Origin of the sequence: Sphingomonas sp. OTU376 (assembly GCF_038440415.1) — a bacterium.
Taxonomy (GTDB): domain Bacteria; phylum Pseudomonadota; class Alphaproteobacteria; order Sphingomonadales; family Sphingomonadaceae; genus Sphingomonas; species Sphingomonas kyeonggiensis_A.
In genome coordinates this window covers 1-218,719 of the sequence record NZ_JASATQ010000001.1, presented here as the reverse complement: position 1 = coordinate 218,719, position 218,719 = coordinate 1, and the positions used below count along the sequence as shown (strand labels likewise).

231 protein-coding genes, 2 tRNA genes, 1 pseudogene and 2 riboswitches are annotated in these 218,719 nt (G+C 67.4%); of the genes and pseudogenes, 135 read left to right on the top strand and 99 right to left on the bottom strand.

The genetic code is table 11. The annotated features are described in order from the left end of the window. From AAHM44_RS01165 to AAHM44_RS01155, 3 genes are all read right to left on the bottom strand, one after another. A partial coding sequence (locus AAHM44_RS01165) for a TniB family NTP-binding protein (protein WP_342248726.1) occupies window positions 1-857 on the bottom strand: 857 nt, incomplete at its 3' end. 2 nt (window positions 858-859) lie between these two features. Then, complete coding sequence (locus tag AAHM44_RS01160; protein ID WP_342248725.1) at window positions 860-2,539, bottom strand: Mu transposase C-terminal domain-containing protein; 1,680 nt, start codon at window positions 2,537-2,539, stop codon at window positions 860-862. Window positions 2,540-2,613: 74 nt separating this feature from the next. Continuing rightward, entirely contained in the window at window positions 2,614-2,754 is a 141-nt protein-coding gene (locus AAHM44_RS01155; RefSeq protein ID WP_342248724.1) for a hypothetical protein, read from the bottom strand. Between AAHM44_RS01155 and AAHM44_RS01150 the strand changes: the two genes are divergently transcribed. From AAHM44_RS01150 to thiC, 4 genes are all read left to right on the top strand, one after another. After that, window positions 2,741-3,496, top strand: a complete 756-nt coding sequence (locus AAHM44_RS01150) for a sterol desaturase family protein (RefSeq protein ID WP_342248723.1) — start codon at window positions 2,741-2,743, stop codon at window positions 3,494-3,496. The two genes, AAHM44_RS01155 and AAHM44_RS01150, sit on opposite strands and share 14 nt — an antisense overlap. Next, on the top strand, window positions 3,462-3,869 hold the full coding sequence (locus AAHM44_RS01145; protein WP_184163574.1) for a DUF2141 domain-containing protein: 408 nt from the start codon (window positions 3,462-3,464) through the stop codon (window positions 3,867-3,869). The genes AAHM44_RS01150 and AAHM44_RS01145 overlap by 35 nt, the downstream gene beginning before the upstream one ends. Window positions 3,870-3,925: 56 nt before the next feature. Beyond that, window positions 3,926-4,792, top strand: a complete 867-nt coding sequence (locus AAHM44_RS01140; RefSeq protein WP_269573249.1) for a MipA/OmpV family protein — start codon at window positions 3,926-3,928, stop codon at window positions 4,790-4,792. A gap of 34 nt (window positions 4,793-4,826) precedes the next feature. After that, window positions 4,827-4,936: riboswitch (TPP riboswitch) on the top strand. A 35-nt stretch (window positions 4,937-4,971) separates the two neighbouring features. Further along, on the top strand, window positions 4,972-6,831 hold the full coding sequence (gene thiC, locus AAHM44_RS01135; RefSeq protein WP_269573248.1) for a phosphomethylpyrimidine synthase ThiC: 1,860 nt from the start codon (window positions 4,972-4,974) through the stop codon (window positions 6,829-6,831). Between the two features lie 57 nt (window positions 6,832-6,888). Here thiC and AAHM44_RS01130 read toward each other — a convergent pair whose 3' ends face one another. After that, complete coding sequence (locus tag AAHM44_RS01130; protein ID WP_184163586.1) at window positions 6,889-7,347, bottom strand: VapA/VapB family virulence-associated protein; 459 nt, start codon at window positions 7,345-7,347, stop codon at window positions 6,889-6,891. Window positions 7,348-7,578: 231 nt separating this feature from the next. Further along, on the bottom strand, window positions 7,579-8,022 hold the full coding sequence (locus AAHM44_RS01125) for a VapA/VapB family virulence-associated protein (protein ID WP_342248722.1): 444 nt from the start codon (window positions 8,020-8,022) through the stop codon (window positions 7,579-7,581). A 283-nt stretch (window positions 8,023-8,305) separates the two neighbouring features. On the opposite strand from AAHM44_RS01125, the gene AAHM44_RS01120 reads away from it, so the two are divergent. The 5 genes from AAHM44_RS01120 to AAHM44_RS01100 all read left to right on the top strand — a co-directional run bounded on the left by AAHM44_RS01120 (window position 8,306) and on the right by AAHM44_RS01100 (window position 10,952). After that, window positions 8,306-8,731 carry a hypothetical protein gene (locus AAHM44_RS01120; protein WP_342248721.1) on the top strand — a complete coding sequence of 142 codons (426 nt, stop codon included), beginning with the start codon at window positions 8,306-8,308 and terminating at the stop codon, window positions 8,729-8,731. A gap of 94 nt (window positions 8,732-8,825) precedes the next feature. Continuing rightward, entirely contained in the window at window positions 8,826-9,383 is a 558-nt protein-coding gene (locus AAHM44_RS01115; RefSeq protein ID WP_342248720.1) for a hypothetical protein, read from the top strand. 9 nt (window positions 9,384-9,392) lie between these two features. Next, on the top strand, window positions 9,393-9,800 hold the full coding sequence (locus tag AAHM44_RS01110; RefSeq protein WP_342248719.1) for a VOC family protein: 408 nt from the start codon (window positions 9,393-9,395) through the stop codon (window positions 9,798-9,800). A 26-nt stretch (window positions 9,801-9,826) separates the two neighbouring features. Continuing rightward, entirely contained in the window at window positions 9,827-10,033 is a 207-nt protein-coding gene (locus tag AAHM44_RS01105) for a hypothetical protein (protein ID WP_269573243.1), read from the top strand. Between the two features lie 103 nt (window positions 10,034-10,136). Then, entirely contained in the window at window positions 10,137-10,952 is an 816-nt protein-coding gene (locus tag AAHM44_RS01100; protein WP_342248718.1) for a hypothetical protein, read from the top strand. Between the two features lie 61 nt (window positions 10,953-11,013). Here AAHM44_RS01100 and AAHM44_RS01095 read toward each other — a convergent pair whose 3' ends face one another. From AAHM44_RS01095 to AAHM44_RS01080, 4 genes are all read right to left on the bottom strand, one after another. Then, window positions 11,014-11,655: a DUF6891 domain-containing protein gene (locus AAHM44_RS01095; RefSeq protein ID WP_342248717.1), complete on the bottom strand. Its 642-nt coding sequence runs from the start codon at window positions 11,653-11,655 to the stop codon at window positions 11,014-11,016. 75 nt (window positions 11,656-11,730) lie between these two features. Further along, window positions 11,731-13,191 carry a S41 family peptidase gene (locus tag AAHM44_RS01090; protein WP_342248716.1) on the bottom strand — a complete coding sequence of 487 codons (1,461 nt, stop codon included), beginning with the start codon at window positions 13,189-13,191 and terminating at the stop codon, window positions 11,731-11,733. 90 nt (window positions 13,192-13,281) lie between these two features. Continuing rightward, the gene (ung, locus tag AAHM44_RS01085; RefSeq protein ID WP_342248715.1) at window positions 13,282-13,983 is read right to left on the bottom strand and encodes a uracil-DNA glycosylase; all 702 of its coding nucleotides are present in this window, start codon (window positions 13,981-13,983) and stop codon (window positions 13,282-13,284) included. Between the two features lie 30 nt (window positions 13,984-14,013). Continuing rightward, window positions 14,014-14,700: an endonuclease III domain-containing protein gene (locus AAHM44_RS01080; protein WP_342248714.1), complete on the bottom strand. Its 687-nt coding sequence runs from the start codon at window positions 14,698-14,700 to the stop codon at window positions 14,014-14,016. 94 nt (window positions 14,701-14,794) lie between these two features. Here AAHM44_RS01080 and AAHM44_RS01075 point away from each other — a divergent pair, with 94 nt between their 5' ends. The 3 genes from AAHM44_RS01075 to AAHM44_RS01065 all read left to right on the top strand — a co-directional run bounded on the left by AAHM44_RS01075 (window position 14,795) and on the right by AAHM44_RS01065 (window position 16,209). Next, window positions 14,795-15,142 carry a GFA family protein gene (locus AAHM44_RS01075; RefSeq protein WP_269573237.1) on the top strand — a complete coding sequence of 116 codons (348 nt, stop codon included), beginning with the start codon at window positions 14,795-14,797 and terminating at the stop codon, window positions 15,140-15,142. A 39-nt stretch (window positions 15,143-15,181) separates the two neighbouring features. Beyond that, on the top strand, window positions 15,182-15,553 hold the full coding sequence (locus AAHM44_RS01070) for a tRNA-binding protein (RefSeq protein WP_342248713.1): 372 nt from the start codon (window positions 15,182-15,184) through the stop codon (window positions 15,551-15,553). A gap of 89 nt (window positions 15,554-15,642) precedes the next feature. Then, window positions 15,643-16,209 (top strand): hypothetical protein, encoded by a 567-nt coding sequence (locus tag AAHM44_RS01065; protein ID WP_269573235.1) that lies wholly within the window; start codon window positions 15,643-15,645, stop codon window positions 16,207-16,209. Between the two features lie 50 nt (window positions 16,210-16,259). On the opposite strand, the gene ubiG is transcribed toward AAHM44_RS01065, so the two are convergent. Continuing rightward, on the bottom strand, window positions 16,260-16,991 hold the full coding sequence (gene ubiG / locus AAHM44_RS01060; RefSeq protein ID WP_342248712.1) for a bifunctional 2-polyprenyl-6-hydroxyphenol methylase/3-demethylubiquinol 3-O-methyltransferase UbiG: 732 nt from the start codon (window positions 16,989-16,991) through the stop codon (window positions 16,260-16,262). Window positions 16,992-17,075: 84 nt separating this feature from the next. Between ubiG and AAHM44_RS01055 the strand changes: the two genes are divergently transcribed. The 3 genes from AAHM44_RS01055 (at window position 17,076) to AAHM44_RS01045 (ending at window position 20,312) form a co-directional block, all read left to right on the top strand. Beyond that, complete coding sequence (locus AAHM44_RS01055) at window positions 17,076-18,356, top strand: aspartate kinase (protein ID WP_269573233.1); 1,281 nt, start codon at window positions 17,076-17,078, stop codon at window positions 18,354-18,356. 163 nt (window positions 18,357-18,519) lie between these two features. Further along, window positions 18,520-19,236 (top strand): hypothetical protein, encoded by a 717-nt coding sequence (locus tag AAHM44_RS01050; protein ID WP_342248711.1) that lies wholly within the window; start codon window positions 18,520-18,522, stop codon window positions 19,234-19,236. Window positions 19,237-19,280: 44 nt separating this feature from the next. Then, on the top strand, window positions 19,281-20,312 hold the full coding sequence (locus AAHM44_RS01045) for an NAD(P)H-dependent flavin oxidoreductase (protein ID WP_342248710.1): 1,032 nt from the start codon (window positions 19,281-19,283) through the stop codon (window positions 20,310-20,312). A gap of 19 nt (window positions 20,313-20,331) precedes the next feature. Here AAHM44_RS01045 and AAHM44_RS01040 read toward each other — a convergent pair whose 3' ends face one another. Both AAHM44_RS01040 and AAHM44_RS01035 read right to left on the bottom strand, forming a co-directional pair. Continuing rightward, the gene (locus tag AAHM44_RS01040) at window positions 20,332-21,288 is read right to left on the bottom strand and encodes a hypothetical protein (RefSeq protein WP_342248709.1); all 957 of its coding nucleotides are present in this window, start codon (window positions 21,286-21,288) and stop codon (window positions 20,332-20,334) included. After that, window positions 21,288-21,644 (bottom strand): PadR family transcriptional regulator, encoded by a 357-nt coding sequence (locus AAHM44_RS01035; protein ID WP_342248708.1) that lies wholly within the window; start codon window positions 21,642-21,644, stop codon window positions 21,288-21,290. Before AAHM44_RS01035 ends, AAHM44_RS01040 begins: the two co-directional genes overlap by 1 nt. A gap of 190 nt (window positions 21,645-21,834) precedes the next feature. Here AAHM44_RS01035 and AAHM44_RS01030 point away from each other — a divergent pair, with 190 nt between their 5' ends. The 7 genes from AAHM44_RS01030 to AAHM44_RS01000 all read left to right on the top strand — a co-directional run bounded on the left by AAHM44_RS01030 (window position 21,835) and on the right by AAHM44_RS01000 (window position 30,366). Next, complete coding sequence (locus AAHM44_RS01030) at window positions 21,835-22,449, top strand: hypothetical protein (protein ID WP_342248707.1); 615 nt, start codon at window positions 21,835-21,837, stop codon at window positions 22,447-22,449. Between the two features lie 75 nt (window positions 22,450-22,524). Continuing rightward, entirely contained in the window at window positions 22,525-24,804 is a 2,280-nt protein-coding gene (gene ptsP / locus AAHM44_RS01025) for a phosphoenolpyruvate--protein phosphotransferase (RefSeq protein ID WP_269573228.1), read from the top strand. A gap of 109 nt (window positions 24,805-24,913) precedes the next feature. Continuing rightward, complete coding sequence (locus tag AAHM44_RS01020) at window positions 24,914-25,846, top strand: helix-turn-helix domain-containing protein (protein WP_269573227.1); 933 nt, start codon at window positions 24,914-24,916, stop codon at window positions 25,844-25,846. 91 nt (window positions 25,847-25,937) lie between these two features. Continuing rightward, window positions 25,938-26,912: a tetratricopeptide repeat protein gene (locus AAHM44_RS01015; RefSeq protein ID WP_342248706.1), complete on the top strand. Its 975-nt coding sequence runs from the start codon at window positions 25,938-25,940 to the stop codon at window positions 26,910-26,912. Next, on the top strand, window positions 26,890-27,891 hold the full coding sequence (tilS, locus tag AAHM44_RS01010; protein ID WP_342248705.1) for a tRNA lysidine(34) synthetase TilS: 1,002 nt from the start codon (window positions 26,890-26,892) through the stop codon (window positions 27,889-27,891). The genes AAHM44_RS01015 and tilS overlap by 23 nt, the downstream gene beginning before the upstream one ends. 67 nt (window positions 27,892-27,958) lie before the next feature. Beyond that, window positions 27,959-29,920: an ATP-dependent zinc metalloprotease FtsH gene (ftsH, locus tag AAHM44_RS01005; RefSeq protein ID WP_184163653.1), complete on the top strand. Its 1,962-nt coding sequence runs from the start codon at window positions 27,959-27,961 to the stop codon at window positions 29,918-29,920. Between the two features lie 71 nt (window positions 29,921-29,991). Beyond that, window positions 29,992-30,366: a hypothetical protein gene (locus AAHM44_RS01000; protein WP_342248704.1), complete on the top strand. Its 375-nt coding sequence runs from the start codon at window positions 29,992-29,994 to the stop codon at window positions 30,364-30,366. A 4-nt stretch (window positions 30,367-30,370) separates the two neighbouring features. On the opposite strand, the gene AAHM44_RS00995 is transcribed toward AAHM44_RS01000, so the two are convergent. Continuing rightward, entirely contained in the window at window positions 30,371-31,435 is a 1,065-nt protein-coding gene (locus AAHM44_RS00995) for a DUF3667 domain-containing protein (RefSeq protein WP_342248703.1), read from the bottom strand. Window positions 31,436-31,483: 48 nt separating this feature from the next. On the opposite strand from AAHM44_RS00995, the gene AAHM44_RS00990 reads away from it, so the two are divergent. From AAHM44_RS00990 to AAHM44_RS00950, 9 genes are all read left to right on the top strand, one after another. Beyond that, window positions 31,484-32,737: a glutamate-5-semialdehyde dehydrogenase gene (locus tag AAHM44_RS00990; RefSeq protein WP_342248702.1), complete on the top strand. Its 1,254-nt coding sequence runs from the start codon at window positions 31,484-31,486 to the stop codon at window positions 32,735-32,737. Then, window positions 32,701-33,363 carry a nicotinate-nucleotide adenylyltransferase gene (locus AAHM44_RS00985; RefSeq protein WP_342248701.1) on the top strand — a complete coding sequence of 221 codons (663 nt, stop codon included), beginning with the start codon at window positions 32,701-32,703 and terminating at the stop codon, window positions 33,361-33,363. Before AAHM44_RS00990 ends, AAHM44_RS00985 begins: the two co-directional genes overlap by 37 nt. Before the next feature lie 80 nt (window positions 33,364-33,443). Next, window positions 33,444-33,752 carry a ribosome silencing factor gene (rsfS, locus tag AAHM44_RS00980; RefSeq protein WP_137861951.1) on the top strand — a complete coding sequence of 103 codons (309 nt, stop codon included), beginning with the start codon at window positions 33,444-33,446 and terminating at the stop codon, window positions 33,750-33,752. A 23-nt stretch (window positions 33,753-33,775) separates the two neighbouring features. Then, window positions 33,776-34,198 (top strand): 23S rRNA (pseudouridine(1915)-N(3))-methyltransferase RlmH, encoded by a 423-nt coding sequence (locus AAHM44_RS00975; RefSeq protein WP_342248700.1) that lies wholly within the window; start codon window positions 33,776-33,778, stop codon window positions 34,196-34,198. Between the two features lie 4 nt (window positions 34,199-34,202). Then, window positions 34,203-35,375: a murein hydrolase activator EnvC family protein gene (locus tag AAHM44_RS00970; RefSeq protein ID WP_342248699.1), complete on the top strand. Its 1,173-nt coding sequence runs from the start codon at window positions 34,203-34,205 to the stop codon at window positions 35,373-35,375. Between the two features lie 70 nt (window positions 35,376-35,445). Beyond that, window positions 35,446-36,798, top strand: a complete 1,353-nt coding sequence (locus AAHM44_RS00965; RefSeq protein ID WP_269573218.1) for a S41 family peptidase — start codon at window positions 35,446-35,448, stop codon at window positions 36,796-36,798. Between the two features lie 3 nt (window positions 36,799-36,801). Further along, window positions 36,802-37,284 (top strand): disulfide bond formation protein B, encoded by a 483-nt coding sequence (locus tag AAHM44_RS00960; protein ID WP_269573217.1) that lies wholly within the window; start codon window positions 36,802-36,804, stop codon window positions 37,282-37,284. Then, window positions 37,281-37,814, top strand: a complete 534-nt coding sequence (locus tag AAHM44_RS00955; RefSeq protein ID WP_184163679.1) for a demethoxyubiquinone hydroxylase family protein — start codon at window positions 37,281-37,283, stop codon at window positions 37,812-37,814. The genes AAHM44_RS00960 and AAHM44_RS00955 overlap by 4 nt, the downstream gene beginning before the upstream one ends. A 50-nt stretch (window positions 37,815-37,864) precedes the next feature. Further along, window positions 37,865-38,272: a hypothetical protein gene (locus AAHM44_RS00950; protein WP_184163682.1), complete on the top strand. Its 408-nt coding sequence runs from the start codon at window positions 37,865-37,867 to the stop codon at window positions 38,270-38,272. Between the two features lie 126 nt (window positions 38,273-38,398). Here the strand turns inward: AAHM44_RS00950 and AAHM44_RS00945 are convergent, their stop codons facing one another. Beyond that, entirely contained in the window at window positions 38,399-39,610 is a 1,212-nt protein-coding gene (locus AAHM44_RS00945; RefSeq protein ID WP_342248698.1) for a hypothetical protein, read from the bottom strand. A gap of 73 nt (window positions 39,611-39,683) precedes the next feature. Between AAHM44_RS00945 and AAHM44_RS00940 the strand changes: the two genes are divergently transcribed. Both AAHM44_RS00940 and AAHM44_RS00935 read left to right on the top strand, forming a co-directional pair. Next, complete coding sequence (locus tag AAHM44_RS00940; RefSeq protein ID WP_269573215.1) at window positions 39,684-40,937, top strand: putative DNA modification/repair radical SAM protein; 1,254 nt, start codon at window positions 39,684-39,686, stop codon at window positions 40,935-40,937. Window positions 40,938-40,972: 35 nt separating this feature from the next. Then, the gene (locus tag AAHM44_RS00935; protein WP_342248697.1) at window positions 40,973-41,455 is read left to right on the top strand and encodes a hemerythrin domain-containing protein; all 483 of its coding nucleotides are present in this window, start codon (window positions 40,973-40,975) and stop codon (window positions 41,453-41,455) included. On the opposite strand, the gene AAHM44_RS00930 is transcribed toward AAHM44_RS00935, so the two are convergent. Next, window positions 41,456-41,929, bottom strand: a complete 474-nt coding sequence (locus tag AAHM44_RS00930) for an Lrp/AsnC family transcriptional regulator (protein ID WP_269573213.1) — start codon at window positions 41,927-41,929, stop codon at window positions 41,456-41,458. A 107-nt stretch (window positions 41,930-42,036) separates the two neighbouring features. Here AAHM44_RS00930 and AAHM44_RS00925 point away from each other — a divergent pair, with 107 nt between their 5' ends. The 4 genes from AAHM44_RS00925 (at window position 42,037) to AAHM44_RS00910 (ending at window position 46,130) form a co-directional block, all read left to right on the top strand. Then, window positions 42,037-42,402: a VOC family protein gene (locus tag AAHM44_RS00925; protein ID WP_269573212.1), complete on the top strand. Its 366-nt coding sequence runs from the start codon at window positions 42,037-42,039 to the stop codon at window positions 42,400-42,402. A gap of 62 nt (window positions 42,403-42,464) precedes the next feature. After that, window positions 42,465-43,664 carry a parallel beta-helix domain-containing protein gene (locus tag AAHM44_RS00920; protein WP_342248696.1) on the top strand — a complete coding sequence of 400 codons (1,200 nt, stop codon included), beginning with the start codon at window positions 42,465-42,467 and terminating at the stop codon, window positions 43,662-43,664. Continuing rightward, a complete protein-coding gene (locus tag AAHM44_RS00915) occupies window positions 43,661-44,680 on the top strand; it encodes an SO2930 family diheme c-type cytochrome (protein WP_342248695.1) in 1,020 nt (339 codons plus the stop codon). Before AAHM44_RS00920 ends, AAHM44_RS00915 begins: the two co-directional genes overlap by 4 nt. A gap of 55 nt (window positions 44,681-44,735) precedes the next feature. Further along, the gene (locus AAHM44_RS00910; RefSeq protein ID WP_342248694.1) at window positions 44,736-46,130 is read left to right on the top strand and encodes a UdgX family uracil-DNA binding protein; all 1,395 of its coding nucleotides are present in this window, start codon (window positions 44,736-44,738) and stop codon (window positions 46,128-46,130) included. A 131-nt stretch (window positions 46,131-46,261) separates the two neighbouring features. Here the strand turns inward: AAHM44_RS00910 and AAHM44_RS00905 are convergent, their stop codons facing one another. After that, window positions 46,262-46,951 carry a DJ-1/PfpI family protein gene (locus AAHM44_RS00905; RefSeq protein ID WP_342248693.1) on the bottom strand — a complete coding sequence of 230 codons (690 nt, stop codon included), beginning with the start codon at window positions 46,949-46,951 and terminating at the stop codon, window positions 46,262-46,264. An 18-nt stretch (window positions 46,952-46,969) separates the two neighbouring features. Beyond that, window positions 46,970-47,049: riboswitch (ZMP/ZTP riboswitch) on the bottom strand. Window positions 47,050-47,206: 157 nt separating this feature from the next. On the opposite strand from AAHM44_RS00905, the gene AAHM44_RS00900 reads away from it, so the two are divergent. The 6 genes from AAHM44_RS00900 to AAHM44_RS00875 all read left to right on the top strand — a co-directional run bounded on the left by AAHM44_RS00900 (window position 47,207) and on the right by AAHM44_RS00875 (window position 54,365). Beyond that, a complete protein-coding gene (locus AAHM44_RS00900) occupies window positions 47,207-47,830 on the top strand; it encodes a CerR family C-terminal domain-containing protein (protein ID WP_342248692.1) in 624 nt (207 codons plus the stop codon). Next, on the top strand, window positions 47,827-48,834 hold the full coding sequence (locus AAHM44_RS00895) for an HlyD family efflux transporter periplasmic adaptor subunit (protein ID WP_342248691.1): 1,008 nt from the start codon (window positions 47,827-47,829) through the stop codon (window positions 48,832-48,834). The genes AAHM44_RS00900 and AAHM44_RS00895 overlap by 4 nt, the downstream gene beginning before the upstream one ends. A gap of 138 nt (window positions 48,835-48,972) precedes the next feature. Continuing rightward, window positions 48,973-50,700, top strand: a complete 1,728-nt coding sequence (locus AAHM44_RS00890; protein ID WP_342248690.1) for an ATP-binding cassette domain-containing protein — start codon at window positions 48,973-48,975, stop codon at window positions 50,698-50,700. A gap of 32 nt (window positions 50,701-50,732) precedes the next feature. Then, window positions 50,733-51,827: an ABC transporter permease gene (locus tag AAHM44_RS00885; RefSeq protein WP_446745935.1), complete on the top strand. Its 1,095-nt coding sequence runs from the start codon at window positions 50,733-50,735 to the stop codon at window positions 51,825-51,827. Beyond that, window positions 51,827-52,957 (top strand): ABC transporter permease, encoded by a 1,131-nt coding sequence (locus AAHM44_RS00880; RefSeq protein ID WP_342248689.1) that lies wholly within the window; start codon window positions 51,827-51,829, stop codon window positions 52,955-52,957. The genes AAHM44_RS00885 and AAHM44_RS00880 overlap by 1 nt, the downstream gene beginning before the upstream one ends. Window positions 52,958-52,961: 4 nt before the next feature. Next, window positions 52,962-54,365: an efflux transporter outer membrane subunit gene (locus AAHM44_RS00875; protein WP_342248688.1), complete on the top strand. Its 1,404-nt coding sequence runs from the start codon at window positions 52,962-52,964 to the stop codon at window positions 54,363-54,365. A 122-nt stretch (window positions 54,366-54,487) separates the two neighbouring features. Here the strand turns inward: AAHM44_RS00875 and AAHM44_RS00870 are convergent, their stop codons facing one another. The 3 genes from AAHM44_RS00870 to AAHM44_RS00860 are packed head-to-tail and all read right to left on the bottom strand — an operon-like array spanning window position 54,488 to window position 58,403. Beyond that, on the bottom strand, window positions 54,488-56,080 hold the full coding sequence (locus tag AAHM44_RS00870) for a sensor histidine kinase (protein WP_269573202.1): 1,593 nt from the start codon (window positions 56,078-56,080) through the stop codon (window positions 54,488-54,490). Continuing rightward, window positions 56,065-56,766, bottom strand: a complete 702-nt coding sequence (locus AAHM44_RS00865; RefSeq protein ID WP_342248687.1) for a response regulator transcription factor — start codon at window positions 56,764-56,766, stop codon at window positions 56,065-56,067. Before AAHM44_RS00865 ends, AAHM44_RS00870 begins: the two co-directional genes overlap by 16 nt. Window positions 56,767-56,777: 11 nt before the next feature. Beyond that, window positions 56,778-58,403, bottom strand: a complete 1,626-nt coding sequence (locus tag AAHM44_RS00860) for a DUF4153 domain-containing protein (protein ID WP_342248686.1) — start codon at window positions 58,401-58,403, stop codon at window positions 56,778-56,780. A gap of 111 nt (window positions 58,404-58,514) precedes the next feature. On the opposite strand from AAHM44_RS00860, the gene AAHM44_RS00855 reads away from it, so the two are divergent. Then, window positions 58,515-59,804: an Hsp70 family protein gene (locus tag AAHM44_RS00855; RefSeq protein WP_342248685.1), complete on the top strand. Its 1,290-nt coding sequence runs from the start codon at window positions 58,515-58,517 to the stop codon at window positions 59,802-59,804. 314 nt (window positions 59,805-60,118) lie between these two features. Continuing rightward, entirely contained in the window at window positions 60,119-62,251 is a 2,133-nt protein-coding gene (locus AAHM44_RS00850; RefSeq protein ID WP_342248684.1) for a beta-glucosidase, read from the top strand. Here AAHM44_RS00850 and AAHM44_RS00845 read toward each other — a convergent pair. After that, window positions 62,241-63,263, bottom strand: a complete 1,023-nt coding sequence (locus AAHM44_RS00845) for a Gfo/Idh/MocA family protein (protein WP_342248683.1) — start codon at window positions 63,261-63,263, stop codon at window positions 62,241-62,243. The two genes, AAHM44_RS00850 and AAHM44_RS00845, sit on opposite strands and share 11 nt — an antisense overlap. Further along, the gene (locus AAHM44_RS00840; RefSeq protein WP_342248682.1) at window positions 63,260-63,730 is read right to left on the bottom strand and encodes a heme-degrading domain-containing protein; all 471 of its coding nucleotides are present in this window, start codon (window positions 63,728-63,730) and stop codon (window positions 63,260-63,262) included. Before AAHM44_RS00840 ends, AAHM44_RS00845 begins: the two co-directional genes overlap by 4 nt. An 81-nt stretch (window positions 63,731-63,811) precedes the next feature. Here AAHM44_RS00840 and AAHM44_RS00835 point away from each other — a divergent pair, with 81 nt between their 5' ends. Together AAHM44_RS00835 and AAHM44_RS00830 are read left to right on the top strand one after the other, a co-directional pair. Beyond that, window positions 63,812-64,723, top strand: coding sequence for a TolB family protein (locus tag AAHM44_RS00835; protein ID WP_342248681.1), 912 nt, complete (start codon window positions 63,812-63,814; stop codon window positions 64,721-64,723). 103 nt (window positions 64,724-64,826) lie between these two features. After that, window positions 64,827-65,141: a hypothetical protein gene (locus AAHM44_RS00830; protein WP_342248680.1), complete on the top strand. Its 315-nt coding sequence runs from the start codon at window positions 64,827-64,829 to the stop codon at window positions 65,139-65,141. Between the two features lie 181 nt (window positions 65,142-65,322). On the opposite strand, the gene AAHM44_RS00825 is transcribed toward AAHM44_RS00830, so the two are convergent. From AAHM44_RS00825 to AAHM44_RS00815, 3 genes are read right to left on the bottom strand one after another with little or no spacing between them, the layout of a single operon-like run. Next, window positions 65,323-66,063 (bottom strand): hypothetical protein, encoded by a 741-nt coding sequence (locus tag AAHM44_RS00825; RefSeq protein WP_342248679.1) that lies wholly within the window; start codon window positions 66,061-66,063, stop codon window positions 65,323-65,325. Then, window positions 66,060-67,097, bottom strand: a complete 1,038-nt coding sequence (locus AAHM44_RS00820) for a Gfo/Idh/MocA family protein (RefSeq protein WP_342248678.1) — start codon at window positions 67,095-67,097, stop codon at window positions 66,060-66,062. Before AAHM44_RS00820 ends, AAHM44_RS00825 begins: the two co-directional genes overlap by 4 nt. Beyond that, window positions 67,094-68,212 (bottom strand): Gfo/Idh/MocA family protein, encoded by a 1,119-nt coding sequence (locus AAHM44_RS00815; RefSeq protein WP_342248677.1) that lies wholly within the window; start codon window positions 68,210-68,212, stop codon window positions 67,094-67,096. Before AAHM44_RS00815 ends, AAHM44_RS00820 begins: the two co-directional genes overlap by 4 nt. A 148-nt stretch (window positions 68,213-68,360) precedes the next feature. Here AAHM44_RS00815 and AAHM44_RS00810 point away from each other — a divergent pair, with 148 nt between their 5' ends. The 13 genes from AAHM44_RS00810 to AAHM44_RS00750 all read left to right on the top strand — a co-directional run bounded on the left by AAHM44_RS00810 (window position 68,361) and on the right by AAHM44_RS00750 (window position 85,756). Then, window positions 68,361-69,407, top strand: coding sequence for a LacI family DNA-binding transcriptional regulator (locus tag AAHM44_RS00810; protein WP_269573191.1), 1,047 nt, complete (start codon window positions 68,361-68,363; stop codon window positions 69,405-69,407). Window positions 69,408-69,652: 245 nt separating this feature from the next. Then, window positions 69,653-72,076, top strand: coding sequence for a TonB-dependent receptor (locus AAHM44_RS00805; protein WP_269573190.1), 2,424 nt, complete (start codon window positions 69,653-69,655; stop codon window positions 72,074-72,076). Window positions 72,077-72,156: 80 nt separating this feature from the next. Next, complete coding sequence (locus AAHM44_RS00800) at window positions 72,157-73,530, top strand: DUF1593 domain-containing protein (protein ID WP_342248676.1); 1,374 nt, start codon at window positions 72,157-72,159, stop codon at window positions 73,528-73,530. Next, a complete protein-coding gene (locus tag AAHM44_RS00795; RefSeq protein WP_342248675.1) occupies window positions 73,527-75,239 on the top strand; it encodes an arylsulfatase in 1,713 nt (570 codons plus the stop codon). The genes AAHM44_RS00800 and AAHM44_RS00795 overlap by 4 nt, the downstream gene beginning before the upstream one ends. Window positions 75,240-75,244: 5 nt before the next feature. Further along, window positions 75,245-76,921, top strand: coding sequence for a sulfatase family protein (locus AAHM44_RS00790; RefSeq protein ID WP_342248674.1), 1,677 nt, complete (start codon window positions 75,245-75,247; stop codon window positions 76,919-76,921). A gap of 2 nt (window positions 76,922-76,923) precedes the next feature. After that, the gene (locus AAHM44_RS00785) at window positions 76,924-78,255 is read left to right on the top strand and encodes an MFS transporter (RefSeq protein ID WP_269573186.1); all 1,332 of its coding nucleotides are present in this window, start codon (window positions 76,924-76,926) and stop codon (window positions 78,253-78,255) included. A gap of 19 nt (window positions 78,256-78,274) precedes the next feature. Further along, complete coding sequence (locus tag AAHM44_RS00780; RefSeq protein ID WP_269573185.1) at window positions 78,275-79,315, top strand: LacI family DNA-binding transcriptional regulator; 1,041 nt, start codon at window positions 78,275-78,277, stop codon at window positions 79,313-79,315. Between the two features lie 22 nt (window positions 79,316-79,337). Next, a complete protein-coding gene (locus AAHM44_RS00775) occupies window positions 79,338-80,114 on the top strand; it encodes an IclR family transcriptional regulator (protein WP_342248673.1) in 777 nt (258 codons plus the stop codon). A 90-nt stretch (window positions 80,115-80,204) separates the two neighbouring features. Further along, window positions 80,205-81,251, top strand: a complete 1,047-nt coding sequence (gene gtdA / locus AAHM44_RS00770) for a gentisate 1,2-dioxygenase (RefSeq protein WP_184163774.1) — start codon at window positions 80,205-80,207, stop codon at window positions 81,249-81,251. Next, window positions 81,248-81,946 (top strand): fumarylacetoacetate hydrolase family protein, encoded by a 699-nt coding sequence (locus AAHM44_RS00765; RefSeq protein ID WP_342248672.1) that lies wholly within the window; start codon window positions 81,248-81,250, stop codon window positions 81,944-81,946. The genes gtdA and AAHM44_RS00765 overlap by 4 nt, the downstream gene beginning before the upstream one ends. Next, the gene (gene maiA, locus AAHM44_RS00760; protein WP_342248671.1) at window positions 81,939-82,580 is read left to right on the top strand and encodes a maleylacetoacetate isomerase; all 642 of its coding nucleotides are present in this window, start codon (window positions 81,939-81,941) and stop codon (window positions 82,578-82,580) included. Before AAHM44_RS00765 ends, maiA begins: the two co-directional genes overlap by 8 nt. Window positions 82,581-82,616: 36 nt before the next feature. Continuing rightward, complete coding sequence (locus AAHM44_RS00755; RefSeq protein ID WP_342248670.1) at window positions 82,617-84,194, top strand: sulfatase-like hydrolase/transferase; 1,578 nt, start codon at window positions 82,617-82,619, stop codon at window positions 84,192-84,194. Window positions 84,195-84,202: 8 nt separating this feature from the next. Continuing rightward, window positions 84,203-85,756 (top strand): carboxylesterase/lipase family protein, encoded by a 1,554-nt coding sequence (locus AAHM44_RS00750; protein ID WP_342248669.1) that lies wholly within the window; start codon window positions 84,203-84,205, stop codon window positions 85,754-85,756. Window positions 85,757-85,763: 7 nt separating this feature from the next. Here the strand turns inward: AAHM44_RS00750 and AAHM44_RS00745 are convergent, their stop codons facing one another. The 7 genes from AAHM44_RS00745 to AAHM44_RS00715 all read right to left on the bottom strand — a co-directional run bounded on the left by AAHM44_RS00745 (window position 85,764) and on the right by AAHM44_RS00715 (window position 92,052). Beyond that, on the bottom strand, window positions 85,764-86,720 hold the full coding sequence (locus AAHM44_RS00745) for a hypothetical protein (RefSeq protein WP_342248668.1): 957 nt from the start codon (window positions 86,718-86,720) through the stop codon (window positions 85,764-85,766). A gap of 23 nt (window positions 86,721-86,743) precedes the next feature. Beyond that, the gene (locus AAHM44_RS00740) at window positions 86,744-87,754 is read right to left on the bottom strand and encodes an aldo/keto reductase (protein ID WP_342248667.1); all 1,011 of its coding nucleotides are present in this window, start codon (window positions 87,752-87,754) and stop codon (window positions 86,744-86,746) included. 4 nt (window positions 87,755-87,758) lie between these two features. Beyond that, entirely contained in the window at window positions 87,759-88,535 is a 777-nt protein-coding gene (locus AAHM44_RS00735) for an alpha/beta fold hydrolase (protein WP_269573176.1), read from the bottom strand. A gap of 25 nt (window positions 88,536-88,560) precedes the next feature. Continuing rightward, entirely contained in the window at window positions 88,561-88,971 is a 411-nt protein-coding gene (locus tag AAHM44_RS00730) for a putative quinol monooxygenase (RefSeq protein WP_342248666.1), read from the bottom strand. Window positions 88,972-88,997: 26 nt separating this feature from the next. Continuing rightward, the gene (locus tag AAHM44_RS00725; protein ID WP_342248665.1) at window positions 88,998-90,359 is read right to left on the bottom strand and encodes an 8'-apo-carotenoid 13,14-cleaving dioxygenase; all 1,362 of its coding nucleotides are present in this window, start codon (window positions 90,357-90,359) and stop codon (window positions 88,998-89,000) included. 24 nt (window positions 90,360-90,383) lie between these two features. Beyond that, entirely contained in the window at window positions 90,384-91,208 is an 825-nt protein-coding gene (locus tag AAHM44_RS00720) for a VOC family protein (RefSeq protein ID WP_342248664.1), read from the bottom strand. Between the two features lie 124 nt (window positions 91,209-91,332). Then, on the bottom strand, window positions 91,333-92,052 hold the full coding sequence (locus AAHM44_RS00715; protein ID WP_342248663.1) for an SDR family NAD(P)-dependent oxidoreductase: 720 nt from the start codon (window positions 92,050-92,052) through the stop codon (window positions 91,333-91,335). Between the two features lie 260 nt (window positions 92,053-92,312). Here AAHM44_RS00715 and AAHM44_RS00710 point away from each other — a divergent pair, with 260 nt between their 5' ends. Further along, complete coding sequence (locus AAHM44_RS00710; RefSeq protein WP_342248662.1) at window positions 92,313-95,351, top strand: sensor histidine kinase; 3,039 nt, start codon at window positions 92,313-92,315, stop codon at window positions 95,349-95,351. Beyond that, a complete protein-coding gene (locus tag AAHM44_RS00705; protein WP_184163811.1) occupies window positions 95,348-95,977 on the top strand; it encodes a response regulator in 630 nt (209 codons plus the stop codon). The genes AAHM44_RS00710 and AAHM44_RS00705 overlap by 4 nt, the downstream gene beginning before the upstream one ends. Before the next feature lie 81 nt (window positions 95,978-96,058). On the opposite strand, the gene AAHM44_RS00700 is transcribed toward AAHM44_RS00705, so the two are convergent. Further along, a tRNA-Ser gene (locus AAHM44_RS00700) sits at window positions 96,059-96,149 on the bottom strand. Between the two features lie 65 nt (window positions 96,150-96,214). Between AAHM44_RS00700 and AAHM44_RS00695 the strand changes: the two genes are divergently transcribed. Further along, window positions 96,215-97,087 carry a peptidylprolyl isomerase gene (locus tag AAHM44_RS00695; RefSeq protein ID WP_342248661.1) on the top strand — a complete coding sequence of 291 codons (873 nt, stop codon included), beginning with the start codon at window positions 96,215-96,217 and terminating at the stop codon, window positions 97,085-97,087. 61 nt (window positions 97,088-97,148) lie between these two features. On the opposite strand, the gene AAHM44_RS00690 is transcribed toward AAHM44_RS00695, so the two are convergent. From AAHM44_RS00690 to AAHM44_RS00675, 4 genes are read right to left on the bottom strand one after another with little or no spacing between them, the layout of a single operon-like run. Next, window positions 97,149-97,748 (bottom strand): ABC-type transport auxiliary lipoprotein family protein, encoded by a 600-nt coding sequence (locus AAHM44_RS00690; protein WP_184163816.1) that lies wholly within the window; start codon window positions 97,746-97,748, stop codon window positions 97,149-97,151. Window positions 97,749-97,756: 8 nt separating this feature from the next. Further along, window positions 97,757-98,722, bottom strand: a complete 966-nt coding sequence (locus tag AAHM44_RS00685) for an MlaD family protein (RefSeq protein WP_269573168.1) — start codon at window positions 98,720-98,722, stop codon at window positions 97,757-97,759. Beyond that, window positions 98,722-99,549 carry an ABC transporter ATP-binding protein gene (locus tag AAHM44_RS00680; protein ID WP_269573167.1) on the bottom strand — a complete coding sequence of 276 codons (828 nt, stop codon included), beginning with the start codon at window positions 99,547-99,549 and terminating at the stop codon, window positions 98,722-98,724. The genes AAHM44_RS00685 and AAHM44_RS00680 overlap by 1 nt, the downstream gene beginning before the upstream one ends. Then, window positions 99,546-100,658: an ABC transporter permease gene (locus AAHM44_RS00675; RefSeq protein ID WP_184163824.1), complete on the bottom strand. Its 1,113-nt coding sequence runs from the start codon at window positions 100,656-100,658 to the stop codon at window positions 99,546-99,548. Before AAHM44_RS00675 ends, AAHM44_RS00680 begins: the two co-directional genes overlap by 4 nt. A gap of 61 nt (window positions 100,659-100,719) precedes the next feature. On the opposite strand from AAHM44_RS00675, the gene AAHM44_RS00670 reads away from it, so the two are divergent. Beyond that, complete coding sequence (locus AAHM44_RS00670; RefSeq protein ID WP_342248660.1) at window positions 100,720-101,391, top strand: HAD family hydrolase; 672 nt, start codon at window positions 100,720-100,722, stop codon at window positions 101,389-101,391. A 49-nt stretch (window positions 101,392-101,440) separates the two neighbouring features. Next, window positions 101,441-101,887 carry a pyridoxamine 5'-phosphate oxidase family protein gene (locus AAHM44_RS00665; RefSeq protein WP_342248659.1) on the top strand — a complete coding sequence of 149 codons (447 nt, stop codon included), beginning with the start codon at window positions 101,441-101,443 and terminating at the stop codon, window positions 101,885-101,887. Window positions 101,888-102,002: 115 nt separating this feature from the next. Here AAHM44_RS00665 and AAHM44_RS00660 read toward each other — a convergent pair whose 3' ends face one another. From AAHM44_RS00660 to AAHM44_RS00650, 3 genes are all read right to left on the bottom strand, one after another. Continuing rightward, window positions 102,003-103,208 (bottom strand): DUF445 domain-containing protein, encoded by a 1,206-nt coding sequence (locus AAHM44_RS00660; RefSeq protein WP_269576525.1) that lies wholly within the window; start codon window positions 103,206-103,208, stop codon window positions 102,003-102,005. 91 nt (window positions 103,209-103,299) lie between these two features. Beyond that, window positions 103,300-106,455 (bottom strand): efflux RND transporter permease subunit, encoded by a 3,156-nt coding sequence (locus AAHM44_RS00655; protein WP_269573164.1) that lies wholly within the window; start codon window positions 106,453-106,455, stop codon window positions 103,300-103,302. Window positions 106,456-106,465: 10 nt separating this feature from the next. After that, complete coding sequence (locus AAHM44_RS00650) at window positions 106,466-107,659, bottom strand: efflux RND transporter periplasmic adaptor subunit (RefSeq protein WP_269576524.1); 1,194 nt, start codon at window positions 107,657-107,659, stop codon at window positions 106,466-106,468. Window positions 107,660-107,905: 246 nt separating this feature from the next. Here AAHM44_RS00650 and AAHM44_RS00645 point away from each other — a divergent pair, with 246 nt between their 5' ends. Beyond that, complete coding sequence (locus AAHM44_RS00645; RefSeq protein WP_184163839.1) at window positions 107,906-108,166, top strand: GlsB/YeaQ/YmgE family stress response membrane protein; 261 nt, start codon at window positions 107,906-107,908, stop codon at window positions 108,164-108,166. 105 nt (window positions 108,167-108,271) lie between these two features. Next, window positions 108,272-108,997: an SIMPL domain-containing protein gene (locus AAHM44_RS00640; protein WP_446745934.1), complete on the top strand. Its 726-nt coding sequence runs from the start codon at window positions 108,272-108,274 to the stop codon at window positions 108,995-108,997. A gap of 60 nt (window positions 108,998-109,057) precedes the next feature. On the opposite strand, the gene AAHM44_RS00635 is transcribed toward AAHM44_RS00640, so the two are convergent. The 3 genes from AAHM44_RS00635 to AAHM44_RS00625 form a co-directional block, all read right to left on the bottom strand. Next, the gene (locus tag AAHM44_RS00635; protein WP_116840180.1) at window positions 109,058-109,315 is read right to left on the bottom strand and encodes a GlsB/YeaQ/YmgE family stress response membrane protein; all 258 of its coding nucleotides are present in this window, start codon (window positions 109,313-109,315) and stop codon (window positions 109,058-109,060) included. A gap of 182 nt (window positions 109,316-109,497) precedes the next feature. Continuing rightward, window positions 109,498-109,797, bottom strand: coding sequence for a CtrA inhibitor SciP (sciP, locus tag AAHM44_RS00630; protein WP_184163844.1), 300 nt, complete (start codon window positions 109,795-109,797; stop codon window positions 109,498-109,500). Window positions 109,798-109,903: 106 nt separating this feature from the next. Then, window positions 109,904-110,131 carry a hypothetical protein gene (locus tag AAHM44_RS00625; RefSeq protein WP_269573162.1) on the bottom strand — a complete coding sequence of 76 codons (228 nt, stop codon included), beginning with the start codon at window positions 110,129-110,131 and terminating at the stop codon, window positions 109,904-109,906. A gap of 160 nt (window positions 110,132-110,291) precedes the next feature. On the opposite strand from AAHM44_RS00625, the gene mnmA reads away from it, so the two are divergent. The 3 genes from mnmA (at window position 110,292) to gorA (ending at window position 113,379) form a co-directional block, all read left to right on the top strand. Then, window positions 110,292-111,401: a tRNA 2-thiouridine(34) synthase MnmA gene (gene mnmA, locus AAHM44_RS00620; RefSeq protein WP_342248727.1), complete on the top strand. Its 1,110-nt coding sequence runs from the start codon at window positions 110,292-110,294 to the stop codon at window positions 111,399-111,401. A gap of 61 nt (window positions 111,402-111,462) precedes the next feature. Then, a complete protein-coding gene (locus tag AAHM44_RS00615) occupies window positions 111,463-111,936 on the top strand; it encodes a nuclear transport factor 2 family protein (protein WP_342248657.1) in 474 nt (157 codons plus the stop codon). Between the two features lie 96 nt (window positions 111,937-112,032). After that, the gene (gene gorA / locus AAHM44_RS00610; protein ID WP_269573159.1) at window positions 112,033-113,379 is read left to right on the top strand and encodes a glutathione-disulfide reductase; all 1,347 of its coding nucleotides are present in this window, start codon (window positions 112,033-112,035) and stop codon (window positions 113,377-113,379) included. A gap of 55 nt (window positions 113,380-113,434) precedes the next feature. Here the strand turns inward: gorA and AAHM44_RS00605 are convergent, their stop codons facing one another. Next, window positions 113,435-114,523: an AbrB family transcriptional regulator gene (locus AAHM44_RS00605; RefSeq protein WP_269573158.1), complete on the bottom strand. Its 1,089-nt coding sequence runs from the start codon at window positions 114,521-114,523 to the stop codon at window positions 113,435-113,437. After that, window positions 114,520-115,788, bottom strand: a complete 1,269-nt coding sequence (locus AAHM44_RS00600) for a dicarboxylate/amino acid:cation symporter (RefSeq protein WP_184163853.1) — start codon at window positions 115,786-115,788, stop codon at window positions 114,520-114,522. The genes AAHM44_RS00605 and AAHM44_RS00600 overlap by 4 nt, the downstream gene beginning before the upstream one ends. Before the next feature lie 72 nt (window positions 115,789-115,860). On the opposite strand from AAHM44_RS00600, the gene glmM reads away from it, so the two are divergent. The 7 genes from glmM (at window position 115,861) to AAHM44_RS00565 (ending at window position 122,473) form a co-directional block, all read left to right on the top strand. Continuing rightward, a complete protein-coding gene (glmM, locus tag AAHM44_RS00595) occupies window positions 115,861-117,201 on the top strand; it encodes a phosphoglucosamine mutase (RefSeq protein ID WP_342248656.1) in 1,341 nt (446 codons plus the stop codon). Further along, window positions 117,201-117,425, top strand: coding sequence for a DUF1272 domain-containing protein (locus AAHM44_RS00590; RefSeq protein ID WP_269573156.1), 225 nt, complete (start codon window positions 117,201-117,203; stop codon window positions 117,423-117,425). The genes glmM and AAHM44_RS00590 overlap by 1 nt, the downstream gene beginning before the upstream one ends. A 136-nt stretch (window positions 117,426-117,561) precedes the next feature. Then, window positions 117,562-118,719 (top strand): bifunctional hydroxymethylpyrimidine kinase/phosphomethylpyrimidine kinase, encoded by a 1,158-nt coding sequence (gene thiD, locus AAHM44_RS00585; protein ID WP_342248655.1) that lies wholly within the window; start codon window positions 117,562-117,564, stop codon window positions 118,717-118,719. Beyond that, window positions 118,712-119,338, top strand: a complete 627-nt coding sequence (locus AAHM44_RS00580) for a ribonuclease HII (RefSeq protein WP_342248654.1) — start codon at window positions 118,712-118,714, stop codon at window positions 119,336-119,338. Before thiD ends, AAHM44_RS00580 begins: the two co-directional genes overlap by 8 nt. A gap of 308 nt (window positions 119,339-119,646) precedes the next feature. Then, the gene (locus tag AAHM44_RS00575; protein WP_269573154.1) at window positions 119,647-120,774 is read left to right on the top strand and encodes a site-specific DNA-methyltransferase; all 1,128 of its coding nucleotides are present in this window, start codon (window positions 119,647-119,649) and stop codon (window positions 120,772-120,774) included. A gap of 161 nt (window positions 120,775-120,935) precedes the next feature. Then, entirely contained in the window at window positions 120,936-122,024 is a 1,089-nt protein-coding gene (folP, locus tag AAHM44_RS00570) for a dihydropteroate synthase (protein ID WP_342248653.1), read from the top strand. Window positions 122,025-122,041: 17 nt separating this feature from the next. Then, complete coding sequence (locus AAHM44_RS00565; protein ID WP_342248652.1) at window positions 122,042-122,473, top strand: hypothetical protein; 432 nt, start codon at window positions 122,042-122,044, stop codon at window positions 122,471-122,473. A 220-nt stretch (window positions 122,474-122,693) separates the two neighbouring features. Here AAHM44_RS00565 and AAHM44_RS00560 read toward each other — a convergent pair whose 3' ends face one another. Continuing rightward, window positions 122,694-123,455: a LytTR family DNA-binding domain-containing protein gene (locus AAHM44_RS00560; protein ID WP_342248651.1), complete on the bottom strand. Its 762-nt coding sequence runs from the start codon at window positions 123,453-123,455 to the stop codon at window positions 122,694-122,696. 157 nt (window positions 123,456-123,612) lie between these two features. On the opposite strand from AAHM44_RS00560, the gene AAHM44_RS00555 reads away from it, so the two are divergent. Continuing rightward, window positions 123,613-124,146: a DUF2306 domain-containing protein gene (locus AAHM44_RS00555; RefSeq protein ID WP_342248650.1), complete on the top strand. Its 534-nt coding sequence runs from the start codon at window positions 123,613-123,615 to the stop codon at window positions 124,144-124,146. Here the strand turns inward: AAHM44_RS00555 and AAHM44_RS00550 are convergent. Both AAHM44_RS00550 and AAHM44_RS00545 read right to left on the bottom strand, forming a co-directional pair. Then, a complete protein-coding gene (locus AAHM44_RS00550; RefSeq protein ID WP_342248649.1) occupies window positions 124,143-124,823 on the bottom strand; it encodes a DNA alkylation repair protein in 681 nt (226 codons plus the stop codon). The genes AAHM44_RS00555 and AAHM44_RS00550 overlap by 4 nt on opposite strands. A 15-nt stretch (window positions 124,824-124,838) precedes the next feature. Further along, window positions 124,839-126,266 (bottom strand): sigma-54-dependent transcriptional regulator, encoded by a 1,428-nt coding sequence (locus AAHM44_RS00545; protein ID WP_184163883.1) that lies wholly within the window; start codon window positions 126,264-126,266, stop codon window positions 124,839-124,841. Window positions 126,267-126,417: 151 nt separating this feature from the next. On the opposite strand from AAHM44_RS00545, the gene AAHM44_RS00540 reads away from it, so the two are divergent. The 6 genes from AAHM44_RS00540 to AAHM44_RS00515 all read left to right on the top strand — a co-directional run bounded on the left by AAHM44_RS00540 (window position 126,418) and on the right by AAHM44_RS00515 (window position 131,546). Further along, the gene (locus tag AAHM44_RS00540) at window positions 126,418-126,558 is read left to right on the top strand and encodes an aa3-type cytochrome c oxidase subunit IV (protein WP_184163885.1); all 141 of its coding nucleotides are present in this window, start codon (window positions 126,418-126,420) and stop codon (window positions 126,556-126,558) included. Next, window positions 126,555-127,682, top strand: a complete 1,128-nt coding sequence (locus AAHM44_RS00535) for an NAD(P) transhydrogenase subunit alpha (protein WP_342248648.1) — start codon at window positions 126,555-126,557, stop codon at window positions 127,680-127,682. Before AAHM44_RS00540 ends, AAHM44_RS00535 begins: the two co-directional genes overlap by 4 nt. Window positions 127,683-127,795: 113 nt before the next feature. Next, complete coding sequence (locus AAHM44_RS00530; protein WP_184163892.1) at window positions 127,796-128,074, top strand: NAD(P) transhydrogenase subunit alpha; 279 nt, start codon at window positions 127,796-127,798, stop codon at window positions 128,072-128,074. A 4-nt stretch (window positions 128,075-128,078) separates the two neighbouring features. Further along, on the top strand, window positions 128,079-129,491 hold the full coding sequence (locus AAHM44_RS00525) for an NAD(P)(+) transhydrogenase (Re/Si-specific) subunit beta (RefSeq protein ID WP_342248647.1): 1,413 nt from the start codon (window positions 128,079-128,081) through the stop codon (window positions 129,489-129,491). Between the two features lie 32 nt (window positions 129,492-129,523). Then, a complete protein-coding gene (locus AAHM44_RS00520; RefSeq protein WP_342248646.1) occupies window positions 129,524-130,456 on the top strand; it encodes a hypothetical protein in 933 nt (310 codons plus the stop codon). Between the two features lie 124 nt (window positions 130,457-130,580). Beyond that, window positions 130,581-131,546 (top strand): hypothetical protein, encoded by a 966-nt coding sequence (locus AAHM44_RS00515; protein ID WP_342248645.1) that lies wholly within the window; start codon window positions 130,581-130,583, stop codon window positions 131,544-131,546. 138 nt (window positions 131,547-131,684) lie between these two features. On the opposite strand, the gene AAHM44_RS00510 is transcribed toward AAHM44_RS00515, so the two are convergent. The 8 genes from AAHM44_RS00510 to AAHM44_RS00480 form a co-directional block, all read right to left on the bottom strand. Further along, window positions 131,685-132,779: a tyrosine-type recombinase/integrase gene (locus tag AAHM44_RS00510; protein WP_342248644.1), complete on the bottom strand. Its 1,095-nt coding sequence runs from the start codon at window positions 132,777-132,779 to the stop codon at window positions 131,685-131,687. Beyond that, a complete protein-coding gene (locus AAHM44_RS24810) occupies window positions 132,671-132,958 on the bottom strand; it encodes a helix-turn-helix domain-containing protein (protein ID WP_446745933.1) in 288 nt (95 codons plus the stop codon). Before AAHM44_RS24810 ends, AAHM44_RS00510 begins: the two co-directional genes overlap by 109 nt. Next, window positions 132,955-133,254: a hypothetical protein gene (locus AAHM44_RS00505; protein ID WP_342248643.1), complete on the bottom strand. Its 300-nt coding sequence runs from the start codon at window positions 133,252-133,254 to the stop codon at window positions 132,955-132,957. Before AAHM44_RS00505 ends, AAHM44_RS24810 begins: the two co-directional genes overlap by 4 nt. 101 nt (window positions 133,255-133,355) lie before the next feature. Beyond that, window positions 133,356-133,901 carry a hypothetical protein gene (locus AAHM44_RS00500; RefSeq protein WP_342248642.1) on the bottom strand — a complete coding sequence of 182 codons (546 nt, stop codon included), beginning with the start codon at window positions 133,899-133,901 and terminating at the stop codon, window positions 133,356-133,358. After that, a complete protein-coding gene (locus AAHM44_RS00495) occupies window positions 133,898-136,159 on the bottom strand; it encodes a DNA cytosine methyltransferase (RefSeq protein WP_342248641.1) in 2,262 nt (753 codons plus the stop codon). Before AAHM44_RS00495 ends, AAHM44_RS00500 begins: the two co-directional genes overlap by 4 nt. Before the next feature lie 73 nt (window positions 136,160-136,232). Next, window positions 136,233-136,418 (bottom strand): hypothetical protein, encoded by a 186-nt coding sequence (locus AAHM44_RS00490; protein WP_342248640.1) that lies wholly within the window; start codon window positions 136,416-136,418, stop codon window positions 136,233-136,235. Window positions 136,419-136,548: 130 nt separating this feature from the next. After that, window positions 136,549-137,175 (bottom strand): hypothetical protein, encoded by a 627-nt coding sequence (locus AAHM44_RS00485; RefSeq protein ID WP_342248639.1) that lies wholly within the window; start codon window positions 137,173-137,175, stop codon window positions 136,549-136,551. Window positions 137,176-137,258: 83 nt separating this feature from the next. Further along, window positions 137,259-138,083, bottom strand: a complete 825-nt coding sequence (locus tag AAHM44_RS00480) for a S24 family peptidase (RefSeq protein ID WP_342248638.1) — start codon at window positions 138,081-138,083, stop codon at window positions 137,259-137,261. Here AAHM44_RS00480 and AAHM44_RS00475 point away from each other — a divergent pair. The 39 genes from AAHM44_RS00475 (at window position 138,082) to AAHM44_RS00285 (ending at window position 167,581) form a co-directional block, all read left to right on the top strand. Next, the gene (locus tag AAHM44_RS00475; protein WP_342248637.1) at window positions 138,082-138,378 is read left to right on the top strand and encodes a hypothetical protein; all 297 of its coding nucleotides are present in this window, start codon (window positions 138,082-138,084) and stop codon (window positions 138,376-138,378) included. The genes AAHM44_RS00480 and AAHM44_RS00475 overlap by 2 nt on opposite strands. Next, window positions 138,375-138,842 (top strand): hypothetical protein, encoded by a 468-nt coding sequence (locus AAHM44_RS00470; protein WP_342248636.1) that lies wholly within the window; start codon window positions 138,375-138,377, stop codon window positions 138,840-138,842. Before AAHM44_RS00475 ends, AAHM44_RS00470 begins: the two co-directional genes overlap by 4 nt. Then, entirely contained in the window at window positions 138,842-139,237 is a 396-nt protein-coding gene (locus AAHM44_RS00465; RefSeq protein ID WP_342248635.1) for a hypothetical protein, read from the top strand. Before AAHM44_RS00470 ends, AAHM44_RS00465 begins: the two co-directional genes overlap by 1 nt. Before the next feature lie 240 nt (window positions 139,238-139,477). Beyond that, entirely contained in the window at window positions 139,478-139,999 is a 522-nt protein-coding gene (locus AAHM44_RS00460; protein ID WP_342248634.1) for a hypothetical protein, read from the top strand. Further along, the gene (locus tag AAHM44_RS00455) at window positions 139,999-140,322 is read left to right on the top strand and encodes a hypothetical protein (RefSeq protein ID WP_342248633.1); all 324 of its coding nucleotides are present in this window, start codon (window positions 139,999-140,001) and stop codon (window positions 140,320-140,322) included. The genes AAHM44_RS00460 and AAHM44_RS00455 overlap by 1 nt, the downstream gene beginning before the upstream one ends. Further along, the gene (locus AAHM44_RS00450) at window positions 140,319-140,492 is read left to right on the top strand and encodes a hypothetical protein (protein ID WP_342248632.1); all 174 of its coding nucleotides are present in this window, start codon (window positions 140,319-140,321) and stop codon (window positions 140,490-140,492) included. Before AAHM44_RS00455 ends, AAHM44_RS00450 begins: the two co-directional genes overlap by 4 nt. After that, window positions 140,485-140,679, top strand: a complete 195-nt coding sequence (locus tag AAHM44_RS00445) for a conjugal transfer protein TraR (protein WP_342248631.1) — start codon at window positions 140,485-140,487, stop codon at window positions 140,677-140,679. The genes AAHM44_RS00450 and AAHM44_RS00445 overlap by 8 nt, the downstream gene beginning before the upstream one ends. Window positions 140,680-140,896: 217 nt before the next feature. Next, window positions 140,897-141,358: a hypothetical protein gene (locus AAHM44_RS00440; protein WP_342248630.1), complete on the top strand. Its 462-nt coding sequence runs from the start codon at window positions 140,897-140,899 to the stop codon at window positions 141,356-141,358. Continuing rightward, window positions 141,355-141,738, top strand: coding sequence for a Rieske 2Fe-2S domain-containing protein (locus AAHM44_RS00435; RefSeq protein WP_342248629.1), 384 nt, complete (start codon window positions 141,355-141,357; stop codon window positions 141,736-141,738). Before AAHM44_RS00440 ends, AAHM44_RS00435 begins: the two co-directional genes overlap by 4 nt. Next, a complete protein-coding gene (locus tag AAHM44_RS00430) occupies window positions 141,735-142,007 on the top strand; it encodes a hypothetical protein (protein ID WP_342248628.1) in 273 nt (90 codons plus the stop codon). Before AAHM44_RS00435 ends, AAHM44_RS00430 begins: the two co-directional genes overlap by 4 nt. After that, complete coding sequence (locus tag AAHM44_RS00425; protein ID WP_342248627.1) at window positions 141,988-143,139, top strand: PcfJ domain-containing protein; 1,152 nt, start codon at window positions 141,988-141,990, stop codon at window positions 143,137-143,139. Before AAHM44_RS00430 ends, AAHM44_RS00425 begins: the two co-directional genes overlap by 20 nt. Next, a complete protein-coding gene (locus tag AAHM44_RS00420; protein ID WP_342248626.1) occupies window positions 143,136-143,297 on the top strand; it encodes a hypothetical protein in 162 nt (53 codons plus the stop codon). The genes AAHM44_RS00425 and AAHM44_RS00420 overlap by 4 nt, the downstream gene beginning before the upstream one ends. After that, window positions 143,294-144,025 (top strand): hypothetical protein, encoded by a 732-nt coding sequence (locus tag AAHM44_RS00415; RefSeq protein WP_342248625.1) that lies wholly within the window; start codon window positions 143,294-143,296, stop codon window positions 144,023-144,025. Before AAHM44_RS00420 ends, AAHM44_RS00415 begins: the two co-directional genes overlap by 4 nt. Before the next feature lie 50 nt (window positions 144,026-144,075). After that, on the top strand, window positions 144,076-144,930 hold the full coding sequence (locus AAHM44_RS00410) for a DNA adenine methylase (protein WP_342248624.1): 855 nt from the start codon (window positions 144,076-144,078) through the stop codon (window positions 144,928-144,930). Then, the gene (locus tag AAHM44_RS00405; protein ID WP_342248623.1) at window positions 144,927-145,622 is read left to right on the top strand and encodes a hypothetical protein; all 696 of its coding nucleotides are present in this window, start codon (window positions 144,927-144,929) and stop codon (window positions 145,620-145,622) included. The genes AAHM44_RS00410 and AAHM44_RS00405 overlap by 4 nt, the downstream gene beginning before the upstream one ends. Further along, on the top strand, window positions 145,619-145,873 hold the full coding sequence (locus AAHM44_RS00400) for a hypothetical protein (protein ID WP_342248622.1): 255 nt from the start codon (window positions 145,619-145,621) through the stop codon (window positions 145,871-145,873). The genes AAHM44_RS00405 and AAHM44_RS00400 overlap by 4 nt, the downstream gene beginning before the upstream one ends. 117 nt (window positions 145,874-145,990) lie before the next feature. Further along, a complete protein-coding gene (dnaG, locus tag AAHM44_RS00395; RefSeq protein WP_342248621.1) occupies window positions 145,991-149,209 on the top strand; it encodes a DNA primase in 3,219 nt (1,072 codons plus the stop codon). A 264-nt stretch (window positions 149,210-149,473) separates the two neighbouring features. Then, the gene (locus tag AAHM44_RS00390) at window positions 149,474-150,001 is read left to right on the top strand and encodes a hypothetical protein (RefSeq protein WP_342248620.1); all 528 of its coding nucleotides are present in this window, start codon (window positions 149,474-149,476) and stop codon (window positions 149,999-150,001) included. 155 nt (window positions 150,002-150,156) lie between these two features. Beyond that, window positions 150,157-150,486, top strand: a complete 330-nt coding sequence (locus AAHM44_RS00385) for a hypothetical protein (protein ID WP_342248619.1) — start codon at window positions 150,157-150,159, stop codon at window positions 150,484-150,486. A 74-nt stretch (window positions 150,487-150,560) separates the two neighbouring features. Beyond that, a complete protein-coding gene (locus tag AAHM44_RS00380) occupies window positions 150,561-151,037 on the top strand; it encodes a hypothetical protein (protein ID WP_342248618.1) in 477 nt (158 codons plus the stop codon). 49 nt (window positions 151,038-151,086) lie between these two features. After that, window positions 151,087-152,850 (top strand): terminase large subunit, encoded by a 1,764-nt coding sequence (locus AAHM44_RS00375; RefSeq protein ID WP_342248617.1) that lies wholly within the window; start codon window positions 151,087-151,089, stop codon window positions 152,848-152,850. Further along, on the top strand, window positions 152,850-154,121 hold the full coding sequence (locus tag AAHM44_RS00370; RefSeq protein ID WP_342248616.1) for a phage portal protein: 1,272 nt from the start codon (window positions 152,850-152,852) through the stop codon (window positions 154,119-154,121). Before AAHM44_RS00375 ends, AAHM44_RS00370 begins: the two co-directional genes overlap by 1 nt. A gap of 1 nt (window position 154,122) precedes the next feature. Further along, window positions 154,123-154,995 (top strand): S49 family peptidase, encoded by an 873-nt coding sequence (locus AAHM44_RS00365; RefSeq protein ID WP_342248615.1) that lies wholly within the window; start codon window positions 154,123-154,125, stop codon window positions 154,993-154,995. Between the two features lie 95 nt (window positions 154,996-155,090). Further along, window positions 155,091-156,419, top strand: coding sequence for a phage major capsid protein (locus AAHM44_RS00360; RefSeq protein WP_342248614.1), 1,329 nt, complete (start codon window positions 155,091-155,093; stop codon window positions 156,417-156,419). A 78-nt stretch (window positions 156,420-156,497) separates the two neighbouring features. Further along, on the top strand, window positions 156,498-156,950 hold the full coding sequence (locus tag AAHM44_RS00355) for a hypothetical protein (protein ID WP_342248613.1): 453 nt from the start codon (window positions 156,498-156,500) through the stop codon (window positions 156,948-156,950). Window positions 156,951-157,000: 50 nt separating this feature from the next. After that, window positions 157,001-157,546 (top strand): hypothetical protein, encoded by a 546-nt coding sequence (locus AAHM44_RS00350; RefSeq protein ID WP_342248612.1) that lies wholly within the window; start codon window positions 157,001-157,003, stop codon window positions 157,544-157,546. Between the two features lie 26 nt (window positions 157,547-157,572). Next, window positions 157,573-158,154 carry a head-tail connector protein gene (locus AAHM44_RS00345; RefSeq protein ID WP_342248611.1) on the top strand — a complete coding sequence of 194 codons (582 nt, stop codon included), beginning with the start codon at window positions 157,573-157,575 and terminating at the stop codon, window positions 158,152-158,154. 24 nt (window positions 158,155-158,178) lie between these two features. Then, a complete protein-coding gene (locus AAHM44_RS00340; protein WP_342248610.1) occupies window positions 158,179-158,592 on the top strand; it encodes a hypothetical protein in 414 nt (137 codons plus the stop codon). Further along, the gene (locus AAHM44_RS00335; RefSeq protein WP_342248609.1) at window positions 158,592-158,930 is read left to right on the top strand and encodes a phage head completion protein; all 339 of its coding nucleotides are present in this window, start codon (window positions 158,592-158,594) and stop codon (window positions 158,928-158,930) included. The genes AAHM44_RS00340 and AAHM44_RS00335 overlap by 1 nt, the downstream gene beginning before the upstream one ends. A gap of 3 nt (window positions 158,931-158,933) precedes the next feature. Next, window positions 158,934-159,356, top strand: a complete 423-nt coding sequence (locus AAHM44_RS00330; protein WP_342248608.1) for a hypothetical protein — start codon at window positions 158,934-158,936, stop codon at window positions 159,354-159,356. Between the two features lie 13 nt (window positions 159,357-159,369). Next, on the top strand, window positions 159,370-159,822 hold the full coding sequence (locus AAHM44_RS00325; RefSeq protein ID WP_342248607.1) for a hypothetical protein: 453 nt from the start codon (window positions 159,370-159,372) through the stop codon (window positions 159,820-159,822). A 2-nt stretch (window positions 159,823-159,824) separates the two neighbouring features. Continuing rightward, window positions 159,825-160,235 (top strand): hypothetical protein, encoded by a 411-nt coding sequence (locus tag AAHM44_RS00320; RefSeq protein ID WP_342248606.1) that lies wholly within the window; start codon window positions 159,825-159,827, stop codon window positions 160,233-160,235. Between the two features lie 280 nt (window positions 160,236-160,515). Further along, window positions 160,516-161,025, top strand: a complete 510-nt coding sequence (locus AAHM44_RS00315) for an HK97-gp10 family putative phage morphogenesis protein (protein ID WP_342248605.1) — start codon at window positions 160,516-160,518, stop codon at window positions 161,023-161,025. 1 nt (window position 161,026) lies between these two features. Further along, window positions 161,027-163,291 (top strand): hypothetical protein, encoded by a 2,265-nt coding sequence (locus AAHM44_RS00310; protein WP_342248604.1) that lies wholly within the window; start codon window positions 161,027-161,029, stop codon window positions 163,289-163,291. 3 nt (window positions 163,292-163,294) lie between these two features. Then, window positions 163,295-163,882, top strand: coding sequence for a hypothetical protein (locus tag AAHM44_RS00305; RefSeq protein ID WP_342248603.1), 588 nt, complete (start codon window positions 163,295-163,297; stop codon window positions 163,880-163,882). 3 nt (window positions 163,883-163,885) lie between these two features. Beyond that, complete coding sequence (locus AAHM44_RS00300) at window positions 163,886-164,431, top strand: hypothetical protein (RefSeq protein ID WP_342248602.1); 546 nt, start codon at window positions 163,886-163,888, stop codon at window positions 164,429-164,431. Continuing rightward, window positions 164,398-164,871, top strand: a complete 474-nt coding sequence (locus AAHM44_RS00295; protein ID WP_342248601.1) for a DUF6950 family protein — start codon at window positions 164,398-164,400, stop codon at window positions 164,869-164,871. The genes AAHM44_RS00300 and AAHM44_RS00295 overlap by 34 nt, the downstream gene beginning before the upstream one ends. Beyond that, complete coding sequence (locus AAHM44_RS00290) at window positions 164,871-167,156, top strand: Hint domain-containing protein (RefSeq protein ID WP_342248600.1); 2,286 nt, start codon at window positions 164,871-164,873, stop codon at window positions 167,154-167,156. Before AAHM44_RS00295 ends, AAHM44_RS00290 begins: the two co-directional genes overlap by 1 nt. Window positions 167,157-167,182: 26 nt before the next feature. Next, window positions 167,183-167,581: a hypothetical protein gene (locus AAHM44_RS00285; protein ID WP_342248599.1), complete on the top strand. Its 399-nt coding sequence runs from the start codon at window positions 167,183-167,185 to the stop codon at window positions 167,579-167,581. Window positions 167,582-169,413: 1,832 nt separating this feature from the next. Here the strand turns inward: AAHM44_RS00285 and AAHM44_RS00280 are convergent. Next, a complete protein-coding gene (locus AAHM44_RS00280; RefSeq protein ID WP_342248598.1) occupies window positions 169,414-170,514 on the bottom strand; it encodes an acyltransferase family protein in 1,101 nt (366 codons plus the stop codon). Window positions 170,515-170,608: 94 nt separating this feature from the next. On the opposite strand from AAHM44_RS00280, the gene AAHM44_RS00275 reads away from it, so the two are divergent. From AAHM44_RS00275 to AAHM44_RS00255, 5 genes are all read left to right on the top strand, one after another. Continuing rightward, complete coding sequence (locus AAHM44_RS00275) at window positions 170,609-171,058, top strand: hypothetical protein (RefSeq protein ID WP_342248597.1); 450 nt, start codon at window positions 170,609-170,611, stop codon at window positions 171,056-171,058. Window positions 171,059-171,072: 14 nt separating this feature from the next. Beyond that, window positions 171,073-171,759, top strand: a complete 687-nt coding sequence (locus tag AAHM44_RS00270) for a glycoside hydrolase family 19 protein (protein ID WP_342248596.1) — start codon at window positions 171,073-171,075, stop codon at window positions 171,757-171,759. A 79-nt stretch (window positions 171,760-171,838) separates the two neighbouring features. Further along, entirely contained in the window at window positions 171,839-172,096 is a 258-nt protein-coding gene (locus tag AAHM44_RS00265; protein ID WP_342248595.1) for a hypothetical protein, read from the top strand. Then, on the top strand, window positions 172,093-172,506 hold the full coding sequence (locus AAHM44_RS00260; RefSeq protein ID WP_342248594.1) for a hypothetical protein: 414 nt from the start codon (window positions 172,093-172,095) through the stop codon (window positions 172,504-172,506). Before AAHM44_RS00265 ends, AAHM44_RS00260 begins: the two co-directional genes overlap by 4 nt. Before the next feature lie 176 nt (window positions 172,507-172,682). Next, window positions 172,683-172,850, top strand: coding sequence for a hypothetical protein (locus AAHM44_RS00255; protein WP_342248593.1), 168 nt, complete (start codon window positions 172,683-172,685; stop codon window positions 172,848-172,850). 520 nt (window positions 172,851-173,370) lie between these two features. On the opposite strand, the gene AAHM44_RS00250 is transcribed toward AAHM44_RS00255, so the two are convergent. Genes AAHM44_RS00250 through AAHM44_RS00235 form a run of 4 tightly spaced genes read right to left on the bottom strand, consistent with a single transcriptional unit; the run spans window position 173,371 to window position 174,951 of the window. Beyond that, window positions 173,371-174,033: an SOS response-associated peptidase family protein gene (locus AAHM44_RS00250; RefSeq protein WP_342248592.1), complete on the bottom strand. Its 663-nt coding sequence runs from the start codon at window positions 174,031-174,033 to the stop codon at window positions 173,371-173,373. Window position 174,034: 1 nt separating this feature from the next. Beyond that, window positions 174,035-174,406 (bottom strand): hypothetical protein, encoded by a 372-nt coding sequence (locus AAHM44_RS00245; RefSeq protein ID WP_342248591.1) that lies wholly within the window; start codon window positions 174,404-174,406, stop codon window positions 174,035-174,037. Between the two features lie 59 nt (window positions 174,407-174,465). Further along, window positions 174,466-174,705 carry a hypothetical protein gene (locus AAHM44_RS00240; RefSeq protein WP_342248590.1) on the bottom strand — a complete coding sequence of 80 codons (240 nt, stop codon included), beginning with the start codon at window positions 174,703-174,705 and terminating at the stop codon, window positions 174,466-174,468. A gap of 12 nt (window positions 174,706-174,717) precedes the next feature. Then, complete coding sequence (locus AAHM44_RS00235; RefSeq protein WP_342248589.1) at window positions 174,718-174,951, bottom strand: hypothetical protein; 234 nt, start codon at window positions 174,949-174,951, stop codon at window positions 174,718-174,720. An 82-nt stretch (window positions 174,952-175,033) separates the two neighbouring features. Here AAHM44_RS00235 and AAHM44_RS00230 point away from each other — a divergent pair. Beyond that, window positions 175,034-175,109 (top strand) — tRNA-Val (locus AAHM44_RS00230). Between the two features lie 28 nt (window positions 175,110-175,137). On the opposite strand, the gene AAHM44_RS00225 is transcribed toward AAHM44_RS00230, so the two are convergent. The 15 genes from AAHM44_RS00225 to AAHM44_RS00155 form a co-directional block, all read right to left on the bottom strand. Continuing rightward, window positions 175,138-176,520, bottom strand: coding sequence for a hypothetical protein (locus tag AAHM44_RS00225; RefSeq protein ID WP_342248588.1), 1,383 nt, complete (start codon window positions 176,518-176,520; stop codon window positions 175,138-175,140). A 3-nt stretch (window positions 176,521-176,523) separates the two neighbouring features. Next, a complete protein-coding gene (locus tag AAHM44_RS00220; protein WP_342248587.1) occupies window positions 176,524-177,462 on the bottom strand; it encodes a hypothetical protein in 939 nt (312 codons plus the stop codon). A 3-nt stretch (window positions 177,463-177,465) separates the two neighbouring features. Continuing rightward, window positions 177,466-178,734, bottom strand: a complete 1,269-nt coding sequence (locus AAHM44_RS00215; RefSeq protein ID WP_342248586.1) for a hypothetical protein — start codon at window positions 178,732-178,734, stop codon at window positions 177,466-177,468. 3 nt (window positions 178,735-178,737) lie between these two features. After that, window positions 178,738-180,042 carry a hypothetical protein gene (locus AAHM44_RS00210; RefSeq protein WP_342248585.1) on the bottom strand — a complete coding sequence of 435 codons (1,305 nt, stop codon included), beginning with the start codon at window positions 180,040-180,042 and terminating at the stop codon, window positions 178,738-178,740. Between the two features lie 44 nt (window positions 180,043-180,086). After that, complete coding sequence (locus AAHM44_RS00205) at window positions 180,087-181,139, bottom strand: hypothetical protein (protein ID WP_342248584.1); 1,053 nt, start codon at window positions 181,137-181,139, stop codon at window positions 180,087-180,089. Between the two features lie 24 nt (window positions 181,140-181,163). Then, window positions 181,164-182,915: a hypothetical protein gene (locus AAHM44_RS00200; protein WP_342248583.1), complete on the bottom strand. Its 1,752-nt coding sequence runs from the start codon at window positions 182,913-182,915 to the stop codon at window positions 181,164-181,166. Between the two features lie 72 nt (window positions 182,916-182,987). Beyond that, complete coding sequence (locus tag AAHM44_RS00195; RefSeq protein WP_342248582.1) at window positions 182,988-184,463, bottom strand: S8 family peptidase; 1,476 nt, start codon at window positions 184,461-184,463, stop codon at window positions 182,988-182,990. Further along, the gene (locus tag AAHM44_RS00190; protein WP_342248581.1) at window positions 184,460-185,269 is read right to left on the bottom strand and encodes a hypothetical protein; all 810 of its coding nucleotides are present in this window, start codon (window positions 185,267-185,269) and stop codon (window positions 184,460-184,462) included. The genes AAHM44_RS00195 and AAHM44_RS00190 overlap by 4 nt, the downstream gene beginning before the upstream one ends. After that, the gene (locus AAHM44_RS00185) at window positions 185,266-185,523 is read right to left on the bottom strand and encodes a hypothetical protein (protein WP_184163927.1); all 258 of its coding nucleotides are present in this window, start codon (window positions 185,521-185,523) and stop codon (window positions 185,266-185,268) included. Before AAHM44_RS00185 ends, AAHM44_RS00190 begins: the two co-directional genes overlap by 4 nt. Then, complete coding sequence (locus tag AAHM44_RS00180) at window positions 185,520-186,632, bottom strand: hypothetical protein (protein ID WP_269573137.1); 1,113 nt, start codon at window positions 186,630-186,632, stop codon at window positions 185,520-185,522. The genes AAHM44_RS00185 and AAHM44_RS00180 overlap by 4 nt, the downstream gene beginning before the upstream one ends. Window positions 186,633-186,635: 3 nt before the next feature. Continuing rightward, on the bottom strand, window positions 186,636-190,499 hold the full coding sequence (locus tag AAHM44_RS00175) for a papain-like cysteine protease family protein (RefSeq protein ID WP_342248580.1): 3,864 nt from the start codon (window positions 190,497-190,499) through the stop codon (window positions 186,636-186,638). Between the two features lie 3 nt (window positions 190,500-190,502). Then, a complete protein-coding gene (locus AAHM44_RS00170; RefSeq protein WP_269573135.1) occupies window positions 190,503-190,934 on the bottom strand; it encodes a DUF3467 domain-containing protein in 432 nt (143 codons plus the stop codon). Between the two features lie 141 nt (window positions 190,935-191,075). After that, window positions 191,076-192,095 carry a sigma-54 interaction domain-containing protein gene (locus AAHM44_RS00165; RefSeq protein ID WP_269573134.1) on the bottom strand — a complete coding sequence of 340 codons (1,020 nt, stop codon included), beginning with the start codon at window positions 192,093-192,095 and terminating at the stop codon, window positions 191,076-191,078. A 330-nt stretch (window positions 192,096-192,425) separates the two neighbouring features. Further along, window positions 192,426-192,794, bottom strand: coding sequence for a hypothetical protein (locus tag AAHM44_RS00160; protein WP_269573133.1), 369 nt, complete (start codon window positions 192,792-192,794; stop codon window positions 192,426-192,428). Between the two features lie 61 nt (window positions 192,795-192,855). Next, on the bottom strand, window positions 192,856-193,419 hold the full coding sequence (locus AAHM44_RS00155) for a helix-turn-helix domain-containing protein (RefSeq protein ID WP_342248579.1): 564 nt from the start codon (window positions 193,417-193,419) through the stop codon (window positions 192,856-192,858). A 91-nt stretch (window positions 193,420-193,510) separates the two neighbouring features. Between AAHM44_RS00155 and AAHM44_RS00150 the strand changes: the two genes are divergently transcribed. After that, a complete protein-coding gene (locus AAHM44_RS00150; RefSeq protein WP_269573131.1) occupies window positions 193,511-193,966 on the top strand; it encodes a DUF6456 domain-containing protein in 456 nt (151 codons plus the stop codon). Here AAHM44_RS00150 and AAHM44_RS00145 read toward each other — a convergent pair. Beyond that, window positions 193,959-196,457, bottom strand: coding sequence for a DUF2339 domain-containing protein (locus tag AAHM44_RS00145; protein WP_342248578.1), 2,499 nt, complete (start codon window positions 196,455-196,457; stop codon window positions 193,959-193,961). The genes AAHM44_RS00150 and AAHM44_RS00145 overlap by 8 nt on opposite strands. Before the next feature lie 104 nt (window positions 196,458-196,561). Between AAHM44_RS00145 and AAHM44_RS00140 the strand changes: the two genes are divergently transcribed. Beyond that, entirely contained in the window at window positions 196,562-197,236 is a 675-nt protein-coding gene (locus AAHM44_RS00140) for a glutathione S-transferase family protein (protein ID WP_269573129.1), read from the top strand. Between the two features lie 44 nt (window positions 197,237-197,280). Next, window positions 197,281-198,219, top strand: coding sequence for a diaminopimelate epimerase (dapF, locus tag AAHM44_RS00135; protein WP_269573128.1), 939 nt, complete (start codon window positions 197,281-197,283; stop codon window positions 198,217-198,219). On the opposite strand, the gene AAHM44_RS00130 is transcribed toward dapF, so the two are convergent. Then, complete coding sequence (locus AAHM44_RS00130) at window positions 198,216-198,689, bottom strand: SRPBCC family protein (RefSeq protein WP_269573127.1); 474 nt, start codon at window positions 198,687-198,689, stop codon at window positions 198,216-198,218. The two genes, dapF and AAHM44_RS00130, sit on opposite strands and share 4 nt — an antisense overlap. Continuing rightward, window positions 198,686-200,008, bottom strand: a complete 1,323-nt coding sequence (locus tag AAHM44_RS00125) for a dihydroorotase (protein WP_269573126.1) — start codon at window positions 200,006-200,008, stop codon at window positions 198,686-198,688. The genes AAHM44_RS00130 and AAHM44_RS00125 overlap by 4 nt, the downstream gene beginning before the upstream one ends. A 47-nt stretch (window positions 200,009-200,055) precedes the next feature. Here AAHM44_RS00125 and ygfZ point away from each other — a divergent pair, with 47 nt between their 5' ends. Continuing rightward, complete coding sequence (gene ygfZ, locus AAHM44_RS00120; protein WP_342248577.1) at window positions 200,056-200,787, top strand: CAF17-like 4Fe-4S cluster assembly/insertion protein YgfZ; 732 nt, start codon at window positions 200,056-200,058, stop codon at window positions 200,785-200,787. Here ygfZ and AAHM44_RS00115 read toward each other — a convergent pair. From AAHM44_RS00115 to AAHM44_RS00085, 7 genes are all read right to left on the bottom strand, one after another. Then, entirely contained in the window at window positions 200,784-201,461 is a 678-nt protein-coding gene (locus AAHM44_RS00115) for a phytanoyl-CoA dioxygenase family protein (RefSeq protein WP_342248576.1), read from the bottom strand. The two genes, ygfZ and AAHM44_RS00115, sit on opposite strands and share 4 nt — an antisense overlap. Before the next feature lie 108 nt (window positions 201,462-201,569). After that, on the bottom strand, window positions 201,570-202,703 hold the full coding sequence (locus AAHM44_RS00110; protein WP_269573123.1) for an OmpA family protein: 1,134 nt from the start codon (window positions 202,701-202,703) through the stop codon (window positions 201,570-201,572). Window positions 202,704-202,811: 108 nt separating this feature from the next. Next, the gene (locus AAHM44_RS00105) at window positions 202,812-203,312 is read right to left on the bottom strand and encodes a DUF2793 domain-containing protein (RefSeq protein WP_269573122.1); all 501 of its coding nucleotides are present in this window, start codon (window positions 203,310-203,312) and stop codon (window positions 202,812-202,814) included. Next, window positions 203,309-205,465: a GTA baseplate fiber-binding domain-containing protein gene (locus tag AAHM44_RS00100; RefSeq protein WP_342248575.1), complete on the bottom strand. Its 2,157-nt coding sequence runs from the start codon at window positions 205,463-205,465 to the stop codon at window positions 203,309-203,311. The genes AAHM44_RS00105 and AAHM44_RS00100 overlap by 4 nt, the downstream gene beginning before the upstream one ends. 2 nt (window positions 205,466-205,467) lie before the next feature. Beyond that, window positions 205,468-205,842, bottom strand: a complete 375-nt coding sequence (locus AAHM44_RS00095) for a peptidoglycan endopeptidase (protein WP_269573120.1) — start codon at window positions 205,840-205,842, stop codon at window positions 205,468-205,470. After that, on the bottom strand, window positions 205,839-206,642 hold the full coding sequence (locus AAHM44_RS00090; protein WP_342248574.1) for a DUF2163 domain-containing protein: 804 nt from the start codon (window positions 206,640-206,642) through the stop codon (window positions 205,839-205,841). Before AAHM44_RS00090 ends, AAHM44_RS00095 begins: the two co-directional genes overlap by 4 nt. Then, complete coding sequence (locus AAHM44_RS00085; RefSeq protein WP_342248573.1) at window positions 206,639-208,849, bottom strand: DUF2460 domain-containing protein; 2,211 nt, start codon at window positions 208,847-208,849, stop codon at window positions 206,639-206,641. The genes AAHM44_RS00090 and AAHM44_RS00085 overlap by 4 nt, the downstream gene beginning before the upstream one ends. Before the next feature lie 124 nt (window positions 208,850-208,973). Here AAHM44_RS00085 and AAHM44_RS00080 point away from each other — a divergent pair, with 124 nt between their 5' ends. Together AAHM44_RS00080 and AAHM44_RS00075 are read left to right on the top strand one after the other, a co-directional pair. After that, window positions 208,974-209,459, top strand: coding sequence for a hypothetical protein (locus AAHM44_RS00080; protein WP_342248572.1), 486 nt, complete (start codon window positions 208,974-208,976; stop codon window positions 209,457-209,459). Window positions 209,460-209,644: 185 nt separating this feature from the next. Beyond that, a complete protein-coding gene (locus AAHM44_RS00075) occupies window positions 209,645-210,466 on the top strand; it encodes a hypothetical protein (protein ID WP_342248571.1) in 822 nt (273 codons plus the stop codon). Between the two features lie 97 nt (window positions 210,467-210,563). On the opposite strand, the gene AAHM44_RS00070 is transcribed toward AAHM44_RS00075, so the two are convergent. From AAHM44_RS00070 to AAHM44_RS00005, 14 genes and pseudogenes are all read right to left on the bottom strand, one after another. After that, window positions 210,564-211,145 (bottom strand): tail tape measure protein, encoded by a 582-nt coding sequence (locus tag AAHM44_RS00070; protein ID WP_342248570.1) that lies wholly within the window; start codon window positions 211,143-211,145, stop codon window positions 210,564-210,566. After that, complete coding sequence (locus AAHM44_RS00065; protein ID WP_342248569.1) at window positions 211,138-211,329, bottom strand: phage tail assembly chaperone; 192 nt, start codon at window positions 211,327-211,329, stop codon at window positions 211,138-211,140. Before AAHM44_RS00065 ends, AAHM44_RS00070 begins: the two co-directional genes overlap by 8 nt. Beyond that, entirely contained in the window at window positions 211,329-211,640 is a 312-nt protein-coding gene (locus AAHM44_RS00060; RefSeq protein ID WP_342248568.1) for a GTA-gp10 family protein, read from the bottom strand. Before AAHM44_RS00060 ends, AAHM44_RS00065 begins: the two co-directional genes overlap by 1 nt. Then, on the bottom strand, window positions 211,637-212,044 hold the full coding sequence (locus AAHM44_RS00055; RefSeq protein WP_342248567.1) for a phage major tail protein, TP901-1 family: 408 nt from the start codon (window positions 212,042-212,044) through the stop codon (window positions 211,637-211,639). The genes AAHM44_RS00060 and AAHM44_RS00055 overlap by 4 nt, the downstream gene beginning before the upstream one ends. A 12-nt stretch (window positions 212,045-212,056) precedes the next feature. Beyond that, window positions 212,057-212,446 (bottom strand): DUF3168 domain-containing protein, encoded by a 390-nt coding sequence (locus tag AAHM44_RS00050; protein WP_342248566.1) that lies wholly within the window; start codon window positions 212,444-212,446, stop codon window positions 212,057-212,059. Further along, window positions 212,443-212,598 carry a hypothetical protein gene (locus AAHM44_RS00045; RefSeq protein ID WP_342248565.1) on the bottom strand — a complete coding sequence of 52 codons (156 nt, stop codon included), beginning with the start codon at window positions 212,596-212,598 and terminating at the stop codon, window positions 212,443-212,445. Before AAHM44_RS00045 ends, AAHM44_RS00050 begins: the two co-directional genes overlap by 4 nt. Beyond that, a complete protein-coding gene (locus AAHM44_RS00040) occupies window positions 212,595-213,077 on the bottom strand; it encodes a hypothetical protein (RefSeq protein WP_342248564.1) in 483 nt (160 codons plus the stop codon). The genes AAHM44_RS00045 and AAHM44_RS00040 overlap by 4 nt, the downstream gene beginning before the upstream one ends. A gap of 60 nt (window positions 213,078-213,137) precedes the next feature. Beyond that, window positions 213,138-214,189: pseudogene (locus AAHM44_RS00035) on the bottom strand (phage major capsid protein). A 71-nt stretch (window positions 214,190-214,260) separates the two neighbouring features. Further along, a complete protein-coding gene (locus AAHM44_RS00030) occupies window positions 214,261-214,629 on the bottom strand; it encodes an HK97 family phage prohead protease (RefSeq protein ID WP_342248563.1) in 369 nt (122 codons plus the stop codon). Further along, on the bottom strand, window positions 214,626-214,934 hold the full coding sequence (locus tag AAHM44_RS00025; protein WP_342248562.1) for a DUF6127 family protein: 309 nt from the start codon (window positions 214,932-214,934) through the stop codon (window positions 214,626-214,628). The genes AAHM44_RS00030 and AAHM44_RS00025 overlap by 4 nt, the downstream gene beginning before the upstream one ends. Further along, window positions 214,931-216,040 carry a phage portal protein gene (locus AAHM44_RS00020; RefSeq protein ID WP_342248561.1) on the bottom strand — a complete coding sequence of 370 codons (1,110 nt, stop codon included), beginning with the start codon at window positions 216,038-216,040 and terminating at the stop codon, window positions 214,931-214,933. Before AAHM44_RS00020 ends, AAHM44_RS00025 begins: the two co-directional genes overlap by 4 nt. A gap of 105 nt (window positions 216,041-216,145) precedes the next feature. Next, entirely contained in the window at window positions 216,146-216,457 is a 312-nt protein-coding gene (locus AAHM44_RS00015; RefSeq protein ID WP_342248560.1) for a hypothetical protein, read from the bottom strand. 282 nt (window positions 216,458-216,739) lie between these two features. Continuing rightward, window positions 216,740-218,044: a DNA-packaging protein gene (locus AAHM44_RS00010; protein WP_342248559.1), complete on the bottom strand. Its 1,305-nt coding sequence runs from the start codon at window positions 218,042-218,044 to the stop codon at window positions 216,740-216,742. Continuing rightward, the gene (locus tag AAHM44_RS00005) at window positions 218,034-218,501 is read right to left on the bottom strand and encodes a hypothetical protein (protein ID WP_342248558.1); all 468 of its coding nucleotides are present in this window, start codon (window positions 218,499-218,501) and stop codon (window positions 218,034-218,036) included. The genes AAHM44_RS00010 and AAHM44_RS00005 overlap by 11 nt, the downstream gene beginning before the upstream one ends. Window positions 218,502-218,719 lie beyond the last annotated feature (218 nt).

Below are 218,719 nucleotides of genomic sequence, written 5' to 3'. Positions count from 1 at the left end.
TTCTCCTTTTCTCTGGGGGTCTGTTTCACCCCCCCCCCCCCCCCCCCCCCCCCCCCCCCCCCCCCCCCCGACAATAGCTGCGCCAGCTCGCCGATAGTCCCTTCGCTGCGGGTGAGCAGATAGCGGGCGAAGTCCGGCGTAGCGATCGGCGATGGGCGCCGCAGCGGAAGCGAAGCTGCGAAACTCGCCAGAAGCGAACAGCATTCATCGTTTGCCTCCCACAAAGGCAAAGTCATGGGTTCGAACCGATTTTCCAACTGGTCATCTGAGCGAATGGCGAGATACGCATCTCGTGTGCCGACACCGACCAGCGGTATGCGCAGCTCATTGCCTAGGAATCGCAACAGGTTGAGAAACTCACGTCGGTGAACGCTGTGGCCCGCTAGAACATTGTGAAGTTCGTCGATCACCAGCACGCGAACGCCGACTTTTCGCAACAGTCCCAACGCAAGTTGCTCTATTTCCGGCATTCGCGGTCGCTGGCGCAGCGGCGCGCCCATGGCGGTGACCAGCGCGACATAAAAGCGGATCACCGATGGCTCGGATGGCATCTGTACAACCAATACCGGTATGTGCTCCTGATTGACGTCCGAATTGGCCGGATGCGTTCGCCGAAACTTCTCGATCACCATAGACTTGCCGTTGTTGGTTGGACCGACCAACAACAGGTTAGGCATGCGTTGTTTGCTGGGCCACGTGTACAGCGCCTCTAGCCGGTTCAACGCTTCGACCGCCCGGGGATAGCCTATCCAGCGGTCGGTTCGGATACGCTGCACCCGCTCCTGCGCTGGCAAAAGCGCCAAGCCCTGCGCCGCAGGCAGCAGGTGAGACAGATCGGCGGGTAGATGCTCATCCAAGGCTACCATTCCTCGACTTGGTCGAAGGGCTTGGCCGACGGTCGGTTATCTTGAGATTCGTCGATGGCCGCCGACTTTGGCAGGGTGCGAGTTTCAGGTGGAACATATGCTTGGAGGTGTTGGCGGCGATCTGCGTCGCGTCGCGCCTTGCGCGTGGCCTTTTGCGCAGTGGTGACGATATCGCGCATCTGTCCGACCATGCGGAATAGCGCTGCTTCATCCACTTGTTCGCGCCCTTGCTGCCGCAATTTCGTCAGTGCTTCTCGTTGCTCCCAGAGTGTGATGGCGGGATGCGACAAGGTCCGGTAGGGGACCTCCAAGTAGAGCTGGCCTTCGGGTTCTAACACCCAGATACGGCTGATATCGCGCGGATCACGCCGAATCAGAAAGGGTGGGAAGCGGTTGCGACGTGCGATCCACGGCTTGAGCGCGTCAGTATAGTAAAAGACGTGGTCAATGACGAAACCGGTACGCTGCAGCGTGCGCCGAATGATAGGTAGAAAATCCACCAGAAATGCTTTGGGATTGGTGACGACGGCCGGCGTCTCTTCGCATGCCAGTGCTTCGGCCCAGCGCGCCATCGGCGGCTGCCGCAGGCCGCTATGTACCGAGACATGATAAGTGCCGATCGCCAGTGCGAGCCAACGCTCCAGCTCACGCAAGGTCAAGGACGCCATCTTCTCCGATGCATACTTCCCGCGCTGGCCAGGGTTGGAGAAGGTCGTTCCGGGCAATTCATTGTGGATCATCTGCATTGTGGTGCCGATGATCCGCTCCACGATGCCGCCGTAATGCGGTTGTCCGGGTGGACGATAGCTCAACCTGATCCCGTGCTGCTCGCAACCGCGGCGTAGGGCTTCACTTTTGAATTCGGCTGCGTTGTCCAGGTAGAGCAGCTTGGGCTTGCCGCTCATCGGCCAATCAACCTCCACGTTCAGCGTCTCGAGCCAAGAGCGCTTGTCGCACGCTATGTGCGCCAGGCAGAGGCCAACCGAGACAGCGGATGGAGCTTCAAGCGTGACCACAATCCCGAGCACGCATCGGGTGAACACGTCGATGGCGATGGTAAGATATGGGCGCCCGATCGGCTGGCGATCACGTTCGTCCACGACGACCAGGTCGATGACCGTATGGTCGATCTGCACCTGCTCAAGCGGTGCGGTCAGGACAGGTGGCTTGCCGCCGGCACTTTGCAAGCCACGGGATGCGTCCTTCCCTTTCCGGAGACGAGTCGCTTTGATCGGGTCGAGGCCGTCAATTCTAAGGGCCAAGGTATTTAATGCCGGGACCGGGAGATTTTGCGCGGTGCAAGCACGCGCAACCTCACGATGAAATGCCGTGAGGCTCGGCTTCTGCTTCGTCAGGAAGCGCGTCTGTAGAAGCTCGCGGATGATGTGTTCGACCGACTCCGAGAGGCGGCTCTTGCCTTTGCCACCATCGGATTGGCGGCGAGCGACATCCGTTAGCAGCCCCTCGCCCTCTCGAGCACGGCGGACGAGGATATAAATTTGCCGCCTGGACAGGCCGAGTGCTTGTCCGGCTGTATCGGCCGCTTCACGACTGACCGCTGCTTGAGCCGCCAGCGGGCCTATAATCTCGGCCCGCTGCCGACACCGCGCCCATTCTTCATCAGTAAGGGTCGCCAAGCCGCGTTCGTTTATCGATGATGCTTCCCGCGCCATGCGCAAACCTCATCTGGTGCACACGGCTGTTGAATATAGCCTAGTTTGGTGAAGCCGTCTTCTGATGTCTCGTATCAGAAGACGATTGCACCACCGGCGTCATCCCCTGTGAGTTTGGTGCAGCCGCCTTCTGAAAATGACACTGCACAATTAATTCGCCCTCGCGCGCCTTCGGCCGGAAAATGCGGTAAGCCCTTGCCCATGATGCTTGCCATCGCCCTCTCCGCGCTCGCGATGACGCTGATCGTCGGCGTGCGCTATCTGCTGGCGAGCGGCGGCTTCGCCCTGGCGACGCGGGTGAAGCATCCCGGCCTCTATACCGGGCTCGACCGGCAGATCCGCCGCGAGATCGGCTGGAGCCTTGCCAGCGCCGCCATCTACGGCGTGCCCGCCGGTGTGGTCGCCTGGGGCTGGCAGAATCATGGCTGGACGCGGATCTACACCGATGTCCACGCCTTCCCGCTCTGGTACCTGCCGGTCTCGGTGCTGCTCTATCTGCTGGCGCACGATGCCTGGTTCTACTGGACGCATCGCTGGATGCACCGCCCGGCGCTGTTCCGCCGGATGCATGCGGTCCATCATGCCAGCCGGCCGCCCACCGCCTGGGCCGCGATGAGCTTTCATCCCTGGGAAGCGGTCACCGGTGCGGTGGTGATCCCGGCGCTGGTGTTCCTGATCCCGATCCATGTCGGCGCGCTCGGCCTGGTACTGACGATCATGACTGTGATGGGCGTAACCAATCACATGGGCTGGGAGATCTGGCCCCGCTTCGTCTGGCAGGGGCCGCTCGGAGCCTGGCTGATCACCGCCAGCCATCACCAGCGTCACCACGAACATTATGGGTGCAATTTTGGACTGTATTTCCGCCACTGGGACCGGCTTTGCGGCACCGACAAGGGCCTTGGGGATTTCGATCGCGGCCATGCTGCTGCTCGGCGCCGGATCGCCCGCGGCTGAGACCGGCGGTCCGCTCGAGATCGAGATGACCGGACTGCGCTCGGCCAAGGGCGTCGTGCGGCTCTGCCTCGTCCAGGATCCGGGCGACTTTCCCGATTGCCGCGACGGCAGGGGCGCGCTCAAGCGCACGCTCCCGGCCGCCAATCCGCGCATCCGGCTCGAGGGCCTGCCGGTCGGTGACTATGCGATTGCCGTGATCCATGATGCCAATGGCAATTCGAAGCTCGATACGATGCTCGGCATTCCGCGCGAGGGTTTCGGCTTCTCGCGCAACCCCGCGATCCGTTTCGGCCCGCCCCGCTACAAGGATGCGCGCTTCACCCTGGGCGCTGATGCACAGCGGCAACAGGTTCGAATTCGCTATCTGTTATAGGAACTTGGGCGCTCCGGGCGGCGTTCTCGCGCCTGCAACATGACAGAGGGTGCCCCATGATCCGACTTTGCGGTGCGCTTGCCGCCTCGTTCCTCGCCATTGCCCCGGCCTGCGCGCAGGACCAGGCCGCGCCGCAATCGGCCGAAGTGGCCGAGGCCGCCAGCGAAGGCGCCGCGCGGCTTACCCTGGGCGTCGGCGCGGCCTATTTCCCGGACTATGAAGGCTCCAGCCACAATCGCTGGACGCCGATCCCGGTCGCCAACGGCACGGTGGCGGGGATGAGCTTCACCCTGGTCGGCAACCGCGCCCAGCTCGACGTGATCCCGAACGGCACCGGCCCTGGCTGGGATATCCAGCTCGGGCCCGTCGCGGTCTACAACATGAACCGTTCCAACCGCGATTCCATCCGCGATCCCCGCGTCCGCGCGCTCGGCGAAGTCGATTCCGCGCTCGAGGTCGGCGGCTATTTCGGCATCGGCCGCACCGGGCTGATCACCAGCGATTTCGACAAGCTCTCGGTCACGATCTCCTATCGCCGCGACGTCACCCGGGTGCACAAGGCCGGCATCTGGAACCCGGTGGTCACCTATTCGACGCCGCTCAGCACCAAGGCGATGGTCAGCCTCTCCGCCTCGGCGGAGATCGTCGAGGATCGCTATGCCCGCACCTATTTCGGCGTCACCCCGGCGCAGAGCATCGCCAGCGGGCTCCCCATCTTCCGCCCCGAGGGCGGGCAGAAGGACATCACCTTTGGCGGCTATTTCGCCTATGCGCTCACCGGCAACCTCACCAAGGGCCTGTCGCTGGTCGCCGGCGGTACCTATCGCAAGCTGGTCAATGATTTCGCCGACAGCCCGCTGGTCAGCATCGCCGGCGACCGCAACCAGTGGACCGGCGCGGCGGGGCTGGCGCTCACCTTCTGAGTGCTGGACCTCGCTTCCCCAAGCGCCTAAGACACGGCCATCCCCGGGGGACCGCTTCGTCGCGGTTGAGAGGGAGGCCGCAGCCTCCGACCCGCTGAACCTGATCCGGTTGAGACCGGCGTAGGGAGGGAGCGGCCGCCACCATACGACCGTCCTCTCCCGATTTGGAGAAGTGACGAATGGCCGACATCCCCGCCAAGACCGAACTCGCCGTCACCACCGGCGCGATCCGCGGTTCGAAGAAGATCCATGTCGGCCCGCTGAAGGTCGCGATGCGCGAGATTTATCTCGAGCCGTCGTCGGGCGAACCCCCGGTCCGCGTCTACGACACCTCCGGCCCCTACACCGATCCCGAGGCCCGGATCGACATCATGGCCGGCCTGCCCGAGCTGCGCCGCGACTGGATCCGCGCCCGCGGTGATGTCGAGGAAGTCGCCCAGCGCGAAGTCCGTCCCGAGGATAACGGCCAGCTCGGCCCGGACCGCAGCGGCGGCGTCCAGCCCTTCCCGAACGTCCGCAAGAAGGTGCTGCGCGCCAAGCCTGGCATGAACGTCTCGCAGATGTATTACGCCAAGCGCGGCATCATCACGCCCGAGATGGAATATGTCGCCGAGCGCGAGAATCTCGGCCGCGCCCGCCTCGCCGAATATGTCCGCGACGGCAACAGCTTCGGCGCGTCGATCCCCGACTACGTGACGCCGGAGTTCGTCCGCGAGGAAGTCGCCCGCGGCCGCGCGATCATCCCGAACAACATCAACCACCCGGAATCGGAGCCGATGGCGATCGGCCGCAACTTCCTGGTCAAGATCAACGCCAATATCGGCAACTCCGCCGTCGCCTCGAACGTGGCGCAGGAAGTCGACAAGATGGTCTGGGCGATCCGCTGGGGCGCCGACACGATCATGGACCTGTCGACCGGCCGCAACATCCACGACACCCGCGAATGGATCATGCGCAACGCGCCGGTGCCGGTTGGCACCGTGCCGATCTACCAGGCGCTGGAGAAGGTCGGCGGCATCGCCGAGGACCTGACCTGGGAAATCTTCCGCGACACGCTGATCGAGCAGGCCGAGCAGGGCGTCGACTATTTCACCATCCATGCCGGCGTCCGCCTGCCGTACGTGCCGCTCACCGCCAAGCGCGTCACCGGCATCGTCTCGCGCGGCGGCTCGATCATGGCGAAATGGTGCCTGGCGCACCACAAGGAGAGCTTCCTCTACGAGAAGTTCGACGAGATCACCGAGATCATGAAGGCGTATGACATCGCCTATTCGCTCGGCGACGGCCTGCGCCCCGGCTCGATCGCCGACGCGAATGACGAAGCCCAGTTCGCCGAGCTCTACACGCTGGGCGAGCTCACCAAGCGCGCCTGGGAACAGGACGTCCAGGTGATGATCGAAGGCCCCGGCCATGTGCCGATGCACAAGATCAAGGAGAATATGGACAAGCAGCTCGAAGCGTGCGGCGAGGCGCCCTTCTACACGCTCGGGCCGCTCACCACCGATATCGCGCCCGGTTACGACCATATCACCAGCGGCATCGGCGCCGCGATGATCGGTTGGTACGGCACGGCGATGCTCTGCTACGTCACGCCCAAGGAGCATCTGGGGCTCCCGGACCGTGACGACGTCAAGGTTGGCGTGGTCACCTACAAGCTCGCCGCGCATGCCGCCGATCTCGCCAAGGGCCATCCCGCGGCCAAGGTCCGCGACGATGCGCTGAGCCGCGCCCGTTTCGAGTTCCGCTGGCGCGACCAGTTCAACCTGTCGCTCGATCCCGATACGGCGGAGAAGTATCACGACCAGACGCTGCCGGCCGAAGGCGCCAAGACCGCGCATTTCTGCTCGATGTGCGGCCCGAAGTTCTGCTCGATGAAGATCACCCAGGAAGTGCGCGACTTCGCCGCCAAGCAGAATGCCCCGGTCGAGGGCTTCCTGGCGGCGGAAGATGCCGAGGCCGGCATGGCCGCGATGTCGCAGCTCTACAACGAGACCGGCCGCGAGCTGTACATGGGCCAGGGCGACCGCGAGCACGATTGACGCGAAAAGGGGCGGCCGTGCGCGTCTCGGCCGCCCCGCTTTCGTCTGGCGCCAGGCTCAGTGCCAGTGGCCGCTGCCGCCGCCGATCCCGCCCACGGTCGAGATCGATCCGGCCTGGAAGCTGCCCAGCGTGTTGCCGCTGTCGTCCATGAAGATGAAGCTGGTATAGACCGGCGTCGCCACCAGCGTGAAGCTGGAGGTCTTCGCGTACAGCTTGTTGATGTCGTCGGTATAGACGTCTCCCTTCAGTGCGCCGCCGCCCGGGAAGGTCACGCCCCAGGCCGAGCCGTCAAAGGTCTTGCCGCCGTTCAGGATCGTGCACTGGCACTTGGTGTAGACGATCAGCGACGCGACGCTGCCATTGGCGGGATAGGCCGTCGTCGCCGCCGCCCTGGGTGCGCTCTCCAGATGCGCCACGGCATTGTCGATCGCTTCCTGCGGCAGATGATCCGCAAGCAGTTTCCTGAAGTCGCTCGCGATCTGGTCGCGATCGATTTCGGTAACGGTGTCCGTCATGTGAAGTCCTCCCCACGTGGATCGGTCAAATCGAAGCGAGGATCGCCTCGATGATCCAAGGCTGATCTTGTCCCGGGCCGCACACAACCATGGCTTGGGTCGGATCGGAGCATAACCATTTCGGCTGTTTCATCGCCGACTCGCCGGGATTGCTGGCATTTCGGACCGCTGGTGGCCCGGTGCGCGCCGGAATGACTCCGGAGCGGATCAGCCTTGCACCGCTGCCGGCGATCAGGACCAGCTGCCGGTGCCGCCATAGCTGCCCGAAACCGTCCCGATCGCGCGGCCCTGGAAGCTGCCCAGCGCATTGCCGCTGTCATCGAGGAAGATCAGGCTGACATAGACCGGCGTTGCGACCAGCATGAAACTGGTCGACTGGCTGTAGAGCCGCTCGGGATCGTCGGTGTAGATCGATCCGGGCGACCGGGTGGCGGGCGCGCCGCCCCAGAAATGCCCGAGGAAGGTCGGCCCGTCATCGACCACGCAATGGAGCTGGCCGGTGATCCCGCCGGTGATGATCAGGGTGGCGTCGCCGCTGCTGGCGGCGACCAGCGGGCGGCTTTCGAGATGGGCCCGGGCCGAATCCAGCACCTGCTGCGGCACCTTGCCGTCGAACAGCTGCTGGAGATCGGCGGCCTGCCGGCCGGGCTCGACGGTCTGCGTATCGGTGGTCATGAGGGCTTCCCCTGGAAGTGCGCGCCGCTCGGCGCATCGGGCCGGAGATCGACTCGACCCGCCAAGGCTCCGCCGCGCCGCCCCGATCGGCAATCGCGGCATGGGCCGCTTCGGAGCAGAGCCGTTTCGGGGCCAAATCGCGCCAAGCCACGGAGGTCCAGGCCTTTTCGCCGGGGTTCCGCGACGCCGCGCCGGAGACATGTCCGAAACGGACGCGCCTGCTGCCAAAGCGGATGCGTCCCGCGATAGCCTTGCGCGCATCATCCAGGACGGGGAGGCGGCAATGGCGGGCATATGGCAGGGACTGGCCGGGGCATTGCTGCTGTTCGGCTCGCTGGCACTCGCGCCTGCCGCGACGGCGCAGAAGACGGGGCAGGTGGCCAATGGCCCGGACTTTTCGGACATCACCAGCAAGGCGGCGGCAAACCGGCTGGTCCGCGAAGGCCGGCTGGTGAAGATCCACATCTTCCCGAAGGAACTGGGCGGACCCAGCGACCCGCACAACTTCGTCTACATCCCGCCCGCCGTGGAAGGGGCCCGCCAGCTCCTGATCGGCACCCTGCGCCGCTTCACCGAGGAAGATCTGATCGACAAGCTCGACGTGCAGGCGGAATACAAGGGCACCAGCATCATCCCCAGCCGCATCCACTATACGGCGACGCACAGCCGGGGCGGCCCGCCGTTCGAGGCGGTGGTGGAGGTTTGGTAGCCTCTTCGGGTTCGTTGTAATTCCCCGTGGCAGAGGGTTATGTCAATGGTCGTGGCCGACCGCATGCCCATGAATCTGACATGACGGGGGAAGAATGCAGATAGTATTGGGAACCCTGCTGGGTCTGTTATTGGCGGCTATTTCGGCTCTGATAATCTATGGGTCCGGGTATCGTTTGACGCCAAAAACCCTTCGGCTCGGCTTCATGGATTTCGATGCGAAGAGTTTTGCTGCACTCTCACCAGTGCAGGTGTTTGCAGTCCTCAGCAGGGCGATCATAGCGCCGTCATCGGACGCAAGTGATTGGCTCTCCGCCCAACAGAACCTGCTCAAGCCGGTACTGCTGATTCACCTTGGATGGAGATTGGTTTGCGATACCTTCGTCGAGCGCTACACGCTTTATCCGACTGAGGATAACGTCCGGGCGAAGATTTCCGACCTGGGTGCACAGAACGTCGAATTTATCCTCGTGTTCGAGCGGGTCCACGCGGTTGCCGTCCGAGACAGCGACGCAATCGATGCCGAACTCGCGAAGGAATATTTTCTGCGAGCTCCATCGCTCGCGCAGCGCATCCATCCTAATCGCGATATGGAGCCCTCGAATGATATGTTCGAGCGTGTCTACCAGGCTATCGCGCTCTTGAATCGCTGACGAGGCACCGTGGTTCAATTCCTAGCCCACATCGCCCTGATCGTCCGCGACTATGACGAAGCGCTCGCCTTCTACATCGGCAAGCTCGGCTTCACGCTGGTCGAGGACAGTTACCAGCCCGAGCAGGACAAGCGCTGGGTGATGATCCGCCCGCCCGGCGCGCCGGAGAGTGCCACCACCATTCTGCTCGCCCGCGCCGTCGGGCCGGAGCAGGCGGCGGCGATCGGTAACCAGGCGGCGGGCCGGGTTTTCCTGTTCCTCGCCACCGATGATTTCGAGCGGGACTTCGCGGCCTATAGCGCGGCCGGCGTCCGGTTCGTCCGGCCGCCGGCGAGCCAGCCCTATGGCAAGGTCGCGGTGTTCGAGGATCTCTACGGCAATCGCTGGGACCTGATCGAGTTCGCCGCGCATCGGTGATAGGGTTCCGCGCAAAGGAAGCCCCGATGCCCGACGAACCCCACCCTCTCTTCACCCCGCAAACCGCCCGCGCCACGCTGCGCGCCGGGAAGTTCGTGATGGAGGCGGAGGCGCGGGCGACGCCGATCGGGTTGCTCGCGATTGGCGGGATGGTCGCGGCGATCCTGTTGTCGGTTCCGCCGATCCTCCATGCCGGCCGCGCCCGCAAGGCGCTGCCGCCGCCCCGCGACTGACGCGACGGGGCTCGCGATCCTGATGGATGCCCGCGCGCAACACCCGCCGGGAATCGGTCCTACACCTCTCGCAATGTAGGATTTCGCCTGTTTCCCTCGCGCCATGGAACAGCTGGACCATCGCATCGCTTTCGATCCCGCGCTCTCCGCCGGCATCGATCCCGTCAACCTTCCCGCCATCGCCCAGGGCGGTGCCGTTGCGCCGCCGGATGCGCGGCCGCTGACGCCGCTCGACGAACACGGCCATTACCCGGACGACTATGAATGGGTGCCCGTGCGCCGGAAACATCGGCATGATGGCTGGTCCCCCGAGCGCCAGCGCGACTTCATCGAGGCGCTGGCCGACCGCGGCTCGGTGACCGAGGCGGCGCGGCAGGTCGGCATGTCGGTCGGCAGTGCCTACAAGCTGCGGCGCTCGCCTGGCGGCGAGAATTTCGCCCGCGCCTGGGAAATCGCCATCCACCACGCTGCGAACCATTTGGCAGACCTCGCTTTCGATCGCGCGATCCATGGCAGCGACGAGCCCGTTTTCGACAAGGAAGGCCGCCGCGTCGGCCGTCGCATGCGGGTCAACGACCGGCTGCTGATGTTCCTGCTGCGCGCGCATCTGCCCGAACGCTATGCCCATGCGCACCGTGACACGCTGCCGGCCGGCGCCGTGCCCTATGCGCCGCCGATGCCGCTCGCCGATGCGCTGGCCGCGCTCGCGCCGGTCCAGCCGGCCGATCCTGCCGCCGGGCTTTCGGCGGAGGAGCTGGAGTACAAGCTCGAGATTGCCGACCTTGCCGGCGACAAGCTGCCGCGCTGGCTCTACGAAAAGTCGGAGGAGGAACAGGATACGCCCTCGGCGGCGCAGCTGGCCATCGATGCGCATTTCGATGCGGAGCTGGATCGGATACGCGGCGAGGGGACGATCTGATCCGCCGAAAAACGCGCTCTTGGCGTGTACTTCGTGTACTTTGGACTGGTAACGCCGCCGCTTAGAGCCCGCGGCGGCGCTTCCAGTCGAGCGTCACGCCGATGCGCTTGTCCCAGCTGCCGTCCCAATGGGTGGCCAGGCCATGCGCCTCGAGCTCGGCGACGATGTCGCGGGCGACCGCCAGGGCGGCGTCCTCGCCTTCGGCGCAGGCGCCATAGTTGAGGTAGAGCCCGCCGCCGTCCACCGCACCCTCGGTGTCCTGCATGTGGTAAAAGGCATAGCCGCGGATCTCGGCGCCGGTCTCCTCGACGGCGCGGACCTCGTCCCAGATCTCGGTCGCGCCGCAATTGCCGCAGCAGCTGAAGTTCTGGCGGGCGATCACGCCGCTCTCCTCGAGCGCGGCGAAGGCGGCGTCGAGCCGGTCGCAATCGGTCTCGTCGGGCCAGTGGCGCTCGGCGACGCGCTGCTCGGCCAGCGCCTCGCGCAGCGCCTGCTGGGCCATCGGGCGGAGCTCGTCGGGGGTCAGGTCGTCGGCAAAGGCGTCGGCCGCGTTGGTCAGGATCGCGTCCTCGTCATAGAAGCCGCTCGCCACGTCGCGGCGGATCTGGTCGCGGACCCATTCGGCCTTTTCGTCAGGCGGGGCCGCAGCAGGCGCCAGCTCCGGAGCGCGCTTGCCGAACAGGCGGCCGAACAGCGACTTCATCATTTCCTCCATCGTCCGGAGGGCAAGATAGCAAGCCGCGGCGCCCGCGCCTATGCCGGGCGCCGCAAAATCGGGTCAGAACATGCCGGGCACGTCGCGCTGCGGCACGGTCGGGGCCTGCGGGCTCAGCAGTTCCTGGGCGCTCGGGCTGCCGGTCTCGCCGGTGGTGCGGGCACTGGCGCTGGCGCCGCTGACCGCGCTGATCGCGGTGCAGCTCTTGCCCTGGATGAAGTCGAGCGCGGCGCGGGTGGAGGCCTCGCGCGGGTCGCCCATCGGATAGGCGATGTCGTCCGACGCGCGGCAGCTCGCCTTCACGATGCTGGAGAGGCCGGTGAAATAGGCGCCCTGGTGGTCGCGATTCTCGAGCGCGAAGGCGATGATCCGGAAGCGGTCGTCGCAGGCGCTCTTGTCCACCGCGATCTGGCCGACCGGCTTGCCATAGGTGTTGGTGCCGACCAGCGCCATGTTGGTGCCGAGATAGGGCAGCATGCCCGCGGCGACGAGCTCGCTGGCCGAGGCGGTGCTGGAGGTGCCGATGAATGCGACGCGGGTCGGCGCGATCGACTGGGTCTGCGGCGCGAAGAAGGCGGTGCTGTTCTGCGCCGACTTGCTGGCGCGGAAGGTCATATAGTCGAACACGTCGGAGGTGCTGCGGTTGGCGCCCAGCAGATTGCCCATCAGCTCGGCGATCGAGACCAGGCCGCCGCCATTGTAGCGCACGTCGACGATGACTTCGGTCACCCCCGCCGCCTTGAACTGGGCGAAGGCGGCGCGCAGCGGGGAATCGGCGGTGTTGATGAAGGTGCGCAGATTGACATAGCCGACGCGGTGGCCGCCATCGTCGATGATCTTGGCGCCGTAGCGGCTGGAGACCGGGTCGAGCGTATAGTCGGTCTTGGCGATGGTCACCACGCGGGTGCCCGCCACCGTGTCGGTCACGCGGAAGCTGCGGGTTGTGCCCGCGGTGTTGGGGCCGAGCGCCTCGGTCAGCCCGGCGCTGCCGCTGCTCGCCAGGATGTCGCTGACGGTGCGCAGGTTGGCGGTGGTGGTGCCCACCGCGAGGATCTCGGTGCCGCGGTCGATGCCGGCACCCAGTGCGGTCGTGCCCTCGAAGGTCTCGGCCGAGAACAGCCGGTTGCCGCTCAGGTACAGGCGGAAGCCGAAGCCCGCGGTCGCGCCGGAATTGTAATAGGCATTCTCCTCGGCGATCGAGGTGACATAGGTGAAGTAGCGGTCGCGGCCCTGCGAGCGCGCGGTGGCGGTCAGCGCGTCGACATAGTCGCCGACATTGGAATAGGGCGCCGGGTCGAGGCTGGTCGGCAGCGTCTCGGGGAAGAGATACCATTCGTTGAGCTGCGCCGCGGCCCAGAGCTGGCGCTCGCGCAGCGTGCAGCCCGCCGTGGTCGGGGTCGGCGTGGTGGTCGGCGTCGGCGTGACGCTGCCCGTCGAACCGCCGCCTGCCGATACGGAGCCGCCGCCACCGCCGCTGCAGGCGGAAAGGGAAAGCGCGATCAGGGCAGTAAGGGTACGACGCATGCCAGGTCTCCGAAGAGTTTCTGGAGCCAGCCTAAGTCAAGCCGCGAGACAAGTCATCCTGTTGTATTTGCGCCACTTCGGCGCTGTTGTTCAGCGCTGCAATGGCGGCAGTGCCCAGTCGATCGGCTTCTGGCCGACATGCTCCAGAAACGCGTTGGCCTTGGAGAAATGGCGCGATCCGAAAAAGCCCGAATGGGCGGAAAGCGGCGAGGGGTGGGGGGCCTTGAGCACCAGGTGGCGCCCGCCCTTGTCGATCGAATCGACGAACGCCGCCTTCTTCTGGGCGTGGCTGCCCCAGAGCAGGAACACCACCGGCTCTTCCCGGGCATTGACCAGCCGGATCACCGCGTCGGTGAAGCGCTCCCAGCCGCGACCCTGATGCGATGCGGCCATGCCCATCTGCACGGTCAGCACCGCGTTGAGCAGCAGCACGCCCTGCTCGGCCCAATGCTCGAGGAAGCCGTGCTGGGCGCGCGGGATGCCCAGGTCGGTCTCCATCTCCTTGTAGATGTTGACCAGGCTGGGCGGGGTGCGGACGCCGGGCTTCACCGAGAAGCACAGGCCGTGCGCCTGGCCCTCGCCATGATAGGGGTCCTGGCCCAGGATGACGACGCGCACCTTGTCGAGCGGGGTCAGGTCAAGCGCGCGGAACCATTCGCCGCCCGCCGGGAAGATGCGCTTGCCCGCCGCCTTCTCGCCGACGAGGAACTGGCGCAGCTGCGCCATGTAGGGATCGGCGAACTCGCCCTGCAGCGGTTCAAGCCAGCTCGGATGGAGTTTCACCTCGGCCATGGCTTCCTGTCCGGGAGCATGCGCGTGCTGTCAATCGCTGCGCGCGCGGCAATCGGTCCGAAGCGGGCAGCGGGCGCAGTCGGTGCCGTCGAACCGGCACAGCGTCTGGCCGAGCTTCTTGGTGCCGATATGGAAGTCGAGAAAGTCGTTGCCCCGCCATTCGGGCATCGCCGCGGTCACCGCTTCGCTCGCGTCGCGCCCCTCCGCGCCGCGCCGCACGAAGCCGGTGCGCTGGAGCACGCGCAGCACATGGCCGTCGACGATCAGCACAGGCCGGTCGAGCGTGCTGCCGTTGAGCGTTGCGGCGGCGACCTTGCGGCCGACGCCGGGCAGCCGCTCGAGCCAGGCCAGTGCCTCGCCCAGCGGCAGCGTGCCGAGAAAGCCCAAGTCGAAGCCCTTGCGCTCGGCCGCGATCCGGCCGAGCGCGCCGATCAGGTAGCGCGCCTTGTCCTCGGCATGGGTAACCGCGCCGATGCAGCGAAGCACTTCGGCCGGTCCCGCCGCCAGCACCTGTCCGGGGGTGCCGAAGCGCGCGACCAGCCGGTCATAGGCGGCGAGCGAAACCGGGTCCTTCGTCCGCCCGCTGATCATCGACTTGACCAGCGCCCCGATCGGCGAGCGCCGCGGCAGCGGTTCGGCAAGCGCCCGCATCGGCTCCAGCGCTTGCTGCCAGCGGATTATGTCGTCATGCCCGTAAAAGCCGAAGCCCGATTGCATGGTCCCGGTATAGAACATAATAAGAACACGAACAATGGGGTGGCCCATGCGTTGCCCCGAAAACGATAAAAGAATGCAGGATAGGGAGGAGCCGATGCCGTTTACCGGAAGCTGCCATTGCGGCGCGATCGCCTTTGTCGTGCAGGAGGATCCGCCGACGCGGGCGATGCAGTGCAACTGCTCGATCTGCCGCCGCAAGGCGCCGCTCCACCATTTCACCACGCCCGAGCGCTTCACCCTGCAGACCCCGATCGACGCGGTGGCGACCTATCGCTTCAACCATCACATCATCGCGCATCATTTCTGCCCGGTCTGCGGCGTCGCCCCCTTTGCCGAGGGGCAGGGGCCGGACGGGCCGATGGTCGAGATCAACCTGCGCTGTGCCGACGGGATCGATCTCGATGCGCTGCAGGTGCAGTTCTACGACGGCGCCAGCCGCTGATACTGGCGGGCTCGGCGACGGGATGGCATGGGGTGGCCCATGCACATGAACCACGATCCCGCCGCCGAGCCTGCCGAGACGATCGGCTTCGACCAGTTCCTCGCGGTCGATATCCGGGTCGGCACGATCTTGGAGGCGGAGGCCTTCCCGGAAGCGCGCAAGCCTGCCTACAAGCTGCTGATCGATTTCGGCCCGACGATCGGCCGCAAGCGCTCCTCGGCGCAGATCACCGAGCACTATGCGCTGGAGGATCTGCCAGGCATGCAGGTGGCTGCCGTGGTCAATTTCCCGCCGCGTCAGATCGGCAAGATGATGTCCGAAGTGCTGACGCTCGGCTTTCCCGATAAAGACGGCAAGGTGGTGCTGTTCCACCCTTCGGTGCCGGTGCCGAACGGTGGCCGGCTCTTCTGATTGTCGGCCAGAAGATACCGCTAACATTTTCGTTGAAACAAACCGGACACAGGCATAGCCTCCCCGCAAAATAACGAGGGGAGGAACTGATGACCAAGCGACTGGCGCTCGCCGCCATGGCACTCGCAATCCCGGCGGGGCTCGCATTCGCCCCGCTCGCCGCGCAGACGGCGGCGGCGGAGCCCGAAGTGCTCAACAATGCCAATCCCGACAGTTTCCAGGTCTATGGCCTGCCGGGCGGGGCCAAGCCGACCCCGATCAAGGACGCGAAGGTCCAGTTCGGCAAGGCGATCCGGGTCGATACGCCGGGGGGCGGCAATCCGTGGAGCATCGGCGTCAACTCGCCGCTCCAGCTCGGTGTGAAGAAGGGCGACAAGGTCGTGATCGCCTTCTACGCCCGGGTCGAGAAGCCGGCCGAGGGCGCGACCACCGCAACCATCGCCAACGTCCAGATCCAGCTCGCCTCGGCGCCCTACACCAGGGTGTTCGGCAATCCGGTGACGGTCGGCCCCGAGTGGAAGCTCTACACCGCCGCCGGCCATGCCGATCGCGACTATGCCAAGGGCGAACTCGCCGCCGCGCTCCACATCAACACGGCGAAGCAGACGCTCGATATCGGCGCGCTGGCGGTACTCAACTACGGGCAGAAGCCCTGACGTTTACAGTCTGAATAGCTCCACGGGCTTTCGCCGGGGAGCCGCATTCGTCAGGCCCGTACCACCGTAACCAGATAGTTCAGCGCCTCGCCGGTGCCGGTCACGAAGCCGCGCGCCGGCGAGAAGCCCAGGCCGGTGCGGTCGATCACCTTCAGCCCGGCGGCGACCAGCAGCTCTTCCAGTTCCTCGGGGCGCAGGAACTTGCTCCAGTCGTGCGTGCCCTCGGGGATCGCGCCGGTACCTTCGGCCAGCGTGATCATCGCGATGCGCGAAGCCAGCGTGCGGTTCGGCGTGGAAAGCACCATCAGGCCGCCCTCGGCGAGCGCACCCGCCAGCGCGCCGACAAATGCCGCCGGATCCGTGACGTGCTCGATCACTTCCATCGACGTGACCAGGTCGAAGGTCCGGCCCGGCAGGTTCTCGATCCCGCCGGCGATATATTCGATGTCGAGGCCCGTCGCGGCGGCATGGGCGCGGGCTGCGCCGATATTCTCCGGCGCAGCGTCGATCCCGGTCATCCGGGCGCCCAGCCTTGCAAGCGGCTCGACCAGCAGCCCGGCGCCGCAGCCGACATCGATCGCGGTCTTGCCCGCAAGCGGCGCAAAGCCCGCCGAGTCGCCGCCCCAGTGCAGGTCGATCGCCTGGCGGATATAGCCGAGCCGGGCCGGGTTCAGCCGGTGGAGCATCGCGGAGCTACCCTTCGGATTCCACCAGTCCGCGGCGAGCTTGCCGAAATGCTCAGCTTCACGCGGGTCAATCGTAGCTTTGGTTGCGCTTCCCATGAGCCGCTCCTATCAGGGCGCCCCATTATCGTCATCCCCGTGCAGGCGGGGACCAAAGGCCCGCAAAGCAGACAGGCTCATTCCATGGCGCGTATCGTGATGAAGTTCGGCGGCACCTCGATGGCAGGCATCGAGCGCATCCGGAGCGTCGCGGCGCGAGTCAAACGCGAATGGGAAGCCGGCAACCAGGTCGCGGTCGTCGTCTCGGCGATGGCCGGCGAGACCGACCGGCTGGTCAATTTCTGCCGCGAGGCGAGCTCGCTCTACGATCCGCGCGAATATGACGTGGTGGTGTCGAGCGGCGAGCAGATCACTTCGGGCCTGCTTGCGGTCGCGCTCCAGGCACTTGGCGTGCCGGCGCGTTCCTGGCTGGGTTCGCAGGTCGCGATCCATACCGACGCGGCGCACGCCAAGGCACGTATCCAGTCGATCGATTCGGCCGGGCTGGAAGAAGGCTGGTCGCGCGGCGAAGTCGCGGTGATCCCGGGCTTCCAGGGCGTCACCAATGACGGCAGCAATCGCGTCACCACGCTCGGCCGCGGCGGCTCGGACACCTCGGCGGTGGCGGTGGCGGCGGCGGTCAAGGCCGACCGCTGCGACATTTATACTGACGTGGACGGTGTCTACACCACCGATCCGCGCATCGTCCCCCGGGCCCGCAAGCTCAAGAAGGTGACGTACGAGGAGATGCTGGAGCTCGCCAGCGTCGGGGCCAAGGTGCTCCAGACGCGCTCGGTGGGTCTGGCGATGAAGGAACAGGTCCGCGTTCAGGTGCTGTCGTCGTTCACCGGCGACGATGCCCCGATGGCGGACACGCTGCCCGGTACGATGATCGTGGGCGAAGAGGAGATTCAGGACGTGGAAAGCCAGCTCATCACCGGCATCGCGCACGACAAGAACGAAGCGAAGATCACCCTCACCGCGGTGCCGGACAAGCCCGGCGCGGTGGCGACGATCTTCAACCCGCTGGCCGAGGCCAATATCAACGTCGACATGATCATCCAGAACATCGCGCACCAGAGCGCGGGTTCGGCGAGCGCGACCGACGTGACCTTCACCGTGCCGGCGGCGGACCTTGCCCGCTCGATCGAGACGCTGAACCAGGCCAAGGGCTCGATCGGCTTCGCGGATCTGCTCCAGGATACGCGCGTCGCCAAGATCTCGGTGGTCGGCGTCGGCATGCGCAGCCATGCGGGCGTGGCGGCGACGATGTTCAAGACGCTCGGCGAGCGTGGGATCAACATCCAGGCGATCACCACCTCGGAGATCAAGGTCTCGGTCCTGATCAACGAGGACGAGACCGAACTGGCGGTGCGAATCCTCCACACCGCCTATGGGCTCGACGCGACCGACGAGGCCGCGTGATCGCTTCCTGACCGTCGGCTGCAACGAACCGTAACATGCGGCTGGATGCTGCCATGTTTCGGTCGCGGTGCCGCCGTGCGGGCGTGGTTGGGGGAAGTTCGTGATGCGGTGGCCTTCCCGTCTCTTTGCTGATTCGGGACTGCTCCGCAGGCGCGGCGCTGCCTTGCTCATCGCGCTCGTCATCGAGCTGTTGCTCCTGGCGCTCCTGCTGTTCTTCGTGCCGCCTTTGCCGGGCCGCAAGCAGGGCAACAGCCTCAATACCTTCGGGATCGAGGCGTCGAAGGGCGAGGAGAGCCCCGACAAGAAGCCTGCCGAGAAGCAGCAGAAAAAGGCCGCGCCGAAGCAGCAGGCGCAGTCCCGGACCCAGCCGCCGCCCCCGGTGCCGACTCCGGTCGAGAGCCCTGTCCCCATCGGCCCGCCGACCTTCCTCAAGCTCAGCCGCAACGATTACCAGCAGGGCGACATCGCCAAGGTGCCGTCGCGTGCGCACGCCGACGCCCCGGACGGCGCCACCGCCGATGCGGGCGGCGGCGGCGGTGCCAACGACACGCCGGTGGCGGGCCGCAAGGGCCGGCATGGCGAGACGCTTTATGTCGCCGAATGGGTGCGCGAGCCGCGCGATGCCGAGCTCTCGCCCTATATCAACGAGAACCGCGCCCGCTTCCCCGGCTTCGGCCTCGTCGCCTGCCGCACCGTGGCGCGCAACCGGGTCGAGGATTGCTACGAGCTCGACGAGACGCGCGGCACTGGCTTCGCCGGATCGGTCCGCCAGGCCGCCTTCCAGTTCCTGGTCCGTCCGCCGCGGGTGAACGACAAGCTGATGGTCGGCGAATGGGTGATGATCCGTATCGACTATCGCCGGGTGACGCGCCAACCCTGAGCGATCTCTTGCCGGGAGCCCCCTGCCGAGGCTAGGCGAGGGCGATGACCAATTCATCTTCCGTCGGCGCCGAGCGCCTGGCCCGCCGCATGGCCCGCGGCCGCGAATTCCTGGGCAGCGAAACCGCGATCATCTCTGGCGCCATGTCCTGGGTGTCCGAGCGCAACCTCGTCGCCGCCATCTCCAACGCCGGCGGCTTCGGCGTGATCGCCTGCGGCGCGATGACGCCCGAGCTGCTCGACGCGGAGATCGCCGGCACCAAGGCGCTCACCGATAAGCCCTTCGGCGTCAACCTGATCACCATGCACCCGCAGCTCTTCGATCTGATCGAGGTCTGCAAGAAGCACGATGTCGGCCATGTCGTCCTGGCCGGCGGCCTGCCGCCCGCGGGCTCGCTCGACGCGATCAAGGCGAACGGCGCCAAGCTGATCTGCTTCGCCCCGGCGCTCAGCCTCGCCAAGAAGCTGATCCGGTCGGGCGTCGATGCGCTGGTGGTCGAGGGCATGGAAGCCGGCGGCCATATCGGCCCTGTCTCGACCAGCGTGCTCGCCCAGGAGATCCTGCCCGAAGTCTCCGAGCAGGTGCCTGTCTTCGTCGCCGGCGGCATCGGCCGGGGCGAGGCGATCGCCGGCTATCTCGACATGGGCGCGGCCGGCGTCCAGCTCGGCACCCGCTTCGCCGCGGCGACCGAGAGCATCGCGCATCCGAACTTCAAGAAGGCGTTCATCCGCGCCTCGGCCCGCGATGCCGTCGCCAGCGTCCAGATCGATCCCCGGCTTCCCGTCATTCCGGTTCGCGCGCTCAAGAACGCGGGTGGCGAGCTGTTCACCGCCAAGCAGCGCGAAGTTGCCCAGTCGCTCGACGAGGGCAAGATCGAGATGATGGAAGCCCAGCTTCAGATCGAGCATTACTGGGCCGGCGCGCTCCGCCGCGCAGTGATCGACGGCGATGTCGAACATGGCAGCGTGATGGCGGGCCAGTCGGTCGGCATGGTGACCAGGGAAGAGCCGGTCGCCGAGATCATCGCCACGCTGATGGCAGAGGCGGCGCACGCGCTGGAGAAACGCGCGGCTTGATCCCTGCATAGGGAGCGCCTCAGCGGCGCTCCCGGTACAGCTGGTAGAGTTCCTTCGCGCACTGGAACACCGTCACTGCGGCGATCACGATCACTGCGATCTCCAGGCTCTTGTCAAGGCTCTCCTGGATCCGCGCGGCCTTCACCGTGTCGGTGCTGACGACGGTGACGATCTGCCCGGCTTCGTGCAGGATCTTGGCAATCCACAGCGTGCCCGCGGTGCAGCCGAGGATCAGCGCGGCGCGCATCGGCTTCCAGTGGGGGCGCAGGAAGCCGATCAGGCTCAGCGCGATCCGCGCCCAGACCAGCACCACCACCGGCCAGTAGAGGCCCTGCCACACCGCCGCGCCGGTGATCCGTACATCGGCGTCATGTGGCGCGAGCGGCACGGTGAAGCCACCCGCCCACCACACCAGGAAGGCGATGCCGAAGCCGATCTCGAACAGCGGCTCCCAGCGCTTCTTCGGTGGCAGGTCGAGGCGCAGCTTGCCCAGGTCGGGCAGCTCCTCGGGCTTCCACTTGGCGAGATAGGCATCGAGCCAGCCGAGCCGCTCGATCACCGCGAAGGCAAGCGTCACCAGCGCGGCATTGTAGAGCAGCGCATGGACCAGCGCGCCCGATCCATGCGCCAGGGTGCGGGCGAAATCGCCGGTCACCACCAGCCCGCCTCCGATCTGCACCAGCTCGATCACCGCGACGATCGCCAGCACCACCTTGAGCACGAACCAGTAGAAGGGGAACACTTCCGCCCCGATCAGCGCACGCTGATCGCCATATTGCCCGGCCACCGCCAGCGGATGTCCGAACTCGCGCAGCACCTGGCTCACCTCGCTCTTGTCGAGCGGTCGGCCGAGCATTTCCTCGCGATCCTCGACGCGGGCGGTGATCAGGTCGGCCAGCTCGGCGATGATGTCGTCGGCCTTGGCGGCGGGCAGGTTCCAGCGCACGGCGCCGAGATAGCGTTCGATGAGGTCCATCACTTGTCTCCCTCGGTAAGGCGGAGGATCGATTCCGATATCGCGTTCCATTCGGCGAGCAGCTGGCCAAGCACGTGCAGGCCGTCGGCGTTCAGCCGATAGAAGCGCTTGTTGCGCTTGCCTTCCTCGCGCCATTCGCTGGTCAGCAGCCCCTGGGTCTCCAGCCGGCGGAGCAGCGGATAGAGCGCGCCTTCGTCGATCGGCAGCCCCGCTTCCTCCAGGCTGGTGCGCAGCGTGTAGCCATAGCGTTCCTCGCGCAGCGCCCCGAGTACCGCCAGCACCAGCGATCCGCGCCGCAGCTCGACGCGCAGTTTCTCGAACAGGTCTTCCTCGACCGGCATCGTCCTGTGCCTCATATCGTGTATGACACATACTATGTAGCACACAGTATATATCGCGACAAGGGGTCCGTCCGATCGTTACGCAAGTGATTGGAATATGCGACGAATCGAAGCGGTAACCAGCTGATTCACAAAGATTCTTCAGGACGGATTCAGCGCGTCGCGAGAAGCTGACAGCGGGGATAGAGACCGGGGGGTTTCACACATGAAGAAGGTAATCTGGGGTGCTGCGGCGCTTGTTGGAATCGCGTGCGCAGTTCCGGCGCAGGCGCAATATCGGGGGGATTCGCGGCCGCTGCCGCCGGCTGGGGCGACGTTCAACCAGCTGATCCCGGCCATCGCTGCCGATGGCCGGTACGACACCGTCAATCACCATATCTCGCGCGAGCAGACTGCCTGGCATGTCCGCGCCGCTCTCAATGTGGCGGCGCTCGGCTGTCGGGACGAAGCGGAACGCGAGACGGTCGCGGCCTATAACGCGATGCTCGGCCGCCACCGGGCCTCGCTGGCCGCGGCCGATACGGCGGTGAAGGCGCAATATCGGGCACGCTACGGGGCGGGCTGGGATTCGCGTCATGATCGCGACATGACCCGCGTCTACAATTTCTTCGCCCAGCCGCCCGCCCAGACCGGCTTCTGCCGCGTCGCGCGCGACGTGCTGGCCGAAGTGGGGCAGGTGCGGCCCGAGGCGTTCGCGGCCTTCGCGGCCGAAGCGCTGCCACGGCTCGAGGCGCCGTTCACCGATTTCTACCGCGACTATGACGCCTGGCGGATTGCCGATCGCGCCTGGGGCAGCCGCCTGGCCAGCCTCCAGCGCTAAAAACCTTCGCGGCCGTAACGGTTTGTGTTCGTCGGCGCATGGCGCGGGCGAACACAATCTGTTAGCGCCTTGTTCATGCCCGTTTCCGCCGCCGCCTCGGCCCGCGAAATCCTGACGCGCCTCCACGACGTGATGGCGTCGCGCAACCCGGCGCAATCGAAGCTTAATTCGGTCGTCAACATCATCGGCGAGGCGCTGTCGAGCGAAGTCTGTTCGATCTACCTGCTGCGCGAAGGGTTGCTCGAGCTGTTCGCAACCCGCGGCCTGGCGCAGGAAGCCGTGCACGTCACCAAGCTCGCGCTCGGCGAGGGCCTGGTCGGCACGATCGCCCAGAATGTCGAGACGCTGAACCTTGACGAGGCCGAGATGCATCCGGCCTTCGCCTATCGCCCGGAGACGGGGGAAGAGGCGTTCCACAGCTTCGCCGGCGTGCCGATCATCCGGCGCGAGCGCTCGGTCGGCGTGCTCGCCGTCCAGCATGCCGAATCGCGGCGCTATGCGAGCGAGGAGATCGAGGCGCTGCAGACGGTGGCGATGGTGCTCTCGGAGTTGATCGCCAATGCCGATCTGATCGATCCGGCGAGCGCCGGTGGCTCCACCCGGCTCCAGTCGACCGCGCCCGAGCTCGGCCACGGCTTCAAGCTGGTCGATGGCATGGCCGCCGGTGTCGCGGTCTTCCATCAGCCGCGCATCACCATCGAGCATACCGTCGCCGAGGATACCGAGGCGGAGCGTCACCGCGTCTATGCCGCGTTCGACAAGATGCGCGAGCAGATCGACCGGATGGCCAGCCAGGCCGAGTTCGGCGTCGGCGGCGAGCAGGACGAGATTCTCGCGACCTACAAGATGTTCGCATACGATGAAGGCTGGTCGCGCCGGATCAACGAGGCGATCGATTCCGGCCTGACCGCGGAGGCGGCGATCGAGCGCGTCCAGCAGCGCACCCGCCAGCGCATGCGCGAGATCGACGATCCCCTTCTTCGGGATCGCATGCACGATCTGGAGGACCTGGCGAACCGGCTGCTCCGCATCGTCTCGGGCCAGCTCGGCACTGCCGCGCAGATGGGCCTGCGCCAGGATTCGATCCTGATCGCCAAGAATCTGGGTCCTGCCGAGCTGCTCGAATATGATCGCCGTCGTCTCAAGGGCGTGGTGCTCGAGGAAGGCTCGCTCACCGCGCATGTCACCATCGTCGCCCGCGCCATGGGCGTGCCGGTGCTCGGTCGCGTCCGCAACATCCGCCAGCTGATCGCCGAAGGCGACATGATGCTCCTCGACACCGCCGAGGAGAGCCTGTTCGTCCGCCCGACCCAGGCGATGCTGGAGGCGTTCGAGGCGAAGCTCGAGCTCAGCCAGAAGCGCCGCGCCGCCTTTGCCCAGATGCGGAACGTGGCGCCGGTCACGGCCGATGGCCACCGGGTCGCGGTGATGATCAACGCGGGTCTGCGCGACGACATGGCCGCGCTGGACCTGACCGGTGCCGACGGCATCGGCCTGTTCCGCACCGAATTCCAGTTCCTCGTCTCGGCCACCTTGCCCCAGCGCGAGATGCAGCGCCGGCTCTACAAGGATGTGCTCGACGCGGCGGGCGACCGCCCCGTCACTTTCCGCACCGTCGATATCGGCGGCGACAAGGCGCTGCCCTATCTCAATCACGACGAGGACGGCGAGGAAGAGAACCCCGCGATGGGCTGGCGGGCGCTGCGTCTCGCGCTCGATCGCGATGGCCTGATGAAGGCGCAGGCGCGCGCGCTGATCGAGGCGGGTGCCGGCCGCCCGCTCAACATCATGTTCCCGATGGTCTCCGAACCCTGGGAGTTCGACGAGGCGCGCGAGCTGTTCGAGGCGCAGCGCGCCTGGCTTGCCGCGCGCGGCCGCAAGATGCCGACCGAGATCCGCTACGGCGCGATGCTCGAAGTACCCGCCCTGGCGGAAGTGCTCGACCTGCTGCTGCCCAAGCTCGATTTCCTGTCGATCGGCACCAACGACCTCACCCAGTTCCTGTTCGCCGCCGATCGCGCGCATCCCAAGCTGGCGCTGCGTTATGACTGGCTCAGCCCGTCGATCCTGCGTTTCCTCAAGCGTGTCGCCGATCAGTGCGCGGTGGCGGGAGTGCCGGTGGGCGTGTGCGGCGAGATGGGTGGGCGTCCGCTGGAGGCACTGGCGCTGCTCGGGCTCGGCATCGATCGCCTGTCGATCACCCCGGCGGCGGTCGGGCCGATCAAGGCGATGGTCCGCTCGCTCGATCGCGCCGCGCTGATCGATGCGATGGGCGCGATGCTGGCCGAACCGGGGCGTTCGCTGCGCGATCAGCTCGAAGCCTGGGCAAGCGAACATTCCGTCGAACTGGCTTGATCTGCCGGTAAAATACCCCCTGTCGGCGTTGACAGGGGCGGCTTGGTGAACGACAGCTTCAGCCGTGGCGGGAGCTCCGGGCGCAACCCTTCCGCTACGGAGAGTATGGATGGAAGGCGAAGCCGCCGAAGACCCGACCCTGTTCCCCACCACGGTGGGCGAGAAGCTTCGTGCCGCGCGTGAAGCGCAGGGGCTCGATCTTCCCGAAGTAGCGGCGCGTACCCGAATTCCCCAGCGGCATCTCGAAGCGATCGAGAAGGGCAATTACGCCGGGCTTCCCTCGATCACCTACGCACTGGGTTTCGCCAAGGCCTATGCCCGCGCGGTCGGTGCCGATGAAGTGGTGATCGCTCGCGAGCTGCGCACCGAGCTGCACCGCAATCCCGAGCGCGCCGCGCCAGTGCCCGCCTATGAAACCAGCGATCCCGCGCGCGTCCCGCCGCGCGGCCTGGCGATCTTCGGCGTCATCCTCGCGCTGGTGCTGATCGCCGGCGCCATCGTCTATTACGGCACCGATCTGTTCCGCGGAAGCGCGCCTGCGCCCGAGACGCTGACCACCGAGGAGCCGGTGGCCAACACCGCCGACAATGGCGTGGTGGCCAATGCCGCGACGCCGGTGGTGCCGAATGGCGGCCAGGTCTCGCTGGTCGCGCTCGACACGGTCTGGATCCGTGTCACCGACGCCAAGGGCCAGAAGCTGGTCGAGAAGGAGCTTGCACCGGGCGAGCGCTATGACGTGCCGGCCGATGCCGATCATCCGCGCATCCGCACCGGCGGGCCGGAGAAGATCCAGGTCACGCTCAACGGCTCGAACATCGATCCGCTCGGCCGCGCCGGCACGACGGTGGATGTCGAGGTGAGCGCCGACGCGCTGCGCAACCGCAACCAGCCGGGTGCCGGGCCGATCGCCGGATCGTCGCCCACCGCTGCTGCCCCGGCCGCTGCGCGTCGCGAACGCCCGGCTGCGCGCCTCTCGGTGAGCACGCCGACCCCGGCACCGGTCGAGCCGGCTGCGACGAGCGCTGGCAACAGCACGCCATAAGGATTTCCCCCGGGACTGGCGGGAAGTGCCTTCTGGCGGTTATAGCGAATTTCCGTTCACCTTGTTTGACCTGCACCGGGGGGTGTGATCGATGCGTTTTCTTCTCGCTGCAACGGCAATGGCCGTAGTCTTCGGTGCCGCCGGCACTGCCCAGGCCCAGGATTCCGCCATCTCTGGTCGTGTCGACCGGCTTGAGCGCGAGATGCGCGCCGTGCAGCGCAAGGTCTTCCCGGGCGGCGCCGGCCAGACGGTCGAGCCCCAGATCACCCCCGAGACCAGCACCACCGTGCCGGGCATGCCCTCCAGCTCGCCGCTTAGCGACCTCACCCAGCGCGTGACCGCGCTCGAGGAGCAGCAGCGCACGCTCACCGGCCAGGTCGAGCAGGGCCAGTATCGCCTGCGCCAGCTCGAGGACGCCTTTGCCGCCTATAAGCGGCTCGCCGACAATCGCCTCAAGGCGCTCGAGGATCGCTCGACCGCCACTGCCGCGCTGGGCGGCGAGGACACTACCGTGCCCGCCGACACTGCCGGCGCCGTGATCCGCCCGCCCGCCGCGATCGGCGGCACCCGTCCGACCATCCCGGCACCGGGCGCCAGCACCACGCCCGCCGCGCCCAAGCCCACCGGCACGCGCGCGCAGCAGGTCGCCGCGATCGAGAAGCCCGCCACCGGTGATCCGGCCGAGGACGGCTACACCTATGGCTTCCGCCTGTGGCAGGCCAAGCTCTATCCGGAAGCGCGCCGCGAGCTCGAGACCGTCGCGACCAAATACCCGACGCATCGCCGCGCCAGCTATTCGCAGAACCTGCTTGGCCGCGCCTATCTCGATAGTGGCGCGCCCAGCCTCGCGGCGGTCGCCTTCTACGAGAACTACAAGAAGAACCCCAAGGGCGAGCGGGCGCCCGACAGCCTCTATTATCTCGCCCAAGCGCTCATCAAGCTGAAGAAGCCCGCCAGCGAAGTCTGCAAGGTCTATACCGAGCTCGACCAGCTTTACGGCGACAAGCTGTCGACCGAGATGAAGGCCGGCGTGGCCGAGGGCCGTGCAAGCCAGAAGTGCAAGTGACCGGCTGACGCTCGACCGCGACCAGGTCGAGCGTTTCCGCCGGGACTGTGTGGCGCTCACCGGCGCCGCGCCTTCCCTCGACAATGTCCTGGCGCTCGCCGTCTCGGGCGGGCCGGACAGTCTCGCGCTGCTTCTCCTCGCCCATGCGGCCTTTCCCGGTGCGGTGATCGCCGCCACCGTCGATCACGGCCTGCGTCCCGAGGCGGTGGAGGAGGCGGCGCTGGTCCGCCGCCTGTGCAACCAGCTCGACGTGCCGCACGAGACGCTCGCCGGAACCGTACCCGCCGCGGGCAATCTCCAGCAGGGCGCACGGGCGCTGCGCTACGCGCTGCTCGCCGACTGGGCGATGGGCCGCGCCGCCTGGGTCGCCACTGCGCACCAGCAGGACGATGTCGCCGAGACCTTCCTGATGCGCGCGCGCCGCGGGGCCGGGGCAGGGGGGCTGGCGGCGATGGCGGCCGCACGGCCGCTCGGTCCCATCCAGCTTATCCGCCCGCTGCTCGGATGGACGCGTGCCGAGCTGGAGGCGCTGGTCGAGGGCGCCGGCATCGCTCCGGTCCGCGACCCCTCCAACCAGGATCCCCGTTTCGACCGCGCCCGCATCCGCGCGCTGCTTGCCGAGGCCGGGGACCTGCCCGCCGATCGCCTCGCCGCCGCGGCGCGCAACCTGCGCGACGCCGAGGATGCGCTTGCCTGGATCGCTGATCGCGAATGGCAGGCGCGGGCGGTGGTCGCCGGCGGCAAGGTCGCGCTCGATCCCGCCGGGCTGCCCCGCGAACTTCGCCGCCGCCTCGCCGAACGCGCCGTCGCCACCGTCCGCGAAGCGCATGGCCTCAGTCCCGAATGGCGCGAGACCGGCCTCGAGCCGCTGCTCGCCGCGCTCGATTCGGGGGGCACCGGTACTCTTGCGGAAGTGATCGGGCGAACCAAAGCCGCTATCTGGCGTTTCGAGCTGGCACCACCCCGTCGATCACACTGATCGACGCTGTTCCATTGCCATTAACTTGGCCATGCCTATCTTGGGGCGTGAAAGGTACCGATTCCGCATGAGCGACAACGACAAGCAGCCGCAGGGTCCCGAGAATGGGGGCAACCCCTGGATGAAGAGCCTGTTGATCTGGGTGGGCATCCTGGCGGGTCTCGCCCTGTTCGTGACCTTCTTCGACAATCGCAGCGCGCCGGCCACTGGCGACGCGATCCCCTATTCGCAGTTCATCGCCAAGGTGAACAATGGCGAGGTGAAGTCGGTCAACGTCTCGCGCACCACCGGGCTTGTCAGCGGCGAGCTCACGGGCGGTGGCAAGTTCCGCACCAACGCGCCCGACGATCCCAAGATGATCGAGACGCTGCTCGCCAAGAACGTCCAGGTCTCGGCGCGCCCTGAGGAAGGGCCGAATATCTGGATCTACCTGCTCTACCAGTCGCTGCCGTTCCTGCTCATGCTCGGCATCGCCTTCTTCGTGATCCGCCAGATGCAGAAGGGCTCCGGCTCGGGTGCGATGGGCTTCGGCAAGTCGCGTGCGCGCCTGCTCACCCAGAAGGAAGGCAAGGTCACCTTCGACGACGTGGCGGGCATCGACGAGGCGCGCGAGGAGCTGCAGGAGATCGTCGAGTTCCTCAAGGACCCGACCAAGTTCGCCCGTCTCGGCGGCAAGATCCCCAAGGGCGCGCTGCTGGTCGGCTCGCCGGGTACCGGCAAGACTTTGCTCGCCCGCGCCATCGCGGGTGAGGCGGGCGTGCCCTTCTTCACCATCTCGGGCTCGGACTTCGTCGAGATGTTCGTCGGCGTCGGCGCGAGCCGCGTGCGCGACATGTTCGAGCAGGCCAAGAAGTCTGCGCCCTGCATCGTCTTCATCGACGAGATCGACGCGGTCGGCCGTTCGCGTGGTGCCGGCCTCGGCAACCAGAATGACGAGCGCGAGCAAACGCTCAACCAGCTGCTCGTCGAGATGGATGGCTTCGAGGCGAATGAGGGCATCATCATCGTCGCGGCGACCAACCGCCCCGACGTGCTCGATCCCGCTTTGCTCCGTCCGGGCCGCTTCGACCGCCAGGTCCAGGTGCCCCGTCCGGACATCGAAGGGCGCGTGAAGATCCTCCAGGTCCATATGAAGAAGGTGCCGCTGGCGCCCGACGTGGACCCCCGTGTGATCGCCCGGGGTACCCCCGGCTTCTCGGGTGCCGATCTCGCCAACCTGGTCAACGAAGCGGCCCTGCTCGCGGCGCGTCGCGGCAAGCGGCTGGTCGCGGCGCAGGAGTTCGACGACGCGCGCGACAAGGTGCTGATGGGCGCCGAGCGCCGCTCGATGGTGATGACCGACGACGAGAAGCGGATGACCGCCTATCACGAAGCCGGCCACGCCCTGGTTTTCGCGCACGAGCCGACCGCCGATCCGATCCACAAGGCGACGATCATCCCGCGCGGCTTCGCGCTCGGCATGGTCCAGCCGCTGCCGGAGCGTGACAGCTATTCCTATCACCGCGACAAGATGCATGCCGATATCGCCGTGGCGTTCGGTGGCCGCGTCGCCGAGGAGCTGATCTTCGGCTATGACAAGGTGTCGTCGGGTGCCTCGAACGACATCATGCAGGCGACCCGCCTCGCCCGCGCGATGGTCACCAAATGGGGCCTGTCGGACAATGTCGGCCCGCTCGACTTCTCCGAGAGTGACGAGGCGTACGGCTATTCGATGGCGCGCTCCAAGCCGATGTCGGATGAGACCGCGCGGCTGATCGACAGCGAAGTGAAGGCATTCGTCGAGCGCGGCCTCGGCCGTGCCCGCCAGCTGCTGAGCGACCATATCGACCAGCTCCACACCATCGCCCAGGCGCTGCTCGAATATGAGACGCTGACCGGCGAGGAGATCAAGCGGCTGATCGCCGGCGAGGATCTCGGCCGCGAGGATCCGGGCGCCAGCGCTCGGCCGACCGCGGTCGCAGGCACCTCGATCCCGAAGATCCGCAAGCCCAAGGGTCCGTTCGGCCAGCCGACGCCGCAAGGCGCCTGATCCGGCGGAAACGCCGCCGACACGGATGTGAATTAGCCCTTCCCGGCAACCTTGCTGGGGAGGGCTTTTTCATGCGCTTTCTGATCCCGCTTGCACTGCTGTCGGCCGCCGCTGCGCAGGAGGCGCCGAACCTGACCATCGCCGATTTCCTGAGCGAGTGGCGTGTCGCGCAGGCCGAGACCGATCGCGGGGAGAAAGTCGCCAAGTTCAGCCGGCTTGCCGAGCGCCTCGCGCCGAGCTTCAGTCGCTACAAGGCGCTGCTCGATGCGGACAAGGCCGCCGGACGTCCGCCGCGTGCCTGTCCCGCCAAGGGCAGCAAGGCGACGGTCGATATCAACGCGCTCGTCGCGGATCTGGAAAAACTGTCCGAGGCACAACGCGCCGCCCCGATGGATGCAGCGATCTTCGCTCAGCTCGATCGGCGCTTCCCTTGCCCGACGGCATGAAGCCTCATCCGAACATCCCCAGCGCCACCAGGATCAGCACGAACAACACCAGGATCCAGCTGATGAAGAAGGTCAGCACCCAGGCCCGCATGAACGCGGAGAACCAGCCGATGTCATAGGCCTGCTTCAGTTGCCGGGTGATGTGGATGAAGGGCACCAGTACCGCCACCATCCCCAGCGGCCCGCTGCGCAGGCCGATCGCGGCGGCGATCGCCACCACGATGTAGAAGAGCGACATGAACGAGATCGAGTAGATGATGAAGATCGTGTGGTCGTACAGCTTGTACTGGCGCTTCCAGAAGAACAGCGACCACAGGAAGGGCAGCGACAGCGGGATCAGCAGCCAGGAGAATTTGTAGCTGGCCGACTGGAGCTTGTAGAGCATCAGTGCAGGGTTCTTCTGCCACTTCTCGATGCCGTGATCGAGCGCATGCCAGCCGGTATGTGCCTCCGAAGTGGTCACATCCAGGTTGCCCTCGGCCAGCGACTTGCCGGCCTTGTCGAGCCCGGCAAGGTCGTTCTGCGCATCGGTGATGCGCTCGCGGTATCTTTGCTTGTCGTCCTCGTCCTTCGCGGTGGCCAGCTTCTTCTGTGCCTTCTCCAGCTTCTCGCGCGCGTCCTTCTTGGCATAGTCGATCGCCGCCACCGGCTTCAGATTGCTGCCGTTGAATTCGGTCGGCGCCGAGATGCCGACCCAGGAGAAGACCGCGAACATCGCGAAGACCGAGAACAGGAAGATCGCCATCGGCGAGACGAAGCGCGCGCGCTCGCCGGCGATATAGCGCTTGGTCAGCTCGCCCGGGCGCCAGGCCAGCATCGGCAGGGTGCGCCAGAACTTGCCTTCGAAATGGAAGACGCCGTGGAGGATGTCGTGCCCGATCGCGTGCAGCGAGCGGTGGACATGCCCCGCCTGCCCGCAATTATGGCAATGCGATCCGATCAGCGCGGTCCCGCAATTGAGGCATAGGCCATGGCCCTCGCCATGCCCTTCGCCTGCCCCCGGCTCGACCGCACGGCCAAGCAACGCCCCAGTCGCCAGTTCCCCGGCTGCTTCGATTTCCCCCGACATGCGGCCTTGGCTACCAGCTTCATGCTGCACGTGCTAGCGGGTGGAATCATGACTGACGCAGCAACCCTGATTGCCGAAATGGCCGCCCGTGCCCGCCTCGCCGCCACCAAGCTTGCCGCGATGCCGACCCCGGCCAAGGCGGCTGCGCTGCGCGCCGCCGCCGCCGCGATTCGCGCGGACGCCGCTGCGATCCAGGCCGCCAATGCCGAGGATATGGCCGCCGCCGAGGCGAATGGCCTGTCCGGTGCGCTGCTCGATCGGCTCAAGCTCGACGAGAAGCGAATCGAGAGCATGGCCGCCGGCGTCGAGGCGGTGGCCGGGCTCGCCGATCCGGTCGGCGACGTCTTCGATCGGGTCGAGCGGCCCAATGGCCTGGTCCTCACTCGGGTCAGGGTGCCGATCGGCGTGATCGGCATCATCTATGAGAGCCGGCCCAACGTTACCGCCGATGCCGGAGCGCTTTGCGCGATGGCGGGCAATGCCGCGATCCTGCGCGGCGGCTCCGAAGCGATCCGTTCGAATCGTGCGATCCACGCGGCGCTGGCTCGCGGCCTGGCCGAAGGCGGCATGCCCGAGGATGCGGTGCAGCTCGTGCCCATCACCGATCGCGCCGCGGTCGGCGCGATGCTGACGGCCGAGGGGGCGATCGACATGGTCGTGCCGCGCGGCGGCAAGGGCCTCGTCGCCCGTGTCCAGGCTGAGGCGCGGGTGCCTGTGCTCGCGCATCTCGACGGGCTCAACCACACCTATATCGATGGCGCCGCCGATCCGGCGATGGCGAAGGAACTGGCGCTCAACGCCAAGATGCGCCGCACCGGCATCTGCGGGGCGACCGAGACGCTGCTGATCGATCGCGCCTTTTGCGATCCCGCGCCGATCCTCGCCGCGTTGGCCGATGCCGGCTGCGAGCTGCGCGGCGATAATGATCTCCAGGCGCTCGAGCCCCGCATGGTCGCGGCGAGCGACGAGGACTGGGATACCGAATATCTCGATTCGATCCTGTCGGTGAAGCGGGTCGACGGCGTCGATGATGCGATGGCGCATATCGCCGCGCACGGCTCGCACCATACCGATGCGATCGTTACGGCGGATGAAGCGGTGGCCGAGAAATTCCTCGCCCAGGTCGATAGCGCGATCGTGGTGTGGAACGCCTCGACCCAGTTCGCCGATGGCGGCGAGTTCGGGCTGGGCGCCGAGATCGGCATCTCGACCGGCCGGCTGCATGCGCGCGGCCCGGTCGCGCTCGAAGGGCTGACGACCTATAAATGGGTGGTCCGCGGCACGGGGCAGGCGCGCCCTTGAAGCGCATCGGCCTGCTCGGCGGCTCGTTCAATCCGGCGCATAAGGGGCATCGCAAGCTCTCGATCCACGCGATCCGCGCGCTGGGGCTCGACGAGGTGTGGTGGCTGGTCTCGCCCGGCAATCCGCTCAAGGACAAGGCGGGCATGGCGCCGTTCAAGCTGCGCATGGCCTCGGCCCAGCGCATGGCCCGCCACGCGCCGATCCGGGTGTCGGACATCGAGAAGCGGATCAAGACCCGCTACACCGCTGATACCGTCCGCAAGCTGCCCCGGTTGTTCCCCCAGCACCGCTTCATCTGGCTGATGGGCGCCGACAATCTCGCCCAGTTCCACAAATGGGAACGCTGGCGTGACATTGCCGAGCAGGTTCCGATTGCGGTGATCGCCCGTCCGGGATATGATCGCGACGCCCATGCAAGTCCTGCAATGGGTTGGCTGCGGCGCGCTGTGTGGCCCGCAGGCCAGGCGAAGAACTGGACGCGTTGGAGATTGCCGGCCCTCGTGCTGTTGCGCTTCCGCCCCGATCCTACTTCGGCGACGAGCCTTCGGGCCGCCGATCCCGCCTGGCACCGGCGTTACGTTGCGTCGTCTCCATCCCAACACCACACAGGTTTGTTGCAACCCTAGGAGGCCCCTTGGCCACATCGCCCAATGTTCTGCGTTCCTCCGATGCCAATGGTGGCGTCGAGGCGCTGCACCAGCTCGTGATGGCGTCGCTCGACGACGATCAGGCGGTCGAGACGGTCTCGATCCCGCTCGCCGGCAAGAGCAGCATCGCCGACTATATGGTCGTGGCTTCGGGCCGCTCGACGCGCCAGGTCGCGTCGATGGCGGTGAAGCTCGCCGACAAGATCAAGGCCGAGTTCGGCCGCACCCCGCGCGTGGAGGGCCTGCCCACCGCCGATTGGGTGCTGATCGATGCCGGTGACGTGATCGTCCACCTGTTCCGTCCCGAAGTGCGCAGCTTCTACAATCTTGAGCGCATGTGGTCGTTCGGCGAAGCCGGCCAGGCCTGATTCGGTAAAGGGCCGCGCGGGCGATGCAGCTACACATCGTCGCGCGCGGCAAGATCGGGCGCAGTCCCGAGGCCGAGCTGGTCGATCGCTATCTCAAGCGCATCCAGTGGCCGACGCGGGTTACCGAGCTGCCCGATACCGGCGGCAGGATTCCCGACATTTCCGGCACCACCCGAATCGTCATGCTCGACGAGCTGGGCGAGAACCTGCCGTCCAAGGCGATCGCCGAGCGGCTCGGCAGCTGGCGTGACGACGGGGTGCGCGAGGCGCGATTCCTGATCGGCGCGGCGGACGGCTTTGACGATGCGGCTCGAGCCCAGGCCGACCTGCTGATCAGCTTCGGCCGCGCCACCTGGCCGCACATGATGGCCCGCGCGATGCTCGCCGAGCAGCTGTGGCGCGCCACCTCGATCCTTGCCAACCACCCCTATCATCGCGAAGGCTAGCGGCATGCTTCGCCCGCTCGCCATCCTTGCCGGCACCGTCGCGATCCTCGCCACCGGCGGTTTCGCCGCCGCGCAGGCGCCGGGTCTGGCCGAGCAGCAGGGCAGGTTGCGCGACGCCACTGCCCAGTCCCAGGCCGCCCAGGCGCGTAGCGCCGCGCTCGAGCGCCAGGCCGCCTCGGAGCGCGACCAGGCCCTGCGCGCCCGCGCCCAGGAAGCCGCCGCCGCCGAGCGGATCAAGGCTGCCGAGGCCGATATCGCCGCTGCCCGTGCCCGTATCGGTATCGTCGATCGCCAGCTGGCCGAGCAGCGCACCCGCGTCGCCGAGCGCCAGGGCCCGATCCTCCGCCTGATCGCCGCGCTCCAGTCGATGGCCCGCCGCCCCGCGGTGCTCGGCCTCGTCCAGCCGGGCTCGACCGCCGACATGGTCCATGTCCGCGCCGTGCTCGGCACCGTGATGCCCGTGGTCGAGGCGCGCACCCGCGACGTCCGCGCCGAACTCTCTCGCATCCGCGCACTGCGTGCCGATGCCCTGGCCGCGGTCAACAGCTTCCGCGAGGCCCGCCAGCGCATCGAGAATGAGCGGACCGCGCTGGTCAGGCTCGAGGCCGATCACCGCGCCCGCTCGGCCCAGCTCGCCTCCAGCGCGCTGGTCGAATCGGACCGCGCCATTGCCCTCGGCGAGCGCGCCCGCGAGATCGTCGACCAGATGGAGACGGCGGGCGAAGCGGCGGAGATCCAGTCCGGTCTCGCAGCTCTTCCCGGACCGCTGCCCCGCCCGGGCAGCGCCGCACCGGCACCGGCCCGCAAGCTCGGCGCACCCTATGTGCTGCCCGTCGCCGGAGCCGTCGTCACCGGCATGGGCGAGCTTTCGCCCACCGGCGTGCGCGCCCGCGGCGTGACTCTCGCCTGCGCCGCCAATAGTGATGCCGTCGCGCCCGCCGCCGGCCGTATCCTCTATGCCGGCGCGTTCCGCGACTATGGCGGGGTCGTCATCATCGATCACGGCAATGGCTGGACCAGCTCGGTCACCGGCCTAGGCGGCATCGCGGTGCGCGTCGGCCAGCAGATCAGCCAGGGCACCCGCATCGGCCGCGCCCCGGCAAGCGACGCCCCCCGCGTCACCGTAGAGCTGCGCCGCCGCGGCGAACCCATGGACCTTGCGCGCCTGCTCGGCTGATTGTGCCGTGCAATTGCCGCGATCCCGGCCTAGATTGTCCCTCGAACGCGTTTCCGGAAAGTAGTTGTTGATGCTCCGTTCGTTCCTTCAGGTCACCGCCGCCGTCGGCGCGCTGGCGCTCGTTCCCGTCGCCTCGGGCGCGATGGCCGGCGTCGATACGTCGAGCTTCAAGGAGCTCGACACCTTCATGGAAGTCTACAGCCAGGTGAAGGCGAACTATGTCGACAAGGTCGACGACGCCACGCTGATGAAGGGCGCGATCCAGGGCATGCTCGCCGCATTGGATCCGCACTCCAGCTTCGCCGACGGGCTCGATTTCGACAATCTCAAGATCCAGACCGACGGCAATTATGGCGGTCTCGGCCTCACCGTCACCCAGCAGGACGGCGCGGTTAAGGTCGTCGCCCCGACCGAGGATACGCCGGCCGCCCGCGCGGGCATGAAGTCGGGCGACTTCATCACCCATATCGACGGCAAGTTCATCGTCGGCGGCAGCCTCGACGAAGCGATCGAGCAGATGCGCGGCAAGCCGGGCACCTCGGTCACGCTCACCGTGGTCCGCCCGGGCGCCGACAAGCCGCTCACCTTCACCATGAAGCGCGAGATCATCGTGCAGAAGCCGGTGAAGTGGGAGGTCAAGGACGGCGTCGGCATCATCAACATCAACACCTTCACCGCCCAGACCGGCGCGGACACGGTCAAGGCGATCCAGGAGATCGACAAGAAGCTCGGGCACAAGCCGCTCGGCTATATCGTCGATCTGCGCGAGAATGGCGGCGGCCTGCTCAGCCAGGCGATCGAAGTCTCCGACGTGTTCCTGTCGCACGGCGAGATCGTCTCGCAGCGCGGCCGCGAGAAGAGCGATATCGAGCGCTGGTATGCCGATGTGAACGAGCCCGGCATCACCTCGATCCCGGGTGACCTCGCCAAGGGGCTGCCGGTCGTCGTGCTGATCGACGCGGGTACCGCCTCGGCCTCGGAGATCGTCGCCGGCGCGCTCCAGGATCATCACCGCGCGCTCGTCATGGGCGTGCGCAGCTTCGGCAAGGGCTCGGTCCAGTCGATCCTGCCGATGGGCCCGCGCGCCGCGCTGCGCCTCACCACCGCGCGCTACTACACGCCGTCGGGCCGCTCGGTGCAGGAAGGCGGCATCAAGCCCGATCTGCTCGTGCCGCAGCTCACCGATCCCGACTACAAGAGCCGCCCCTCGATCCGCGAGGCGGACCTGCGCGCGCACCTGATCAACAACGACAAGGTCGATGATTCGGTGCTCGAGGATGATCAGCGCACCGATCCGCGCTTCGCCAAGACGGCGGATCAGCTGAAGAAGGAAGGCGTGGAAGACTTTCAGCTCCACTACGCCCTCCAGACCATCTCCCGCCTTGGTCCCAAGACCCAGGTCGCCGCTGCCAAGAGCAAGTAAGCCATGCGTATCGACACTTTCTGCGCCGCCCGCTGGCTCGCGCTCCTGCTGCCGCTCGCTCTGGTCGGCGGCGCGCACACCACCGAGTATTTCGGGCTGGTTCCGTGCGAGATGTGCTGGTGGCAGCGCTATCCGCATTATGCCGCGATCCTGATCGCGCTCTCGGCCTTCCTGGTGAAGGATCGCCGCGCCCAGCTCGGGCTCGTCCTGCTCGCCGGCCTTGCCGTGGCGATCAGCGGCGGCATCGGCGTGTTCCATGCCGGGGTCGAGTATAAATGGTGGCAGGGCATCACCGCCTGCACCGCCCAGGTGCACGGCGCCAACCCGATGGACATGCTGACCGACGCGCTGCGCCGTCCGCTGATCCGCTGCGACGTGCCGCAATGGACCCTGTTCGGCATCAGCCTGGCCGGGTTCAACGCGATCTTCTCGCTCACCGGCGCCGCCGCGATCTTCGCGCTGGCCCTGCGGAAGGGCCGCGCATGAGCTGGAAGCCCGGCGATCGGCGCGAGGGGACGTCCTCGATGGTCCGCGTCGATCAGGCGGGCGAATATGGCGCGACGCGCATCTATGCCGGCCAGCTGGCGGTGATGGGCGATCGCACCCCGATGGCGCGGATGATCGCCGGCATGGCGATCCAGGAGGAACGCCACCGCGCATTCTTCGATTCGATGATCGCGCGGCGCGGCGTGCGCCCGACGGCGCTCCAGCCCTTCTGGAACGTCGCCGGCTTCGCGCTCGGCGCGGTCACCGCGGCGATGGGTCCCGAGGCGGCGATGGCCTGCACCGCCGCGATCGAGACGGAGATCGATCTTCACTACCAGCAGCAGCTCGAGGAGCTCGGCACGGGCGATCCCGAGCTCAGCGAAGCGGTCGCGAAGTTCCGCGACGAGGAGCTCGAACACCGCGATACGGCATTGGAGCATGGCGCGGAACAGGCCCCGGCCTATCCTTTGCTCTCCACCCTGATCCGCGCCGGTTGCCGGGCTGCCATTGCGGTATCGAAACGGATATAAAGCGTCTGTTCAGCCGTTGTCCCCGATGCACGGCATAGAGGAGTAAGCCGATGTTGAACCGGATCCTGATCGCGGGCGCGCTCGCCGCCGTCCCGATGCTGATGCCCGCCGCTGCCCATGCGCAGAGCTCGGCGCAGAACAGCGTGCTGATCATCTATGGCAACGACAAGTGCCCGACGAACAGCAACGGCGAAGAGATCGTGGTCTGCAAGCGCCTCGACGAGGCCGAGCGCTTCCGCATCCCGTCGAACCTGCGCGACCAGGGTGGGCCGCCGCAGAAGACCGAGAGCTGGGCGGTGCGCTCGCAGGACGCGGTGACCGCGGGCAATTTCGGTACCGGCAGCTGCACCTCGGTGGGTGCCAATGGCAGCACCGGCTGCTTCGTCAAGCGCGCCACCGCCGCCCGCGCCGAAACCCGCGCCCGCCGCAAGGCCGAACAGAACCTGCCGCTGCCTTGAGCTGATCGAATCGTCATCCCCGCGAAGGCGGGGATCCATTCAGGCTGGCCGAAGTGAGTCTCATCAAAGCCGGCGCCAATGGATTCCCGCCTTCGCGGGAAGGACAATGGAGATGGCGGGCCCGCGCTACTCCCGCACCGGCCACCGCCCCACCCATTCCGGCGGCTCCCGGCGCAGGCAATCCACGATGATCCACAGCATCACCGCCCCGCGCGCCGCGGCCGCCCAGGCGATGTCGATCGTGCTGGCCGCCGGCCACACGCCGTCCATCCCGGCGAAATACCAGAATTCGGCGAAATAGGCGGCGATCCCCGCCAGCGCGAACAGCGCCACCGGCAACAGGCGCGGCGCGGTCATCACCAGCAGCGGCCACAGCCACAGGTCGAATTGCGGCGAATAGACCTTGTTGGTCAGCATGAACCAGGCAAGCACGGGCGTCGCCAGCAGCCACAGCCGGTCGCGGTGCCGCTGCCACCCCAGCGCCACGATCGCCACCGCGCCGATGGCGAAGGCCAGGGTCGCGTAGAGGTTCTTGTCCTCGATGCTCAGCGGCAGCCAGCCGAGATTGCCGAGCACGTCCCAGGTCCCCGCCGCAGTGCCGCTGCGCGATTGCGAGAACAGATAGAATTCGCTCCAGTTGCGCGGTGCGAGCAGTGCGATGGGCAGGTTCACCGCTGCCCAGGCAGCGATCGCCGCCAGCGTCACCAGCGCAGCGCGGCGCAGGCGCTGCACCCAGTCCTTGCTGCGCTCGAACAGGGCGGAGAGCCCGATCAGCGGCAGGATCACGATCGGGAACAGCTTGGCCGCCACGCCCAGCCCCGCCGCCGCCGCCGCGCGCACCAGCCGGTTCTCGCGTGCCTGGAGCAGCGCCGCCACCGCCAGCGTCACCGCGATCATGTCCCAGTTGTGCCCGACATAAAGCACCAGCGGCGGTGCTGCCGCCCACCACCAGAGCCGCTTGCGGTCGACCCCCGCGCGCCACAACATCCACAGCACCAGGAAGGCGAGGGCGATGTTCACCGCCGTCACCACGCCCAGGAACTTGGCGTCATTGGCGCGGGCGCCGAAGAACAGGTGCGTCGCTGCGCCTTCGATCCAGATCGCCGCCCCGGTCAGCACCGGATATTCGATCGGGGTCTGCAGGTACGGGATCCTGCCCTTGTCCACTTCGCGCGCGGTCCAGAAGGGCACCGCGTCGCTGTAGCAGCCGGTGATATACTGCTCGGAATCGGTCCAGCCGCCGGGCATGCAATGCTGCTTGAAGCTGAAGCCGAGCAGGCAGGTGACCGCCAGGCCGATCAGCAGGATCCTGAATTGCCGGTCGATCGTCAGCCGCATCCCGCGCTCCCTTCGCCGCGCCTCCTCCCACAACCCACTGGACACTGCAATATCAGGAACATAGAAGGAACAAATGTCGCAGCTCGATCTCCGCGGAAAGCTCGCCATCCTGGCCGATGCCGCCAAATATGATGCGAGCTGCGCGTCCTCCGGCACGACGAAACGCAACGCGGCGAGCGGTCCCAAGGGCGGGATCGGCTCGACCGAGGGGATGGGCATCTGCCACGCCTATGCGCCCGATGGCCGCTGCATCTCGCTCTTGAAGATCCTGCTGACCAACAGCTGCATCTTCGACTGCCATTATTGCATCAACCGCAAGAGCTCGAACGTCCGCCGCGCCCGCTTCACGCCCGAGGAAGTCGTCGACCTCACGCTCAATTTCTACCGGCGCAACTATATCGAGGGGCTGTTCCTCTCCTCGGGCATCATCCGCTCGTCCGACTATACGATGGAGCAGATCGTCCGCGTCGCCCGGCTGCTGCGCGAGGAACATGATTTCCGCGGCTATATCCACTTGAAGACCATCCCCGATGCCGATCCCGAGCTGGTCCGTCAGGCGGGCCTTTATGCCGATCGCGTCTCGATCAATGTCGAGCTGCCGACGGTCGCCGGCCTCACCCGGCTCGCGCCCGAGAAATCGGCGCCGCGCATCGAAGGCGCGATGCGGGATGTCCGCGCCGCGATCGACGACACCACGGACGCCGGCAAGCGCTACAAGTCCGCGCCCAAATTCGCCCCTGCCGGCCAGTCGACCCAGATGATCGTCGGCGCCGATGCCGCTACCGATGGCGACATCATCACCCGCGCCGCCGGGCTCTATGACCGCTTCCAGCTCCGCCGCGTCTATTATTCGGCGTTCAGCCCGATCCCCGATGCCAGCGCGGTCCTCCCGCTCCAACGCCCGCCGCTGATGCGCGAGCACCGGCTCTACCAGTCCGACTGGCTGATGCGCTTCTACGAGTATCAGCCCAGGGAAGTCGCGGCGGCGGCCGACCCCGCCACCGGAATGCTCCCGCTCGATATCGATCCCAAGCTCGCCTGGGCGCTCAAGTTCCGCGAGTCCTTCCCGGTCGACGTCAACCGCGCCCCGCGCGAGCTGCTGCTGCGTGTCCCCGGTCTCGGCGTAAAAGCCGTCGATGCGATTCTCTCCGCTCGCCGCATGCGCCGCCTCCAGCTCGCCGATGTCGCGCGGCTGACGGCCTCGATCGCCAAGGTCCGCCCGTTCCTTGTCGCTGCCGACTGGCGCCCGGTCGCCTTGTCCGATCGCGCCGACCTGCGCAGCCTCGTCGCGCCGAAACGCGAGCAGTTAGAACTATTTGCGGCCTGATCGGTTCTGACTCCCCGACCAAGGGAGAGAGTAGAATGGCCGACGCACGAATCTTCGCCGATCTGATTGCCGACCATGACCGCCAGCGCGACCTGCTCGAGCGGGTGGGGGAGACCTCGGGCGACAGCAAGGACCGCCGCAAGCTGTTCGAGCAGCTTCGCCTCGAGCTGCAGGCCCATGCGGCCGCCGAGGAAGAAGCACTCTACGCGACGATGCTCGCCGATCCCGAGCTGCGCGAGGACGCCCGGCATTCGGTCTCCGAGCACAAGGAAGTCGACGACTATCTTGGCGAACTGATGGACACCGACATGTCCTCGCCCGGCTGGCTGGTGAAGTTCAAGGAGATGCGCCACCGCTATCTCCACCATATCGACGAGGAAGAGGAAGAGATGTTTCCCACTGCGGCGAAGCATCTGAGCGCGGCACAGGAAGAAGCGCTCGGCAAGCTGTTCGAGAAGCGCAAGCCCAGGGAACTGGCGCGCGCCGAGGCCAATCCCCCCGGCGACGCGCGCGAATAGCTAGTCGGGAATCGGCACGACCAGCCCGCGCTTGCCCACCCCCAGCGCGACATTGGTAGTGAAGCGGCGGACATTGGGATTGTCCGCCATCAGCCGGCTCATCAGCGCGTCATAGGCGCCGACATCGGACGCGACGACGACCAGCACGAAATCGGCTGTGCCGGTGACGTAATAGACCTGCTGGATCTGCTCCTCCGCGGCCATCCACTGGCGCAGCCGGGCGATCAGCTCGGGCCGTTCGCGCTCGATCTCGAGCGCCGCCAGGAAGAAATTGGGCTTCCCCACCTTGAGTGGGTCGACCACCGCGACTTCGCTGACGATCACCCCGGTCGCGCGCAGCCGCTTCAGTCGGCGCTGCACCGCCGATGCCGACAGCCCGACCTGCGCGGCCAGCGCCTCGGCGGTCTGGCCGGCGTCGCGCTGGACGAGGACGAGGAGCTTGCGGTCGAAGCGGTCGAGATCGGATCGGGCCATCGCCGGCATCCTAGCGGGCAAATGCGCCGAAATCCGGCGATTTGATCCCCGCCTTCGCGGAAAGGCCGCGCCGCGCGGCCCTATTCCTCAGCACGAAGGAGAGTTTCATGATCGACCATATCGAGATCCGCACCGCCCGCCTCGCCGAGAGCCTGGCCTTCTACGCCGATACCCTCGCCCCGCTCGGCTACAGCCAGAAGGTCGACGGCCCGGCCAAGGGTTTCGGCAACCACGCCGCGCTCGACCTGTTCCTGGTCGAGGGCGAAGTGCCGTCGGACCTTCATTTCGCCTTCGCCGCACCCGATCGCGCCACCGTGGATCGAATCTATGCCGCAGGCCGCGTCGCCGGCCATGTCCTCGATCGCGCGCCCGCGCTCGCGCCTCATATCCACCCCGATTATTATGCCGGCTATCTGCGCGATCCCGACGGGCGGCTGATCGAGTTCGTCTGCCACCACCCCGAGCCGGCCTAACTGACAGGACTGTCAATTCGTCCTGATCGGCGTATCATCCTCCCAAAAATAGGGAGAGAGGGATGCTTCGACTCTGTGCGCCCGCCGCGTTCGCCTGCGCGATGCTTGTCGCGACTCCGGCCCTGGCGAAGGACATCATCGTCGAGGCGGGCCCCAATGCCCAGGAACGCCTCCAGTCCGCCCTGCTCGACGCGAAGCCAGGTGACACCGTCCGCATCGGCGCCGGCCGTTTCGAGCTGACCGACGGCCTCAGCCTCGACGTGGGCGGCGTCACGGTGCGCGGTGCCGGACCGCTCAGGACCGTGCTCAGCTTCAAGGGGCAGCTCGGGGCAGGCGAGGGGCTGCTCGTCACGTCCGACGACGTTGTACTCCGCGATTTCGCGGTCGAGGATTCGAAGGGCGACGGCATCAAGTCCAAGGGTGCTGACCGGATCGTCTACAAGAACATCCGCGTCGAATGGACTGGCGGCCCCAAGGCGACCAACGGCGCCTATGGCGTCTACCCGGTCGAGAGCAGCGACGTGCTGATCGACGGCGTGACGGTCATGGGCGCATCGGATGCCGGCATCTACGTCGGCCAGTCCAACCGCATCATCGTCCGCAACTCGGTGGCGAAATACAATGTCGCCGGCATCGAGATCGAGAATAGCGGCTTCGCAGAGGTCACCAACAACCTCGCCACCCACAATACCGGCGGCATCCTGGTGTTCGACCTGCCCGCCTTGCCGAATCGCGGCGCCGGCTGGGTCAATGTCACCGGCAACAAGGTGGTCGACAACGACACCCCCAATTTCGCCCCGCCCGGCAACATCGTCGCCACCGTGCCCACCGGTACCGGCGTGCTGGTGATGGCCGAGAACGACGTGACCGTGACCGCCAACGACCTCAGCGGCAACGGTACCGCCAACATCATGGTCGTCGCCTATCGCAAGCCGTTCGAGGACAAGGGCTATGATCCCTATCCCCGCAACATCCGCCTTGCCGGCAACAAGCATGGCCGCGCCGGCTTCGCCCCCGCCATGCCCGGCGGCGCGCTGCTTGCCAGGATGCTCGGCGGCACGCTCCCGCCGGTCTTCTGGGACGGCACCGGTGGCGACCAGGTCAAGCTCACCGGCGATGACGGTCCGGTGCTCACCCTTGCGCTCGCCCTCGGTGCCCCGCTCGACACCGCCAAGCCGCAGCTGATCAAGCTCGACAACGAGATCCCGCCGCCCTGGCAGACCTTCAAGCTGCCGGCATCGATGGAGGCCGCCGCCAAATGAAGGCGCTGTTCGGCGCGGCCGCTTTGTTCGCCGCCGCGCTGCTCGGCCGTCCAACGGGCGTGAACGACGCCGCGATCACCGCCGAAGGCTGGCCCGCGCACCTCTCCGACTACGCCTTCTTCACCGATCTCAAGGCCCGCACCCCAGCCCCGCGGCTGATGGCCTATACCCTCGAAACCCCGCTCTTCTCCGACTATGCCGAGAAGGAGCGCTACCTCTATCTGCCCGAGGGCAGCCGGGCGACATACGACCCCGACAGGCCGCTCGACCTCCCCGTCGGCGCCGCGCTGATCAAGACCTTCGGCTACCGGACGAACGGCGTGTTCAAGCCGCTTGAGACCCGCGTCCTGCTCCACCGCGCCAGCGGCTGGACCCCGATCCCCTATGTCTGGAACGCCGAGGGCACCGACGCCGACGTGAAGCGCGCCGGCACGCGCATCCCCGTCACCTTCACCGACCCCTCCGGCGAGCGGCACAGCATCTCCTACGCCGTCCCCAACCAGAACCAGTGCAAGGACTGCCACGGCCTTGCCGGCCAGGTCGTCCCGATCGGGATCAAGGCGCGCTATCTCAACCATGGCGGCCAGCTCGAGCAGTTGCTCGCCGCCGGCATGCTCGACCGGCTCCCCGCCGACGCCCCGAAGGTCGCCCGCTGGGACGACACCGCAGCGCCGCTCGGCCTCAGGGCGCGCGCCTGGCTCGAGATCAACTGCGCGCATTGCCACAACCCGCAGGGTGCGGCGTCCAACTCCGGCCTGTTCCTCGAACTGGCCCGCACCGATCCCGAGCAGACCGGCCTGTTCAAGCGCCCCACCGCCGCCGGCCGCGGCGCCGGTACCCGCGACTTCGACATCGTCCCCGGCGATCCCGACGCGTCGATCCTGCTCTACCGCATGCAATCGACCGACCCCGGCATCGCCATGCCCGAGCTCGGCCGCGCGACGGTCCACAAGGAAGGCGTCGCGCTGGTCCGCGACTGGATCGAATCGATGCCGAAATCCGATTCAGCGCGTTAAACCGCCTTCATCGTCATCCCCGCCTGCGCGGGGATGACGGTTTTGGAGGCAAGCGTTGCGCGTAGTTACTTTGGCAAGCGAGGATGATTTCGAGGGCTGGCGCGACGCCGCGCGCGGCCTCGCCCAGGCCGGCGTCCTCGCATCCGAGATCCTCTGGCAGGTCGGCGACACGCCCGTCGACCTGTTCGCCGATGAAGCGGTGCTGCCCCCCGCCGCCCCGCGCCCGCTCAAGGTTCCCCGCGCGTTCCTCGACCTCGCCCAGTCGGCGATCCTCCATTCGGACCCCGAGCGCTTCGCCCTGCTCTACGCGCTGCTCGCGGGCGATCCCCACCGCGTCGCCGACGCGGCCGATCCGCTGGTCCGCCGGCTCGAGGGCATGGCCCGCGAGGTCCGCCGCGACATCCACAAGATGCGCGCCTTTGTCCGCTTCCGCGAAGTCGAGGACGCGCAACCCTTTCCCGGCACCGGCGAGCCCAACACGCGCTATGTCGCCTGGTTCGAGCCGATCCACCACATCGTCCGCGCCAATGCCCGCTTCTTCGTCGAGCGCTTCACCTCGATGCGCTGGTCGATCCTCACCCCCGAGCTCTCGCTTCACTGGGATACCGAAACGCTCTCCGAAGGTCCCGGCGCAACCGCCGCCGATGCCCCGGGCGAGGACCCGGTCGAGGATATCTGGAAGACCTATTACGCGTCGATCTTCAACCCGGCCCGTCTCAAGACCGGGGCGATGCTCAAGGAGATGCCGCGCAAATATTGGAAAAACATGCCCGAGACCGCGTTGGTCAAGGAGCTGGTCGCCACCGCGCGCCAGCGGGAGACAGCGATGGTTGCGACCCAGCCCAGGCCGGGCGGCAATGTCGAGCATGCCTGGGACGCCCTGCGCGAGGAAGCCGCGCACTGCACCCGCTGCGACCTCTACAGGCACGCCACCCAGACCGTGTTCGGCGAAGGCCCGGCCGATGCCCGGATGATGATCGTCGGCGAGCAGCCCGGCGACCAGGAGGACTTGGCCGGCCACCCGTTCGTCGGCCCCGCCGGCGAAGTCTTCGACCGGGCGATGGCGCAGGCCGGGATCGACCGCGCGAGTGTCTACGTCACCAACGCGGTCAAGCACTTCAAGTTCGAGCCGCGCGGCAAGCGTCGCATCCATTCGAAGCCCGATGCCGGCGAGATCCAGGCATGCCGTTGGTGGTATGAGCAGGAGCGCCTGCTGGTGAGGCCCGAACTCACGATCGCGCTGGGCGCCACCGCCGCCCGCCAGATACTCGGCAAGACGGTGACGATCGGCGCGGTGCGGGGCCGGGCGCTCGACCTGCCCGATGGCGGCCGCGGCTGGGTGACGGTCCACCCGAGCTACCTCCTCCGCCTGCCGGACCGCGCGAAAGCGGAGGACGAGTTCGCCGCGTTCGTCGAGGACCTGAAAGGCGCGGCGAAGGCGCTGGCCTGAATCAATTCCTCCCCGAGCTTGCTCGGGGAGGGGGACCATTCGCGTAGCGAATGGTGGAGGGGCCGCCGTCGCAGACGGCGGTGTACCACCGCCGCCCCTCCCCCCAGACAAGCTGGGGGAGGATTTGCGCGCTAGAACCCCAGCCGCTCCGCAATCCCCTTCACCTTCTCCGCCCGCCCGGGCGCGAACTTCTCCACCATCGCCCGGTAGCGCGCCACCGTCTCCGCCCCGGCCCGCTCCGGCGATCCGGCATCGAACGGCGGCGCCGGATCATATTCCAGGCTCAGCTGCACGAACCGTGCATGCGCCTCGCCCCGGATCGCCGCGGTCAGCGCCAGCGCGAAGTCGATCCCCGCGGTCACCCCGCCGCCGCTCACCCGGTTGCGATCGAACACCACCCGCTCGGCCACCGGCTCGGCGCCGAACCAGGCGAGCTGCTCGCGCGATCCCCAATGGCAGGCCGATCGGTAGCCGCGCAGCAGCCCCGCCGCGCCGAGCAGCAGCGATCCGGTGCACACGCTGGTCACCCAGGTCGCTTCCTCCGCAACCTGCCGCAACCAGCCCAAGGTCTCGGCATCCTCCATCGCCGCCACCGTGCCGAACCCACCCGGCACGCAGAGCAGGTCCGCGCGCGGCACCTCGGCGAAAGTGGCGGTCGGATGCAGGTCGAACAGCGCATCGGTGCGCACCGGATCGCGGGTCTTCGCCACCAGGTCGAGCGTCACATTCCCCATGCGCGACAGCACCTGCGCCGGCCCGGTCAGGTCGAGCTGGGTCACGTCGGGGAACAGCAGGAAAGCGATATGCAGCGGTTCGGGCATCAGGATCCTCCAATCTCGAAGGGGTGCCCAGGCGATGCGGCGTTAGCATTCGCGCTTCCCGATGGTGCTCCATCCAGTCGCCAGTCACGCGAACAGCGGGAACCTACGCCGGTGATGCGCGTCTGTCACGCAGCACTGTCCCCACCTGATCCCCGGCTTCCGCCGGGGAGCAAAACAGGGAACCCGCCAGTAAACCCCTTGCTTCACATCCGTGCATCCAATATTAGTTCGTTCGAACGAACAGGATTCGGTGCGATGACCAGCCAGATCCTGATCGACACGGCAATCGAGCAGTTCGGCCGCCACGGCTATGAAGGGGCGAGCACGCGCGAGATCGCCCGTGCCTCGGGCACGGCGATGTCGTCGATCACCTATCATTTCGGCGGCAAGCAGGGCCTTTATCTCGCCGCCGCCGATCACATCGCCGCCAGCGTCAAGACCATCCAGGGGCCGGCCCTCGAAGCCGCCCGCGCCGTCGCCGAGAAGGGCAGCCGCGAGGAAGCGATCGAGGCGCTGCTTGCCGTGCTCGACGGCTTCGCGCTGATGATGCTCAGCCCACAGACCGAAGCCTGGGCGCTGTTCATCACCCGCGAGCAGCAGAACCCCACCGAAGCGTTCGACCGGCTCTATACCGGGGTGATGCAGGGCGTGGTCGAGACCTTCGTCGCCACGCTCAAGCGCGTCCGCACCGATCTCGGCGAGCGCGAGGTGCTGGCGATGGGGATCCTGCTGTTCGGCCAGTCGCTGGTGCTGCGCGTCGCCCGTGCCGCCGTCACCCGCATCCTTTCGGTCGAGACGATCGACGAGCCCACCCAGAAACTGCTCCGCGCCCGCCTGCGCGCCAACGCCCTCTGCATCCTGTCGGAGAATCCCGCATGAACCGTCGCCGCATCGCGATCCTCGTCGTCATCGTCGTGCTGGTGATCGCCACGATCGCCACCAGCGGCTTCGGCCTGTTCCGCGCGAAGGATGACGGCGCGCTCAAGTTGAACGGCAATGTCGATATCCGCGAAGTCGATCTCGGCTTCCGGGTCAATGGCCGGATCTCGGGCATCACGGTGGAGGAGGGGGCCAAGGTCAGGCAGGGCCAGCTGCTCGCCACGCTCGATGCCGCCACGCTCGACAGCCGCATCGCCCAGGCCGATGCGAAAGTCTCCCAGGCCGAGGCCCAGCTGGCCAAGCTGCGCAACGGCAACCGCGCCCAGGATATCGCCCAGGCCCGTGCCCGGGTCGCCGCCGCCGCCGCGGTCGCCCAGGATGCCGATCGCGATTATGCCCGCCGCCAGCCTCTGGTCGAGCCCGGCGCGATCAGCCGCGACATCTGGGAGCAGACCGTCGCCGCCCGCGACAAGGCGCGCGCCGATCTCGCCCAGGCCCAGCAGGCGCTGTCACTGATGAACGCCGGCAGCCGCAAGGAGGACGTGGCGGCCGCCGCCGCCGATGTCCGCGCGGCGACCGCCGCCCGCCAGAGCGCCGCCACCGATCTCGGCGACGCGCGCCTGCTCGCCTCCACCGACGGCACCGTCGTCACCCGCGCCCGCGAGCCCGGCGCGATCGTCCAGCCCGGCGAGACGGTGCTGACGCTCGCGATCATGCGGCCGCTGCGGGTGCGCGCCTATGTCGCGGAAAGCGATCTCTCGCGGATCGGCCCAGGGATGAAGGTGGTGGTCACCGCCGACGGCAACCCGAAGCGCTACAACGGCACGATCGGCTATATCTCGCCCCGCGCCGAGTTCACGCCCAAGACGGTCGAGACCGAGAACCTCCGCACCGATCTTGTCTACCAGCTCCGCATCATCATCGACGATCCCGACGACGGCCTGCGCCAGGGCCAGCCGGTCAGCGTCTCGGTGCCGGGCGCGCGGCCCAAGCACAAGGATTGAGGAGGTGGCGTCGCTGCCCCCTCTTCTTCGTCATGCTGAACTCGTTTCAGCATCCAACGCTCCCCCGGCGATATCGCTTGAGGCGCGTTGGACCCTGAAACAAGTTCAGGGTGACGCGGGAACTTGGCTGAGGGCGAAATGACCCAACCCCTCGCCAGCACCACCGCCCTCGTAAAAACCTTCGACGCCACCACCGCGCTCGACGGTGTCTCCATGGCGATCGAGCCCGGCCGCATCACCGGCCTGGTCGGGCCGGACGGCGCGGGCAAGACCACGCTCATCCGCATCCTCGCCGGACTGATGGCGCCCACTTCGGGGACTGTTTCGGTCCTGGGGGGTAAGCCGGGGGAAAAGCTCGAAACGCTCGGCTATATGCCCCAGCGTTTCGGGCTCTACGAAGACCTCTCCGTCCTCGAGAACCTCAAACTATACGCCGAAGTGCGCGGGCTGCCCCGAAGCGAGCAGCAGAATAGTTTCGACAGGCTGCTCGCGTTCACCGATCTCGCCCGTTTCCAGGACCGGCTGGCCGGCAAGCTGTCGGGCGGCATGAAGCAGAAACTGGGGCTTGCCTGTGCCTTGGTGAAGACTCCCAAGGTGTTGCTGCTCGACGAGCCCGGGGTCGGCGTCGATCCGATCAGCCGGCGCGAGCTTTGGGCTATGGTGGGGGATCTTACCGAACAGGGCATCGGCGTGCTCTGGTCGACCGCCTATCTCGACGAGGCGGAGAAGTGCGACACCGTCTATTTGCTCAATGAAGGCAAGCTGTTGTTCGACGGTCCTCCCGCCGAGCTCACCGGCCATGTGCGGGACCGGGTGATCCGGGTGAGCGGCTTCGAGGCGCGCCGCCGCCAGTTCCTCACCCGCGCGCTCGACCGCGACGATGTGATCGACGGCACGATCCAGGGTCGTTCGGTCCGCCTGCTGGTCGCCGACGGCAAGCCGGTGCCCGATGCGCAGGCGCTTTCAGCCGGACCAGACACCAAGGTGGACACCGCCGACCCGCGCTTCGAGGACGGCTTCATCGAGCGGCTGGGCGGCGGGCCCAAGGGCACTTCCGCTCTCGCCGAACGCTACCGGACGATCCCCGAGACCACGGACTGCGCGATCGAGGCGAACGGGCTCACCAAGGTCTTCGGCGCGTTCACCGCGGCCAGGGATATGAACTTCCGCATCCCAAGGGGACAGATATTCGGTCTGCTCGGACCCAATGGCGCTGGCAAGTCGACCACCTTCAAGATGCTCTGCGGGCTACTTTCGCCAACTTCGGGGACTGGTGCGGTCGCCGGCAAGTCCCTCCGCAAGTCCGCCGCCGCCGCCCGGGCGTCGCTGGGCTATATGGCCCAGAAATTCTCCCTCTATGGCGACCTCTCGATCCGCCAGAATCTCGATTTCTTTGCAGGGGCTTACGACCTGCCGCGCGACAAGGCGCAGCGTGCGATCGAGGCGATGATCGAGATATTCGAGCTGCACGACAAGCTCGACGTCAACGCCGGCACCTTGCCTCTGGGCTTCAAGCAGCGCCTGGCGCTGGCCTGCGCGGTGATGCACGAGCCCCCGGTGCTCTTCCTCGACGAACCCACCTCGGGCGTCGATCCGGTGACGCGCCGGGAATTCTGGATGCACATCAATGGTTTGGTCGAGAAGGGGGTGACCGTATTGGTCACCACCCACTTCATGGACGAAGCCGAATATTGCGACCGCGCGACCCTGATCTACCGCGCCGAGCAGATCGCCACCGGCACCCCGGACGAGCTCAAGGCCGAAGCCGCCCGCCTCACCGGTGCCCCCGATCCGACGATGGAGGATGCCTTCATCGCCCTGATCGAGGCGTTCGACCGCAAGCGCGAGGCGCGCGAGGCCGCATGAGGTTCCGCTTCGATCTCAGGCGCTTGGCCGCATTGGTCCGCAAGGAGGCCGCGCAGATCCTGCGCGATCCGTCGACCTTCCTGATCGCCTTCGTGCTGCCGATGATCCTGCTCTTCCTGTTCGGCTATGCCGTATCGCTCGACAGCACCCGCACCCGCGTCGGCCTGGTGATCCAGGACAGCAGCGCACCCGCGCTCCGCCTAGCGCAAGCCTATAGGAACTCGCGCTATTTCGAAGTGACCGAGGCCCGCACGGTGGCGCAGGTGCGCGACAAGCTGGTCGATGGCGAGCTTCGCGCGCTGATCGTCATCCCCCAGGATTTCGGCGCCGGGATCAAGCGCGGGCACATGCCGCCGATCCAGATCGTCACCGACGGCTCCCAGCCCAATACCGCCAATTTCGCAGCGGCTTACGGGGAGGGCGTGCGGGCGAGCTGGGCCGCGGCCGAAGGACTGGAGCGCAATCCCGGTGCCCGCGAGGCCCCGGTGATCGTCTCGGCGCGCTACTGGTACAACCCTGAACTCAAGAGCAAATTCTTCCTCGTTCCCGGTTCGATCGCCAATGTCATGACCATGGTCGGCACCTTGCTGACCGCGCTGGTGGTCGCCCGTGAATGGGAGCGGGGCACCATGGAAGCGATGATGGCCACGCCGATCTCCATGGCCGAGTTCATCGCCTCCAAGGTCATCCCCTATTTCTTCCTGGCGCAGGCCTCGATGACGCTCTGCGCGGTGATCGGGGTTTGGGTGTTCGGGGTGCCGTTCCGCGGCTCGATCTTCGCGCTCTACGCCATTTCCTCGGCGTTCCTGATGCCTGCGCTGGGCCTCGGCCTGTTCATCTCGGCGGCGACCAAGAACCAGTTCGTCGCCAGCCAGGTGGCGCTGCTCTCGGCCTTCCTCCCCACCTTCCTGCTCTCGGGCTTCATCTTCGAGATCGGCTCGATGCCCTGGCCGATCCAGGCGCTGACCTATATCGTCCCCGCGCGCTACCTGATCCCCAGCCTCGAGACGGTGTTCCTCGCCGGCGACCAATGGGGGCTGCTGCTGCCCAATATCGGCATCATGCTGTTGTTCGGCATGGTGTTTTTTACGCTCTCCTTCCGCGTCACCCGCCGGAGCCTCGACTGATGCGCCGGCTCCTTGAAGGCGCCGGCTTGCGCCGGTTGGTCGCCATGATCGTCAAGGAGATGTGGGCGGTGCTGCGCGATCCGCAGTCGCGGCTGGTGCTGTTCGTGCCGCCGTTGATGCAGCTGTTCATCTTCACCTATGCGACCACGCTCGACGTCAAGAATGTCGATATCGGCATCCTCGATCGCAGCTCGGGCGCGCATTCGGTCGAACTGGTCCAGCGCATCGCCGGCAGCCCGAACTTCCGCCATATCAGGCGCTTGGCGACCCCCGCCGAGCTCAAATCGGCGATCGACAACCAGAAGGTGATCGCCGCCCTGGTGATCGACGAGGATTTCGACCGGCAGCTCGCCCGCGGCCGGAGCGCGACGATCGGCCTGGTGCTCGACGGCCGCCGCTCCAACGCCGCCCAGATCGTCACCGGCTATATCACCAATATCGCCGGCACCCTGGGCGCCGAGCTCGCTCCGCCCCAGCTGCGCGGGGCAGCGGGCGGCAGCGTGGTGACCAACTGGTACAACCCGGCGCTCGACTATATCTGGTTCACCTTACCCTCGCTGGTCGCGATCATCACCTCGGTGGCGGGGCTTGCCGTCACTTCGCAATCGGTCGCGCGCGAGCGGGAACTGGGCACGTTCGACCAGCTGATGGTCTCGCCGCTGCGCGTCCATGAGATCCTGATCGGCAAGATGGTGCCGCCCTTCATCATCGGCATGATCAACGGCAGCGTCTATCTGGTGGTTGCGCCCCTGGTCTTCGGCGTGCCCTTCACCGGATCGCTGCTGCTCTTCTTCCTGTCGCTCGGCATGTACCTGCTCGCGCTGATCGGGCTGGGCATGCTGATCTCCGCAGCCTCGCAGACCCAGCAACAGGCGTTCCTCGGCGTGTTCCTCGTCACCACGCCGCTGATCCTGCTTTCCGGCTATGCCAGCCCGATCGACAACATGCCGGACTGGCTGCAGACGATCACCTATCTCGATCCCGCCCGCTATTTCCTTACCATCGTCCAGGGGCTGTTCCTCAAGGCGATGCCGGCGGCGGCGGTGTTCCACCAGCTCTGGCCGCTGGCGCTGATCGCCTGCGTGACGCTTTCCGCCTCGGCCTGGCTCTTCCGTGCGCGCATGGAGTAACAAGATGACCCGTTCGCTCCCGCTGTTCCTGCTGCCGATGCTGCTGGCTTCCGCCTGCACGGTCGGCCCGGACTATCATGCGCCCGAGACAAAGGCCGCGCCCGACTGGCTTGAGGCAGGCGCGCCCGGCCAGGTCGATCTGCAATGGTGGGACCGGTTCGGCGATCCCCAACTCTCGGCGCTGGTCCGGCGCGCAGTGACCTCCAGCCCCGACCTCCGGGAAGCCCAGGCCCGGCTGGCCGAGGCCCGCGCCAATCGCGAGGCGATCGCCGGCGGCCGCCTGCCCAGCGTCACTGCCAAGGGCTCGGCGACCGAGAATGTGCTGAGCAACAATGGCCAGCTGCCGATCGGCAACATCCCGTTCCCCGGCTTCTCGCGCGATTTCCCGCTCTACGACCTCGGCTTCGATGCGAGCTGGGAAGTCGATCTCTGGGGCCGCCGCACTCGCCAGATGCAAGGCGCAACCGCGCGCGAGGAAAGCGCCGAATATGCCCGGCGCGATGTGATGCTCACGCTGATCGCCGAAGTCGTCCGCGGTTATATGGACCTGCGCGCCGCCCAGGCCGATGGCGCTACCGCCGAGGCGCAGGCCTCCTCGGATGCCGAGCTCGCGCGTCTCACAAAGCTCCGCTTCGACCATGGCGAAGCCTCGCGGCTCGAGCTCGACCGGGCCGACAGCGCCGCCAGGGCGAGTGCGGCAGCCGTGCCCAACGCCCGCGCCCAGGCCAGCGCCGCCGCCTATCGCATCGCCACTCTGGCCGGCGTGCCGCCCGAGCAGCTGGTGCCGGAATTGCGAATGGCGGGTCCGTTGCCGGCCAGCCCCGACGCGATCCTGATCGGCCTGCGCTCCCAGTTGCTCGAGCGGCGCCCCGATGTCCGCCGCGCCGAACGCGAGCTTGCGGCGGCGACCGCCGATATCGGTGTCGCCACCGCTGATCTCTTCCCGCGCTTCAGCCTGCTCGGCAGCATCGGCCAGCAGGCGCGCAAGCCCGGCGATCTCGTCTCGGGCGATTCCTTCCGGCTCCAGATCGGGCCGAGCTTCTCCTGGCCGATCTTCCAGGGCGGCACGATCCGCGCCCAGATCCGCGCCGCCGATGCCCGCGCGGATGCCGCTGCGGCGCGTTACGAAAAGGCCGTGGTCGGCGCGCTCTCGGACAGCGAGGCGGCGATCAACCGCTTCCTCAACGCCCGCGCCGCCGCGGAGGACGCCGCGGTGTCGCTGGAACGCGAGCAGAGTGCGTTCTCGCTTGCCCAGAAACGCGCGGATCGCGGCGAGGACGATCGGCTGACGCTCGAACGTGCCCGGCAGTCGCTGCTCGCCGCCACCCGCCGCGACCAGCAGGCCCGCGCCGCCAAGGCGCAGGCGGCGACCGCGCTCTACAAGGCGCTCGGCGGCGGCTGGAGCTGAGCGCGCCCGGAAAGCTAGCAATGTAGGATTTCGCCTGCTCCAGCTGGCGGTTGCAGGCCGGCTTCCTTCCCTTCGCAGATCGCGTTTGCCCGGCGCAGCAGCGCAAGATCGGTCGGGCAGATCTAGACGGCCGGCACGCGAATTTCGAAACACGTCCCGGTTTCCGCCGTTCCCAGCGCGATCGTGCCGCCATGCGAGGCGAGCAGCGAGCGCGCGATCGGCAGGCCCAGGCCGGTACCCCCGGCGGCGCGGCGGCTGGTGAAGAAGGGCTCGAAGATGCGCGCGCGATCGGCCTCGGGAATGCCGGGGCCGTCATCGGCGATGGTCAGCAGGATCTCGCCATCCGCCTGCATCGCCGCCATCCGAACCCGAGTTGCGCCGGCCTGGCGGCTGTTCTCGACCAGACTCTCGACGATCGCCTCCAGCATGGTGCTGGGCAGCGCGGCGCGGGGCAGGGCCTCGGGCAGGTCGAGCGTGATCGCCAGTCCGCGATCTGTCCAGGCATCGGCGATCCGGCGCAGCGGCAGGGCGACATCGGTGGCGGCGTCCGCATCGGCCTCGGCCATGTCCGCCCGCGCCAGTTCCAGCAAGCGAGTGACCAGCTGGGCCAGGCGATCCGCATCGGCGCCGGCATTGGCGAGGAAGCGGCGGCGGTCCGCCTCGTCCATGTCGGCATGATGGTCTTCGAGGATCTCGATCGCGCCGCGAATGCCGGCGAGCGGAGTCTTGAACTCGTGGCTCACCGCATGGGCGAAGTCGCGCAGATAGCGCGAACGCCGGTCGATGGCGTCCGCCATCGTCGCGAAATCGCTGTAGAGCGCCTGGATCTCGATCGCGGCGGTACGCGGCGCCTCGGGCACGGTGCCGCCGCCGCGCGCCACGTCGCGGGTCGCCTGGCTCAATATCTCGATCGGCCGCGCGATGCCGCGCGAGAGCAGGCCGCTCAATACCACCAGGGTCGCGAAGATCGCGCCGATGCCGAACAGGATCTTGCCGCGATCCTCGTAAAGGCCGCGGAACAGCGCGCGTGGTGAGCGGGAGAGCAGCAATACCGCGACCATCTTGCCGTTCACCAGCACCGGCCGGGCATGGTGGATGCGCAGGCCCGAGGCGCGGCTCAGCCATTCAAAGGCATATTCGGGACGATAGTCGCCGCGCCGGCGCAGCATCGTTTGGGGGTGGCCGGCACGCGCCGAGGCCAGCTCGGGCAGGCCGGCCAGGCTCTTGCCCGCATCCTTGCCGATCAGGATGCGGCCATCGGGGGCGAGCAGCAGGATCGAGGCGAGCGTGCCGTCCGCCGTCGTCTCTACCAGCGGTGCGAGCCGGGCGGCGGCGGCGAGCGCATCGGGGTTGGCGCTGCCGGGCACGGCCACCGGTTCGGGACGCTCGGGGCCAGGGGCGTTGCCCAGGTCGATGGTCGAGAGCGGCCCGCCCGCCATCCCGCGCGAGGCGCGGGGCGGCTCGCGGATCAGCTCGGGGCCGCTCGATCCCGGCCATTCGGCGCTGGCAACTGCCGCCAGGGCCGTCCCTTGCGCGATCAGCTCCGCCTCGGTCTGGCGGACCAGCGTGTTCTCGTAGACGCGCAGGAACAGCGCGCCGACGCCGGGCAGCGCCGCCACGAACACGAAGGTGACGAGCAGGATCGTCCGCAGCCGCAGCCGCGGCCAGAAGCGCCGGATCGGCGCCTTGATCGCTTCGGTCAGCCTTCCGAACATGCGCCGATGCGATAGCCGATGCCGGGGCGCGTCTCGATCAGGTCCTGCGCGCCCGCCTGGGCGAACTTGGCGCGCATGTTGCGGATATGGCTGTCGATCGTACGGTCGGTCAGCGCGAAGCCGGGGCCGCGCAGCCGGTCGATCAGCGCGTCGCGGCTGAACACCTTGGAGGGCATGCCCGCCAAGGTGCGGAGAATGCCGAACTCGGTGACGGTAAGCGGCACCGGCGCGCCTGCCCAGCGCGCTTCCCAGCTCTCGGTATCGAGGGCCAGCCTGCCATGGCGGATCGGCGGGGCGGCGCGAGCGACATCGGGCGCGTGGGCGGCGGTGCGACGGAGCACCGCCATCACCCGGGCAACCACTTCGCGAGGGGAGAAGGGCTTGGTGACATAATCGTCCGCGCCCAGCTCGATGCCGATGATCCGGTCGATCTCGTCGTCGCGCGAGGAGAGGAACAGGATCGGCAGCCCGCCCTCGGCGCGCAGGCGGCGGCAGACCTCCAGCCCATCCATGCGCGGCATGTTGATGTCGAGCACGATCAGATCGGGCGCCTGGGTCTCGGCGATCTTCAGCGCCTCCTCGCCATCGGCTGCCTCGAGCGTCTCGAGCCCGGCCTTGGCGAGGGCGAAGACGAGCAGCTGGCGGATATGGGGATCGTCATCGGCGACAAGGATGGTGCGGGGCATGGGGCATTGGATCATCGCGACGCTGCTCCGGTCAATGGCGGAGTGGCATTGGCCGTGGCGTTGGCGACCGCGGCCTCGGTGGCCCGGGCTGCGGCTTCGGCTGCGTTGGCGGCGGTTGCCGGGGCTGGTTCGGGGGCGCTCGGCGGGGCGGGCAGCTGGATCGAGCCGTCGCAGTCGCGGAAAGCACCGGGCGGCAGGGCTGCGGGCTTGGGCGGGTTGGCGCCGAGCATGTGGCGGGCAGTGGCCAGCCGCTGGGCACCGCGCCAGGTCCAGCTACGCCAGTCGGCCTGGGCGTCGGCGAGCATCCGGAATTGAAGGTCGCGGACGAAGCGCACCCGGTCGCGGAAGCCGGGCTGGAGCGGGCGGCGCTCGAGCTCGACCAGCGAAACCAGCGACGAGGAACCGCTGCGCGACAGGTAGCAGAGGTCCAGTTCCACCCCGCGTCCGCCGACTTCGCGGGCATGGCGGACATTCCAGGCGGCGGCACTGGCGTCGAGGTCGACCACGCTCGCGGTGCTCAGCACCAGCGCGGCCATCAGCGCATTGGCGTTGATCAGCCAGGCGGCGCTCTTGCCCGCAAGCATCCGCCAGCAGATCAGCGCCAGCCCGATCGCCACCAGCCCCATCCAGGCCAGCGCGGCGATGCGGAAAGCAGTGAGCGAATAGGCCTCGACATAGTCGAGCGTGCGCAGGATCGACGAGGCGACCAGCAACAGGTTCTGCGCCACCCACAGCACTACCAGCCGCCGGATCGCGGGGTTGGCGGCGCTCGCCGAGCCGGGCCGCAGCGCGACCAGCACGAACAATCCGGCGAGCAGCGCCGTGGCGATCAGCGGATAGGCGCCGCGATGGGCATAGTCCGCCAGCGTCATCCCCTTGGGTAGCGCCGCGCCGCTCCATAGAAAGGCAAGGTCGAGCCCGTTCTGGACCGCGAACACCAGGTTGAAGAGCATCAGCGACAGGAGCAGCGACGCGACAGGGAGGCTCGGTAGCGGCATTCCGGTGCGCGGCAGCAATGTGGTGACACGCGTCGCCCAGCGCGACGGGCGCAGGCTCGGCCAGACCACCACCAAGGTCATGCCCCAGAAGACCACTTCGCCGAACCAGGGCAGGCGGACCTGGCCCAGCGTCTCGGCGATGATCGGGTTGGCGCTGGCGAACAAGGCGACGAACAGGCCGGTCATCGCCAGCGGTAGGACGAGCAACGTCAGCAGGTTCGACGGAGTGCGCCCGCCGCGCTGCGGGCGCCGGCGCGAGAGGCGGGCCAGGTCGAGCAACGGGGTAAGCGGGCCGCTCAATCCATGCGCGAGCAGGCGCAGGCCCCAGCGTCCGGCATCGTCGAACCGCCCGATTCGCGGCATCAGCGCGGCGATCGACAGCGCGCTCCAGAACAATGCCCAGCCGAGCGGCCACGGATCATAGGCCAGCACCAGCGCGAAGCCGGCCGCGATTGCCAGGGCGATCAGGCTCGCGGGGCGGCGCAGCGCCGGGCGGACGGCGAGCAGCAGGCCGATCCAGCCGAGCGCCAGCCCGCCGAACCAGGATCCCATCTCGCCGTTCAGCAGCAGCTGGTCGGCGGCGACGATCAGCAGGATCGCGGCGGGGATCTTGAGCAGGAAAAGGTAACGATGCGCCATGCGGGTCTCCCAGGTTCGGGGGTGCTGATCGCGCATCGCCGTCCAGCCCGGATGCCGAAGCCGGTGGAGAGGCTGTGCAGATAGTGTGCAGGGCGATAGAGGCGCCCGACCATGACTCAGCTTCCCGCCCTTGGCTTCGATTTCGGCACCACCAATTCCGTCGCGGCGCTCGCTGTCGATGGCCGCTCCGAGCTGGTCCAGCTTGCCGGACCGGAGCGTGCCGATCCGGTGTTCCGATCGGCCCTGTGCTTCTGGCAGGACGAGGATGTGCGCGGCGGGCTGGCGGTGGCTGCCGGCCCTTGGGCGATCGCCGAATATCTCGAGTTCCCGGAGGGCAGCCGCTTCCTCCAGTCGTTCAAGTCGGTCGCGGCGAGCGCGAGTTTCGAGCATGCGATCGTCTTCGAAAAGCGCCTGCGCTTCGAGGAGCTGGGCCGCACCTTTCTCGGGCTGATGGCGGCACGGGCGGGCGGCGCGCTGGACGGTGGCGCACGCCGCGTCGTGGTCGGCCGGCCGGTCGAATATGCCGGCAGCCGGCCCGACGACGCGCTGGCCCGCCAGCGCTATGACATGATGTTCGCCGGCTTCGGGGCCGAGATCCATTATGTCTATGAGCCGCTGGGCGCCGCGTTCAGCTATGCCTCGCGGATCGAGGAGCCGGCGACGGTGCTGGTCGCCGATTTCGGCGGCGGCACCAGCGATTTCTCGGTGGTGCGGATCGAGGCACCGGGCGCGGCGCGGCGCTGCGTGCCGCTGGCCCATGCCGGCGTCGGCATCGCCGGAGACCGGTTCGACCAGCGAATCGTCGAGCATCTGGTGCTGCCGCTGCTCGGCAAGGGCGGCAGCTATCGCTCGTTCGACAAGGTCCTCGACATCCCCGGCGGCTGGTTCACCGACTTTTCGGACTGGTCGCGCCTCGCGCTGATGCGCAACCGCAAGACGCTGGCCGAGCTCGAGAAGCTCAAGCGCGCCGCGCTCGATCCCGAGGCGATCGGGCGGATGATCGCGGTGATCGAAGGCGAGCTCGGCTATCAGCTCTACCACGCGATCGGCGCGCTCAAGCGGGCGCTCTCCTCGGACGAGGCGGCGCACTTCCATTTCGAGGGCGGTGAGCTGGCGATCGAGGCCGATGTGACCCGCGCCGAGTTCGAGGACTGGATCGCGCCCGATATCGCCCGGATCGAAGCGGCGGTGGACCGCGCGCTGACCATGGCCGGCACCGAGCCCCAGGCGATCGACCGGGTGTTCCTGACCGGCGGCACCTCGCTGACCCCGCGTGTCCGCCGGCTGTTCGCCGAGCGCTTCGGCACCGAGAAGCTGGCGATGGGCGGCGAGCTCACCTCGATCGCGCATGGCCTGGCGCTGATCGGGCAGGAGCCGGACATCGCCGCCTGGACGGCGTGATCCAACATCCCGGGCGACGGCGACTCGCCAAAGTACACGAAGTACAGGCCAGGAGCGGGTTTTCCGGCCCGCAATTTTGACCTTGTCTACGGGAACGCGCCGCATCCCGCACGATCGTTGCGCGCGGCGGATCCTATCTTTCCCGCAGCTCCAAGGAGCGGCTGACCCCGGGTCGGCCGCGCAAGCCGAGCAGGCGAAATCCTACATTGCAAGGCTCGCCCACCCCCGAATCTTCGCTTTCAATCTTTCCAAGCTCTTGCTTGTATGCTTTAGCGCTAATTCTGCTTTGGGAATCCAGGGCGGCGACAAGCAGAATGGAGAGGGCGCGCGTGGTCACGGGATCGATTTCGGAAGAAGCAGGCGCAAAATCGGGCTGGATGCCGGCCAAGGGCGCCAGCGCGCAGGAAATCGATGCACTGGTGACGCGGGTGCTCGCCGAGCTGACCCTCGACGAGAAGGTCACGATGATGTCCGGCAAGGGCTTCTTCGATGCGCTCGCCGAGGACGATCGGATCTGGGGCGCGCGGCCCTATCGCGCCGGCGGCGGCGCCGAGCGGCTGGGCATCCCGCCGCTGATGTTCACCGATGGTCCGCGTGGCGTCACCCGGGTCGGCTCCACCTGCTTCCCCTGCACCATGGCGCGCGGCGCCACCTTCGATGCGGCGCTGGAGCGGCGCGTCGGCGAAGTGATGGGCGTGGAGGCGCGCGCGCAGGATTGCAGCTTCTCGGGCGCGGTCTGCATCAACCTGCTGCGCCACCCCGCCTGGGGCCGCGCGCAGGAGACCTATGGCGAGGATCCCTGGCATCTCGGCGTGATGGGCGCTGCGATGGGCACCGGCATCCAGGCGCATAACGTGATCGCCACGGTGAAGCATTTCGCGCTGAACTCCATGGAAAACGCACGCTTCAAGGTGAACGTGACCGCCGACGAGCGCGCGATGCACGAAGTCTATCTGCCGCACTTCAGGCATTGCCTCGACGCCGGCGTGGCGACGGTGATGACCGCATACAACAAGGTGAATGGCGAGTTCTGCGGCCAGAGCCGCGCGCTGCTGACCGATGTGCTGCGCGGCGAATGGGGCTTTGAAGGGTTCGTCCATTCGGACTGGGTGCGCGGCGTCCACAAGGTGTACGGCGCCGCCGCCGGGCTCGACGTGGAGAATCCCGAGCCGCTTGTGTTCGGCGAGAAGCTGGTCGCCGCGGTCGAGGCCGGGACGATCGAGCCCGAGGTGATCGACCAGGCATGCCGCCGCATCCTCACCACCCAGTTCCGCTTCGCCGCGCAGGAAGACCCGCTGGAGGATTACTCGAAGGACCTGATCGCGCAGGACAGCCATCGTGCGCTGGCCCGCGAAGTGGCCGAGAAATGCGCGGTGCTGCTCGAGAATGACGGGACCCTGCCGCTCGATCGCGCCAAGGTGCGCAAGCTCGCGGTGCTGGGTAGCCTCGCCGATATGGAGAATACCGGCGACAACGGATCGAGCCGGGTGCGCACGCCCTATGTCATCACCCCGCTCCAGGGCCTGCGCGCGCTGCTTGGTGACGATGCCGTGGCCTATGCCAGCGGCGAGGACCTGGGTGCCGCGACGCAGCTGGCGCGCGAGGCCGATGCCGTGGTCGTGGTCGCCGGCTTCACTGCCAAGGAAGAAGGCGAGTACATCATCGGCGACATCGCGCTCGGCGCCGATGGCAAGCCGGGCCGTCCGAGCATCTCGAAGGAGCCGATCGGCGGCGACCGGTTGTCGCTGGGCCTGCCCGAAGCGCAGGTCGCGCTGATCCGCGCGGCGGCGGCGAGCGGCAAGCCGGTGGTCGTCGTGTTGGTCGTCGGCTCGGCCGTACTGGTCGAGGAATGGCGCGAGGATGCCAGCGCGATCCTGATGAGCTTCTATGCCGGCATGGAAGGCGGTCATGCGCTGGCCAGCCTGTTGTTCGGCGAGGTCAGCCCCTCGGGCAAGCTGCCCTTCACCGTGGCGCGCGATGCGGGGGACTATCCGTTCTTCGATCGCGATGCCGATGCGATCGAGTATGATCGCTGGCATGGCTATACCAAGCTCGACCGCGACCAGGTGACGCCGCGCTACGCCTTCGGCCATGGCCTGTCCTATGCGCGCTTCGCCTATCGTGGGCTTACCGCGCGTGCGGTGGATGGTGCGATCGAAGTTTCGGTCGCGGTGCGCAATGACGGCGAGATGGCCGCCGAGGAAGTCGTGCAATGCTATATCGGCGCACCGGGCATCGACGCCGAGCAGCCTCTCAAGCTGCTCCGCGCCTTCGACCGTGTCGCGCTGGCGCCGGGCGAGACCGGGATCGTGCAGCTATTCGTCAGCCTCGAGAGTCTCTGCTGGCGCGATCCGGCGACGCATGGCTGGCGGCTGGAGGCAGGCGACTATCGCGTGCTGGTCGGCGGTGCGTCCGACCAGCTGATCGAGACGCGCGTTACGCTCTGATCTCGGCCAGCCAGCGATCGACGATGCGGGCAGTGGTGATGCTGTCCGCCGCGTCGAGGCCGGGCTGGGCGAACTCGCGGCTGCCCGACCGGATCGCCCGGTTCGCGGCTTCGAACTGGAAGCTGTAGAGGTGGCGCGGTTCCTCGACCGCAAAGTCCTCGCGGCTGCCGTCCGGGCGGATCAGGCGCATGGTGTTCACCCCACCGGTCTTGCCGCCGGCGAACCAGAACTGATCGACCTCGAGCCGGCCGGTGGTACCCATCACATGCAGCACATTCTCCTGGCGCACGCTGATCGAACAGGAGAGATCGGCGGTGATCCCGCCGGGGAAGCGGAGCAGCGCCGAGGTCCATTCATCGACACCGCTCGGGCCGATATGGCCGATTGCCCGGATCATATTGGGCATCGGGATGGCACCGCCGGTCCGGGCACCGGCGATCAGCCCGGCCATCGATACCGGATAGCCGGCCAGGTCGAGGATCGCGCCGCCGCCGAGCTCGGGCTTGAACAGCCGGTGGCCGGCCCGCGCTTCCTCGGGCACCGCGAAGCCGAAGCTCGAGCGGATCATCCGGATCGCGCCGATCGCGTCGGCGCGGATCAGCTCGGCGATGCGGCTGGCGAGCGGGTGGAAGCGGTACATGAAGGCTTCGCCGAGGAAGGTGCCGGCGGTGCGGGCGGCGATGAACATCGCTTCGGTCTCGGCGGCGCAGACGCCCATCGGCTTCTCGCACAGCACATGCTTGCCGGCCTGCGCGGCGGCGATCGCCCAGTGCGCGTGATGGCTGTGCGGGGTGGCGATGTAGATCGCGTCGATCCCGGGATCGGCGATCAGCGCCTCATAGCCGGTGACGACGCGGATGCCGGGGAAATGCGCGGCGAGCTCGGGCCGGTTCGGGTTGCGGGTGCCGAGCGCGGCGATCGTCCCGGTGGTCGAGCCCGCGGCACCTGCCAGGAAGTCGCGGGCGATGTTGCCGGGGCCGAGGATGCCCCAGCGCACGGGTGCGGCGCTCATGCCTGGGCCTCCTGGTGCGCCTTCAATGCGGCGAGCGCGTCGACGGCGTAGCGATGATCCTCCTCCTGGGCGAGGCCGCTGATCGCGACCGCGCCGATCACCCCGGTGCCGGCGATCCGGATCGGCACCGCCCCGCCGGCGGCGACATGGGTGCCAAGGTTCAGGCCGAAGCGATCGAAAGCGCCCGGCGGCGCGGCATCGAACTTCAGGCGCATCGCATAGCTGGAACGCTCGAAGCGCATCACCAGCGCGATCTTGCGGTCGATCCAGCCGAGATTGTCGGCCGTGGCGCCGGGCAGCAGCGCGCTGAACAGCTTTGTGCCGGCGCGGCGGATCTCGATCGCGATCGGGGCACTGGCTGCCGCCCCGCGCTTGCGCAGATGGCAGCCGAGCCACCAGGCGTCGTCGGCGTCGAAGCGCTGCAGCAGGAGTGATTGCTCCTCGCGGTCGATTGCTTCCAGCTCCATTGCCCGCTCTCCGATTATGATTTAATTTAGCGCTAAATCTACCAGGTCCCGATCAATGTCAAATAGCGGAGAGGCACGCACATGACGACGATTTCCAAGGCGCCCCCGGGGGCCAATCCCGCGCACGGACCGTTCCGCCCGCTGCTGCCGGGGCAGGTATCGCAGGTGCGGATCATAAACCGCGACGGCAGCGAGGACCGGCTGGTGCTGGAGGCTGACCGGCTGCTCGAAGCGCCGAACTGGACGCCCGATGGCAGCGCGCTGATCGTCAATGGCGGAGGGCATCTGTTCCGCCTGAAGCTGGCGGGTGCGCCCGAGCTGGAGCCGATCGCGATCCACGGCATCGACGATGCCAACAACGACCATCTGCTCTCGCCCGATGGCCGGACGCTCTACATCACGGCCGCGCGCAAGGTGCATGCGGTGCCGGTGACCGGCGGCACGCCGCGCCAGGTGAGTCCGGAGGATGGTCTCGCCTATTATCTCCACGGCATCGCGCCCGATGGCAGCGAGCTCGCCTGTGCGACGATCCGGCCGGGCGACACGCTGCACTGGGGCATCGCGATCGTGCCCGAAGCCGGCGGCCCGGCGCGGCAATTGCTCGAAGGACCGGCGCCGGTCGACGGGCCCGAATGGTCGCCCGATGGCGCGTGGATCTGGTTCAATGGCGAGCTGGAAGCCAGCGTGCCCGGCGATGCCAGCCTGTTCCGGATGCGGCCCGATGGCAGCGAGATCGAGCGGCGGAGCGAAGGCAATCGGGTCGACTGGTTCCCGCATCCCGATCCCGCCGGCGAGACGATCGCCTATATCAGCTTCCCCGAGGGGACGGAGGGGCATCCGCCCAATTTGCCGGTCGAGCTGCGGACGATGCCGGCCGAGGGCGGCGCGGTGCGGACGATTGCCCGCTTCTTTGGCGGGCAGGGATCGATCAACGTCAACAGCTGGTCGCCGGATGGGGAATGGCTGGCCTATGTGGCGTATCCGGTGGGGTAGGGTGCTTCAGTTGGGTCGAAGTCCGAAACCGGCAGTCTGCTCTCGGCCCAGTTGCGGACGTTCGCCGCTTCGCTACAATCACGGCTGCGTGGGGAGAGTTGCCGTGTTTTGGAGGAAGTCGCAGAAGGAAGCCAACCACGGTCTCGCGGGGCGGTGGGCTGTTGATCCGACCGACGCGACGACGATTGGAGAGCTTGGCGACGCTGTCCTTCAGTTCGATCCCGACGGCAGGCTCACCTACACAATCAGGTTACCGGACAAAGACCAGATTATGCTGCTGACCTACCGGGTTCAGGGCAACATAATCATTACCGATCAGCCATCCCACCCGGACGAGCAGAGGAGCGAGTTCGAGGTCACCGAGGACAAGCTGATGGTTGCGTTCGGCGGGCAGCGATCTCATTTCGTACGGCTCTAACGTCAGCTTCTCACCCAAAGTCGGCCGTTCAGTATCGGGCCTAAAGTAGCCATTGGGGCTTCACCCCCTTGTTCCCCGGCGAAGGCCGGGGCCCAGTCTCGGCGCAGCTGGAGAGGGCAGTCGAACCTCTCGAACGACGTGGCAACTGGGCCCCGGCCTTCGCCGGGGAGCAGGGTTTCCCTTAGACGCCGATGCCATCCAGCAGCCCGAGCAGGCGGATTGCCGTCTCGATCTGCCCACCATCCCCGGTGCCTTCGGTCAGCCGCACGTGCAGCGCTCGCCACGAGGCGCGAAGGCCGCCTTCGTAGCGCGGGAGCGCGGTGCGGGTGCCGGTGGCGTCGAACAGGCGGACTTCGGCCGGGGTGGAGACGGCGATGTCGTTGATGACGATCTCGCGCCGCAGCGTGCGGGAGACGGTTTCCAGCGCATAGCGGGTGCGGAAGCTGCGCCGGGCGCTGACCCGGGTGCCGTTCCAGCTATCGGCGCTGTCGATCACCAGCGCGATCTCGTTCGGGGTGTTCGCGAGCAGGCGCAGGCCCTCGGCGCGGCAGCCGAGCGTGTCGAGCAGCATCAGCAGCTCGAACAGCGCGGCGCGCAGTGGGCCGGTGGTTTCGGCGGCGGCATCGACGATCAGCGGCACGTCGTCCGCCTGGGCGCGAATGCTCTCCAGCGCCGCTTCGGGCAGCGCGGCAGAGGCGGCAAGCGCCAGCCCGATCGGGCGGCTTGTAGCGACGAGGCTGCGCAGCGCTCCCGCCGAGGCGAGGCCGGGCTCGACTATCATCACCGCGCCTGCGCCGGTATCGCCCAGGGCGTCGCCGCGAAGGGTGTGGACGTCCGCGCCCGCCGCATCGATCACGAAGCGATTGGGCAGGGTGGCGAGCACGGCCTGCTGGTCGGCCGGCGTCACATGGAGCTGCTTCACGACACGATCTCCATCACTTCGGCCGCGGCATCGGCAAGGTCGAGCGCGAAGGCGAGATCCTCGACCGCGACATCGAACGGCGTGTCGAGCGGTACGCCGCGCGTCACCACGTCATGCAGGTGGCGCCACTGCGCGGCGTAGCCGTTGTCGGCATGGCTGAACCCATAGCTGCCGCGCGCATCGCTGAGCGTCGCGCGGCCCGAGCCGGCGGAGATGTAGGACGGGCCGAAATCGACATGGAGCCGGCGCTCGGCGTTCGATGCCTCGAAGCTCCAGGAGGGCGGCCATTGGCCGGGCATCACTGCGAGCAGCTCGGCGATCTGGTCGCCATTCCGCATCAGCACCGAATAGCCGAAGGGCGGATGGCGGCGCGCCTCCACCACTTCGCCGAGCTGCGGATAGAGCCGCCGGATCAGCGGGACGTGGTGGATGGCGAGGCCGAGGATGGTCTGGCGCAGGCGCTCGCGCTGGAACTCGGGCGGCTGCTCGGCGGGTGGTGCCGGCGGCGGCGGGGAGGGGAAGGCTTCCTCGGTCGCCGCGCTCACGAACTGGGCGTTGGGCGGCACGAAGATCGCCGAGCGGATACGGGTGGCGCGCTGGCCCTCGGCTTCCCAGGCGGCGAGCCCGGCGCGGAAGCCCGGATCATACCAGTGCATCGTGCCGACCAGCACGGTCATGTCGGTCTCGGCGACGACGCGGCCGACTTCTTCCGCCTGTTCGCGGCTGACCGCGAGCGGCTTCTCGACCAGAGCGGCGCGCTTGCCGGCGCGCGCGGCGGCGACGAGCTGCTCGGCATGGAAGGCATGCGGGCTGCAGATCGCGACCACGTCTATCGCCGGATCCTCGATCACCGATGCGGCATCGGTGACACCGATGGCGTCGCAGCGCGCCGCGACGATGTCTGCCACCTCTGCGTTGACGTCCATCACCTTTCCGACCCGCCACAGCTCGGGCATCCGGGCCAGCGTCGGCAGGTGGATCGCCTGGGTGACGGGGCCGGCGCCGAGGAAGCCGATGGTCAGCGGCGCGCTCATGCGAGCGGGGTCCAGCCGGAGCGCTCGGCGCTGGCCTGCACCGCCGTCTCGACGAAGCGCATCGTGCGCACGCCGTCCTCGATGCCGGGCAGGACGGTGCCGATCAGCGCGGTGTCGCCGTCGATCGCCTTGGCGAAGTCGCGATACTGGACCGCGAAGCCGGCAAGGATCGAGCCGCCGAAGCCGGGCGGCAGCGGCTCGCGGACCAGCAGGCCGGGCGACATCGGGCTGAGCAGCGACACCGCGCCGTCGGCCGCGACGAAGCGCAGCGTCTCGGGCGCCTCGGCATGCCAGTGGAGCGCGCCCTTCTCGCCGAACACCTGCAGCGTGAAGCCGAGGCGCTCGCCGACCGCCACCTGCGACGAAGCCAGCACGCCCGAGGCGCCGCCGGCGAAACGCATCAGGATATTGGCGTCGTCATCGAGCGCGCGGCCGGGGACGTGCGTGCGGACATCGGCGACGATCTCGCTGACCGTGTCGCCGGTGACATATTCGGCAAGGTGGAAGGCATGGGTGCCGATGTCCGAGATGCAGCCGCCCACGCCCGAGCGCGACGGATCCATCCGCCAGGCGGCGCGGGGATTGCCGGCCTGCTCCAGCGCGTTCGCCAGCCAGCCCTGGTTGAAGGTGACGACCACCTTGCGCACCGCGCCGATCATGCCCGCGGCAATGCGGGCGCGGGCCTCGCGGATGATCGGGAAGCCCGAATAGGTGAAGGTGAGCGCGTAGAGGCTGGTGCCGGCGGCGAGCGCGTCGCGCAGCTGTTCGGCTTCGGCGAGCGTCGCGGTGGCGGGCTTGTCCGACATCACATGGAGCCCGGCCTCGATCGCGGCCAGCGCGGCAGGCAGGTGGAGATGGTTGGGGGTGGCGATCGCCAGCACCTGGATGCCGTCGGGGCGGGCAGCTTCCGCGGCGATCATCTCGGCGTGGCCGGCATAGCAGCGATCGGGCGCCACGCCGTAATTCGCTCCTGCTGCGCGCGCGCGCTCGGGGTCGCTGGAAAAGGCGCCGGCGACCAGTTCGAACCGCCCGCTCAGCTGCGCGCCCAGCTGATGCATCGGGCCGATGAAGGAGCCGATGCCGCCGCCCACCATGCCCAGCCTGATCTTCGCCATCACGCGACTCTCCCATCTATGTGTTCTGATTAAGTTTAGCGCTAAACTAGAATGGGAAACTTTGTCAACCGTGGCGGGGCTAGCTTGTTGTGATACAGAGGTCGGAAACAGGGTCGCGATGCCAACCGGGAATCAGGAACGGAGCAGGATGGCGCGGCGACGCGGCAGTACAGGCGTAACAATCCAGGCGGTGGCGGAGCGTGCCGGCACCTCGACGATGACGGTGTCGAATTTCCTCAACGGCACCGGCAAGATGGGCGAGGCGACGCGGGAGCGGGTGCGCGAGGCGGTCGACGCGCTCGGCTACAAGCCCAATGCGGCGGCGCGCGCGCTGGCGAGCTCGGGCGCCGCGCGGATCGGGCTGGTCTATGCCAATCCCCAGAATGCGTTCCTCAGCGCGATGCTTGTCGGTACCCTGCATGCGGCGGCGACGCGCGGAGCGCAGCTGATGGTCCAGCATGGCGGCAACGCCGCCGACTATGAGACGCTGGCCGAATCGCTGCGCGCGCTGGTGCGCAGCGGGGCCAACGCGCTGCTGCTGCCGCCGCCCTATTCGGAAGTCGTCGCCGGGCGGCCGATCCTGGCCGAGCTCGGCGTGCCGGTCGCGGTGGTGGCGGCCGGCCGGCCGATGCCGGGCATGGTCACGGTGCGGGTCGATGATCGCGCGGCGGCGCAGGTGATGACCAATCTGCTGATCGAGCAGGGGCATCGCCGGATCGGCTTTATCGGCGGCCCGGAGAGCCACGGCTCCACGGCGGGCCGGCGCCAGGGCTATCGCGATGCGTTGCGCGCGCACGGGCTGGCCGAAGAGCCCGAGCTGATGGTCGATGGCGACTTCACCTTCGAATCGGCATTGGATGCCGGCGAGCAGCTGCTCGAGCTTCCCAACCCGCCGAGCGCGATCTTCGCGGCGAATGACGACATGGCCGCCGCGGTCATCTCGCTCGCGCACCGGCGTGGCCTGCGCATTCCCGAGAAGCTGGCCATTGCCGGGTTCGACGATACGCCGATCGCGGTGAAGTCCTGGCCGCCGCTGACCACGATCCGCCAGCCGATCGCCGAGATGGCCGAGCGGGCGACGCTGGCGCTGGTCACGCGACTCGCGGGCGGCGACTCGGCCGGGGACGACGATGTGCTGGTCGATTTCACGCTGGTCGAGCGGGGAACTACGGGCTTTCTTCCCGATCGCGAATAGGTCCAGGCTGCCGCGCCCGGAGCCGGGATGCGGCCAAAATGGCACAATCCGGACAGTGAATGCCCAATCCGCATTGGGCAATGCATTCCACCATTGACAATGGCGTTGGAAAGTTTCAGCACAGGCTAGATTTAGCGCTAAGGCAACTTGCCGAAGCGACTGAACGGGAGCTTGGTCGCACGGTCGCGTCGCTCCTTAGGAGAACAAGGCGAGCCGCATAGCGGTCGCTGCTGTGGGAGGAACTGATGAGCGTCTCTAACATGAAGCTTAAGTGCGGCATCAGCGCTACGGCCCTGGTCGCGGCGGCTATGCTGCTGCCGGGCACGGCGTTCGCGCAGGAAGCTGCCGCACCGGCCGAGGCCACGCAGGAAGCGCCCGCCGCCGACATCTCTTCGGAAGGCGAGATCATCGTCACCGCGAACAAGCGCAGCGAGCGCCTGGTCGAAGTGCCGGTCGCCGTCACCGCGGTCAGCGCCGATACGCTGTCGAGCGCGCAGATCAACGACACCGCCAGCCTCACCCGCGCGGTGCCGTCGCTCCAGTTCCAGCAGGGCAACAACCCGGGCAACAGTGGCTTCCGCATCCGCGGCGTCGGCACCCAGCTGTTCAGCCTCGGCGTTGAATCGGCCGTCGCGGTCGTGGTCGACGGCGTGGTCGCGCCGCGCCAGGCCCAGGGCTTCAGCGATCTCGCCGATCTCGAGCGCGTCGAAGTGCTGCGCGGCCCGCAGGGCACGCTGTTCGGCAAGAACGCGACCGCCGGCGTGATCAACATCATCACCGCACGCCCGTCCAAGACCTTTGGCGGCAATGTCGAGGCGACGATCGCCGAGCACAACGAGTATCGCGTGAAGGGGTCGATCAGCGGCCCGATCAGCGACACGCTGCGCGCCCGGGTGAGCGGCTTCTACAACCATATCGGCGGCTACATCTACAACGCCGCCCAGGACAAGATGGTCAACGGCAACGAAAGCTGGGGCGCGCGCGGCAAGCTCGAATGGGATGCCGCTTCGAATCTCACCTTCCTGCTGACCGGCGACTATCGCGAGAACAACGCCGATTGCTGCTCGCGCGTGCCCGTCTCGATCGTAACCCCGGCGATGAAGACGCTGCTCGGCTCCTCGGTGGTCGCTTCCCCCGAGAACCGCACCATCTCGAACGACGATCTGAGCTACTACCACACCAAGTCGTCGGTGGTGTCGCTGCAGGGCGACTGGGACCTCGGCGCGGCGACGCTGACCTCGATCACTGCCTGGCAATATTATCGCCAGAACGACCAGTTCGAGCCCGACCAGATCGCGTCGAACCCGGTGCGCTATGTCGGCGCCTTCCCCTATTCGCAGTGGAACAACAACTCCACGCACCTGGGCTACAACAACTATTCGCAGGAGCTGCGCCTCGGCTCGAACGGCAGCCGCGACTTCACCTATGTCGTCGGCGCCTTCTACAACCATCTCGATCTCGACCGCTCGCTGGCGCGCCGTCGCCTGCGCTGCGCCGCCGGCACGCTGGGCCAGCCCTGCACCCAGACCAGCGCCGACTCCTCGGGCTTCGAGGGCAATTTCAAGAGCGACAACTATGCGCTGTTCGGCCAGGTCGACTGGCGCGTGGCGGGCGGACTGCATGTGATCGCCGGCCTGCGCGGCCAGTATGAGAAGCAGACCGTCACCGGCCGCGTCTTCGGCCCGCTGGTCGCCGGCGACGCGCTGTTCCCCGGCATCACCGTCAACAGCGGCACCCGTTCGCGCGACGACACCGCGCTCACCGGCAAGGCGGGCCTGCGCTACGAGTTCAACCGCAACCTGCAGGTCTATGGCAGCTATACGCGCGGCTATAAGGCCTTCGCGCTCGACATCGACGCGCAGACCCGGTTCGACACGCAGAACGGGATCGCGCCGGAGCATGTCGATGCCTATGAACTCGGCGCCAAGTGGATCGCGCCGGGCGGCAAGTTCGACATCAACGCGGCACTTTTCCGCTCGGACTTCACCAATCTGCAGATCCAGTCGCTGGTGAGCGATCCGGCCGCGGGCACGTTCATCACCGTGCTCGGCAATGCCGGCAAGTCGCGTTCGCAGGGCTTTGAGGTGGAAGCGAACTTCCATCCTTCGAGCGAGCTTTCGATCGCCGCGAACTTCACGCTGGTCGATGCCACGATCGACGTGCCGGGGCAGAGCTGCCCGATCCAGACGGTGTCGACCGGCACCTATGCGTCGAACTTCCCGGTCAACCAATGCTATGTCCGCAGCACCACGGTGAACGGCACGACGACGCTGTCGAGCGCGATCATCGACGTGGTCGGCGGCAACCTGCCCGCCACCCCGCGCTACCGCGTCGGCGTCTCGCCGCGCTACGAGCATGACTTTGGCGGCATCGCCGGCTTCGCCCAGGTCAGCCTGAACTATCAGAGCAAGACCGGGTTCGCGCTCAACCAGGACCCGCTGCTCACCCAGCAAGGCTATGCGATCGTCGACGCGAGCGTGGGCATCCACACCAGCGACAACAAATATGGGCTGACGGTGTTCGTTCGCAACCTGTTCGACCAGACCTATTATACCCAGCTCAACCATGGGACGATCCTGGCGAATGCCGCGAACCCCTATGACCTGTGGGCCAATGTCAGCAAGGACGCCGACCGTTACTTCGGCGCGACCTTCAGCGCCCGCTTCTAAGAGCCCCTCCTATCGGGCGGACCGTCCCCTCCGGTCCGCCCACCCTTTTGTTTCTATCCCGCGTGACTGAGGACTGGCCGATGCTTCCCTTCGCCCTCCTCCTGCTTGCCGCCCAGGCGGCGCCGGCGATCCCCGCCGCGGCTGCCCCCGCCGAGCGCCCGCGCGTGATCGTGCTCAGCGACATCGGCAACGAGCCCGACGATTCGGAATCGCTCGTCCGCTTCCTGCTCTACACCGACAGCTTCGACGTCGAGGGGCTGGTCGCCACCACCTCGGTCTGGCAGCGCGACAAGGTCCAGCCGCAGCTGATGCGCGAACGGATCGATGCGTATGAAACCGTGCGGCCGAACCTGCTGCGCCACTCGCCGACCTACCCCACCGCCGATGCGCTGCGCGCCGTGCTGCGCTCGGGTCAGCCGAGCTATGGCATGGCCGGGGTCGGCAGGGGCAAGGACAGCGCGGCCTCCCAGCTGATCGTCCAGGCCGTGGACCGCGCCGACAAGCGCCCGGTCTGGGTGCTGCTCTGGGGCGGGGCGGTCGATCTGGCGCAGGCGCTCTGGCACGTCCGCGCCACCCGCAGCCCGGCGCAGGTGCAGACGTTCCTCAAGAAGCTGCGCGTCTATTCGATCTCCGACCAGGATGATGCCGGTCCCTGGGCGCGGCGGAATTTCCCGTCGCTGTTCTGGATCGCCAGCATCCATGGCTGGGGCCAGTACAATATGGCGACCTGGGCCGGCATCTCGAGCGACCGGCGCAATGCCGAGCAATGGCCCGATCGCGAGATGGTCACCGATGGCTGGCTGTCGCAGCATATCCGGCGGGGGCCGCTCGGCGCGCGCTACCCGCTGCCCGAATTCATCATGGAAGGCGATACGCCCTCCTTCCTGCACCTGATCCCCAACGGGCTGAACGACCCCGAGCATCCCGAGCAGGGCGGCTGGGGCGGGCGCTACATGCATGCCGCGCCGGATGGCGCCGGGCCGTTCGCCGATGTGAAGGACGTCTTCACCCGCGACGGGCGCACCTGGTCGGGCAACCAGGCGTCGGTCTATCGCTGGCGTGCAGCTTTCCAGAACGACTTCGCCGCGCGGATGGCGTGGAGCGTCGATGCCGGGGCGAACCACGCGCCGGTGGTGGTGGCGCAGGGCGTGGCCGGGCTCGCGCCGGTGCGGATCGGGGCGAAGCCGGGCGAGACGGTGACGCTCGATGCCGCCGGCACAAGCGATCCCGACGGCGATGCGCTCGACTATCGTTGGTGGCAGTACCGCGAAGTGGGCGGCATTCCCGGACAGCCGGCAGTCGAGATCGCCGATGCCGGGACACCCCGTGCGCGCTTCGTCGCGCCGGCGGTCAAGGCGCCGACCGCGCTGCACCTGATCCTCGAAGTGCGCGACCGGGGCACCCCGCCGATCACTCGCTATCGCCGCGTCATCGTGGAGGTATCGCCGCAATGAAATCGTCCCGCCGCCAGCTGATCGGCGCCTTGCTCGCGACCAGCGCGCTCGCCGCCGCCACGCCGGGCCAGGCCAGCAAACGCAAGCCGCCGAACATCGTGCTGATCGTGCTCGACGACACGGGCTATTCGGATTTCGGCTGCTTCGGTTCGGAGATCCGCACGCCGAACATCGATGCGCTCGCCGCCGACGGCCTGCGCTTCAACCATTTCGAGAGCAAGGCGATCTGCACCGCGACGCGCGCGGCGCTGCTCACCGGGCGCAACAACCATAGCCTGGGCCTCGCCGACCTGCCCTCGGGCAAGTTCCAGCCGCCGGGCACCGGCAAGGATGCCGGCGACCTCGCCGCCAATGTCCAGCTGCTGCCCGAGGCGCTGCGCGCGCGCGGCTATGCGACGATGGCGATCGGCAAATGGCATCTCGCCACCGAATTCCAGGATGGCAGCCCGGGCAACAACGCGTCCTGGCCGCGCCAGCGCGGGTTCGACTATTATTACGGCTTCATCAGCGGCTGGGCCGACCAGTATCGCCCCGACCTGGTCGAGAACAACGCCAGGATCGGCAAGCCGTCCGACCCGAACTATCATTTCTCCGCCGACATCACCGATCGCGCGATCGCCAGGCTGGCCGAGAGCAAGGCGGCCTCGCCCGGGAAGCCGCGCTTCCTCTATCTTGCGTTCGGCGCCACCCATGCGCCGATCCAGGTGCCCAGGCGCTATATCGATGCGTATGCCGGTCAATATGACAAGGGCTGGGACGCCATCCGTGCCGCGCGCTTCGCCCGGCAAAAGACGATGGGAATCGTGCCGCCGGGTACGACGCTGCCGCCCGCCAATTCCGGGGACGATGCATGGGAGCCGCTCGATCCGGTAAAGAAGCGGGTCTATGCGCGGTTCATGGAAGCCTATGCCGGCTTCCTGACGCATACCGACGAGCAGATCGGCCGGCTGGTCGCGGCGCTCAAGGCGAGCGGCGACTATGACAACACGGTGTTCGTGCTGCTCTCGGACAATGGCGCCAGCGCCGAGCATGGCCAGACCGGCTCGATCGGCCAGCTCTATCCGCCCGCGCATCTCGATGCCGCCGAGCTGGCGACGCACATGCAGGATATCGGCACCGCGCAGATCGGCATGCAACGTCCCTGGGGCATGGCGAGCAACACGCCGTTCCGCCGCTACAAATCCTGGCCCAATGCCGGCGGGGTGCGCACCCCGCTGATTGTCAGCTGGCCGGGGCATCTGCCGAACAAGGGCGCGATCCGCCGCCAGCGCATCGATGCGGTCGATATCGCACCGACGCTGGTCGAGCTGGCCGGTGCGCGCTTCGATGCGGTGGTGGACGGCAAGCCGATGATCCCGGTCGCCGGCGCCTCGTTCCGCAACGCCCTGTTCTCCGCGAGCGCGCCCGATCCGCGGCCGGTGCAGTTCTTCGAGCTGCGCGGCAACCGCGCGGTGCGCGCGGGCAAGTGGCGCGCGGTGGCGATCCACAAGCTCGGCACCCCGTTCGAGCAGGATCACTGGGCGCTCTACGACACGGAAGCTGATTTCGCCGAAGCAGAAGACCTCTCGGGTCGCAATCCGAACAAGGTCTCGGAGCTCAAGGCGATATGGCAGCGGGAGGCTAGCCGGTACGGCGCCCTCCCGCTGTCCGAGGGGCCGGACTATGTCCGCAAGCTCGACCGCTACCGCGACGCGTTCCTGAAGGAGTGACGACCATGGGCACGCTCCGCCGCATCATCCTGTCCGGCTGCGCCGCCATGGCGAGCGTGGCGCTGGCGGTGCCTGCCGTGTCGGGCCCGACCGGTGTGACGGCCCCGCAGACACAGGAAGCCCAGCAGCCTAACATCATCTTCGTGCTGGTCGACGATCTGCGCTTCGACATGATGGGCTTCCTCAACCCGGGCCTGAAGACGCCGAACATCGATTTCCTGGCGAAGAACGGCACCTATTTCCCCAATGCCGTGGTCACATCCTCGCTGTGCAGCCCGAGCCGCGCGACGATCCTCACCGGCCAGACCGCGCGCAACCACGGCGTGGTCGACAACAACAACAGCTCGGAAGACGGGCTGATCTTCTTCCCTGCCTACCTCCAGAAGGCCGGCTACCAGACCGCCTTTTTCGGCAAATGGCACATGGGCTTCGACACCGATGCCCCGCGGCCCGGTTTTGACAAATGGGTGAGCTTCAAGGGGCAGGGCACCTATTTCCCGACCGAGCGGCTGAGCCCGGCGCAATTGGCTGCCGGAGCGCGCCAGATGCTCAATGTCGATGGCCGCGAAGTGAAGCGCACCGGCTATATCACCGACGAGCTGACCGACTACACGATGGACTGGCTGGAAAAGGGCCGGGACAAGTCGAAGCCCTTCTTCGTCTATCTCAGCCACAAGGCGGTGCATTCGGATGCGCTGCCGCCCGAGCGCTACAAGGACCAGTACAAGGATCTGGAGATCCGGCTGCCCGATACGCTGGCGAACACGCCGGAGAACAATGCGGGCAAGCCGCTCTGGGTGCAGAACCAGCGCAACAGCTGGCACGGCGCCGACAATCCGTACACCGGCAAGCCCGACCTCAAGGAGCGGGTGCGCGACATCTACCGCACGCTCTCGCCGGTGGACGACAGCCTCGGGCGGATCCTCGCCTATCTGAGGAAGAACAGGCTCGAGAAGAACACGATGATCGTGTTCTATTCGGACAATGGCTTCCTGATCGGCGACCATGGCCTGATCGACAAGCGCAACGCCTATGAGCCGTCAGTGCGCGTTCCCATGGTTGTCTATGCGCCGGGGATGGGCGTGGCGAAGGGGGCGATCAACCCTGCGCTGGTCCGCAACCTCGACCTCGCGCCAACCTTTCTCGACGCCGCGCATGTCGCGAAGCCACAGCAGATGGAGGGATCGAGCTTCCTTGGCCTCGCCGAGGGCAAGGTGAAGCTGGCCGGCTGGAAGCCCAGCGACTTCATCTACGAATATTATTGGGAATGGACCTTCCCGCAGACGCCGACGACCTTCGCGATCGAACGCGATCGGGTGAAGTACATCCAGTATCACGGGGTGTGGGATACCGAGGAGCTGTACGACCTCGCAAAGGACCCCGAGGAACGCCGCAACCTGATCGACGACCCGGCCTATTTCGATGCCAAGGTGACGCTGCGCAAGGCGCTGTTCGCCCAGCTGGCGAACAACAAGGGCCAGCATGTCGTGCCCTATACCGAGAAGACCAGCCCCGGCGTGGTCTATAGGGTCGAGGGCGGCACGCACGCCGCGGACTTCCCGGCCGGCTGGTACAAGCCCGCCGATCTGCCGACCAGGATGAACGACATCTTCCCCGACAGCCCCGCCAAGACCAAGGCAGGGCAAGCGGGCAAGCCCTATTTCCCCCAGAAGCCGGAATGACCATGACCGCAGCAACCGCCGCCGCCGACACCACGCCCTGGCCGGCCAGAACCACCGCCTGGTACGTCGCGATCCTGCTGATGCTGGCGAACACGCTGGCGTTCGTCGATCGCCAGGCGATGGCGCTGCTGGTGCAGCCGATCAAGGCCGACCTGCAGATCAACGATACCGCGATCAGCCTGCTCTACGGGCTGAGCTTCACCCTGTTCTACGTCGCGGTGGGCATTCCGATCGCGCGGATCGCCGATCGGTCGAACCGGCGCAACATCATCGCGGGCGCGATCTTCGTGTGGAGCATCGCGACCAGCCTGTGCGGCCTCGCGCGCTCCTTCGCCGGGCTGTTCGCGGCGCGCGTGATGGTCGGCGCGGGCGAGGGCGGGCTGACCCCGGCGGCCTATTCGCTGCTCTCCGACTATTTCCCCAAGGAGAAGCTGCCGGCGGCGATGGGGGTCTATCAGATCGGCCTCTATCTGGGCGGCGCCTCGGCGCTGATCATCGGCGGGCTGATCTCGACTGCGATCCCGCCTTCCTCGACCGTGATCGTGCCGATCTTCGGGGCGATGAAGGGCTGGCAGATCGTCTTCCTGCTGCTCGGCCTGCCCGGCGTGGTGCTTACCGGATTGATGCTGACGGTGCGCGAGCCGCTGCGCCGGGGCGCTGCGGTGGCGCAGGAGAAGGTGCCGCTGTCCGAGCTGTTCGCGCATATCGGCGCGCGCAAGGGCGCCTATATCGGCATCACCCTGGGCTTCGCGCTGATGATCTTCATCGGCAACGGCACTTCGGTGTGGATCCCCGCCTTCCTTCAGCGGACCTTCGGCTGGACCACCGCGCAGGTCGGCAGCCATTACGGGCCGATCGTGTTCCTGTGCGGCACCAGCGGCGCGCTGGTCGGCGGGTTCGTCGCGTCGAAGCTGCGCGCGGCGGGGCGCTCGGGGGCGAGCCTCAAGGCGTCGCTGTTCGGCTTCGTCGCGCTGGTGCCGATCACCATCGCCTTCCCGCTGATGCCGACCGCCACCGGGGCGCTGGCGCTGATCGGGCTCATGAACTTCTTCGCGGGGTTCAACTTCGGCGGGGGGCTCGCGACGCTGCTCGAGATGACGCCCAACCGGATGCGGGCGCTGGTCTCGGCCTTCTACATGCTCACGATCAACCTGATCGGCGCGGCGCTTGGTCCCACGGCGATTGCGCTGTGCACCGATTACTGGTTCGCCGATCCGCAGAAGCTGCCGGAGGCGATCGCATTGGTCGCCGGCGTGGCTTCGCCGCTTTCCGTGCTTGCCCTGTGGCTTGGCATGCGGTGCTATCGCGCGCAGACGGGGCGGGACGCCGGATAAGGGAGCGAGCAGGGGGTAGATGGCACGGGCACGACGCAAGGGGACGGGCGTCACCATCCAGACGGTGGCCGAGCATGCCGGCGTATCGGCGATGACGGTGTCCTATGTCGTCAACGGCACCGGGCGGGTGAGCGCGGCGACGCGCGAGAGCGTGCTCGAATCGGTGCGCGCGCTGGGCTACCAGCCCAATGTCGCGGCGCGCTCGCTGGCCAGCGCCGCCACCTGCCGGATCGGCATCGTCTACCAGAATTCGCAGAACGCCTTCCTCAGCGCGATGCTGGTCGGCGCGCTCAACGCGACCTCGCGGCTGGGCGCGGAGCTGATGATCGGCAAGGTCGAGGCGCCGGTGATGGCCGATACCGAGGCGGCGATGCGGCTGCTGGTGCGCGGCGGGGCGAACGCGATCCTGCTGGCGCCGCCCTATGGCGAGCTGGTCAGCGGCTCCGGGCTGATCGCCGAGCTCGGCGTGCCGGTCGCCGCGGTGGCGCATGGCGGCGAGCTGCCCGACATGGCGACGATCGGGGTCGACGACCGCGCCGCCACCCGCGCGATGGCCGAGCGGCTGATCGCGCGCGGGCATCGCCGGATCGGCTTCGTCACCGGCCCGCCCAGCCATGATTCGAGCCCCTTGCGCCTCGCCGGATTCCGCGATGCGGTGGCCGCGGCGGGGCTTCCCTGGGAAGAGGGCCTGGTCCAGCAGGGGCGCTTCACCTTCGAATCCGGGCTGGAGGCTGGCGAGGCGCTGCTGGCATTGTCCAGGCCGCCGACCGCGATCTTCGCCTCGAACGACGACATGGCCTCGGGCGTCTCCGCCGTGGTCCATCGCCGCGGGCTGCGCATTCCGGAGGATATCGCGGTCGCGGGGTTCGACGACGCGCCGATCGCGGTGAAGATCTGGCCGTCGCTCTCCACCGTCCGCCAGCCTGTCGAGCTGATCGGCGAGCGGGCGACCGAGCTGCTCGTCGCGCGCGTCACCGGGCGCGACGATTTCGGGGATACCCAGTCGATCCGCATGCCCTTCGACGTGATCGAGCGCGAATCGACGGCTTTCGATCGCTGATTGCCGCCCCTAGAGTGCCCCGATGACGGAAAGCACAGAGGGCGAGGCCGACAAGCGTCGGCGGGGGATTCAATCGGTCGAGATCGGGCTGGGGGTGCTCGAGGCGCTCGCCGCGCTGGGCGAGGCGTCGACGCTGGGCGCGATCGCCCAGGCGAGCGGCCTCTCCGGCCCGCAGACGCACCGCTATCTCGCCAGCCTGACCGCGGCGGGGATGACCCAGCAGGACCGCACCACCGGCCGTTATGACCTGGGGCCGGCCGCGCTCAAGCTCGGGCTGAGCGCGCTCGCCCGCACCGATGCCTTCCGCGTCGCCGATACCGCGATCGAGGCGTTCGTCCGCGAGACCGGGCGCACGGTGCAGGTCGCCGCGCTCGGTCCGCAGGGGCCGACGGTGGTGCGCTGGCACATGGGCCGCCCGGCGGTGATGACCTCGTTCGGCGTCGGCGCGGTGCTGCCTTTGCTCTATTCCGCCACCGGCCACATCTTCCTGAGCTTCGTGCCCGAGGTCGAGACCGATCCGCTGCTGGCGCGCGAACTGGCCGACAGCGAGATGACCGCGGCGGATGTCGCGGCGATCCGCAAGCGGGTCCGCGCGGACGGCCGCGCCTATGTCGAGGGTACGGTGATCCCCGGCCTGCGCGCCGCCGCCTTCCCGATCTTCGACATGCAGGGCCGCGCGATTCTCAGCGCCACCGCGCTGGTGCCCGGCGCCTACAAGGCGGACGACAGCGGCACGGTGCTCGACAGGCTTGCCGCCGCCTGCCGCGAGGTCAGCGAAAGGCTCGGCTGGAGCGGATAATTCGTTTGACATAGGACAATGAATTGCCTGATGGATAACGTGTGCGGCGGGTCCCTCCCTGCCGCGCGCCTTCTTTCGTGAGTATCGGGCATGACTCTCGCCAACGACCAGCGGACCCAGCTTGAAGCGCTGTACGAGGAGATGGCGCCCGCGCACCTGACGCCGTTGTGGGAATCGCTCGCCGAGCTGGTCCGCCCGCAGCCCAAATCGCCGGCGCAGGTCCACCGCTGGTCCTATGCCGAAGCGCGCGATTATCTGCTGCGCGCCGGCGACCTGATCTCGGCCGAACAGGCCGAGCGCCGCGTGCTGATCCTCGAGAACCCCGGTCTCGAAGGCCAGTCGGCGATCGTGCCGAGCCTCTATGCCGGGCTCCAGCTGATCCTGCCGGGCGAAGTCGCCCCGGCGCACCGCCACGCCCAGTCGGCGCTGCGCTTCGTGATGGAAGGCGACGGCGCCTTCACCGCGGTCGACGGCGAAAAGGCGATCATGCGCCCGTTCGATCTGGTGCTGACCCCCGGCTGGCAATGGCACGACCATGGCAACCCCACCGACAAGCCGATGATCTGGCTCGACGGGCTCGACATCCCGACCGTCCGCCATTTCGATGCGAGCTTCGCCGAGAAGGGCGAGGAGAAGGTCTATCCCGAGACGGTGAAGCCCGGCGACACGCTGGCGCGCTATGGCCACAACATGCGGCCGCTGCGCGGATCGCTGGCCGATCGCCGCCCGTCGCACCAGCCGCTGTTTCACTATCCCTATGCCGAGTGGCGCCCCGCACTCGATGCGATGGCGGCCTCCGCCGAGATCGATCCACATCTTGGCCATGCACTGGAGTTCCTCAATCCGGCCAATGGCGGCCCGGTGATGTCGACTATCGCCGCGCATGTCCGCCTGCTGCCCGCCGGTTTCGAGACGCGGCCGCGCCGCAGCACCGACGGCACCGTGTTCGTCGTGGTCGAAGGCAGCGGCACCGCGGTGATCGAGGGCAAGGAAATCGCGCTCAATCCGCGTGACATCTTCACCGTGCCGTCGTGGCACGAGCTTCGCCTGCAGGCCGGGAGCACGCTGGTGCTGTTCGGTTATTCGGACAAGGCCGCGCAGGAGAAGCTGAACCTCTACAAGGAGCAGAATTCGTGACGACCCTCTTCGCCCCCCAGGATCCGGTGCTCGCCGCGACCACCGACGGCAACCAGTTTCCGGTCCGCCGCGTCTTCTGCATCGGCCGCAACTATGCCGCCCATGCCCGCGAGATGGGCCGCGATCCGGACCGCGAGCCGCCCTTCTTCTTCACGAAGTGGGCCGAGACCGTGGTGCCGACCGGCACGACCATCGCCTATCCGAGCGAGACCGCGAACTTCCATTACGAAGCCGAGCTGGTGCTGGCGATCGGCAAGGGCGGGCGCAACATCGCCGCCGCCGATGCGCTGGAGCATGTCTATGGCTATGCCACCGGTCTCGACATGACGCGCCGCGACTTGCAGCTCGAAGCGCGCGAAAAGGGCCGTCCGTGGAGCACCGGCAAGAATGTCGAGCAGTCCTCGCCGCTCGGCCTGATCCATCCGGCCAGCGAGACCGGCACGTTCGACAGCGGCAGCATCAAGCTGACGGTGAACGGCGTGGTGAAGCAGGATGCCGATCTCAACGAGTTGATCTGGGACGTGCCCGATGTGATCGCCTATGTCTCGCGCTTCTACCGGCTGGAGCCGGGCGACCTGATCTATACCGGCACCCCGGCGGGCGTCGGCGCGGTGGTAGAGGGCGACGAGGTCGTCGTGTCGATCGCCGGCCTCAGCGATTGCGTGATCAAGGTGGGAGCGCCGGCACGTGACTGATGCGGTGACCCTGCACGGCTATTTCCGCTCGGGCGCATCCTACCGGGTGCGCATCGCGCTCAACCTGAAGGGCATCGGATATGCCGATGCCTTCCACCATCTGCGCAAGGGCGAGCAAAACGCGCCGGAATATCGCGCGATCAATCCGCAAGGACTGCTGCCGGCGCTGGAGATCGACGGGGCGGTGCTCACCCAGAGCCTGGCGATCTGCGAATATCTGGATGAAGTGCGTCCGGAACCGGCGCTGCTGCCTGCCGAGCCGATTGCCCGTGCCAAGGTCCGCGCCTTCGCCCAGGTGATCGCCTGCGACACGCATCCGGTGCAGAACCTCAAGGTGCTCGCCAATCTGCGCGCGCTCGGGCTCGACGAGGCCCAGATCAATGGCTGGGCGGCGAAGGTGATCGAGGACGGCTTCGATGCCTGCAACGCGCTGATCGCCGATACGGCCGGCACCTATTGCTTTGGTGACAGCGTGACCCTGGCGGACCTGTTCCTGGTGCCGCAGCTGGTCAATGCGCGGCGCTTCGGGGTGGATCTGCAGCGCTGGCCCAAGCTGCTCGAGATCGAGCGCGCCTGCCTGGCGCTCGACGCGTTTTCAAAGGCGGCGCCGGAGAACCAGCCCGACGCCGAATGAGCCGACCCGAATACGGGCGGATAGAAGGAGGACAGGATGACCGGATTTCCGATGCATCGCCGCGCCCTGATCGGCGCGGCCGGATCGACCTTTCTGGCGAGCCTCGCCGCCCGCGCGCGGGTGCCGGGTGGGTCGCGGCCCAATCTGATCCTGTTCTTCCCCGACGAGATGCGGGCGGATTCGCTGGCCTGTTACGGCAATCCGGTCACCCGCACCCCGGCGTTCGACCTGCTGGCGAAGCAGGGTACGCGCTTCGCCAATTGTCATGTCCAGACGCCGATATGTGCAGCCTCGCGCTGCTCGATGCTCACCGGGCTGCCGACCAGCGCGACCGGGCATCGCGGCTTCGGCTATCTGCTCCAGCCCGATGAGCCCAACCTGTTCCGCACGCTGCGCGAGGGCGGCTACGACACCTATTTCTTCGGCAAGAACGATGTGCTCGCGCCCGAGACCTTCGCGCGCAGCCTGACCGATTGGGCCGATCCGCCCGCCCCGGGCGCGGCACCGGGCGATCATGCTCCGGGCGCGCGCCGCGGCAAGCTCGACGGGCCGACGACGATGCTGCTGCCCGCCACCGGCGATCGCCGAGCGACCAGCGATTACGGCATCCTCCGCCGCGCGATTCAGGTGATCGAGCGGCGCGAGCAGGACCGGCCCTTCTGCCTGTTCCTCCCCGTCTTCCAGCCGCATCCGCCCTATCATGCGCCCGATGGCTTCCAGGACATGTACAAGCCCGGCGACCTGCCGCCGCTGATCCCGCCGGGGACGAAGGGGCGGCCGGCCTATCATGCTGCGATCCGCGACAAATACCGTCTGAACGAAGTCGATGATGCGGTGCTGCGCCAGGTGCGGGCGACCTATTATGGCCAGGTCTCGTACACCGACTGGCTGCTCGGCGAGCTGATGGAAGCGCTGGAGCGCACCGGCCGCGACAAGGATACCGCGCTGCTCGTCAGCTCGGATCATGGCGATTATGCCGGCGATTACGGGCTGGTCGAGAAATGGCATGGCGGGCTCGAGACCTGCCTCACCCATGTGCCGATGATCGGCCGCATGCCCGGCGGCGTCGCCGGCAACGTCGCGACGGGCATGACCGAGCTGTACGATGTGCTGCCGACCTTCCTCGATCTCGCCGGCCTGTCCTCCACCCACACCAATTTCGCCCGCTCGATGATGCCGCAATTGCGCGGCGGGCAGGGCGATCCGAACCGTGCCGCCTTCACCGAGGCGGGGATGAACATCTACGAGCCCCAGGCCTTCGATTCGCCCTCGGGCGGCCTCTATGCGCGCAAGTCCGAACTGGCGGCGGAGCAGCCGGCCTTGGTCGGCCGCGCGGCATCGGTGCGCACCCAGCGCTACACCTTCGTCCAGCGCCCGCAGGGGCTGAGCGAGCTCTATGATCGCCAGGCCGATCCGCAGGAGCTCAACAACCTGATCGGCCAGCGCAGCCATGCCAGGGTGCAGGACGCGCTCGAGCGCCGCCTGCTCGATTGGTACATCAACACCACCGGCGTTCCCGCCGATCTGCGCAACAGCCGCGACGTGCCCAATTTCACCGCGCCGCTCGCCCCCAAGGCGGACAGCGGCGCCGCGAACGCTATTCTCGACAAGTGAGGCCGAAGATGACCAAGTCCCTGCGCCTTCTCGCGCTCCCGCTCATGGCAGCGTTGTCGGCGGCCGCCGCGCCGAACGATCCGGCGCGCGTCACCATCGCCTCGGGTCCGATCGAGGGCAGTGTGGAGGGCGCGGTGATTGCGTTCCGCGGCATTCCCTATGCGACCGCTCCGGTCGCGGATCTTCGCTGGCGTGCCCCGCAGCCGGTTTCGCCCTGGACCACGGTGAGGGAAACCAAGGATTTCGCGCCCGTCTGCATGCAGCAGATGATCCCGATGGACGAGCCGCAGTCAACTTCCGCGTCCGAAGACTGTCTGTTTTTGAACGTTTGGAAGCCTGTGTCTGTTTCGGCCCGGCTTCGTCCGGTGGTGGTCTGGATCCATGGCGGCGGCCTGATGAACGGCGGCAGCGCTTCGAAGATCTTCGACGGCACAACCTTTGCCAACAACGGCATCGTGACCGTTACGTTGAACTACCGCCTCGGCCGCTTCGGCTTCTTCGCCCACCCGGCCCTGACCCAGGCCAAGGAGGGGCCGACCGGCAATTTCGGCTTCATGGACCAGATCGCCGCGCTCAAATGGGTGCAGGCCAATATCGCCAAATTCGACGGCGATCCCAGGCAGGTAACCGTGGTCGGTGAATCGGCCGGCGGCATCTCGATCCTCACCCTGATGGGCTCGCCCGCGGCCAGGGGGCTGTTCGCCCGCGCGGTGGTGATGTCCGGCGGAGGCCGCAATCTGCTCGCCCCCAAGACGCTGCCCGAGGCCGAGCGCTTCGGCGAGAATTTCGCCCGTAGCGCAGGCATTTCCGCCTCGGGCCCGGCGGCGTTGGCGCAGCTGCGGGCCTTGCCGGCGGCGACGGTGTCGGAGGGCGTGTTCATGGCGATCGGCAAGGTGCCGGGCGGCGACACCTATGTCGGCGGCGGCATGATCGACGGCACGATCATCACCGGCGCCACCGAGGACATCTTCCGCTCCGGCAAGCAGGCGAAAGTGCCGCTGATCGTCGGCGCGACCTCCGACGACGCCCCGATCGGCGCCCGCCCGGGAGACAAGGACGCGCTGTTCGCTGCTTTCGGCGCGGAACAGGCCGCAGCGCGGGCCGCCTATGATCCCGACGGCAGGCTCGATGCCGATGTCGTCCGCCGTGCAATGGCCCGCGACCGCGCCTTCCTCGAGCCGTCGCGCTTCATCGCGACTTCGGTCGCACGGACCGGCCAGCCGGTCTGGTTCTACCGCTTCTCCTATGTCGCCCAGTCGCTGCTGCCCTCGCCGGGCGCACGCCATGCCAGCGACGTGCCCTACATGTTCGGCACGGTGGCGGCGCGTTACGGCGACAAGCTGGCCCCGCGCGACGTGCAGCTTTCGGATGCCTTCCACGCCTATGTCGAGAATTTCGCGCGGACCGGGAATCCCAACGGAGCGGGCCGTTCGGCATGGGCACCGTTCCGGGCGGGGGACAAGGTGCTGATGGACCTGGCGACGGACGGCCAGGCGCGGATGACCCGCGATCCCTTCGCGGCGCGGCTCGACGTTGCCGAGGAGCTGTCCGGCAGTCGCTGAGCCGCTGCTATTGGAGACGGGAGGCGAGGTCCTGCTGGAACGCCAGCCGCCCGGTCTCCAGTATCCGCTTGGGTGCCACCGGTCCCGCCGTCGCCGTGAGGTCGCGCACCCAGGCCCCGACCCGCGACGTGCCATGGGCCGCCTCCAGGCTGGCGAAGACACGCCATGCCGCTTCATAGCGTGCGGCGGTGTTGCTTTCGTCGCTGACCATGTCGTCCGGCTTGAAGTTGAACGGGCCGGCGGGCGCATAATGCGGGTTCGCCTTGATCTTCTCCCGCTCCTCGGCGCTCACCTGGCGCAGGATCGCCTCGGGCTTCACCTGCATGCCGCCCCAGCGGGCAAGCGCTACCGGCTCGGTCGAAACCTGGAGCGCGCGGGCGCCCTCGAGCGCGTCCGCGCGGGCTTCGGCGGGCGCCAGGACCGCGACGACCTTGCGGCTGATCCATACGGCGTGCCCCTCATGGAACCAGCGCGGCGCGTCCGCGCCGGCGCGCTGCTGAAAGGCATGGACCTGCTCATGCGGCATGACCACGACCGCCATCTTCTGCCCGGCGGGGGTAAGCGTGCCGTCCGGCGCGGTGGCGATCGCCCAGCGCTTCTCGGAGGTATCGCGGGGCGGGATATAGTCGGCGCTCGGGGTGAAGACCACGGAGGACCAGTGGGCATTGCGCCAGACCCTGCCGGTCTCGGCATGGAGCAACCGGATCTGCGCGCCCAGGCAAGCCGCCCGCGCCCAGGCAGCCGGTTGCGCGGCGGGATCGTAATAGGCGTTCATGCGGCCGCCGCTCTCGCGATCGGTGATGCGCAGATAGGGGAGGTCGCCGCCGCGCGCGGCGATCCCCTCGACCTCGATCCCCTGCAGCTGCGGGCGGGTGCCGGCGGGGGCCGCGCAGGCGGCGCGCGCCTGGGCATCGAAGCTGGCGGAAGGCGCCGATAGCGCAAGGGCAAGCGTCAGCAAGGGCATCGATCGACTCCGATGGGTGGATTTCAGGCCGGGATAGGCAGCGGTGCAGCGGGATCGACCAGCCCGGCCGCGCGCAGATCGCGCCAGAAATCGGCGGGGATGCTTTCCTCGAGCGCGGCGCGGTCCTCGGCGATCCGGCCGGGGCGACTGGCGCCCGGGATCACCGCGGCGACGGCGGGATTGGCGAGCGCGAACTGCAGCCCGGCCGCCTTCACGCTGATGCCGTACCGGTCGGCGAGCGCCTTGATCCGCGCCACCTTGTCGAGGATGGCGGGCGTGGCCGGGGCATATTCGAAATTCGGGCCGCCGACGAGCGCGCCGGAGCTGTACGGCCCGCCGACAACGATGCCGAGCCCGCGCTCCGCCACCCTGGGCATCAGGCGCTGCAGCGCGCGGCCATGGTCGAGCAACGTGTAGCGGCCGGCGAGCAGCGAGCCGTCGGGGCGGGGGCCGTCGAGATCGAGCAGCAGCTCGATCGGCTCGACGCGATTGACGCCCAGGCCCCAGGCCCTGATCACGCCCTCGTCGCGCAGCCGGTCAAGCACCCTGAACGCACCGGTCCGCGCGGTCTCGAACATCGCCAGCCAATCGTCGCCGTAAAAGTCCTGGGCGATGTCGTGCACCCAGACGATGTCGATGCGGTCGGTCCGCAGGCGCTTCAGGCTGTCCTCGATCGAGCGGAGCGTGGCGTCGGCCGAATAGTCGTTGATCACCTTGTTCGGGCGGCCATGCGCGAAGACGGCGCCTTTCTCGCCATTGTCGCGCGGGCCGTCTTCCAGCGCTTCGAGCACGACGCGCCCGACCTTGGTGCTGATCACATAGCGATCGCGCGGCTTGCCCTGCAGCGCCGCGCCCATGCGGAGCTCGGCCAGGCCGGCGCCGTAGAAGGGGGCGTTGTCGTAATAGCGTATCCCGTCGTTCCACGCCGCCTCGACGGTGGCTAGCGCCTCGTCTTCGGGGATGTCACGGAACATGTTGCCGAGCGGCGCCGCGCCGAAGCCGAGCCTGCTGCCGATGATGTCATGGAGTGCCATGGCTTCATTGCCCTCGCTTGGCCGCGCCGCCCTGCGCCGCTTCCTCGATCACCGCGGCGACTGCCTCGGGCTTCGACACGAAGACCGCATGGCTGCCGGAGACTTCACGGAGCGTCGCCCGGGCGCGCTGCGCCATGCCGCGCTGGCCGGCGGGCGGGATGATGTGATCGTCCTTCGGCACGACGAACCAGCTCGGCCTGCTCTTCCAGGCCGGCACGGTGATCTTGCCCTCCAGCGCCTTCGCACCCCAGGGCTGCTGCGAATCCGCCATGAACCGTGCCGTCTCCGGCGCCACATCGCCGGCGAAGAGCGCGGGGAATTGCGCCTTGTCGAGCGTCAGCGTGCCGTCGGGACTCGGGATGATCGGCAGCGGGGGTGCGCCCGGCGGGGCGCTGGCGACGATCGAGGAAACCGACTCTCCCTGGTCCGGCGCGAAGGCGGCGACATAGACGAGCGCGGTGACCTTGGGATCCGATCCGGCTTCGGTGATGATCACCCCGCCATAGCTATGGCCGACCAGCACCACCTTGCCCTTGATCGTCGCGAGCGCGCGCCGGGTGGCCGCGACATCGTCCTCGAGCGAGGTGGTCGGGTTCTGCAGAACGACCACCTCATAGCCGTCCTTGCGCAGGATATTGTACACGCCCGCCCAGCCCGACCCGTCGACGAAGGCGCCGTGGATGAGGACGATGGTCGGGTGTCCGGCATCATCGCCGGCAAGGGCGGGTGCGGCGCTGGTGGCGAGGCTCGCGGACGCGAGCGCGGCAATGGCCTTGTTCATCTGGGTATCTCCTATTTCGGGGGGGTCAGGGGCGGTTGTTGAGGATCTGCATCCGCATGGCCTTGATCGGGCCGTCGGCGAGCTCGGGCAGGCGCGCGAACCAGGCCTGGACGTGCGGCGTGCGGTTGTGCGCTTCGAAATCCGCCTGCGTGGCGAAGATCTCGTAGAAGATGAAATGGCCGGGCCGCTCGCGATCCTCCTGGAGGAAATAGAGCAGGTTGTTGGGTTCGGCGCGGACCTTGGCGACGAGCGGCAACGTCGCCTGGCGCAGCGCGTCCTCCTTGCCGGGCCTGGCCTGGATCTCGGCGACCACGGCATAGGCGGTGGCGGGGATTTCGGCATAGCGAATGCCGGCGTGATCCTGTGCCAGCGCCGGTGCGGCAGGCGCTGCCGTACTGATCAGCATGGCGAGCACGAAGCGGGTGGAAAGGCGCATCTTGCATCTCCTCTGGAAGAACGGGGTCAGTCGGCGATCCAATTGCCGTGGAAGCCGGGCGGGACGATGTGCGGCACGCGGATGCGGGCGAGGGGCGGTGCCTCGAAATCCCGGGCATCGAGGATCGCCAGGTCGGTGGTCCCGGCGGCCGCGTCGATCACGAAGCCCATCAGCCAGCCTTCATCCTCTCCGGCATCGGCGTGCGCCGGCACGAAGATGAATTCGCAGGGGTGACGGTCCGGACCGAAGTCGTGCGCCTGGCGCGTGCCGGTGGCGAGGTCGTGCTTGAACAGGCCGGTGCCGAGGAACGGATCGACCATCGCCATGGTATAGGCATAGCGATAGGTCTGGCCGAGCCGTCGCTCGTCGCAGCGTGGGAACTCCTGCGGTGCCGGATCGAGCGTGGTGCGCCGGACCGCTCGCGCAACCGGATCGAGCGTCCAGCGCTCCAGGCTGCAATGCTCGGAATCGGGCCCCGAGGTTCGCCGCCAGAACATCCGGTCATGGACGACGAGGTCGAGGACCACGTTGCCGTCGGCCGAGTCATGCGCGTTGACGGCGTGGAAGACGAAGCAGGGATCGACCGGGCACCAGATCACGTCGCCGGCATCGCCGTCGCGCGGCAGCAGACCGATGCGCGGCTTGTGTCCGGCATTCCAGCGATAGGGGAATTGATAACCCGCGATCGCCGCGGTGAGCGAGAAAGTGACGGGCAGGTCGAACAGGATCGCGAACCGGCCGGTAAAGGCGAAGTCGTGGATCATCGGGCCGTGGCGCACGGGCACCTTCACTTCGCGCCGTACCTCGCCCTCGGGGCCGATCGCCAGGTAGCGGATCGCGCTCCATTTCGCCGCGTCGTAGCTGACCGCGAGCATCTCGCCGGTCAGCGGGTCGACATGCGGATGCGCGCTGAGCCCGCCGTGCAGCGTGCCGGCGAAATCGGTGTAGCGCTCGGTCTCCAGCGTCTTTCCGATCACCACCGGCGTGCTGCCCGCCTCGATCAGCCCGAAGGTCTCGCCGCCATAGCCGATCACATTGGTGTTGACCGTGTCGAACAGATGCCGCGGGCCCGGTGTCCGTTCCTCGCCGAGCGCGTCGCTCACCGCGTTAGAGCGGATCCAGCGATTGCGGTACCAGAGCGCCCGTCCATCCTCGATGCGGATGCCATGGATCATGCCGTCGCCGGCGAACCAGTGATGCTTGCCCGGATTGGGGTACATCGGATTGGGGCCCATGCGCAGGTAACGCCCACGGAGAGCCAGCGGAATTGTGCCGAAGACCTGGAGGTCCTCGATCGTCAGCTCCTCGCGCATCGGGGTGTTGACGCCGGTGATGTAGGGCGTGTCCTGCGCGGTGGCGGGGCGGCGCCCGAGTAGCGAACCGAACATGGGCTGATCCTTCGCGATGGAGGATTAGGGGCGCGCCACCAGGCGCTGCCGCGCGGCGCGGGCGTTGTCGAAGACCTGCTTGACCGGGCCGAGCGCCTGGACGAACTCGAGCTGCTCGCCCTCCGGCCCCTTGCAGTAGATCAGCCGCCAGCCGTTCGACTTGCCTTCGGTGATCGGATTGGAATTGGCCTGCAGCGGCGCTGCCTGGCGCTGGGCCTCGGTGGTGACGGTCAGCACGCGATTGGCGCGGACCTGGGCCATGCCGCGTCGGGTCGATTCCGCTTCCAGGTCATGGATGAACTGGTTGAAGTCGACATCGTCGCGGATGTGGAAGCAGATGTGCATCATCCGCGGAAAGGCCGGGCTCATATGGTCGAGCGGCTCGGCAAAGCTGCGCGGTCCGCCCAGCGGCTGGTCGGCGTCGCGATATTGCAGCAGCTCGAGCACGACATTGTCGAACTGGATGAAGCGCACGTCGAGCCGCTGGGAACCGCCTTTGAGATCGGGCACGCCCATCGTCCGCGGATTGACGCCGCGCACCCGGGCCTCGATCTCCTGGTCGGTCAGCAGCGTGTTGTGGATGCGCTCGCCCTGGAAATCGCCGTCGCGCATCACTTCGGTGCCACCGAGAACCTCGGTGTAGAAGGTGAAGGCGCGTTCCATGTTCTGGACCGTCAACCCGAAATGCTGGACGCCCTGCAGCCGCATCCCGAGCGCACTGGCGCCCGCTTCTTCGGCGCTGGCGGGCACGATCCCGCCGGTTGCCAGCAAGCCCGCCATCGCGGCGCCGCCACCCGTCTGCAGCAGCTCGCGCCGATCGATTCCGGAGCGTCCCATCTCGTCGGTCATCGTCTGTCTCCTTCGTTCGATGTCATCGCCGGTCCTGCGCCGGCCGCTTCAGGTGAAATCGCGTGGAACGGCGCTCCGCCATGGGGGAAGGGTTGTCCGGGGGCGCGCCGTTCCTGCCTGGCGTTCATTGCGCCAGATATCCGCCGTCGATCGCGAGCTCGGTGCCGGTGACGTAGCTGGCCTCGTCGCTGGCCAGGTACAGGCAGCCATAGGCGACCTCGCTCGGCTGGCCGCCGCGCCGCATCGGCGTCGCGTCGATCACCGCCTCGTTGAGCGCTGCGTCCTGTGCATCGGTGAGCGGCGTGCGGATGAAGCCCGGCAGCACCGCGTTCACGCGAATGCCGTCGCCGACATAGGTGATCGCTGCGTTCCTGGTCATCTGGAGCACCGTGCCCTTGGCGGCGTGATAGCTGTGTGCGCCGGCAACCGCCGCACTGCCCCAGATCGATGCGACGTTCACGATGGCGCCCGCCTGTTGCAGCCGCATCACCCGCACCGCTTCGCGCATGCCCAGGAACACGCCGGTCTGGTCGACCGCGATCATCCTGAGCCAGGCTTCCAGGCCGAGTGCGTGGAGCGGCTCGTACGCGATGATCCCGGCATTGTTGACCAGTATGTCCAGCCCGCCCGCCTGTTCGACCACCCGGTCCACCGCGCGGGTCCAGTCGGCTTCGCTCGTCACGTCGAGCGTCAATGGCGTGACCCCGTCCAGATAAGGCCGGGCCGGCGGCGCGATATCGGCGGCGAACACCACGGCGCCTTCGCGAACGAACAGGTCGGATATGGCTTGGCCGATGCCGCTGGCGGTGCCGGTGACGAGGGCAACTTTCCCTGTAAGCCGCATGGCGATCGCTCCCGCTCGACGATGTGTTGATCGCTGTCTGGCGGATCCGGCGCCGCGCTTCGATGTCGTACGGGGTAGCCCGCAGCCACACTTTCGAGGGAAGCCGGAACGGGGCGAGGGACCCGGGCACGGCGCGAAATGGCCGCTTCCCGGGGCTGATCCTCAAACGGGGGAAAAGCTGCTACGCCCTTTGGTGCCGACAGGCTCGGCATGCCGCGACAGGCCTGGATGACGAAGGCGAGGGGGGAACGCCGGTGCGCATGCTGATTGCCGCTTGCCGGGGATTGCTCGCCGCGCTTCTCGCGGTTGCGGCCTTCGGTGCCGTCCCTGCCGCCGGACAGGAAATTCCACCCCGTCTCGAGCAATTCCGGCACGATCGCTGGATGACCTATGAAGGCGCGCCTGCCGGCATGGCCCGGATCGCGCAGACGCCGGATGGCTGGATATGGATATCCGCCGCCGAGGGCCTGTTTCGCTTCGACGGACTCACCTTCGAGCGGATCCCGGTGGAGATGGGCTCGCCCCTGGAACGTGCCTCCGCCGGGCCGCTGCTGGTGACTCGCTCGGGGGAACTATGGGTCGGCTATGGCCAGAGTGCCGGCGTTGCGGTCTATCGTGGCGGCAAACTCCGCCATGTGCCGATGCCCAGCCCGCCGGCGACGATCAGCTATCTGGCGCAAACCCCGGACGGAGCGATCTGGGCGGTGGCCGGCTATCGCAACTTCGCCAGTGAGCGGCTGTTCCGGTTCGCCAACGGCCGCTGGGAGAATGCCGAGGCGCGGTACGGGGTAGCGGACGGCTATCTGAGCGAGCCGTGCGTAACGGCGGACGGAACGATGTGGATCACCCGCTCCGATACCCGGAGATCGATCCTCCTGTTTCTCCGCCCCGGCGCGACGCGGTTTCAGGCCAGTGGCTTTCCGCTTACCGGATCCCGCTGCTTTACGGATCGATGGGGCCGGTTATGGGTCCCCGGCAAGCGCCTGGTGATGCTGGCCGGGCGGGACGGCAAACTGCTCGATCACCCGCCCGGCCTGCGGCAAGCCGCGACCGCGCCGCCGATATTGCGGGCCTTCGGCGTCGATGGCGGCCTGTGGGGCCTGGCGCTGCGCAAGGGCGTCTATTATGCGCCCGGCGTGGCGCAAGCCGGGCGCGGTGCCAGCGATCAACCCGGGCTGTTCTCGGTCGCCGACGGGCTGACCTCGGAAAGCATCGCCGATCTCTTCATCGATCGCGACGGCAACATATGGGTTGCCACGCAATTGGGGCTCGACCGGTTTCGGCGCGCCACCGCGGTGCGCGAGCCGTTCGTCACGGGCAATTTTTCCTACGGCCTCGCCATGAGCCAGAGCGGTTCGGAAGTCTATGTCAGCTCCGACCAGGGGGTGTTCCAGCTTTCGACCGGCCAGCCGCGCAAGCTTCTGAACGATTGGCCGGACGGGCAATGCCCGGCGCACGGCAAGGGGCTCTGGCTGATCTACGGGACGCGGATCGTCCGGCTCCAGCAGGGGCGCCAGGTCGCGATCCCCCGGCCCATGGACGAGGGTCTGACTTCCGTCTGTGCCGAGGATCGCTTCGGCCGCCTCTGGGTCGGGACCGTCAGGAATGAACTCAGATGGCATGATGCGCGCGGTTGGCACGTGCCGGGGCGGCAGCTCCCCAAGCCGCAATCCGCGGATCTCGTGATCACCGCGGCCGGGGACCTAGCCTATACGACCGGCAAGGAGCTGGTGCAGGTGATTGGCGAAAAGGTCAGCATCACGCCGCTTGGCAAGCATGACCCCGGGGTGATCACCCATTTGTCGGCTGGCCTTGATGCCCTGTTCCTGAGCGGAAGCAACGGCCTGTTGCGGATACGCGGAAACAGGATCGATCGCCTGGACTGGCGGCGCGTGCCCTGGGCCGCGCAGCTGCGGGATCTGCTGCAGACGCCGGCGGGCGACACATGGCTGATGCGTCGCGACGTCATCTCCAGGGTCTCCACCCGGGATCTCGAGCACGCCTTTGACAATCCGGGCGCAGCGCTGGAGCGTGTTGCGCTCGACCTGCGGGACGGTGTCCGGATTTCCCAGAACCTTGCCTTTGCCGGTCCCCAAATGGCGTTCGGGGCTGACGGCCGGGTGTGGCAGCTCAACAATAATGGCGTCGCGTTCATCGATCCGGCCCAGCTTCTGCGAAGGGCGGTCCGCCCGCCCGTCACGATCCGGGCGCTGACGAGTGCTGGCGCCGTCCATCGCGATCCGGCCGCGCTGGTCCTTTCGCCGGGGACCCATGCCTTCGATATCGACTATACCGCGCTCTCCTACGCCCATCCCGAGCGGCTGCGGTTCCGCTATCGCCTGGAGGGTGTCGATGCCGACTGGGTCGATGCCGGCAGCCGTCGCCTGGCGTCCTACGCCAATCTCGGCCCGGGTTCGTATCGCTTCCGTGTCATCGCCTCGGACAATCGGCAGGACTGGAGCGATCCGGGCGCGACGCTCGACATCGTCATCAAGCCGACCTTCGTGCAGGGCTGGCCGTTCAAGCTGCTCTGCGCGATCCTTCTGCTCGGCCTGCTCTGGCTCGCTTACGCGCTGCGCCTGCGTGCCGTCGCCAACCGCATCCAGCTGCGCATGGCGGACCGGATGGCCGAGCGCGAGCGCATCGCCCGGGAGCTGCACGACACGCTGCTCCAGGGCATCCAGGGGCTGATGATGCGCTTCCAGGTGGTGGCCGACCGGATCACCGATCCCGTCACCCGGCAATCGCTCGACCGCGCGCTGGACAGCGCCGATGCTGTGGTGATCGAGGGGCGCGAGCGGGTGCGTGACTTGCGCTGTGTGCCGGAAGCGGGAGAACTCGGGCACAAGATCGATGCGCTGGTGGAGACGATGGCCGAGGGGGACGGTCCGCGGATCCGCCTGTCGGTCAGTGGTGGGCAGCGTCCGCTGCGTGCGCTGGTGACCACCGAGGCGCTGCGCATCGTCGAGGAGGCGCTCCGCAACGCCCTGCACCATGCGGCGGCGCAATCGATCTCGGTCGGACTGGAATATGGCCACCGGCAGTTCGTCCTGAGTATCCGCGATACGGGTGCCGGCATTCCCGAAGAGATACTCGCCGCGGGCAGCCGTTCGGGGCATTATGGCCTGATCGGCATGCGCGAGCGTGCTAGCCGGATCGGTGGGAGGCTCGATATCGTGGGCAGGAAAGGCGACGGGACGGAGGTCGTGCTGCGCGTGCCCGCGCGCGCCGCTTATGCCGGGCGACGCCGTGTTGCCGGCTGGCTGCAGGCGATCCTCGGAGGAGTGCGGGACGCGTGACCGCGGGCAATCCCATCCGTGTGCTGGCGGTTGACGATCATGCGGTGTTCCGTGACGGCATCGCCGCCATCCTCGCGCCCGAGCCGGACATGGTCCTGGTCGGCGAGGCGACCAATGGCGTCGAGGCTGTCGATGCGTTCCAGAATCTGCGCCCGGACGTCACGCTGATGGACCTCCAGATGCCGGTGCGCAGCGGCATGCAGGCGATCGCCGAGATCCGGGCGCAGGCCCCCGCGGCGCGCATCGTCGTGCTCACCACCTATGACGGCGACGTCCAGGCGGTGCGCGCGCTCAAGGCCGGCGCGTGCGGTTATCTGCTGAAGAGCTCGCTCCGCAAGGAATTGCTCGAGACGATCCGCATCGTCCACGCCGGCGGGCGCTACGTCCCCGCCGCGCTGGCGCAGCAGATCGCCATCCATTCGGCCGAAGAGCCGCTCAGCGTTCGCGAGGTGGCGATCCTCCAGCACGTGGCGGCCGGCAAGCCGAACAAGGTGATCGCCTGGGAACTGTCCCTGTCCGAAGAAACGGTGAAAGCGCATCTGCGCAGCGTTTATTCCAAGCTCGACGTCAACGACCGCACCCAGGCGGTTACCGTCGCCTTGCGGCGCGGCATCATCGCCTTGTGAAATGATAGAGGCCGCGCGCGGCAGGAACCCGGTCCTGGCGGCCCGCGAGTACAATTTAAGTAATTGATATTATTGGAATAATGGCGGAGCGGGAGGGATTCGAACCCTCGATACGGTTTTGCCGTATACTCACTTTCCAGGCGAGCGCCTTCGACCACTCGGCCACCGCTCCGCATGTCCCGGAAGTTGCGTGCCCTAACGATTGACGGGGGCGGAGGCAAGCAGCAGTCTTGCGCCATGCTGAAGCCCTTCCTCGCGCTTGCCGCGCTCGCCGCCATTCCGACCGCAACTGCCCAGACCGCGCCGTCGCCGGCCGATCCGGCGCCCGAGGACTGGAAGGCGATTCCCGACAACGAGATACTGGTGATGACGCTGCAGGGCGGCCACCAGGTCTATATCCGCCTCGCCCCGCGCTACGCCCCCGCGCACGTCGCCAATATCCGCAAGCTCGCCGAGGCGCATTGGTGGGACGCCACCAGCGTCTACCGGGTGCAGGACAATTACGTGACCCAATGGGGTGGCGGCGACGACAAGACGGCGCTCCCGCCCGGCGTGATCGAGAACCCGCCGGCGGAATATGAATGGCCGGGCTTCGACGCGGTGAAGAGCGTCACCTTCGCCAAGCCGGACAGCTATGCGGCCAAGACCGGCCTCAGCGCCGATGGCTGGCCGCTCGCCAATTACGGCGCGGTGAGCTCGCTGACCCATTGCTACTCGATGGTCGGCGTCGCGCGCGACCTGGCGCCGTCGACCGGCAGTGGCGCCGAGCTCTACACCGTGATCGGTCACGCCCCGCGCCCGCTCGACCGCAACATCGCGATCATCGGCCGGGTGATCGAGGGCATGCAATGGCTGTCCAGCCTGCCGCGCGGCACCGCGCAACTGGGTGTCTATGCCAAGGACCAGACGCCCACGCCGATCCTCTCGGTCCGCCTCGCCAGCCAGCTGCCCGAGGACGAGCGCCCGCATTTCCAGTATCGCAGCACTGATAACCCGCGCTTCGCCGCCTGGATCAAGGCACGCGAGAATCGCGACGGCGCGTTCTTCACCGTGCCGATGGGCGGCGTGGACGTGTGCAACGCGCTGCCGGCGGTGCGGCGGGCGCAATAGGATTGAGATACGCTGGCCGTTCCCCGGCTCGCGCCGGGGATCCGTTCAGGGAGTGCGGCTGTTACTTGCCCACCCAGTCCGAAACTTCGACCGCGACCTGGTTCGCGGCCTTGTTGAGCGCCTCGGCGACCAGCTCGGGCTTCACTTCGGCTAGCGGTGCGCGCGCTTCGAAGCGGCGCTTCTGGAACTTGGTGGCATCGTCACCCTGCACCAGCAGCGCGTCATAGATCACCACCGCCTCGTTGGTATCGGCATCGACGCCGAAGCTGCGCAACTCGCCCGACAGGGTAGCCCCCGGATCGACCTGCGACTGGCGATAGCTCAGCACCGGGCGGCCGGTGCGCGCCGAGATGGTGTCGCCGAGCAGCCGGGCAAACAGGCGCGGCGGCGCCTCCACCCACTGCGCATCCTTCACATAGGCGACGGCATTGCCGCCCTGATGGACGGGCACGCGCGTCGTCGCGAGTTCGTGCGGGACCACCGGGAACAGCACGGTGACCGTCGAGCCCGAAGCCGGGGTCTGCACGTCGCCGGGCTTGACCTGCTCGGCGGCGCGGATCGTCATGAACGGCACCTTGGGCGGCTTGCCGCCGAACGAGATGCAGCCGGAGAGCATCGCGGCGAGCGGGGCGGCCAGCAGGAGCGGGGCGAGCTTCTTCATCGCGTCTCTCACTTCTTGGGCTTGTAGTCGGGGAGCTTGGGGCTGCCGACCAGGCTGGACGCGCCGCCCTGGTCGAGCTTCTCGGAGACCGAGGAAAGCGACTGTGCCATGATCCGCAGATCCTGGATCAGCTGGCCGATCTCGGGCACGGTCTTCTTGGAGAAGGCCTGCACGCCCGGCCGAGCGTCGCCGAGCATCGCCTCGAGCGCATCCATGCTCTTCTTGGCCGACGCGATGGTCTTGTTGAGATTGGCGATCGTCGGCTTCACGTCATCGGCGACGACGCCATTGGCGGTCTGCGCCAGCTGGCCGATCTGCTCGGTGGCAACGCCGAACTTCTGGATGGCGACTCGCGTCTCGGCCAGCGTCGCCGCGATCTCCGGTCCGCGATCGGCGAGAGCATCGGTCAGGCGATTGGTGTTCGCCAGGATGCCGGCGATCGAGGCCTGGTTCTTGTCGCTCATCAGCTCGGTCAGCCGCTCGGTGAGCGTGGTCAGCCGCTCGAGCAGCTTCGGCGCCGAGGAGAAGATCGCGCCCAGACCGCCCGGCTTGGTCGGGATCACCGGCACGCCGAGCGGGCAGGCCGCCTTGGGGTTCTCGTGCGGGCACTTGATCTCGGGCGCACCCTTTACCGCGCCTTCGAGCTGGATGGTGCTCGGGCCGGTGAAGCTGCTCTGGATCGTCGCGGTGGTGCCTTCGAGGATCGGCACCTCGTCCTTCACGGTGATGCGCACGCGCACCAGCTGAGGATCGGGCTTCCAGAACTCGATCGCCTTCACCTGGCCCGAGGGCACGCCGGAAAAGGCCACTGCCGAGCCCGGATTGAGCCCATCGACCGCCTGGCGGAAGAAGATGTCATATTCGCGCTCATTGCCGCCGGAGAGGCGGGCGAGCCAGACGATGAACAGGGCCAGCACCGCGAGCAGGATCAGCACGACGGCGCCCACCAGCACGTGATTCGAACGCGTTTCCATCAGCCCCTGTCCTCAGTCGCGTGCCCGGCATTTGCCTTGACGCTGCTGACCGCGGCGCGTCCGCGCGGTCCGTTGAAATATTCCTGGATCCACGGATGGTCCAAGGCGAGCAGCTCGGGAATCGTTCCCACTGCGATGACCTTCCTGTCCGCCAGCACCGCGACGCGATCACAGATCGCATAGAGCGTGTCGAGGTCATGGGTGATCAGGAACACGGTGAGCCCTAGCGTCTTCTGGAGCGAGGCGGTGAGCTCGTCGAAGGCCGCCGCGCCGATCGGGTCGAGCCCGGCGGTCGGCTCGTCGAGGAACAGCAGCTCGGGATCGAGCGCGAGCGCACGGGCCAGGCCGGCGCGCTTCTTCATGCCGCCCGAAAGCTCGGCGGGAAATTTGGGCGCGGCCTCGGGGGGCAGGCCGGTCATCACCACCTTGTAGGCGGCGATTTCCTCGAGCAGCGCCTGGTCGAGCCTGGGGTAATATTCCTTGAGCGGGACCTGGACATTCTCCGACACGGTGAGCGTGGAGAAGAGCGCGCCGCCCTGGAACAATATGCCCCAGCGCTTGCGGATCTCGGTTGCCTCGGTCTCGTCGCGCCCGATCGTGTTCTCGCCGAACACCTGGATCTCGCCTTCGATCGGGGTCTGCAGGCCGATGATCGAGCGCATCAGCACCGACTTGCCGGTGCCCGAGCCGCCGACCACGCCGAGGATCTCGCCGCGGCGCACGTCGAGATCGAGATCCTCGTGCACCACCTGCTCGCCGAAGCAGTTCTTCAGCCCGCGGACGCAGATGACGACATCGTCGTCATGGGGAAGGGTGGGCGCGGTCATATCCAGCCAACCTGGGTGAAGAACACCGCGAAAAAGGCATCGAGCACGATCACCAGGAAGATCGCCTGGACGACGGCGATGGTGGTGCGGCGGCCGACCTGTTCGGCATCCGCCTCCACCTGCATGCCCTGGAAACAACCGGCGATCGCGATGATCGCGCCGAATACCGGCGCCTTGACCAGCCCGACCCAGAGATCGGTGAGGGGCACGACTTCGCGGATACGCTGGACAAAGGTTACCGGCGGGATGTCGAGCTGCACCCAGCAGAGCAGCCCGCCGCCGATGATTCCGATCAGCGCCGAATAGAAGCCGAGCAGCGGCAGCATCATCACCACCGCCAGCACGCGTGGAACGACCAAAGCTTCCATCGGCGAGACGCCGATCGTGCGCATCGCGTCGATCTCCTCGGTCAGCTTCATCGTGCCGATCTGCGCGGCGAAAGCCGAGCCCGAACGCCCGGCGACCATGATCGCCGTCATCAGGATGCCGAGCTCGCGCAGGGTGATGCGGCCGAGCAGGTTGATCGTATAGACTTCCGCGCCGAACTGGCGGAGCTGCACCGCGCCCTGCTGGGCGATGACGATGCCGATCAGGAAGCTCATCAGCCCGATGATGCCGAGCGCCGATACGCCGACCACTTCGAAGCGGTGGACGGTGGCGTTGAAGCGGAAACGGCTGGGATGCCTGGCGACGTTCCAGAAGGCGATCAGCGTCGCGCCGAAGAAGCCGAGCAGGCCGTAGAGCGTGTGGAAGGCGGTGAGCACCGCATCGCCGACTTCGGAGAGCAGGTGGACGAACGGGCTGGCCGGCTTGCGCGGCAGCTCGATCGGATGCTCGGCGGCGACGACCTGGTCGAACAGATGCTGGCTTGCCGGCTGAAGCCCCTCGACCGGCGCTTCCTTGTCGCGTGCGAAGCGGTGGACCACCCAGGCGCCGACCGTGTCGATCCGCTCGACCTGCGACAGGTCGATGCGGCTGACATCGCCTTCGACCGCATCGAGCCGGTCGGGCAGGTCGCCCAGGCTGGCGAGCGACAAATTGCCGGTAAAGCGGAGGACTGCGCCGCCGCTGCCGGAATCAACCCGTTCGAAATCGGCCAAGGCGCTCATCGCGCGCACCTTTCGGCGATTCGGGCTGGATCGGCAAGCGCCTCCGCTCGTAGATGCATCAATGCACTGTCTCGCAATCTACGACATGGACAAGACCATCACCGCCGCGCCGACCTGGACGCGCTTCCTGGTGGCGGCGGCAAAGGCGCGGGCGCCGTGGCGGCTGGCGCTGTTCCCGGCGGTGGCCGTGGCCGGGATCGGCTATCTGCTCAAGCAGGTCGATCGCGCGGGCCTCAAGCAATTCTCGCAGCGGCTGCTGCTCGGCGGCGCGGTCACGCCGGAGGAGATGGCGAAGGTCGCGGAAGCGTTTGCCGAGCATGAAGTGACCCACGGCGTGCTCCACGGCGCGCGCGAACGGATCGCGGCGGACCGGGCCGAGGGCTACCGGATCGTCATGGCGACCGCCTCGCACGGCTATTATGCCGCGGCGATTGCCCGGCGCCTGGGCATCGAGGACGTGATCGCAACCGAGGCTAAGCGCGATGGGCAAGGCCGAATTCTCTCCCTGATTGAAGGCGATAACTGTTACGGGCCCGTAAAGCTCCATAGAATCGAGAGCTGGATGGCGGGGCAGGCGATTCCGCGCGGCAGCGCCCATGTCCGCGCCTATTCGGACCATGTCTCCGACGCGCCGATGCTCGACTGGGCGGACGAGGGCTATGCGGTCAACGCGCATGGCCCGCTGCGCAGGCTCGCCGCGGATAAGGGCTGGCCGATCCTCGACTGGAGATAATAGCCACGGCGTTCGTTCTTCCCTCCGCACACAAGATGCGGAGAGGATCATGGCCAAGACGCTGGAACAACTGGCGGAAATGATGAAGGACGTCGATTTCGCGATGCTCTCGACGCATAGCGAAGGCGGCACCATCGCAGCCCGCCCGATGAGCAACAATCGCGACGTCGACTATGACGGCGACAACTGGTTCTTCGCCTGCGAGGACACGCGGCTGATCGCGGACCTGAGGGCGAATGCGCAGGTGGGCCTCGCCTTTCACGGCAAGGCCGGGCTGCTCGGCATGAAGCCGGTGTTCGTCCATGTCGAGGGCGTCGCAGAGTTGATCCACGACAAGGCGGCGTTCGAGGACCATTGGACCAAGGGGCTTTCGCTCTGGTTCAAGGAAGGTGTCGATACGCCGGGACTGGTGCTGATCAAGGTGCACGGCGTCCGGGCGCATTACTGGGACGGCGAGGACCAGGGCGAGATCGTGCTGGAAGGCGTTGCTGTCTGAGGCAGGATGGCCCCAATGCGTCCGTCATCCCGGCGTTGAGCCGGGATCCCGCTTCTTCTTCTGCGGGGCAAGGCAGCGGGATGACAGCCCAAGGCCGGGGTGACGAAGGGCGCAGCTACAGCAGCGTATCCACCGTGTGGATCAGCACGCCGACCAGGCCGCCGACCAGCGTGCCGTTGATGCGGATATATTGCAGGTCGCGGCCCACGGCATTCTCCAGCCGGCCGGTAATGGTCTGCGCGTCCCAGCCCTTGATCGTGTCCGAGACCAGCCGGACGATGCCATCGCCATAATCGGTCGCGGCCCCCACGGCGCTGCGGCGCGCGAAGCGGTTGATCGTGTCGGCGAGCTTGCGGTCCTCCTGCAGGGTGACGCCGAACTGGCGCAGCGTCTCGCCCATCTTGCCGCCCAGCGCCTTGCCGGGGTCGCGCGCCAGGCGGAGCAGCGCGGTGCGGCTGGTTTCCCATAGCCCGTCGATCCAGCGCTGGAAGGCCTGGTTCTCGAGCATCTCGAGCTTGAAGGCTTCGACGCGCTCGCGCAGTTCGGGCTTGTGCTGGAGGTCGTATGCGAGCCGCTCGAGCCCTTCCTCGGCCTTGAGGCGCAGGGGGTGGCCGGGGTCCTCGTTCATTTCGACGAGCAGCTTCTCCAGCCCCTCGATGATCTTGTTGGCCAGCGTCTCGTCGAGCCCGGTCCAGCGCATGATGCTGCCGGCGCGGCTATGGACCATCTCGCGGATCAGGTGCTCGTTGGCGTCGAGCGCGCGGGCGGCCCAGCGGGTCATGCCGTCGAGCAGGGGCAAGTGGCGGTCCTTGGCGATCGCGGCGCCGAGCGCCTGGCCGAGCAGCGGGGCGATGTCGATCGCGCGCAGCCGCGCGGCGATCGCGCCCTTGGCCATGCCGCCGAGGCGCTCCTGGTCGAGCGATTCGAGGAAGTCGGCGGCGAGCCGGCTGGCGCCGCGGCCGATGCGGCCGTCGCCATGCACCGGATTGGCGAGCCAGCGGCCGGCGGCGGCGGCGATGTCGAGGCGCTGCATGCGCCGGGCGACGACCTTGGGGGTCAGGAAATTGTCGCGCAGGAACTGGGCGAGGGTGGAGGCGATCCGGTCCTTGTTGCGCGGGATGATCGCGGTGTGGGGGATGGGAAGGTGGAGCGGGTGGCGGAACAGTGCCGTCACCGCGAACCAGTCGGCGAGGCCGCCGACCATCGCCGCCTCGGCAAAGGCGCGCACATAGCCCAGTGCCGGGTGCAGATGGTCGAAGGCGCGGGCGAGCAGGAAGATCGCGGCCATCGCCACGAGCAGCCCGGTGGCGACCAGTCGCATCCGGCGCAGCGGCGCCGGCACGGCCTCGGATGAAGAAAGGGGAGCGCGCAACTTCGTCACACGCTCCCCAATACATCAGACGCGATCAAGTTCACTCCGCCGGTTGCGGTGCATCGTCCCCGGGCTTGTGCTCGATCGTGCCGCCGCCATGGCCATGGCCGATCACGCGGCTGCCGTCATCGCCCGGCCGGAAGGTGAGCAGGCGGCGCGACAGCTTCGGTCCGAGCCAGTGCTCGAGGCCGACCGCGAGGCTGAACAATGCGGGGACCATCACCAGGGTGAGCACCGTCGACAGGATCAGGCCGCCGATCACGGTCATGCCCATCGGCGCGCGCCACGATCCGTCGCCGTTGAGCGACAGCGCCGTCGGCACCATGCCGGCGACCATCGCCACCGTGGTCATCACGATCGGCTGGGCGCGCTTGTGCCCGGCATCGACGATCGCGGTGAACTTGTCGACGCCCTTGGCCATCTCCTCCAGCGCGAAGTCGACCAGCAGGATCGAGTTCTTCGCGACGATGCCGAACAGCATCAGCATGCCGATGAACACCGGGAGCGACAGCGGCTGGCCGGCGATCCACAGCGCGATCAGCCCGCCCAGCGGCGCGTTGAGCAGCGAACCCATGTTCACCAGCGGCGACATGAAGCGGCGATACAGCAGCACCAGCACCGCGAAGACGAGGAAGATGCCCGTCGCCAGCGCGATGAAGAAGTTGTTGAGCATCTCCGCCTGCCACTTGGCGTTGCCGACGGTCATTTCCGCCACGCCGATCGGCAGGTTCTTCATGATCGGCAGCTGGTGGATCTTCTGCAGCGCCAGGCCCGAGACGATCGCCTTGCCGGTCTTCGGATCGGTCGCCAGGTCTGCCCCGATGACGACGCGGCGCTGGAGGTTCAGGCGCTCGATCTTGGTCGGGCCCGTGCCGAATCCGATATCGGCGACGACGTCGAGCGGCACCGAGCCGCCGGTCTGGGTCTGCACCGGCAGGTTCTGGATCGTCGACAGCTTGGCGCGCGCATCTTCCTGCAGCGCCACGCGGATCGGGATCTGGCGATCGGACAGCGAGAACTTCGCGCTGTTCTGATCGATGTCGCCCAGCGTCGCGATGCGGATCGCGTTCGACAGCGCGGCCGTGGTCACGCCCAGGTTCGCCGCCAGGTCGAGGCGCGGCTTGATCACGATCTCGGGGCGGTTGAGGTCGCCGGCGATGCGCGGAGCCACCACTTCGGGCATCTTCTGCATCTGGTCGACCAGGGTGAGCGCGGTCTTGGTGAGCAGCTCGGGATCCTCGCCGCCCAGCGTCACGGTCAGCGCGCGGCCGCTCGAGCCCCAGCCGCCCTGTGCGCGGAAGCCGACACGGGCATCGGGGATGGCGAGCAGGTCCGGCGTGATCCGCCGGGTGAACTCGTCGCTGGTCTCCTTGCGATCGTCCTTGAGCATCGCGGTCACGCGGCCGCTGCCGACGAACGCACGCTCATAGACGTTCTGGACGTCGGGCTCCTGGCGCAGGCGCGCCGCCACGCGGCGCACCACGGCGTCGGTCTGTTCGAGCGTGGTGCCCGGCACCATCTCGACATTGGCGGTGACCTGGTCCTCGTCCTGGGTCGGCTGGAAGGTCATCGGCAGCATCGCGAAGAACACCACGGTGAGCGCCAGCGAACCGACAAAGCCGGCGATCGCCGACCAGCGATGGTGCAGCGTCCAGCGCAGCAGCTTCACATAGCCGTCCATGATCCGGCCTTCGCCGTGCGAGGCATGGCCGTGCGCCTTGAGGAAATAGGCCGCGATCATCGGAGTGACGAGACGTGCCACCGCAAGGCTCATCAGCACCGAGGCGACGACGGTGAGGCCGAAGTTCTTGAAGAACTGGCCCGACACGCCCGGCATCAGGCCGACCGGCAGGAACACCGCGACGATCGACATGGTGGTGGCGAGCACCGCGATGCCGATCTCGTCGGCCGCGTCGATCGCCGCCTGATAGGCCGATTTGCCCATGCGCATGTGGCGGACGATGTTCTCGATCTCCACGATCGCGTCATCGACCAGCACGCCGGCGACCAGGCTGAGCGCGAGCAGCGTCATCTGGTTGAGCGTGAAGCCCAGCATGTCCATGAACCAGAAGCTGGGGATCGCCGAGAGCGGGATCGCCAGTGCCGAGATGAACGTCGCGCGCCAGTCGCGCAGGAACAGCAGCACCACGATGACCGCGAGCACGGCGCCCTCGATCATCGCTTCCATTGCCGAGTGATATTGCTGCTCGGCATATTTGGACCAGTTCGACAGCAGCTCGAAATGGACCTTGGCGTTGTTCTTCTCGAGCTGCTGGAGCTTCTTCTCCGCCTCGTGGAAGATCGCGACGTCCGACGCGCCCTTGGCGCGCTGGATGTCGAACGAGATCACCGCATGGCCGTTGAAGCGCGCGGCGCTGCGCAGTTCGGCATAGCTGTCGGTCACCGTCGCGATGTCGGCGAGGCGCACGGTGCGGCCATTGCCGGTCGAGATCTGGGTCTGGCCGAGCGCATAGGCGTTCTTGGCGTTGCCGAGCACGCGGACCGACTGTTCATAGCCCGAGATCTCGGCGCGGCCGCCGGCGGCGTTCATGTTCACCGCGCGCAGCTGCTGGTTCACCTGGCTGGCGGTGAGCCCATAGGACTGAAGCCTGGCCGGATCGATCTGGACGCGAATCTCGCGGTTGACGCCGCCATTGCGGTTCACCGCCGACATGCCGGTGATCGAGAGCAGGCTCTTCGCCACCGTGTTGTCGATATACCAGCTCAGCTGCTCGACGGTCATGTCGGGCGCGATCGCGGTGAAGCTGGCGATGTCGTTGTCGCTCGCCGAATCGACACGGCCGATCTGCGGCTCGAGGATGCCGTCGGGCAGGTTGCCGCGGATCTGCTGGACCGCGCTGCGCACGTCCTCCACCGCGCGATCGATCGGGGTGCCGATCGCGAGCTGGACGACGGTCTGCGACTGGCCCTCGGTCACCGTCGAGTTGATCTCGTCGATGCCCTGCAGGCTGCGAACGGCGCTTTCCACCTGCTGGGTGATCTGCGTCTCGAGTTCGCTGGGCGCGGCGCCCGGCTGGCTGATCGCAATCCAGACGATCGGGAAATCGATGTCCGGATTGTTGTTAACGTCCATCCGGTTGAAGCTCATCAGGCCCGCAACCGTGAGGAACAGGAACAGGACGATCGGCGGAATCGGATTCCGGATCGACCAGGCCGAGATGTTCCGGAAGCTCATCGCTTGGATCTCACTTCTTCAGGAGCTGGGGGATGACCTTCTGGCCCGGGTTCAGGAACGCGCCGGCGGTCATCACCACGCGCTCGTTGCCGGTCAGGCCCTGCGTCACAGAGACGCCCGAATCGGTCACCGCGCCGGTGACGACGGGCGTGCGGACCGCCTTGTTGTCGCGGTCGAGAGTGTAGACATAATTGCCCTGCGCATCGCTCTGGATCGCCGACTGGGGCAGGATCACGGCGTTCTCGGCGCCGGTGATGATCTGCGCGCTGGCGAAGCCGCCCGGGCGGAGCGCCGGGTTATAGGCGAGCTGGATGCGGGCAATGCCCTGGCGGGTGTTCGGATCGATCACCGGCGAGACCTGCCACACCGTGCCGCTGAACACCTGGGTGCTGCCGGTCGGCGTGATCTGCGCGGTCGAGCCGACGCGGGTACGCAGGAGGTCTGCCTCGGCGAGCTGCGCGCGCAGCTCCATCTGGCCGCCCATCGCCATGCGGAACAGCACGCCCGAACCGCCGCTGACGATCTGGCCCGGCTCGACCTGGCGGGTGAGCACCAGGCCGGCTTCCGGCGCGCGGATGTCGAGGCGGTGGTTGCGTGCCTGGGTCTCCGCGAGCTGGGCGCGGGCGACGCGGACGCGGGCCGAGGCCTGGTCGCGCGCGGCAGTCAGCCGGTCGATGTCTGCCTTGGACACGAAGCCGTTCGAGACGAGGCTCTGGGCGCGGTCTAGATTGGCCTGGGCGAGCTTGGCGTCCGCTTCGGCGACGCGCACCGACGCGGCGAGCGAATCGGCGGTCTGGACCTGGACCGAGCGATCGACAGTGGCGAGGACCTGCCCCTTGCCGACCCAGGTGCCCGGCTCGACCAGGACGCGGGTGACCAGGCCACCTTCGCCGACGACGCCAACCGGCATCTCGCGCTTGGCGGCAAGGCTGCCGGTGCCGCTGATCACGGTCTGCACGGCCTGGCGGCCGGGCGTGGTGACCGTGACGGTCGGCATCTGCGACTGGTTGCCGCCGGACTTGCTGGCCGCCTTGGTGGCGCCGGCGTCCTGCGTGCCGCTCATGAACTTGCCCATGGTGAAGAAGCCGGCGACGACGATCGCGAGGACGATCAGCGTAATCCAAAGCCACCGCCGCGACTTCGGCGCATCCCCACTATATTCCAGCCGCTCCTGTCGTCCGAACATCCCTGCCTCGTAATTCATGTGCGACATTCCGATCCGGCCGAAATCGGCCGCTGCCCCCAAGTTGATCGCACTGTATTAGATGAATAAGGCACCGGCTACAAGAGCCGTTTCGCGTGGCCGGGCAAATGCCCGTTCCGGCCATTTTCCGCAAGTATCCGGGATGTTTCCAGAACCGTTTCCGTCAAGAAACAGTTGCAATGAAGTCGCACTAGCGCGACCTTCCGCGCGGCTCGGGGGAGACGGGCCGAATCGAGGAGGGAATTCATGCCGCACGGGATTATTGGGTGGCTGCTCATCGGCCTGGTGGCCGGTGTGCTGGGCAAGCTGATCATGCCGGGCAAGGATCCGGGCGGGGTGATCGTGACGATCCTGCTGGGCATCGCGGGGGCGCTGCTGGCCTTTTACCTGACGCCGATGCTGGGTCTCGAAGTGCGCGACAGCACCTGGCAGGCCTATGCCGCCGCCACCGCCGGTTCGGTGGTGCTGCTGGCGCTCTACCGGCTGATCATGGTGCGCCGGGCGTAATTTCTTCGGGACGCGGGCCTGCGCCGGCCCGTGCCCGATTTCCGTTCAGCTTCCATTTGTCCCGCGCGCGGCATGGCTGTGTGCGGGACAATCATGTTGGAGTGAATGATGATTCGACTGGCTCTTGCCGCTTCTGCTGCCGCGATCACCGTCGCGGCGCTTCCCGCTGCCGCGCAGAGCGACGCGCGCCCGGTGCTGATCGACGGCACCGTGCTCGATGTGAGCGCGACCGGCACCAGCACGCGCGTGCCCGATCTCGCGGTGATCGAGGCGGGCGTGGTCACCCAGGCGAGCACCGCCGCGGTGGCGATGCAGCAGAACAATGCGCAGATGACCAAGGTCCTGGCCGCGCTGCGCAAGTCGGGCGTAGCCGAGCGCGACATCCAGACCGCGACGATCAACCTCAGCCCGCAATATCGCTATGCCCAGAACGAGCCGCCGGTGATCACCGGCTACCAGGCATCGAACCAGGTATCGATTCGCTTCCGCGATATCGCGAAGAGCGGCACGATCCTCGATACGCTGGTGCGCGAGGGTGCCAACAACATCTCGGGCCCAAACCTGACGGTCGACAAGCCCGAGGGCGCGCTCGACGAGGCGCGGACCGATGCGATCAAGAAGGCGCGGGCGCGGGCCGAGCTCTATGCCCAGGCGGCGGGGCTCAAGGTCGATCGCATCCTGGCGATCTCCGAGGGCGGATCGCTGCCGATGCCGCCGGTGCCGATGATGGCGATGCGGGCCAGTGCCGGGATGGTTGCCGACAAGCTCGAGGTCGTGGCGGGCGAGCGCGAGCCGAACGTTACCGTCTCTGTGCGCTTCCTGCTCAAGTAATTCGCGCATGAAAAAGGGGCCGTCCCTCGCGGGGCGGCCCCTTTTGAATCCTGGATCCGGTTAGCGCAGCGAACCGCGACGGACCAGATTGACCAGCGCGAGCAGAACGATCGCGCCTACCAGCGACACCAGGAACGTGGTCGGGTTGATCACGCCGCTGTTGATGTCACCGCTGCCGAACAGCCAGCCGCCGATAAAGGCGCCGACGATGCCGACAATCACGTTCAGGAAAATGCCCTGCTGGGCATCGGTACGCATCACGATGCTGGCGAGCCAGCCGACGACACCGCCGATGACCAGCCAAACGATAAGGCTCACCATAAGTCCCTCCGTTATCTAGGCCCGCGGACCGGGCGACGAAGGAAAAATGAGCGGGCGCTCATGTTGGTTCCGTTCCGATATTTTGCACGGAAACGGGAACTTTTCCCGAGAACCATAAAGAAAAAGGCCCACCCCGGGCGTGCCGGGGCGGGCCGATGCCTGCTCTTCGAGGGAAGAGATCAGTATTTCTGCTGGCGCTCGTAGAGCGAGCGATAATGCTGGATGCGCGTGACACGCAGGCCCGGCATGCCCGAACGGTCGATCGCGCGCTGCCAGCCCGCGAATTCCTCGACGGTGAGGCCATAGCGCTCGCAAACCTCGTCGACACTGAGCAGCCCGCCATTGACGGCGGCGACCACCTCGGCCTTGCGGCGGACCACCCAGCGGGTGGTATCCGCCGGCGGCAGCGTCTCGAGGGTAAGCGGCTCGCCGAGCGGGCCGATCACTTTCGCGGGACGGATCTTCTGGTTCTCAATCATCTACTCGCCTTTCGGGGCGGGGGGCCCCCGCTACGCAAACTGAACACACCCACCGATATTCGTCGCTCTTTGAACATCGGCTAAAACGCCTCGGTAAATTCGCTCTTCATTCTTCCTGACGACGGGTTAGCGCGCGCGCCGCGAGGCGGTGGAATGCCCCGTGCGCAGGTGCGAGAAGCTGCTCGACCGGCGCGATCAGCGCCAACCGGGCCTGCGCGCGTGCCGTGGGACTCGCCGCCTGGCGCGCCGCCACGCCGACCAGCAGTACCGCCAGTTCGGTCGGCATGGCGGTGATCGCCACGTCGCGTTCCAGTCTGGCAAAACTCAGGTCCACGCGCTCTTCTACCCATCCGACAAGTTGAACTCGGATTTGGGCTTTCTACCCAAAAGTCTTGAAGGGTCCGTAAAGCAGGTGAAAACGAGCGCTTAACCAGCGTTACCGGAATCCAACCGGGGTGGCGCGGGGAACTACGAGTGCCTAAATGCGCGCGATCATGATCGCAGGAGACTTCCAGCTCGAGGCGCCATTGAAGGCGCGCCGCATCGTCGTCGCCATGTCGGGCGGGGTCGATTCCTCGGTCGTGGCCGGGCTTGCCGCGGCCACCGGCGCCGAGACGATCGGCGTGACGCTGCAGCTCTATGATCATGGCGAAGCGGTTGGCCGCGCCGGCTCGTGCTGTGCCGGTCGCGACATCCGTGATGCCCGCGCGGTCTGCGACAAGCTCGGCATCGCGCACTATGTCTTCGACCATGCGTCGAGCTTCAAAAGCGAAGTGATCGACGATTTCGCCGACGAATATCTCGCCGGGCGCACGCCGATTCCCTGTGTGAAGTGCAACATGGGGCCGAAATTCACCGATCTGTTCGCACTCGCCCGCGACCTGGGTGCCGATTGCCTGGCGACCGGCCATTATGTCCAGCGGGTGATGGGGGCAGAAGGCGCCGAGTTGCACCGTGCGTACGACCCGGCGCGCGACCAGAGCTATTTCCTGTTCGCGACCACCGCGGCCCAGCTCGATTTCCTGCGCTTTCCGCTGGGCGGCATGCCCAAGCCGCAGGTGCGCGAACTCGCGGCGCAGCTCGGGCTGGCCGTGGCGGGCAAGCCCGACAGCCAGGACATCTGCTTCGTGCCCGACGGCGACTATGCCACGCTGGTCAAGAAGCTGCGGCCCGAGGCGGAGACCCAGGGCGAGATCGTCGACGAATCGGGCAAGCTGCTCGGCCGCCACAAGGGGCTGATCCACTTCACCGTCGGCCAGCGCCGCGGGCTCGAGATCGGCGGCGCGCCCGAGCCCTATTATGTGCTGCGGCTCGATCCGGTCACCAGGCAGGTGATCGTCGGTCCCAAGCGGGCGCTGGCGGTGCGCGCGGCGCGGATCGAGGGGATCAACTGGCTGGGCGGCTCTTATGCGGGCCCGATGACCGCCAAGGTGCGCAGCCTCGCCAAGCCGGTACCCGCACGGCTCGAGGATGGCCGCGTGGTGTTCGAGACGCCGGAATATGGCGTCGCCCCGGGCCAGGCCGCGGTGCTCTATGCCGGCGAGCGCGTGCTCGGTGGCGGCTGGATCGCCGAGACCGAGCGGGCGGAGCTGGTGCCCGCCTGACAGGCGGTTGCCGGACCCGTGCCGATGTGTATTATGCAAATAACACACATCGGAGACCCGCATGTTCCTCGCCGCCGCGCTTTCGCTAACCTTGCTGCAGTCCGCGTCTGATCCGGCGCTCCTCGCCGAAGTGAAGGCGGCGGATGCGGCGCTGTTCGAGACCTTCTTCGAGCGCTGCGATCCGGCGCGGCTTGCCTCGCAGGTCACGCCTGATTTCGAGATGTACCACGACAAGGACGGGGTGGTGGCGACCAGCGGGGACGCTTTCGTCGCGCTCTATGCAAAGGGGTGCGAGGCGAAGAAGGCGACCGATGCCTGGCGCAGTCGCCGCGCGCTGCTGCCCGAGACGCTACGGGTCGATCCGGTGCCCGGCTATGGCGCGATCGAGGAAGGCGACCATGTCTTCTACGAGCGCCAGGGCGACGGGCCGGAGAAGCTGGTCGGCAAGGCGCATTTCGTCCAGCTGTGGAAGAAGGGGCCGGACGGCTGGCGCGTGGCGCGAATCCTCAGCTACGCGCACCAGGCAGTGCGATAGACTGGTTTCAGCTGCTTCGGCGGCCGTGCTCCGCATTGGCATCGGCGCCCCCACGCCCTATCTCCCGGCCTCGAATTGAGCGGGAAGGATTAGCGCGTGGCCGAATACGATTATGATCTCTTCGTGATCGGTGCAGGTTCAGGCGGCGTCCGCGCCTCGCGCGTCTCGGCTGCCTATGGCGCCAGGGTCGCGGTGGCCGAGGAATATCGCATCGGCGGCACCTGCGTGATCCGCGGCTGCGTGCCCAAGAAGCTGCTCGTCTACGGCGCGCATTTCGCCGAGGACCTGAAGGACGCCCGCCGCTTCGGCTGGAACGTGCCCGAATGCGATTTCGACTGGGCGGTGCTGCGCGACAATGTGCTGGCCGATGTCGATCGCCTCAACGGCCTCTACACGCAGACGCTGCACAACAACCAGGTCGAGACCTTTCTCGAGCGCGCCACCGTCACCGGCCCGCACGAAGTGACGCTGGCGAGCGGGCGCAAGGTCACCGCCAAGTACATCCTCGTCGCCACCGGCGCGCATCCGCATGTGCCGGAATTCCCGGGCAGCGATCTCGGCATCACCTCGAACGAGGTCTTCCACCTCGACACGCTGCCCAAGCGCGTGCTGATCGCCGGCGGCGGCTATATCGCCAACGAGTTCGCCGGCATCTTCAACGAGTTCGGCAGCCATGTGACCCTGGTCAACCGCACCGATGTCATCCTGCGCGGCTATGACCATTCGATGCGCGACCGGCTGCTCCAGATCTCGTTGATGAAGGGCATCGATTTCCGCTTCCATTGCGAGTTCAAGTCGATCGAGAAGCTGGAGAGCGGCGCGCTCAAGGTGACACTCAGCAAGCACGAGCCGATCGAAGTCGATTGCGTGATCTTCGCCACCGGCCGGGTGCCCAATACGACGGGGCTTGGTCTTGAGGATGTCGGCGTGCAGCTCGACGCCAAGGGCGCGGTGCAGGTCGATGCCGACAACATGTCGTCGGTCGATTCGATCTATGCGGTGGGCGACGTGACCAACCGGGTGCAGCTCACGCCGATCGCGATCCGCGAGGGGCAGGCCTTCGCCGACACGATCTTCGGCGGCAAGCCGCACCAGGTCGATTATTCCTGCATCCCGAGCGCCGTGTTCAGCCACCCGCCGATGGCCGGCGTCGGCATGACCGAGAGCGAGGCGCGCAACAAGCTCGGCTCGATCGCGGTCTATCAGAGCGATTTCCGCGCGATGAAGAATGTCCTCGCCGATCGCAACGAGCGCTCTCTCTACAAGATGATCTGCGACGGCACGACCGGCCGGGTCGTCGGCCTCCACATGATCGGGCCGGACGCGCCGGAGATTCTCCAGGCGGCGGCGGTGGCGGTGAAGGCGGGCCTGACCAAGGACGCCTTCGACCAGACCGTGGCGCTGCACCCGACCATGTCGGAAGAGCTTGTGCTGATGAAGTGATCGGGAAGTTCATGCCGAAGGCGTGAACCGGAGGCTGCGGGGCAGGCTCCGCCGATCACTTCCCCGGAGGAAGGGGGCGGCCGGGCGATCCCTCGACGGTACTCTTGGCAAACCGCCCGGCCGCCAACCGCGCCAGCGTCGGCCCCAGCGCCAGCACCGCGAGGAACCGCAGCGCCTGCATCGCCATCACGAAGGGCTGGTCCACCGGCACCGAGGTCGCGATGATCGCCACCGAATCGAGCCCGCCCGGGCTCACCGCCAGATAGGCGCTCACCGGGTCGATGCCGGTCAGCCTGGACAGCAGCAGCGAGAGCGCGGCGGAGAAGCCGATCAGCGTGAAAGTGGCGAGCAGCACGCGCGGCAATGCCCGGCCGGCAACCGTGAGCGTCTCGCGGGTAAAGGCCAGGCCGATCCGCCAGCCGACCAGCGCATAGCTTACCGCCAGCACCGGCTCGGGCAGGGTCATCCGCAACATGCCGAGCGCGTGCAGCGTGATCCCCGCCGCCATCGGCACCAGCAGCGCGCCGGCCGGGATGCGCAGCTTCAGGCCGACGAACGCGCCGATCCCTGCAACGGACAAGGTCGCCAGCGAGGGGATCAGCGGTGCGGGGGCCAGCATCGTCACCAGCCAGTCGCCGCCATGATGCGCGCCGAGCGCCGCCGCGAGGATCGAGGCCACCGCCGCGACCGAGACCACACGGGTATAGGTCATGAACGCCACCAGCCGCGCGTCCGCGCCGAAGGCATCGGCCATCACCACCATGGCCGAGGCGGCGCCCGGCATCGATCCCCAGATCGCGGTGCTGCCGGGCAGCACCTGCCAGCGGCTGAGCAGATAGCCGAGCAGGCTGCTCGCGCCGAGCGTAACCGCGGTAACCCCCAGGAACAGTGGCCACTCTGCCATCACCCGCGAAAAGGCGCCGACATCGAGCGTGCCGGCGATCAGGCAGCCGATCACGGCCTGGGCACAGACGAACAGCGGCCTGGGCAGGCTCAGCCGGGCGCCGCGCGCGGAAAAGGCGATCGCCGCCAGCATCGGCCCGAGCAGCAGCCCCGCCGAAAGCCCGATCCATTCCAGGATCGCCGTGCCCACTGCCGAAGCCGCGAGCAGGCCGAGCCATGCCCCCGCCTGGCGCCCGCTCAACTGTCGTGGGCGAGGATCGCGTCAGCCTCGTCCAGCGGCACCTTGCCGGCGCGGCGCGACAGCCAGGTCGTCGCGGCGATGTCCCAGGTGACGTTGCCGACGGTGCGCATGATGTCGGGCAGCGTCTCGACCGCGACGAGCAGGCCGAGCGGGCTCACCGGCGCGCCGATCGTTGCCGCCACTGGCGCGATCGCGCTGACATAGCTGACCGTGCCGGGCAGGCTGACCGAGCCGAGCGAAGTGAGGGTGGCGACGACCACGCCCACCGCCAGCGTGGCGGGGCTGAGCGGCACGCCGAACCATTCGGCGACATAGATGGCCACCGCGAAGTTCATCGCCGGGCCGGTCGCGCGGAAAATCGCCACGGCGAGCGGCAGCGTCACGCCCGATACGGCCACCGGCACGCCGAGCTTGCCCGAGCCCTCGATCATCACCGGCAGGGTCGCCAGCGAGCTCTGGGTGCTCAGCGCCACCGCCTGGCTGGGCAGCGCGGCGCGGGTATAGGCGCCCAGGCGCACCCGTCCGCCGAACACTGCGACCGGATAGGCGAAGATCGTAACCGCCAGGCCGACGCCCGCGACGATCAGGATGTAATGGATCAGCGCGCCGAACGCGCCGGTGCCGGCCTTGGCGCCGACAACCAGCGCCAGCGCGAACACGCCTACGGGTCCGACCCACAGCACCCAGTCGATCACCACCAGCATCACGTCGCGGAGTGCCTTGAAGAAGTCGGTGAGCAGCTTCTGCGCCTCGCCGCCCACCCGGGTCATCGCGAAGGCGAAGATCAGCGAGAAGATGATCAGCGACAGGAACGCGTTCTCGGCCGCGGCCTTGACGATGTTGGCCGGGATGATCGCCGCCAGGAAATCGCCGATCGGCGGCACCGGGCCGATCTTCTCGGCGCCGGCCAGCGCGCCGCGCAACGCGGTGGCGGATTCGTGCGGCAGCGGGGCGAAATGGAGGAACAGCGGGGTCAGGATCGCGGCGGCGGTCGCCGACAGCGCCAGCACGATGACGTATAGCGCGATGGCGCGGGCAGCCAGCCGCCCGGCCTGGGCGGCCTCGGCGGTGGCGGCGACGCCGGTGATCAGCAGCGCCACGACCAGCGGCACGATCGTCATCTGCAGGCCGTTGAGCCAGGCCTGGCCGATCGGCTGGGCCCAGTCGGCCGCGATCGTCGCACCGGACGGCGCGTACGCGGCGAGCAGCGCGCCGACGACCAGTCCGGCAATAAGCGACAATAGAATACGAGTTGGTTGCGACATGCTCGCCCTTTTGGAGTTTCCGCGCTAATCCGGTGGCGGTTGAGGGCCTGCAAGGTCGCGAGAAAACGGCACATGGCAAGAAAATATTTCGGGACGGACGGAATCCGGGGGGCGACGAACCTGTCGCCGATGACCGCGGCGATGGCGATGAAGGTCGGCATGGCGGCAGGCGCGCACTTCCGGCGCGGCGATCACCGCCACCGGGTGGTGATCGGCAAGGACACGCGGCTTTCGGGCTACATGCTCGAGAACGCGCTGGTCGCCGGCTTCACGAGCGTCGGCATGGACGTGGTGCTGCTCGGGCCGATGCCGACTCCGGCGGTGGCGATGCTCACCCATTCGATGCGCGCCGACATGGGCGTGATGATCTCGGCGAGCCACAATCCCTATGCCGATAACGGTATCAAGCTGTTCGGGCCCGACGGCTTCAAGCTTTCGGACGAGGATGAGCTGGCGATCGAGGCGCTGATCGACGGCGAGGTGCCGCTCGCGGCTTCGGCCGATATCGGTCGTGCCCGGCGCGTCGAGGATGCGCGCGGCCGCTACATCCACTTCGCCAAGTCGACTTTCCCCGAGGAGCTGACGCTCGACGGGCTCAAGATCGTCGTCGATTGCGCCAATGGCGCGGCATACCAGGTCGCGCCCTCGGCGCTGTGGGAGCTCGGCGCCGAAGTGATCGCGATCGGCGTCACCCCCAACGGCAAGAACATCAATGACGGCGTCGGCTCGACCGCGCCCGACACGCTGTGCGAGACCGTGGTCGGCTCCGGCGCGCATATCGGCATCGCGCTCGACGGCGATGCGGATCGCCTCATCGTGGTCGACGAGCAGGGCAAGGTGGTCGATGGCGACCAGCTGATGGCGACGATCGCCGGCGGCTGGGCGCGGCAGGGCCGGCTTGCCGGGGGCGGCCTGGTCGCCACCGTCATGTCGAACCTCGGGCTCGAGCGGCACCTCTCGGCGCAGGGCCTCGGTCTGATCCGCACCTCGGTGGGCGATCGCTACGTCCTCGAGAAGATGCGCGCGTCGGGCTATAATGTCGGCGGCGAGCAGTCGGGGCACATCATCCTGTCCGACTATGCCACGACGGGCGATGGTCTGGTCGCAGCGCTCCAGGTGCTGGCCGAGCTGGTTCGCGCCGGCGCGCCGGCCAGCGAAGTGCTCCATCGCTTCGATCCGCTGCCCCAGCTGCTCAAGAATGTCCGCTTCAAGGGCGGCAAGCCGCTGGAGGATTCGCGCGTGAAGGACGTGATCGCCGCGGCCGAAGCGGAGCTGGACGGCAAGGGCCGCCTCGTCATCCGCGCGTCGGGCACCGAGCCGGTGATCCGGGTGATGGCCGAGGGCGACGACAAGGCGCAGGTGGAAGCGGTGGTCGACCGCATCTGCGACGTGGTGCGCGAGGCTGCCGCCTGATGCTCGAGATGCGCCCCGATTGCGAGCGCTGCGGCGCCGATCTGCCGGCGGACGAGGGCGGCGCCTTCATCTGCTCGTTCGAGTGCACCTTCTGCGCCGATTGCGCCGATGCACTCGACGAACGCTGCCCCAATTGCGGCGGCGAACTGTTGGACCGGCCGGCGCGTGTCGGTAAGGCGCTGGCGAACAATCCGGCGAGCACGGAGCGCCGGTACAAGGGTTGAAACCCAGGGGCTGAGGCATGCCGCTATTCTTCTTCCGTCATGCTGAATTTGTTTCAGCATCCAATTATCCACCAGCGGTATCGCTTGAGGCGCGTTGGACCCTGAAACAAGTTCGGGGTGACAAAGGAATAGAGGTATGACTCCCCGGATACTCATCATCGCCGGCTCGGATTCTGGCGGCGGCGCCGGAATCCAGGCGGACATCAAGACCGTCACCATGCTCGGTGGCCATGCGATGACTGCGATCACCGCGATAACCGCGCAGAACACCTTGGGCGTCACCGGCGTGCATCCGGTGCCGACCGAGATGGTGCTGGCGCAGATCGATGCCTGTGTGGCGGACATCGGCGTCGATGCGATCAAGATCGGCATGATCGGCTCGGCCCGCACCGCGCTGGCGGTGGCCGGGAAGCTTGCCGAGCTGCCCGGCATCCCGGTGGTGTTCGATCCGGTGATGATCGCCTCGAGCGGCGCCACCCTGGCGGATGACACGACCATCGCCGCGTTCGAGCGGCTGATGGACCGCGCCACCGTCGTCACCCCCAATATCCCCGAGCTGGCGGCGCTGGGCGGCGATGCCCGCGCGCTGGTCGAGGCGCATCGCTGCGCCGTGCTGGTCAAGGGCGGGCATGTCGAGGGGCCCGTGGTCACCGATCGGCTCTATTCCGCCGATCCCGAGGATCCGCCCGAGATCGAGTGGAGCAATCCGCGCATCGACAGCGACAACACCCATGGCACCGGCTGTACCCTGTCCTCCGCCATCGCCTGCGGGCTCGCGGTCGAATGGGACCTGCCCGAGGCGATCCGCCGCGCCCGCCGCTTCGTCCGCATCGCGATGCGCGAGGCGCCCGGGCTCGGCCGCGGCCATGGCCCGATGGGGCAGCAGGCGGTGCGGCTCGACCTCAACATGAGCTTCTTCGAGCCGATGCTGAACCAGGTGACCGTGCCCGCCGCCGATCTTGCGGCGAGCGAGCGCTTCTACCGGCTGCTCGGCCTGCGCCAGGTCGTCCGCGCGAGCCCGCGCTATGCCCGGTTCGAGACCGAGGGCGGCGCCACCTTCAGCATCGCCACCGATCCCGGCTACACCGCCCCGGTCGTCTATTTCGAATGCGGCGACCTCGACGTCACCGTCGCCTATCTCCAGCAGCAGGGAATCGTCTTCGAGCAGGATCCCAAGGACGAGAATTGGGGCTGGCGCGAAGCCCGGCTGCGCGATCCGGCCGGCAATTCGGTTCGTCTCTACCAGGCTGGCGAGATGCGCCGCTATCCGCCATGGCGGGTGGGCGATGCCTGATCTCAAGTTCGAACGGAAATATGGAAAGCTGCACGGCGGCCCGGTCGCCGGGGTGGACGAGGCCGGCCGCGGCCCGCTCGCCGGCCCGGTGGTCGCCGCCGCGGTCATCCTCGATCCCAAGTGCATTCCCGAGGGCGTCGACGATTCCAAGGCGCTGACCGCGCTCAAGCGCGAGCGGCTCTGCGCCGAGATTCTCGCCTGCGCCCAGGTCGGCCTCGGCATCGCCACGGTCGAGGAGATCGACAGCCTCAACATCTTCTGGGCGACGATGCTGGCGATGACCCGCGCGGTCGAGGCGCTCGGCCCGGCGCCCGCCTTCGTGCTGGTCGACGGCAATCGCTGCCCGGACTGGACGCACCGGAGCCATGCCCTGGTCGGCGGCGACGCGCTCTGCCTGTCGATCGCCGCCGCCTCGATCGTCGCCAAGCATCGCCGCGACACGATGATGATAGAGCTCGACGCGCTCCACCCCGGCTATGGCTGGGCGAGCAACAAGGGCTATGGCGCGAAGGTCCACCAGGAAGCGCTGCGCATCCTCGGCCCGACGCCGCACCACCGCAGGAGCTTCGCGCCGGTCGCCCAGGCGCATTTCGACTTCGGGATCCCGGCCGCCGAATGATTCGGCGATCTCCAGCCCGCTATGCCTTGGGGCGGCGCTGGCCGAATCATTGATTCGGGCGATCCCGGTCCTTCCGCCGCGCCGTCATCCGCTTCCGGTTCCGGCGAGCGCACGACGGGCGAAATGAGTCTTTTTCGCCACACCCCATATCTTGTGCCTGTGGATAACTTTGCGACTCAGCATGTGGATAAGTTCGTGGAGCGTTCTACAAGTTAACGGAATCGCAGGTTTTTTCGTTAACCAATCAGCGCTTGACGCGAGGCCATTCGCCGACAGAAACCGCCTCTCCAACAAGGGGAAAGAGGTTAATGGGGGTTCTCGAAAAGGGCAGACTCAAGCCGGCAACGGTGCGTTCATGGGTCGATGTGTTGCCCTACGATACGATCCTGCAGCAGGACTGCATCGAGGCGATGCGCGCTTTGCCCGCAAAGTCGGTCGACTGCATCTTCGCCGATCCGCCCTATAATCTGCAGCTCGGTGGCGACCTGAACCGTCCGGACGGCAGCGCCGTCGACGCGGTCACCGACGAATGGGACAAGTTCGACAGCCTGGCCGCCTATGACGCGTTCACCCGCGAATGGCTGGCCGAGGCACGCCGCATCCTGAAGGACGACGGCACGATCTGGGTGATCGGCAGCTATCACAACATCTTCAAGGTCGGCTCGGCGATCCAGGACCTCGGCTTCTGGATCCTCAACGACATCATCTGGCGCAAGGCCAACCCGATGCCCAATTTCAAGGGCACCCGGTTCACCAACGCGCATGAGACGCTGATCTGGGCGAGCACCGGCGAGAAGGCGAAATACACCTTCAACTATCGCTCGATGAAGACGCTCAACGACGAGATCCAGATGCGCTCGGATTGGGAATTCCCGATCTGCGGCGGCCAGGAGCGTCTCAAGAAGGGCGGCACCAAGGTCCACCCGACCCAGAAGCCCGAAGCATTGCTCTATCGGATCATGCTCGCCAGCACCAAGCCGGGCGACGTCGTGCTCGATCCCTTCTTCGGCACCGGCACCACCGGCGCGGTCGCCAAGCGGCTTGGCCGCCGCTGGATCGGCATCGAGCGCGAGACCGCCTATGTCGAAGCCGCCAGGGAGCGCATCGAAGCGGCGCTGCCGCTCGACGAATCGGCGCTCAAGACGATGCAGGCGCCCAAGAGCCAGCCGCGCGTCGCCTTCGGCCAGCTGGTCGAGAACGGCTTCCTGAAGCCCGGTACCGTGCTGACCGACGGCAAGCGCCGCTGGAAGGCCGTGGTCGGCGCGGACGGTTCGCTCAGCTGCGACGGCCAGGCCGGCTCGATCCACAAGCTTGGCGCGACGCTGCAGAACGCGCCGTCGTGCAATGGCTGGACCTTCTGGAACTATGAAGCCGCCGACGGCCTCAAGCCGATCGACGCGCTGCGCCAGAACTACCTGCTGGCGACCCAGCCGTAAGCCTCTCTAGCCCCTGCCCTTCAGGGGAGGGGTTGGGGTGGGGCTGTCCGTGGGCTTTGGTCTCGGTGAGACACTGCCCCACCCCCGTCCCCTCCCCTGAAGGGGAGGGGCTCAAGAAGTTTCCCCTTCCCATGCGGGATCACCTCTGGAACGGTCGCCGCATGACCTTCGATCTCCCCGCAACCGCGCGGCTCTATCTCCGCCCCGTCCAGCTCGCCGATTCGCCGGTCAGCCGCGACGGCGAAGTCGTCCGCCTCGCCGGCGGGCTCAGCTGGTGCTCGGCCTTCGAGCTGATCGCGCGGGAAGGCGGCAAGCGCGTGTTCCAGCGTACGATCGCGGTCGCCGATCTGCCGGACGATCCCCGCGTCGCCGCGATCCTCCAGCGCATCACCGCCCCGCGCGCGTCGCTGAAGCTTGGCGAGCGCGTCGTCCGGCTCGACCAGCCCCAGGTGATGGCGATCCTCAACCGCACGCCCGACAGCTTCTCCGATTCGCGCGCGCTCAGCGAGGATGTCGATGCGGCCGCCGGCGTGGGCGTCGACATGGCCGCGGCGGGCGCCGCGATCCTCGACATCGGCGGCGAATCGACCCGGCCCGGCGCCGCCGAGGTGTGGGAGGGCGAGGAGATCGAGCGCGTCGTTCCCGTGATCCGCAAGCTCGCCGCCGGTGGTGCCGCGATCTCCGTCGATACCCGCCGCGCCGCGGTGATGGCGGCGGCGCTTCAGGCCGGGGCGCATATCGTCAACGATGTCGCGGCGCTGCTCTACGATCCCCAGGCGCTGGAAGTGGTCGTGAATGCCGGTTGCCCGGTCGTGCTGATGCATTCGCCCGAGCCGGAAAAGGGCCCGCACGGCGGCGATGGCTATGGGGACGTGCTGCTCGACGTCTATGACTGGCTGGAGAAGCGGGTCGAGGACGTGGCCGCGGCCGGTGTCGATCGGGCGAAGATCCTGGTCGATCCGGGCATCGGCTTCGGCAAGTCGCTGCAGGACAATCTCGTGCTGATGAACGGCCTCGCGCTGTTCCACGGGATCGGCTGCGGGCTGCTGCTCGGCGCCAGCCGCAAGCGGATGATCGGCGCGCTGTCGAACGAAGCGCCGGCGGATCAGCGGCTCGGCGGCAGCCTGGCGCTTGCGCTCAAGGGTGCCGATGCCGGGGCGCAACTCATCCGTGTTCATGATGTATTCGAGACGGTTCAGGCGTTGAGGGTCTGGCGTGGCCTGCGCGATTCGGCGCTGATCGCCCGCTAGAGAAACGGAGAAGAACCATGCGTCTCGCCCTTGCCCTCGCCCTGGTCGCCGCGCCGATGCCGGCACTTGCCCGGGAGCCGGGCCCGCAGGATGCCCGCGATACGGTCCAGGCCTATTACGCTGCGATCGAACGCGGCGATTTCCGCACCGCTTATGGTCTGTGGGATCGCGGCGGCCAGGCCAGCGGCAAGAGCTTCGCCGCGTTCCGCCAGGGCTTCGCCGCGACGGCGCACAGCCGGGTCGAGACGCGCAATCCGATCAACGCCGATGCGGGCATGAGCCAGCGCCGGATCACCGTGCCGGTCGATGTCTATGCCACGCTCAAGAACGGCAAGCGCCAGCATTTCCGCGGCAGCTACACGCTCCACCGCGTCGTTGCCGGGGTGAGCGCCAATCCGGCCGATGTGAACTGGCACCTCTCCAGGGCGAAGCTGGTCGCGGTCCGCTAGGGCGGCTTGCAATGTAGGATTTCGCCTGCTCGTCTCGGGCGGCCGGTCCCTGGCCGGCCGCTCTCTGAGGCTGCAGGAACATAGGATCACGCGCGCGCAACAATATTGCGGGATGCGCGCCTAACCCGGGGAATCAGGGAAGATTGCGGGCCGTAAAACCGGCTCTTGGCCTGTACTTTGTGTACTTTGGCGAGTCGCGACCTCCGCCGTGTTGGAGCGCCTAGAACCAGCCCGCGGCTTCCAGCCCCGGTGCCTGCGCGCGCGCCACCGGCGCCTCGATCCCGCCGGTCAGCAGCAGCCGGACATTGCGTCCGTCGCGCCGGGTGCCGGTCACTGCTTCGCGCGCCACCCACCAGCTGCGATGGACCAGCGCGCCCGGCATGCCGTCCAGCTCGGCCACGGCATCCCGCATCCGCATCAGCAACAGGGTCGAGCCGTGCCGCGTGTGGACGCGGACATAATGGTCCTCCATCTCGAGCGCGATCGGTGCCGCGCGCAGGTGCGGGGGCAGGCGCTCGGCCAGCCGGGGCAGGCCGGGCTCGCTGGTCGGCGCTTCCGGTTCGGGCGCCGGCGCGATCCTGGCAAGGCGCCGCTGGCGGGTGAACCAGAACAGCGTGCAGACCAGCCCGGCCAGCAATGCCACGTTGAAATAATGCGCGATCCATTGCTCGAGGGGCAGCCAACGCCCCGGATGCCAGATCAGATTGGCGGCCCAGACCACCACGCTCATCGGCACGCTCGCAAGTACGCAGGCTGCCGCCCATAGCGACCATTCGGGCAGGTCGAGCCGAGGCGCAAAGATGCTCGCCGCCCGCATCGCCGGGAAATAGAGGAAGTAGCCGGCATAGCTCATCGCCAGCCAGTAGAGCAGCCTGAGGCCGAACGGCGCCGCGAAGCTCCCGAACGGGCCGATCAGCGCCAGCACCACGCCCACGCCCAGGATGATCGTGCAGTCGATCAGGATTCGCCGTGCGCTGCCCAAACCCGTTCGTCCCCCGTCCCGTTCGCGCTTCGCCAAATGGCAGCGCCCAGAGCATCGCTGCCCGCCCACGCAGCAATCGGCCCGGCGGCGCAGACGCGATTGTCCGGCCGTCGCCGCCGGCCATGCTGGTCCCGCCAATAGCGTCGGGAGGCAAGCAATGGCCAGTCATGCAGGAGTTCGGGAAGGTGCGATGGGCGGGACGAAGGATCTGTCGGGTTTCGCCAAGGGGGCGATGCTCGCAGTCGCCACGGTGCTGGCGGGCGCGACGATCGTCGCGGTGGCGCGGGTGCTGATCGGGGTGACGCCGTCGACCTATGAAGCGAAGCAGGTCGCGGTGCTGATCCATCTGTCGAGCGTGCTGCCGGCGATCCCGCTAGGCCTATGGGTGCTGCTGGCGCGCAAGGGCGACGCGACGCACAAGCTGCTCGGGCGGATCTGGGGTGTGCTGATGCTGGTCGCGGCGGGCTCGGCGATCTTCATCCGCAACATGAACCATGGCCAGTTCGGCTGGATCCATCTGTTCGTGCCACTGGTATTCGTCACTCTTTACCGCGCGGTCCGCGCCGCACGGGCCGGCGACATCGCCGCGCACAAGCGGCACATGTGGGGCATGTATGCGGGCGCGCTGCTGCTGCCCGGCCTGTTCGCCTTCCTGCCCGGCCGGCTGCTGTGGAACTGGCTGATGCTCTAGCCGAGCCCGGCCTTCCGCCTGGCTGCCGGCCTCGCCAGGTCGCGTGCCGCGTCCCGCCCGATCCAGCGTGCGGCGGGAAGCGGCGCGGCGGAGAGCCGCTCGGCGAGTTCGCCGGCCGAGCGGTGCAGGGCGGGGTTGCGCATGCCGATCGCCCGCAGCGCCCAGCTCACTCCCTTCTTGACGAAGTTGCGGTCGTCGCCGGCCTGGGCCTCGATCAGGGGCAGCGCCTCGAGGAACGGGGCGTCCGGCAGCTTCTTCGCGTGCAACGCCAGCCCGGCGAGCAGCGCGAAGGCGCCGCGGCGGACGAATTCGCGCTCGTCGCCAGCCCAGCGGTACACGGCGTCCCAGGCCAGCGGGCTGTTGTCGAACAGGTCGAAACAGGCGGTGTCGCAGGTCGCCCAATTGTCGAAACCCGCTGCCCAGCGGTCCATGCCTTCGGCAGTGAGGGTCTTGGGCTCGCCGACGAAGCAGGCGAGCAGCCGCGCTTCGTAAATGCCGGCATCCCAGAGCTGCTCGGCGAGTGCCTGGTTCCGGCCGAGCGTCCTGGCGAGGCCGCGGAGGGTGCCGACCCTGATGCCGATCACGCGGTCCGCCGTGGCGATGCCGAAGCGCGGCATGCCTTCGGCCACCCCCGGTTCGGCGGCCCGTTCGAGCAAGTGGAGCGCCTCGGCCAGCATGGCCGCAGGCTAGGCTCAGGCGGCGCTCTGGTCGATCCCCAGCTCGCCGAGCTTGCGGTAGAGCGTCGAGCGCCCGATCCCGAGCCGGCGGGCCACCTCGGTCATCCGTCCGCGATAATGGCCGATCGCCAGGCGGATCACATCGGCCTCGATCTCGTCCAATGCACGCAGGTTGCCGTCGGGGCGGAACAGGGTGACACCGGCATTGTTCGCGCCGGGCGCCTGATGGCCATTGCCCATGGGGCGGCCGGCGGCGAGCTGGGCGATCTGCGGGAAATCGGCGCGGGTCAGCCCGTCATTGTCGCAAAGCACCGAGGCGCGGAACAGGGCGTTCTGGAGCTGGCGGACATTGCCCGGCCAGTCATAGCTGCCCAGCAGCTGGAGCGCGTCGTCGGTGATGCCGAGCTCGCGCAGGCCCGGCTGGTCGGCGATGCGGGCGAGCAGGTGGCGGGCAAGCGCGGGGATGTCGCCGGTGCGTTCGCGCAGCGGCGGGATCGTCACCTGGACGACATTGAGCCGGTAATACAGGTCCTCGCGGAAGCGTCCGGCCTCGACTTCGGCCTGCAGCGTCTTGTTGGTCGCGGCGATCACCCGGACATCGACTTCGCGGGCATGGCGCGCGCCGATCGGCTGGATCTCGCCCGACTGGAGCACGCGCAGCAGCTTGACCTGCGCGTCGAGCGGCATCTCGCCGATCTCGTCGAGGAAGATGGTGCCGCCATCGGCGTCGGCGAATCGGCCGATCTTGCGCTCGAAGGCGCCGGTAAAGGCGCCCTTCTCGTGCCCGAACAGCTCGCTCTCGACCAGGTTGGCGGGGATCGCCCCGCAGTTGATCGAGATCATTTCCTTCTTGTTGCGCGGCGAGGCGGCGTGGATCGCCTCGGCAACCACTTCCTTGCCGACGCCGCTCTCGCCCTCGATCAGCACGGGCACGCGGGCACGGGCAGCTTTGGCCGCGATGGCCAGGGCCGCGCGGAACTGCGGCGCGCTGCCGACGATCTCGTCGAAGGCGAGCGGGGCGGAGAGCTTTTCGGTGAGCGGGCGCAGTTCGCCCGCGGTCTTGCCGCCGACGGCCGCTTCCAGCGCGGCGAGCAGGCGCTCGGCGGCGAGCGGCTTGACCAGGAAGTCGGTCGCGCCGGCACGCATCGCGTTGACGGCGTTGGCGACCGAACCATTGGCGGTGAGCATCAGGATCGGCAGCTGGGGCCGGCGCTCGCGCAGCTCGGCGATCAGCGCCGCCGCATCGGCGTCGGGCGATGCATGGTCGAGGATGATCGCGTCGAGCGCCATCCCGTCGGGCGTGCCCAGCGTGGCGATGCCGGTCTCGGCCTCGCTCGCGAAGATCGTCTTCCAGCCGCGGCGCGCGGCAATTGCTGCGACGAGGCGGCGCTGGGCCGGCTCATCGTCGATCAGCATCAGGAGGCGCTGGCCGTTGCGCGTCATCGCTCTTCCATGTCCCTACTGTCCCGTTTCAGGCCGACCGTGATAAAGCAGATGGGTAAAGGCGGGCTTAAGCTTGCTGAAGCTGCGGCGGGGTTGAGGGAGGCGGCGCTGGGGGCTACAGTCGCTGCATAAAGTTTCAGGGGAGAGACGAATGGCTGACACCGGTGACAATGCCGCGCAGCTCAAGGCGCACGAGCAGACGTGGAATGGTTTCAAGGCGATGATGACCTGGGGCACCGTCGGTGTTGCCCTGATCGCTGCACTCGTCGTCTTCCTGATCTCCGCCAAGTGAAGATCGCGGTTCTGAAGGAAGCCGCCGCCGGCGAGCGGCGTGTTTCCGCGACTCCGGAAACGGTGAAGAAGTTCGTCGGGCTCGGTGCCGAAGTGTCGGTCGAGGCCGGTGCGGGCGCGGATGCATCGATCGCCGACCAGGCCTATGCCGATGCCGGCGCCACCGTTGGCGCGCGGGCGGCGACGCTCAAGGATGCCGATATCGTGCTCGGCGTGCAGGGGCCGGATCCGGCCGGCCTTGCCGGCGCGAAGCCCGGTGCCTGGATCGTCGCGGGGTTGAACCCGTTCGGCGAACGCGCCCGGGTCGATGCCTATGCCTCGGCCGGGTTCGAGGCGCTGGCGATGGAGTTCATGCCGCGCATCACGCGCGCGCAGTCGATGGACATCCTGTCCTCGCAGTCGAACCTGTCGGGCTACAAGGCAGTGCTCGACGCCGCGGCCGAATATGGCCGCGCCTTCCCGATGATGATGACCGCGGCGGGCACCGTTTCGGCCGCCAAGGTCTTCGTCATGGGCGTGGGCGTCGCCGGCCTGCAGGCGATCGCCACCGCGCGTCGCCTCGGTGCGCAGGTCTCAGCGACCGACGTCCGCGCGGCGACCAAGGAGCAGATCCTGTCGCTCGGCGCCAAGCCGATCTTCGTCGAGGCGGTGAAGGGCATCGAGGGCGAAGGCACCGGCGGCTATGCCACCGAGATGAGCGACGAGTACAAGGCCGCCCAGGCCGAGCTCGTCTCCTCGCATATCGCCAAGCAGGACATCGTCATCACCACCGCGCTGATCCCGGGGCGCCCCGCGCCGCGGCTGATCAGCGATGCCCAGATCGCCACGATGAAGCCGGGCAGCGTGATCGTCGACCTCGCGGTCGAGGCCGGCGGCAATGTCGAAGGCGCGGTCGCCGGCGAGATCGTGACGATCCACGGCGTGAAGATCGTCGGGCACAGGAACGTGCCGTCGCGTCTCGCCGCCGACAGCTCGGCGCTGTTCGCGCGCAACCTGTTCAACTTCCTATCCGCCTTCTGGAACAAGGAGCAGGGCAAGCCGGTCCTCGACGAGGAAATCGGCAACGCCATCCGCCTCACCCAGGGCGGCAAGGTAGTGAACGAACGGCTGCTCGCCGCAGGTTGATAACTCCGTCCCGCATGGCGCCGAAGGTTAGTCTCGGCGTGGGGACGGCGAACAAGGCTTCCGCGATCAGTCGCTGCGCGTGGAAGCTTCGTGAAGTTTGGAAGGCTCAAGACATGGACTTCATCTCGATCCTGTCGATCTTCGTACTGGCCTGCTTCGTCGGCTATTACGTGGTCTGGTCGGTCACGCCGGCACTGCACACGCCGCTGATGGCGGTGACCAACGCGATTTCCTCGGTGATCATCGTCGGCGCGCTGATCGCGTCGGCTGCAACCGGTTCGGAGGTTGCCAAGTGGCTCGGCCTTGTCGCCGTGGCGCTGGCATCCGTGAACATCTTCGGCGGCTTTGCCGTCACCGAGCGCATGCTCGCTATGTACAAGAAGAAGGGCTGAGCCGATGCACGAGGGGGCAGCAATCAATCCCTGGGTCGCCTTTGCCTATCTGGTGGCGGGCATCTGTTTCATCCTCGCGCTGCGCGGGCTCTCCAGCCCGGCGAGCAGCCGGCGGGGCAACCGGCTCGGCATGCTCGGCATGGGCATCGCCGTGATCACCACGCTGATCACGCACGAGATCGCCAGCCCGATCGAACTGGGCGCGGCGATCGCGATCGGCGGCATTATCGGCTTCGTGACGGCACGCCGGATCGCGATGACCGCGATGCCGCAGCTCGTCGCCGCCTTCCACTCGCTGGTCGGCATGGCGGCGGTGCTGGTCGCGGCGGCGGCCTTCCTCAATCCTGCCGCCTTCGGTATCCTGGGGGCGGACGGCGAAATCCTAAGCGTCAGCCGGGTCGAGATGGGCCTGGGCGTGGCGATCGGCGCGATCACCTTCTCGGGTTCGGTGATCGCCTTCCTCAAGCTCAACGGCAACATGTCGGGCAAGCCGATCCTGCTGCCGGGGCGCCATGTCATCAACCTGGCCGTGCTGGCCGGCATTCTCGGTCTGGTCGGCTATTTCGTCACCGACCAGAGCCCCTGGGTCTTCTGGACCGTTACTGCGCTCAGCTTCGTGATCGGCTTCCTGCTGATCGTGCCGATCGGCGGTGCGGACATGCCGGTCGTGGTGTCGATGCTCAACAGCTATTCGGGCTGGGCAGCGGCGGCGATGGGCTTCACCCTGCACAACACGGCGATGATCATCACCGGAGCGCTGGTCGGCTCCTCGGGTGCGATCCTGAGCTACATCATGTGCCGCGCGATGAACCGCAGCTTCATCAGCGTGATCGCCGGCGGCTTCGGCGCGACGGCGGACGCGGGCGGTGGTGCGGCGGCGATCGACCGGCCGTGGAAGCGCGGCTCCGCGGAGGACGCGGCCTTCCTGATGAGCCAGGCCGAGCAGGTCATCATCGTGCCCGGTTACGGCATGGCGGTCGCTCAGGCACAGCATGCGCTGCGTGAGATGGGCGACAAGCTCAAGGAGCACGGTGTCCGCGTGAAATACGCGATCCATCCGGTTGCGGGACGCATGCCGGGCCATATGAACGTGCTGCTCGCCGAAGCGAACGTGCCCTATGACGAAGTGTTCGAGCTGGAGGACATCAACAGCGAGTTCGCTCAGACCGACGTCGCCTTCGTCATCGGCGCCAACGACGTGACCAACCCGGCCGCCAAGACCGACAAGTCGTCGCCAATCTACGGCATGCCGGTGCTCGATGTCGAAAAAGCCAAGACGGTGCTTTTCGTCAAGCGCTCGATGGGCGGCGTCGGCTATGCCGGTGTGGACAACGAGCTGTTCTACCGCGACAACACGATGATGCTGCTGGCCGACGCGAAGAAGATGGTCGAGGAGATCGTTAAGAGCCTCGACTGACGCGGATGCCGGGAACGAATGGGGGACTTGGCATGGCGAGCGTTGGTTCGATTCTGGGTGGGGCGTTCGGGCTGCTGCGCGAACGCCCCGGCTCGGTGGCGATCTGGGCAGTGACTTATTGTGTCGGCGCGCTCGCGATCTCGCTGGTGATGGGCTTCGTGGTTGCCGGCACGGTCATGCCCATATCCGCGGATCCAAGCACGGCGATGTCGGTATGGGCAGGGCCGATGTTCAGCCTCATGCTGCTCATGAACCTGTTGCTGCTATTCCTCGTCGTGGTGCTGATGAACGCGGTGTTCCGCGTGATGCTGCGCCCGCAGGAGGGCGGCTTCGCCTTCATGCGGATCGGGATGGACGAGTTCCGCATGTTTGGGCTGGTCATCATGGTCTGCGTCGCCGCCTTTGCCGCGATCCTGGTGGGTGAGCTGCTGCTGCTGCTGGTCATCACGGTGCTCGGCTTCGCGCTGGGCACGGGCATGATCACGGGGGCGATCTCGTTCCTGCTGTTCCTCGCCTTTGTCTGCGCGGTGGTCTGGGCGGAGGTGCGCATCTCGCTGATCTTCCCGCTTACCTTCCATCGCCGGCGGATCAGCGTCGATGCTGCCTGGGAGCTGACCCGTGGCCGCTTCTGGATGCTGTTCGCCTGTTATTTCCTGATCACGCTGATCTTCGCTGTTGCGATCGGCATCGTGGTGTCCTTCGTGATGGGGGATTATTTCGCCGCGCTGATCGCCGCCAATGGCGATCAGGAGCAGATGCGGGCTGCCGCAGAAGCATTTGCTGCCCGGCAATTCGCCATGCCGCTGGTCACCCAGATCCTGTTCGGCGTGGTGGGCGCGGTGTTCTTCGCCGCGGGGCTGGCGCTGGGCCCGGGGCTGCTTGCCAGCGCGACCCGGGAACTTCTCGGCGATGAGAGCGAAGCGTCGGTATTTGCAGCCGAATCCGACGGATCAGTCGTGGACTGATCCGGAACGGACAGGCAATGATTCGGTCGCCTGTCCGGGTCGCGCCACAAGCTCCGAAACGGAGCGGATAGAGCAATCCGTTTCGGAGGTTGGGCCTCTCCGGGACATTCTACCCGAGCAGGCGATGGCGAACCCCTCCGCGGCCCCTTTCCCGACCCGCGACACGCTGGCGCAGGCGTTCAACGCGCTGCTCGTTACGGGCGCGGGCAGTGCCGAGTTGGTGGAGGCAGCGACCACGGCGGGAATCCGGATCCGCGACATGGTTGATCCAGACGGTGCCCTGCCGCTGCTCGACGCGGCGCGGCTCGACCTTGTCCTGCTCGATGCACGCGCGGTTGCGGAAGCCCCGTTGTTGTCGCTGCTCGATACCCTGGCGGCACGCGATGGCCACGCCGGACCGGCGCTTGTCGCGATCTTCTCGGCGGATCGGATCGACCTCGCCGGCCCCTTGCTCGGTGTCCCGCGCACCCAGCTTCTCTGCGACCCGAGCGCATCCGAACTGCTCGCCGCGCTGGTGCTGGCGCGTGCACGGGGCGAAGCGACGCCGCACGCTTCGTGGACTGATGTCACCCGCGATACGGAGACCGCGCGCCTGCGCCGGCTCAACGAGGAAGTCGCGCGGATCGCCGATGCGCTGGCACGGCTGACGCGAGGCGAACTGGCCGAAGAGGACGAGATCGAACGACGGACGGGCGTCCGTGCGCCTGACCTGGGCTATCGCGGGCCGGACGAGCCGGGCCCCGATATCGCCTCGGCGGAGATTCGGGCCGTGATCCGGTCACGCCGCCTGCGCGGGCAATATTTCGAAGCGGAGCTGTTCGCCGATCCTGCCTGGGACATGCTGCTCGACCTGTTTGCGGCCAGTCTCGAGCGCCGGCGCGTATCCGTTTCCAGCCTGTGCATCGCGGCTGCAGTGCCGCCGACCACGGCGTTGCGCTGGATCGGTACCATGCACGAGGCCGGCTTGTTTGGCCGCGAGGCGGATCCGGGCGATCGCCGCCGTGCCTATATCGTGCTGAGCGAAAAGGCGCTTGCGGGCATGCGCGCCTATGTCGGCGCGGTGCGTCGCGCGGGGCTCGGCCTGGTCTAGCCCGGCACTGGGGGCTTGCCCCGAGGCCCGGGCTTTGGCATCGGGGCGCCACCGGCATCATGCCCGGGCGCTTAGCTCAGTTGGTAGAGCATCTCGTTTACACGACTGCGCTCTACCGGGCTCTCAGCCGCAGAAATCCTAGGCTTTCCGCTTCTTCGCGGCCTTCGCTTCGGGAATAATCCGGGACTCGGATGCATCCAGCGCGTTCCGCACGTCCTCGTCCAGCACGTGCGCGTAGCGGAGCGTCGTCTTGATGTGGCGATGCTTCAGCGCCTCCTTCGCTGCCGCTAGAGATCCGGTGGCACGGACGATGCGCGTCCCGCGCGTGTGGCGGAGATCGTGGAAGCGGAGATCTTCGACCTTGGCCTCTTTCTTCGCATCTGCCCACGCACCGCGAAATGCCGTCTTCGTCATCGGATAGCGCTCGCCCTTGCGGCGGCCAGGCTGCGCGCGGCCGAGCTTGTCCTTGCCCACGGCGGCCTTGTTCTGCTGGCAGACGAAGGTGAAGACGAACGGGCAGACCTTCGGCTGGTTGGCGATGATGGCGATCAGGGTCGGGGTAAGCGGACGGCGGACGATGTCGCCACCTTTGATGCGCGTGACGGCTTGGCGGGCATCGAGATCGAGATCCTTCCAGCGGAGGCCGAAAACCTCGGACTGCCGCCAACCAGATTTAAGCGCGAAGTCGCATACGTCGACCATGTCGGCTCGCAGGTGCTCGAAGAGCTTCGGTTCTTCGGCGATTGTCAGCTCGCGCGGCGGCTTTTCGCCGACCCGCAGCATCAGCTTCGACCAGGCGGGCATGTCGCCAAACTCGTACACCTTCGCGGCTTCGACACGGCGCCACACGGCGCGACAGTTCTCGATTTCCTTGTTCACGCTGCTGTTGGCCCGGCCATTCCGGCGGCCGGCGAAGTAGCGTTGAAGATCGAGCTGGGTGATGTCAGCAAGCAGCTTGCTCGGGCCTAGCCCTTCCACCAAGGCTTCGAGCATGTATCGGATGTTTGGCCAGCTATCGAGCTTCTCGGCGTGATCCTGGTAAAGCCCGCAGGCTTCATCAACGGTGATCGGCTCTTTCTCGCGCGCGCCGAGGATGGCGTCGCTGCGGACGCGAGACTCGTAGGCTAGGGCTTCGCGCTTGCTCTTGAGCCCTGTCGAGCCGTGAAAGCGAGTACCTTTCCAGATGAAGTCGTATTGGAAGTACGGCGAGTTTTTCGGCTTGTAGACTGACATGCTGGCGTGTCCTGGCGCGCGCGGGCGATGAACGACTCAAGATCGTCTAGGGTGTAGCGAACCGCGCGACCGATCAAGATGTAGGGCAGGCGCCCCGCTTTACGCTCTTTTCGGAGCGTTTTGGTGCAGAGGCTGAGGCGCTCAGCTGCCTGTTCTTCGGTGAGTAGGAGCGCGTTCATGCGAGCGGATCGAAGCCAAGCGCCAAGCGGCGGATATGGAATTCGGTCCACTCCATACGGCCGGCAGCACGGTCTTCGTCCCGGTAGCGCTTCACCAGCGCGTTGTGGGCATTGCTCGCCTTGCGGCCGGCTTCCCGCGCCTCCTGGTTGCCCTGGGTTCCATTGCGCGTAACGCGAGCCACGATCGCTAGCGGAGTGAGCACGCGTCCGCGCTTCGTTCCACGATTGGTGAAGTCGTTGTTGTGCTGCGGGCAACAGAAGAGTTGGTTGGCGACCTTCGGCTCAAAGAGCCGCATGCACTCGGGGCACGGGCGCGGCGGCCATCCGCCTATCTGCTGGCCGGGCATGCGGTTGTGCCGCTTCTCCGGGCAGCCTCGTAACGAGGGTGCTCTAGCCATCAGAACAGCGCCTCCTGGCGCAGCTTCGGCGCGGGCGGCATGGCTGGCGCAGGGGCCGGCGTCGGCTTGGCGGGGCGGCTGGCGTGGACCTGGCGCCAGTGTTGATTGACCCGGTGGCACAGCACGATCATCGGCGTGCCGAGGTCGGTGACCGGCTGGTGATACCACGCAAGCGCTTCGACCCGCGTCACCAGGTCGGCGGTTGCCTGATCGCCCGGACGGCCGGCGGCGATCTTCGCCCATGACGCGGCCGCACCCTTGAGGTCTGCCCAAATCGCGGCGTGCCCGACGCTCAGCTCCGGGAAGTCCTGCTTGTCGACGACGGCCTGCCAGATCGCCGCGAGGTCGCGCATGGTCGCTTCGCGGTTCTGCGCCTCGAGCTGGGTCAACCGCTTGGCCTGCACCGCCGCCGGATCGCCCTTCAGGCGCACGGCAAGCAGGTGCTCGGCGGCCGCTGCAAGTCCCGGCCAGTCCCGCCGGATGCAGTCGCGGCGCCATGCTGCCTCGTCGTGCGGCGGGGCGTTCTCGGAGGCACTGACGATCACGCGTTCCACCCCTCGGCGTCCCAATCGCGCGCGACCTGGCGCCCGTCGATCGCCAGCGCCATCTTCACAGGCGATACCCAAATCGCCTTGCTGGAGAGCGTGAACGTCTCGCCGAGGCTGGCGAGCAGCAGGGCCTCGCCGATCTCTTCGGCCATCGCCTTTGCGGCGAGCGCCGGCACGGCGTTGCCGATCCATTCGCGCTTGGTGGCGTCCGAGCCGCCTTCAAGGTCGAAGTCGAACACCTCTTCCGGATCGAAGAGCGATTGGAGCGCGGCCAGCTCGAGCGTGGTGAAGGGACGATGCCAGGTGCCGTCGCGCGCGATGATGCGAGCGACAAGCCGATCCTTGGGCTCGGGCAGTGCGTCGATCGGCTCGGGCTCTGCCTCGCGAGGGTCGGCAACCGACCAGCGGCCGCGATCATATTTGGCGTGACCGGGGACCGTGCCCGTTGCCTCGTCCCACGCGACCACGCCGTAATGCGCCTGCGTAAGGTAGCTGCTGCGCTCCGGATTAGAGAGGCCGATAGGGCGCGGGTCTGCGACCGAGAGCGCGCCCGATCCGACGCGATCCGAACCGGTGACGGTCGGCGCCGGGGCGTCATGGGCAACCACCTTCATCTTGTTGTGGTGCGCGCCCTGGCCATGGGTCGGCCGAGGATCGGCGACCGCGAAGGCGCCCTGCCCCGTGGTGCTGCCGCCGATGACCGTGCCGGCGGGCTCGGCCATGTCGGTCACGCGATACTTGCCGGCGCCCCCGAAGCTGCCCGGCGAACGCGGATCAGCGACGGCAAGGCCGCCCGCTGGGCCGCCGGGGCCGGCCACAGCCGGCGAGGGCTCGCTGAACGGCACGATCCGGAAGACGTTGTTGAAGCGGGGCTTGCCCTCGATCCGGGGATCGCTGACGGCGTAGGGGCCGCCGCCGACCGAAACGTCGCCCTTGATGCAGGGTGCGGGCTGATCCCACGGCCGGACGCCGAGCTGCACGCTCTTGGGGTGTCCGTCGACGCGTGGGTCGGCCACGCTCAGGGCTGAGCCGGCCACATGCGCAGCGCCGGTCACCGTCTTGCTGGGCTCGTCGAACGGGGTGACGGACAGAATGTTGTGGTGCGTGTTGCCGCCATAGCCGGGGCGCGGGTCAGCAACGCTGAATGCGCCATTGTCGGGGCGCGATGCGCCGGCGACCGTGCCTGTGGTCTCGTCCCAAGCCCGGACGCCGAGACGGCCCGATCCTTCGAGCGTCGACTCGATCCGGGGATCGGCCACACTGTGGCGGCCGTGCAGCGGCGAGCGCTGGTTGCCGACGATCGTGCCGGCGGTCTCGTCCCAACCCATCACGCCGAGGACGCCGTTGCGCAGCTCCTGGTCGGGCATGATCCCGAAGTCGCGGAGTCGACCGTCGATCACTGCGAGATCGTTGAGAGCGCGCCAATCCTTGCCCGCCGGCACGAAGGCGAGACGCACCCACGTCTTCCACTGAAGCTCGGGGACGCGGTGCATGATGCCGGCGGCGGGGTCGCCGGGCAGCGGCAGCTTGCCGATGATCTCGCCCACGCCGCGCAGGCGCTTCTTCTCGGGCTGATAGATGAAGTTCGGCACCTTGGCCGGGTGGCGGAACAGGCGCAGAAAGCGCTTGCGGCTCTGGCCGAGGCCGCCGAGCTCGCCGCAATCGTGGATGCAGTCCTCGACGTCGGCGATCACATAGCCATAGGCCGTGTAGATCGCGTCGATCTCGGCGAGGAACTTGGCGCCGCGCTTGCTGGCGATCCGCGGCACATTCTCGAACGCGACGATCGCAACGGGATCGTCCTTATACGCCTCGAGCGTGAGGTGCATCCCGCGCTTGGTGAGGCGGTTGAGCGCCTCGTATTTTACGCTGTCGGCCGCCGCCGCCGACAACAGGCCGGAGAAGCCTTTGCAGGGATAGGTCGCAAACAGCAGGTCGAGCCTGCCGAACACACGCCGAATATCGGCAGGGGTGGCTTCCCTCCATCCCGCCGGCGGCGCCATGCCATGGAACTCGCGATATTGCTGCTCGTCGAACAGGTCCATGACGGTGCCCTTGACGCCTGTCATGCGCTCGAAATTGCGGATGGCACCGGGATCGACGTCGATACCGCCCGCGCATTCGAAGCGGCCGCGCAGCGGCCCGACGCGCGGGTTCGCCTTGTTGACGCCCTTGGCGCAAACACCGATCCCGCAGGCCATATGGCCGTGGCGGAATACGATCTCGTTGGACGTGAAGCCGGCGCGAGCGCTCAAAGCATGCTCTCCGCGATGGCGGCGGCCTGAGAAGCGGCGACCTGACACAGACGCCGAAATTCGCGCGTATCGTTCATTCTGCTGCCTCGATCTCGTCGTGCTCGCCCAGGATCTCGGCGGTGCGCGCGTAGGCGCGCTGGCTGTCCGTGTGGGGAGGGGTTGTTGAATGGGTCGGCATCGCGGACTTCACCGCGTCGCTGGCCTTGATCCAAAGTTCTGTCTGCTTGGCGGTGTCGCGGGCACGGCCGGCGGCGGCCAAGGCCTGCCTGATCCAGCTCGGGACCGCCCCCCAGCACCGGGCGCAGAACGTGTCATCGCGGCGGCGTGGTCGGCTGCAGCCCTTGCGGCGGCAGCACGGGCGCGGCTTGGAGCGGCGGCGCTGCATCGGTCTATGCCGCGATGCGCGGGCGCTGCCAGACGAACCCATCGCCGTCGCGCCGCCGATGGAAGCCGAAGTCGCTGAGCGTGCGGGCGAGGCCGAGACCGGTGCCGCCGTAGTTCAGCACGCGCATCGCATGCTCTATGCGGAAAGTGTCGGGCAACTCGTTGAGCAGGTGCAGGGGGATCACGCCATGCACGCCGAGCCTCGCCGCGCAGGCTGCGCAAGCGGGCTGCGGCTGCTGAAAGATCTGCCGGACCATCGCATCGGCCGGCTTGCCGCATGCGCACTTGCCATAGGGAGAGGCCGGGGATGGCGGCGCACTGGGCAGCGGAATGGAGGCGCCCGGGTTTGGCTGGCCTACATAGGCCTGCCCCTGGTGAAGCCGTCGCCGGGATGCGCCTGCATGCCAACGGTAGACCTTGAAGGGGACGTCGCCGTCATCGAGCAGCGTCGTCTCGCGGCGCTCGAAACCGGCGCGGGCCAACAGGCTTTCGATCTCGCGCTTGAGCTCGGGCGTGGCGAGGAAGCCAAGGCGACCGACGACCTGCGCGGTGCTGAGGGGCTCGCGATCAAGCTCTGCCAACACGTGCGCATTGAGCAGTGCGGTGATGGTGGTTTCCGGATGTGACGACATGCTTGCCTCCGATCAGTTCGGAGGCCTGCATAATGTTAGCATATGCTAACAGTCAATCACATTGTTGGCAAAAGCTGAAAGCCTTAGAAGGCGACCAGTTCCTCCCAGGGGATGATCCGGTGCATGTGAGCTACGTCCTTCCGATCGACCCGGAAAGAGATCGACGGGTTGAACTGTTCAAGTTCGATGTATGAAGACGTGGCCTTGACCAGACGCTTCGCCAGCACCTTGTAAATGCGCTCTCCGTCATCCTCCGGCTTGCGCAGCTGCACAACCACGTATTCCCTCGCCTTAGGTGTTCGCTTTGGGTCGACATACGCCACTTCGCCAGGCTCATAGCGGGGCTCGAGCGACGTGCCAGTGAAGTAGATCGCGTACACGTCACGGCGGTTGTCGAGCGAAGCCGGTCGGCGAACGTGATCGACGACTTCGTTGTCGAGCATCATCGTCTCAACCCACACGCTTGCATCTTCCCCGGTGAACTCCAGGTCGGCGCATTCTGCAGTTCCCATGACTGGCACATCGCGCGGGCGATCATCCCCGCGGAAGGCGAGGCGCGGGGCCTGCACTGAGGCGGGCGAGGGCTCCTTTTCCTCAGCGCGAGAGCCGGCCTCAAACTCGGCGAACGTTACCCCGATCGCGGAGAGGAGCTTCTCGATCGTCTTGTGGTTTGCCGCGCCTCGCGTGCGGATATTGGCAAAGATGCTGCGATTGAGTTGGGCGCGGGTAGCCCACCCGTTCTCTGACAAGCCGACCGGCTTCACCGCCAACAGGCGCTCGTAAAGCGATAGGGGGTCTCTTTCCATGTTGTCGGCAATAGCTGACACATCGGAAAAATTCGCTGTTAGCCTTTGCCAACTCTTTTTGCTTGCATTGTTAGCGTCCGCCAACATATCAACGCCGACCATGGACATCCCCTCGCCCGAAGAGCTGGTCAGCAAGATCGAGACGTTCATCGCGCGCCATGACATGGCCGAGACCCGTTTTGGGCGCGATGCGGTCGGCGATCCCAACGTCCTCTCCGATCTCCGCGCAGGTCAGCGCCTCCCCGGCCTGATCAAGCTTCGCCGCATCGCCAAGTTCATGGCGAGCAAGGATGCGGAGAAGGCCGGCGCCGATCATGTCGACACCGTTACGGCCGACGCGGGCGCCGGGTCATCCGGAAAGATCGCGAAAATTTCCGCCCCGGCAGGCGCCGCATGAAGCCGGAGCGCATCAGCCTCAAGGTCGCTACGGCCGAAATGATCAAGGGCGTCGGCGGGCTCGAGGCAGCTGCCGGCTTCTGCCGCGTCGGCAAGAGCGTGCTGGGCGAGGCGCAGAGCATCAGCTGCCCGGATCGCTATGTCGCAATCGACGTGGTCGCCGACCTGGAGCCTCTCGCACGCGATCGTGAGGGCTGGCCCCACGTCACACGCGCGCTCTGCCTCGCAATGGGCGGCGTGTTCGTGGCGCTTCCGTCTACGCCGCCGGGCCGAGAGGACCTGATCGGCTCGGTCGGTCGCCTTGCCGGTGAAGCGGCCGATGTGACGCAGGCCATCTGCGGGATGGTCGCCGACGAGAAGAATGAACGGCACGAGATCGCCGCGGCGCGCGTGCAGGTGGCCGAGGCAATGGCCGTGCTCGCCGCGCTCGACCGGCAACTTCAAGCAATGGCGGGAGACGCCTGATGGCGCTGATGGACCTTCGCGGTGCCGTGCCGAATTGCGGCGCCCATCGCATCGCATGGGTGATCGGCACCGCGCCCGATCCCCGGATGAAGTATGCCGAGCTGGAAGTGAAGCTCGGCCCGAACTCGGTCGAGCGGCTGCTTGCCGGCGACCTGACGCCCGGCGCTTCCATGGGCTCGAAGATCTTCGTCTGGAGCAATGGCCGCATCACGTATAACCACTTCTATCAGAATACGCCGAAGCGGTGGCGCGACGCGCCCTTCGGCTTCCGCGCGCCCACGCCTAAGGCCCCGGTCATGCTGGCGAGGGATATCGTCCGCGTAGCGGACTCAGCCCGGCGCGTGGAGGCGGTATTCAGCGCGCTCAGCTTCCGCGCGCATCAGGCAGGCGCCTGACCATGCGCGGGGGGACCGTATTCATCGACGATGCGGCGAACGGCGGGAGCCATCCCGGCGCATGGCTGGCCCATATCGAACAGACCCCGGCACTGCGCGCGCAGTGCCGCGAAGAGTTACCCGCGCGCTCCCCCTCGGGTCGCACTGAGAGCGAGCGCGCGTCCGGCGAGGCGCAGCAAGCACCCCCCTCCGCCCACTGTGCCTCGCCGGCACACCAATCCGAACTGCGGAGTGCCTTTCGTGGCTGAGGCTGTTCGCTTCCAGGTGGGGCCGCTGACGATCCCGATCGCGGCGGACGCCTTCGAGGCCTGGGTTGACCAGGCCGGCGAAGGCGATCGACTGCCCTATGCCCGCGGGCCGGAGCCGCTGCGCGCGCATCCGACGTTCCTGCTGGCAGCGCGGCTGGTCGCGCAAAAGCGGATCACCACCTTCCAGCCACGCGTACCGGGCACGAGGCTGTTCGACTTCGTCGCGGAGCGGCTGGCGATCGGATTCGTCCCCGCGCCAGTCGATGTCGAGGTGCTCGATATCCTCGATCGGCGCGTGCTGGGCGAGATCCGCGCCGTGATCGCGGCAGGCAGCGCCTGGCCGGGGGACGCCAGCGCGGCCCGGCGGCTGCAGCTAAAGAACGCCGACGCCGTGCGCTATCGGCGCGAGCGGCTGGCCGGGCTCGGCGTGATCCGCTGGGTCAATCGTGGGCCGTTGCTGCCGCTGGTGATCACCGACCTGGAGACCGGCAAGTGCACGGCGGAGGCGCGGTGATGGCCGCTATCGTCCGCGCCCGCTCGCAGCAGTCCGTTGCCGATCAGCTCGCCGAGATGGTCGCGCTCAACGAACTCTCGGTGCGTCGGCCGCTCACCCATGAGGAAAGCGAGCGGCTGGGCCTGCTGATCTACCGTGAGCAGCAGCGCGCCCGGTATCGCCCGGCGCTGATCGCGAAGCTGCGGGCTGAACTGGCCTTCCTGGAATCGCTCGAGATCGCGGAGCGGGGTGCGGCCGCAGAGGGCTCCGCCAAGGCCGAGCCCGTCGATCTTGAGCCGTCCGACGATGGCATCTGGTCCACTAGCGAAAGGCAGGCAGCATGAGTGCCGATGGGAAGCGTTGCGAATGCGGCGGGCTGGCGATCGCCAGCCTGCGGCGGCGCGACGAAAGGGCGGGCGAGCCGATCTGCGCGACCTGCCTGAAGCAACTCGCGCCGGGCTTCGTCGAGATGAAGCCGCGCGGTGGCAGCGCCCCGGAGACTGCCCGTGGCTGATCAGGTCGATCTCGCGCAGCACTATGAAGCGACCATGCTGGCTGACGCGATCCGCATCGCGCGCAAGCCCGTGCCCGCCGGCGTGGCTGGCGAATGCGAAGAATGCGGCGACGACAGTCCGCGCCTGGTCGGCGGCCGCTGCGCGCCGTGCCGCGAACCGAAACCCCGTATCCCTGGGAGGCGCTGACCATGGCCGTAAGATCGAAGGTGCTCCAGCTGGCGGGGGGGCGTGAACGCCCGCCGCTTCGCGCCCATCGACTGGAAGGCGACGATCGCCTCGCAGGGCTCGGCTATGCTCGCAAGTGGCGAGAACGCCACCGCGCGTATTTCGATGCGCTCTATCCAGACACGGTGGCTTACGGCTGTTGCGGGCAGTGCGGTCAGGATCTCGATCGGGTGCTCCGATGACTGATGCGGCCGAGAACAGCGATGGCCGCCGGTGGAGCTGGTGGGCGGGCGAAATGGAAAAGCTGGTCAGCGGTCCTCGTGCCGGGGACTGGGGGAAGCCGGAAGTCTACACCGTCAATGAGGCCACGCGTGACGCCGTGATCCTTGCTGCGCGGGCCGAGTTCGGATCGGAGGCGACGATTCATATCGTCGAAGCGACGCAGGACGGTGCGTTCATCACCGACCTTTTTGAGCCGGACGATCGCCTGCTTGATGCAGTGTTCGACCGGTTTGCCGAGCAGAACGGCGACCGCTTTGGAGAGGACGGGTTCCAAGGCGATCTGTCGCACGAGGATCTGGCGGCAGCACTGAACGCCGCCCTGGCTTCGTTCATTGGCGAGCGTGAAAGCGATATCGTCACCTGGCGGTTCACCGAGCAGCGCAATGGCGAGGTTATTGCGGCGGAGCCGTCGGAGTGAGCCGTCGCCGCACCCATGATGACGTGCGCAACGAGACGATCGTTGCCGAGCGTTCGGGGATGCTTGCGCATGTCGCGCGGCATCGCGCCGGCGTCTCGATTGCTGTGCAGGCTGGTCGAATGACGACTAGCGATGCGGACCTCGTCAATCGGCAGGTCGCTGCCTTTGCCGAGAGCTGCGCCATTGGCCTGCACATCGATGGCGACACTGACCAGGTCCAGGCGCTCCGCGAGCGCTTCGGCAAGTGCGCACCTATCGCCCGCCCCGATGGCCGCAAGCTTTGCCCGCATCGGCGGGCCGACCTCTCGAACATGGTGGTCGCTGAAGACGGGACGGTCACCTGCCCGCTGCATGGGCTGATCGTGCAGGTCGCGGCGTGACGGATCGTTCGTCTCGGCGCGAAGTGCGCAATCCTATCCTGGGTCTTCCGGCGGCGGTTGAAGCGCTCCGATCGCTCGATCGAGAGCAGCGCGCGGCGCTCCGCATAGTGCTGTTGGCCGTGCGCGAGCAGATGCGGGAAAAGGAAGTGATCAGCTATCGGAAGCGCAAGGGTCCGATGGTCGAATACTATATGTCGGGTGCGACATACGCCAAGCACATCGCGAACGTGCTCGGCATGCTCAATCGCGGTGAACGCCGCGATGGGTGACAAGTACACTGCCCTGTCGTGGATGATGCCGCAGCTGGCGCGCTCGGGCCTCGTGGTCAACGAGGGCTGGGTCGAGCGCCAGGCCACGGCCGCGTGCGACCTCTTTCCCGACAAGACGCTGCACCCGCTCGCGATGCTGCTGGCCGTTATGCACGAGCACGCGCTCTCCTATCTCGAGCAGGCGCCGGTGTTGGTGTTGGGCGTGCGGGGGCGCGCCGATGCCGGCAAGAAGCTTCCTGCGGCGCGCACGCAGATGCTCGCCTATCGGTTCGGCCCGCTGATCCGGAAGGGCACGAAGCTCAAGACGCTGATGCGCGAGTTCGGGCTACCGCTGCCCATGCGGCAACTGCACGCCTGCGAGATCGACAGCCGGCGCGCGAACCTGTTCCTTGACCGGCTGGCGTTGATGCTCAGCCCATCGGAGCTGGCGCAGGCGATCCCCGAAGAGCGCATGGCGCAATCGCATTGGATGGGCGCGATCGAGGCGTTCGACGATCGCGCGCGCAGCCGCGTGCAGATGCGCGCGATGGGCCGCGATGCCTATGTCGAGCGATTCGCATGGGCGGCACCGGCGCTGGCGCGTGCCATCGCAGCCGGCGAGCAGGTCGACGACGCCGGCGACATGGTCGATTTCCTCGTCTCGCCGGGGCGCCCGTTCAATCCGCGGTGGAGCTGGCTCCAGGCACGGGAGCGGTCGACCACCTGGCACCGCGAGCATGCGGCCGAGGCGGCCGAGAACACGCGGCTCGGCTTCTCGCCCGACAAGCTGTTCGACTTCGCGCCCTTCCCCCTTGAGGCGAACGTCGCGGGCCTGGACTTCGTCGCGCTGCGATCCGTGCTCGAGCTGCGCGAGGAAGGGCGCCGCATGCGGCATTGCGTCGGCGGCTATCATGCCGAGCTGTCGGCCGGGCACCGCTTCTATTCGATCCGCCGCGACGGCCAGCGCCTCGCCACCGCGCAGCTCGTCGACTTCACTGCCGTCCAGGTCAAAGGCCCGCAGAACGCCAAGCCCAAGGCCGAGGTAATGCGCGCGCTTGGCAAGTTCCTCGGCGAGGCCGCTGGGCATGAAGTCTCGGTCAACCTGCCCGCCGAGGATGATGCGGCCGACCTTCCGGGGGAGGAAGCTGAATGATCCTCGTACCCGTGCCAACCACGATCCGGGGCCTGAAAAAGCTGGCCAAGCGCATCAAGCGCGAGAACGGCATTCAGCACGCGCGAGCGCTCGACGCGGCCGCCCGAGTTGCCGGCTGCGAAGACTATGCCCATGCGCTTCAGGAGCTTCCGGCATGAACGGCCAGAACCGCTCCCCCGCCGTCATGCAGCAGCGGACCGAGGCGATGGACAGCCTCGACGACTTCCCCACGCCGCCGTGGGCAACGCGGGCGCTGCTCGAGTTCCTCGCCTCGCTCGGTCTGCCCTTGGCCGAGCTGGAAGGCTGGGAGCCGTGCTGCAATCGCGGCTACATGGTCATGCCGCTGCGCGAGCAGCTGGCCAGCGTCCGCGCGAGCGACGTCATGCGCTATCCCGACTGGTCGCTTGCCGACGAACCGGAGCTGATCGACTTCGTTACCACCGGTCATACCGAGCCGATGGTCGACCTCGTCGTCGGCAACCCGCCGTTCAACCTCGGCGACGATTTTATCCTGGTCGCGCTCGGCCGGGCGCGTGTGGCCGTGGCCATGTTCGTCCGCTGCGCCTTCATTGAGGGCGAGAACCGGTATCACAGCCTCTATTCGAAGCGGCCGCCCGATTTCGAGCTGCACTTCGTCGAGCGCGTCGTGATCCTGCGCGGGCGGCTGGTGCAGGCCGGCAAGGTCGATCCGTTCGCCGAGAAGCCCGGCACCAAGGCTTCCACCGCCACCGCCTATACCTGGCTCGTCTGGCTGAAGGATGGCGATGGCGACACCCGCGCGCGCTGGATCGCGCCGTGCCGGCGCCGCCTCGAGCGCGCCGGCGACTATCCCGTCTATCCGACCGCCGTTGCGGCGCCCGGCGGCATGTTCGAGGGGCTGGCATGATGCGGCCGCTCTCGATCGTCGCCAGCGACAACGCTGGGGGGGGGGCAAGCGTGAGCGGTCCTCACCGTCCCCTGCTGCGCTATCTCGGCAGCAAATGGCGCCTTGCCCCTTGGGTGATTGGGCACTTCCCCGCGCACGACATATATGTCGAGCCGTGCGGCGGGGCGGCCGCTGTGCTGCTCCAGAAAGATCGGTGCCGGACCGAAGTCTATAACGATATCGACGGCGAACTCGTGAACCTGTTCGCGGTGCTACGGTCGCCTGCAGGTGCGGAGCTGGTGCGACAGGTCGCGCTGACACCCTACGCGCGCGCCGAATACCTCGCCGCGCATCTGCCGTCCGACGATCCGGTCGAGCGTGCCCGCCGGCTGCTGGTCCGCTCGCACATGGGACATGGCACGCGCGGGACGCGCGTCGACCGCGCGGCCGGCTTCAGGAGCGACGGCAAGACGGGCGGAACGCGTGTCGCCGGCGAGTGGGCGGACTTCCCGATCGCGCTTTCGGCGATCATCGACCGGCTTCGGGGAGTCAGCCTCGACAATCGCCCGGCGCTCGACCTGGTCGCCTATTGGGATGATCCCAAGGTGCTGGTCTATCTCGACCCGCCGTACCTGCCCGAGACGCGCAGCGACAAGGCAAAGCAGGCCGAGGGCTATCACACCTATGCGTGCGAAATGCGCCTCGAGGATCATGTCGAGCTGCTCGACGCTGCACGCGCCTCGCGGAGCATGGTGCTGATCTCCGGCTACGACAGCCCGCTCTATGACGACGCCCTGCGGGGCTGGCGCCGGGTCACCACGCGGGCGCGCGCCCATCGTAACGCCGAGCGCCTCGAGGTGCTCTGGATCAACCCGCTTGCCGTCGACCAGCTCGAGGCAGGCCCTCTTTTCGGAGCCGCTGCATGACCGATATCGATTCGAGAGACATTTCCGTTGAGCTTCGTGAGGCGGCGAACCTGCTTGAAGGCTCCGGCGATCTCGACCTTCGTGACGCCTGCAGGGACGCGGCGTCTCGCTTAGCCACCACGCCGACCCGCTCGCAGAGCGTGCTTCAGCCGTGGGTGGTCGCGCTGCCCTTCATGCAGCAGTCGGTGTTGATCGCGGCCGTTCGCGCGCCGGACGGCCTGCGCAAGGATCATCCGATCAAGGTGATCATGCGCTGGTATCGCCGGTGCGTGCTGTTCGGCGCGTTCGAACGCAATGTGTTCGCGACGCCTTTCTGCCCTGGCGGCGGCAGCTTCACCGGGCCGTTCACTCCGGAACATGCGCAGCAATATTGCGGGTCGGTGGGCAGCGGCTTCTATTGGCGCGGCAACGTGGTGCCCGGCGATCCGCAGGAGCAGTTCGACCACATGCGGGAGGTCTATCTCCGGCACGTCGACGAAATGCCGCACCACTTCCAGCTGCATCTGATGCATGCCGCGCAGATCATCGGCTACAAGCACAACGACCCTGCCGTTCGCGAGTGGTGGGCGACCTTCTACCGCATGATCGTCAACGACGCGCATCTCTTTCCGGAGAGCGAAGAGCTGATGGACATGCGCCTCGGCGACACCGAGGCCGGCTGGCGCGCTCGTGAAGAGGTGACTGCGCCGTGAGCGGCGGCAGTGACCTTTGGGATGCCAATGAAGACGGCTTTTGGTGCGGCTCCTGCGGCTTTCTGGTCGCACGGGCCGACGCCGACCAAGAGTCGCTGCCCGACGAATGCCGCCAGTGCGGCTTTCCCGATGCTGAAAGCGTCGCGGCCTACCACCTCGACGACGACGATGACGCCGCCGAGGATTTCGACCTTCGACGGGCGCTCGTGGCGGTGATGCGCAGATTTAGGGCGGGCGAGCCGCCAAGCTGAGCCGCCAGCTCCCAATGCCGAACTTCTGTTTTAGCCCGTGACTCTCGGGGGGATTACGTGTCGCCAAATACCACCGCACCGCGCCTCGGCGCCCGCCTGAAGCGGGAGCCGTAGGGCGTGGCGCTATCTCAACAGTTCCTCGACGATCTCAAATCGCGCGTCATCCTGTCATCGGTGATCGGCAAGACGCTGAAGCTCGACAAGGCTGGGCGCGAGTTCAAGGCGTGCTGCCCGTTCCACCAGGAGAAGACGCCGAGCTTCACCGTGGTCGACGAAAAGGGCTTCTACCATTGCCACGGCTGCGGGGCGCATGGCGACGCGATCCGCTGGCTTATGGACGGGCGCGGGCTCGGCTTCATAGACGCCGTGCGCGAGCTGGCCGGGTCGGTCGGCATCGAAGTGCCGGCACGATCGCCCGAGGATGCGCGGCGCGAGGACGATCGCGCGCGCGTCGACCAGGTGATTGACGCGGCCGCGAAGTGGTTCGCGGGCCAGCTCGGGCAGGCGCCGAAGATCCTCGAGCAGCTGCACGCGCGCGGAATTACCGACGCGTCGATCGCGAAGTTCGGGCTGGGCTATGCGCCGCCGCGCCTTTCTGTCTCGGGCTGCGGCGTCCCGCCGGCGGAACTCGCCAAGGCCGGGCTGATGCTCGAGGCGCAGGAAGGCCGCGATGCCGGCCTGTGGCGCGATTTCTTCCGCCAGCGGATCATGATCCCGATCCACGATGCCCGCGGCCGCGCGATCGGCTTCGCGGGACGATCGGCGGACGGCAGCGAGCCGAAGTACAAGAACAGCGTCGAGGCCGATCACTTCCACAAGGGCGAGGTGCTGTTCAACCTGCACCGCGCCGCTGCGGCCGCGCGCGCGGCGCGCCGGCTCGTCCTGGTCGAGGGCCAGATCGACACGATCGCAATGGACCAGGTGGGCGTCGCCGAGACGGCGGCGCCGATGGGCACGGCGATCACCGAGCGCCACCTCGAGCGCGCATGGCGCGTGAACGAATGCCCGATCCTGCTGCTCGACGGCGACGCCGCCGGCAAGGCCGCCGCGCTGCGGGCCTGCGAGCGCGCCCTCCCCGCCGTGGGGCCGGGCCGCAGCCTGAAAATCGCGATCCTTCCTTCGGACGAAGACCCGGACAGCCTGATCCGGAAGGCCGACGATGCCGAGAGCGGCCGCGCCGCGATCGAGGCGGTGCTCGCGACCGCGAAGCCGATGTCGGCGTGGCTGTGGGAGACGATGCTCGCCGAGGCGGATCGGGCCAGTCCCGAGGGCCGCGCGGCGCTGTGGGCACGCCTCGCCGAGCAGGCGGCACGGATCGCCGATGCGGAGACGCGGAACCTTTATCTCGCGGATTGGCGAAGCCGCTTCGACGCGCAATTCCCCCCGCCGCCCCTGGGGGTTTCCTTCGCGGAAATGGTTCCAGATGGAAGGGTGCGCGATATCTCCGACCTGCCGGAGGTGGAGCAGGCGCGGCTCAGGAGCGTGAGCGCGGCATGGTTGGCGCGGACCATTGCCCATGCATCGGCCAGCGCGGATGCGGCCGGGAATTGGGCGTGGCAGCTCGGCCGCCGCACCGGCGCCGGCATGATCGCCGAGGATGCGGCCGATCGCGCGATGGGCGAGCTGCGCGACGCGATGGTCGGCGTCGAGCCCGACGAGCTGACCAAGTCGTTCGAGGCCGGCCATGCGCGCGGCTTCGATCCGGAGCTGCTGCTGCTCGACATGCGATGCGCCGGCTTCCCGCGCACCGACATGGGCAATGCCGAGCGCTGGAACGCGCGATTCGGCCGCGACTACCTCTACACTACGGCCAAGGGCTGGTTGGGCTGGGATGGGCGGCGATATCGCGTGCTCAACCAGGAGAAAGACGTGCTGCCCGCCGAGGTGATGGCGAGCGTGTTCCTCACCGTGCGCGCGATCGGTGGCGAGGGGCGCTTCGTCGAGGATACGGGGGCACTGCCCGACGAGGATGCCGATCCGCTCGCGATCGAGACGCCACCGCCGCTCGGCGCGATGGATGCATGGATCAAGACGGGGAAGAAGCCGCAGCGGCTATCGGCCGCGCTGGCGGCGTGGGCGCTGACTTCCGAGGGCGCCGGCAAGCTGATGTGCATCGCCAACCTGGCCAAGCGCTGGGTCACGGTGGAGTTGTCGACCTTCGACACCGATCCGATGGTGCTCAACTGCCTGAACGGCACGCTGCGCTTCCACAAGCGGCAGGGTGACAAGGCGGCATGGGTGGAGCTGCGGCCGCATGATCGCGACGATCGGCTGACCAAGGTGACGGCGTGCGAATATCACGCCGATGCCGAGGCACCGATCTACCTCAAGACGGTGCGTTGGGCGCAGCCGGATACGGCGCGGCGGCGCTATATCCGCCAGTGGCTGGGCTACAACCTGACCGGCGACATGGGCGAGCAGATATTCCATATCTGGTACGGCCCGCTCGCCGCGAACGGCAAGTCGACGGTGGGCAATGCCTGTCGCGATGCTGCGGGCGACTATGGCGACACCACCAATGTGGAGACCTTCCTCGACGAAGGGCCGAAGAAGCGCGGCGACGCGGCGACGCCGGATATCGTGCGCCTGCCCGGCGTGCGCTTCCTCACCGCCGGCGAGCCGCCCAAGGGCGCGAAAATCAACGAGCCGCTGATCAACAGCGTGACGGGCGGTGATCCCATGCTCGCCCGCGACAATTTCCGCAGCTTCTTCCGGTTCGTGCCGAGCTTCAAGTTCACGCTGTGGTGCAACGACCTGCCCGCAATTCCGCAGGGCACGGCGGGCATCTGGCGGCGCGTGAAGGTGGTTCCATGGGAACAACACCTCACCCGCGAAGAGCGCGACCATACGCTGCCAGACAAGCTCAAGGGCGAATATCCGGGCATCCTGGCATGGATGGTCGGCGGCCTGCTCGACTATCTCGATCACGGCTTTGTCGAGCCGGAGAGCGTCCAACTCGCCTCGGCCGACTACAAGCAGGACAGCGACCCGCTGACCAGCTTCCTCAACACCTGCGTCGTCACCGACCCTGACGGCCGCGTGCAATCGTCGGTGCTCTACAACACGTTCTGCGGGTGGGCGAAGGCCGCCGGCGAGCGCGAGTGGACGCAGAAGGGCTTTAGCCAGGCACTCAAGGCCAAGGGCCTCGCGAGCAAGGCGTCGAACGGCATGCACTGGCTCGGGATCAGGATGATCCGGCAGGCGAGCGACTTCGTGACCGAGGACGGCAAGGTGAAGACGCTCGACGCCCTGGCGCCGGGCGAGGGCGATCATGTGCGCCCGCCGCCCGAGGCCGACGACGGCCCGCTGCCGGGCTGGGACGATATCGTACCCTGACGATCCTTCCACATGGAAGGGTGCCGGAAGGGTCAGCGGAAGGGAAAAGGCGCGGATTTCTGCGGCTTTGGAAGGATTGGAAGCTTTGTCGCGAAAGTAGTGCGGGTGCAGGCGTGGGCGCGGGCGTGCGCGCACAATGGCATGAACATCATTCCAATCCTTCCAATGGTTCCATGTGGTAAAGAGAATAGAGGTAGTACAATGAGTTACAGGCAAGCAGGGAGCGGAAGGGTTTGCGAGGACGCTTCCGTTTATGGAAGGGAGGTGGTCGAAGCAGTCGATCCCCGGCTTGAGCGCATCGCGGGCGGCTTCATGTCGTTCGATGATGTGCGGGAGGCATTGGTCGAGGCCGTCGAGCTCTATCGCCGCTATGCCGCGCGTGGGCGCTTCCCTTTTGCGTCGGATGGCCCGTGGCACCTTATCAGCCGGCGCAACCGCGACGCCTATACCGGTGGCGACAAGTCGCCCGCCCGGATGCCGCGCATGCCGCTGAGCAAGGTCGAGGTGGCCCGCATGCGGGAGCGGCTTGAGTGGTTGATGCTGGTGCCGGACGATACCGATAGGCGCATCATAGTGCTGGCGATTGAGGCGCTGGCCGATGGCGAAGGCCGGGTGCCATGGGGTGATCTGGTGCGGCCAATGGGGGCGAGCATCGGCCCGGACGGGCTGCGCATGCGCTATGTCCGGGCGCTTGGGGCGCTGACTCGCAGGGTCAATCTGGAGATGAAGGCGCGAAAAACGGCAGAAATCTCAAATCGGACGTGTCAAGACCCGGAATCATTCCGGACCTAAATATTCTTGTTCGTTTCCGGACCTCTTCGGGCTTATTTCTTTGTACGTTGGGGTGAGCGTTCAACCTTTCCGCTTCCCTCGGCATCCTCTCCTAATCCTTGCGAAGGGCGGCGCGGCTTCGGTCACGCCGCCCTTCGCCGTTGTGGATCATATGCATGGCTCGATTGAAGGCGATGCCGAGCAGGTTGGGCGCGATGCCGGCGAGGCTCAAGGCGCCGCCCAAGCGTGCCGAGGGCTTCTATCAGTCAGCCGAGTGGGCGAACTATCGCAGGCGCCATGCGGCGTGGACGCGTGAGCAGAAGGGTGCGCTCTGGTGCGCGCGCTGCGGTTCGACGCACCGGCTGATCCTCGACCACATCGTCGAGCGCCGCGATGGCGGGCCGGACTTCCCGCCCTTCGAAGGCGCGGAGTGGCTGTGCGCTGCCCACCACAATGCGAAGACGGCGGCGGCGAGGGCGGAGCGGGTCCGGTCAGGCGGAGCCTGACCCCGGGGGGGGTGAAAAGTCCATAGGGCCGCGAGCTACCTGACCGCCGTCCCCCGCACTCAGGGATTTTTTTAATGGCTGATGAGAATTTGGTCACGAACCTGTTCGGCGACCTTGTTCAGCCGCCCCGTGAAGGCCGCGGGAGGCGGCCCCACATCTGGACACGCGAAAACTCAAACCGCGCGCTTCTGGCCTTCGTGCTTGGGCGCAGGGTGCCTGAGGTGGCAAAATTGATCGGGGTGTCCGAGCCTACGTTCCGCAAGGTTTATTTTAAGGAAGTGAAGCTCGCCGGGATCGCCCGCTCAAAGATGGAGCTACGGCAGCTCGAACGGCTGAACGACCAGGCAGAAAAGGGCAACGTCACTGCCGAGAAGGAACTCGCGAAGATGATCGAGAAGATTGTCCGCCGCGATGTTGCAGCGGCCATGTCTGTCCCGGTACCCACGGAGGCGCCGAAGCGCGGGAAGATGGGCAAGAAGGAGCAAGCGCGGGTGACTGCGGCGGCGGTGCAGGGATTGTACGAGCCACAGTCGGGGCCGACGCAGCACTGAGGCGGGCATGGAGTGGTCAACCGCGTGCCCCGATTGGGAAGATAGGATCGTGAACCGGCAGTCGCTGGTGCCCTTTGATCCGCTCTTCCCTGACCAAGCCGCGCATGGACTTGCGGTGTTCAAGTCCCTGCAGATGGTCGGCGTTCCTCGTGCAACGCCGAAGACGAAGGATGACCAGCGCAGCTGGGCGACGTTCGGCGAGGCGTGCGACCAGTTCGTGTTCGACTTCGTCCAGGCCATCTTTGGTGCCTATGACGCCAAATCCGGCAACCGGCTGATCAATGAGTTCCTGCTGCTGATCAGCAAGAAGAACGCCAAGTCTACGATCGCGGCGGGCATTATGGTGACGGCGCTGATCATCAACTGGCGCCACGAGGCCGAGCTGACGATCCTCGCCCCCACCCAGAAGGTGGCGGGCAATAGCTTTCGTCCGGCATCGGCGATGGTCCGAGCTGATCCGAAGCTTGGCGCCTTGCTGCGCGTGATCGATAACGTGCGGACCATTCGCCACCTGGTGACGAATGCCGAGTTGAAGGTGATCGCAGCCGACACGAACACGGCGGGCGGATCGCAGTCAGGTTTTGTCCTGGTCGATGAGCTTTGGTTGTTCGGCAAGCGGGCAAACGCGGCGGACATGCTGGAAGAGGCGACCGGCGGGCTGGCCTCGCGACCCGAAGGCTTCGTGGTTTACCTGACGACGCACAGCAATGAGCCCCCGGCAGGAGTGTTCAAGGAAAAGCTGGAATACTTTCGGGACGTTCGCGACGGGCGGATAGCTGACCCGCAGAGTTTTGGCATGCTCTATGAGTGGCCAGAGGCGATGATCGAGGCCGGCGCCTATCTGAAGCCGGAGAATTTCTACGTCACAAACCCTCATCTGGGCAGGTCTGTTTCGCAGCAGTTTATCGAGCGAAAGCTCCGCCGCGCGGCGAATGGCGAAGAGGAGGTCGACGAGGAAAGTGGCGAGGCCGAAACTTTCCAAGTGGTGTTGGCGAAGTATCTCAATGTGGAGATCGGTCTTCGACTTCGACGGGATCGCTGGCGTGGGGCAGACTATTGGGAAGCCGCGGGCGATCCGACGCTCACGTTGGAGGCCCTGCTTGATCGCTGTGAAGTCGCCGTTGTCGGTGCTGATGGTGGGGGCCTCGACGATCTCTATGGCCTTTGCGTCGCTGGTCGCGAGAAAGCTACGAGCCGCTGGCTGTACTGGTGCAAGGCGTGGGCGTGGCCCGACGTGCTCAAGCGGCGCAAGCAGATCGTGGCGCTGCTACGAGATTTCGAAGCTCAGGGCGACTTGGTCTTGTGCCAGGACCTGCCGCTAGCTGAAACTGAAGATAGTGAGGGGAACGACTTCGCGGTGCCTCAGGACATCCGCGATATCGTGGACATTATCGAACAGGTTCGGGCGAGCGGAAAGATGCCCGATAGCCGGTGCATCGGCCTGGATGCGTGTGGCGTGTCCTTCCTGGTCGATGAACTGGCCAAAGTGGATTTCGTCGCCAACGAAGCCCCTTGGCACGTCATTCCGGTGGGGCAGGGATTTCGTCTGCAGCCGGCGATCGTCGGCCTTGCACGGAAGCTGAAACATGGCGGCGTGGTGCACAGCGCGTCGCCGATGATGGCGTGGTGCGTGAGCAACGCGAAGGAAGAACAGGGCAGGCAATCGGTGATGATCGTGAAGAGCAGCGCCGGTTCGGCGAAAATCGATCCGTTCATGGCGATGCTGAATGCGACCATGCTGCTGATCGAAAACCCGGTGGCCGGACAAGCGGAAGGTTCCGTCTACTCCGAACGTGAGATGTTGGTGATCTGATGGCAGGTGCCCTGATGTCCGGCGATGCATATCGCACGGGCAACATCCATGCGGTGGATGCGATGCCCGGGAGGCTCGCTCCCATGGCGGCCCGCCCGGAACCCACCAATATCACCGATGGCCGTTTCTGGGGCGATGATGTCTGGGACATTATTGCTGCCCTGCCGGCTGAGGCTAACAGCGCCGAGACGGCAGCGCGCGTGTCGGCGCTGTTCTATTGCTGCTCTGTCATCGCGGAGGGCGTCGGCAATCTGCCGATCGACTTCCTCGATCGTGATCACAATCCGGTGCACTTTCCGCTCGAGGATGTGCTGACGCTAGAGCCGAACCACCTGCAGACGGCAGCAGAATTCTGGCCAGCTATGGTTTTCGCGGGTTGCCTGCGCGGTGCCGCCTTCGCCGAGCCGGTTGCCACGTTCGATGGCGTCGAAATCTGGCCGCTCGATCCGCGGAGAACAGCCGAGGAGTGGAAGGACCGGTCGCTCACCGTTCGCTACACCGGGGATGACAATCGCACCCGTACGCTGGGCCCGGCCGACCTCTTCTGGTTCGCCGGATTGGCTGACAGCTGCGCCAAGCCGCTCGTCCCGTGGAAGATGGCAAAAGGCTCGATCGATTTCCAGCTTGCGCTGGAAGTTGGTGCCCGCACCTATTTTCGGAATAGCCGCCGGCCTGGCGGTTTTCTGAGCACCGAACAGAAGCTGGACGAGCCTGCGTTGTCTCGGGTGCGCGACGGGATCCTTCAGTGGAAGGGCGGAAAGATCGCGGTTCTTGAGCAGGGGCTGACGTTCAAAGACGTCGGATCGTCCAACGTCGATGCTCAATTGGCAGAGCTGATCAAGCAGCGGACGCTCGAATTGGCGCGCTATTGGCGCATCCCGAAGTTCATGATCGGCGAGGATGATGCCGGCAAGACGAGCAGTGAGCAGGGCGCGATCGACTTCGTGAAGTACTGCGCCCGTCCGTATGGTCGACGGATCGAACAGGCGATCACAGTAAGACTTCTGCCGCCGGACATTCGCGCACAGGGCGTGAGGGCGGGGCTGAATTTTGACGCGCTGCTACGTGGCGACAGCTCAACGCAGTGGAAGAACGCCGTGCTGGCGCGCACCGGATCGATCCTGTCCGTCAACACGATCCGCACCAAGTGGTTCAACGAGCCGCGTATCGAGGAAGAGTGGGCAGACGATCCCCGAACCCCGCTCGGAAGCAACCGCGCGGCCGACACGGCGATGGGCGGAGAGACCGCCCCGCAAGACAAGGTGAATTGAGATGGACGTGATGGCTTCGACCGCGCTGTGGGCGATGCACCCGGCGTTCCTTGACGCCTTGTTGAAGAAGGGCGCGCTGGAATCGTTCCTGCCCGATGTGATCAAGAACTTCGCCGGCATTTCCGCCCCAGCGGCGGCAAAGGCGGCGGATCCGATCCGCGAGGGGGCGAGCATTATCGTCCCGATGCATGGAGTTATGGCGCCCTCCGGAGTTTACTCGGGCGCCAGCGTGATGACTGATGTGCTCGCGAATCGCATTCGCGAGTTCGGCGCCGACAGCAAGATCGGCACCGTCATCCTTGACGTGCGCAGCCCGGGCGGCTTGGTGTGGGGAACGCAGGAGCTGGCCGACGCGGTCTACGAGGTTCGTCAGCTGAAGCCTGTGGTGGCGGTGGCCAACCCCTATTGCTTCTCGGCCGCCTACCATGTCGCGACCCAAGCGTCGGCGTTCTTCGTGACCACCAGCGGCGAGGTTGCGAATGTCGGGGTTCGGTCCGGCCACACCGACATGTCGGGCTTCGAAGAGAAGATCGGCATGAAGACCACGCCGATTGCGTCACACCCGGACAAGATCGCGGCGCACCCGCACGCGCCGCTGACCGACGAGGATCGCGCCGACATTCAGGCGAGCGTGGAAGCCGCCAATCAGGCCTTTGTGGCGGCGATCGCGCGGGGGCGGGGCATGAAAGTAGCCGATGTGCCGGCGGTGCACGGCACCGGCAAGACTTTCCGCGCCGAAGAGGCGTTCTCGCGCGGCGCCACGGATGGGGTAATGACGCTGCGCGATGTGATCGCGAAATACTCCTCGAGCCGTTCGCGGCTCGATCTGATGCGTCGCCGTGCCGAGATGCAGGGGCAGGCGGCGACCATCTGAACGGACTTCCATGGGGAAGATGATGGGCGGCTTTCGGGCCGCTTTTTTCATGGGCGCACGCGCCCGGATCAACGGCCATTTGAAAGGAGTTCATCATGAACCTGGCCATCTTGAAGAACCAGGCGCGTGAGGTTGCGAAGCGCCGCGAGGATCGCATCACCGCGGCCATCGGCGAGAATCGCGACCTGACCGCAGAGGAAGAGGCGGCCGAGACTGCGGATGCGGCCGAGTTCGATCGCCTCAGCGCCCAGATCAAGCGGCTCGAAACGATCAACACCGGCGTATCTGCACTTGGCCTTGCCGGAGCACTCGCCGCCGCTCAGCCGGTGGCCGCCCAGTCTGCGCCGCTGGTGCAGCCGGGCGCGACGTTGATCGTTCCGGCGCAGCCGCGTGCGCAGCTCGACACCGCCGGCTTCAACAACATCGCCGAGTTCGCCCAGGCGGTCCGCTTTGCGAACCCCGCCGCAGGCGGCGCATTCCGTATCGACGAGCGTCTCGCTGCACCGTCCAACGTGCATACCGAGCAGGGTGACACCGCCGGCAGCTACCTGGTGCCGGCTGAATTCCGGCAGCAGATCGTCGATCTTGTCTATGCCGGTGATGACCCGGTCATCAACCTGATCGACCCGAGCCCCACTTCGAGCAATCGCGTCATCGGACTCGGCGACGAGACGACCCCTTGGGGGACCTCGGGCATCCAGGCCTACTGGCGGGTCGAAGCGGAGCAGATGACGGCGAGCAAGCTCTCCCTCACGCCGCGCGAGACGGTGATGAACGAGCTTTATGCGTTCGTTCTCGCGACCGAGGAACTGCTCGAGGATGCTCCGCGGATCGCGGACCTGCTCACCAACAAGGCTGCAGCGGCTATCCGCTGGAAGACGGTCGATGCCTACATCTATGGCGACGGGATCGCCAAGCCGCTGGGCTTCTTCACCTCCAGTGCGTTGATCACCATCGCGAAGGAAAGCGGCCAGGCTGCCGACAGCATCGTAGCCGCGAACATCGCCAAGATGCTCGCGCGCGTCATCAACCCCAGTCAGGCTGTATGGCTGGCAAACAGCGATACGCTGCCGCAGATCATGGCGCTGCAGGCCGGCGCCAGTGGGCCGCTGCTCTGGCAGCCGAACTTCAAGGATGCCCCGGGCGGCACCCTGCTCGGGCGCCCGATCTACTTCACCGAACACTCGAAGACCGTGGGCGACAAGGGCGACCTGATGCTCGTCAATCCGATGGGCTACGAGGCATTCCGCAAGCAGTCGGGCGTCCAGTACGCGGAATCGATCCACCTCTACTTCGACTACAACATCCGGGCGTTCCGCTGGATCTTCCGGGTCGGCGGTCAGCCGGTGCTTTCGGCGCCGGTTTCGCCCGCCAACGGCAGCAACACCAAGAGCCACTTCGTGGCGCTCGCCGACCGCGCCTGATCGCGCGGCCTGAACCGCTCCCCGGCGCTGGCCGGGGAGCCCTGGCCGCCTGAGCGGCAGACAATCGGAGCAAGGCAAATGAACGGCAATCTCAACCCGTCGGCGCGTTTCAGCGTGGCCGGCGTCATCGATCCGGACGCGTATGCGGCGGGCACCTACGCAACGGACTGGATCGACATGCAGAAGTGGTACGCTCTCGAGGGGATCGTGATGGCCGGGGACCTCGGCGCATCGGCCACGCTCGACGCGAAGATCCGGCAGGCGACCGATGGCTCGGGCACCGACGCGAAGGACGTGACCGGCCTGGCGATCACCCAGCTCACTCAGGCCGGCAGCGACAGCAACAAGCAGGCGCTGATCAACGTCGTGCAGGGCGACCTGGACAAGAACAACGGGTTCCGGTTCGTCCAGCTGTCCATGACGATCGCCACCGCGACCTCGGACGCTGGCGCCGTCGTGATCGGCACCGATGCCCGCTACGGCGCGGCATCGGCGAACGATGCCGCCACCGTCGACGAAATCGTCGGCTGACCTGACGCGGGGCGCGCACTCCGCGCCCCGCCAAGCTTTCGGAGCGATCCATGATCATCTTCTTGCGCGACCACAGCGTTGGCGAGGGCAACGACCTCGAGCAGTTCACCAAGGCCCAGAAGGTCGAACGATCGACCCCGGAATCCGAGATGCATTTCGTGCGTCGCGGGCATGCGGCCTTCTTCGATCCGGAGACCGGTGCCCTTACCGACCACGATGGCAACCCGATCGAGATGCCCGAGGACCTTGAGCTGGTGAGCGACGGCCAGGACGCGCGCACTGGCCGCGTGCCGCCGCGGGCGATCACCGGCTCGGGTGTGACGGCCAAGAAGGCTGGCGATCCGGGAAAGCCCGCCAAAGCGACGCCCAATAAGGTCAAGGCGGCCGACAAGGCGCCTAAGCCGCCGAAGTCGGCAAAGGCTGGCGCGAAGCCCGGCAAGCCGGCTGCATCGCAGCAGCTTCAGCTGGACGATGGCTTCGACGCGCTCAGCGATGATGAGTTGCTCGAGAAGGCTGTGGCTCTCGGCGTGGAGGGCGACAATCGCGACGCCCTGCTTGTCGCGATCCGCGCCAAGCTCGCGGCCGACCAGGCATAACCCCTCCCTCGGCGGCGACCCTCGTCATGATCCTGCAGCTCACCCCCCAGGCGATGCCTGCGGGATATGGCGAGGGCTTGCTGCCGCTGGCCGCGTGCAAGGCGCATCTCGGTTTCATTGATGCCGATGTGACCGAGTTCGATGGCCTGATCGCAGCGCTGCGCGATGCCGCGGTCGATGCCGTGGAGCGGTACACCAACCTGTTCCTGGCGCCCCGCGTCGGCGTGGTGGCGAAGTTCAGCTGCTTCGGTGGCACAATGCGCCTCGGGCGTGGACCCGATGCCACCGTGATCGTCACGGCAGTCGCCTATCCGGGTCCGGACGGCGTGCCGATCGAGATGGCGGAGGGCAGCTGGCGCGTGCTCGCTGGCGGCAAGCTTTCGCCTGCGATCGGCGCTGTATGGCCCGTCTCTTATGGCGATGTGACCGTGACGTTCGACGCCGGCTTCGCCGACAGCGCATGCCCGCCCGGCCTGCTGACCGCCGCGAAGATGTTCCTGGCGCACCTGTACGCGAACCGCGAAGCGGTCGTGTCCAGTGGCGTCACTGCCGAGCTTCCCCTCGGCTTCCGCATGCTGTGCGACCAGCACCGCATGCCCGTGCTCTGATCCTTTCTACTCAGGAGGCAATCCATGGCTGATCTTTCGATCACCGCCGCACTCGTGCTGGCGGGTGTTGGCGCCAACCTCGATTTTGGCGGCAAGGCCGGTGCTACCATTACCGCCGGCAAGGTGGTCTATGAGGATGACACCACCAATCGCTATGGCCTGGCCGACAGCAACGGCTCGGCTGCCGCCAAGCAGGCCAAGGGCATCGCGCTGGGCGGCGCTTCCGATGGCCAGTATCTGGCAGTGCTGCGCGCGGGGCCGATCACGATCGGCGCGACGCTGGTGCCCGGTACCGCCTATTACCTGTCCGACACCCCCGGCGGCATCTGCCCGCTGGCCGATGTGGGCAGCGGCGAGAACGTGGTGCAGATCGGCATCGCCGCCTCCACCACGGTTCTGCACGTCGACATTCAGAACCCTGGCGTGACGCTTCCCTGATGACTGCCGCCGGCAAGCGCAACCGGCGTATCCGGTTCGAACGGAAGGTGGACGCGCGAACCGACGAAGGTGTGCACGAAGAGCAGGGCTGGCAGAAGATCGAAAGCGCGTTGGCCCGCGTGTTCTACGGCACCGGCGCCGAGCGGAGAAATGGGGCGGCGGAGGGCGCGACACAGGTCGCGACCTTCAACGTCTATTCCACCACCAAACTGCGCGGTGTGACGGTGGCCGACTGCCGGATCTTCGATATGGATTACAAGCAACCCTGGGACATCACGGCTGTGGCGCCGGGCAAGCCGGGTGAACTCGAATTTACCGCCACCCAGGTGCGTGGCTGAGCCATGCCCCTTCGCGCCGACTTCAAGACCCGGCTCGAGGCGATCGCCAAGGGGATCAATCTGCCCACCGAGGTGAGCTGGTGGGAACTGCCCACCGGCCTCTGGAAGCGCGCCTGCCTGCTGACACCGGCAGGGGCCGGCCAGATCTGGACGCATGAAGGGGTGAACGCGCTGGTCAATCCGCGCGTGCAGATCGACTGGTATGCCGAAAAGCAGTCCGAGGCGTCGGCACTCTATGAGGCATGCCTCCTCCAGTTGCAGGACGTGGCATCGGTGACGGTGGGCGGGACAGAGTTCCTGCCTCCGTTCGAGCTGAACATGCACCTTTTCGACACGGACCAGATTGGCGGGACCGAAAGCTCTCCGGGCCGGAAGGTCTACCGCGCAATGCAGGATTTCTCGTTTTTCGCCCAACCCGCAGCATGAAGGGAATGGATAGATGACCGTTGCCGCAATCCCGAACTTCGGGAAGCAGTTCTGGATGGCGCCGGCAGGGCAGGCGCTCGTCCAGGTGGCCGAGCTGATCTCGCTCAAGAACCCCAATCCGACGCATGGCATCGTCGACGTTACAACGCATGACAGCGCCACCGATCCCGATGGCGGGGTGCCGATGGAGAAGATCAAGGAGCCGGTGTACGATCCCGGCCAGGTCACCGGGTCGCACCACTATATCGCCGGTTCGACGATGGATGAAATGATGATCGCGGCGCGCAACAGCCCCGAGGTCTATGATTTCAAGATCGTCGTGCCGACCACCGACGGCGCCAAGGAAGAGCTGACCTTTTCCGGCTTTGTCACCAGCTACGAACCGCAGGATGCGCCTGTGCGTGGCGTCCAGGTGGCAAACTTCACCGTCGAAGTAACCGGCGTCATCGATCAGCAGGCCGCCTGATCATGGCCAATGCACTGATCGGCGAAGCAGATGCGATCCTGCCGGCGGAAGGGGAAGTTGCAGAGCGGACGCTCCATCTGGTGATGAACAATTCCGCCTGGTTCGCGGTGGAGGACTTGCTGGACAAATCCTATGCGGATGTGTTCGCCGAGGTAGTGCTCGCGGAGGTGCAGCAGCGGTCCGTCAAACTCAAAACGTCCGCCGCTCTGATGTTCGGGGCTACCCGACGCGACCATGACGAGCTCACCCTCGACGATTGCGCCGAGCTGGTGAAGGGGCATGGCAGCATTGTCCTTCCCGCGCTCGGCAAGGCGATGCGCGCTTCGATCAAGCTGAGGGAGCCGGAACCGGGGGAAGCGAAGCCGGCGGGGACGCCGGCGACGAAGAGCGGTGGGACTGGGAGCGCGTCCTAGAACTGTATCTGGAAGCCGGCGGCTCACTCTCCGAATTCCTGACCGTCGAAACGCCCAAGACCACGCACATCCGGATCAAGGCCTATCGCCGGCGCCGAGGCTGGCAAGCCTATTGGACGGGATCGATGGGCAGTGGTTTCGATTGGCAAGGAGAGCGGCCGACTCTGGCGGAGATGATGGATACCGCGCCGCCACAGGCAAAGGTTCAGAGCGACTCGCAGATGCTCCACGCACTGCGATCCATCAAGTTCAGGCTTCGGGGCAAGGTGAAGGGAAGCTGATGCAGATCGGCACGATCGACATCCCCGGCCTGGCTGAGCTGGACGCGATGCTGTCGCAGTTGGGCAATGCGGTGGCTACGGGCATCGTAAGCGATGGGATCGAGGCATCCGCGGTGCTGCTGCGAGATGCATGGACAAAGGGCGCGCCCTTCGATCCGAACTCGCGCGCGAAGACCTGGACGACCAAGGACGGCATGGTCCACCGGCGTGACTATGGCCATTTGAACCAGAATATCCGGGTTGGATCGGTGCGCCCGCGCAAGGAGCATGCGGTCGTTTTCAAGGTCACAACCGGCAATGCATTCTGGGGGTATTTCCGGGAGATCGGCACGGTGAACCAGCGGGCGCGCCCCTGGGCCCGTCCGATCGTGGAGCAGCTCAAGGGCACGTTCGTGACGGTGCAGGTGGATGTGATCCGTGCCGGGATTGAAAGTGTGATCGGGGATGGCGTGGTGGCTGTGAGCCGCCCGCGCTTTGGCGCAACGATGGCAAACGGAAGGAACGGGTGAAGTGACGACGCTTGCCAATCTCACCACCTATTTCGCCGGTGAGAGCGCTTCCCTGTTGAGCGCGATCGAGAGCACCAAGGGCGGATTGCGTTCCCTGGTGAAGGAACTCGATCCAGTCGCGGCTGCTACCGACAAGCTGAATCGACAGACGGCAATGCTCGACAATGCCCTGAAGTCGAACAAGCTCAACCTAGATCAGCATGGTATCCTCGTGGCGCGGCTGCGCCAGCGTTACGATGAATTTGTAGGCGGGCAGGCCCGCTTGCGGGGCGCGAACGGCCAGTTCAACGCCGGCCTTCAGCAGATGTCGTACAATCTGAACGACGTAGCGACCCAGTACGGCTCGAACATCGCTTTGCAGACGATCTTCATCCAGCAGTTTCCTCAAATGATACAAGCGGTTCAGCTTATGACCGCCGAAAGCAAGGGGTTGCTCGGTGTGATGAGCAGCCCTTGGGGGATAGCGTTCGGTACCGCTGCAATACTCGTGGGCACCCTTTCCATGAAGCTGTTCGGGAATGCGGAGGCGGCTAAGGCCGCCGCACTGGGCAACGACGGCCTTTCGGACGCACAGTCGGCGCTCGGCAAGATTTTCGATCTCACCACCGGGAAGATCAAGTCGCAGAACGAAGTGCTGTTGCTGAACGCCCGGCTGACCGCGATCAACATGCGCGCCGAGGCGATGAAGGAGCGGGCCGATGCGGACAAGGCGTTCGGCAACCTTGGCAAGCAGAGCTGGTCGAACTGGTTTACCGGCAAGGTGCCATCCGTCCTTGGGACGGGCGACAGGATGTTCGATAGCGGCAGAATCGGTGCACCGGCGCGATCGCTGATCGCGGGCGTGCGATCTGGCCGCGTCTCGCTGGAAGAAGCGCTACGCCGCACCGAGAACATCGACATGTCGGGATCGATGATCTCCAAGGAGGATCTCCAGCAGGCGATCGTCAACATCGCCTCTTCGGGGACCAAGGTGCAGCTGGCCAACAGGATCGACAAATCGCTCGACACGGGCAAGCTCGATCCCGCTTTCGCCCAGGCCGGGGGTTCCAAAGGGGGGGCGGCCGCTCGCGACCGATCCGCGCAGATGGCCGAGCGTTTCTACGACGATCTCCAGCGCTTGCAGAACGAGCAGCTCCAGCTCACTTCGCAGATCACCACCGACGTGAACGAGCGGGCAAAGATCGAGCATGATCGGCTCGATCAGGAATTGGCCGCCTATCGCCGCGATCTCGATCTTCGCGTGAAGCAGAAGGAAATCACGGGCGACCAGGCCAAGCAGCTGCTTGCGCAAAAGGAAGCGAATGTCGCGCGCCAGCACACGCTGGTGAACTGGAAGCTGGACGAGCAGTTGAGCGACCAGGCCCTCACTTCCTCCAAGGCAGAGATCGACAGCAGGGACGAAATCCTGCGCCTGATGCTGGATGGCGCGCGGACCATGAAGGAGCGCCAGCGCATCCAGCTCCAGCTGCTCGAGGATGATATCGAGCTGAAGCGGCTGAGCCTGGAGCGGATCGTTGCATCGCACGATGCGACGGAGGCCGCGAAGCAGGATGCGCGGAACAAGCTTGCCCAGCTCGATCAGGAGAAGGGTCTTCGTGCCGGCCAGATCCAGCGCAACACCATGGGTCCACTGGCATCCTATCTCGATTCGCTCCCGCAGACGGCCGACGAGATCAACGAGGCATTCGAGCGCGCCGCGGCGGATGGGATCGCGGATGTGAAGAACGGCCTGGCTGAGGCCATCGTGAAGGGCGAGGATCTGGGCGATGTGCTGGTCAATGCGCTGCAGCGCTTCCAGATCAAGGCGCTCGACCTGTTGATGGACAAGGGCATCCAGAAGCTTCTCGGCGACGGTTCCGGCAGCGGCGGCAGCGGAGGCTTTCTCAGCAGCTTGGCAAGCCTCTTCGGCGGCGGCAATGGCGGCAGCTCGAGTGCCGGCCTTTCCAGCCTTGGTTCCAGTCTCGGCAGCGGCCTTCCCGGCTTCGCCAATGGCGGCAGCTTCATGGTGGGAGGAATCCCCGGCATCGACCGCAACCTGCTCTCGATCAACGGCAGGCCCACGGCGATGGTCTCGGCTGATGAAACGATCCATGTGCGCCCTGCGAATGATCGCGGCGGCGGCGGATCCCTGGTGTTCGACATGCGCGGCGCCGTCGTGACGGAAGCGCTGCTGCGCGACATGGAGCGGATCGCAAACGACGCCACCGCCACGGGGATCGGCCGATACCACAAGGCCGTGGTGCAGACCTCGCGGCAGTCGGCCTGACCGATGGCGGCCGTGGACCTGACCGCGCTCTGCTTCGCGGAGGCGGTGCCCTTTGCCGTGACGAACGGGAACAGCCAGAATGCGCCCGGTGGGACGTTCCATGTCGATCGGCCCGGCGATCGCTGGGGATTTCAGTTCGTGTCGCGGCCCTATCGTGTCGAGCCCGAGGGCGCCGAGTTTCAGGCGCTGTTCGACGATGCTGAGAAGCATGGTGGATTGTTCAGAGTGCATCAGCCGGGGTTCGATCCGGGCGCGCCGGGCACACCAGTGGTGGCGAGCACTACCAGCGCCGGCAAGCTGGTGCCGCTCACCGGCCTGAACCCGAACTATCCCATCCGTCGCCGCCAGTTCGTCAGCTTCGTGGTGGGCGGGCAGCGCTTCCTGGACCGGGTGATGGAGGAAGTTGTCGCCGGCGCGGACGGCACCGCGATGCTGCGGCTGAAGAACCTGCTGCGCGTCACCCTGCCCGCCGGCACCCTTGCCGAACTGGCGGATCCGAAGATCGAAGGTTCGGTGACCTTTTCCTCGCCGTCTTCCTGGCAGGTGAATCGACTGACCACCTTTGCCTTCACGGTAACCGAGGATCGTTGAAAGATGCGCAGGATCATGGTGGACGGGCTGCTCAAGATCGAGCTGCCCGGCCACACCGTGCGCCTGTGTGGTGGCGGGCAGGTGGTGTTCGGCGGGGATACGTACACCGCGCGCGACAGCCTGTTCGGCATGCTGCAGGAGGCGGACGAGCTGACGCAGGGCATCGGTTCGATCCTGCCCGGCGCATCGCTCACCTTCGTGCCGCCGCCCGATGTGCCGGCGCTCTCGCTCAACGATCCGGCCTATCAGGGCTGCCGCATTCGCGGGTGGACGGTGGAGATCGATCCCGATCTGGGCACCGTTACCGGTTCGGAAATCGAAATCGACGGGATCATCGACGTGCCGGTGCTGCGCTCGCCCGCGTCGGGCCGATTGCTCGAGGTGAGCTGGGTATCGGCCTGGCAGCGGCTGTTCAGCGTCGACGAGGGCAATTTGCTCAATTCGGTGGCGCACCAGAAGGTGCACCCCGGGGAGCGGGGGCTGGATAACACCACGGGCGTGACGAAGAGCGTGGCGTGGGGAACCAATTCGGTGCGGACGGGGGGCTGATGGCGAAGAAGATCACGCCGCCGCGCAACCTGCACGAGCGGGCGGAGCGCATGCGCAATGCGCTGGCATGGTTCGAGGACAAGCCGTTCTCGTGGCAGACCAGCGCCAACTGCATCCATGCGCTGCGGGCGCTCGCAGTGGCGTTCGGGCGCAAGGCGCCGCCGGTGCCGCGCTTCCGCACGCCGCTGGGCGCACGGCGCGCGATCCGGCGCAGGGGCCATGCCGACCTGCGCAGCCTGATCGGCGCGTATCTGGGCCCGGAGATCGCGCCCGCGATGGCGATCGTGGGGGACGCCGCGCTGCTGCCCGGCGAGGGCTTGGGTGCCGTGGTGTTCTATGCCGGCGGTGGCCAGTGGCTGGGCTGGCATGGTGAGGATCAGTCCCGCATGCAGGCGTTCAGCATGCCCGGTGACGCCTTCCTGGCCGCCTGGAGGATGTGATGGCGGTGGTCGCGCGCACCTTGGGCAAGATATCTGGCATCGCGGCCTCAGTGCTGGCCGTCGTGCCCGGCGGCCAGGTGTTCGCCGCCGCCTTTGCCGCGAACGCGCTGATCATGGGTGCGATCGGCGGCAAGGCGCGCCCGACCGCGCAGGGCGCCGTGACCGATATCCAGATCGGCGCGAACATGCCGAGCATGGAGCTGCTGGGGCAGGCCTATTCGGGCGGCAGCCGGGTGCAGCAGGTAGCCTATGGCACCGAAAACGACGTGCCGAACGCCCATCTGCAGGTGGTCGATATCTATTCGGGTGGCGGCCCGCTGCACGGCCTGGTGAAGATCTTCGGCGATTTCACCGAGATCGCATTCGACGGCGGCGGCGCGGCGATCGGCTATTTCTCGAACGATACGCTCTACCGCGACTATCAGCTGGGCGCGACGAACGAAGCCGATGCGCTGGCGCCGCATTGGAGTGGGGCGCCCGATTGGGGCAGCGCCTACAAGCTGTCCGGCAAGGCGGCGATCTGCTTCAGCGCGCGCTTCCCCAAGGATGGCAAGAGGTTCGGATCGGGCTTCATCCAGACAGGTGCGGAATGGCAGGGCGTGCTCGCCTATGATCCGCGCCTGGACACCACCTATCCCGGCGGCAGCGGCGCTCAGCGCTGGGCGGACCCTGCGGACAAAGCGGCGTTCGCCGCGGCCAAGCCGACATGGGCATGGACGCGCAATCCCGGTCTGCTCGCCCTGCGCTATGCGCTGGGCACTTGGGAGCGGGATGAGAGCAACAGCAGTGCCGAATATCAGAAGGTGTTCGGCATCGGCGGCAAGATCGACCAGATCGTGGCGGAGGACTTTGTCGAGCTGGCGAACGTCTGCGATGCCAATGGCTGGACGGTGAACGGCACGATCTTCGAAGGGCAGGGGATCAGCAAGTGGGACAATCTGCGCCGCATCCTGATCGCGGGCGGGGCGCAGCCCTGTTTCAAGGGCGCCCGACTGGGGCTGAAGATCAATGCGCCGCGCGTGCCGATCGCCACGATCACGCTGGACGACATCGGCGAGGGGGAGCCGGTTTCCCCCGGCACCGTCGCCTATGAGGAGCGCAAGAACACGCTGACGCCCTATTACATCTCGCCCGATCACAAATGGGCATCAGTACCGAGCACGCCGGTGCAGATCACCGATTTCGTGACCGAGGATGGCGAGGTGAAGCCGGAAGACGTGCCGTTCGACCTGGTCACCAATGCGGATCAGGCCGCGCAGCTCACCGGCTATGAGCTGGTCGATCGGCGAGAGCCGGTGTTCTCGCTACCACTGCTGCGGCGCTTCCCCGCCGGCGCCCTGCTGGCGTTCGACGATGCCGTGCGCGAGCGCTTCGGCATCCGGCGCGAGGAAGCGACCATGACCAAGCGCAGCACCGACTGGAATGCTATGCGCTGGAGCGGCGAGTTCATCGGTGAGCGCCCTGGCAAGCATGAATTCGCCCTGGCGCTCACCGGCACTTCGCCGCCGGTGCCTTCCCTGCCGACGCCGGAGGATCGCGACACCACTGCCTCGGCCGATCCGGCGGCGACCAGTGCCACGATCCGTGGCGGATACATACGCGTGGAAGGCGTGCTGCTGACCGCATCGGATGCTGGATCGAGCGCGACGATCACGGTTTCGGCGCACAGCTGGGACTATCCCGGCGAGAATGCCGATGTGGCGCGGGCCGGTGGCGCGATCACCGGGCTGAGCTATTCGACGGCCTACCACGTCTATTTCGACGACAGCACCTTGGCGGCCGCCGCGCCGACCTATCACACCGCCACCAACCAGGCCGACGCGCTGAACAGCACGGCGCATCCCTATCGCCACTACCTCGGCAGCGTGACGACGCCGGCTTCCGGCGGCGGCCCGGTGGATGGCGGTGGCGGTGGCGGCGGCTATTGCGTGGCGCCGGAAACGCCGATCCTGATGGCGGACCAGACCGAGCGGGCCGCGAGCACGCTGATGGTGGGGGAATGGGTGTGGACCCGCCATGCCGAAACGCTCGCCTGGGGCAGCTATCCGATCACCGCGGTGAAGCGCGTGCCCGGAGCACGGCGGTTTTCGGCCGAGATCGGCGGGCGCGTGTTGCGCGGATCGTTCGATCACCCGGTGTGGATCGATGGCGCGTGGGTAACGCTGGAGCAGATCGGCACGCCGATCGATGATGGTGATGTGATCGCCATCACCGTGGCCGACGCGCACAGCTTCATCGCCGCCGGCGTCCTTTCGCATAACAAGCAGGTCGATCCGGAGCTGTAGGCTCCACGACCCTTCTGGAGACCATGATGGAACCTGCAAACGTGCCCCTGGAGGCGCGGGGATCGGCCGCGCTCGCGTTCGAGCTGCCCTTCGAGGTGGCAGGGGAGCCGTTCGACTTCACGAGCTACACCGGCGCCGTGCTCGAGGTGCGCCAGTATGGCGCGGAAGCCGGCGACGCGATCATTCGCCTGAACAAGGTGACCAGCAATGTGGAGGGCATCCGCTTCATCGATCCGGCGGAGGGCATCCTGCGCTTCCAGTTCAACCGGGAAACGCTGCGCGACGCCTACCTCTCGATGATCGGCGCCAACCCCGCCGGCAGCAATCTCGCCTTCGTCTACGACCTGATCCTGACGGGCCCGGACGGGCTGCGGGAGCCGTGGATGGAAGGCACCTTCACCCTGAAGCCCGGAGTTTCGATCTGATGGCCATGCCAGCACGTGTAAAGATGGACCAGCGCGGCGTGCGCGGTATCGGCGCCGGCGACATGGCACGCGCCAAGGGCCATTTCATCGGAGCCCCCGTCACCAAGGACATGAACGACGACCAGGTGCTGGATGCGCCGCTGTCGATCATGAACGAAATGGTCGAGTCCGCAGGGGTTCCCATCCAATATGCGGATGTGGTCGCCGCCTCGAGCGCCGACGATGGCAACATCACCCTGAGCGGCGAACAGCGCATCGGCGAAGTCGATGTTGTCGACGGCAACCGCGTGCTGCTCCCATACCAGACTGCCGGCGCCCAGAACGGACTGTGGATCGTCCATACAGGGGCCTGGACGCGCCCCACCGATTTCGATGGCGCGGGCGAGGCTGTTTCCGGCGCCGTCGTGCAGGTGATCGATGGATCGCAGGCCGGGCTCTGGCGGCTGACGACGCAAGGCACGATCACCATCGGCACCACGGCCCAGACCTGGCGGGCGTTCAGCCTGCGGGCGGCGGTGAAGGTGCCTTACATGCCGGCGGGCGACGGGGCGGTATCCACCGACGTGCAGGCGGCCCTTCGAGGTCTTCCCGTTCCCGTGACGCAATTCGGGGCCGTTGGGGATTACGATCGCGACACCAACACCGGCACCGACAACACACAGGCATTCCGGAAAGCGATCGCCTTTGCGCTGCTCACTGGCGCCCGGCTGACGGTTCCAATGGGCGATTTCAAGGTCACCGACACGCTGGAGATCGAGAACGAGCTGATCCTGTCGGGTGCTGGTGCGGCGCTGAGCCACATTACGATGGTCTCGGGGACGGCCAAACCGGTTATCCGCATTTCGTGCCCGGATAACGAATCGATTATCGGCCTGATCATCGAGGGCATCCGAATTGTCTGCGATGGCGATGGAACCGGGGCCAAGTGCGACGGCATCGTATTGGTCGGGACCGATACGAACAGCGCTTTCCGGATGTGCCGGATAAGTGACAATCAGATCGGAAACCCGCGCCGGGGTATCGTCGTCGATGCGGTGTTCTACCGGAATTTCATCATCGGCAATACGATTTCGGGATACTTTGGGGGCTCCGTCTCGGAGTACGGCATTTACATCAACAGCGCCCGAGATGTTACCTATAACATTATTATGGGGAACGAAGTCACCGCCGTTGGCAACGGCGCCTGGGCGTACTGGATCCATTCGAACTACTCTCAGTTCATCAACAATACCGCCGATGGATATTGCTATTTCTCGTCGCCGGGCGGCGCGATCAACACGCTCTCGGTCGAAACAATCTATGCCGAGTTCCCACCCGTCACGCCCTATGGCGCATGCGTCGTCGTGCTCGATCAGGTGCAGGTCGCTTCGAACATCAATATCATCGGTTGCGTGAACTCGCGCGCCACGACCGGCGTGAAGGTGATTGGCACCAATACGACGATCAACTCCACGCGCTTCACCGCTCCGCAGCCGAACAATTCCTATCTGTTCGACGCGGGTTCCTCCGGCGTCGTCAACGGCACCTTCATGACCGGCGCGGTTTCGAAGCTGGAGGACAGCAACAGTCCTACCGTGCTCAATCGCTGGATATTCAATGCCTGCAGCGACATCACCATTCGCGGTGGGTACGAGGAGGGCACCTGGACGCCCAACTTCTCGGTTTCGGGTGAGGAATGGAGCACCGCGCCGAGCGTGAGTAGCGCGACATATGTGAAGGATGGCCGTGTAGTCACCGTGTTTCTGAACTTCAACGGCGGCGCATGCCCTGACTATGCTTCAATCGGGGGATTGCCTTACACCTCCGGTCAGGTTGGCACCGCGACAATGAGCTCAGGCAACGTCGCGAAGCGGTTCATCGCTTCGATCCCGACCGGGGTCACCAAAATCAACAACATTCCGGCTCAGAGCCTGTCGGGTGTCTTCTGCCAGTTGGTGGCGACCTACCGAGTGTAGGCGTCTGGCTCGTTCCCACTGGCGGGCCCGTAGGCGAAAGGCGTCGAGGCGAGGGGTGGCGAACCAGAAAAACACGATTGCTACAGCAACGGAAGCGACCACGCCGATTGCGGGAGCGTGAGCCTTGGAAGCCAGCATCTCGACCACCGCCAAAGCAGCAATGTGGGTCAGGTAGAGCGGATAGCTAAGATTTCCGAGTGTTCGCGACCATGCCGAGACGGTGTCAAATTTCGCTATCGCGGGCATCGCGAGCGCGAATGACCCAATAATGAGGATCGACCTCACCGGCTCGGGCAGTCGGAACAGGCTGGCTCCCACGAGCAACGCGCAGCATCCGAGAGTTATCGCCAACATGGTTCCCGGGAGCAGGGGAGCGGGAATCGAACGTTGAACGATTGCACCCAGTAGAAAGATGGCAAGCTCAGCAGGGAAGAACCTGTGTGTCCACGGATCTTGAAATCCAATGCCGGCGACAAACAGCGCAACTCGAATGCAGATCGACATGAGGAGTAGTATTGCGATCCTTCGCTTAGACCTGAGCGCGAACGGGGCGAGAACGTAAAATGATGCCTCGATCCCGAGGGCCCATGTCTGTGGCATTAGAAGGCCATGGTGCGCGCCCGGGATGAACATCAACCAGTCCTGGCCGATCACGGTGATGTTCGAGATCGCGACGGCGGGACCGAGCGGGCCAGTGATCACCTCAAGGAGTGGTCGGTGCTCTGGTACCGGAAGGAACGCCACAATCGGCAATGTGATTGCCGCCACCAAAAGATACTCGGGGTAAAGACGGATAGCTCTCGCGAAGTAGAAGCTAATTGCCCCGTCGTACCTATCGCGGTCGGATAGAACCAGGGCGATTACATACCCTGAAAAAAGATAGAACAGTTGCACAACAACCCTGCCGCCAAAGATCGAGCCTGCCCCGGAGTGGATGAGCACGACCTCGAGCGATAGTAAAAGGCGCAGCAGTCCCATGCCCGGAAAATCCTACACCGGGCCCTTCAATACAAACGATTTTTCGCGCGAGGCCTTCTCGTTTCGGCGCTGGATCTACCAAAAGGGGATGTGCATGAGTGACACCGGCGGCGTCAGCGCTGGCGAAGTCGGCGGGATCATCGCCGGCGCCATCGCTCTTCTAGCTGCTCTCGGGAAGGGGGTGGCATGGGCGCTCAACTGGAAGGACGCCCGCGCCAACAGCCGCTCTGCCAAGCTGCAGGCGTGGCATGACGAGCTGACAGCGCGGGAAGCAAAGCTGGACGCCGAAATCGCCTCGCGCCTCAGCAGGATCGAGGAAGCGCACGCCAGCCTTGTTAAGAACCACCTCGACGTGCTGATCCGGTTCGAGCGGCAGCGGAACGCCTATCGCGTGCTCGCCGCCGAGCTGATCCAGGTGGCCCCGCATTCTGCGGCACTGATTCAGGCATCCATGATCCTGGAGGAGCCGTTGCCCGTGCCGTCGATGCCCGGCGTGCCGGAATTACTGAGTGAAATCGACGCTGCGGACGGCGCGGCGGAATAATCAGGAGAAAGACGATGTTCGATGCACGTCCCCTTCAGGGGCGGCTGATCGCGCGCGGCTATTCGCTCGCGGTCGACGGCGAAGCCGGGCCCAAGACCTTTGCCGCCGTGCTGGCGTTCATCGGCCGGCAGCAGCTGACGCCGCTGGTCGCGCAGCTCGGCGCGGCGACCGCGAAGCACCTGCCCTCGGCCGAGATCGTCACGCCGCTGCGCGTGGCGCACGCCCTGGCGCAATGGGCGGTCGAGACGGGCGGGTTCGCCAAGCTCGAGGAAAGCCTGAGTTACTCGGTCCCTCGCCTTCGTGCGGTGTGGCCGAGCCGCTTCCCGACCGACGCGGCCGCCAAGCCTTTCGCGAACAACCCGCAGGCGCTGGCGGAGAAGGTCTACGGCGGGCGGCTGGGCAATACCAAGCCCGGCGACGGATGGCTCTATCGAGGGCGCGGCCCGACGCAGCTGACCGGCCACGACAATTACGCCGGGGCGGCCGAGCTGACCGGCGTCGATGTGCTGGGCAACCCCGACCTGGTCGCAACGCCCGACGTCGGCATGCTGGTCGCCTGCGCCTATTGGCGGCAGCGGAACATCAATGCCGTCGCCGACCACGATGACCTGACCGCTGTTCGCGTGAAGGTGAACGGCGGGAAGATCGGGCTCGAGGAAGCCAAGGCGTTCCTCGCTCGGGCAAAGCAGGTGCTGCTGTGAGGGAGCGCTACGTCTCGCTGGTCGAAGGGCGCAGCGCCAACGAAGCCTTCATGTACGGCTGGCTGGCGAGGATCGTCGCATGAGCATCCGCCCACCCGACGCACGAGGCTGGATCGGAATCGGCGTGTTCTGCCTGACCGTGATGGTGTTCGTCATGACCGCGGCGATCCCGGAACTTCGCAACAACGAGTACTTCAAGACGCTGGGCACCCTCGTCGTTGGAGCCTTCATCAAGGACGTCGTGTCCTGGGCCTACGCAGCGACCAAGGGCGGTGGAGAACTCGCTGACCGCAACGCCGAGATTGTCGCCCAGAAAGCCCAAGGAGACCAGAAGTGATCCCGGTCTACCAAACCCGCACCGTCGCCAACGATGGCGCTGGCAACTGCTTCAACGCCTGCGTGGCGTCGATCCTCGAACTGCCGCTCCGCGACGTGTGCCAGGTTCTGCCTGATTTCGCCGGGGACTATTGGGCTGAATGGAACAAGTGGCTCGCCGAGCGCGGCCTCGAGATCGACTGCGTAATGGCCACCGAAGGTGCGCCGAAAGGGTTCGCCATCGCGACCGGAACCGGCGGCCGCTTCTACCCAGATGGTCATTCGCGCGCGGGTAAGCCGATCATGCACGCCGCCGTCGTCTTCAACGGCGAGCTGATCCACGACCCGTTCCCCGGCGCCAAAGAATTCGGGGGCATCCGCTGGTACTGGACGCTGAATCCGCTCAGCGCCGACGAGCAGGAGGCGGCTTAGATGCCCTACCCAAGCACCACGTGGCATTGCTCAACCTGCCACGCGCCCCATCGCTCAGAAGACGACGCGGTGCGGTGCGAATATGGGCACATCGTCGACCGCGCCGTCGCGGGCTTCCGCGACGACTTGGCGCGCATCTTCTCCTCATCGCCGATTCCGAAGGATGGAGCACCGCAATGAAGCGCATTGCCCTCGCCTGCCTGATCCTCACCCTCCCGGGCTGCACCATCACCCAGATGCGCTCGTCGCTCGACGCGATGGAGGCGAAGTGCAGGACCTATCTGGAAACACATCCGAATTCGAACGATCGTGCGGCGGATGCCTGCCGGAAGCTGCTGGGGTAGTTGCGGTCCGGCGGCGCGACCTAGCGCTTCACACGCCAGGTCAGGTTGACCTTTTCCATCGGTACGCCGCAATGGCGGCACACGCTCTCAATATGATCTCCAGCGTCATGTGCCGCTCCACGGGAGCGTTCATGCTTGCCGAGAAGGCATTTGATGAGACCGATGATGCTCACACCAACAGCGTAACAGCTGCAATCGTTCGCACCTACTGAATTGCGCGTCGCTTTTGGGCATTGCCCCGACTCGAATGTTCCTGCGATGTTCTCGTGAATGCGCGTATTCCCCCTATGGGCCCGAACCCTCGGAGCGATGATCGACGAGGGCTGCAAAGTTCGGGCGATCTGCGATCGGTGCCATGAGTGGAAGGACGTGGATATCACCGCCCTGGCGGCGCGCGTCGGCCCGGAATACTCGCTAATCAACCGCCGTTGCCCCTGCCGGCTGCGCCAGGGCTGCGCGGGCTGGAACCGCTTCTACATCCTGCTTGCGGTCTACCGGCCACTGTGGACCGACGAACGGTCTAAGCAGTGGACGCTTGAGGATCTACGGAGACGCGGCGGGTAGGAAACACCGGGCCTCGTACCGTCATCCGCTCCGCCGGATAAGGCCGTTGCAGCTTGACGATCTCCTCATAGCTGCCGCGCAGCCAGAGGTCCCAATTCGCTTCCTCAAGCACGGTCACCATCGCATTGGGGTGGATCGGCGCCACCAGCTCGTTGGCGTCGCAGGTCACCATGGTGAAGCCATTGCCCAACGCCGTGGGCTGCCAGAAGCCCGCGACCGCGAACATCGGCTGGTCTGTGACGTCGAACCACATCTCACCCTTGAGCGGCTTCTTGCCATCGCCCAGGTCGACCGGCTCAGGCGTCCACTCGCAGAACTCGGTGAGCGGCACGAGGCAGCGGTTCTCGGGTTCTGCCGCGAGCCGCTTCCACTGCGGAAGGCCGAGCTGCCGGACATTCGTCATCGGCCATTTCGCCTGGCCGCCCAGCACGTCCCAGCTCATCACGTCGATGCCGCGACCTCGGTCGTTCTCGCGGACGACATAGGCCCTGCCGGCTGGCCTCAGCTCGGCCGGGTTGAACCGGTTGTCCATCGGCTTGTCGACCAGCCACTTCGAGCCGAAGCGCTCGAACAGCGTCTCAGGCTCGGGGGCATTCTTGTTGCGGGCGCGGTTGCACAAGTCAGCTATCCTCCCAGGCGCGCTTCATTTCCTCCGGGATCTCGAAGTCGTTGAGCATGCGCTGGAAGGCGCTCGTGCCGGTTTCAATCTCCTCTTCGAGATACCGCTTTACGTGGCGCAGGACATGGACGGCCATCGCCTCGGCGGCCATCCGAGATTTCGCCGGGGTATCGAGGTTGGTGTCGGCGGCAATCATCACCGCGCAGGCGCGGGCGAAGGTGTCGAAATAGTCGTCGGCGAGAGGCGCCTTCTCGATCGAGCCGAGCCGTTCGAGCGAATAGATCGTTTGCGGCACCAGCTGCTCGACCATCGCCTCCTTGTCCTCGTCGTTGACGAAGAACTGCGGTTCCGGCGTCTTCCCGAACTTAGCCACCCTGGCCTCCTCGATTCGATACTGAGCATCTATCGGACCGAGCACGGCCGGAAGTCGAGTCACGGGGCGACATAGGGATGTTCCTCGCGTACCAGCTCGACGGCGCGCGCGATCGCGTTCTTCTGCGCCGCGGTGCCCTTCGGGTGAACGGCCCAGTTGCAGGTGATGTTGAGGTGGGTCGGGAGCTTCTCGACCGGACCTATCGCGCGGAGCCAGGCGTCGTGCGTCCCGCCGGCGGCGCCTTCCAGGAGGGTCGCGAGCAGGTCCCGCAGCTGCTCAGGGGTCATGATGATCGCCATGCTTCCCCTGACTCATTGACCGCGAGTCGGGTTCCCTAACTGTAGCTCATGCTGCAGGCGGCGAATTTCCGCGATCAGCCTTGGCACTCCCCAATGCGCAGCGGCCGTGTATTCGGATCGATCATCGTAGCTGCTGTCAGGCCGTCGCGCGGCTTCCCATTTCCGCTCCAAATTGCCGATCAGCAATTCGATCGCTTGGTCGCTGGCGCCTTCGGGAATAGTTCGGGAGCTTTTATGCCGATCCATTCCTTTTGTATCCGCTCCGTTCCGCGAAGCTGTCAATTGACGTGGGCCGAAAATGGCTTAAATCCGCCGTTCTCCTTCGCGGGGGCGCTTAGCTCAGTTGGTAGAGCATCTCGTTTACACCGAGAGGGTCGGCGGTTCGAGCCCGTCAGCGCCCACCATCCCCCGATATCGCAGCCGATGCGCGGTTCAATGTACCGGCGCGGGAGCAGTGCCCGAGCCTGTGGTGACCGGGGGCGTGGCGGTGCCTGTTGCAGTTCCTGAGCCGCTGCCGGTTCCCGATCCGCTCGTCGGCGGCGGTGCGGTGCCGGACGCCGGCGGGGGTGGCGTCGAGGTGCCGCCGCCTGTGGTTCCGGTTCCGCGTGGCGTAATCGGCGCGAGCGCGGGCGGCGTCACTGTCTGGGAGGGGGCGAGGCTCGATGCCCCGCCCGTGGGCGCCGGTGTCGGCGGGTTGGCGGCGCCATTGGCGGTGATGCGGGCGCGATCGGTCTCCGCCGCGATGGCCGCCTCGCGTTCCGGATTGAGCGTGTTGAGCCGCAGCCGCTCCACGGTGTTCTGCGAGGCGATCCGGTCGAGCGGCACCTGATCGGTGCGGAAATGCAGTTCCACCGAACTGTCGAGATCGGCCGAGACATTGGTGCTCTCGTTGGTGGTGACATCGTCGGTGCGGACATAGCCGATCGTCGAATTGACCGATGCCGATGCGCTCCAGAAGCCGAACCCGCCCGAAGCGCTCGCGCCCACCGTGGTGCGCGTGTCGAAGCCGCTGTGCTCCTGCTCGCGCGCGGCGGATTGCGCATCGATGTGGAAGCGCATCGAGGCGGCGATGCGGCCCGAATCGATCACGATCCGCTGCATGCCCATCTGCACCATCGTCGCCAGCATCTGCTGGCGGTTGCGCGCCAGGCTGCTGCGCACGAACGGGATCAGCTGTTGGGCATCGGTGCCGGGGATCGCGGTATCGGGCTCGAGGTTGAGGGCTGCGCGCACCGCATCGACTGTGGGCGGGGCGCCGACCGGGATCAGGCGGACCGGATCGGGGGTGTCCTCGGGATCGGGGATGTCGCGGGGGTCGGGGGCTTCGGGTTCCTCGATGCGAAAACTCTGGGGGAACTGGTCGGCGAGCCAGCGCTTGGCGGGATCGTCGCTTGAGCCGCCGGTGGAGGCGAAGCCGTCCAGGGACTGGGAGACGCCGCGGACCAGCTCGATATATTGCTGGAGCTGCTGCTGGTTGGTGTCGACCATCGCGCGGAAGATTCCGTTCACCAGTTCCGCGACGAATCGCGGGAAGCTGATGGCCCGCAAAACGGCGTGGGTGGTACCCGCCACGCCGGCTACCGCGGTGCCGGAATAATGTTCGCCGGCGCTCATTCCGGCGGCGACTGCCGCCCCCCCTTTTCTCGGCGCCGCCTCGGCTTCGAAGAGCTGGGCGGCATGGGCTATCCGCACCAGCGCGTTCGCGATTTCGCGCTGGTCGGCGGTGGGGAGGGATTCGAAACCCTCGGCGCCGACCAGCGAATCGCGGACCGCGCCGCGGACTTCCGGCGGTGGATCGGCCAGCGCCACCGCCATCGTTCAGCTCCCCAGGTCGCGCCAGCTGGGGCTCGCACCAGCAGCGGGAGGACCGCCATTCTGACCGCGGACGATCGACAGCGTCTCATCGACCCAGTCGACCGCCGAATCGACCACCGGATCATTGGGCTGGACCAGGGCCCCGCCCGCCGTCTCGATCGTATCGACATGCTCGGCCAGCCAGGCGAGCACCGCCATCCCGGCACGGCCCCGCCGGAGCAGGGTAAGCGTCGGCCGCGGCGTGCGGCGGAACTTGCGATCGATCGCCCCCACCGCATCCCAGAGCGTCCGCGCATGCAGCAGCGTGCGCACCTGCCCGTTATTTAGGATCGCGATCGCCTGAGACAATGTGTCGAGGATCTGGCGGGCGAGCATCAGCACCATGCCGCTAGCCGCGCCCGAGACATTCTCGGCGACCTGGATCACCGCCTGGCGCGCGCGCCCCTGGCTGCCGCCGTCCGCCGCCTTCATGATCGAATCGCACAGGTTGAGCAGCAGCTCCTCGAACTCGCCATTGGCCCGCGCACTGGCATCCTCCGGACCCGTCGGCGCCCCGAACAGCCGGCCGAACAGCGACAGCCGCTCGGCCTCGTTCGGCCGCTCGTCGCGGCTCTGCCAGAAGCGCTCGACCGCCGGCGCGGCATCGCCGATCTCGCCGTCGAGCGCGCCGGTGCGCATCAGCCGGGTGAAGTCGTCCGCCGCCTGGATCAGCCCCGCCATCTCCAATGTCGAGGCGAGATAGAGGCTGGCGATCGCGCGGATCTGCGTCGCGTCGGCGCGGGCGGCCGGCGGCAGCTCGATATCGCCGAGCTCGGCGAGCATCGTCGCATGGGCATGGGCCGCGAGCAGCAGCCGCTCGGCATCGTCCACCGCGCGGACCAGGCCGAGCGGCACCGAAGTCTCGGCTTCGAGCGCCAGGGCAAGGGCATTGGTGTGCAGCATCGCTCAGGGTCCTGCCGGGGCGGGGGTGGGCGTGGGCGCCGCGGCGCCGGGCGCGGGCGGGCGTGCGGCACCGCCGCGCGGCGGCGGCGGGATCGAATTGCCCTGGATCGCGCCGATCATCTCGGGCGTCGCCATCTTCTCGAGCGGCAGATAGTCCGACTTGAAGTTGACCCGCACCTCGCCCTGCATCTTGGCGGCAAGCTCGAGCTGCGACTCGCTCGTCTCGTTGACGGCGGTGCTGACGGTGGCGACATGCGACTGCTCGTTGACGTTCACCGAGCCGCCGCCAAAGCCGAGGAAGCTGCCGCCGAACGCGCTGACATTGCGGTTGCGGCTCGACTGGCGGTCATAGGCCGAGGCGCGATAGTCGCGCTTGGCCTGGTCGGTCGCCCGCATGTCGAACTTCACCTTGGCGGTGATCGAGCCGTCGGTCACCACGATCCGGTTGATCCCCAGCATCACCATCGAGGCAAGCAGCTGCTGGCGCGACTTGGCCATGACGATGCGCGCGGCGTTGACGAAGCCGATCTCGGCCTCCTCCTCGCTCAGGTCCGACGGAGCCGGGCCGCTCATGCCGAGCGTCGCGTGGATTTCGCTCAGCGCGGCTTCCTCGTCCTCCCCGGTGACGCGCAGCTTCGACTTGCCGCTGTCCTCGTCGACATCGAGCGCGAGCAGGTCGGGGAAGCGATCGACCATGTAATCGCGGCCCTGACCCATGCCGATATTCTCGGCCATATACTCCTCCGCGGTCTTGGCGACGGCGGAGATCAGCTCGGCATAGGCGCGCATCTGCTCGATCGTGGTCTCGACGATCGACTTGAAGACATTGTTGATGAGCCCGCCAACAAATGCAGGAAAATCAACATTATGGACGAGATTCGTGAACTGTTCCGTCCCCTGCGCGGCGGCACCGGCGACGAAGTCCTTGCCCGCGAAGCCGGGAGACTTGGAGAGGTTCTGGCGGGTCTGCTCATTGGCATCGGCCAGCCCGCGCGCCGGCGCGGCCATCGCACCTGCGGCGGGTGGCGGGCCCCCCAGCGCCGTGTCCTCGACCACTCCGGCGGGATCATCGATATAGGCAAGCACCTTGACCATGTCGTTGGCGAGCTTGGCCTGTTCGAGGCTGCTCAGCATCGCGAAGGCCGGGATGCCGGTGAGCATCGCCTGCACCTTGGGGCGGACCCGGGCGATCGCGGCGGGCGTCATGCCGCCAGGGCCGCCGTACAGCGCCGGTGCCTGCGGATCGGGCTCGGAGGCGAGGGCCTGTGCCATGGCTCAGGCGTGCGCCGGTGCGGGCGCCGGCGTGGCGGCAGGCGCGGGCGCCGCCGGGGCCGGGGCCGGTCCCGGCGTATATTGCGGCTTGTTGTGATCGACCGGCTTGGAGCGCATCTGGATCGCCGCGATCATCTCCGGCGTCGCCATCTTCTCGAGCGGGAGATAGTCCGACTTGAAGTTGACATCGACCAGGCCGGCCAGGCTGGCCTTGGCGCTGATCTGATCGGTGCTCTGGTCGCTTGCCACCGCCTGGGCGGTCATCACCGGCTTCTGCGAATATTTGTATTTGCCCTTGGTGTAGTAATCGGAATCGTAGTTGCCGCTGTAGCTCGACTTCCCGCTCTGATAGCTGCCGCTGTAATCGCCCTTGCTGGTGCCGCCGCGCTCGCTCTCGCCTTCGCCGTCGGTGGTGACGGCGAGGTTGCCCGAGGCGTCGCGGGCATAGTCACGGGCCATGGCGGTGCGCGACAGGGTGCGCTGGCTCGACGCGTTGAAGTCGTAGAGGATCTTCGCCTGGATCTTGCCGTTGGTGACGACGATGCGCGACAGCCCCATCATCACCATGGTGGCGAGCAGCTGCTGGCGCGACGTGGCGATCTGGCCGCGCGCCGCCTTGATCAGCGTTTCCTGCACCTCGGGATCGGTGACGTCGATCGAATCGATTTCCTTGTCGGCATGGCTGCCCAGCGTGTCGCGGACGCGCTGGAGCCCGGCATCGAGATCGGCGCCGTCCTTGACCCGCAGCTGCGCGGCGCCGCCGCCGGAGAAAGCATCGGCGCCGATATCGAACAGATCGGGGAACTGCTCGCAGAGCTGGTCCTTGCCGTCATCCGAGGTGGTGTTGTCGTCGCGGAACTGGTTGAGCGACTTGGACACGTCGGAGACCATCTTCGAATAGGCCTCCATCTGCTGGATATTCGAGGTGATGATGGAGTTGAAGACTCCGTCGATAAGCCCTGAAACAAACTCGACAAAATTCACTTGCCGCATGAATTCGCCGGCGGCCTGGGCGCCCGCCATCAGCGATCCGGCGGAGAATTCCTCCTTGCCGATATCGTCGACCGCCTGCTTGTTCGATTCCCACTGGCTCTTTTCCGCCATCGGCTGCGCGGTGACCGACTGGGTGCCGGCCTCGGCCTGGCCGACCAGCGCATCGGCGATCATCGCGGTGTCGCGCGCCACCTGCATCTGCGTGTCCGGTGGCAGCTGGTGGAAGGACGGGGTGGCGGCGAGCATCTCGCGCACCTTGGCGCGCACCTCGGGCCGGGGCGTCGCCTCCGGGGCGACAATAGCGGGAGCGTTCATCTCTTCGATCCTCGACTGGCCGGCCGGAGCCGGCACATCCTGTCTCAGGCAGCGGCGGGCATCGGCGCGCCGACCAGCGACGCCGCCGGGCTGATCTCGAACTCCACCGGGCGGAGATAGAGCTTCACCTTGGGCGGGCCGCTGGGGCCGATGCGGATGCCCAGGATGGTGAAGCGCCCGGGCCAGACATCGTCGGCCGGGGTGAAGGCTTCGAGGAAGCGCTCGAGCGCCGCCAGCTCGCGCGGCCGCTCGCGCAGGTTCATCGTCAGCAGCTGGAGGAAGTTGGGCGGCACGTCCGGGATCGCATCGAGCATGATCTGGAGATCGAGCTCGACGCCCTGCGGGTTGCGCCCGAACGCCACCAGCGCCGCGCCGTCGGGCACGTCGAAGCGGCCGCCGAGCGCGACGCCGACGATCTGCAGGATGCTGCCCAGCCGCTCGCCCAGGCCAAGCTCGTCGAGCATCGGCCGCATGTCGGTGATGCGGAAGCGGTTGGTGAGCAGGAAGGTCACCCATTGGCTGCCATAGTCGCGCCCCGCCACCAGCGTGGTGAACACCGGGCGCAGGCCGGGCATCGCCGCCATCGCCTGGCCGATCAGCCGGGCGAGCGCAGGATTGACCTCGTTCATCGGATTGCCGTTGCCGCCCTCATAGGTGACGGTGGCGCTTTCCAGCCCGCCCTGATCGAAGCTCGATCCGAAAAAGGCGCCGTAGCGCAGGCCGCCGGCGCGCGTGAGGCCGCGCTGGCTCTCGCTCGCGCCGTCGAACCAGTGCAGCGCCTCGCGGCCGAAATTGTCGCCGACCAGCCGCCGCATCTCGCGGCTGGCCATGTCGCGCCGCTCGCAGCCCGACGCCTCGGGACCGAGCGGCTCCATGTGGAAGGCGAGCGCGCGGCTCTGGTTCGATCCGAACACCGGCTCGATCGGCGCGGAGCCCGGGACCAGCGCATTGGCGGCATAGCGCGGATCGCCCATCGGCAGATCGAAGCTGTCCTCGAGCATGCGCCCGACGAAGCTCAGGGGGTTGGCGGTGCGCAAGGTGCGCGAGGCGCTGAACAGCCGCCCCTTCACCTGCGTGCTCAGTGGCTCATAGCCCATGGCGATGCTCCTTCCGCCCGGGGGTCAATAGCCATAGCCGTTGCGGGCATGGCCGTTGGATTGCGGTGCCTGGGCATAGCCCATGCCCATGCCGAGCCCAGCGCTGTCGAGCAGGTCGCGCGCGATCGACGGGATCTGGATCGGCCGGCTCGTCATGTTCGGGGCTTCGCGCGGCTGCGACATCTGCTCGATGCGGCCTTCGTCCATCGCCGAATCGGCGAGCCACATCTCGCAGGCATTGACCAGGTCATAGTCGTTCGGGTGCGACACCGCCGACTGGCCGCGCGGCCGGGTGGGCGGATTGCTGACCACGCCGAGATCGATCATCGGCGAAGTGGGATCGCGCAGCCGGTCGTTGTTGTTGGCGATCCAGCTGCTGATGATCGCGCCGCTGGTGGCCAGCATCCGGTATTTGGAGCTGTTGCGCGCGCCGCCGAGCTCGGTCTGGGCGACCTGGTCGATCACGCCCCACATGTCCTTCTGCCCGATGGCGAGGAGCAGTTCCTTGTCCTGGAGCAGGCTGATCATGTCGTTGATCTGCTTCTGCAGGTCGGCGGCGGCATAGAAGGCCATGCCATAGCCGTGCAGCGACATGTTGGTGGCGAGGTCGCGCGCGGCCTTCTTCACCTGCTGCTGGTTGACCGCCATCGGCGTCGCGGCGCGGATCAGCGCATCGACCCGGGCCTCGCGCACCAGGGTGGAGACCGAGGAGACGAAGCGCAGCCACAGGTCCTGGAACTCGACATTGACCTTCACGCCGGGCTGGCCGGTCGGCAGGCCGAGCATCATCGCGTAGAAGCCCTGGCGCTCGCTCTCGCTCATCCGGTTCGGCGCCTCGCGCCAATAGTTGTAGAGCTGGGTGCCGGCCGGTCCCTTGATCAGCGCGAGGTCGCCGCGCTGCGACATCTCGACCAGCTTGTCGACCACCTGGAAGGCCTTCAGCTCCTCGAAGGCCGAGGCGAAGATGAACGAGCCCATCAGCTTGCAATGGCTGGCGACGACTTCGAAGGCGGTGGTCGCCTCGAGATCGGGCAGGTCGATCAGCACGTCGTGCATCGCCTGGTCGTCGCCGAGCGCCTGGACCTTGTCGAACTGGTCCTCGACCAGCCGCTTGAGGTTGACGTCATGGGCAGTGACGCCGCGGCCGACCAGCCCCTCGAACACCTTGGCATATTCGGCGCTGGAGACGCCGGGCTCCTTGCGGTCGCCCTGGATGTTCACCGCGGCGCCGACCTGCTTGAGGGTCCGCTCGGCCAGCTCGATGCGGCCGGCGATGCGGCCGACGGCGCGGAACAGGCCCTCGCCGAACTCGGCGGTGTTGGGATCCTCGGGATCGGGCTGCGGGGTCTTGCCCGAGACGACCAGCCGGGGCAGCGCGGTGCCGTTATACTGGAGCAGGCCGAGGATCAGCCCGACCCGGGCGACTTCGGCGTCGCGCTCGGCCTCGGTGGCCTTGTCGCCCGCCATCTCGGGGAATTGCAGCACGCCCTGCTCATGCTCGACGGCGCGCGGGCGCAGGCCGCTCTCGGCGGACTTGAGCGCGGCGCGGGCGGTGGCGAAGAGCGGGTCGAAGTAGAATTTGCCCTTGTCGCTGTCGATCAGCGCCTTGAGCTCGCGGACGCGGGCGAGCTCGGCGGCGTCGGTCTGGCTGAGCTGGCCCAGCTTGGCGAGGCGCGCGGTGAGGTTGTCAAAGCTGCTGGTGATCGCTTCGCGGGCGGCCTTTTCACGGGCGGCGATATCGACGAAGCGGATGGTCGGGATCAGGATGTCGGCCATTTGCAGGGTTCCTTTCGAAAATCTTGGTCCATCTCGGGGAGGGCGCGGGGCGCCTAGGGAGCGGGGCGGGCTCTAGCCGTCATCGGCGCCTCCCAATTCGGTGGTGTCGTCGGCGTCGATCGCGCGATCGAGCAGTTCGAGCGCGCGGGCGGCGTCCAGGATGCCGGCGCCATTGCCGGCGGCGAGATCGGGGCGGTGCGGCTGGGCGCTGGCGACCAGGAGCTTCTTGATCGTCTCGGGGTCGATCGCGGCGGCGCGCTCCTGGGCGCGGGCGACGAGCAAGGCGGCGGCGCCGGCGACGAAGGGCGCGGCGAAGCTGGTGCCGGTGGCGCGCTGATAGCCGTCGAGGTCGGCGGTGCGGATGTTCACACCGGGGGCGCAGAGCGCGACATGGTCGCCGCTGGTCGAGAAGCCGGCCATGCGGCGATCGGCATCGACGGCGCCGACCGCGACGACCTGGGGGAAGGCGGCGGGCCAGTATACGCGCTTGTCGCCGCTGTTGCCCGAGGCGGCGACCAGGGTGCAGCCGCGCTCGGTGGCATAGGCGACGGCTTCGCTGTGCGGCTTGGGCATGCCGGGCTCGATCGCCTCGTCATCGGTGCCGAAGCTGCAGTTGATGACGTGCGCGCCGAGCTGGGCGGCCATGACCAGCCCCATGTCGAGGTCGCTGATCGCGCCGATGCCGACGGGCTTGTGGTCGGGCGGCTGGGCGGCGCCGAGCGAGCGGATCGGCAGCAGGCGGCAGGCGCCGGCGAGGCCGGGGGGGATGCCGGCGCCACTGCCGCCGATGATCGCGGCGCAGGCGGTGCCGTGGCCGACATAGCGGTCGGTCGGGTCGGTATCGGCGCCGCGATTGTCGCCGAGCAGCTTGATGCCGGTGGCGAGCTGGCCCTCGCTGAGCTGGACGGTGTCATAGCCGCGGCGCAGCCGGTCGCCGGTATCGAGCGCCTGGCTGGAGAATTCGGGGTGGCGCAGGTTGATGCCGCTGTCGACCACCGCGACGATCACCCCGCCATCGCCGGCGCAATAGGACAAAGCGCGGCGGGCATTGACCATGTCGCGTGGGTCCCAGCCGGCATTGTCGTCGTCCTCGTCGCGGCGGGGGTGCCGGTCGGGACCGTCGAGGCCGATCGTGCAGAGGTAATTGGGCATGGCGGACTCGACGATGTCGAGCTGCATCAGCGACACCGCGAGCGAGCCGATATGGGTGTCGGGCTCGACGTCGAAGCGGAGCACCCGGGCGATGCCGCTGATCTCCTCGGCCTCGCTATACCCCCGGTTGCGCGCGCCGATCGTGTGGAGCGCCTGGGCGGCGGCGTGGAGGCGCGAGACACGGACCGTGCCGCCGAAGGACTTCACCACCCGGTCGAGGATCTGGTGCTGCGTCGTCTCGGCGGGCGTCGCGGCCTTGCGGCGGATGTCGAGCGCGGCGGGGATGCCGGCGGGCACTTCGCCGAGCTTCAGCCGGACGAGCAGGCTGCCCGGCGCGGCATAGGCGCCGGCGCGGTGCGCCCAGGGCTGGACGAGGCGGCCGAGCCGGGCGGTCATGGCTGGGCTCCGTCGAAGCCGTTGACCGGCGTCGCGGGCAAGGGCCGGCGCGGCTGCTGGTCGAACCACAATTCGGTCGGCGCGCGAGGATCGTGCGTCAGGCTCATCTGCCCGGCGAGCTGGTCGTGATCGGGCGCCAGGACGAGCTCATTGTCATGCGCCTGGACGACATTGACCGGCCGGCCGGCGATCATCACCTGGGGCGGCATCCCGCCGCGCAGCAGGTTGCGGCCCTTGACCCGCAACCGCTGGCGCAGCTCGTCGGTCTGGTCGCCCGCATCGGTGCCGTCGCGGCTGACATCGTCGACCATCGGGCGCGAGGCGCGGGCAAGGACCTGCTCGAGCTTGTCGGGCGCGAGGCGGGTGATCCGGCCGACCGAGCCCGAGATGCCGCGCCGCTCCATCTCGTTGAGCTTCTCGACGGTGCGCACACCAATCCCCTCGAGCCGGCGGCGCTCGGCGGGATCGAACTCGTCGCCCAGCGCCGAAAGCGGCACTTCGTTCTTGTCGTCGATCGACATGGGGACCGCATTCTCCTCGATCATCGGCTTGGTGATCGCGGTGAAGACGAGATGGAGGACGGTCGGGTCCTTGTCGCTCGGTCCGGCCGGACGGATGCGCAGCTCGCCCTGGTTGAGCTCGAGATGCGCCTTCAAATCCATCGAGATGTCGCGGATCGCGAAGGTGAGCGGCAGCCGGTCGTTCTGCGCCTTAAGCGTCATGCGCGCCTGGGCCGTATCGAGCTGCGACTGCACCGCCTGGATGAAGTCCTCGAGCGCCACCGCTTCGCCGGTATCGCCGTTCATTGCACCTCCTCCACCGGCAGCGTGCCGATGTTGAGCGAGAGGCGGCCGACCGGCCGGTCGAACCAGGTGCGGGTGCGCGTGCGCGGGACATCGGCGCGGACCATCGGCCCGGTGGGACCGGCCTCGACCGTCGCCTCGATCGGCAGGTCGAACGCGACGCTGGTCGCGCGCAGCCCCGCCGCCGGCAGCGCGGTGACGCCGTCGAGCAATTCGCCGATCAGGTCCTCGAGCGGGCGGCGGGCGGCGTCGGTCATGCAGCACCTCCGGGCGGAACCGGCAGCGGCGCGGGCGAGGCGGGTGCCGCCGGCGATGCAGGCGCGGCGACGGCGGGGACCGGGGCGGGCAGGGCGGCGGGGGCCGGCGCCCGTGCCGGCATCTGGGCCGGGCGCGCGGCGCGTTCGAGCAACGTGCGCCGGGCATCGTCGACGAACCGGTCGAGCGGCAGCGTCTCGCTGGCGAAGTTGATCTTCACTTCGCCGAACAGCTCGGCATTGAGCTGGCTGTCGGTCTGGGCGTTGACCCCGACGGTCGACACCTTGGTGACCGGCGCCTGATAGGAGGTGCTGCCTCGCGTCGACCAGCTGCCCGACGGCGTGGCGTTGCCGGGATCGTCGCTCACCGCATAATCGACCGCGGTCTTGTCGGACGCCGCGGCGCGGAAGCGCAGCCGGGCGGTGATCGAGCCGTCCTTCACGACGATCCGGTTCATGCCCATCATCACCAGCGTCGCCAGTGTCTGCATCCGGTCTCCGGCGAGCCGGTCGCGCGCGGCGGGGACGAGCTGCTCCTCGATCAGCTCGGAGGTCAGCTCCTGCCCGCCAAGGCCATAGTCGGAGAGCCAGGTCGGCGAGTTGCTCTCCCCGGAATCGCCGCCAGCGCTGCCACTGCCCCCGCGCGGCACCAGCGTGCCTTCGCTCTCGCCGCGCGCCAGCCCGATATCGCCGGGATATTGCGCCATCAGCCAGTCGCGCGCCTGGTTGGCGGTGACATTCTCGTCGCGGAACTGGGAGAGCGGCTTGGAGATCGCGGCGACCAGATCGGCATAGCTGTCCATCTGGCGGATCGATGAATCGACCATCGCATCCCAGGTTCCATGAATCAGCGAAGCCACAAAATCGGGAAAGTTCAGTTCATCCGAAAGTGCGCCGGCACGCCGGCCGATCGTCTCGGTGGCGGGCGGCGCCTTGCCGCCCGACGCACCCGAGCCGGCACCCGGCGCGGTCAGCTCGTCCTGCTGGGCAGGCTGTTGCTGCGCGCCCTCACTGCCCCAGAACGAGCCCGCCATCGCGTGCGAGGGCACGGCATGGCTCGCCTGGCGCGAGGTGGCCGCCGGGGGCGGCGGAAGGTAGCGATCACCCGACATGGATCACGCCAGAGCGAGCGGGCGGGGTGCGTTGGTCGGGTTGCCGCCCCCGGGCCGCGAATGCTGCACCCAGCGGCTCTCGATATCGTGAGTGCCGTCGGCGTAGAGCGTGATGCGGGAGTTGGCGACCTGATCGTCGGCGATCACCTCGTCGAACGTGTAGGTGATGTTGATGTGGAGCGCGGGCACCTGCGCCGCTCCGGGCGCGCTGGCATGCGAGCTGCGCGCATAGAGGCGGGCATCGTCCTCGATCGTCGCATTGACGGTGAGGCCCCAGCCCGCGGCATCGTCATGGCCGATATCGTCGATATAGATATGGCCGAGCGAGGTGCCGTTATACTGCCAGCGGATCCGCAGCCAGCAATAGATGTCGTCCATCCCGAAGGTGCCGCCGACCACCGGCCAGTCGCGCAGCTCGATCGCGCCGTCGAGGAAGGCGGAGGAGCGGGAGGGCGCGCGGTCGTTCGGGTGCTTGATCCCGCCCCAGCTCGCCAGGTTGGTGTGAATGTCGCCGCTGTTCTGGGCGATGATCTGCACCGCGGTGCCGGCGATCGTGGCGGCGGCGCCGAGATCGAGCGCGCGGCTGCGGGCGACCGGGGGCTCGGGCAGGGTGCGCGGCGCGGCCATGGCAAAGCCGGCGGGCGCGGTGGTGCTCCGGTTGATCTGGCGGCCGGCGGGCACGCCGGCGCTGAAGATCTGGACGTTCGCCGGATTGCCCGTCGCGGCCATCTCGTACTCGGTCTGGAAATCCTCGTAGCGCAGGATGTAGCGGCTGCCATGATCGTGCGTCGCGGTGTGGCGGCCGGGATTGCCCGGCGTGCCGACCGGCCGGTCCCAGGGATCGGCGACGCGGACATAATATTGGCCGCCGCTCGAATACATGCCGACGACGAGCACCGCATGGCCCGAGCGATCGGCCGAGCTGGCCATCTTGCCGACATAGAGCGGGCCGTGGTTCTCGATCAGCTGGGCGAAGCCGTCGGTCGAATAGCATTGCGGGGCATGGGCGGTGAGGCCGAGCTGGACCGCGGTGGCGGCGTGATCGACCCAGGGCAGGATATTCTCGATGTTCCTGCCGCAGCGCGCGCCGATCGATTCCGGGGTGATGCTCTGCTGGTTGCGCCAGCCTAGCATCATCGCGATCGTCGTCGCCCAGCAGCCATTGTCGGTGGGCTGCGCGACCAGCTGGACATTGTCCCAGTTGATCGACCAGTCGGGTGCCGACATCGCGCTGCTGGTACGCGGCGCGGCCATCGCATAGCCGGCCGGCGGCGTGGTGCCGCTGTTGATCTGGCGGCCCGCGGGCACGCCGGCGCTCAGGATCTGGACGTTCACCGGATTGCTGCCCGATGCGGCCATCTCATATTCGGCCTGGAACGCTTCGTAGCGCATGATGTAGCGGCTGCCGTGATCGTGGCTGTCCGGATAGGCGCCGGGCTTGCCGGGGGTGCCGACCGGACGATCCCAGGGATCGGCGATGCGGACGAAATACTGGCCGCCGCTCGAATACATGCCGACGACGAGCACGGCATGGCCCGACAGGCCGCTCGAGGTCGCCATCTTGCTCACATAGAGCGGGCCGTTGTTCTGGATCAGCTGAGCGAAGCCGTCGGTCGAATAGCATTGCGGGGCATGCGCGGTGAGGCCCAGGCGGGCCGCGGCGGCGGCATGATCGTCCCAGGGCAGGCCCTGCTCGATATCGTTGCCGGCACGCTGCGCGATCGATTGCGGGGTGATGCTGCGCTCGTCGCGCCAGCCGAGCATCATCGCGATGGTCGTCGCCCAGCAGCCATTGTCGGTGGGCTGGGCGACCAGCTGGACGCCGTCCCAGTTGATCGACCAGTCGGGCGCGGACATCGCGCTGCTGGTGCGCGGCGCGGCCATGGCAAAGCCGGCGGGCGCGGAGGTGCCGGTGTTGGGCTGGCGGCCGGCGGGGATGCCGGCATAGATGATCTGGACATAGGCGGGGGTACCGTCCGCCGCCATTTCATATTCCTGGGCGAAATCCTCGTAGCGCAGGATGTAGCGGCTGCCGCGATCATGGGTGCTGGCATAGGCGCCCGGTGCGCCCGGCGTGCCGACCGAGCGATCCCAGGGATCGACGACGCGGACATAATATTGGCCGCCATCCTCATACATGCCGACGACGAGCACGGCATGGCCCGACAGGTTGGTCGCGCTCGCCATCTTGCCGACATAGAGCGGGCCGTGGCGCTCGATCAGGCTGAAGAAGCCCTCGGGCGTGTAGCATTGCGGCTGGAGCGTCCCCAGGCCGAGCGCGGCGGCGACGGTGGCGCGCTGGTCCCAGGGCAGGCCATGGTTGATGTCGCGGCCGCAGCGCTGGGCGATCGTCGCCGGCTCATAGCTTTGCTGGTCCTTCCAGCCGATCAGCATCGCCAGCGTGGTCGCCCAGCAGCTATCGTCGGTGGGCTGGGCGATCCAGTCGACGCCGTCCCAGTTGATGCTGCGGCTTGCCGCCTGGGCGCGGGCATAGGCGAGCGGCACCGGCCGGGCGCTCCCCTCGAGCTTCTCGAACAGCGGGTTGAGCGCGGTCTCGGCCAGACCGAGGTCGAGCGCTTCGCCGATACGGGTGGCGAACTGCCCGCCGATGCGGGTGGCGCGATCGCGCGCGCCGCTGCCGGGCAGGCTGGGCGGCACATAGGCGGCCGCTTCCTGGCCGAACTGCAGCGCGAAGCCCGCGCCGATCGACACGGCGCCGCCCAGGCCCTGATTGGCGCCGTCGAGCCACAGCTCGGCGCCGACCACCAGCTCCTCGCCGGCATTGATCGCGGCGACCTTGCGCAGGCTGGCGAAGCCGTCGATCCCGCGGGCATTGTAGCCGAGCTTGAACTTCGCCTGGAGCGCGAGCTTGAGATGCTCGATGAAATCGCTGACGCCCTGGGCATCGAAGCTGGAATCGGCGGTGCCGAACAGGGCGGCCTGGCCGTCGGGCGCGAAGACCGCGCCGACACCGGCGCCGAATACCGGCGTATCGAGCGCCGGGCCGACCGAGATGGTCACGCCGCTGCGCGCGGCGAGCTGGGGCAGGGCGGCGAGGAAGGCGTTGAGCGGGTTGATCAGCCCGGTGATCCCGAACCCGGCCTGCCAGGCGGCGACGAAGGTGCTGCTTGCCGTGCCGAAGCGATAGAGGCTGGGCGGGTTGACGTCGCTGCCCGCCGCCGCCGCCGCGCCGCGGACCTTCTCCATCAGCCAGGCGAGTGCGTCGTTCGCGCTCAGGCCCGAGCTCATGTTGAGCGCGACCTGGCCGCGCGATCCGGCCGACATCGGGCCTGAGCGGGCGAGGCCGGCGGCCTTTGCAGGAATGTCGGGCATCGGGCCGAAGCCGTCGTCATAGGTGCCGCCGCCGCCGCCCGGTGCGGGGGCCGTGGTGACCGGGGCGGGGGCGGCGGGGGTCGCCGGCCGGCTGCCGGGAGTCGGCACGTCGCCGGCCCATTCGAGCACCGGCGCGGTGCGCGACGCGGTGTAGCTGCGGCGCAGGCTGCGGCCGGTGAAGCTGTTGAGCGCGACATAGGGGCTGCCCTCGCGCGGCAAGGCATCGACGCTCAGCCCGCCCACGCCGGTCGCCAGCCCGAAATAGAGCTTCTGCGCGCCGATGAAGCGGGCGAGCACTTCGGGCGGCACGACGAACACGCCGTCGCCGCGCGGCACGCTGAGGCGGCCCTGCTCGTCACTGCAGTAGAAATTGGCGGCGGTGCGACGCGGCTTGTTCGCCCCGTCGAACAGGGTGACGTCGGTCGCCAGCACCACCTGTGCCTCGACATTGGGCTGGTCGACGCGGACGGCGAACCCCAGCATCGGGAACCGATCGCTGACCTCCATGCGGTTGGGACGGATCTGAGCAGTCATGGATCACCTGTCGTTGCTGGAAGGGGAGTTGCGGCCGGCATCGTCGCTGCCGGGGGCGGAATCGGGTCGGGTGCGGGCGGCGCGCAGCGCGCGGGCGCGCTCCTCGAAATCGCCGAGCGAGGAGAGGACGATGTCGAAGGGGGAGCTGTCCTGGCCGATCTGCGCGATCGGGCCGTTCTCGCGCTCATGCTCGTGCACCGAGCGGGCGAGCAGCTCGGAGAGCATCTTGGCGTAGGAGGGGGTGAGCACCAGGCGGGTGTGGATGCCGATCGTGCCGACGCCCTCATGGCCGCTGGGATAATATTGGCCGAGGTCGATCAGGAATTCGAAGGGGTTCTGGCCGAGCTCGAAATAGTTGACGTAGCTGGCGGGCGCGCGGCTGGCGTCGCGCATCGCCATGTCGGTCTCCACATCTGCCAAGCCGCCCTGACTCATCCGGCACGCCTCCTGCCGGACAGAGGAGCAAGCGCTGTGCCAGCTTGTGAAAAGCTTGCGAATCAGCGGGTTGGGTGATCGGGCTAGGGGATAGTACGTAACATTGCGGCAGCGCGGGCGTAGCGATGTTACGCGCGGCTGTTACAGGATCGGGCCGTCCTCCGCGCCCTCCGGGCCGCCACGGGTCATCTCGTACTTGGTCATCTTGCGATAGAGCGTCATGCGCGACCAGCTGAGCGAGCGGGCGGCCTCGGCGCGGTTCCAGTCGGTGCGGTCGAGTGCGGCGCGGATGCGGGCGCGCTCGTCCTTGCCCGAGCAGTCGAAGCTGCGCTGCAGCCGCACGAAGGCGTCGGGGATATGGTCGAGCCGGATCGCGCCGCGCGGCGGATCGATGAAGATCGCCTCGACGAAGTTGCGCACCTCGCGGATGTTGCCCGGCCAGTCATAATGGAGCAGCACGTCGAGCAGCTCGTCGTCGGGCGCGGTGACCTGGCAGCCGCAGCGGCGATTGAAGCCCTCGACGAAATGGCGGATGTAGAGGGCGATGTCCTCGGCGCGCTCGGACAGGTCGGGCAGGGTCAGGCGGGCGACGTTGAGGCGGTAGTAGAGATCGGGGCGGAAGCTGCCCTGCTCGACCTGCTGCTCGACGTCGCGATTGGTCGCGGCGATCACGCGCAGGTCGACCTTGACCGGCTTCTCGCGCCCGATCGGCTGGACTTCCTTCTCCTCGAGCAGCCGCAACAGCTTGACCTGGCTGAAGGGGGAGAGCTCGCCGACCTCGTCGAGGAACAGGGTGCCGCCGGCGCCGGCGATCACCGCCTTGCCGGTCTGGCTGCGCACCGCCCCGGTGAAGCTGCCCCGCTCGAAGCCGAACAGCTCCGCTTCGAACAGATTGTCGGGCACCGCGCCGCAATTGATCGCGACGAAGGGACCGTCGTGCCGTTCGCTGAGCGCATGGATGGTGCGGGCGCAATGCTCCTTGCCGGTGCCGGTGGAGCCGGTGATCAGCGTGGGCGCATCACTGCGCGCGATCTTGGGCACGATGCTGCGCAGGCGCACCATCGCGTCACTGTCGCCCAGAAGCCTGGTCTCGAGATCGTCCACCCGCTCACCCGACAGCATCCCGCGCCCGCTCCGGAGGATCCGGAGCAGTTGCGTCACGTGAACACGAAGAAGCGCGCGATGCGCCTCTTTCGGAAATGGTCATGTACTTGTGAGGCGGCCGCGATCGAATGGCGGCCATGATATCTAAGGCGACTCGACGGGCCTGTGGATAACTTTAACAGACCGGACAGTCGACTCCATTTAATGGTGGACGTTTCGTCTACTTTTAGACTGTGCGGGAATTGGCGAGTCGAAACCGCTCGACTCGAATAGACGCCACCGATCCGGACCTGATTTGGATCAATCTCCTTCCGCGCCATGCCGGACAAGCAAATGGCGGAGAGCCGGATGGGCTCCCCGCCATGCGGGTTGCGATGCGGTACGAACTCAGTTCGCGGTGAAGGTCGGTGCGCCGGCCGCGCTGTACTTCACCGTGACATAGCTGTTGTCGCACACGTTGATGGCGGTCCACACGCCGCTGCTGCTGTCGGCGAAGTTGAGCTTCACGTCGTATTTGCAGCCGGCGCCCTTGTCGAAATGCACGGTCATCCGCGCACCCGGCTTCACCGTGGCATCTTCCTTCTTGAAATCGGGATCGACCTTGTTGGGCTGCCAGGTGGTGGTTCCCGTCGGCGCGATCTCGACCGTCTTGATCGCCTTGCCGCTATTGTTGATCAGCACGAAATCCCAATCGTCCGCCATTGCCGGCGCGGCGATCGAGAGCGCGGCGATTGCCGCAAGACTCAGTTTCAGCATGACATGCCCCTCCTGCTTTTCCGGCAAAATGCGCCTGTCCGGAGCGCTCCGCAAGGAGATTTCAGAGAGGGCGGACCAGCCGGATCGCCTCGGCGATCCAGGGCGGATCGGCGACCACCTGCTGGCGTGCACCGGCGCCGAAAGGGAGGAGATGCAGCCGCTCGCCCTCGCGCCCGATCAGCCGGGCGAACAGGAAGCGGCCGGCGGGCCGCGGCACCAGCACATCGCGGTTGAGCGCGCCGCCAAACCCCTCCGGCGCGAGCGTGCGGCACCAGATCTCGTCGCCGGTGCGATAGTCGCCAACCCCGGCGGTCACCACTATTGCGACCATCCCGGGTTCGGCATGCGGAGGCACGATCGTGGCGGTGTTGCGCGGCGCCTGGGCGGCCCCGGCTTCCAGCAGCGCGGCCACGGGGATCTCCGGACGCTCGGGCAGCTTGACCAGATCGGCGGCATCGACGCCCAGCGCGGCGGCAATGCGATTGAGCCAGCCGACCGAGACGGTGCGGGTGCCCATCTCGAGCCGGCCGACGGTCTGCGCCGTGGTCGGCGGCACGCAGCGCGCCGCGACTTCCTCCAGCGTGAGCCCCTTTGCCCGGCGCACTTCGCGGATGGCAGTAATCATCGCAGCCTCCAGATAACCAAATCGGTTTCTCTCTTTCCTACAATCGATCCCACATGGCAAGAGGAGCGAATCGGAACAAAAGGAGATCGTCATGCGGGAACTGGTGGAGCGCGTGGTCGAGGATACTGCGGGGCTGAAGCGTCGTGTCACCGTCAACCTGGCGGAGTCGCCGCTCGCCTGGCTGGCGTCGCGCGGCCATGTCAGCACGAGGCAGCTCGAAGCGGGAGAGCGGCTGCGCAGCGATTATGAGATGGCGGCACTGGGCCCGCGCGTAACGATGCGCTGGGATCCGGCACCGGTGGCCCGTACGCCGGGTGGCGTCGCCGAGCGGCTGGATCCGACGCTGGCGCAGATCTCGGCGCGGCGCCGCTTCGATGGCGCGGTGGAGGCAGCGGGGCCGGGGCTGGCCGACATCCTGTGGCGCGTCGTCTGCGCCGGCGAGGGTATCGGCCCGGCGGAGAAGGCGCTGGGCTGGCCGAGCCGCGCGGGCAAGCTGGTGCTCTGCTTCGCGCTCGACCGCGTCGCCGATTTCTACGGGCTCAAATAGCGGGTTCGGGCTCGACGGCGCCCTTGCCGACGAACCGGCCATAGGCCCAGCCGATCCCGATCAGCGCCAGGCCCAGGCCGAGGAAGGAGAGGATGCGCAGCACCCCGTCGAGCGCGGCGGCATCGACCAGGAAGACCTTGAAGGTGGTGGCGGTGAGCAAGGCGAGGCCGAAGATGCGCAGGTCGCGGTTGCCGCCGGCAATGCCGCGCCACAGCCAGAACAGCGCCAGCGCCAGCATCGCCGCGCTGTAGCCGCCATTCTCGGCCGTGCCGATCGCTCCGGTGAGCAGGTCGCCATGTGCTGCCTGGCGCACGGCGGCGAGCAGGGCGAGGAGCACAAGCAGCGCCGCACCCGGTCGCCAGCGCACCGGCAGGGTCCATAGCCAGAAGCTCGCCAGCCCGAGATGCAGCACGGCGGCATTGAGGAGCGGCAGCGGGCCGACGGATTGCTGCTCGAGCAGGGGGCTCAACAGGAACAGGTCGAACCAGGCGATGCGGAACAGGCCGAGCGCGAGCAGCGCATGGCCGATCGTCGTGGCCTTGCCCTGGCGGAGCAGCCACCAGCCGGCGGCAAGGCTCGCCTGACTCAGCACCGCGCGCTCGATAAAGCCCCAGGCGAGGAAGCGCGGCAGCGTGGCGATGGCGAGAGGCTGCTTGGCGATCGCATAGAGGAGCAGCACGCCCAGCGCGATTGCCGCGATCGACATGGTGCGGCGGAGGCGGCCGAACAGGGCGGGATCGAACAGCAGCGTGATGGCCAGCGCGACGGGCAAGGCGAGTTCGCGCAGAAGCTCGGCCAGCGACGGCAGCAGCGGATAGGTGAGCCGCTCGCCGGAGAGCGAAGCGAGGATCAGCTCGCTGAGCGCACCGAGCGGCAGCGCGGCGGCGACCAGTGCCGCGGCGAGCGGATAGGCGGGCAGCGCGTAGAGGCGCGGGGCACGGAGCCTGCGCGCCCACCAGGCCAGTGCCGCGGCGACCAGGGTGAGCGGCAGCGACAGCCAGTCGCCGGGGACGAACTGGCCCAGCCCCAGCCCGGCGAGGAATGCCGCCAGTGCGGTGGCAGCGACCAGCATGGGATTGCCCGTCTCCGATCGGATCCGCCAGGCGAGGCTGAACGTCGCGATCGCAGCAAGCAGCTCGACAATGCCCCAGGCCTCGGCGGGAAGCAGCGCGGGTGCGCGCAGATGGGCGACGAGGAGCGGTCCGGCAGTGCCGAGCAGCGCGATCGCTACCCAGATCGGTTGGCGGCGCGCGAGGACATGGCCGGGAAGCGCGAAGAGCGCGGTGGCCAGGATTGCCGCGATGGGCGTGAAGCCGCGGTCGGGCAGGCCGATCGCCAGCATCTCCAGAACGAGCAGCAGGGCAAGGGCAGCGAGCGCGCCGGGCAGGTAGACGGCGTCCCGCCAGGCGAGGATCAGCGCCGCGCCGGCCAGGACGAGGTAGAAGCTCCAGGGCAGCCAGCCGAAGTCGAGCGCCGGGGCAAGGATCGCGAGCTGCAGGCAGCCGGCCACGAGCGGCGCGAGGCGGAGCCAGCGATTGCCGGCGCCCGTGGCGGGCAGCGCGGCGCTCGCGCCGATGGCGAGCAGCATGGTGAAGCCGCCGACCGCGGAGAGATCGTCGCTGCGAGCCACCAGCATCGCGATCAGGAAGTTGATCCAGGCAAAGCCCGCAACGCAGGCGGCGAGCGCCAGCCAGGCCCAGCCGCGATGGATGGCGAGGCCGAACAGCGCGGCGGTGAACAGCCCGAGATAGACGAGCAGCGGCCCGATCCCCGCGGCGTCGAAGCCGGCGACCATGGGGGCCGCGAAGCCGCCGACCAGCGCCATCACCGCGGTTGGCGGGCCATGGCGCAAGGCCAGTGCGAGCGCGCCTCCGGTGACCAGCAGGACGAGCAGGAAGGCGGTGAGGGGCGCGATCAGGTGGTAGAGCGCGGCCGCCATGTAGAGCGTGCCGTAGAGGCTGGCGATGCCGGCCCCGGCGAGCGCCTGGGCAACGCGCGGATCGTCCGCAGTGGCGGGCAGCCGCCGGGTCGCTTCGCTGCCCGCGATCAAGGCTAGGCCGAACAGGGCGGCGAGCAACGTCCGTGTCGAGGGGCCGAGCAGGCCGCTCTCGATCGAGTAGCGGACCAGGAAGAAGCCCGCGAGTACCAGTGCCGCGCCGCCGATCCAGATCGGCAGCTTGCCACCGATCAGCGTCTCCAGGCTGAACTGCGGGAGTTGACGGGATTCGGAAATGGGCCGCCGTGGCTCGGGTTCAGTCCTGGCCGCACGCTCCGGGGGCGGCTCGGCGGCCATGACCGACGCTTCGGCCATTTGGTGCTGTGCGGCCGCGGGCGAGGCCGGGCGGGCGGAGGGCTCGCGCCCGTCTTCCTCGAGAGCAACGATCCGCGATTCGACACGGCGCAGTTCTTGTTCCAGAAAGGCCATGCGCCGCAGCACGATATAAAAGGCCGCAGCCGCGCCCAGCGCGAGGAGAAGGGTGAGACCAGTCACTCACCCGATCCTCGCACAGTGGAGCGCACCTGTCGCGCACAACCCGGTTGCCCCGTGCAACCGATCGGATAGGCCTTTTTGCCAAAAGCCTGGGAGAGGTTGGCATGATCGTGTTTGGTTCGACGCTTTCGCCCTATGTGCGCAAGGTCATGGTGTTCGGTGCCGAGAAGGGCCTGGAACTCGAGTTGCAGCCCGCCGGGATGGGGCGGGGGAGCCCGGAATTCATGGCTGCCAGCCCGTTCGGCAAGATGCCGGGCTTCAAGGACGGCGATTTCCTGATCTCGGACAGTTCGGCGATCGTCGCCTATCTCGATGCCAAATATCCCGAGCCCAATCTGATCCCTGCCGAGCCGCAGGCCCGCGCCCGCACGATCTGGTTCGACGAGCTCGCCGACACGATCATGATGGCGGCCGGGAGCGCGATCTTCGGCCAGCGCTTCGTGCGCCCGCGCGTGCTCAAGATGGAATGCGACCATGCGGCGGCCGATGCCGCCGAGCGCGACCTGATGCCGCCGATCCTGGCGTATCTGGAGGGCGCGATCCCCGCGAGCGGGTTCCTGGTCGACGATCGGCTGACGCTGGCGGACATCGCCGTGGCGAGCCCGCTGGCGACGCTGGGCTGCATCGGCGTGACTGTCGATTCGGCACGCTATCCGCGGCTCGCCGCCTGGGTTGCCTCGATGCATGCCCGGCCGAGCTTCGCGGCGATCATCACGCGTGACCGCGCCATGGTCGATGCAATGGGCGGGCCGGTGGCGCGCGAGGCGGTTGCCGGCTAGGGTTGGACCTAGCCAGCACCGCGCGGCGCGCCTATCTGGGCGCCATGCGGTTCGCCTTCATCAAATGCCATGGCTCGGGGAACGACTTTCCCCTGATCGACGCACGCGCGCTCACCCTGTCCGACGCGGACTGGGCGGGCGTGGCGCGGGCGCTGGCCGATCGTGCCGGGCCGGTGGGCGGCGACGGGCTGCTGCTGCTCACCGCGGGCGACGATGCCGGGCATGATTTCGGCATGCGCATGTTCAATTCGGACGGATCGGAGGCGGAGACCTGCCTCAACGGCCTGCGCTGCACCGCGCGGCTGGGCTTCGAGCTGCTCGGGCTCGACCATGCCCGGGTGCGGCTGAAGACCAGCAGCGCGGAGGTCGCGCGCGCCGAGCCGCTGGCGCCCGGCGTGGTGACGATCCGCGAGACGGCCGGGCCGGCTTCGACGCGCACCGCCGATGTCGGGCTGCGCGTAGACGCAGCGGAGATCATCGACGCGCCGATCCCCGGCCTGCCGAGCGCGCGCGCCTTCACCGCGATCGCGATGCCCAACCCGCATCTCGTCACATTTGTTGAATCGGTTGATGAGGCCGAGCTGGTCGCGCTCGGCGACTGGTGCGAGGCAGGCCCCGAACTGATCCCGGCCCGCGCGAATGTCTCCTTCGTCGAAGTGCGCGGGCAGGACCTGTTCGTACGCACCTATGAGCGCGGCGTAGGGCTGACCGACAGCTGCGGCAGCGCCATGGCCTCCTCGGTCTATGCCGCGGGCCGCACCGGACGGGTGCCCTTCGGCACGGTGATGAAGGTGTTCAACAAGGGCGGGCTGGTGATGGGATCGTCCGATGCGGACGGCATGGTCACCATTCGCGGCAACGCGACCTTCCTCTACGACGCGACGATCGCCGTCGATCCGGCGGCGGGCATTGCGGAGACGCCGCTGGTCCATGCCCGGCGCGAGGACGAGGTCGTGGCCTGGGCCGCGGCGATCCCGGCCTAGGCTTCGACGAACCCCGCCAGGTTGGCGAGCGAGGATTTCAGTCCCTGGACATGGTCCTGCTTGCCGATCCCCTGCGGGACGTCCTCGCAGGTGATCGCGACGCGGGTGGCGCCGTCGGCCGGCTCCAGCGTCCAGGTCATGCGCATCGTGCCGGCAAAGGCCGGGTCTTCCGAATCGAACACCGCCGCCTGGACGATGCTCCGGCCCGGGTTCAGCGCGGTGAAGCGCACCTCGACGACATCAGCATGTTCGGAGGTCTTGCCCGGCGCGTCATGCTCGGGATCGTCGTACGACAGCGCCATGCGGTAGCCGCCGCCCGGCCGCGCATCGAATGCCAGCATCTCGCCGGTCATCCCTTCGGGCGGGAGCCAGCGCACCAGCTCCGCGGGATCGATGAAGGCGCGCCAGATCCGGCTGGCCGGCGCCTTGACGAGCCGGGAGGCGCGATCGGTGCGCGAGACCGTCCTCACCCGAACTCCACGGCCTCGAAGCGCACGGGGCGGCCGATCGCCCGGTTGGCGAGCTCGGCTTCCCACATCACCCGGTTGCCGCGCACGATCGTGCCGATCGGTTTGCCGGTCAACTGCTTGCCGGTGAAGGGCGACCAGCCACAACGCGAGGCAAGCCAGCTCTCCTCGATCGTCCAGCGTGCCTTGAGGTCGACCACGGTGAAATCGGCGTCATAGCCGACCGCGATGCGGCCCTTGCCGGCGATGCCGAAGATGCGCTGCGGGCCGGCGCTGGTCAGGTCGATTACCCGCTGCAGCGTGGTGCGGCCCTCGGCGACATGGTTGAGCATCAGCGGCAGCAGCGTCTGCACGCCGGGCATGCCGCTGGGGCTGTCGGGATAGGGCTTCGCCTTTTCCTCGCGGGTGTGCGGCGCGTGATCCGAGCCGAGCACATCGGGCACGCCCTGGTTGAGCCAGTGCCACAGCCCGTCGCGATGCGCCGCCGAGCGGATCGGCGGGTTCATCTGCGCGAAGGTGCCAATCGTGGGATAGGCCTCCTCGCCCGCCAGCGTCAGGTGCTGCGGGGTGACTTCGCAAGTGGCGATGTCCTTGTGCTGGCCCAGCAGCTCCAGCTCGGCGGGGGTGGTGACGTGAAGCACATGGATCCGCCGCCGCGCCGCGCGGGCGAGGCCGAGGATGCGGCGGGTGGCCAGCATCGCGCTCTCGTCGTCGCGCCATACCGGGTGGCTCGAAGGATCGCCGGGGACGCGTTCGCCCAGGCGGTCCTGCATGCGGAACTCGTCTTCGGCATGGATCGCGACGCGGCGATGGCCCGAGGCGAGCACGCGGGCGAGGTTGGCGTCGTCCGACACGAGCAGGTCGCCGGTCGAGGCGCCCATGAAGATCTTCACGCCCGCGGTGCCGGGCAGGCGCTCGAGCTCGGCGAGATGCTCGGCATTGTTGTTGGTCGCGCCGACATAGAAGGCATGGTCGCACCACATGCGATCCTTCGCCCGGGCGAGCTTGTCCTGCACCGCCTCGGCCGAATCGGTGTTGGGCTTGGTGTTCGGCATCTCGAACACCGCGGTCACGCCGCCGAGCACCGCCGCGCGCGCGCCGCTTTCCAGGTCTTCCTTGGCCTCGAGGCCGGGCTCGCGGAAATGGACCTGACTGTCGATCACGCCGGGCAGCACGTCGAGGCCGGTACAGTCGATCGTCTCGCCAGCTTCCAGCACGCCGCCGATCGCGACGATGCGGCCATCCTTCACGCCCACATCGGTTTCGGCAGGGCCACCGGGTAGGTGCACGCGACCGCCCTTGAGCTTCAGATCGACAATCATATTCCGCGCCTCTTCCGTCGCCCCCGGCCACCCCCTACCTGTTCGGCATGACCGATACCAGCACCAGACTAGCCGACCGCGCCCTGATCCGCATTTCGGGCGAGGATGTTCGTGGATTCCTCCAGGGGCTGGTGACGCAGGACATGGCGGGTGTCACGCCGGAGACGCCGCAATGGGCAGCCTTGCTGACGCCGCAGGGCAAGGCGCTGTTCGATTTCATTCTCTGGGCGGACGGTGATTCGATCCTGGTCGATTGCGAAGCGACGCAGCGCGAGGCGCTGGTGCGGCGGTTGAGCATCTACCGGCTGCGCCGCCCGATAACGATCGAGCCGATGGAGGGTGGGGTGCATTGGTCGCCGAATGCGGGGCAGGGCGTCCCCGATCCGCGCCTCGCGGCGCTCGGCCATCGCTGGCTGGGCTCGGCGGAGGGTGATGAAGCGAATGGTTGGCGAGGACATCGCCTGCGCCTCGGTGTCACCGAAGGCGTCGAGGAGCTGGGCCAGGACAAGACGCTCTGGCTCGAATGCAATGCCGGCGAGCTCGGCGGTGTCAGCTTCACCAAGGGCTGCTATGTCGGCCAGGAGAACACCGCGCGCATGCATTATCGCGCCAAGGTCAATCGCCGGCTTGTGGTCGCGCCGCTGGGCGAGCCGGGCGACCGGACGCGTATCGCCTATCCGGATCTTGGCCTGATGGTGGAATTGCGTCGGGTGGAGTCGCTTGGCGATGCACTGATGCCGCAGTGGCTGGCGGCGGCGCTGCAGGCGGAGGCGAGCTAGATTCCCAGCCAGCCCAGCCTGCCGGGCAGCGCGGTTGCGGCGTAGTCGATCTGCAGCACGCGGCGGCGTTTCGGTCGCGTGGCGGCATTCGAGGCATGAAGGATCGGCGTCGCATACGCCCAGACATCGCCGGCCTCGGCCAGGCAGGCATGGATGCCACAGGCTGCCACCGTCCGCTCGATGTCGCTCTCCGCAACCAGGGTTCGATGTGATCCGGGCGCAATCAGCAAGGGGGCGTTGTCGAGCGGTACCGGATCCAGGTGGACGCGCAGCGTCAGCATTCCGGCGAGCAACGCGAATGGTGGCGCGACATGGTGCATGCCGTGCTTGATCGTCCATGGGCCGAAACCGGCCACGTCGCAGCGTGCGGTGACGGCAATGGTGCGATCCTGATGCCAGCCCAGGGCCCAGTTGGTCCGGTCGTTCTTGTCGAACAGGATGGCGCGCACGGGCCGGGCATCCGGACCGAGGCGTCGAGCGGCGATTCGCCCGATCGTGCCTTGCGCTTCGAGCAGGTCCGGCAGGTCCGTTACCTCGCGAAGGCGTAACCCGGGACGATCGGCGGGCAGGCCGGCAAGCGCGGCCTCGATTCCGTTCCGTGCTGCCAGCGCCGCAGCGCGCAAATGCTCGGCGCCATCGCGCTCCAGGGACAGCGGCATCGTCGAATCGATCATCCGGATCGGGCTAGTGCGGCTCATGCCCGGAGCGCAACTGCCCAAAGAAAAAGGGAGGCCGGTTTCCCGACCTCCCCAATTCTGTCAGTCCCTTGGGACCGGTTTGGCTTAGTAGCCCGAACCCGGACCGTAGGTGACTTCCACGCGGCGGTTCTGCAGCTCGCGAACGCCGTCGGCAGTCTCGACGCGCGGCTTGCTCTCACCGAATGCTTCGGTCGAGATCGCACCGGCACCGATGCCACGAGCGGTCAGGTAAGCCTTCACCGAGTCAGCGCGACGCTGCGACAGGCCAACGTTGTAGCTGGCCGAGCCCGAGCGGTCGGCGTGGCCGGCCAGCATCACCTGTGCGTTGCCGCAGTTCTGGTAGTTGCTGATGGCGTTGTCGAGGATGCTCGCGGCTTCCGGCGTGATGTCCGACTTATCCCAGTCGAAGAACACGATGTACGGTCCCGGGGTGCAGACGACGGTCGGCGTCGGGGTCGGTTCCGGAGTCGGGGTCCAGGTCGGCGTCGGAGTGGGCTCCGGCGTCGGCGTCGGGGTCGGCTCGGGGGCCGGCGCACCGAAGTTGAAGGTCAGACCGCCGAGGATCGAGTGCGAACGGAACCGACCGTTGAGGGTGCGGCCCGAAGCATCCACCAGCGCGGTGGTCGAGCTGTTGAAGAAGCGATACTTCAGCGACACGTCGATCGAGTCCGACAGCGGAGCGCGAATGCCGGCAAGAGCCTGCCACGCGAACACGGTGTCCGAATCGTTCAGCGAGTCCTGGTAGCTGTTCAGAGCGAGCTTGCTCTTGACGCGCGCGACACCGACACCGGCGCCGACGAAGCCCTGAAGGCCATCATCGTCACCGAAGTCGAGCAGGCCGTTCACCATGAAGCTCAGGGCCGAAGTGCGGCCACCGGCATAGGCGTAGTTGCCCGGAGCGGCGTTGACGGCAGCGCCGGCAGCGGTGCGAACCGGCATCGTCACGGTGCTGACGATACGATTGACCGAAGCCTCGCGATAGCCAACTTCGGCTTCCGCACGGAACGGACCGAAGTCGTAACCGACGGTTGCGTCAGCGTCCCAGCCAGCCTTGTGGTGCGCAGTTACGACATCCTTGGCAGCGCCGATGTCGAACTTGATGTCTTCGACGAGCATAGCGCCGCCTTCGACACCCACATACCACGCATCGTCGCGGGCGAGGGCGGGCGTGCTCAGCGCGGTGGTCGCAAGTGCCAGAATTACGGCAAGCTTCCGCATCTTAATCCCCTTTCATGATTGTCACTACGGACAGCGAAAAACTCAGTACCGAAACGAAAGTTTCTGCGCAAGCGCACAAATCCGGGGACTGTTGCAGGAACGTCACAGTCAGCCGGAATGGATCAGGCCATGCGCACGCAATGCAACGATCACCGCAGAAATTGCGGCCCGCGCTGGCGCATCAACCACCGTCCCGCCTTCTGGTTCCGCAATTTCCGGCATTTGCGCGCCGACCACCTGTTGCCCTTCGACGACAACCCGACCATGCGCTTCGCCCTGGTGCCATTCGCCGTCGCGGAACAGGGCGTATCCGGCACCGTGGCCAAGCCAGAGGCGCATGCCCTCGCGCGGAGTTGCGAAGCGCCAGCCACCCTCCGTCCAGCCGGCGACGTCACCCCCATGACCTGACCAGGCTCCCACCGGCGCGCCACCCACGATCCAGCACTGGCCGGGAGCGGGGGTTTCCGGTGCGATGTTCAGGTCCGTCCCTTCGGCCGCCGCCTGGACCAGCAGGTCGAGCCGGACAAGCGCTTCATTGTGATGGATTTCCTTCTGCGCCTGCCCGGCGTCGAGCAGCGGCAGGTCGAGTCGGCTGGTCATCTCGGTCATGCGGATTCTCCTTGATCGGGCAGGGTCAGCGTTGCGGGCGGGGAGGTTCCGGTGATGCCGAGCTGACGCACCTCGATTCTCGCCCCTCCTGCGATGGCGGCGGCCCCTAGTGTTATTTCGGGCGCCAGCGTCTCCACGGTCCATCCGATGCCGTTGTTCGGGATCAGGGTTACGCGGTAGCGCTCGCCGCCGGGCTCCGGAGCCAGGTCGCGCCCGTCCTCCCATCGCCAGTCCGACCGGCTGCGGCGCACCCAGGTCAGCCGGACCCCGCCGTTCGATAGCCTGCGGGCGAAGAGCTGAACGGGAGGGAGTGGCAGCAACGAGATGCCATTGATGGCAGCGAACGCCTGTGCGGCTTCGCCTACGTCTCCCGCGCCCTCGGCCAGCAGCCGCACCTCGGTGCCGATTGCGCCTAGCGGTACGTCGGTCATAGTGACTGTCCGGGCGTCGAGCAGCACGAAGCGGTTGCTCTCGACCTGGCTCCCGATCGCATTTTCGGTGCCACGCCGGCCGCGCCACAGGCCGGAAAGGCGCCATTGTCGTGCATCGAGCCGCTCGGCGCGCCTGAACTGGATCAGTTCGTCGCCCAGCATCGCGAGATTCGCTCCTGCGTCGAGCGCGATGTCATCCGCATGGTCGAGCAGCATTGCGGGATTGGCGAGTTCGACGACGACATGGTTTCTCCGGTCCTCGATCTGCGGCGCGGCGCGTCCGGGAGGCGTGCGGATCCGGCCGAGTACGGCGATGCCTTGCGTGCCGCCGATTTCCTGCCATGCCGTGCCGCCGTCGATGCTGAGCAGCAACGCCGCCCGGCGCCATCCCTCGGCTTCGCCGGCCGCGGCAATCGCGATTCTCGGGGTTGTTGCGGGCGCATCTTCGATCGGCGGGAGCTCGAACGCGTGCAGGATCGTACGTCCGATGGCCACGTCCCCGGCGCCGAGGGCGCGGCCTCCGCTGCCCGGCAGGGGGGCGACTTCGGGGGCCAGGGCAACGCAGTCGAGGGACACCGACATGCCCTCGAACTTCCAACCATCGACACGCCAGATGCCCGGCGTGCCCGCGATACGCACCCGGCTGCCGGGCGAGACGGCAAGCGCTTCCCAGCCCAGATGCACCGTCCGGCGGGTGCGTTCTGTGTCCGCGCGGAGCAGCGCGGCCTCGGCCAGCGTCCGCGCGGTCCCGGCGTCTATCGCGGCGGGCAGCTCGATTCGCATGTCCCGGCTGGCTGGACCGGTACCGCCGGCGCGCTGCAGGCCGATCTGCCAGTCGCGGGCTGGGTCGTAATGGCTGAGGCTCAGCGTGCGCGGCACCCGGGTCGCCGAGGCGACGCTGCGGTTCCCGCGCCCGTGCCCGCCGACGCCGCTGTCCTCGATCGTGATCGCCTCGCCGGTGCCGCAGTGCAGCATCGGTCCCTCGCCGAACCAGCCGCCCGCAGCCTGGCCGAGCACTTCGACTATGCTGGCCAGGCTCGCGCCCTGCGCGGCGAAGCCTGCCAGGGCAACGCTCGGATCGGCCTGGTTCAGCGCGCCCAGGGCCACGGCGATGTCGCCGGCCGGCACCGGGGCCGCATCGGCCTCCACTTCGAAGCTGAGCGACGGGATGCGGTTCCCCCAGGGGCCGAGTTCGAGATCCTCGAACACGGCATAGGCGATACCGCGATGCGCCGGTGCCCGTCCGGCACCTTCCGCCGCCACGATCAGCGGATCGGCGGGCTGGTCCTCGCCGCCCAGGTGCAGCCGGAAGCCGGTGCGGGCCTTGAAGTCGCCGGCGGCGCCGCGCAGCAGCTGGCCGTCCGCCCAGATCCGTCCCACGCCCAGGATCGGCCGCGCCGAAAGCGCCACCGCCAGGCTGGCGGTGTAGCTGTAGGTCGTGGTGCTCGGGCGCCCCTTGCCGCCCGATTGCCGGTCGCGATGCTCGACCAGGTCGGTCGCCCAGATCACCGATCCGGCCACGCGCATCGTCCCGAAGAGCTTCGGGACCTGCGTGCCATAGGAGGAGGTCTGCACCTTGAGGTCGCTCAGCCGGGGTCCCTCGCGGCCCTTGGGCTTGAACAGGATCTCATGGTCGATGACGTTGCCGATCATCGATCCGATCGCCGCGCCCGCCGGACCGCCGATCAGTCCGCCGGCGACGGTGAGCACCAGGGTCGCCATTGTCAGTCCTCCGATTTTCGCCAGCGGCCGATCACCGGCCAGGGGAGCGGGTCGGGCCGCTCGACCACCCGGCGCAGCATCGCGTCGGCATGGATCAGCCCGGTCCCGCTATCGATGCCGAGGTGCAGCTGCCCCGGCCCGCTCGCGAGCAGTACCAGGTCGCCGGGTTGCCGCGCTTCGGTCATGACCAGCCCAAGCGACGCCGCCACCCTGGACACCCGTGCCCGGTCGTCGCTCCGCATCGCATAGCCAGCGGGTATCGCGGCGCCATATGCCCAGCCCGCCAGCCCGACACAGTCGAGCCCCTCGCGTGTCCGGCCCCGCGGCCGGAAGCGCACGCCGATCATCGCGCGGGCACGCGCAAGCACCGCGCTCATCCGCCCGGATAGCGGGTCAGCAGGTCGATGCCGGGCAGATAGGGCTCGCCCCGGAAGTTGACCGCATTGCCGAACCGCTCCGCGCAGGTCGCCAGGCGCCGGTCGCACCCCTCGACGAGCAGCACGCGTCCCGGCGCGTCGAAGCGCGGCGGCCGGCGCAGGGTCAGCGTCGTACCGGCTGAGCCGAGGATCGCGTCCTCCAGCCCCGAATTGGCGCCGCTGATCCAGCGCAGCCGGCCCTGGGCATAGCCATTGGCCACCGGCTCCCCGGTATCGAGGGTCACCACATTGTCGACGATCGCCGTCACTCGGGCGAAGCGCCGGCGCCCCGCCATTGCCACCCGGCATCTTTTGTCGCCCAGCTCGGCCCGGCATTCGGGCGAGGTCTCCTCGACCACCGGCCGCTCGAGTGCTGCCATCGCCCCGCGCAGCTCGGCGGTGAGCATGCCGTCGCGCGTCTCGAGCCCGCCGATCGTCCCTTCGCCCAGCGCCACCTGCCGGGCCGGATCGGTCCAGTCACAGGCAAAGATCGCCACCCGCGCGCCGTCCCAGCGCCCGGCGAGCAGGTCCGCCTCGCCGATCGCCTCGCTGGTCAATGCACCGGTCACGTCCATGCTCGCCGGATCGAGCCCGGCCCCCCGCGTGATCGCGCTCGGCACCATGCCGGGTGCCGCCTGGTGGACCAGCCCGTCCCATTCGATGTCCCGGTCATGCGCGGTCAGCCCGATCGTCACCCCGTCGCGCCGTTCGATCCGCCAGCACAGCGCCAGCGTGGTGAGCGCTTGCGCCAGCCAGCTCATTCGCGGATCTCCACCAGCGGCACCGAGGCGAGCGCCCCGGCCTGGAAGGTCGCGCGGCTCACGCGCAGCTGATCCTCGGCGAAGCGCACCGGCACGTCGAAGATAAAGGTCGCGCTCACGGCAACGTCCTCGGCCGGCGCCAGGCCGAGTGTCACCACGCCGCCTTCCCCCAGTACGAAGTCTTCGGTCTCCATGCCGTCGATCATCACCTGCAGCGTCGCCGCCACCGGCCGGGTGATCCGCCGCACCACGCTTCCATAGGTCCGCACCAGCGGGAAGCGCTGGTTGGTGCCGTCCCCAAAGCCGATCAGCTCGTCCACCGCGACGCAGTCGAACGGATCGCGCAGCCGGAAGCCGCGTGCCGGCCCCATCCGCGCCCGGAAAAAGGCGAGCAGTTCCATGATGTCCGTCTCGGAGCGCAGCCCCGGCCCGACATCATAGCGGGTCCGCGCCTCCGCCCATTCGGCATTGCGCCTCTCGCGCCCGCCCGCGCTGGTCACGATCGAAGTCGAGACCTCGGGGGCCACTTCCGCTTCGCGGCCCAGCGCGAGCGGAAACAGCACGTCGTCGAACGCATCCATTGCTTCCTCCGTTTCGAAATGCACGAAGCCGTCGCGCAGCACCTGGGGGAGCGCCCAGACATAGGTCTGGGCCACCCCGCGCCGCCGCGCCCGTCCGGCCGCCGCCGCGACATTGGGCCATTGCCGGCGATCCTCGTGCCGCAGCACGAAGCCTGCCAGATAATGCTGATCCTCCGCCGGATAGCCGAGCCGCGCCTCGATCGCGGCGATTCCGCGCGCGCTCGCCGCCACATTGCCGGCCGCCGCCCAGTCATAATCCTCGAGCTGCAGCACATTGAAGGCAGGCCGGGCCCAGCCGATCGGCACATTGGCCTTGGGCTGAACCAGCGCGGTCGGTGCATAGACCAGCAGCAGCGTCTCCGCGTCCGCCGCCACCTCGCGCACCGCATCGCGCAGCGCCAGCGTCGATGCCGCCAGCAGCGCGCCGGCCGCTTCCTCGATGTCGCTTGCCCCGGCCAGCGCCGCCTGCGTCGCCGCATCATGGATGCACAGGCTCCCATCGGGCAGCGTCCACCACCAGGGCTCGCCGATCTGGAAGCGCACGCGCAGCCCGGCCGCCTGCGCGATCCCGGCAAACTCCCGCGCCACCGCCTGCAGATAGGCCATCGCGCCGCCATGCGCCGGCGAGAGCAGGGTCGAAGGCGGCTCCCATCCGGTCAGCGCCGGCGAACCATCCGCTGCGCGCTGCTTCCAGTCGCCCCAGCAATTCTGGTCGAGCAGTTCATAGGAAAGCGACAGGATTAGTTCGTAGCCCAGCGCCCTGGCCCGCGCCGCAAAATCGGCATGCCAGGCCCGGCAGGCGACATTCAGCGCGGTCGCGCCAAGGCTCGCATAATGGCCGCCCGAACTCGCCTCGAGCCGGAAATAATGGCTCATCCCGACATAGTGCAGGATCGTCCCGCGCCAGCCGAGCTGGACGATGTTGCGCAGCAGCCGCTCGGGCGTCAGGTGGTAATTGTCGTCATAGCCGTTGGCGATGCTGAGACCATGCTCGGGGACGATCACGTCGCCAGCCGCCAGCACCGCGCCCGATCCCTCACAGGCGATGTCGCTCAGCTCAGCCCATCCCTCGGCCGGCACTGCAAGATCGGCGTCCGCGCCGCTATAGCCCGGCGCGACCAGTGATACGAACATCCGGTCGACATCGCCGGCCCAGACCGGATCTGCCTCGTCGGGCAACAGATAGCCGCCCTGCACGCTGGCGAAGTCGATTGAGACCAAGGCGTCTTCGCCCGACCCTTCGGCATAGTTCCACAGCCGAACATACCAGGCGCGCGGCGCGCCCGCGGCATCGCGTCCCTCGATCGTCAGCACCGGTCCGTGCACGCCATCGAGCGGCTTCACGCCCGACGAGCGCCAGCGAAAGCGAAGCCGGCAGGCGCGGAAGTCGCGTGCCGTCTCGTAGCGCAGCAGAGGATGGTCGTGCCGGTCCTCGGCTTCCCAGATCAGCCCGGCCAGGTCGTCCTGGCGGTAGAAGACCGCGTCCACCCGCAGCGCATCGGGTGCGGTGGTGATGACCGATGCCATCATCGGCCGCGGGAAATTGACCGTCCAGTACGCGGGATCGAAGCGCGAGAGCACGCCCTCGGCCTGCCCGCGGCGCGCATCGGCGAGCCACCAGCCCATCTTGTTACTCCCGATCTTGAGTTGTGCCCCTCCACAGAGGTGGCCGGCATTCGCGGGTGCCGGAGCGAAATCGCGGGCTTGCGCCAGCTTGGATTGGCGCTGGCCCGCCGATAGGTTTGCGCCGATGGATTTCCGCACCCTTTTCCGTTCGCCTCAGGTGCGTGCGATCTATTTGTCGTCGTCGCCGCTTCTCGCGTTCGGCGCGGGGCAGCTCCCGTTGATCGGCGGCAGCTATCGGAACGCCATCGGAGACAGCACTTTGGGCTTCCGCATCGAGGGCGATCACTACAAGCTGTCGGGGGGCGCATGGCCCGAGACCGTGGCGCTCATCCCTGTCGCCGGCCGTGCCGATGGCTTTGTCTTCCAGCAATCCGATGGCATGGGAACCGCATTTTATGGTGCCTTGCGGCTTCAGCGGTGGGAGCCCGGTTTCGCCTTGTTCTCGCCCGAGAAACTGCCTCGGGATGCGCTTCGCGCGGCCCGGCGGAACGGGGCAGTGCAGCAAGCCGCGGGCTGTGTTTTCGCGACGCCGGCCGCTTTGCTTTCCGCGCTGGTTCCTCTGGCGTTCGGCGCACCGGAGCGATGCTGGGACGTGTATCACCCGGCCTGAATCTGGAGGCAACCGTCAACGCGGTGGGTGACGCTCGGTTCGATGCCTCCGCTTGCCATCAATAGCCCGCAACTACAGCATAATGGTGCATTTTTCGGAGCGCGTCCGTCTTGCCCGGCGGCCGCTGGCTGCGCCACTGACGATGGCGGGCGCGTAGCTGCCCCCAACAAACCATGAGGTGTCGAATGCTTGCCGAGTTGCTTCTCGCCCTGTCGCAGGTCGTTCCCTCGGAAGACATCGTGGTTTCGGGCCGGTCGTCGGAAGATGCCGCGCGCCGCTATGTCGAGAACGTCGCGCCGGTCGTCCCCTTCGATGCGCCGTTCGCGCGCTTCTACGATCCCGTCTGTGTCGGTGTCGCCGGCCTGCCGACCGAGGCTAACCGGGTTGTCGCCGATCGCGTCGGTGAAATCGCGCGCTCCGTGAAGCTTCGGGTCGGCGATCAGGGATGTACGCCGAATCTGCTCGTGCTTTTCGTGCCCGACGGCAAGGCCGCGGTCGGCAAGCTCAAGCACGCCAATGCCCAGGGCGCCAACAGCCAGACCCTCACCGATCTGCGCCGGATCGCCGCGGAACCGGGGGCCGCCCGCGCCTGGATTGAAGTGGAGACGCGCAGCCGCGACGGAGACCGCCCGCGCTACACGCCGGGCTCCGCGCCGGACCTGCGCCTCTCGACCTCGAGCCGGCTCTCCGCATTGACCCGACGGGACATATTGAGCGCGACCGTGCTGATCGATCGCGACGCGATGGCGGACCGCGATCTTCGTCAAGCCGCCGACTATGCCGCGATGCGCGCGCTGAGCGGCGCCCGCCTGCGCGAGGCGGCTGGCCAGAACTCGATCCTCTCGGCCTTCACGCCCGATGGCGACGATGCCGCACCCACTGCGCTGACCGCCAATGATCGCGGCTTCCTCGACGGCCTCTATTCCGGAAACGGGAACGCCTTCTCGATGATGAAGAAGCAGGCGATCGTCCGGAGCATGGTGCGCGAGAAGGATATCGCGCCTTAGGTCCTATATTCGGTTCCCCGGCGAAGGCCGGGGGCCAGTCTCGGCCCACTGTCGATGGCGCGGGAACCTCTCGAACGGCATCGCTATCGGATACGCCCTAGTCCACTCCCGCCAACGCCGCCCGCACCGCCCGCGCCACCTGGCGGCTCGATTGCGCCAGCGCGCGCGGCGCCACATCCGCAGCCGCATTCACGGTGATCGCCACCCGCACGTCGCGCCCACCGCCGCCCGCCGGCACCGCGACGCTCCCCGCGCTCGCCGGCACGAACAGTTCCGGCCCGCGTTCGCCCACCCAATAGGGCCGGCCGGGGCTCACGGGTCCGCCGGTCGCCCGGCCCGGCGATCCGAACAGCGACATCACCAGGCTGGTCAGCGCGGAAAGCCCGCCATCGCCCGATCCGCCACTGCCGCCGCCGGCGATCGAGGCGATGCCGTCGCGCAGTGCCGCGCGGGCGATCTCGTCCATCACGCTCAGTGCGACGCGCTTCAGATCCTCGAAGCCGAACTTGCCGGTGCGTACGGCGCGCAGCAGGGCGTTTTCGATCGCCCGCCCGGCGCGTTCGGCGCCGGCGCCCATCGGCCCTTCCAGCCCGCTCCGCATTTCCTCGACATCGCGGGCAAAGGCGCGGGTATCCGCACGCACGCTGACGATCAGCCGCTCGATCTCTTCCTCATCCATCGGGAAATTGCTCCTTGAGCCGCGTCATCATGGCGGTGTCGGGTGGCAGCTCGGCCTCGCCGCGGATCGCATCGAGCAGCGCGCCCAGCTCGGCCGGGGTTGCCGCCCAGAAATCATCCGGCTTCCATCCGAACATCGCGCCCGCCGCGCCGGCCAGTCGCCGGGCATTGTCCGCGAACCGCATCAGCGCCCGGCCAGGATCTGCCCGATCAGCATGCGCAGCGCGGGGGTCAGCGCCTTGAGCCCCGCCGCCGCCAGCGCTTCGCCGAACGCCGCCCGGTCGATCGCCGGCGGTTCGCGCAGGCAATGCCAGAACAGCCCGGCAATCTCGGCAATGCCCAGCCGGCCCGAAGCCGCGCGCTCGACCAGTTCGAACAGCGGCCCGATCTCGGCTTCCGCCGCCACCAGCGCCTGGAAGCTCGGCCGCAGAACATGGGTGACGCCGTCCAGCACGAGTGCCGCCTCGCCCCGCTCGGGGTTTGCCGCCGCGCTCATGCCGACACCACCGGCCCGGAGCTTTCCAGGCTAAGCGTGTAGCTGCGCTCGCCGTTGAAATCCCCGGCATAGTCGAGCCGCGTCACCAGGAAGCGCCCGGTCATCGTCTCGCCGCTCTCGAAGCTGAGCCGATAGTCATCGATCGCGCCCGAGAGCGCATTGGCCTTGAGCCGTGCTTCCGCGATCGATCCGGTGAACACCCCGGCGCCCGATACGCTCACCGATCGGACGCCCGCGCCGGACAGCAGCTCGCGCCACCCGCCGCTGTCCTTGCTGGTGATCGCCACCATCTCGCCGTTCACGCTCAGCTGCGTGGTGCGCAGCCCCGCCACGGTGGCGTACACCACCGGCGTCGCGCCGTTCCCCACCTTGAGCAGGAACGCGCTGCCCTTTTCTGCCGCCATGTCTCTCTCCTGTCAGAGTTCGCTGCGGAGCATCCGCACGCGAAATTCGCTCACCGATTGCCAGCGCGAGTCCCCGTCACGGGATATCCGCGAGCGCAGCAGCACCAGGCTGGCGATCGCCCAGCCCTGGCCGATGCCGCGGGGCATCGCCGCGATCCGGTCCTCGACTTCGCCGGCCAGCGCGCGCAACCGGGCAGGGCGCTCGCCCGCGTCGAACAAGGTGATCGCGAACCGCCCCTCGCGCCCGGCCATGTCCTTGGTGCCCCAGTCGGTCAGCCAGGCTTCCTCGACCAGCGCATAGGGCCGCGCGGCGCGCACCGGCGGCGCGTCGAACACTGCCGTCACCTCGAGCCCGGCCAGCGCCTCGACCAGCGCCGCCTGCAGCACTTCCTGCACGCTCATTTGAGCAGCCCTCCGATCCAGCGCAGCCGCGCGCGCAGCCCGCGCCCCTCGATCGCGATGCCGTCGTCGCGCAGCTCGACCCGCGCATCGGGCACCGCGGTGCGCACCGCTTCGGCGACCCGATCGATCGCCCGCCGCACCGCGTTCCTCATGTCGCCAGCCGCACGCGGCGATAGGGCCGCCACAGCGCGCTCACCGCCGCCGGCGGCGCCATGTCGCGCTCGCGATGGTCGAACAGGTGGGCGATCAGCAGCACCACGCCGGTCGCGATGGGCGGCGGCAGGTCGCCCCAACCCGCCGCCGTCCCCGCACGATAGGCGACGCTCTGCCGCCCGCGCGTGCGCACCCAGCCCACGCCCTGGGTGTCGATGTCGATCGCCACGTCGATCCCGGCATCGATCGCGGTCACCGGCAGCGCGGCGAGCGCCTGCCAGCGGTTCCTGGTATCCACGGTCTCGCCGAAGTCGCGCGCGATCAGCGCGGTGCCGGTGAAGCGCTCGGCCAGCGCCAGCGCGGTACCGGCCAGCGCCTCGATCAGCGCGTCCTCGCCGTCGCCCGCGATCCGCAGATGCGCGCGGGCAGCGTCGCGCGCGGCACCGATCACCGCGCCCGGAAAAGGCGGAAACTCCATCTCGCTCTCCGCATGTGAAAGGGGTGGGGCCGCCCTCCCCGGCGCGGCCCCGGGGAAGGATCAGGCCGCGAATTTCAGCAGCTTGATCGCTTCCGAATTGCTCACCATCCCGCCGACGCGCTTGGTCGCGTAGAAATGGACGAACGGCTTGTTCGAATAGGGATCGCGCAGGATCTGCGTCTCGCCGCGCTCGGCGATCAGGTATCCCGCCTGGAAGTTGCCGAAGGCGATCGACAGGCTGTTCGCCGCGATGTCGGGCATGTCCTCGGCCTCGACCACCGGATAGCCGAGCAAGGTCGCCGGCTGCCCCGCCGCCAGCCCCGGCTGCCACAGCAGCGCGCCGTCGCTCGTCCGGAACTTGCGTACCCGGGCGAGCGTCGCCGAATTCATCACCCAGCTCGCCCCCTGGCGGTACGGCGCGCGCAGCGCCTGGACCAGGTCGATCAGCTTCTCCTCGGGATTGGCCGCGAAGCCGCCCGCCGCGCCGCTCACCAGATATTGCAGCGTCCCGAACGCCCGCACGCCGTCGCCGGTTGCCGCATTGGGCGCCGCCAGGAAGCCGCGCGGCTGTTGACGCCATTGCCGCCGACAAACGCCGCACCCTCCGCCGCCGCGAACTCGCGCGCGATCTCGTCGCTGAGCCAGCTCTCGACATCGAACGCCGCGTCGTCGAGCATCGCCTGGCTCGCCGCCGGATTGGCATAGAGGTCGCCCATCGGCGGCGCGACTTCGTTGAACACCGGCGTGTCGGTCTCGTCGCGCGCCGCGGTCTCCGCCGCCCAGCCGCTCTCGAACCCGCCGCTCGCCACCAGCTTGCGGTAGCCGCTTGAGCCCACCCGCACCACGCTGGCGATGCTCCGGATCGGCGACACCGCCTTCAGCGTCGCATCGATCCGCGCATCGAGCTCGTCGGGCACCGCATAGCCGCCCGCGGCATCGCTCGCCCCGCTCATCGCCTTGGCCTCGAGCCCGCCGCCCGAGCGCAGGAAGCTCTCGAACGCGCTCCCGCCGATCGGCCGCGCGCCTTCCAGCATCGGCCGCTCCGGCGGCAGCCCGCTGCGTTCCACTGCCTCGAAGCTCGCCTCGAGCGCATCCGCCTTCACTTCGATCATGCCCGTCTCCCGTCCACGCCAAAAGCCCGGACGGGAGCATCCCGCCGGGTCAGAAATCCCATTTCGAAAGGTCAGTCCAGCGCGTGCACCCGCGCCAGCGGCTGCATCGGGCTTGCCACCAGGCTCACTTCGACCAGGTCGAGCGACGTGATCTCGCGCACGTTGCCGCGCCGCGCTTCCTTCACCCGATATCCGAACGAAAGCCCGGTCACCGCGCCCGCGCGCAGCCGTTCGGCCAGCGCGCCTTCGGCCACTCGCCCGATCACGCGCAGCCCGCGCGCATCCTCGCCGATCGTCTCGATCTCGCCCACCGGCGCCCCGGCATGCTGCCAGAGCAGCGGCACCCGCCGCGCGCCCGCAAAGGCGCCCCTGCGCACGACATCGCCCCCGCGATCCACCGCGTCGAACACCGCGGCGTATCCCGCGAAGCGCACGGTCATTTGAGCCACCCGGGGAAACCGAGCTTCACCGCCAGCCCGACCAGCAGCAACGCCGCCGCCATCCGCCCGGCCCATTGGAACGCCGCCTTCAGTGCCGAGCGCTTGGCGTCGCGCCATGCCCCCAGCAGCTCGCGCAGCTCGCCCATGTCCTTGGCCGCGCCGGCATCGGCCAGCCCCAGCCGGGTCAGCGCCCGCTGCGCCCCCAGCTCGCCCGCTTCCTCGGCGATCGCGCGCAGGGTCACCAGCCCGGCACCCTCCGCTTCGGCCTGCCCGATCAGCTGGGCCAGCATCTCACCGTTACTCATTTCACACCTACCATTTCACGCTTCTCGTCATCGCTGAGGAAGGGCGCGGCGCCGACCTGCGCCCAGAGCCGCTCGCGGTCCTCGGCCAGCGCGGTCAGCGCATCGAGGTCCACCGCCAGGCTCGCCCCCGGGAACCAGCCGACCAGCCCCTCGGCGATCCCGCTCAGTATCTTGTCGGCCAGCGGCAGGATCGCGAGCCGCCACAAGGCACGATTGGCCTCGCGATAATTCGCGTACGCCGCATCCCCCGGCAGCCCGAGCAGCATCGCCGGCACGCCGAACGCCAGCGCGATATCCCGCGCCGCCGCGGCCTTGAGCCCGACGAAATCCATGTCCGCCGGGGTCAGGCTCATCGCCTGCCATTTCAGCCCGCCCTCGAGCAGCATCGGCCGTCCGGCATTGGCGGCGCCGGCGAACCCTTCCTCCATCTCGCGCTTCAGCCGGGTGAACTGGTCGGCCGGCATCGCGCTGCCGTCGCCCGGATCATGGACCAGCGCGCCCGAAGGTCGCGCCGCATTGTCGAGCAGCGCCTTGTTCCAGCGCGCCGCTTCATTGTGGATCGCGACGGCACCTGAAGCCGCGCCCAGGCAGCCCAGGCCATAATGATCGTCGATCGGCGAGAAATTGCGCAGGTGGATCACCGCCGGCCGCCCGCCGCCATCCTCGGCCGCCAGCCGCGCCACCCGCTCGCCCACCTTGTAGCGATAGGCGACCGGCCAGCCCCGCGCGTCGGGCTCCACGCTCACTCGCTCGGGGCGCAGCGCATAGAGCTCGCGCACCGCGCCGCCGTCATCGGCCAGCACCTGGACATAGCCATTGCCGTGCAGCAGCAGCTGCGCCGCCAGCGTCTCGATCAGCGGCTGGCCGCCGCTGCGCGCCGTCACCAGCGCGAGCAGCGCCGGATCGCTGGCCTTCAACGCCGCGCTGCCCGCGCCCTCGGCGACCAGCTTCACCGCCCGCTGCGCCACCGGATTGTGGCAATAGGCGTCGCGCACCTGTGCCTCGTAGCTGCGCGGCCATTCGCCCACGCTGCCGGCGAAGCTGCCCGCGCGCGACAAAGCCGGCCGCGCGCCTTCGCGCACGGACTTTCGCCCGAACCATTTCATGCGTTGCTCCTGAAAATCGAGGGTCTGCTGGTTTGAAACGGAAGCTGCGAAGACGGACCTCTAAAATCCTCCCCCGGAGGGGGAGGAGTGATTAATGGCCAAGCCCTAACCCCCGCACCCACCAACCGCCCCCAACTCGCCGGCGCTCAGCTTCCCGTCGCGGTCGCAATCCCGCGTCCAGTATCCCGCCGCCAGCCCGGCGCGCGCGGCATCGATCGCCGGCCCGCTCCCCGGCACCGCGGCCGAGACCATCGCGCCAACCTCCGCCCGGTCCAGCCCGCCATCGCGGTCCGCATCGAAGCGCGCCACCAGCGCCGCGCTTCCCACATCGAGCGCGGCCCGCCCGATCGCGCACCCGCACAGCATCAGCATCCCGGCAAGCGCAGCCGCCCGCCGGGCCCGGATCGGTCCCGTCATCGCTTTTCTCCTGATTGAAACTCCCCTCCCTGCAAGGGAGGGGCCGGGGGTGGGTAGATGCCTGGCGATACTGCAGCTGGACGCAATGCCTCGCCGTATCGCGGGCAGGGACCCACCCCCATCCCCTCCCTTGCAGGGAGGAGAGATTTCATGACCTCGCTTATTCTTCCGTCATCCCCGCGCAGGCTGGAATCCAGGGCCCAGCAGGACAAACCCTCGATCCCACCCGCACGGGGATGACGCTGGGCGAGCTTGCCCGCCCAACTTCAAAAGCCCCACTCTTCACAAAACCCGGATCGCCGCCTTGCCCCTGCGCCCGAGCATCAGCTCGTGCAGCGCCCAGACCAGAGCGTCCGCGCGGTCCGGCGATCGGCCCGGCCCTTCATAGCCGCCGCCCATCACCAGCCCGCACAATTCGTCCTCCAGCGCCGGGAAGGCGCCGGCGTGCCGCACCTTGCCGCCTTCGTAGAGCAGGCTCACCGGCTCGGCGCGTGCCGCCTTGCCCTGGCTGGCATGCACCAGGGTCACCGGCAAATTGCTGTCGGCGCCGAGCAGCACGGCCTTCACCATCGCGCCGCCCTGGTTCTTCTCCGCCACTATCCGATCGGCATCGTGCCGCGCGGCACAGGCCGCCACCGCATGCGCCCAGCGCTCGGGCGATACCCCGTGCACGCTCGCATCCTCGAGCACATAGGCCTTGCCGTCGCGTCCCAGCGCCGCCGCCACGATCCCGCAGCTGTCGCCGCCGATCCCTGCCGGCGGATCGACGCCGATGATCCGGCGTACCAGCTCGGGCAATGCGTCCGCCCGGCAGGCGTCGAGCAGGTCGCGCGTCCACAGTGCGCCTTCCACCTGGTCGAGCATCTCGCCGTCCAGCTCCTGCCGGCCGAGCCTGCTGCCCGCATATTGCGCGGTCATCGCCTCGACGAAGCTTGCCGGCAGCCACGGATTGTCGCGCGTCTTGCCCAGGGTTTCGTGCACGCCGGGCAGCGCCATCACCATCCGCATCAGCTTGCCCGGGCGCGGAGTGGTGGTCACCACGATCTGCGGCATCTCGCCCACGCGCAGCGTCATCGCCAGATTGTCCCAGGCCGCCTGGCCGCCGCGCCCCCATTTGGCGAGCTCGTCGCACCAGGCGAAATGATGCTCGGGGCCGCGCAGGCTGTCGGGTGCTGCAGCCGAATAGACCTGGGCCTGCGCTCCGTTCGCAAAGCGCAGCGCGCCGGTGGTCCGGTGCCACACCAGTTCCTCATCCTCGCGGGCGCTGGCAAGCAGGCCGCCTTCGCCTTCCACCATCACCCGCTGCACATCGGCTTCATTGGCGCCGACCAGCGCGATCCGCGCACCGGGATGCGCGCGCGCCCGGGCCAGCACCCATTCGGCGCCCGCGCGGGTCTTGCCGAAGCCGCGCCCGGCGCGGATCAGCCAGATCCGCCAGTCGCCCTCCGGCTCGCATTGCCCGCGATGCGCCCATTGCCACCAGCGCTCGACATATTCGCGCTTCTGCGGGGCGCTCAGCGCGCGGATCGCATCGGCCCGCTTGTCGGGCGGATAGGTGAGCAGCCGCTCGAACGCGTCATTGGCCATCCTGCTTCTCCGCGCGCTCCGCGGCTTCGCGGGCCCGGGCGCGATCGATAGCGTCGAGCTTCCGCATGATGGCCGCATCGGTATCCTCGGGCCGCGCCCGCTTGAGCGGCGGGCCGCCCTTCCATTTGCCCTTCAGGCTGTTGCGATGCAGGCCGAGCAGGCGCATCGCCTCCTGCACATCGATCTCGCGCCCGTCGGCGCAAGCGATCGTCCTGCCGCCGCCGGCCAGGATATGGCCGAGCAGCTCGGTCTCCAGCATGTCATAGCCAAGCGCCAGCGCCTTGCGCCATTCCTCGGCGAATTCCTCGTCCTTGCGCCGCAGGTGATAGACGCTCGGCGGCGTCACCCCGGCGACATCGGCCGAGGCGCGGACATTGGCGGTGCCCGCCAGATGATCGAGGAATGCTTCGCGCTTGGTCTTGGACCAGCGCACCCAGTGCCGTCGCTTCTTCTCCACGGCGCCTCTACCGAAAAAGAAAAGGGCCGGATGGCGTTGCCGCCCCGGCCCGACTCGCAATTCTTCAGCGTTCCTGTTTTGTGCCATATCAGCGTGACGATGTCAAGCAAAAAGTGCCTATATGGTTCGTTGAAATGTGCGATTTCCGGTTCGTGGGAGGGGAATCCAAGGGAATGGCGGGTTCAGCGGTTCCCCGGGGGGGGGGGGGGCGGGGGGGG

Excerpts from the sequence above, each read along its gene's own strand:
- AAHM44_RS00780 (WP_269573185.1), top strand. The coding sequence starts at position 78,275 with ATGGCACGGGCACGACGCAAGGGGACGGGCGTCACCATCCAGACGGTG.
- AAHM44_RS01070 (WP_342248713.1), top strand. The coding sequence starts at position 15,182 with ATGCACATGAACCACGATCCCGCCGCCGAGCCTGCCGAGACGATCGGC.
- AAHM44_RS00125 (WP_269573126.1), bottom strand. The coding sequence starts at position 200,008 with ATGATTGTCGATCTGAAGCTCAAGGGCGGTCGCGTGCACCTACCCGGT.
- AAHM44_RS00175 (WP_342248580.1), bottom strand. The coding sequence starts at position 190,499 with ATGACTGCTCAGATCCGTCCCAACCGCATGGAGGTCAGCGATCGGTTC.
- AAHM44_RS01105 (WP_269573243.1), top strand. The coding sequence starts at position 9,827 with ATGCCCGACGAACCCCACCCTCTCTTCACCCCGCAAACCGCCCGCGCC.
- AAHM44_RS00900 (WP_342248692.1), top strand. The coding sequence starts at position 47,207 with ATGACCAGCCAGATCCTGATCGACACGGCAATCGAGCAGTTCGGCCGC.
- AAHM44_RS00940 (WP_269573215.1), top strand. The coding sequence starts at position 39,684 with ATGTCGCAGCTCGATCTCCGCGGAAAGCTCGCCATCCTGGCCGATGCC.
- AAHM44_RS00110 (WP_269573123.1), bottom strand. The coding sequence starts at position 202,703 with ATGCGGAAGCTTGCCGTAATTCTGGCACTTGCGACCACCGCGCTGAGC.
- AAHM44_RS00015 (WP_342248560.1), bottom strand. The coding sequence starts at position 216,457 with ATGACGGGACCGATCCGGGCCCGGCGGGCGGCTGCGCTTGCCGGGATG.
- AAHM44_RS00735 (WP_269573176.1), bottom strand. The coding sequence starts at position 88,535 with ATGAACAAGGCCATTGCCGCGCTCGCGTCCGCGAGCCTCGCCACCAGC.
- AAHM44_RS01065 (WP_269573235.1), top strand. The coding sequence starts at position 15,643 with ATGACCAAGCGACTGGCGCTCGCCGCCATGGCACTCGCAATCCCGGCG.
- dapF (WP_269573128.1), top strand. The coding sequence starts at position 197,281 with ATGCGGTTCGCCTTCATCAAATGCCATGGCTCGGGGAACGACTTTCCC.
- AAHM44_RS00870 (WP_269573202.1), bottom strand. The coding sequence starts at position 56,080 with ATGTTCGGAAGGCTGACCGAAGCGATCAAGGCGCCGATCCGGCGCTTC.
- AAHM44_RS00960 (WP_269573217.1), top strand. The coding sequence starts at position 36,802 with ATGCGTATCGACACTTTCTGCGCCGCCCGCTGGCTCGCGCTCCTGCTG.
- AAHM44_RS00060 (WP_342248568.1), bottom strand. The coding sequence starts at position 211,640 with ATGAGCGCGGCGGCAAACCCCGAGCGGGGCGAGGCGGCACTCGTGCTG.
- AAHM44_RS00895 (WP_342248691.1), top strand. The coding sequence starts at position 47,827 with ATGAACCGTCGCCGCATCGCGATCCTCGTCGTCATCGTCGTGCTGGTG.
- AAHM44_RS01125 (WP_342248722.1), bottom strand. The coding sequence starts at position 8,022 with ATGACCACCGATACGCAGACCGTCGAGCCCGGCCGGCAGGCCGCCGAT.
- AAHM44_RS01100 (WP_342248718.1), top strand. The coding sequence starts at position 10,137 with ATGGAACAGCTGGACCATCGCATCGCTTTCGATCCCGCGCTCTCCGCC.
- AAHM44_RS01000 (WP_342248704.1), top strand. The coding sequence starts at position 29,992 with ATGCGCTTTCTGATCCCGCTTGCACTGCTGTCGGCCGCCGCTGCGCAG.
- AAHM44_RS00100 (WP_342248575.1), bottom strand. The coding sequence starts at position 205,465 with ATGGCGACCCTGGTGCTCACCGTCGCCGGCGGACTGATCGGCGGTCCG.
- AAHM44_RS00510 (WP_342248644.1), bottom strand. The coding sequence starts at position 132,779 with ATGTCAGTCTACAAGCCGAAAAACTCGCCGTACTTCCAATACGACTTC.
- AAHM44_RS00365 (WP_342248615.1), top strand. The coding sequence starts at position 154,123 with ATGGACGTGATGGCTTCGACCGCGCTGTGGGCGATGCACCCGGCGTTC.
- AAHM44_RS00280 (WP_342248598.1), bottom strand. The coding sequence starts at position 170,514 with ATGGGACTGCTGCGCCTTTTACTATCGCTCGAGGTCGTGCTCATCCAC.
- AAHM44_RS00195 (WP_342248582.1), bottom strand. The coding sequence starts at position 184,463 with ATGACCGCCCGGCTCGGCCGCCTCGTCCAGCCCTGGGCGCACCGCGCC.
- ftsH (WP_184163653.1), top strand. The coding sequence starts at position 27,959 with ATGAGCGACAACGACAAGCAGCCGCAGGGTCCCGAGAATGGGGGCAAC.
- sciP (WP_184163844.1), bottom strand. The coding sequence starts at position 109,797 with ATGATTGAGAACCAGAAGATCCGTCCCGCGAAAGTGATCGGCCCGCTC.
- AAHM44_RS00095 (WP_269573120.1), bottom strand. The coding sequence starts at position 205,842 with ATGAGCGCGGTGCTTGCGCGTGCCCGCGCGATGATCGGCGTGCGCTTC.
- AAHM44_RS01090 (WP_342248716.1), bottom strand. The coding sequence starts at position 13,191 with ATGCGTCGTACCCTTACTGCCCTGATCGCGCTTTCCCTTTCCGCCTGC.
- AAHM44_RS00045 (WP_342248565.1), bottom strand. The coding sequence starts at position 212,598 with ATGAGGAACGCGGTGCGGCGGGCGATCGATCGGGTCGCCGAAGCGGTG.
- AAHM44_RS00905 (WP_342248693.1), bottom strand. The coding sequence starts at position 46,951 with ATGCCCGAACCGCTGCATATCGCTTTCCTGCTGTTCCCCGACGTGACC.
- AAHM44_RS00520 (WP_342248646.1), top strand. The coding sequence starts at position 129,524 with ATGGCGAGCGTTGGTTCGATTCTGGGTGGGGCGTTCGGGCTGCTGCGC.
- AAHM44_RS00040 (WP_342248564.1), bottom strand. The coding sequence starts at position 213,077 with ATGGAGTTTCCGCCTTTTCCGGGCGCGGTGATCGGTGCCGCGCGCGAC.
- AAHM44_RS00935 (WP_342248697.1), top strand. The coding sequence starts at position 40,973 with ATGGCCGACGCACGAATCTTCGCCGATCTGATTGCCGACCATGACCGC.
- AAHM44_RS00655 (WP_269573164.1), bottom strand. The coding sequence starts at position 106,455 with ATGAGCTTCCGGAACATCTCGGCCTGGTCGATCCGGAATCCGATTCCG.
- AAHM44_RS00665 (WP_342248659.1), top strand. The coding sequence starts at position 101,441 with ATGGCCAAGACGCTGGAACAACTGGCGGAAATGATGAAGGACGTCGAT.
- AAHM44_RS00680 (WP_269573167.1), bottom strand. The coding sequence starts at position 99,549 with ATGACCGCGCCCACCCTTCCCCATGACGACGATGTCGTCATCTGCGTC.
- AAHM44_RS00020 (WP_342248561.1), bottom strand. The coding sequence starts at position 216,040 with ATGAAATGGTTCGGGCGAAAGTCCGTGCGCGAAGGCGCGCGGCCGGCT.
- AAHM44_RS00190 (WP_342248581.1), bottom strand. The coding sequence starts at position 185,269 with ATGAACGGCGATACCGGCGAAGCGGTGGCGCTCGAGGACTTCATCCAG.
- AAHM44_RS00420 (WP_342248626.1), top strand. The coding sequence starts at position 143,136 with ATGATCCTCGTACCCGTGCCAACCACGATCCGGGGCCTGAAAAAGCTG.
- AAHM44_RS00920 (WP_342248696.1), top strand. The coding sequence starts at position 42,465 with ATGCTTCGACTCTGTGCGCCCGCCGCGTTCGCCTGCGCGATGCTTGTC.
- AAHM44_RS00725 (WP_342248665.1), bottom strand. The coding sequence starts at position 90,359 with ATGTTCGGTTCGCTACTCGGGCGCCGCCCCGCCACCGCGCAGGACACG.
- AAHM44_RS00790 (WP_342248674.1), top strand. The coding sequence starts at position 75,245 with ATGGGCACGCTCCGCCGCATCATCCTGTCCGGCTGCGCCGCCATGGCG.
- AAHM44_RS01055 (WP_269573233.1), top strand. The coding sequence starts at position 17,076 with ATGGCGCGTATCGTGATGAAGTTCGGCGGCACCTCGATGGCAGGCATC.
- AAHM44_RS00775 (WP_342248673.1), top strand. The coding sequence starts at position 79,338 with ATGACGGAAAGCACAGAGGGCGAGGCCGACAAGCGTCGGCGGGGGATT.
- AAHM44_RS00205 (WP_342248584.1), bottom strand. The coding sequence starts at position 181,139 with ATGGGCTATGAGCCACTGAGCACGCAGGTGAAGGGGCGGCTGTTCAGC.
- AAHM44_RS00160 (WP_269573133.1), bottom strand. The coding sequence starts at position 192,794 with ATGCTGAAACTGAGTCTTGCGGCAATCGCCGCGCTCTCGATCGCCGCG.
- ptsP (WP_269573228.1), top strand. The coding sequence starts at position 22,525 with ATGCCCGTTTCCGCCGCCGCCTCGGCCCGCGAAATCCTGACGCGCCTC.
- AAHM44_RS00455 (WP_342248633.1), top strand. The coding sequence starts at position 139,999 with ATGGCCGCTATCGTCCGCGCCCGCTCGCAGCAGTCCGTTGCCGATCAG.
- AAHM44_RS00415 (WP_342248625.1), top strand. The coding sequence starts at position 143,294 with ATGAACGGCCAGAACCGCTCCCCCGCCGTCATGCAGCAGCGGACCGAG.
- AAHM44_RS01080 (WP_342248714.1), bottom strand. The coding sequence starts at position 14,700 with ATGCAATCGGGCTTCGGCTTTTACGGGCATGACGACATAATCCGCTGG.
- AAHM44_RS00745 (WP_342248668.1), bottom strand. The coding sequence starts at position 86,720 with ATGCCCTTGCTGACGCTTGCCCTTGCGCTATCGGCGCCTTCCGCCAGC.
- AAHM44_RS00055 (WP_342248567.1), bottom strand. The coding sequence starts at position 212,044 with ATGGCGGCAGAAAAGGGCAGCGCGTTCCTGCTCAAGGTGGGGAACGGC.
- AAHM44_RS01155 (WP_342248724.1), bottom strand. The coding sequence starts at position 2,754 with ATGGCAAGCATCATGGGCAAGGGCTTACCGCATTTTCCGGCCGAAGGC.
- AAHM44_RS00475 (WP_342248637.1), top strand. The coding sequence starts at position 138,082 with ATGGACATCCCCTCGCCCGAAGAGCTGGTCAGCAAGATCGAGACGTTC.
- AAHM44_RS00690 (WP_184163816.1), bottom strand. The coding sequence starts at position 97,748 with ATGAAGAAGCTCGCCCCGCTCCTGCTGGCCGCCCCGCTCGCCGCGATG.
- AAHM44_RS01145 (WP_184163574.1), top strand. The coding sequence starts at position 3,462 with ATGCTGCTGCTCGGCGCCGGATCGCCCGCGGCTGAGACCGGCGGTCCG.
- AAHM44_RS00440 (WP_342248630.1), top strand. The coding sequence starts at position 140,897 with ATGACTGATGCGGCCGAGAACAGCGATGGCCGCCGGTGGAGCTGGTGG.
- AAHM44_RS01130 (WP_184163586.1), bottom strand. The coding sequence starts at position 7,347 with ATGACGGACACCGTTACCGAAATCGATCGCGACCAGATCGCGAGCGAC.
- AAHM44_RS00210 (WP_342248585.1), bottom strand. The coding sequence starts at position 180,042 with ATGAACGCTCCCGCTATTGTCGCCCCGGAGGCGACGCCCCGGCCCGAG.
- AAHM44_RS00720 (WP_342248664.1), bottom strand. The coding sequence starts at position 91,208 with ATGACCGACGAGATGGGACGCTCCGGAATCGATCGGCGCGAGCTGCTG.
- AAHM44_RS00150 (WP_269573131.1), top strand. The coding sequence starts at position 193,511 with ATGCGGGAACTGGTGGAGCGCGTGGTCGAGGATACTGCGGGGCTGAAG.
- AAHM44_RS00185 (WP_184163927.1), bottom strand. The coding sequence starts at position 185,523 with ATGACCGACGCCGCCCGCCGCCCGCTCGAGGACCTGATCGGCGAATTG.
- AAHM44_RS00155 (WP_342248579.1), bottom strand. The coding sequence starts at position 193,419 with ATGATTACTGCCATCCGCGAAGTGCGCCGGGCAAAGGGGCTCACGCTG.
- AAHM44_RS00255 (WP_342248593.1), top strand. The coding sequence starts at position 172,683 with ATGAAGCGCATTGCCCTCGCCTGCCTGATCCTCACCCTCCCGGGCTGC.
- AAHM44_RS00270 (WP_342248596.1), top strand. The coding sequence starts at position 171,073 with ATGTTCGATGCACGTCCCCTTCAGGGGCGGCTGATCGCGCGCGGCTAT.
- AAHM44_RS24810 (WP_446745933.1), bottom strand. The coding sequence starts at position 132,958 with ATGAACGCGCTCCTACTCACCGAAGAACAGGCAGCTGAGCGCCTCAGC.
- AAHM44_RS00600 (WP_184163853.1), bottom strand. The coding sequence starts at position 115,788 with ATGTCGCAACCAACTCGTATTCTATTGTCGCTTATTGCCGGACTGGTC.
- AAHM44_RS00405 (WP_342248623.1), top strand. The coding sequence starts at position 144,927 with ATGACCGATATCGATTCGAGAGACATTTCCGTTGAGCTTCGTGAGGCG.
- rsfS (WP_137861951.1), top strand. The coding sequence starts at position 33,444 with ATGGCGTCGCTCGACGACGATCAGGCGGTCGAGACGGTCTCGATCCCG.
- folP (WP_342248653.1), top strand. The coding sequence starts at position 120,936 with ATGACCTTCGATCTCCCCGCAACCGCGCGGCTCTATCTCCGCCCCGTC.
- AAHM44_RS00050 (WP_342248566.1), bottom strand. The coding sequence starts at position 212,446 with ATGAGCGTGCAGGAAGTGCTGCAGGCGGCGCTGGTCGAGGCGCTGGCC.
- AAHM44_RS00985 (WP_342248701.1), top strand. The coding sequence starts at position 32,701 with ATGGGTGGTCCGCGGCACGGGGCAGGCGCGCCCTTGAAGCGCATCGGC.
- AAHM44_RS00090 (WP_342248574.1), bottom strand. The coding sequence starts at position 206,642 with ATGAGCTGGCTGGCGCAAGCGCTCACCACGCTGGCGCTGTGCTGGCGG.
- AAHM44_RS00345 (WP_342248611.1), top strand. The coding sequence starts at position 157,573 with ATGATCCTGCAGCTCACCCCCCAGGCGATGCCTGCGGGATATGGCGAG.
- AAHM44_RS00030 (WP_342248563.1), bottom strand. The coding sequence starts at position 214,629 with ATGACCGTGCGCTTCGCGGGATACGCCGCGGTGTTCGACGCGGTGGAT.
- AAHM44_RS00275 (WP_342248597.1), top strand. The coding sequence starts at position 170,609 with ATGAGTGACACCGGCGGCGTCAGCGCTGGCGAAGTCGGCGGGATCATC.
- AAHM44_RS00785 (WP_269573186.1), top strand. The coding sequence starts at position 76,924 with ATGACCGCAGCAACCGCCGCCGCCGACACCACGCCCTGGCCGGCCAGA.
- AAHM44_RS00215 (WP_342248586.1), bottom strand. The coding sequence starts at position 178,734 with ATGGCACAGGCCCTCGCCTCCGAGCCCGATCCGCAGGCACCGGCGCTG.
- AAHM44_RS00485 (WP_342248639.1), bottom strand. The coding sequence starts at position 137,175 with ATGTCGTCACATCCGGAAACCACCATCACCGCACTGCTCAATGCGCAC.
- AAHM44_RS00750 (WP_342248669.1), top strand. The coding sequence starts at position 84,203 with ATGACCAAGTCCCTGCGCCTTCTCGCGCTCCCGCTCATGGCAGCGTTG.
- AAHM44_RS00670 (WP_342248660.1), top strand. The coding sequence starts at position 100,720 with ATGCACTGTCTCGCAATCTACGACATGGACAAGACCATCACCGCCGCG.
- AAHM44_RS00645 (WP_184163839.1), top strand. The coding sequence starts at position 107,906 with ATGCCGCACGGGATTATTGGGTGGCTGCTCATCGGCCTGGTGGCCGGT.
- mnmA (WP_342248727.1), top strand. The coding sequence starts at position 110,292 with ATGATCGCAGGAGACTTCCAGCTCGAGGCGCCATTGAAGGCGCGCCGC.
- AAHM44_RS00650 (WP_269576524.1), bottom strand. The coding sequence starts at position 107,659 with ATGAATTACGAGGCAGGGATGTTCGGACGACAGGAGCGGCTGGAATAT.
- AAHM44_RS00240 (WP_342248590.1), bottom strand. The coding sequence starts at position 174,705 with ATGGCGATCATCATGACCCCTGAGCAGCTGCGGGACCTGCTCGCGACC.
- AAHM44_RS00590 (WP_269573156.1), top strand. The coding sequence starts at position 117,201 with ATGCTCGAGATGCGCCCCGATTGCGAGCGCTGCGGCGCCGATCTGCCG.
- AAHM44_RS00200 (WP_342248583.1), bottom strand. The coding sequence starts at position 182,915 with ATGGCCGACATCCTGATCCCGACCATCCGCTTCGTCGATATCGCCGCC.
- AAHM44_RS00140 (WP_269573129.1), top strand. The coding sequence starts at position 196,562 with ATGATCGTGTTTGGTTCGACGCTTTCGCCCTATGTGCGCAAGGTCATG.
- AAHM44_RS00945 (WP_342248698.1), bottom strand. The coding sequence starts at position 39,610 with ATGCGGCTGACGATCGACCGGCAATTCAGGATCCTGCTGATCGGCCTG.
- AAHM44_RS00675 (WP_184163824.1), bottom strand. The coding sequence starts at position 100,658 with ATGAGCGCCTTGGCCGATTTCGAACGGGTTGATTCCGGCAGCGGCGGC.
- AAHM44_RS00505 (WP_342248643.1), bottom strand. The coding sequence starts at position 133,254 with ATGCGGCTCTTTGAGCCGAAGGTCGCCAACCAACTCTTCTGTTGCCCG.
- AAHM44_RS01140 (WP_269573249.1), top strand. The coding sequence starts at position 3,926 with ATGATCCGACTTTGCGGTGCGCTTGCCGCCTCGTTCCTCGCCATTGCC.
- AAHM44_RS00930 (WP_269573213.1), bottom strand. The coding sequence starts at position 41,929 with ATGGCCCGATCCGATCTCGACCGCTTCGACCGCAAGCTCCTCGTCCTC.
- AAHM44_RS00010 (WP_342248559.1), bottom strand. The coding sequence starts at position 218,044 with ATGGCCAATGACGCGTTCGAGCGGCTGCTCACCTATCCGCCCGACAAG.
- glmM (WP_342248656.1), top strand. The coding sequence starts at position 115,861 with ATGGCAAGAAAATATTTCGGGACGGACGGAATCCGGGGGGCGACGAAC.
- thiC (WP_269573248.1), top strand. The coding sequence starts at position 4,972 with ATGGCCGACATCCCCGCCAAGACCGAACTCGCCGTCACCACCGGCGCG.
- AAHM44_RS01020 (WP_269573227.1), top strand. The coding sequence starts at position 24,914 with ATGGAAGGCGAAGCCGCCGAAGACCCGACCCTGTTCCCCACCACGGTG.
- AAHM44_RS00235 (WP_342248589.1), bottom strand. The coding sequence starts at position 174,951 with ATGGATCGGCATAAAAGCTCCCGAACTATTCCCGAAGGCGCCAGCGAC.
- AAHM44_RS00065 (WP_342248569.1), bottom strand. The coding sequence starts at position 211,329 with ATGCGGTTCGCGGACAATGCCCGGCGACTGGCCGGCGCGGCGGGCGCG.
- gtdA (WP_184163774.1), top strand. The coding sequence starts at position 80,205 with ATGACTCTCGCCAACGACCAGCGGACCCAGCTTGAAGCGCTGTACGAG.
- AAHM44_RS00105 (WP_269573122.1), bottom strand. The coding sequence starts at position 203,312 with ATGACCGAGATGACCAGCCGACTCGACCTGCCGCTGCTCGACGCCGGG.
- AAHM44_RS01120 (WP_342248721.1), top strand. The coding sequence starts at position 8,306 with ATGGCGGGCATATGGCAGGGACTGGCCGGGGCATTGCTGCTGTTCGGC.
- AAHM44_RS00335 (WP_342248609.1), top strand. The coding sequence starts at position 158,592 with ATGACTGCCGCCGGCAAGCGCAACCGGCGTATCCGGTTCGAACGGAAG.
- AAHM44_RS00525 (WP_342248647.1), top strand. The coding sequence starts at position 128,079 with ATGCACGAGGGGGCAGCAATCAATCCCTGGGTCGCCTTTGCCTATCTG.
- AAHM44_RS00025 (WP_342248562.1), bottom strand. The coding sequence starts at position 214,934 with ATGAGTAACGGTGAGATGCTGGCCCAGCTGATCGGGCAGGCCGAAGCG.
- AAHM44_RS01115 (WP_342248720.1), top strand. The coding sequence starts at position 8,826 with ATGCAGATAGTATTGGGAACCCTGCTGGGTCTGTTATTGGCGGCTATT.
- AAHM44_RS00990 (WP_342248702.1), top strand. The coding sequence starts at position 31,484 with ATGACTGACGCAGCAACCCTGATTGCCGAAATGGCCGCCCGTGCCCGC.
- AAHM44_RS00450 (WP_342248632.1), top strand. The coding sequence starts at position 140,319 with ATGAGTGCCGATGGGAAGCGTTGCGAATGCGGCGGGCTGGCGATCGCC.
- AAHM44_RS00170 (WP_269573135.1), bottom strand. The coding sequence starts at position 190,934 with ATGAGTCAGGGCGGCTTGGCAGATGTGGAGACCGACATGGCGATGCGC.
- ygfZ (WP_342248577.1), top strand. The coding sequence starts at position 200,056 with ATGACCGATACCAGCACCAGACTAGCCGACCGCGCCCTGATCCGCATT.
- AAHM44_RS00220 (WP_342248587.1), bottom strand. The coding sequence starts at position 177,462 with ATGCTGCACACCAATGCCCTTGCCCTGGCGCTCGAAGCCGAGACTTCG.
- AAHM44_RS00540 (WP_184163885.1), top strand. The coding sequence starts at position 126,418 with ATGGCTGACACCGGTGACAATGCCGCGCAGCTCAAGGCGCACGAGCAG.
- AAHM44_RS00730 (WP_342248666.1), bottom strand. The coding sequence starts at position 88,971 with ATGCGCCTTTCCACCCGCTTCGTGCTCGCCATGCTGATCAGTACGGCA.
- AAHM44_RS00545 (WP_184163883.1), bottom strand. The coding sequence starts at position 126,266 with ATGACGCGCAACGGCCAGCGCCTCCTGATGCTGATCGACGATGAGCCG.
- AAHM44_RS00615 (WP_342248657.1), top strand. The coding sequence starts at position 111,463 with ATGTTCCTCGCCGCCGCGCTTTCGCTAACCTTGCTGCAGTCCGCGTCT.
- AAHM44_RS00715 (WP_342248663.1), bottom strand. The coding sequence starts at position 92,052 with ATGCGGCTTACAGGGAAAGTTGCCCTCGTCACCGGCACCGCCAGCGGC.
- AAHM44_RS00565 (WP_342248652.1), top strand. The coding sequence starts at position 122,042 with ATGCGTCTCGCCCTTGCCCTCGCCCTGGTCGCCGCGCCGATGCCGGCA.
- AAHM44_RS00580 (WP_342248654.1), top strand. The coding sequence starts at position 118,712 with ATGCCTGATCTCAAGTTCGAACGGAAATATGGAAAGCTGCACGGCGGC.
- AAHM44_RS00890 (WP_342248690.1), top strand. The coding sequence starts at position 48,973 with ATGACCCAACCCCTCGCCAGCACCACCGCCCTCGTAAAAACCTTCGAC.
- AAHM44_RS00840 (WP_342248682.1), bottom strand. The coding sequence starts at position 63,730 with ATGGAGCTGGAAGCAATCGACCGCGAGGAGCAATCACTCCTGCTGCAG.
- AAHM44_RS00660 (WP_269576525.1), bottom strand. The coding sequence starts at position 103,208 with ATGCGACTGGTCGCCACCGGGCTGCTCGTGGCGATGGCCGCGATCTTC.
- AAHM44_RS01095 (WP_342248717.1), bottom strand. The coding sequence starts at position 11,655 with ATGAAGTCGCTGTTCGGCCGCCTGTTCGGCAAGCGCGCTCCGGAGCTG.
- AAHM44_RS00300 (WP_342248602.1), top strand. The coding sequence starts at position 163,886 with ATGCGCAGGATCATGGTGGACGGGCTGCTCAAGATCGAGCTGCCCGGC.
- AAHM44_RS00835 (WP_342248681.1), top strand. The coding sequence starts at position 63,812 with ATGACGACGATTTCCAAGGCGCCCCCGGGGGCCAATCCCGCGCACGGA.
- AAHM44_RS00380 (WP_342248618.1), top strand. The coding sequence starts at position 150,561 with ATGGCTGATGAGAATTTGGTCACGAACCTGTTCGGCGACCTTGTTCAG.
- AAHM44_RS01030 (WP_342248707.1), top strand. The coding sequence starts at position 21,835 with ATGAAGAAGGTAATCTGGGGTGCTGCGGCGCTTGTTGGAATCGCGTGC.
- AAHM44_RS00075 (WP_342248571.1), top strand. The coding sequence starts at position 209,645 with ATGCTTGCCGAGTTGCTTCTCGCCCTGTCGCAGGTCGTTCCCTCGGAA.
- AAHM44_RS00955 (WP_184163679.1), top strand. The coding sequence starts at position 37,281 with ATGAGCTGGAAGCCCGGCGATCGGCGCGAGGGGACGTCCTCGATGGTC.
- AAHM44_RS00550 (WP_342248649.1), bottom strand. The coding sequence starts at position 124,823 with ATGCTGGCCGAGGCGCTCCACTTGCTCGAACGGGCCGCCGAACCGGGG.
- AAHM44_RS00330 (WP_342248608.1), top strand. The coding sequence starts at position 158,934 with ATGCCCCTTCGCGCCGACTTCAAGACCCGGCTCGAGGCGATCGCCAAG.
- AAHM44_RS00855 (WP_342248685.1), top strand. The coding sequence starts at position 58,515 with ATGACTCAGCTTCCCGCCCTTGGCTTCGATTTCGGCACCACCAATTCC.
- AAHM44_RS01160 (WP_342248725.1), bottom strand. The coding sequence starts at position 2,539 with ATGGCGCGGGAAGCATCATCGATAAACGAACGCGGCTTGGCGACCCTT.
- AAHM44_RS01035 (WP_342248708.1), bottom strand. The coding sequence starts at position 21,644 with ATGAGGCACAGGACGATGCCGGTCGAGGAAGACCTGTTCGAGAAACTG.
- AAHM44_RS00555 (WP_342248650.1), top strand. The coding sequence starts at position 123,613 with ATGGCCAGTCATGCAGGAGTTCGGGAAGGTGCGATGGGCGGGACGAAG.
- AAHM44_RS00080 (WP_342248572.1), top strand. The coding sequence starts at position 208,974 with ATGGATTTCCGCACCCTTTTCCGTTCGCCTCAGGTGCGTGCGATCTAT.
- AAHM44_RS00845 (WP_342248683.1), bottom strand. The coding sequence starts at position 63,263 with ATGAGCGCCGCACCCGTGCGCTGGGGCATCCTCGGCCCCGGCAACATC.
- AAHM44_RS00865 (WP_342248687.1), bottom strand. The coding sequence starts at position 56,766 with ATGCCCCGCACCATCCTTGTCGCCGATGACGATCCCCATATCCGCCAG.
- thiD (WP_342248655.1), top strand. The coding sequence starts at position 117,562 with ATGACTCCCCGGATACTCATCATCGCCGGCTCGGATTCTGGCGGCGGC.
- AAHM44_RS00695 (WP_342248661.1), top strand. The coding sequence starts at position 96,215 with ATGCTGAAGCCCTTCCTCGCGCTTGCCGCGCTCGCCGCCATTCCGACC.
- AAHM44_RS01015 (WP_342248706.1), top strand. The coding sequence starts at position 25,938 with ATGCGTTTTCTTCTCGCTGCAACGGCAATGGCCGTAGTCTTCGGTGCC.
- AAHM44_RS00965 (WP_269573218.1), top strand. The coding sequence starts at position 35,446 with ATGCTCCGTTCGTTCCTTCAGGTCACCGCCGCCGTCGGCGCGCTGGCG.
- AAHM44_RS00355 (WP_342248613.1), top strand. The coding sequence starts at position 156,498 with ATGAACGGCAATCTCAACCCGTCGGCGCGTTTCAGCGTGGCCGGCGTC.
- AAHM44_RS00070 (WP_342248570.1), bottom strand. The coding sequence starts at position 211,145 with ATGGATGAGGAAGAGATCGAGCGGCTGATCGTCAGCGTGCGTGCGGAT.
- AAHM44_RS00360 (WP_342248614.1), top strand. The coding sequence starts at position 155,091 with ATGAACCTGGCCATCTTGAAGAACCAGGCGCGTGAGGTTGCGAAGCGC.
- ung (WP_342248715.1), bottom strand. The coding sequence starts at position 13,983 with ATGGCCGAGGTGAAACTCCATCCGAGCTGGCTTGAACCGCTGCAGGGC.
- AAHM44_RS00180 (WP_269573137.1), bottom strand. The coding sequence starts at position 186,632 with ATGTCGGGTGATCGCTACCTTCCGCCGCCCCCGGCGGCCACCTCGCGC.
- AAHM44_RS00815 (WP_342248677.1), bottom strand. The coding sequence starts at position 68,212 with ATGGCGAAGATCAGGCTGGGCATGGTGGGCGGCGGCATCGGCTCCTTC.
- AAHM44_RS00860 (WP_342248686.1), bottom strand. The coding sequence starts at position 58,403 with ATGGCGCATCGTTACCTTTTCCTGCTCAAGATCCCCGCCGCGATCCTG.
- AAHM44_RS01045 (WP_342248710.1), top strand. The coding sequence starts at position 19,281 with ATGACCAATTCATCTTCCGTCGGCGCCGAGCGCCTGGCCCGCCGCATG.
- AAHM44_RS00575 (WP_269573154.1), top strand. The coding sequence starts at position 119,647 with ATGGGGGTTCTCGAAAAGGGCAGACTCAAGCCGGCAACGGTGCGTTCA.
- AAHM44_RS00370 (WP_342248616.1), top strand. The coding sequence starts at position 152,850 with ATGGCAGGTGCCCTGATGTCCGGCGATGCATATCGCACGGGCAACATC.
- AAHM44_RS00085 (WP_342248573.1), bottom strand. The coding sequence starts at position 208,849 with ATGGGCTGGTGGCTCGCCGATGCGCGCCGCGGGCAGGCCGAGGGCGTG.
- AAHM44_RS00810 (WP_269573191.1), top strand. The coding sequence starts at position 68,361 with ATGGCGCGGCGACGCGGCAGTACAGGCGTAACAATCCAGGCGGTGGCG.
- AAHM44_RS00470 (WP_342248636.1), top strand. The coding sequence starts at position 138,375 with ATGAAGCCGGAGCGCATCAGCCTCAAGGTCGCTACGGCCGAAATGATC.
- AAHM44_RS00795 (WP_342248675.1), top strand. The coding sequence starts at position 73,527 with ATGAAATCGTCCCGCCGCCAGCTGATCGGCGCCTTGCTCGCGACCAGC.
- AAHM44_RS00290 (WP_342248600.1), top strand. The coding sequence starts at position 164,871 with ATGGCGGTGGTCGCGCGCACCTTGGGCAAGATATCTGGCATCGCGGCC.
- AAHM44_RS00530 (WP_184163892.1), top strand. The coding sequence starts at position 127,796 with ATGGACTTCATCTCGATCCTGTCGATCTTCGTACTGGCCTGCTTCGTC.
- AAHM44_RS00515 (WP_342248645.1), top strand. The coding sequence starts at position 130,581 with ATGGCGAACCCCTCCGCGGCCCCTTTCCCGACCCGCGACACGCTGGCG.
- AAHM44_RS00805 (WP_269573190.1), top strand. The coding sequence starts at position 69,653 with ATGAGCGTCTCTAACATGAAGCTTAAGTGCGGCATCAGCGCTACGGCC.
- AAHM44_RS00915 (WP_342248695.1), top strand. The coding sequence starts at position 43,661 with ATGAAGGCGCTGTTCGGCGCGGCCGCTTTGTTCGCCGCCGCGCTGCTC.
- AAHM44_RS00225 (WP_342248588.1), bottom strand. The coding sequence starts at position 176,520 with ATGGCGGTGGCGCTGGCCGATCCACCGCCGGAAGTCCGCGGCGCGGTC.
- AAHM44_RS00315 (WP_342248605.1), top strand. The coding sequence starts at position 160,516 with ATGCAGATCGGCACGATCGACATCCCCGGCCTGGCTGAGCTGGACGCG.
- AAHM44_RS00320 (WP_342248606.1), top strand. The coding sequence starts at position 159,825 with ATGGCCAATGCACTGATCGGCGAAGCAGATGCGATCCTGCCGGCGGAA.
- AAHM44_RS00685 (WP_269573168.1), bottom strand. The coding sequence starts at position 98,722 with ATGGAAACGCGTTCGAATCACGTGCTGGTGGGCGCCGTCGTGCTGATC.
- AAHM44_RS00800 (WP_342248676.1), top strand. The coding sequence starts at position 72,157 with ATGCTTCCCTTCGCCCTCCTCCTGCTTGCCGCCCAGGCGGCGCCGGCG.
- AAHM44_RS00265 (WP_342248595.1), top strand. The coding sequence starts at position 171,839 with ATGAGCATCCGCCCACCCGACGCACGAGGCTGGATCGGAATCGGCGTG.
- AAHM44_RS00480 (WP_342248638.1), bottom strand. The coding sequence starts at position 138,083 with ATGGTCGGCGTTGATATGTTGGCGGACGCTAACAATGCAAGCAAAAAG.
- AAHM44_RS00820 (WP_342248678.1), bottom strand. The coding sequence starts at position 67,097 with ATGAGCGCGCCGCTGACCATCGGCTTCCTCGGCGCCGGCCCCGTCACC.
- AAHM44_RS01150 (WP_342248723.1), top strand. The coding sequence starts at position 2,741 with ATGATGCTTGCCATCGCCCTCTCCGCGCTCGCGATGACGCTGATCGTC.
- AAHM44_RS00850 (WP_342248684.1), top strand. The coding sequence starts at position 60,119 with ATGGAGAGGGCGCGCGTGGTCACGGGATCGATTTCGGAAGAAGCAGGC.
- ubiG (WP_342248712.1), bottom strand. The coding sequence starts at position 16,991 with ATGGGAAGCGCAACCAAAGCTACGATTGACCCGCGTGAAGCTGAGCAT.
- AAHM44_RS01040 (WP_342248709.1), bottom strand. The coding sequence starts at position 21,288 with ATGGACCTCATCGAACGCTATCTCGGCGCCGTGCGCTGGAACCTGCCC.
- AAHM44_RS00925 (WP_269573212.1), top strand. The coding sequence starts at position 42,037 with ATGATCGACCATATCGAGATCCGCACCGCCCGCCTCGCCGAGAGCCTG.
- AAHM44_RS00325 (WP_342248607.1), top strand. The coding sequence starts at position 159,370 with ATGACCGTTGCCGCAATCCCGAACTTCGGGAAGCAGTTCTGGATGGCG.
- AAHM44_RS00640 (WP_446745934.1), top strand. The coding sequence starts at position 108,272 with ATGATGATTCGACTGGCTCTTGCCGCTTCTGCTGCCGCGATCACCGTC.
- AAHM44_RS00975 (WP_342248700.1), top strand. The coding sequence starts at position 33,776 with ATGCAGCTACACATCGTCGCGCGCGGCAAGATCGGGCGCAGTCCCGAG.
- AAHM44_RS00710 (WP_342248662.1), top strand. The coding sequence starts at position 92,313 with ATGCTGATTGCCGCTTGCCGGGGATTGCTCGCCGCGCTTCTCGCGGTT.
- AAHM44_RS00115 (WP_342248576.1), bottom strand. The coding sequence starts at position 201,461 with ATGATCGATTCGACGATGCCGCTGTCCCTGGAGCGCGATGGCGCCGAG.
- AAHM44_RS00285 (WP_342248599.1), top strand. The coding sequence starts at position 167,183 with ATGGAACCTGCAAACGTGCCCCTGGAGGCGCGGGGATCGGCCGCGCTC.
- AAHM44_RS00740 (WP_342248667.1), bottom strand. The coding sequence starts at position 87,754 with ATGGCACTCCATGACATCATCGGCAGCAGGCTCGGCTTCGGCGCGGCG.
- AAHM44_RS00950 (WP_184163682.1), top strand. The coding sequence starts at position 37,865 with ATGTTGAACCGGATCCTGATCGCGGGCGCGCTCGCCGCCGTCCCGATG.
- AAHM44_RS01075 (WP_269573237.1), top strand. The coding sequence starts at position 14,795 with ATGCCGTTTACCGGAAGCTGCCATTGCGGCGCGATCGCCTTTGTCGTG.
- AAHM44_RS00385 (WP_342248619.1), top strand. The coding sequence starts at position 150,157 with ATGGCTCGATTGAAGGCGATGCCGAGCAGGTTGGGCGCGATGCCGGCG.
- AAHM44_RS00340 (WP_342248610.1), top strand. The coding sequence starts at position 158,179 with ATGGCTGATCTTTCGATCACCGCCGCACTCGTGCTGGCGGGTGTTGGC.
- AAHM44_RS00880 (WP_342248689.1), top strand. The coding sequence starts at position 51,827 with ATGCGCCGGCTCCTTGAAGGCGCCGGCTTGCGCCGGTTGGTCGCCATG.
- AAHM44_RS00350 (WP_342248612.1), top strand. The coding sequence starts at position 157,001 with ATGATCATCTTCTTGCGCGACCACAGCGTTGGCGAGGGCAACGACCTC.
- AAHM44_RS00465 (WP_342248635.1), top strand. The coding sequence starts at position 138,842 with ATGGCGCTGATGGACCTTCGCGGTGCCGTGCCGAATTGCGGCGCCCAT.
- AAHM44_RS00875 (WP_342248688.1), top strand. The coding sequence starts at position 52,962 with ATGACCCGTTCGCTCCCGCTGTTCCTGCTGCCGATGCTGCTGGCTTCC.
- AAHM44_RS00755 (WP_342248670.1), top strand. The coding sequence starts at position 82,617 with ATGACCGGATTTCCGATGCATCGCCGCGCCCTGATCGGCGCGGCCGGA.
- AAHM44_RS00995 (WP_342248703.1), bottom strand. The coding sequence starts at position 31,435 with ATGTCGGGGGAAATCGAAGCAGCCGGGGAACTGGCGACTGGGGCGTTG.
- AAHM44_RS00305 (WP_342248603.1), top strand. The coding sequence starts at position 163,295 with ATGGCGGCCGTGGACCTGACCGCGCTCTGCTTCGCGGAGGCGGTGCCC.
- AAHM44_RS00970 (WP_342248699.1), top strand. The coding sequence starts at position 34,203 with ATGCTTCGCCCGCTCGCCATCCTTGCCGGCACCGTCGCGATCCTCGCC.